At 72.9% G+C, this 230686-nt stretch carries 185 protein-coding genes and 5 pseudogenes (2 of these 190 only partly in view); 105 read left to right on the top strand and 85 right to left on the bottom strand.

Annotation, left to right across the window (positions count from 1 at the left end; all coding sequences use genetic code 11):
• Window positions 1–2367, top strand: the 3' portion of a protein-coding gene (locus ABT118_RS06675; protein WP_350645411.1) for a SpoIIE family protein phosphatase. The gene continues 363 nt to the left of window position 1, outside the view; the window shows 2367 of its 2730 coding nt (coding positions 364–2730); its start codon lies beyond the left edge, outside the window; it ends in the stop codon at window positions 2365–2367.
• A 37-nt stretch (window positions 2368–2404) separates the two neighbouring features.
• Here the strand turns inward: ABT118_RS06675 and ABT118_RS06670 are convergent, their stop codons facing one another.
• Complete coding sequence (locus ABT118_RS06670) at window positions 2405–3196, bottom strand: exodeoxyribonuclease III (protein WP_350646290.1); 792 nt, start codon at window positions 3194–3196, stop codon at window positions 2405–2407.
• A gap of 256 nt (window positions 3197–3452) precedes the next feature.
• On the opposite strand from ABT118_RS06670, the gene ABT118_RS06665 reads away from it, so the two are divergent.
• The gene (locus ABT118_RS06665; protein ID WP_350645409.1) at window positions 3453–4238 is read left to right on the top strand and encodes a GntR family transcriptional regulator; all 786 of its coding nucleotides are present in this window, start codon (window positions 3453–3455) and stop codon (window positions 4236–4238) included.
• A 79-nt stretch (window positions 4239–4317) separates the two neighbouring features.
• Here ABT118_RS06665 and ABT118_RS06660 read toward each other — a convergent pair whose 3' ends face one another.
• A complete protein-coding gene (locus ABT118_RS06660) occupies window positions 4318–5478 on the bottom strand; it encodes an ROK family protein (protein WP_350645407.1) in 1161 nt (386 codons plus the stop codon).
• 244 nt (window positions 5479–5722) lie between these two features.
• Window positions 5723–5986: a hypothetical protein gene (locus ABT118_RS06655; protein WP_350645405.1), complete on the bottom strand. Its 264-nt coding sequence runs from the start codon at window positions 5984–5986 to the stop codon at window positions 5723–5725.
• A gap of 125 nt (window positions 5987–6111) precedes the next feature.
• On the opposite strand from ABT118_RS06655, the gene ABT118_RS06650 reads away from it, so the two are divergent.
• On the top strand, window positions 6112–6813 hold the full coding sequence (locus ABT118_RS06650) for a class I SAM-dependent methyltransferase (protein WP_350645403.1): 702 nt from the start codon (window positions 6112–6114) through the stop codon (window positions 6811–6813).
• Between the two features lie 76 nt (window positions 6814–6889).
• Here the strand turns inward: ABT118_RS06650 and ABT118_RS06645 are convergent, their stop codons facing one another.
• Window positions 6890–7411 carry a TetR family transcriptional regulator gene (locus ABT118_RS06645; protein ID WP_350645401.1) on the bottom strand — a complete coding sequence of 174 codons (522 nt, stop codon included), beginning with the start codon at window positions 7409–7411 and terminating at the stop codon, window positions 6890–6892.
• A 120-nt stretch (window positions 7412–7531) separates the two neighbouring features.
• Between ABT118_RS06645 and ABT118_RS06640 the strand changes: the two genes are divergently transcribed.
• The 7 genes from ABT118_RS06640 to ABT118_RS06610 all read left to right on the top strand — a co-directional run bounded on the left by ABT118_RS06640 (window position 7532) and on the right by ABT118_RS06610 (window position 21651).
• The gene (locus tag ABT118_RS06640) at window positions 7532–8386 is read left to right on the top strand and encodes a patatin-like phospholipase family protein (RefSeq protein ID WP_350645399.1); all 855 of its coding nucleotides are present in this window, start codon (window positions 7532–7534) and stop codon (window positions 8384–8386) included.
• A gap of 109 nt (window positions 8387–8495) precedes the next feature.
• A complete protein-coding gene (locus ABT118_RS06635; RefSeq protein WP_350645397.1) occupies window positions 8496–8930 on the top strand; it encodes a GNAT family N-acetyltransferase in 435 nt (144 codons plus the stop codon).
• 310 nt (window positions 8931–9240) lie between these two features.
• Window positions 9241–10107 carry a DUF4132 domain-containing protein gene (locus ABT118_RS06630; protein ID WP_350645395.1) on the top strand — a complete coding sequence of 289 codons (867 nt, stop codon included), beginning with the start codon at window positions 9241–9243 and terminating at the stop codon, window positions 10105–10107.
• A 53-nt stretch (window positions 10108–10160) separates the two neighbouring features.
• Window positions 10161–15068 (top strand): DNA-binding protein, encoded by a 4908-nt coding sequence (locus ABT118_RS06625; protein ID WP_350645393.1) that lies wholly within the window; start codon window positions 10161–10163, stop codon window positions 15066–15068.
• A gap of 63 nt (window positions 15069–15131) precedes the next feature.
• Window positions 15132–16295: an ATP-binding protein gene (locus tag ABT118_RS06620; protein WP_350645391.1), complete on the top strand. Its 1164-nt coding sequence runs from the start codon at window positions 15132–15134 to the stop codon at window positions 16293–16295.
• A complete protein-coding gene (locus ABT118_RS06615; RefSeq protein ID WP_350645389.1) occupies window positions 16292–19801 on the top strand; it encodes a DUF5682 family protein in 3510 nt (1169 codons plus the stop codon). The genes ABT118_RS06620 and ABT118_RS06615 overlap by 4 nt, the downstream gene beginning before the upstream one ends.
• Window positions 19798–21651 carry a hypothetical protein gene (locus ABT118_RS06610; protein ID WP_350645387.1) on the top strand — a complete coding sequence of 618 codons (1854 nt, stop codon included), beginning with the start codon at window positions 19798–19800 and terminating at the stop codon, window positions 21649–21651. The genes ABT118_RS06615 and ABT118_RS06610 overlap by 4 nt, the downstream gene beginning before the upstream one ends.
• A gap of 51 nt (window positions 21652–21702) precedes the next feature.
• Here the strand turns inward: ABT118_RS06610 and ABT118_RS06605 are convergent, their stop codons facing one another.
• From ABT118_RS06605 to ABT118_RS06590, 4 genes are all read right to left on the bottom strand, one after another.
• Window positions 21703–24123 carry a glycoside hydrolase family 3 C-terminal domain-containing protein gene (locus ABT118_RS06605; RefSeq protein ID WP_350645385.1) on the bottom strand — a complete coding sequence of 807 codons (2421 nt, stop codon included), beginning with the start codon at window positions 24121–24123 and terminating at the stop codon, window positions 21703–21705.
• Entirely contained in the window at window positions 24120–24962 is an 843-nt protein-coding gene (locus ABT118_RS06600; protein ID WP_350645383.1) for a carbohydrate ABC transporter permease, read from the bottom strand. Before ABT118_RS06600 ends, ABT118_RS06605 begins: the two co-directional genes overlap by 4 nt.
• Window positions 24959–25924 carry a carbohydrate ABC transporter permease gene (locus tag ABT118_RS06595; RefSeq protein ID WP_502884491.1) on the bottom strand — a complete coding sequence of 322 codons (966 nt, stop codon included), beginning with the start codon at window positions 25922–25924 and terminating at the stop codon, window positions 24959–24961. The genes ABT118_RS06600 and ABT118_RS06595 overlap by 4 nt, the downstream gene beginning before the upstream one ends.
• Before the next feature lie 88 nt (window positions 25925–26012).
• Window positions 26013–27305, bottom strand: coding sequence for an ABC transporter substrate-binding protein (locus ABT118_RS06590; protein WP_350645381.1), 1293 nt, complete (start codon window positions 27303–27305; stop codon window positions 26013–26015).
• A gap of 457 nt (window positions 27306–27762) precedes the next feature.
• Between ABT118_RS06590 and ABT118_RS06585 the strand changes: the two genes are divergently transcribed.
• The 4 genes from ABT118_RS06585 to ABT118_RS06565 all read left to right on the top strand — a co-directional run bounded on the left by ABT118_RS06585 (window position 27763) and on the right by ABT118_RS06565 (window position 34348).
• Window positions 27763–31116: a discoidin domain-containing protein gene (locus ABT118_RS06585; protein WP_502884512.1), complete on the top strand. Its 3354-nt coding sequence runs from the start codon at window positions 27763–27765 to the stop codon at window positions 31114–31116.
• 88 nt (window positions 31117–31204) lie between these two features.
• Window positions 31205–32596, top strand: a complete 1392-nt coding sequence (locus ABT118_RS32720) for a DUF1996 domain-containing protein (RefSeq protein ID WP_502884490.1) — start codon at window positions 31205–31207, stop codon at window positions 32594–32596.
• A 77-nt stretch (window positions 32597–32673) separates the two neighbouring features.
• Window positions 32674–33231: a hypothetical protein gene (locus ABT118_RS06570; protein WP_350645377.1), complete on the top strand. Its 558-nt coding sequence runs from the start codon at window positions 32674–32676 to the stop codon at window positions 33229–33231.
• Between the two features lie 55 nt (window positions 33232–33286).
• Window positions 33287–34348, top strand: coding sequence for a LacI family DNA-binding transcriptional regulator (locus tag ABT118_RS06565; RefSeq protein WP_350645376.1), 1062 nt, complete (start codon window positions 33287–33289; stop codon window positions 34346–34348).
• A 109-nt stretch (window positions 34349–34457) separates the two neighbouring features.
• On the opposite strand, the gene ABT118_RS06560 is transcribed toward ABT118_RS06565, so the two are convergent.
• The 4 genes from ABT118_RS06560 to bioB all read right to left on the bottom strand — a co-directional run bounded on the left by ABT118_RS06560 (window position 34458) and on the right by bioB (window position 41020).
• Window positions 34458–37532 carry a class I adenylate-forming enzyme family protein gene (locus ABT118_RS06560; RefSeq protein WP_350646288.1) on the bottom strand — a complete coding sequence of 1025 codons (3075 nt, stop codon included), beginning with the start codon at window positions 37530–37532 and terminating at the stop codon, window positions 34458–34460.
• Window positions 37533–37762: 230 nt separating this feature from the next.
• Window positions 37763–38485: a dethiobiotin synthase gene (bioD, locus tag ABT118_RS06555; protein WP_350645374.1), complete on the bottom strand. Its 723-nt coding sequence runs from the start codon at window positions 38483–38485 to the stop codon at window positions 37763–37765.
• The gene (locus ABT118_RS06550) at window positions 38482–39768 is read right to left on the bottom strand and encodes an adenosylmethionine--8-amino-7-oxononanoate transaminase (RefSeq protein WP_350645372.1); all 1287 of its coding nucleotides are present in this window, start codon (window positions 39766–39768) and stop codon (window positions 38482–38484) included. Before ABT118_RS06550 ends, bioD begins: the two co-directional genes overlap by 4 nt.
• Window positions 39769–39781: 13 nt before the next feature.
• Window positions 39782–41020, bottom strand: coding sequence for a biotin synthase BioB (gene bioB, locus ABT118_RS06545; RefSeq protein ID WP_350645371.1), 1239 nt, complete (start codon window positions 41018–41020; stop codon window positions 39782–39784).
• Window positions 41021–41175: 155 nt separating this feature from the next.
• On the opposite strand from bioB, the gene ABT118_RS06540 reads away from it, so the two are divergent.
• Window positions 41176–41895, top strand: coding sequence for a hypothetical protein (locus tag ABT118_RS06540; protein WP_350645369.1), 720 nt, complete (start codon window positions 41176–41178; stop codon window positions 41893–41895).
• A 15-nt stretch (window positions 41896–41910) separates the two neighbouring features.
• Here ABT118_RS06540 and ABT118_RS06535 read toward each other — a convergent pair whose 3' ends face one another.
• Both ABT118_RS06535 and ABT118_RS06530 read right to left on the bottom strand, forming a co-directional pair.
• Window positions 41911–44088 (bottom strand): pectate lyase-like domain-containing protein, encoded by a 2178-nt coding sequence (locus ABT118_RS06535; RefSeq protein ID WP_502884489.1) that lies wholly within the window; start codon window positions 44086–44088, stop codon window positions 41911–41913.
• A gap of 39 nt (window positions 44089–44127) precedes the next feature.
• A complete protein-coding gene (locus tag ABT118_RS06530) occupies window positions 44128–46017 on the bottom strand; it encodes a glycoside hydrolase family 3 protein (protein ID WP_350645367.1) in 1890 nt (629 codons plus the stop codon).
• Between the two features lie 166 nt (window positions 46018–46183).
• Here ABT118_RS06530 and ABT118_RS06525 point away from each other — a divergent pair, with 166 nt between their 5' ends.
• Together ABT118_RS06525 and ABT118_RS06520 are read left to right on the top strand one after the other, a co-directional pair.
• Window positions 46184–46795 (top strand): TetR family transcriptional regulator, encoded by a 612-nt coding sequence (locus ABT118_RS06525; RefSeq protein WP_350645366.1) that lies wholly within the window; start codon window positions 46184–46186, stop codon window positions 46793–46795.
• Window positions 46796–46897: 102 nt separating this feature from the next.
• Window positions 46898–48115, top strand: coding sequence for a C40 family peptidase (locus ABT118_RS06520; RefSeq protein ID WP_350645364.1), 1218 nt, complete (start codon window positions 46898–46900; stop codon window positions 48113–48115).
• 90 nt (window positions 48116–48205) lie between these two features.
• Here the strand turns inward: ABT118_RS06520 and ABT118_RS06515 are convergent, their stop codons facing one another.
• Both ABT118_RS06515 and ABT118_RS06510 read right to left on the bottom strand, forming a co-directional pair.
• Complete coding sequence (locus tag ABT118_RS06515; RefSeq protein ID WP_350645363.1) at window positions 48206–48982, bottom strand: hypothetical protein; 777 nt, start codon at window positions 48980–48982, stop codon at window positions 48206–48208.
• 219 nt (window positions 48983–49201) lie between these two features.
• Complete coding sequence (locus ABT118_RS06510; protein WP_350645362.1) at window positions 49202–50311, bottom strand: glycerol dehydrogenase; 1110 nt, start codon at window positions 50309–50311, stop codon at window positions 49202–49204.
• Between the two features lie 281 nt (window positions 50312–50592).
• On the opposite strand from ABT118_RS06510, the gene ABT118_RS06505 reads away from it, so the two are divergent.
• Window positions 50593–52209: a hypothetical protein gene (locus ABT118_RS06505; protein ID WP_350645361.1), complete on the top strand. Its 1617-nt coding sequence runs from the start codon at window positions 50593–50595 to the stop codon at window positions 52207–52209.
• Here the strand turns inward: ABT118_RS06505 and ABT118_RS06500 are convergent.
• A complete protein-coding gene (locus ABT118_RS06500; protein WP_350645360.1) occupies window positions 52190–52741 on the bottom strand; it encodes an OsmC family protein in 552 nt (183 codons plus the stop codon). The two genes, ABT118_RS06505 and ABT118_RS06500, sit on opposite strands and share 20 nt — an antisense overlap.
• 133 nt (window positions 52742–52874) lie before the next feature.
• Here ABT118_RS06500 and ABT118_RS06495 point away from each other — a divergent pair, with 133 nt between their 5' ends.
• The 4 genes from ABT118_RS06495 to ABT118_RS06480 all read left to right on the top strand — a co-directional run bounded on the left by ABT118_RS06495 (window position 52875) and on the right by ABT118_RS06480 (window position 57545).
• Window positions 52875–53357, top strand: a complete 483-nt coding sequence (locus tag ABT118_RS06495; protein WP_350645358.1) for a macro domain-containing protein — start codon at window positions 52875–52877, stop codon at window positions 53355–53357.
• A gap of 93 nt (window positions 53358–53450) precedes the next feature.
• Window positions 53451–54038 carry a cysteine hydrolase family protein gene (locus tag ABT118_RS06490; RefSeq protein ID WP_350645357.1) on the top strand — a complete coding sequence of 196 codons (588 nt, stop codon included), beginning with the start codon at window positions 53451–53453 and terminating at the stop codon, window positions 54036–54038.
• Window positions 54035–54940, top strand: a complete 906-nt coding sequence (locus ABT118_RS06485; RefSeq protein ID WP_350645356.1) for a GlxA family transcriptional regulator — start codon at window positions 54035–54037, stop codon at window positions 54938–54940. The genes ABT118_RS06490 and ABT118_RS06485 overlap by 4 nt, the downstream gene beginning before the upstream one ends.
• A gap of 268 nt (window positions 54941–55208) precedes the next feature.
• Entirely contained in the window at window positions 55209–57545 is a 2337-nt protein-coding gene (locus ABT118_RS06480; RefSeq protein WP_350645355.1) for a HelD family protein, read from the top strand.
• Window positions 57546–57563: 18 nt separating this feature from the next.
• On the opposite strand, the gene ABT118_RS06475 is transcribed toward ABT118_RS06480, so the two are convergent.
• The 3 genes from ABT118_RS06475 to ABT118_RS06465 all read right to left on the bottom strand — a co-directional run bounded on the left by ABT118_RS06475 (window position 57564) and on the right by ABT118_RS06465 (window position 63042).
• Complete coding sequence (locus ABT118_RS06475; RefSeq protein ID WP_350645354.1) at window positions 57564–59009, bottom strand: pyridoxal phosphate-dependent decarboxylase family protein; 1446 nt, start codon at window positions 59007–59009, stop codon at window positions 57564–57566.
• Window positions 58999–60321 carry an MFS transporter gene (locus tag ABT118_RS06470; protein WP_350645352.1) on the bottom strand — a complete coding sequence of 441 codons (1323 nt, stop codon included), beginning with the start codon at window positions 60319–60321 and terminating at the stop codon, window positions 58999–59001. The genes ABT118_RS06475 and ABT118_RS06470 overlap by 11 nt, the downstream gene beginning before the upstream one ends.
• Window positions 60322–60543: 222 nt before the next feature.
• A complete protein-coding gene (locus ABT118_RS06465) occupies window positions 60544–63042 on the bottom strand; it encodes a DEAD/DEAH box helicase (RefSeq protein WP_350646286.1) in 2499 nt (832 codons plus the stop codon).
• Between the two features lie 196 nt (window positions 63043–63238).
• Between ABT118_RS06465 and ABT118_RS06460 the strand changes: the two genes are divergently transcribed.
• The gene (locus tag ABT118_RS06460; protein ID WP_350645351.1) at window positions 63239–63547 is read left to right on the top strand and encodes a hypothetical protein; all 309 of its coding nucleotides are present in this window, start codon (window positions 63239–63241) and stop codon (window positions 63545–63547) included.
• 52 nt (window positions 63548–63599) lie between these two features.
• Here the strand turns inward: ABT118_RS06460 and ABT118_RS06455 are convergent, their stop codons facing one another.
• Window positions 63600–64883: a ricin-type beta-trefoil lectin domain protein gene (locus ABT118_RS06455; RefSeq protein WP_350645350.1), complete on the bottom strand. Its 1284-nt coding sequence runs from the start codon at window positions 64881–64883 to the stop codon at window positions 63600–63602.
• A 299-nt stretch (window positions 64884–65182) separates the two neighbouring features.
• Here ABT118_RS06455 and ABT118_RS06450 point away from each other — a divergent pair, with 299 nt between their 5' ends.
• The 3 genes from ABT118_RS06450 (at window position 65183) to ABT118_RS06440 (ending at window position 68513) form a co-directional block, all read left to right on the top strand.
• On the top strand, window positions 65183–66025 hold the full coding sequence (locus tag ABT118_RS06450; protein ID WP_350645349.1) for a nitrilase-related carbon-nitrogen hydrolase: 843 nt from the start codon (window positions 65183–65185) through the stop codon (window positions 66023–66025).
• 11 nt (window positions 66026–66036) lie between these two features.
• Window positions 66037–67434, top strand: coding sequence for a dihydropyrimidinase (hydA, locus tag ABT118_RS06445; RefSeq protein WP_350645348.1), 1398 nt, complete (start codon window positions 66037–66039; stop codon window positions 67432–67434).
• A gap of 65 nt (window positions 67435–67499) precedes the next feature.
• Window positions 67500–68513 (top strand): TIGR03842 family LLM class F420-dependent oxidoreductase, encoded by a 1014-nt coding sequence (locus ABT118_RS06440; protein ID WP_350645346.1) that lies wholly within the window; start codon window positions 67500–67502, stop codon window positions 68511–68513.
• 7 nt (window positions 68514–68520) lie between these two features.
• On the opposite strand, the gene ABT118_RS06435 is transcribed toward ABT118_RS06440, so the two are convergent.
• Window positions 68521–69987 (bottom strand): condensation domain-containing protein, encoded by a 1467-nt coding sequence (locus ABT118_RS06435; protein ID WP_350645345.1) that lies wholly within the window; start codon window positions 69985–69987, stop codon window positions 68521–68523.
• Between the two features lie 117 nt (window positions 69988–70104).
• Entirely contained in the window at window positions 70105–71850 is a 1746-nt protein-coding gene (locus tag ABT118_RS06430; protein ID WP_350645344.1) for a putative Ig domain-containing protein, read from the bottom strand.
• A gap of 211 nt (window positions 71851–72061) precedes the next feature.
• Between ABT118_RS06430 and ABT118_RS06425 the strand changes: the two genes are divergently transcribed.
• The 17 genes from ABT118_RS06425 (at window position 72062) to ABT118_RS06345 (ending at window position 93751) form a co-directional block, all read left to right on the top strand.
• Window positions 72062–74797, top strand: a complete 2736-nt coding sequence (locus ABT118_RS06425; protein WP_350645343.1) for a helix-turn-helix transcriptional regulator — start codon at window positions 72062–72064, stop codon at window positions 74795–74797.
• Between the two features lie 348 nt (window positions 74798–75145).
• Complete coding sequence (gene lanA / locus ABT118_RS06420) at window positions 75146–75301, top strand: SCO0268 family class II lanthipeptide (protein WP_350645342.1); 156 nt, start codon at window positions 75146–75148, stop codon at window positions 75299–75301.
• A gap of 159 nt (window positions 75302–75460) precedes the next feature.
• The gene (locus ABT118_RS06415) at window positions 75461–78490 is read left to right on the top strand and encodes a lantibiotic dehydratase (RefSeq protein WP_350646285.1); all 3030 of its coding nucleotides are present in this window, start codon (window positions 75461–75463) and stop codon (window positions 78488–78490) included.
• Window positions 78487–79812 carry a lanthionine synthetase C family protein gene (locus ABT118_RS06410; RefSeq protein WP_350645341.1) on the top strand — a complete coding sequence of 442 codons (1326 nt, stop codon included), beginning with the start codon at window positions 78487–78489 and terminating at the stop codon, window positions 79810–79812. The genes ABT118_RS06415 and ABT118_RS06410 overlap by 4 nt, the downstream gene beginning before the upstream one ends.
• 118 nt (window positions 79813–79930) lie before the next feature.
• The gene (locus tag ABT118_RS06405) at window positions 79931–80758 is read left to right on the top strand and encodes an isocitrate lyase/PEP mutase family protein (RefSeq protein ID WP_350645340.1); all 828 of its coding nucleotides are present in this window, start codon (window positions 79931–79933) and stop codon (window positions 80756–80758) included.
• A gap of 257 nt (window positions 80759–81015) precedes the next feature.
• Window positions 81016–82404, top strand: a complete 1389-nt coding sequence (locus ABT118_RS06400; RefSeq protein WP_350645339.1) for a helix-turn-helix transcriptional regulator — start codon at window positions 81016–81018, stop codon at window positions 82402–82404.
• 139 nt (window positions 82405–82543) lie between these two features.
• Window positions 82544–83824, top strand: a complete 1281-nt coding sequence (locus tag ABT118_RS06395; RefSeq protein ID WP_350645338.1) for a SidA/IucD/PvdA family monooxygenase — start codon at window positions 82544–82546, stop codon at window positions 83822–83824.
• Window positions 83824–84195 carry a cupin domain-containing protein gene (locus ABT118_RS06390; protein WP_350645337.1) on the top strand — a complete coding sequence of 124 codons (372 nt, stop codon included), beginning with the start codon at window positions 83824–83826 and terminating at the stop codon, window positions 84193–84195. Before ABT118_RS06395 ends, ABT118_RS06390 begins: the two co-directional genes overlap by 1 nt.
• On the top strand, window positions 84192–85730 hold the full coding sequence (locus ABT118_RS06385) for a class I tRNA ligase family protein (RefSeq protein ID WP_350645336.1): 1539 nt from the start codon (window positions 84192–84194) through the stop codon (window positions 85728–85730). The genes ABT118_RS06390 and ABT118_RS06385 overlap by 4 nt, the downstream gene beginning before the upstream one ends.
• A 1-nt stretch (window position 85731) precedes the next feature.
• On the top strand, window positions 85732–86811 hold the full coding sequence (locus ABT118_RS06380) for an NAD(P)/FAD-dependent oxidoreductase (RefSeq protein WP_350645335.1): 1080 nt from the start codon (window positions 85732–85734) through the stop codon (window positions 86809–86811).
• Window positions 86808–88106, top strand: a complete 1299-nt coding sequence (locus tag ABT118_RS06375) for an ATP-grasp domain-containing protein (protein WP_350645334.1) — start codon at window positions 86808–86810, stop codon at window positions 88104–88106. Before ABT118_RS06380 ends, ABT118_RS06375 begins: the two co-directional genes overlap by 4 nt.
• Entirely contained in the window at window positions 88103–88447 is a 345-nt protein-coding gene (locus ABT118_RS06370; RefSeq protein WP_350645333.1) for an avidin-fold protein, read from the top strand. The genes ABT118_RS06375 and ABT118_RS06370 overlap by 4 nt, the downstream gene beginning before the upstream one ends.
• Entirely contained in the window at window positions 88444–89799 is a 1356-nt protein-coding gene (locus tag ABT118_RS06365; protein ID WP_350645332.1) for an FAD-binding oxidoreductase, read from the top strand. The genes ABT118_RS06370 and ABT118_RS06365 overlap by 4 nt, the downstream gene beginning before the upstream one ends.
• Before the next feature lie 67 nt (window positions 89800–89866).
• Window positions 89867–90376 carry a flavin reductase family protein gene (locus ABT118_RS06360; protein ID WP_350645330.1) on the top strand — a complete coding sequence of 170 codons (510 nt, stop codon included), beginning with the start codon at window positions 89867–89869 and terminating at the stop codon, window positions 90374–90376.
• Window position 90377: 1 nt separating this feature from the next.
• Window positions 90378–91577 carry an acyl-CoA dehydrogenase family protein gene (locus tag ABT118_RS06355; protein ID WP_350645329.1) on the top strand — a complete coding sequence of 400 codons (1200 nt, stop codon included), beginning with the start codon at window positions 90378–90380 and terminating at the stop codon, window positions 91575–91577.
• Between the two features lie 49 nt (window positions 91578–91626).
• Window positions 91627–92469: a dimethylargininase gene (gene ddaH / locus ABT118_RS06350; protein WP_350645327.1), complete on the top strand. Its 843-nt coding sequence runs from the start codon at window positions 91627–91629 to the stop codon at window positions 92467–92469.
• 25 nt (window positions 92470–92494) lie between these two features.
• On the top strand, window positions 92495–93751 hold the full coding sequence (locus ABT118_RS06345; RefSeq protein ID WP_350645325.1) for an ATP-grasp domain-containing protein: 1257 nt from the start codon (window positions 92495–92497) through the stop codon (window positions 93749–93751).
• A gap of 91 nt (window positions 93752–93842) precedes the next feature.
• Here ABT118_RS06345 and ABT118_RS06340 read toward each other — a convergent pair whose 3' ends face one another.
• The 5 genes from ABT118_RS06340 to ABT118_RS06320 form a co-directional block, all read right to left on the bottom strand.
• Window positions 93843–95087, bottom strand: a complete 1245-nt coding sequence (locus ABT118_RS06340) for a serine hydrolase domain-containing protein (RefSeq protein WP_350645323.1) — start codon at window positions 95085–95087, stop codon at window positions 93843–93845.
• Window positions 95088–95162: 75 nt separating this feature from the next.
• The gene (locus ABT118_RS06335; protein WP_350645321.1) at window positions 95163–96725 is read right to left on the bottom strand and encodes a S8 family peptidase; all 1563 of its coding nucleotides are present in this window, start codon (window positions 96723–96725) and stop codon (window positions 95163–95165) included.
• A 120-nt stretch (window positions 96726–96845) separates the two neighbouring features.
• Window positions 96846–98390 carry an APC family permease gene (locus ABT118_RS06330; protein WP_350645319.1) on the bottom strand — a complete coding sequence of 515 codons (1545 nt, stop codon included), beginning with the start codon at window positions 98388–98390 and terminating at the stop codon, window positions 96846–96848.
• 107 nt (window positions 98391–98497) lie between these two features.
• A complete protein-coding gene (locus tag ABT118_RS06325; RefSeq protein WP_350645317.1) occupies window positions 98498–100084 on the bottom strand; it encodes a beta-N-acetylhexosaminidase in 1587 nt (528 codons plus the stop codon).
• 126 nt (window positions 100085–100210) lie between these two features.
• Complete coding sequence (locus ABT118_RS06320) at window positions 100211–101128, bottom strand: LysR family transcriptional regulator (protein WP_350645316.1); 918 nt, start codon at window positions 101126–101128, stop codon at window positions 100211–100213.
• A gap of 91 nt (window positions 101129–101219) precedes the next feature.
• Here ABT118_RS06320 and ABT118_RS06315 point away from each other — a divergent pair, with 91 nt between their 5' ends.
• From ABT118_RS06315 to ABT118_RS06305, 3 genes are all read left to right on the top strand, one after another.
• A complete protein-coding gene (locus ABT118_RS06315) occupies window positions 101220–102662 on the top strand; it encodes an MFS transporter (protein WP_350645314.1) in 1443 nt (480 codons plus the stop codon).
• A gap of 26 nt (window positions 102663–102688) precedes the next feature.
• Window positions 102689–103675 carry a zinc-binding dehydrogenase gene (locus ABT118_RS06310; protein WP_350645312.1) on the top strand — a complete coding sequence of 329 codons (987 nt, stop codon included), beginning with the start codon at window positions 102689–102691 and terminating at the stop codon, window positions 103673–103675.
• Between the two features lie 119 nt (window positions 103676–103794).
• Window positions 103795–105000 carry an 8-amino-7-oxononanoate synthase gene (locus ABT118_RS06305; protein ID WP_350645310.1) on the top strand — a complete coding sequence of 402 codons (1206 nt, stop codon included), beginning with the start codon at window positions 103795–103797 and terminating at the stop codon, window positions 104998–105000.
• Between the two features lie 381 nt (window positions 105001–105381).
• Here the strand turns inward: ABT118_RS06305 and ABT118_RS06300 are convergent, their stop codons facing one another.
• Window positions 105382–106647: an MFS transporter gene (locus tag ABT118_RS06300; protein ID WP_350645308.1), complete on the bottom strand. Its 1266-nt coding sequence runs from the start codon at window positions 106645–106647 to the stop codon at window positions 105382–105384.
• 67 nt (window positions 106648–106714) lie between these two features.
• Between ABT118_RS06300 and ABT118_RS06295 the strand changes: the two genes are divergently transcribed.
• Both ABT118_RS06295 and ABT118_RS06290 read left to right on the top strand, forming a co-directional pair.
• Window positions 106715–107371 (top strand): TetR/AcrR family transcriptional regulator, encoded by a 657-nt coding sequence (locus tag ABT118_RS06295; protein ID WP_350645307.1) that lies wholly within the window; start codon window positions 106715–106717, stop codon window positions 107369–107371.
• Between the two features lie 138 nt (window positions 107372–107509).
• Window positions 107510–107944 (top strand): hypothetical protein, encoded by a 435-nt coding sequence (locus tag ABT118_RS06290; RefSeq protein ID WP_350645305.1) that lies wholly within the window; start codon window positions 107510–107512, stop codon window positions 107942–107944.
• A gap of 76 nt (window positions 107945–108020) precedes the next feature.
• On the opposite strand, the gene ABT118_RS06285 is transcribed toward ABT118_RS06290, so the two are convergent.
• From ABT118_RS06285 to ABT118_RS06260, 6 genes are all read right to left on the bottom strand, one after another.
• Window positions 108021–108503, bottom strand: a complete 483-nt coding sequence (locus tag ABT118_RS06285) for a hypothetical protein (RefSeq protein ID WP_350645304.1) — start codon at window positions 108501–108503, stop codon at window positions 108021–108023.
• 174 nt (window positions 108504–108677) lie between these two features.
• Entirely contained in the window at window positions 108678–109001 is a 324-nt protein-coding gene (locus tag ABT118_RS06280; RefSeq protein WP_350645303.1) for a UBP-type zinc finger domain-containing protein, read from the bottom strand.
• Between the two features lie 5 nt (window positions 109002–109006).
• On the bottom strand, window positions 109007–109420 hold the full coding sequence (locus ABT118_RS06275; protein ID WP_350645302.1) for a hypothetical protein: 414 nt from the start codon (window positions 109418–109420) through the stop codon (window positions 109007–109009).
• A 130-nt stretch (window positions 109421–109550) separates the two neighbouring features.
• Entirely contained in the window at window positions 109551–110288 is a 738-nt protein-coding gene (locus ABT118_RS06270) for a succinate dehydrogenase/fumarate reductase iron-sulfur subunit (protein ID WP_350645301.1), read from the bottom strand.
• Window positions 110285–112243, bottom strand: coding sequence for a fumarate reductase/succinate dehydrogenase flavoprotein subunit (locus ABT118_RS06265; protein ID WP_350645300.1), 1959 nt, complete (start codon window positions 112241–112243; stop codon window positions 110285–110287). The genes ABT118_RS06270 and ABT118_RS06265 overlap by 4 nt, the downstream gene beginning before the upstream one ends.
• On the bottom strand, window positions 112240–112944 hold the full coding sequence (locus tag ABT118_RS06260) for a succinate dehydrogenase cytochrome b subunit (protein WP_350645299.1): 705 nt from the start codon (window positions 112942–112944) through the stop codon (window positions 112240–112242). The genes ABT118_RS06265 and ABT118_RS06260 overlap by 4 nt, the downstream gene beginning before the upstream one ends.
• 83 nt (window positions 112945–113027) lie before the next feature.
• On the opposite strand from ABT118_RS06260, the gene ABT118_RS06255 reads away from it, so the two are divergent.
• Window positions 113028–113960 carry a LysR family transcriptional regulator gene (locus ABT118_RS06255; RefSeq protein ID WP_350645298.1) on the top strand — a complete coding sequence of 311 codons (933 nt, stop codon included), beginning with the start codon at window positions 113028–113030 and terminating at the stop codon, window positions 113958–113960.
• Window positions 113961–113980: 20 nt separating this feature from the next.
• On the opposite strand, the gene ABT118_RS06250 is transcribed toward ABT118_RS06255, so the two are convergent.
• Window positions 113981–115534, bottom strand: a complete 1554-nt coding sequence (locus ABT118_RS06250; protein WP_350645296.1) for an AMP-binding protein — start codon at window positions 115532–115534, stop codon at window positions 113981–113983.
• A gap of 5 nt (window positions 115535–115539) precedes the next feature.
• On the opposite strand from ABT118_RS06250, the pseudogene ABT118_RS06245 reads away from it, so the two are divergent.
• The 3 genes and pseudogenes from ABT118_RS06245 to ABT118_RS06235 all read left to right on the top strand — a co-directional run.
• Window positions 115540–115893: pseudogene (locus ABT118_RS06245) on the top strand (transposase); the annotation flags it as partial.
• Window positions 115894–116314: 421 nt separating this feature from the next.
• Window positions 116315–116593: a beta/gamma crystallin domain-containing protein gene (locus ABT118_RS06240; RefSeq protein WP_350646284.1), complete on the top strand. Its 279-nt coding sequence runs from the start codon at window positions 116315–116317 to the stop codon at window positions 116591–116593.
• A gap of 17 nt (window positions 116594–116610) precedes the next feature.
• Window positions 116611–117030 carry a hypothetical protein gene (locus ABT118_RS06235; protein WP_350645295.1) on the top strand — a complete coding sequence of 140 codons (420 nt, stop codon included), beginning with the start codon at window positions 116611–116613 and terminating at the stop codon, window positions 117028–117030.
• A 431-nt stretch (window positions 117031–117461) separates the two neighbouring features.
• Here the strand turns inward: ABT118_RS06235 and ABT118_RS06230 are convergent, their stop codons facing one another.
• Window positions 117462–118049, bottom strand: coding sequence for a TetR/AcrR family transcriptional regulator (locus tag ABT118_RS06230; protein WP_350645294.1), 588 nt, complete (start codon window positions 118047–118049; stop codon window positions 117462–117464).
• Between the two features lie 121 nt (window positions 118050–118170).
• Here ABT118_RS06230 and ABT118_RS06225 point away from each other — a divergent pair, with 121 nt between their 5' ends.
• Window positions 118171–119124 (top strand): NADP-dependent oxidoreductase, encoded by a 954-nt coding sequence (locus ABT118_RS06225; RefSeq protein ID WP_350645293.1) that lies wholly within the window; start codon window positions 118171–118173, stop codon window positions 119122–119124.
• Window positions 119125–119139: 15 nt separating this feature from the next.
• Here ABT118_RS06225 and ABT118_RS06220 read toward each other — a convergent pair.
• Window positions 119140–119364, bottom strand: a pseudogene (locus ABT118_RS06220) (IS5/IS1182 family transposase); the annotation flags it as partial.
• A gap of 126 nt (window positions 119365–119490) precedes the next feature.
• On the opposite strand from ABT118_RS06220, the gene ABT118_RS06215 reads away from it, so the two are divergent.
• Window positions 119491–119847: a hypothetical protein gene (locus ABT118_RS06215; protein WP_350645291.1), complete on the top strand. Its 357-nt coding sequence runs from the start codon at window positions 119491–119493 to the stop codon at window positions 119845–119847.
• A gap of 241 nt (window positions 119848–120088) precedes the next feature.
• On the opposite strand, the gene ABT118_RS06210 is transcribed toward ABT118_RS06215, so the two are convergent.
• Both ABT118_RS06210 and ABT118_RS06205 read right to left on the bottom strand, forming a co-directional pair.
• A complete protein-coding gene (locus ABT118_RS06210; protein ID WP_350645289.1) occupies window positions 120089–120607 on the bottom strand; it encodes a ferredoxin in 519 nt (172 codons plus the stop codon).
• Between the two features lie 98 nt (window positions 120608–120705).
• Window positions 120706–121413: a TetR/AcrR family transcriptional regulator gene (locus ABT118_RS06205; protein ID WP_350645287.1), complete on the bottom strand. Its 708-nt coding sequence runs from the start codon at window positions 121411–121413 to the stop codon at window positions 120706–120708.
• A 96-nt stretch (window positions 121414–121509) separates the two neighbouring features.
• On the opposite strand from ABT118_RS06205, the gene ABT118_RS06200 reads away from it, so the two are divergent.
• A complete protein-coding gene (locus ABT118_RS06200) occupies window positions 121510–122427 on the top strand; it encodes an alpha/beta fold hydrolase (RefSeq protein ID WP_350645285.1) in 918 nt (305 codons plus the stop codon).
• Window positions 122428–122857: 430 nt separating this feature from the next.
• Here the strand turns inward: ABT118_RS06200 and ABT118_RS06190 are convergent, their stop codons facing one another.
• Entirely contained in the window at window positions 122858–123292 is a 435-nt protein-coding gene (locus ABT118_RS06190) for a hypothetical protein (protein ID WP_350645283.1), read from the bottom strand.
• 290 nt (window positions 123293–123582) lie between these two features.
• Here ABT118_RS06190 and ABT118_RS06180 point away from each other — a divergent pair.
• Window positions 123583–123765, top strand: a pseudogene (locus ABT118_RS06180) (chlorophyllase); the annotation flags it as partial.
• A 70-nt stretch (window positions 123766–123835) separates the two neighbouring features.
• Here ABT118_RS06180 and ABT118_RS06175 read toward each other — a convergent pair.
• The gene (locus ABT118_RS06175) at window positions 123836–123994 is read right to left on the bottom strand and encodes a winged helix-turn-helix transcriptional regulator (RefSeq protein ID WP_502884511.1); all 159 of its coding nucleotides are present in this window, start codon (window positions 123992–123994) and stop codon (window positions 123836–123838) included.
• Window positions 123995–124348: 354 nt separating this feature from the next.
• Between ABT118_RS06175 and ABT118_RS06170 the strand changes: the two genes are divergently transcribed.
• The 4 genes from ABT118_RS06170 (at window position 124349) to ABT118_RS06155 (ending at window position 127366) form a co-directional block, all read left to right on the top strand.
• Entirely contained in the window at window positions 124349–124555 is a 207-nt protein-coding gene (locus ABT118_RS06170) for a hypothetical protein (RefSeq protein WP_350645281.1), read from the top strand.
• 92 nt (window positions 124556–124647) lie between these two features.
• A complete protein-coding gene (locus ABT118_RS06165) occupies window positions 124648–125406 on the top strand; it encodes a hypothetical protein (protein ID WP_350645279.1) in 759 nt (252 codons plus the stop codon).
• Complete coding sequence (locus tag ABT118_RS06160) at window positions 125403–126341, top strand: DUF6895 family protein (protein ID WP_350645278.1); 939 nt, start codon at window positions 125403–125405, stop codon at window positions 126339–126341. The genes ABT118_RS06165 and ABT118_RS06160 overlap by 4 nt, the downstream gene beginning before the upstream one ends.
• Complete coding sequence (locus ABT118_RS06155; protein WP_350645277.1) at window positions 126338–127366, top strand: serine hydrolase domain-containing protein; 1029 nt, start codon at window positions 126338–126340, stop codon at window positions 127364–127366. Before ABT118_RS06160 ends, ABT118_RS06155 begins: the two co-directional genes overlap by 4 nt.
• A 306-nt stretch (window positions 127367–127672) precedes the next feature.
• On the opposite strand, the gene ABT118_RS06150 is transcribed toward ABT118_RS06155, so the two are convergent.
• A complete protein-coding gene (locus tag ABT118_RS06150) occupies window positions 127673–128680 on the bottom strand; it encodes a YdcF family protein (protein ID WP_350645276.1) in 1008 nt (335 codons plus the stop codon).
• 72 nt (window positions 128681–128752) lie between these two features.
• Here ABT118_RS06150 and zapE point away from each other — a divergent pair, with 72 nt between their 5' ends.
• Window positions 128753–129808, top strand: a complete 1056-nt coding sequence (gene zapE / locus ABT118_RS06145) for a cell division protein ZapE (RefSeq protein WP_350645275.1) — start codon at window positions 128753–128755, stop codon at window positions 129806–129808.
• Between the two features lie 16 nt (window positions 129809–129824).
• Here the strand turns inward: zapE and ABT118_RS06140 are convergent, their stop codons facing one another.
• The gene (locus ABT118_RS06140) at window positions 129825–130469 is read right to left on the bottom strand and encodes a maleylpyruvate isomerase N-terminal domain-containing protein (protein ID WP_350646283.1); all 645 of its coding nucleotides are present in this window, start codon (window positions 130467–130469) and stop codon (window positions 129825–129827) included.
• Between the two features lie 42 nt (window positions 130470–130511).
• A complete protein-coding gene (gene ligD, locus ABT118_RS06135; protein ID WP_350646282.1) occupies window positions 130512–131516 on the bottom strand; it encodes a non-homologous end-joining DNA ligase in 1005 nt (334 codons plus the stop codon).
• A gap of 82 nt (window positions 131517–131598) precedes the next feature.
• On the opposite strand from ligD, the gene ABT118_RS06130 reads away from it, so the two are divergent.
• Complete coding sequence (locus ABT118_RS06130) at window positions 131599–132663, top strand: ATP-dependent DNA ligase (RefSeq protein WP_350645274.1); 1065 nt, start codon at window positions 131599–131601, stop codon at window positions 132661–132663.
• Between the two features lie 84 nt (window positions 132664–132747).
• On the opposite strand, the gene ABT118_RS06125 is transcribed toward ABT118_RS06130, so the two are convergent.
• On the bottom strand, window positions 132748–134700 hold the full coding sequence (locus ABT118_RS06125; RefSeq protein WP_350645272.1) for a S53 family peptidase: 1953 nt from the start codon (window positions 134698–134700) through the stop codon (window positions 132748–132750).
• Between the two features lie 871 nt (window positions 134701–135571).
• On the opposite strand from ABT118_RS06125, the gene ABT118_RS06120 reads away from it, so the two are divergent.
• From ABT118_RS06120 to ABT118_RS06090, 7 genes are all read left to right on the top strand, one after another.
• Window positions 135572–136918: a pyridoxal phosphate-dependent decarboxylase family protein gene (locus ABT118_RS06120; RefSeq protein ID WP_350645271.1), complete on the top strand. Its 1347-nt coding sequence runs from the start codon at window positions 135572–135574 to the stop codon at window positions 136916–136918.
• Complete coding sequence (locus tag ABT118_RS06115; protein WP_350645270.1) at window positions 136915–138492, top strand: phenylacetate--CoA ligase family protein; 1578 nt, start codon at window positions 136915–136917, stop codon at window positions 138490–138492. Before ABT118_RS06120 ends, ABT118_RS06115 begins: the two co-directional genes overlap by 4 nt.
• A gap of 114 nt (window positions 138493–138606) precedes the next feature.
• Window positions 138607–139071 (top strand): DUF8788 domain-containing protein, encoded by a 465-nt coding sequence (locus tag ABT118_RS06110; protein WP_350645269.1) that lies wholly within the window; start codon window positions 138607–138609, stop codon window positions 139069–139071.
• A gap of 16 nt (window positions 139072–139087) precedes the next feature.
• On the top strand, window positions 139088–139888 hold the full coding sequence (locus ABT118_RS06105; protein WP_350645268.1) for a DUF8788 domain-containing protein: 801 nt from the start codon (window positions 139088–139090) through the stop codon (window positions 139886–139888).
• Window positions 139889–139920: 32 nt separating this feature from the next.
• The gene (locus ABT118_RS06100) at window positions 139921–140352 is read left to right on the top strand and encodes a DUF8788 domain-containing protein (RefSeq protein ID WP_350645266.1); all 432 of its coding nucleotides are present in this window, start codon (window positions 139921–139923) and stop codon (window positions 140350–140352) included.
• A 9-nt stretch (window positions 140353–140361) separates the two neighbouring features.
• Window positions 140362–140931, top strand: coding sequence for a DUF8788 domain-containing protein (locus ABT118_RS06095; RefSeq protein WP_350645264.1), 570 nt, complete (start codon window positions 140362–140364; stop codon window positions 140929–140931).
• 129 nt (window positions 140932–141060) lie between these two features.
• Entirely contained in the window at window positions 141061–141852 is a 792-nt protein-coding gene (locus ABT118_RS06090) for an ANTAR domain-containing protein (RefSeq protein ID WP_350645263.1), read from the top strand.
• 23 nt (window positions 141853–141875) lie between these two features.
• On the opposite strand, the gene ABT118_RS06085 is transcribed toward ABT118_RS06090, so the two are convergent.
• Together ABT118_RS06085 and ABT118_RS06080 are read right to left on the bottom strand one after the other, a co-directional pair.
• The gene (locus ABT118_RS06085; RefSeq protein ID WP_350645262.1) at window positions 141876–142145 is read right to left on the bottom strand and encodes a hypothetical protein; all 270 of its coding nucleotides are present in this window, start codon (window positions 142143–142145) and stop codon (window positions 141876–141878) included.
• A gap of 21 nt (window positions 142146–142166) precedes the next feature.
• On the bottom strand, window positions 142167–142721 hold the full coding sequence (locus ABT118_RS06080) for a GNAT family N-acetyltransferase (RefSeq protein WP_350645260.1): 555 nt from the start codon (window positions 142719–142721) through the stop codon (window positions 142167–142169).
• Window positions 142722–142973: 252 nt separating this feature from the next.
• On the opposite strand from ABT118_RS06080, the gene ABT118_RS06075 reads away from it, so the two are divergent.
• A complete protein-coding gene (locus ABT118_RS06075; protein ID WP_350645258.1) occupies window positions 142974–144659 on the top strand; it encodes a serine/threonine-protein kinase in 1686 nt (561 codons plus the stop codon).
• A 21-nt stretch (window positions 144660–144680) separates the two neighbouring features.
• Window positions 144681–145730, top strand: coding sequence for a hypothetical protein (locus tag ABT118_RS06070; RefSeq protein ID WP_350645257.1), 1050 nt, complete (start codon window positions 144681–144683; stop codon window positions 145728–145730).
• A 28-nt stretch (window positions 145731–145758) separates the two neighbouring features.
• Here ABT118_RS06070 and ABT118_RS06065 read toward each other — a convergent pair whose 3' ends face one another.
• Entirely contained in the window at window positions 145759–146538 is a 780-nt protein-coding gene (locus tag ABT118_RS06065) for a hypothetical protein (protein WP_350645256.1), read from the bottom strand.
• A gap of 353 nt (window positions 146539–146891) precedes the next feature.
• On the opposite strand from ABT118_RS06065, the gene ABT118_RS06060 reads away from it, so the two are divergent.
• On the top strand, window positions 146892–147317 hold the full coding sequence (locus tag ABT118_RS06060; RefSeq protein ID WP_350645254.1) for a VOC family protein: 426 nt from the start codon (window positions 146892–146894) through the stop codon (window positions 147315–147317).
• Between the two features lie 59 nt (window positions 147318–147376).
• Here the strand turns inward: ABT118_RS06060 and ABT118_RS06055 are convergent, their stop codons facing one another.
• From ABT118_RS06055 to ABT118_RS06045, 3 genes are all read right to left on the bottom strand, one after another.
• Window positions 147377–149767 (bottom strand): ATP-binding cassette domain-containing protein, encoded by a 2391-nt coding sequence (locus ABT118_RS06055; protein WP_350645252.1) that lies wholly within the window; start codon window positions 149765–149767, stop codon window positions 147377–147379.
• Between the two features lie 176 nt (window positions 149768–149943).
• Window positions 149944–150354, bottom strand: a complete 411-nt coding sequence (locus ABT118_RS06050; protein WP_350645250.1) for a VOC family protein — start codon at window positions 150352–150354, stop codon at window positions 149944–149946.
• 10 nt (window positions 150355–150364) lie between these two features.
• The gene (locus tag ABT118_RS06045) at window positions 150365–150811 is read right to left on the bottom strand and encodes a helix-turn-helix transcriptional regulator (protein WP_350645248.1); all 447 of its coding nucleotides are present in this window, start codon (window positions 150809–150811) and stop codon (window positions 150365–150367) included.
• Between the two features lie 107 nt (window positions 150812–150918).
• Here ABT118_RS06045 and ABT118_RS06040 point away from each other — a divergent pair, with 107 nt between their 5' ends.
• Window positions 150919–151419, top strand: coding sequence for a hypothetical protein (locus tag ABT118_RS06040; RefSeq protein WP_350645246.1), 501 nt, complete (start codon window positions 150919–150921; stop codon window positions 151417–151419).
• Between the two features lie 82 nt (window positions 151420–151501).
• The gene (locus tag ABT118_RS06035) at window positions 151502–151972 is read left to right on the top strand and encodes a GNAT family N-acetyltransferase (protein ID WP_350646281.1); all 471 of its coding nucleotides are present in this window, start codon (window positions 151502–151504) and stop codon (window positions 151970–151972) included.
• 56 nt (window positions 151973–152028) lie between these two features.
• Here the strand turns inward: ABT118_RS06035 and ABT118_RS06030 are convergent, their stop codons facing one another.
• The 4 genes from ABT118_RS06030 to ABT118_RS06015 form a co-directional block, all read right to left on the bottom strand.
• Window positions 152029–152403, bottom strand: coding sequence for a roadblock/LC7 domain-containing protein (locus ABT118_RS06030; protein ID WP_350645245.1), 375 nt, complete (start codon window positions 152401–152403; stop codon window positions 152029–152031).
• A 64-nt stretch (window positions 152404–152467) separates the two neighbouring features.
• Entirely contained in the window at window positions 152468–152920 is a 453-nt protein-coding gene (locus tag ABT118_RS06025; RefSeq protein WP_350645243.1) for a roadblock/LC7 domain-containing protein, read from the bottom strand.
• Window positions 152921–152957: 37 nt separating this feature from the next.
• Entirely contained in the window at window positions 152958–153797 is an 840-nt protein-coding gene (locus ABT118_RS06020) for a transcriptional regulator (protein WP_350645242.1), read from the bottom strand.
• Window positions 153797–154180 carry a hypothetical protein gene (locus ABT118_RS06015; protein WP_350645240.1) on the bottom strand — a complete coding sequence of 128 codons (384 nt, stop codon included), beginning with the start codon at window positions 154178–154180 and terminating at the stop codon, window positions 153797–153799. Before ABT118_RS06015 ends, ABT118_RS06020 begins: the two co-directional genes overlap by 1 nt.
• 458 nt (window positions 154181–154638) lie before the next feature.
• On the opposite strand from ABT118_RS06015, the gene tdh reads away from it, so the two are divergent.
• Together tdh and ABT118_RS06005 are read left to right on the top strand one after the other, a co-directional pair.
• On the top strand, window positions 154639–155667 hold the full coding sequence (gene tdh / locus ABT118_RS06010; RefSeq protein WP_350645238.1) for an L-threonine 3-dehydrogenase: 1029 nt from the start codon (window positions 154639–154641) through the stop codon (window positions 155665–155667).
• Window positions 155668–155695: 28 nt separating this feature from the next.
• Window positions 155696–156931, top strand: a complete 1236-nt coding sequence (locus ABT118_RS06005) for a glycine C-acetyltransferase (protein WP_350645237.1) — start codon at window positions 155696–155698, stop codon at window positions 156929–156931.
• Between the two features lie 594 nt (window positions 156932–157525).
• On the opposite strand, the pseudogene ABT118_RS32715 reads toward ABT118_RS06005, so the two are convergent.
• A pseudogene (locus tag ABT118_RS32715) lies at window positions 157526–157894 on the bottom strand (WXG100-like domain-containing protein); the annotation flags it as partial.
• 203 nt (window positions 157895–158097) lie between these two features.
• Between ABT118_RS32715 and ABT118_RS05995 the strand changes: the two are divergent.
• Window positions 158098–159015 (top strand): LysR family transcriptional regulator, encoded by a 918-nt coding sequence (locus ABT118_RS05995; protein ID WP_350645235.1) that lies wholly within the window; start codon window positions 158098–158100, stop codon window positions 159013–159015.
• 181 nt (window positions 159016–159196) lie between these two features.
• Window positions 159197–160096 carry a Gfo/Idh/MocA family protein gene (locus ABT118_RS05990; protein ID WP_350646280.1) on the top strand — a complete coding sequence of 300 codons (900 nt, stop codon included), beginning with the start codon at window positions 159197–159199 and terminating at the stop codon, window positions 160094–160096.
• On the opposite strand, the gene ABT118_RS05985 is transcribed toward ABT118_RS05990, so the two are convergent.
• Together ABT118_RS05985 and ABT118_RS05980 are read right to left on the bottom strand one after the other, a co-directional pair.
• Complete coding sequence (locus tag ABT118_RS05985) at window positions 160068–160499, bottom strand: PPOX class F420-dependent oxidoreductase (protein ID WP_350645234.1); 432 nt, start codon at window positions 160497–160499, stop codon at window positions 160068–160070. The two genes, ABT118_RS05990 and ABT118_RS05985, sit on opposite strands and share 29 nt — an antisense overlap.
• Before the next feature lie 168 nt (window positions 160500–160667).
• Window positions 160668–161348, bottom strand: coding sequence for a transglycosylase family protein (locus ABT118_RS05980; protein WP_350645233.1), 681 nt, complete (start codon window positions 161346–161348; stop codon window positions 160668–160670).
• 611 nt (window positions 161349–161959) lie between these two features.
• On the opposite strand from ABT118_RS05980, the gene ABT118_RS05975 reads away from it, so the two are divergent.
• The 7 genes from ABT118_RS05975 to ABT118_RS05945 are packed head-to-tail and all read left to right on the top strand — an operon-like array spanning window position 161960 to window position 169045.
• The gene (locus ABT118_RS05975) at window positions 161960–163627 is read left to right on the top strand and encodes a purple acid phosphatase family protein (RefSeq protein WP_350645232.1); all 1668 of its coding nucleotides are present in this window, start codon (window positions 161960–161962) and stop codon (window positions 163625–163627) included.
• Window positions 163627–164805 carry a non-hydrolyzing UDP-N-acetylglucosamine 2-epimerase gene (gene wecB, locus ABT118_RS05970; protein ID WP_350645231.1) on the top strand — a complete coding sequence of 393 codons (1179 nt, stop codon included), beginning with the start codon at window positions 163627–163629 and terminating at the stop codon, window positions 164803–164805. Before ABT118_RS05975 ends, wecB begins: the two co-directional genes overlap by 1 nt.
• Entirely contained in the window at window positions 164802–165464 is a 663-nt protein-coding gene (locus tag ABT118_RS05965; protein ID WP_350645230.1) for a PIG-L deacetylase family protein, read from the top strand. Before wecB ends, ABT118_RS05965 begins: the two co-directional genes overlap by 4 nt.
• Window positions 165461–166165 (top strand): HAD family hydrolase, encoded by a 705-nt coding sequence (locus ABT118_RS05960; protein WP_350645229.1) that lies wholly within the window; start codon window positions 165461–165463, stop codon window positions 166163–166165. The genes ABT118_RS05965 and ABT118_RS05960 overlap by 4 nt, the downstream gene beginning before the upstream one ends.
• Window positions 166162–167499 (top strand): glycosyltransferase family 2 protein, encoded by a 1338-nt coding sequence (locus tag ABT118_RS05955; protein ID WP_350645228.1) that lies wholly within the window; start codon window positions 166162–166164, stop codon window positions 167497–167499. Before ABT118_RS05960 ends, ABT118_RS05955 begins: the two co-directional genes overlap by 4 nt.
• Window positions 167496–168044, top strand: coding sequence for a hypothetical protein (locus tag ABT118_RS05950; protein WP_350645227.1), 549 nt, complete (start codon window positions 167496–167498; stop codon window positions 168042–168044). The genes ABT118_RS05955 and ABT118_RS05950 overlap by 4 nt, the downstream gene beginning before the upstream one ends.
• Window positions 168045–168046: 2 nt before the next feature.
• Window positions 168047–169045, top strand: a complete 999-nt coding sequence (locus ABT118_RS05945; protein WP_350645226.1) for an ATP-grasp domain-containing protein — start codon at window positions 168047–168049, stop codon at window positions 169043–169045.
• Window positions 169046–169500: 455 nt separating this feature from the next.
• On the opposite strand, the gene ABT118_RS05940 is transcribed toward ABT118_RS05945, so the two are convergent.
• Window positions 169501–170028, bottom strand: coding sequence for an MFS transporter (locus ABT118_RS05940; RefSeq protein ID WP_350645225.1), 528 nt, complete (start codon window positions 170026–170028; stop codon window positions 169501–169503).
• Between the two features lie 200 nt (window positions 170029–170228).
• Here ABT118_RS05940 and ABT118_RS05935 point away from each other — a divergent pair, with 200 nt between their 5' ends.
• Window positions 170229–170870: a hypothetical protein gene (locus ABT118_RS05935; protein ID WP_350645224.1), complete on the top strand. Its 642-nt coding sequence runs from the start codon at window positions 170229–170231 to the stop codon at window positions 170868–170870.
• Window positions 170871–171135: 265 nt separating this feature from the next.
• Here ABT118_RS05935 and ABT118_RS05930 read toward each other — a convergent pair whose 3' ends face one another.
• Window positions 171136–173136: a M60 family metallopeptidase gene (locus tag ABT118_RS05930; RefSeq protein WP_350645223.1), complete on the bottom strand. Its 2001-nt coding sequence runs from the start codon at window positions 173134–173136 to the stop codon at window positions 171136–171138.
• A gap of 687 nt (window positions 173137–173823) precedes the next feature.
• Between ABT118_RS05930 and ABT118_RS05925 the strand changes: the two genes are divergently transcribed.
• Window positions 173824–174411, top strand: a complete 588-nt coding sequence (locus ABT118_RS05925; RefSeq protein ID WP_350645222.1) for a hypothetical protein — start codon at window positions 173824–173826, stop codon at window positions 174409–174411.
• A 781-nt stretch (window positions 174412–175192) separates the two neighbouring features.
• Here ABT118_RS05925 and ABT118_RS05920 read toward each other — a convergent pair.
• Window positions 175193–175375 carry a hypothetical protein gene (locus tag ABT118_RS05920; RefSeq protein WP_350645221.1) on the bottom strand — a complete coding sequence of 61 codons (183 nt, stop codon included), beginning with the start codon at window positions 175373–175375 and terminating at the stop codon, window positions 175193–175195.
• 414 nt (window positions 175376–175789) lie between these two features.
• Here ABT118_RS05920 and ABT118_RS05915 point away from each other — a divergent pair, with 414 nt between their 5' ends.
• The 5 genes from ABT118_RS05915 to ABT118_RS05895 all read left to right on the top strand — a co-directional run bounded on the left by ABT118_RS05915 (window position 175790) and on the right by ABT118_RS05895 (window position 183506).
• Window positions 175790–176269 carry a hypothetical protein gene (locus ABT118_RS05915; RefSeq protein ID WP_350645219.1) on the top strand — a complete coding sequence of 160 codons (480 nt, stop codon included), beginning with the start codon at window positions 175790–175792 and terminating at the stop codon, window positions 176267–176269.
• Window positions 176266–179160 carry a M48 family metalloprotease gene (locus ABT118_RS05910; RefSeq protein ID WP_350645218.1) on the top strand — a complete coding sequence of 965 codons (2895 nt, stop codon included), beginning with the start codon at window positions 176266–176268 and terminating at the stop codon, window positions 179158–179160. Before ABT118_RS05915 ends, ABT118_RS05910 begins: the two co-directional genes overlap by 4 nt.
• A gap of 10 nt (window positions 179161–179170) precedes the next feature.
• Window positions 179171–179737 (top strand): hypothetical protein, encoded by a 567-nt coding sequence (locus ABT118_RS05905; protein WP_350645217.1) that lies wholly within the window; start codon window positions 179171–179173, stop codon window positions 179735–179737.
• Window positions 179734–180936 carry an immunoglobulin domain-containing protein gene (locus ABT118_RS05900; protein WP_350645216.1) on the top strand — a complete coding sequence of 401 codons (1203 nt, stop codon included), beginning with the start codon at window positions 179734–179736 and terminating at the stop codon, window positions 180934–180936. Before ABT118_RS05905 ends, ABT118_RS05900 begins: the two co-directional genes overlap by 4 nt.
• Window positions 180937–182945: 2009 nt before the next feature.
• Window positions 182946–183506, top strand: a complete 561-nt coding sequence (locus ABT118_RS05895) for a hypothetical protein (RefSeq protein ID WP_350645215.1) — start codon at window positions 182946–182948, stop codon at window positions 183504–183506.
• Window positions 183507–183766: 260 nt separating this feature from the next.
• On the opposite strand, the gene ABT118_RS05890 is transcribed toward ABT118_RS05895, so the two are convergent.
• A complete protein-coding gene (locus ABT118_RS05890) occupies window positions 183767–185665 on the bottom strand; it encodes an APC family permease (RefSeq protein ID WP_350645214.1) in 1899 nt (632 codons plus the stop codon).
• Window positions 185666–185954: 289 nt separating this feature from the next.
• Here ABT118_RS05890 and ABT118_RS05885 point away from each other — a divergent pair, with 289 nt between their 5' ends.
• The 4 genes from ABT118_RS05885 to ABT118_RS05870 all read left to right on the top strand — a co-directional run bounded on the left by ABT118_RS05885 (window position 185955) and on the right by ABT118_RS05870 (window position 190655).
• The gene (locus ABT118_RS05885; RefSeq protein ID WP_350645213.1) at window positions 185955–186743 is read left to right on the top strand and encodes a bestrophin-like domain; all 789 of its coding nucleotides are present in this window, start codon (window positions 185955–185957) and stop codon (window positions 186741–186743) included.
• A 333-nt stretch (window positions 186744–187076) separates the two neighbouring features.
• Window positions 187077–188093, top strand: coding sequence for a hypothetical protein (locus ABT118_RS05880; protein ID WP_350645212.1), 1017 nt, complete (start codon window positions 187077–187079; stop codon window positions 188091–188093).
• Window positions 188094–188543: 450 nt separating this feature from the next.
• Entirely contained in the window at window positions 188544–188987 is a 444-nt protein-coding gene (locus tag ABT118_RS05875) for a class I SAM-dependent methyltransferase (RefSeq protein WP_502884488.1), read from the top strand.
• Between the two features lie 1194 nt (window positions 188988–190181).
• Complete coding sequence (locus ABT118_RS05870) at window positions 190182–190655, top strand: SsgA family sporulation/cell division regulator (RefSeq protein ID WP_350645210.1); 474 nt, start codon at window positions 190182–190184, stop codon at window positions 190653–190655.
• Window positions 190656–190684: 29 nt separating this feature from the next.
• Here ABT118_RS05870 and ABT118_RS05865 read toward each other — a convergent pair whose 3' ends face one another.
• From ABT118_RS05865 to ABT118_RS05855, 3 genes are all read right to left on the bottom strand, one after another.
• Window positions 190685–191527, bottom strand: a complete 843-nt coding sequence (locus tag ABT118_RS05865; RefSeq protein ID WP_350645209.1) for a geranyl diphosphate 2-C-methyltransferase — start codon at window positions 191525–191527, stop codon at window positions 190685–190687.
• Window positions 191528–191541: 14 nt separating this feature from the next.
• Window positions 191542–192477, bottom strand: coding sequence for a terpene synthase family protein (locus tag ABT118_RS05860; RefSeq protein ID WP_350645207.1), 936 nt, complete (start codon window positions 192475–192477; stop codon window positions 191542–191544).
• A 233-nt stretch (window positions 192478–192710) separates the two neighbouring features.
• Window positions 192711–193358 carry a MucR family transcriptional regulator gene (locus ABT118_RS05855; protein ID WP_350646279.1) on the bottom strand — a complete coding sequence of 216 codons (648 nt, stop codon included), beginning with the start codon at window positions 193356–193358 and terminating at the stop codon, window positions 192711–192713.
• Window positions 193359–194166: 808 nt separating this feature from the next.
• Between ABT118_RS05855 and ABT118_RS05850 the strand changes: the two genes are divergently transcribed.
• On the top strand, window positions 194167–195342 hold the full coding sequence (locus tag ABT118_RS05850; RefSeq protein ID WP_350645206.1) for an MFS transporter: 1176 nt from the start codon (window positions 194167–194169) through the stop codon (window positions 195340–195342).
• 50 nt (window positions 195343–195392) lie between these two features.
• On the opposite strand, the gene ABT118_RS05845 is transcribed toward ABT118_RS05850, so the two are convergent.
• The 12 genes from ABT118_RS05845 to ABT118_RS05790 all read right to left on the bottom strand — a co-directional run bounded on the left by ABT118_RS05845 (window position 195393) and on the right by ABT118_RS05790 (window position 210029).
• The gene (locus ABT118_RS05845) at window positions 195393–196580 is read right to left on the bottom strand and encodes a hydroxymethylglutaryl-CoA synthase (RefSeq protein WP_350645205.1); all 1188 of its coding nucleotides are present in this window, start codon (window positions 196578–196580) and stop codon (window positions 195393–195395) included.
• The gene (locus ABT118_RS05840) at window positions 196570–197661 is read right to left on the bottom strand and encodes a hydroxymethylglutaryl-coenzyme A reductase family protein (RefSeq protein WP_350645204.1); all 1092 of its coding nucleotides are present in this window, start codon (window positions 197659–197661) and stop codon (window positions 196570–196572) included. Before ABT118_RS05840 ends, ABT118_RS05845 begins: the two co-directional genes overlap by 11 nt.
• Window positions 197658–198722 (bottom strand): type 2 isopentenyl-diphosphate Delta-isomerase, encoded by a 1065-nt coding sequence (gene fni, locus ABT118_RS05835; RefSeq protein WP_350645203.1) that lies wholly within the window; start codon window positions 198720–198722, stop codon window positions 197658–197660. The genes ABT118_RS05840 and fni overlap by 4 nt, the downstream gene beginning before the upstream one ends.
• Window positions 198719–199909: a phosphomevalonate kinase gene (locus tag ABT118_RS05830; RefSeq protein WP_350645202.1), complete on the bottom strand. Its 1191-nt coding sequence runs from the start codon at window positions 199907–199909 to the stop codon at window positions 198719–198721. The genes fni and ABT118_RS05830 overlap by 4 nt, the downstream gene beginning before the upstream one ends.
• On the bottom strand, window positions 199909–200907 hold the full coding sequence (mvaD, locus tag ABT118_RS05825; protein ID WP_350645201.1) for a diphosphomevalonate decarboxylase: 999 nt from the start codon (window positions 200905–200907) through the stop codon (window positions 199909–199911). Before mvaD ends, ABT118_RS05830 begins: the two co-directional genes overlap by 1 nt.
• Window positions 200894–201958, bottom strand: coding sequence for a mevalonate kinase (gene mvk / locus ABT118_RS05820; RefSeq protein WP_350645200.1), 1065 nt, complete (start codon window positions 201956–201958; stop codon window positions 200894–200896). The genes mvaD and mvk overlap by 14 nt, the downstream gene beginning before the upstream one ends.
• Window positions 201959–202228: 270 nt before the next feature.
• Window positions 202229–202471 (bottom strand): acyl carrier protein, encoded by a 243-nt coding sequence (locus ABT118_RS05815; RefSeq protein ID WP_350645199.1) that lies wholly within the window; start codon window positions 202469–202471, stop codon window positions 202229–202231.
• Between the two features lie 57 nt (window positions 202472–202528).
• On the bottom strand, window positions 202529–203482 hold the full coding sequence (locus ABT118_RS05810; RefSeq protein ID WP_350646278.1) for a beta-ketoacyl-ACP synthase 3: 954 nt from the start codon (window positions 203480–203482) through the stop codon (window positions 202529–202531).
• Between the two features lie 185 nt (window positions 203483–203667).
• Entirely contained in the window at window positions 203668–205860 is a 2193-nt protein-coding gene (locus tag ABT118_RS05805; RefSeq protein WP_350645198.1) for a terpene synthase family protein, read from the bottom strand.
• Window positions 205861–206181: 321 nt separating this feature from the next.
• Window positions 206182–207585, bottom strand: a complete 1404-nt coding sequence (locus tag ABT118_RS05800; RefSeq protein ID WP_350645197.1) for a family 2B encapsulin nanocompartment shell protein — start codon at window positions 207583–207585, stop codon at window positions 206182–206184.
• 615 nt (window positions 207586–208200) lie between these two features.
• Complete coding sequence (locus ABT118_RS05795) at window positions 208201–208635, bottom strand: hypothetical protein (RefSeq protein WP_350645196.1); 435 nt, start codon at window positions 208633–208635, stop codon at window positions 208201–208203.
• A 1109-nt stretch (window positions 208636–209744) separates the two neighbouring features.
• Window positions 209745–210029, bottom strand: a complete 285-nt coding sequence (locus ABT118_RS05790) for a DNA-binding protein (RefSeq protein WP_350645195.1) — start codon at window positions 210027–210029, stop codon at window positions 209745–209747.
• A gap of 321 nt (window positions 210030–210350) precedes the next feature.
• Between ABT118_RS05790 and ABT118_RS05785 the strand changes: the two genes are divergently transcribed.
• Window positions 210351–210656, top strand: a complete 306-nt coding sequence (locus tag ABT118_RS05785; protein ID WP_350645194.1) for a hypothetical protein — start codon at window positions 210351–210353, stop codon at window positions 210654–210656.
• Between the two features lie 964 nt (window positions 210657–211620).
• Here ABT118_RS05785 and ABT118_RS05780 read toward each other — a convergent pair.
• The 3 genes and pseudogenes from ABT118_RS05780 to ABT118_RS05775 all read right to left on the bottom strand — a co-directional run bounded on the left by ABT118_RS05780 (window position 211621) and on the right by ABT118_RS05775 (window position 214697).
• Entirely contained in the window at window positions 211621–211968 is a 348-nt protein-coding gene (locus tag ABT118_RS05780) for a hypothetical protein (RefSeq protein WP_350645193.1), read from the bottom strand.
• Window positions 211969–212443: 475 nt separating this feature from the next.
• Window positions 212444–212914, bottom strand: a pseudogene (locus tag ABT118_RS32710) (competence protein CoiA family protein); the annotation flags it as partial.
• 379 nt (window positions 212915–213293) lie between these two features.
• Window positions 213294–214697, bottom strand: a complete 1404-nt coding sequence (locus tag ABT118_RS05775) for an NsdA family TPR-like regulatory protein (protein ID WP_350645192.1) — start codon at window positions 214695–214697, stop codon at window positions 213294–213296.
• A 203-nt stretch (window positions 214698–214900) separates the two neighbouring features.
• Here ABT118_RS05775 and ABT118_RS05770 point away from each other — a divergent pair, with 203 nt between their 5' ends.
• The 7 genes from ABT118_RS05770 to ABT118_RS05740 all read left to right on the top strand — a co-directional run bounded on the left by ABT118_RS05770 (window position 214901) and on the right by ABT118_RS05740 (window position 226515).
• Window positions 214901–215941, top strand: coding sequence for a family 2 encapsulin nanocompartment cargo protein polyprenyl transferase (locus tag ABT118_RS05770; RefSeq protein WP_350645191.1), 1041 nt, complete (start codon window positions 214901–214903; stop codon window positions 215939–215941).
• Entirely contained in the window at window positions 215938–216906 is a 969-nt protein-coding gene (locus ABT118_RS05765) for a 4-hydroxy-3-methylbut-2-enyl diphosphate reductase (RefSeq protein WP_350645190.1), read from the top strand. The genes ABT118_RS05770 and ABT118_RS05765 overlap by 4 nt, the downstream gene beginning before the upstream one ends.
• Window positions 216903–218705, top strand: coding sequence for a 1-deoxy-D-xylulose-5-phosphate synthase (locus ABT118_RS05760; protein ID WP_350645189.1), 1803 nt, complete (start codon window positions 216903–216905; stop codon window positions 218703–218705). Before ABT118_RS05765 ends, ABT118_RS05760 begins: the two co-directional genes overlap by 4 nt.
• A 36-nt stretch (window positions 218706–218741) precedes the next feature.
• Window positions 218742–219842, top strand: a complete 1101-nt coding sequence (gene ispG, locus ABT118_RS05755; protein WP_350645188.1) for a flavodoxin-dependent (E)-4-hydroxy-3-methylbut-2-enyl-diphosphate synthase — start codon at window positions 218742–218744, stop codon at window positions 219840–219842.
• Window positions 219843–220253: 411 nt separating this feature from the next.
• The gene (locus ABT118_RS05750; protein WP_350645186.1) at window positions 220254–222194 is read left to right on the top strand and encodes a selina-4(15),7(11)-diene synthase; all 1941 of its coding nucleotides are present in this window, start codon (window positions 220254–220256) and stop codon (window positions 222192–222194) included.
• A gap of 497 nt (window positions 222195–222691) precedes the next feature.
• Complete coding sequence (locus ABT118_RS05745; RefSeq protein WP_350645184.1) at window positions 222692–223063, top strand: hypothetical protein; 372 nt, start codon at window positions 222692–222694, stop codon at window positions 223061–223063.
• A 17-nt stretch (window positions 223064–223080) separates the two neighbouring features.
• Entirely contained in the window at window positions 223081–226515 is a 3435-nt protein-coding gene (locus ABT118_RS05740) for a CHAT domain-containing protein (RefSeq protein WP_350645182.1), read from the top strand.
• Between the two features lie 17 nt (window positions 226516–226532).
• Here ABT118_RS05740 and ABT118_RS05735 read toward each other — a convergent pair whose 3' ends face one another.
• The 4 genes from ABT118_RS05735 to ABT118_RS05720 all read right to left on the bottom strand — a co-directional run.
• Window positions 226533–227651, bottom strand: a complete 1119-nt coding sequence (locus tag ABT118_RS05735) for a hypothetical protein (RefSeq protein WP_350645180.1) — start codon at window positions 227649–227651, stop codon at window positions 226533–226535.
• 166 nt (window positions 227652–227817) lie between these two features.
• The gene (locus ABT118_RS05730; protein WP_350645178.1) at window positions 227818–228150 is read right to left on the bottom strand and encodes a hypothetical protein; all 333 of its coding nucleotides are present in this window, start codon (window positions 228148–228150) and stop codon (window positions 227818–227820) included.
• 453 nt (window positions 228151–228603) lie between these two features.
• Entirely contained in the window at window positions 228604–229986 is a 1383-nt protein-coding gene (locus ABT118_RS05725) for an NAD(P)/FAD-dependent oxidoreductase (RefSeq protein ID WP_350645176.1), read from the bottom strand.
• 31 nt (window positions 229987–230017) lie between these two features.
• On the bottom strand, window positions 230018–230686 hold the 3' portion of the coding sequence (locus ABT118_RS05720) for a spirocyclase AveC family protein (protein WP_350645175.1). The gene runs 297 nt beyond the window's last position; 669 of the gene's 966 nt are visible here — the last part of the coding sequence; the start codon falls outside the window, past its right edge; it ends in the stop codon at window positions 230018–230020.

The raw sequence follows: 230686 nt of genomic DNA, 5'->3' as shown, positions 1-230686 counted from the left end.
GAGGCGGTCCGCCTGGCCACCGGCGTGGACTCGGTGGTGGTGATCTCCACCGGCTTCGTCCAGCTCACCTCGCCGCACCCGTCCTACGTGGGCCGCCCCTACCCGGCTCCGCCGGAGGTGGTGCGGGACGTGCTGCCGCAGCTCCGGGCCGGGCGGACGGTCACCTTCGAGCTGCAGGAGCCGAAGCCCAGGTACCGCTCGATCGCGACCGCCGTGCCGGTCTTCGGCCCGGACGGCACGCCCAAGGGCGTCGTCGCGGCGAACATCACGCTCGGCCGGGTCGACTCGATCGTCGGTGCCCAGCTGCCGGTCCTGCTGGGCGGCGCGGCGGGCGCGGTGGCCCTGACCGCCGTCGCCGGCGCACTGGCCGGCCGACGGCTGCTGCGGCAGACCCGTGGCCTCGGCCCGCGCGAGCTGGCCCGGATGTACGAGCACCACGACGCCGTCCTGCACGCCGTCCGCGAGGGCGTGCTGATCGTCGGCGCGGACGGCCGGGTGATGCTCGCCAACGACGAGGCCCGGCGGCTGCTCGACCTGCCGGCCGACGCCGAGCGGCGGCCGCTGGCCGAGCTGGGACTGGACCCGGCCACCGCCGCCCTGCTCGCCTCCACCGAGGAGGTGACCGACGGCATCCACCAGGCCGGCGACCGGCTGCTGGCCGTGAACAAGCGCCCCACCGCTCCCTTCGGCGGATTCCCCGGCAGCGTGGTGACCCTGCGCGACTCCACCGAGTTGCACGACCTCACCAGCCGGGTCGAGGCGGCCGGCCGCCGGCGTCGGCTGCTCTACCAGGCGGGGCTGCGGATCGGCGGCACCCTCGACATGGCCCGGACCTGCGAGGAGCTCGCGGACGTCGCACTCGACGGACGCTTCGCCGACACCGTCGCGGTCGACCTGACGGAGGCCGTCACCCGCGGCGAGGACCCGGGGCCGGCCGACCGGCAGCTGCGGCGCACCGCCCTGCGCGGAGCGGCCGAGGACCCGGCGCTGCCCGGCGTGGGCGCGGTGGTCACGGCAGCCGAGTCCTGGCCGGGGACTCCTGGACCGGGGACTCCCAGGGCCGGCGCGCCCACGGTGGTCGCGGCCCCGCTGCGGGCGGGCGGCGGCGTGCTCGGCACGGTCGAGTTCCGGCGGGCGCCGGGAAGCGCCCCGTTCGAGCCGGACGACCTGCTGCTGGCCGAGGAACTGGCCGCCCGCGCCGCGGTGTCGATCGACAACGCCCGCCGCTTCACCCGCGAACACGGGACCGCCGCCGCCCTCCAGCGCAGCCTGCTGCCCCGTACCGTGGCCGAGCCGACCGCCCTGGAGGTCGCGCACCGCTACCTGCCGGCCAGTGCCGGTGTGGGCGGTGACTGGTTCGACCTGATTCCCCTGCCCGGCCTGCGCACGGCCTTGGTCGTCGGTGACGTGGTCGGTCACGGCATCAACGCCGCCGTCGCCATGGGCCGGCTGCGCACCGCGATCCGCACCTACGCGTCGCTGGACCTGCCCCCGGACGAGGTGCTGGGACGGCTCGACGAACTGGTCGCGCAGACGGACGAGGAGTGCGGCGGTTTCGAGATCACCGGCTCGACCTGCGCCTACGCCGTCTACGACCCGGCGTCCGGGATCTGCACCGTCGCCCGGGCCGGCCACCTCGGGCCCGCCCTGGTCCACCCGGACGGAACCGTCGAGTACCCGGAGGTCGCCCTGGCACCCCCGCTGGGCGTGGGCGGCCACCGCTTCGAGACCACCGAGCTCAGGCTCGACGAGGGCACCCGGCTGGTCCTCTTCACCGACGGCCTGGTCGAGACCCGCAGACACGACCTCGACCACGGGCTGGCGCGCCTGCGCACCGCCCTGGCGGACGACGGGCACCGCAGCCCGGACGAGACCTGCGATGCCGTGATCGGGGCCATGCTGACCCCGCACCCCGCCGACGACGTGGCCCTGCTGGTGGCCCGGACCGGTCGGCTGGCGCCGGACCAGGTGGCGGAGTGGGACGTCCCGATGGACCCGGCCGCCGTGGCGCCGGTCCGGAACGCCTGCGCCCGGCAGATCGCCGACTGGGGTCTCGACGAACTCGGCTTCAGCACCGAACTGATCCTCAGTGAGCTGATCACCAACGCCATCCGCTACGGCACGGCACCGGTGCGGGTACGGATGCTCCGCGACACCAGCCTGGTCTGCGAGGTCTCCGACGGCAGCAGCACCGCACCCCACCTCCGCTGGGCCGCCACCACCGACGAGGGCGGCCGGGGCATCTTCCTGGTCGCCCAGCTCTCCCACCGCTGGGGCACCCGCTACACCGGCGAGGGCAAGGTGCTCTGGTGCGAGCAGCCGATCGACGGCGTCGGGCCGACCGGGTGCACCGGGTCGACCGGGTGAGCCGGGCAGCCGCGGGGCGCGGCTGCCGCGGCACCGGTCAGTCGGACTCGAAGACGGCCGTCACGGGCGCGTGGTCGGACCAGCGCTCGGCGTGGGTGGCGGCGCGTTCGACCCGGGCGCTGGTGGCGCGGGCGGCGAGGCCGGGGGTGGTGACGATGTAGTCGATCCGCCAGCCGGTGTCGTTGTCGAAGGCGCGGCCGCGGTAGGACCACCAGGAGTAGGGGCCCTCCTGGTCGGGGTGGAGGCTGCGGACGACGTCGACGTAGCCGACCTCGTCGAAGACGCGGGAGAGCCAGGCGCGCTCCTCGGGGAGGAAGCCGGCGCTCTTCTGGTTGGCCTTCCAGTTCTTGAGGTCGGCCTCGCGGTGGGCGATGTTCCAGTCACCGCAGACGACGACCTCGCGGCCCTCGGCCTCGGCGCGCTTGCGGAGGTCGGCGAGGTGGACCAGGAACTCGGCCATGAAGCGTTCCTTCTCGTCCTGGCGCTCGGTGCCGACCTCGCCGGAGGGGAGGTAGAGGCTGGCGACCGTCAGGCCGGGGAGGTCGATTTCGACATACCTGCCCGAAATGTCGAATTCGGCCGAGCCGAAACCGACGGCGGTCCGCTCGGGCTGCTGCCGGGAGAGGATGGCCACGCCGGCCCGGCCCTTGCTGGCGGACGGCGCCCAGACCGCGTGCCAGCCTTCCAAGTTGCGGAGCTCCGGCGGCAGTTGGCCCGGCTCGGAGCGCACTTCCTGAAGGCAGATCACCTCCGCCCGGGTGGTCTCCAGCCACTCCAGCAGGCCCTTCTTGGCGGCGGCCCGAATTCCGTTCACATTGACTGAGGTCACGACAGTGGTCACCCGGGAAGCCTAACCGGCCGCCCGGTCCGTCGGCCGGAGGGGCGGTTCGCGTCGTGAACGATTTGTGAAGTCTTGTTCGGCCGTCGTCAAGCGACGCCATTGGTCTTGACCATCTCCGCGACCAACCCCTAGGGTCCTTACTGCAAAGACCTTTAATAAAGAAGGACGGATAAAGCCCGCCCCTCCCACCTGCCGGAACATCGGGCGTGGGGCCGGCCCGGCGTCCTTCAGGGTGGAGGACACGGTGGGGCAGGGACAGCTCACGGCAGTACCGGAGCCGAAGTACTGGCACCTGCGTACGGTGCTGGTGCGCACCATCGACTCGGAGTTCTCCACCGGTCAGGTGCTGCCGAACGAGCGCGAGTTGGCCTCGCGCTTCGGGGTGGCCCGGGCCACTCTGCGGCAGGCACTGGACCAGCTCGAGCTGGAGGGCCGCCTGGTCCGCCGCCGGGGCATCGGCACCCTGATCGCCGCCCCCCGGGTCGGCGTTCCGGTCAGCCGCCGCGAGGAGGGCTGGCCCGGGGCGACGAACCGCAGCCAGTCCTGGCGCAGCGTTGACTGCGTGAGCGGCCCGGCCTCGGCGCAGATCGCGCTGGCCCTCGGCATTGCGCCGGGCGAGACCGTGCACACCGTCCGCCGCCTGCGCCTGGTCCAGGGTCAGATCATGGCCACCGAGTCCCTGCACGTCCCGGACGCGGTGCTGCCGCAGCTGCCCGCCGTCCCGCACGTGGTCGGCGGCGAGAGCGACCCGGCCCGTACGGTACTGCGCAGGCTGGAGCGGCTCGGCATCGACGGCGAGTCCCGTTCGGTCGAGCTCGGTGTCGCCGAGGCCGACCAGGCGGTGCTGCTGGAGCGCCCGCCGGGCACCCCGGTGCTGATCGTCACCACCCAGTACGCCTCGGCCGGCCGCCTGGTGGGCGTCGCGGTCTCCACGTACCGGGCCGACACCTGCAAGCTCACCTTCGGCGAGACCGGTCTGGTCGAGGTCACCCCGGTCGGGGCCCAGCAGCCGGTGGGCGCCGCGTCCTGACGGTGTGACAGTGCCCCCGGGTCCGTCCGGTTCAGGACGGACCCGGGGGCACTTCCGTGTCCGGGCCGGGGGGCGACGGTCAGCGGGCCGAGGCGCCGGGGGAGTCGACGGCGAAGAGCTGCTCCTCGACGGTGTCGAGCGCGACCCGGAGGGCGCCCATCGCGACGACCTCCTCGCCGAGCGCGGCCAGCACCACCTCGGGGGCCCGCAGGCAGTACAGCTCCAACTGCTCGCGCAGCGGCTCCAGTACGCCGTCGAGCCCGGCCGCCCAGCCGCCGACCACCACGATCTCCGGATCGAGGGCCAGCACCAGCGCCGCGACGTCGTGCACCAGCCGGCGCAGGAAGCGGTCCATCGCGACCTGGGCGACCTGGTCGCCCTCGCGGGCCAGCCGCAGCACCCGGGCCACCGCCGCCTCGTCCAGCGGGTCGAGCGGCTTCCCGGTGGTGGAGAGCAGCCGCTCGGGGGTGGCCTCCTGGCCGAGCAGGTGCAGCGCGCCGATCTCGCCGGCCGCGCCGCCGAAGCCGCGGTGCAGCCGCCCGTCGATCAGCGAACCGGCGCCGGGGCTGAGCCCGGCCATCACGAAGACCAGGTCGCCCTTGCCGACCGCGGCGCCCTGCCAGTGCTCGGCGATGGCGGCCAGGTTGGCGTCGTTCTCGATCATCACGGGGCAGCGGAACGAGCGGCGCAGCCGCGCGCCCAGGTCGAGGCCGGTCCAGCCGGGCATCGCGGTGCCGAGCTTGACGGTGCCTTCGCGGTCCACGATCCCGGGGCTGCCGACCGCGACCGCCCACAGGCTGTCGCGGGAGACCCCGGCCTTGCGCAGCACCTCGGCGACGGTGGTGCGGGTCAGGGCCAGCCGCTCCTCCGGGTCGAGCGTCTCGGCGGCGGACTTGGCGTGGCTGCCCAGCACCCGGCCGGTGAGGTCGGCCAGGATCACCCGGATCTCGTGCACACCGACCTCGATGCCGAGGATGTGCCCGGCCTCGGCGCGGAACCTGAACCAGCGGGCGGGGCGGCCGCGCTGACGGCCGCTGTCCTGGGACTGCTCGACCTCGGCCACCAGTCCGGCCTCGAGCAGGCCCTCGATCACGCCTTCGACGGTGGGCCGGGAGAGCCCGGTGTCGCCGACCAGCTGGGTGAGGGTGACCGCCTGTCCGTCCCGGAGTGCCCGCAGGGTCACCGCGGCGTTGATCCGACGCAGCAGCGAGGAGTCTCCTCCGGTGAGCCGATCCGCCAAGTCGCTGCCCTTCCGCAGATTCGCGCGACAACATTGGCGCGCGTACCGAGTACGCGGCGACGCCCGTGTGTGCCCCCGCGTGATGAGCCGACCGGGCTGCGCGACACGGGGGTACGGGCGCCGGAGGGCGTGAGCCGGATGCTACTCGGCGTGCCCGCGCGGCGGCGAGCATTTCCGCAGCTCATCACCGGTTCGGTATCGAAACGGTACGAACGCCCGCCGGTCGGCGGGTCAGCCCGTCGGGTCAGCCCGGCGGAGCGGCGGCCGAAGGTCGGGTCCCGTCCGCCGGGGCGGGCCGCCACGTCAGCAGCACGCCGGCGACGATGATCCAGAGGCCGCCCAGGAGGAACGCGATCCACGCGCCCCAGGGAACGAAGCACACCGCACCGATCACGGCCCCCGCCCAGCCGAGCCAGCGGGGCAGGCCGGTGGCGGAGCGGATGACGGTGAGTCCGGCGGCCAGGGCCAGCACACCGACTTTTGCGTAGGTCCTCGGGTCACGGGTCAAGCGTTTCACCGTCGGCGGGGCCGGGCCACCGGGCTGCGGGGTGCGTGCCGGGGCCTGTCCGGGCGGTGGAGGGGAGGGGATCCCACGGGCCGTCAACTGCCACCGGGCTGGCCTATGCTGCGCGCATGTCCAATGAGAGCTCCACCCTGCCCGCAGCGGTCCTCACCACGTCGGACCAGGACTTCGTGCGGGCGGAGACGCGGCTGGTCCCGGTGCCGTTCGTCCCCGAGGTCAGTCTGCAGATGGCCGACGACGCCATCGCCCTGTGGGAGCGGACCGAGTCGGTGCGGGGCGAGATCGGCATGCCGCCGCCGTTCTGGGCGTTCGCCTGGGCGGGCGGGGTGGCGGTGGCCCGGTACGTGCTGGACCACCCCGAGCTGGTGCGCGGGCGGACGGTGCTCGACCTGGCGGCCGGGTCCGGACTGGTCGGCATCGCGGCCGCGCTGCGCGGTGCGCAGTCGGTGCGGGCCGCCGAGATCGACGCGTACGCGGTGGCGGCCATCGGCGTCAACGCGGAGGCGAACGGGGTCCGGGTGGACGCGGCGTTCGAGGACCTGCTCGACGGCGACGGCGGCCCGGCCGAGGTGGTGCTGGCCGGGGACGTCTTCTACGAGCGGGCGATGGCGGCGCGCTTCCTGCCGTTCCTGGAGCGGGCGCAGGCCAGGGGAGCCGTGGTGATCGTCGGTGACCCGGGCCGGGCGTACCTGCCTCGGGAGCGCTTCACCTCGGTGGCGGTCTACGAGGTGCCGGTGGTCGCGGATCTCGAGGACGCCGCACTCAAGGCCACCACGGTCTGGCAGCTGACGCCCGCTGCCCGGGCCAGCTGACGGGGCGCCGTCCCGCCGGCCGGCGGGCAGGGTCGGTGATGCGACCTGCGGTCACCCTGCGATCGTTCGTCTTCCTTCAATGCCGGAGGAGTTCGCAGAAGCGGTCCAGGGCGCGGTCGGTGCGGAGGCGGTCGCCGGTGGTCGTGAGGTCGAACAGGAGGCCCCGGACGACGGCCATGACCAGCGTGGGCGTGACGGTGTCGTCGGGGCCGGTGGCGATGTCGCGGAACGTGGCGCCGAGGGTGTCGAACCAGTTCGTGATCGCCTCGGCCTGGTTCGGGTAGTTCTCGGGGTGGACCAGGCCGTCGGCGTGCACCTCGAAGATCAGCCGGACGTACGGGGCGCGCTCGGGTGCGCTGATCCAGGCCCAGATGCCGCGCAGGTGTTCCTCCGCCGAGGCTGCCTCCGGCGGGAGGTTCCCGGCCAACCGTGTCGCACCGCGGCGGCGGGCCTCGGCGAGGACCGCAGACACCAACTCCTGCTTGCTGCCGAAGTCGTAGAGCAGCATCCGTGGGCTGGTGTCGAGAGCCGCGGCCAGCGGCCGCAGGCTCAACCCGGCCAGGCCGTGTGCCAGTACGTAGTCGGTCGCCCGCGCCAAGGTGGCCTCCCGGCGGGCGGGATTCGGGGGTCTCCCCACGGTGGATCACCTCTCGGTCCTGCGGATCTGAGCCTGCGTCAGTATATGGTACGACTGTTTCAATAACGGGAGGGGACAGTCATGCACACACTTGACCGCGCACTCGCGCTGGGCGCCGGAGGTCCCGTTGGTGCGGCCTGGATGGCCGGACTGGCGTGCGGACTGCGCCGTGGGGGAGTGGATCTCGGCGAGGCCGATCTGATCGTCGGCACGTCGACCGGTGCGATCATCGGCGCAGTGCTGGCCACCGGTCAGGACCCCGGCCGACTCGCCACCCCGGTGCGCCCTGCCGACAGCAACAGCACCCCGCCCCAGGTGGACGGGCGCCGGCTGGGTGAGGCGTTCGCGGTGCTCGGCACTGCCGCCTCGAACCCGGCCGAGGCCTGGCGCCGAGTGGGTCAGATCGCGCTCGCCGCCGAAACCGGCCCCGAGCAGGCACATGTCGTCCGGATGCGCGCCATGGCCGGCACCGACCAATGGCCGGACCGGAAGCTGCTCATCACCGCGACGGACGCCGAGACGGGCGAGCAGAAGGTCTTCGACCGCACCAGTGGCGCACCGCTGGCCTGCGCCGTGGCGGCAAGCACGGCCTTCCCGGGGATCTACCCACCGATCACCATCAACGGCCGCCGATACATGGACGGTTCCCTGCGCTCGGCGACCAACGCCGCACTCGCGGCCGGAGCCCGCACGCTCGTCGTGATCGACCCGCAGGCGCACCTGTTTCCCCGCGAGTTGCTCCACCAGGAACTGGCGGCCGCCGGCGCACGCACCGTGGTGACCGTCGAGCCCGATCCGGAATCAATACGCGCATTCGGCTCGAACCTGAACGACCGGACGGCCTGGGAACCCGCCTACCAGGCGGGCCTTCGCCAAGCCGCGGCTGCCGCAGAGCAGCTCCGCCTCGCGTGGCGGACCGGACCGGACACGGACTGAGCACCGCCCGATCGTCGGGGTGCACCTGTTCGCGTCAGCCGCCAGCAGGCCGTCCCGCCGGCCGGAATTGTCTCGTCCGCCGGGTGACGTCCCTGCTAGACAGGGCGCCATGACCGATATCGCGATCCGTCCCGCTGTCCCTGCCGAGATCCCCGGGCTGTTGGCCTTCTGGGCCGGTGCCGCCGAGGGGACGAGCATCAGCGACGACCCCGCCGGGGTGGCCCGGCTGTTGGCGCGGGACCCCGAGGCGCTGCTGGTCGCCGAACGCGACGGTGCGGTGGTGGGCACCCTGATCACCGGTTGGGACGGCTGGCGGGCGAGCCTCTACCGCCTCGCGGTCGACCCGGCGCAGCGCCGCCAGGGCATCGGCGCCGCGCTGCTGGCCGCCGCCGAGGTCCGCTTCGCCGCTCTCGGCGCCCGGCGGATCGACGCCATGGTGCTCGACCGCAACGAGCTCGGGCAGCGCGCCTGGCGGGCGGCCGGCTATCGGCCGGAGGCCCAGTGGACCCGCTGGGTGAAGCCGCTCCCGGCGGTCGACGCCTGACCGCTTCGCCGCCCCTCGCGCCGCCCCGAACCCGCCCGCCGCGCCGATCCGTTGTGCCCTCTGGCGCGCCTTGGCGGCCGGTCCGTCGGCGACCGGGGCGGTGGTTCGGTGCACCCGGATGATGGTTCGTCAGCGGATGACCGCCGAGGCGGGCCGGGACCAGGTGCGACCCCGCTCCGTGACGGGTGCCCCGCGCGGCGGATTGTCCGCGCGGGGCGCTAGCTTTTCCGCATCGCCGCACGGAGTGTCCGACTCCCTCCGTCTCTGCGGTGGTTTTTGACGACTTGGCACGAGACCGAGGTGGGGACCGATGGGTTGGCTGGCGGCGGGCGAAGGATATGAAGTTGCCCTGGTGGAGGGCAGGGTGACGGCCCGCTCGACGGGTGGGCGCTCCGGCGGGCGGCAGTTGAAGACGCTGCCGAAGGCGGTGCGCGAGCACCCCGAGACGGACCGGCTGCGCCGGTTCGCCGAGTGGCTGGACCGCCACGCCGCGTCCTGCGTGGCCCAGGTCGACGGCTGGATGGTCTCCTCGCTGCCCGTGCCGACCGGCCTGCTGGCCCGGGTCTGGCCGGACGAGGCGTGGCAGGCCGCACTGCGCGACCTGGTGGTGGTCGGCGAGGACCCGGAGGAGGCCGGCTTCCTCCGGGACGTCACCCCCGAGGGTGAACTCCGGCTGGTCGACCTGGACGGCGAGACGGTCCGGATCTCGCCCGCCACGGTGACCTTCCCGCACCCGGTGCTGCTGCCCGAGCTCGACGACCTGCGCGAGTTCGCGGCCGAACTCGGCGTGGTCCAGGGCGTCGAGCAGATCCACCGGGCCACCTGGCTGCGGCCCGCCGACCTGGCGGAGAACGCCACCGAGGTACGGGACTTCGCCGGCGGCCGGTTCCCCTCCCGGTTCGGCCTCGCCGCCCGCGCCTCCTCGCTCGGCTACCGGGTCTCCGGCGGCTACGCGACCTCCCGGGTGCGCGACGGCGGGACCACCGTCGAGCCGAACGTGTGGATCGGCGAACCGTACTGGGACGGCGACTCCGAGACCGGCGGGCTGAGCTGGCACGACCAGGACGGCCGGGCGATCGCGCTCCGCACGGTGGGCCCGGTGGCCTGGTCCGAGGGCATGCGGATGGCCGCGGCGCTGTACGCCGGGCGCACGGTCGAGGAGGGCAAGGACGCATGAGCACCACCACCACGACCACGGCAGACACGACGAGCACAGGGGAAGCGAAGGCGATGACGGAGCACCAGGCGGCCCAACTGCTGCTGGCCGGAGCGGTGCTGCCGCCCGGCACCGAGGGCGCGGGCGAGCGCGCGGTGGCGCTCACCGCGCGCGGCTACCGCCACCCCGGCCTGGACGGCCGGGTGGTGGTGCGGCTGGTCCCCGGCGAGCTCGGCGCCGCCGAGGACCTCGCGGCCGGCTACCTCGGCCTGGAGCCGGACGGCGAGCCGGTCGAGGTCGGCCTCGGCCTGCGCCAGTCGCTCGGCTTCCCCGAGTGGGTGCTCGCGCACCACCCGGCGGACGGCCACCACGCGCTCGGCATCATGCCCGAGCTGGAGCGGATCGCCCGGCAGGCGAAGTCCAAGCCGAAGGCCGCCCTGGACGCGTACCAGGAGCTGGCCGGACGGCTCGCCGCCGCCGTCCCGCACTTCCTGCCGACCTACTACGAGCAGGCCGGCCGGGTCTTCCTCGGCCTGGAGAACGCCACCTACGGCGCGCAGCTGTTCGCCAAGGCCCGCCGCGCGGAGGCGCAGCACGGCCTGGCGCTCGACGAGGACCGCCTGGACGCGGTGTTCCTGGAGTTCGCCCTCGCGGGCGCCCTGCCCGTCAAGGTGCTGAGCGGGTACGGCAAGGAGCTGGCCGCGCGGGTGCCGGCCCAGGAGGCGTTCGACCGGTTCCGGCTGCTCTGCGTGCGCCGCACCGCAGGAGGGCTGCAGCCCTCCGCCCAGATGGCGACCGACCTGCGCAAGCTGGCCCGGGCGGCCGGCAGCGACCCGGACACCGCCGAAGGCGCGTACCTGGCCGAACTCCTCACCCTGCCCGCCACCTTGCGGGCGGCGGGCGGCTGGTGGAAGAGCCACCGGGCGGCCCTGATCTCGCTGGCCCGGCGCGACGCCGGCGTCCGGGGGCAGCTGCTCGACCTGATGCCGACCGGTGACGACCGCGAACTCCCCGGCCTGTGGCTGGAGATCCTCACCGAGTCCGGCGCGGACGCGGGTCTGTACGACGGCGAGCTGCCGGCGGACCAGCGGCCCGCCGACGGCACCGTGGGCTGGTTCGGCCGGTTCTCCACCTGGCGCGGGCAGGGCTGGCGGCGCCCGGTGCGGATCGCCGCCCTGTACCCGCTGGTGGAGCGGATCGCCGACCGGCTGCGGGCCGAACTCGCGCTCTCCGGAGCCACGTTGCCGATGGTCGAGACCGACGTCGACCTGCTCGACCAGCTGCTCACGCTCGGCCTGCCGGTGGCGGACCCCGGCGAGAACGCCGCGCTCGGCCTGGAGCGCTGGGCCCAGGACGAGGAGGGACGCCGCGACCTGCTCGCGGTCGAGGCCGACCCCCGGTTCAGGCCCGCCTTCCGGCGCGGCGCCGACCGGATCACCGACGACCAGGAGGGCCGGACCGCCCTCGGCGTGCTGGCCCGCTCCCCGGGCGGCCGCCCGATGCTGGCCGAGTGGATGACCGAGGTCGCCGGAGCCTCGGCGGCGGCCGGCCTGCCCGGCCTGCCCACCGCGCTGGCCCGGCTGCGCTGGCTGCCCGGCGAGGTGCTGGCGCTGGCCGAGCAGGAGGTCCGCGCGGCGGCCGGCTTCGACCTGTCGGAGACCCTCGCCCGTGCGCTGCGCGGCGGTGTGCTGGACGAGCTGGGCTGGCCCGCCTGGGACGAGGCCACCTCAACCCTGGTACCCCGCAAGGACATCGAGAACCTCGTGGTCGCCGACGCCTGGCCCAACCTGATCGCGGCCGGCCCCGCGCAGGCCCGGGTGATCGGCGCCGAGGGCACCGTCCTCACCCACGACCTGCGGATCCCGGCCGGCGACAGCAGCGGCACCGACCTCGGCTTCCTGCACGTCGACGGTTCGCTGCTGGTCCAGTGGAACTCACGGGCCAACCAGCACCGCACCACCGCCTACTGGCACACCGCCCCCGACCGCACCTTCACCATGCCGGAGGGCTCCGGCACCCGCGGCATGCGCGCCTACTGGCTGGGCTCGCTGCGCAGCTTCGGCCTCCCGCTGGCCGGCGGCGGCCGGACCACCGGCGAGGGCGTCGTGCACGCGGGCGACACCGCGCTGCCCGGCGAGCGGCAGGTCATCGGCGACGGCAGCTCGTTCTGGATCTGGGCCGACCCGGGCGGCGAGGACCCGTGGACCTGGCTGGAGTACGACCCGGCGACCGGCACCACCGGCCGGGCCTCACTGCCCGCCTTCCTCGCCGACGCGCTGCGCGACGCCCCGGCCGGCAGCACCTTCGAGGGCGGCTGGGTCATGCCCGCCCCCGACGCCGTCGACTCCCCGGCCGGGGCACCGGTCGGCGGGGTGCTCGGCTGGCGCACCGTCAAACTGCCCGACGGCACCCTGCGCGGCCAGGACCTGGCCGGCCGCAGCGTCACCGTCCCGGCCGGCACCGACCGGCCGAACCGGCTGCTGGTCTTCCCCGGCGCCGACCGCCCGACCGCCGTGGTGGTGGGCAGCTACCGGGTCGCCCTGTACGACGCCGACGGCACCCTCACCGCCGAGGCCCGCACCGACGCCCTCCCCGGCCAGTTCGCCGAGGGCACGGCGCTCCTGCCGCCGATGCGCTACTGGCACTGCCTGCGCCCCCGCGACCTGGCGGGCTCGCTCGCGCTGCGCCGGCTGTCCGCCGACACGGCCGCCGCGCTGCTCAAGGCCGGGGTCGCCGCCGACCCGCAGCGGCCCGAGGAGCTGACCGCCGCCGTCGCGGCCCTGCTCCCCGAGATCACCGACCGGGCGCTGCTGACCGGCCTGGCCGGCGTGCTGCGCTACGCCGCCGCCCAGCAGACCGTGCTGGACCAGGTGGCCACCCGGCTCACCGAGGAGCTCGCGGGCGGAGCGGGCCGGGCAGAGCCGACCGGCCCGACCGACGAGGAACTCGACACCGCCCTCAGCGGCACCGGCGCCCTGAACGGCCGCTGGGGCCTGGCCAACACCCGTTACATCGCCGGGCAGTTGGACTTCCTCACGACCGCCGCCGAGTCCGAGGACGCAGCGGGCGGTCTGCACGTGGACGGCACCGAGCTGCCCTGGACCAGGATCGCCTGGGCCGCGTTCGCCGACCTGGCCGAGGCAGCCGCGCTGCGCGCCGCGACCGGGATCGTCCCGGCGGAGCAGCGGCAGCCGCTGGCCTGGTTCGCGCAGCGCCTGGACGGACTCGGCCTCGGCGAAGGCTCCCCGCACTGGCGCCAGGCCGTGCTGGACCTGGCGGGCCGTCACCTGCTCAACCCGGACGGCACCCACCGCAGCGGCAACGAGGACGCCCTGCTGACGCTGGGCGGGGGCGCGTTCCTGCTCTTCACCGACTCCCACTCGGCGGACGACGGCGACACCGTGTCGACCGCGCTGTTCCACGACCCGTCGGGCCGGTTCGAGCCGCCCGCGCCGTACACCCTGCGCACGCTCGCGCCTCTCGGCACCCCGAGCGACGACAGCGGCACCGGTGACCGCGCCACCGGCCGGTCGGCCGCCCTGCTCGCCGAGGCGGCCGAACGCGGCCCGGCGCCCTGGCAGCCCACCGCACCGGAGCGGTTCGCCGAACTCACCGGCGTCACCGCCACCATGGCCGCGCTGGTCACCGCCGGACTGCCGGGCATCGACGACCACGACCGCAACTTCCTGCCCACCGAGGTCCGCACCGCACTCGGGCTGAAGGTGGCGGAGGCCGCCGTCGCCCGGGACGAGCTGCGCGGCCTGCCCGCCGCGACCAGGCGCCGTCTGCTGGCCGCCCTGATCCCGGCCGACCCGGCCGCCCTGTGGGAGCAGGGACCTGACGTGGCGTCAGCCGCAGCGCTGTGGAACGAGACCGTCGGCCGCCGGGTCGCCGTCCCCGAGGCCCTGCTCGGCGAGGCGGTCCGGGCCCTGCGCACGCCCTGGACGGTCAACCGGGCGGTCGCGGCCGTGCTCGACCCGGCGGCGGCACCCGAGCTCACCCGGGACCTCGCCTGGACGGTGCGCGGCGACCGCTGCGTCCCGGCCGACGACCAGCAGGCCGGCTTCACCGCCACCACCCTGACCGGCGCGATCGCCACCACCGCCTGGCTGGCGCACCGCCTCCCGGCGGGCGACCCGCTGCGGGCCGCGCTCCCCGCCGCCCTGGCGGCCGTCCGGGCCCGGCTGGCGCACCCCGGGCTGATCCTCGACCTGGGCCGCTACGTCAACCTGCCCGCCTTCCGCAAGGCGGCCGGGGCCCCGACCGAGACCGGCGAGGGCTACGAGCGGTACGGCGCCGTGCTGATGGCCACCCACGACGACCAGCCCGCGCCCGGCATCCGCACCAGCCTGCTGGACCCGGCCGGCCAGGACCCGTACCTGACCGCGCTGCGCACCAACGACGGCGAACCCTTCCCGGCCGAGGCCGCACTGCGGGTCGCCGCCTCGGACGCCTTCGCCGAGCTGCTCGCCGACCCGGGCGAGCCCGCCGCCGGTGAGCGCGGCCCGGACGGGACCTGGTGGCCGCAGGACCCGACCCGGTCCGTGCCCGACCTGGTCGCCGAGGTGTCGGCCCAACACGGCCTGGGCGCGGACGCCGCCGCGCTCTACCTGATGCTGCTGGCCCTGCCCGACCCGACCGACCGCAACACCGCCCGCTGGACCGGCTGGCGGCCGGCCCGGCTCAAGGCCGCCCGGGCCGAACTCGCCGCCGGTGACCTGGTGGTGTCGGCCGCCCGGACCCGGGCCGGGCGCTCGCTCTTCCTGCCCGGCGGCTGGACCGAGCTGCGCTCGCCGCACCTGCCGCTGGAGACCTGGAAGCTGCCGCTGCTCGGCGAGTTCGGCGCCGACGGGACGCCGCTGGGCACCGTCGTCCCGGCCGAGCCGGTCACCGCGCTGTTCCGGCGGGCCATGCAGCGGCTGGCCGACGGCGACCTGCCGCGCTTCGAGGAGCTCAAGGTCAGGCGCGGCCGCCGCCGCTGACCGTTCATCAGCCGGGGTGCCCCGCGCACCCCGGCTCACCCCCCCCATCTCCTGAGGAACCCCATGACCAGCACCACCACCCAGGCCCGGCAGATCCTGCCCGCCGAGGAGCGGTACGCCGCCGAGCTCGCCTTCCTGGCCGCCCACGACGACGGCCCCCGCCCGCCCGGCTGGGCGCTCACCCCGAACGCCGTCGTCACCTTCGTCTGCGGCAGTGCGGGCGAGGCGCTGACCCTCACCCCGGCCCGCCGCAAGGCCGGCGACCTGCCCGCCAAGCTGGTCGTCCCGCCGAAGTTCGTCGGCGAGCGGGCCCTGGTCGAGCGCTGCGTGGTGACGCTGGCCGGTGAGCGCGGGCTGCTCCTCGTCGGCGAGCCCGGCACCGCCAAGTCGATGCTCTCCGAACTGCTCGCGGCCGCCGTCAGCGGCACCAGCGAACTCACCGTGCAGGGCACGGCGGGCACCACCGAGGACGCCTTCCGCTACGGCTGGAACTACGCGCTGCTGCTCGCCCAGGGCCCGACCCCGCAGGCCCTGGTCGCCTCGCCGGTGCTGACCGCGATGCGCAGCGGCCGGGTGGCCCGGATCGAGGAGGTCACCCGCTGCCTGCCCGAGGTGCAGGACGCCCTGGTGTCGATCCTCTCCGACCGCCGGGTCAGCATCCCCGAGCTGGCCGGCACCCCGGACGCCACCGCGCCCGCCGCACCCGGCTTCACCGTCATCGCCACCGCCAACCTGCGCGACCGGGGCGTCTCGGAGATGTCCGCCGCGCTCAAGCGGCGGTTCAACTTCGAGACCGTCCACCCGATCGCCGACGCCGCCGCCGAGACCGAGCTGGTCCGCGGCCAGGCCACCGCCGCGGTCCAGCGCGCGGGCGCCGCGTTCGGGGTCGACGACGCCGTCCTGGACGCCCTGGTGACGGTCTTCCGCGACCTGCGCACCGGCCGCTCCGCCGAGGGCTGGGACGTCGAGCGCCCCGGCACCGTGATGTCCACCGCCGAGGCCGTGCACGTCGCCGCCTCGCTCGGACTGGCCCGCGCCTACCTGACCGGGGCGGGCGGCGACGCGCTCGACCTGATGCCCGGTCACCTGCTCGGCGCCGTCCGCAAGGACGACCCGGCCGACCACGCCCGGCTGCTGGGCTACTGGGACGGCCCGGTCCGCCGCCGCGCCGAGGACGGCTCCGCCCTGTGGCGCCGCCTCTGGGACCTGCGGGAGAACCTGCGATGACCACGGCCCTGGTCGACCCCCGCGAGGCCGTGGCGCAGCTCGCCGACCCGGCCGGCCCGTACCTGATCGGCGTCCGGCACCACAGCCCGGCCCTGGCCGCCGTGGTGCCCGCACTGCTGGCGGCGGCCGACCCGCAGGTGCTCTGCATCGAGCTGCCGGCCGACTTCCGGTCCTGGCTGCCGTACCTCGCCGACCCCGGCACGCTGGCGCCGGTGGCGCTCGCCGGGGCCGGTGCGGACGGGCGGCTCGGCTTCTACCCGTTCGCGGACTTCTCCCCGGAGCTGGCCGCGCTGCGCTGGGCCCGCGAGCACGGCGTCGAGGTGCTCTGCTGCGACCTGCCGATGGGGCACCCCGGCTGGGACGCCGTCGCCGGGTCCCCTGACGGAGGGTCCGCTGACGGCGGGTCAGCCCGGCAGTCCTACGCCGACGGTCTCACCGCCGCCGGCACCGGTCGGGACGGCGACGACCTCTGGGACCGCGCGGTCGAGGTCCGCGCGCCCGGCAGCACCCCGGAGGCGGTCCGGCGGGCCGCGCTCGCGGTCGGCTGGGCGCTGCGCCGGGACACCGCCGAGCGCGGCGGCGTCCCGGCGGTCGACCTGGCCCGGGAGGCGCACATGCGGCGGGTGATCGCCCGGGCCGGTGCGGACGGGCGGCGGGTCGCCGTCCTGGTCGGCGCCTTCCACGGGCCCGCCCTGACGGCCCCGGCCGACGACCTGACCGACGACCCGACTAACGACCCGGCCGAGGCGGCGCCCGAGGGGGAGGTGACCACCTCGCTGGTGCCGTACACCTTCGGCCTGCTGGACGCCCGCTCCGGCTACCCCGCCGGTATCCGCGACCCGCGCTGGCAGCAGTCCGTGCTCGAAGCGGGCGGCGACCCCGAGCTGGTGCAGGCCGCCGCCGCCCGCGCGATCACCGACGTCTGCCGCGAGCTGCGCGCCGCCGGTCACCCGGCCGGTACCGGCGAGGCCGCCGAGACGCTGCGGCTGGCCGGGGACCTCGCCCGGCTGCGGGCCCTGCCCGCGCCCGGCCGGGGCGAGCTGCTGGAGGCCGTGACATCCGTGCTGGGCCAGGGCGAACCCCTGGGCCGGGGGCGGGCGTTGGCCCGCGCGCTGGAGACGGTGCTGGTCGGCACCGACCGGGGCCGGACCGCGCCCGGCACCCCCCGCTCGGGCCTCGGCCCGTCCGTGGAGGCGGAGCTCGCCGAGCTCCGCCTGCCCGCCCCCGAGGACCCGGACTCGCGCGAGCTCCGGCTCGACCCGCTCCGCTCCCCGCTGGACCGGCGGCGCGAGACCCTGCTGCAACGCCTCGCCCTGTGCGGCGTCGGCTACGGCGAACCCGTCCAGGTCGCCGGCACCGGCGACGCCTCCGCGCTCACCACCCGCTGGCGGCTCGCCTGGACCCCGTCCGTCGCGGCCCGGCTCGACCTGGCGGGCGTCCGGGGCGTCACCGCCGAGCTCGCCGCCACCGGCACCCTGCGCGAACGCACCCGGCTGGAGACCGCCGACGGCGGCCCGAGCTGCACCCAGCTGCTGGACGGGCTGCGCGCCGCAGCCGCCTGCGACCTGCCCGGCCTGGTCGGCGAACGCCTCACCGACGCCGCCGAGTTGCTGCCCGCCGCCGCCACCCTGCCCGAACTGCTCACCGCCCTCGACCTGTTGGAGGCCCTGCGCCGGGGGCACCTCCCCGGCACCACCGAGACCGGCCGCGACCAGGCCGCCGCCCTGGCCGTGGTGCTGCTCGACGCCGCCGTCCGGGGCCTGCCCGGACTCTCCGGCAGTGAGGACCCGGCCGACGCCGCCGCCCTGGTCGCCCTCGCCACCCGGGCCGGCGAACACCGCCTCGGCCTGCGGATGGACGACGCCCTCGGCACGCTCGCCCGGACCGGCTCCCCGCTGGTCCAGGGCGCCGCGCTGGCCGCCCGGGTGCTGCTCGACCTGGACGACCCCGAGCAGCTCGGCACCCGCGCCGCCGGCTGGGTCGACACCGCCACCCACCCCGACGCCCGCCGCCGCCTGGCCCGGCACCTCACCGGCCTGCTCACGGCCGGCGGCCCGCTGCTGCAGTACGCGCCCACCGCGCTCGCCCCGCTGCTGGCCCGGATCGACGGGCTGCCCGACCAGGGCTTCCTCGACCGGCTGCCCGCCCTGCGGGCCGGCTTCGACGCGCTCAGCCCGGCCGGGCGCGGGCGGCTGCTGGAGACCGTCACCGAGCAGCTCGGCGAGCGGCCCGACCTCACCCTGACCGCACCGCCCGAGCTGCTCGCGCTCTGGACCGCGGCGGACTCGGCGGCCGCCGCCGCCCTGGCCGCGCTCGGCCTCGGCGGCTCCGGCGCACCCGCTGTCGACCTGTCAGCCGACCAAGCGTCAGTTTCGCTTGCGGCAAAGGCGGCAGGAGAGCTGGCTCCGGCCGACCGCTGGCGCCTGCTGCTCGGCCGGGAGCCCGAGCGGCTGCCGGCCGGCGCCCGCCGCTACGCGCAGGCTCTGGACGAGCTCTACGGAGCGGGTCGGGGCGAAGGCTCCGCCGACCTGTCGAGCGGCCCCGGCGGGCAGCAGGCGTCCTTCCCCTCCGCCCGGGACTGGGCCGAGGAGTTGGAGGCGCTGTTCGGCGCGGAGGTCCGCGAGGAGGTGCTCGGCAGCGCCGCCGAGGCCGGCCGCGCCGACGTGCTGGCCGAACTCGACCCGGCCTCCGTCCGCCCCTCGGTCGAGCTGCTCACCTCGGTGCTCAACCTGGCCGGCGGCCTGCCCGAGCAACGCCTGGCCACGCTGCGGCCGTTGGTCCGCCGCCTGGTCGACGAACTCGCCCGCGAGCTCGCCACCCGGCTGCGCCCCGCGCTCAGCGGCCTGGCCACCCCGCGCCCCACCCGCCGCCCCGGCGGCCGGCTCGACCTGCCGCGCACGCTGCGCGCCAACCTCGCGCACACCCGGCGGCTGCCGGACGGCCGTACGGTCGTGGTGCCCGAGAACCCCGTCTTCAGCACCCGCGCCCGCAAGGAGGCCGACTGGCGGCTGGTCCTGGTGGTCGACGTCTCCGGCTCGATGGAGGCCTCCGTCATCTGGTCCGCCCTCACGGCGGCCGTGCTCGGCGGCGTACCGACGCTGTCCACGCACTTCCTGGCGTTCTCCACCGAGATCGCCGACCTGACCGACCGGGTCGCGGACCCGCTCTCGCTGCTGCTGGAGGTCCGGGTCGGCGGCGGTACGCACATCGCCAAGGCGCTCGCGCACGCGCGCTCCCTGGTCACCGTGCCGAGCCGCACCCTGGTCGTGGTGGTCAGCGACTTCGAGGAGGGCGCACCGCTCGGCGGCCTGCTCGCCGAGGTCAGGGCGCTCGCCTCGGCCGGGGTGCACCTGATGGGCTGCGCGGCCCTGGACGACACCGGGAACCCGCGCTACTCCGTACCCGTCGCCAAGCAACTCGTGGGCGCCGGCATGCCGGTGGCCGCGCTCAGCCCTCTCGCCCTGGCCCGCTGGGTCGGCGACCGACTGCGCGGAGAGAACCGATGAGCCCCGACCCCGGCGCACCCGCCCTGCCGCCCGTCGCCCCCGAGCTGCTCGCCACGGCCGTGGAGGGGCTGACCTCCCGGCTGCGCAAGAAGCTGGACGCCGCAGTCGAGCAGTACGCCGCGCTGCCCGTCGAGGCGGCCGGGGCGGGGCTGACCGTCCGGTGCGGCGAGGACACCGTGGTGACCCTGGCCCCCGGGCCGGACGGCGTGCTGGCGGAGGAGGGGCACGCGCAGTGCAGCTGCCTGCTGGCACCGCGCTGCCTGCACCGGGCCGCGCTGCTGCACTGCTGCCCGCTCGCCGACCCCTCCACGGTCGCCGCTGCTGATGCCGTCGATGCCGTGGACGCCGTCGCACCGGAGCCGGAACCGGTGCCGGTCGAGCCCGAGCTGCCGGCCGCGGCCACGGCGGCGCAGGTCGCCGCCGCCGAGGCACTGTGGACCGCCGCTGCGGCGGTGCTCGCGGCCGGCCTGCCCGCCGCCGGGGCCGTCCCGCAGGCCGAACTGCTGCGCGCCGCCCACACCGCCCGCCTGGCCGACCTGCACCGGGCCGAGGCCGCCGCCCTGCGCGTGGTCCGCGGCCTGCGCAGCGCCCGGGCCCGGCGGGACGGCCACCGGCTGGCCGACCTGACCGCCGCCCTGCGCGAACTCCTGCTCACCACCGCCCTGGTGCGCACCGGACGCGGCGACGCGGCCCTGCTCGGCACCGCCCGCCGCGCCTACCGGCCGGGCGGCGCGCTGCGGGTGCACGGGGTGTTCCGGGAGCCGGTGCTGACCTCCACCGGGTACGGCGGCGTGGTCACCCACCTGGTGGACCAGGACGGCGGGTGGTTCTCGGTCGCCGACGTCCGTCCGGGCGGCCCGGCCCGGGCCCGGGGGGCGGGCACCGCACCGGTCGCGGTCGGGGCCGCCGCGCTGGACCACGAACGGCTCTCGCGCGGCGGGCTGCTGGTCTCCGGCGCGACGGTCTCGGCCGACGGCCGGCTCGGCTCCGGCCGGGGCGTACGGGCCAATCCGGTGCCCGGACTGCCGTGGACGGAGGGCCCGTTGGCCGCCCTGTTCGCCCGCCCGCTGGCCCGGGCCGCCGCCGAACGGCTCGGTGAGGGCCCGCTGGCCGACCCCGGGGACGAGGGCGCGCTGCAGCAGCCGGTCGGCTGTGACCTGGTGGTGCTCGGTGCGGACGGGGACACCGTGCTGGCCCGCGAGATCGACGCCGAGCAGTCGGCCCGCGGCCCGCTGATCCGGCTGGCCGCCGCCCACGGCCACCCGGAGCTCGCCCACACTGCCAACCTGGGCCGGCTGGCCGGGCAGCCGGGCACGCTGCTGCGGGTACTGGGCCGGATCGACCCCGACCGGGCGGCCACCCTGCGGGTGCTCGCCGTCGGCCCGGTGCCCGGCTCCGACACCACGCTGCGGCTGCCCGCCGCCTGGCAGGGCCGGGCCGACCTCGGGTACGACCTGCTGCTCGGGGCCCATTTCCCGCCCGCCACGGGGGAGTCGGTCCGTTCGGTGCCCGGGACCGACCCGCTGGTCGACTCGCCGCTCTGGCGGGTCCGGCGTCTGGTCGAGCTCGGGGTGGCGGGCGGGCGCCGCGCGGTCGCGGAGTCCGCCCGCACCGGCGGGGCCCGGACCGATGCGGCCACCCTGGTCCGGACCGGTTTCCACACGGCGGCCCGCCTGCTCACCGCGCTGGCCGCCGAGGCGGACCGGCGCGGCCGGGACGTGTTCGGCCGGCTGGAGGGGGACGGCCGGGCCGACGACTACGCGGCGGCCTGGCTGGCGGCGGCGGTCCAACTCACCGCCGCCGAACGGGAGCTGGTCCGCTCCAGCTGGCGCGACCGGGACGCCGGGTAGCACTGGAGGGGGGAGGGGGCGGGCGTCCGGCCGGGACGCCCGCCCCCCGGGTCAGCCGACGAACAGCTCGCCCGAGAGCGGCAGTTCCCCGGCGGACGGGCCGACCAGTGCGGTGAAGGCACCCGGCTCGGTGGCCCAGGCGCGCTCGTCCACCGACCAGTGCTGCACCGCCCGGGCGGCCACCAGTACCGTCACCTCGACCCGCTCGCCCGGCTCCGCCGTCACGGCGGCGAAGCCGGCCAGCCAGCGCACCGGCCGGTCCAGCGCGCTCCCCGGCCGGGCCAGGTAGAGCTGAACCACCTCGCGGGACCGGCGCGGCCCGGTGTTGCGCACCGTCACCCGGGCGGTGAACTCCGCGCCGGGGACGACCTGTTGGGGCAGCTCCAGACCCAGGTACGCCCAGCTGCTGTAGCCGAGCCCGTGGCCGAACCAGTACGCGGGCTCGGCCCCGGTCCGGAGCCAGCCGCGATGGCCGACGTCCAGGCCCTCGCGGTAGGCGAGCACCCCGTCGACCGGGCGGGTGTCGAGCACCGGGACGTCGGCCTCGCGGTCCGGCCAGGTGGTGGGCAGCCGTCCGCCGGGCTCGGCCAGGCCGAGCAGCAGCTCGGCCAGGGCGTCGCCGCCCTCCTGCCCGGGGAACCAGCTCAGCAGGACCGCGGGGACCTGCTCGCGCCACGGCATCAGCACCGGGCCACCGGAGTTGACCACCACCACGGTGGCCGGGTTGGCGGCGGCCACGGCCGCCACCAGGGCGTCCTGCTCGCCCGGGAGCCGCAGATCGGGGCGGTCGAAGCCCTCGGACTCGTACTCGTCCGTGGTGCCGACCACGACCACCACCGCGTCCGCCGCGCGGGCCAGTTCGACCGCCGCCGCGAGTTCGGGGCCGCCGGGCGGGTCGGCCGCCAGGCTGAGCGCCCGGCCGTGCTCGGCCTCGACCGTGCGCCGGGCCAGCAGGGTCACCTCGCGGCCCGCCGCCAGCTCCAGTTCCACCTGACGGTACGACGGGGAGACGTGCAGATAGGTCGGGTCGTCCGACTCGGGGACGACGTACTCGTCGACCAGGGTCCGCCCGTCGGCCCGCAGCAGGATCCGGCCGAGGCCGATCACGCCGAGCCGCCAGCGGCCGTCCACCGGCGGGCGGAACACGGTGCTGATCTCGACCGTACGGGCCTCGGTCAGGTCGGTGGTGACGGAGGGTTCGAGCACCCGGCCGCTGAGCCGGTGCTCCAGGTGCAGCTCGCGTCCGGAGGCGTCCAGGTAGCGCACCAGCAGGCCGGGTTCACCGGTGCGGGGGTTCCGGCAGTGGGCCGACTCCAGCGGGGTCGGCCGGGTCCCGGTGCGGACGCCGGGCAGGTGCGAGAGCTCCACCTCGGGCGGCAAGGCGGCGCGCAGCCCGGCCAGCGGGGAGACGGTGGCGACCGGGAAGACCCCGGCGCTGCCGCCGCCCTGGGCCCGGGCGGTGGCCGCGTTCGGGCCGAGCACGGCGATCCGCCGCAGCCGGGCCGGGTCCAGCGGGAGCAGCCCGCCCTCGTTCCGGAGCAGCACCGCGCCGGCCCGGGCGGCCCGGCGGAGCAGGCCCCGGGTGGCCGGGTCGGTCGGGGTGGCGGTCGGTGCGGGGGAGGGGTCGAACGCGCCGACCCGATGGGCGAGCCGGAGGTAGCGGCGGACCTTGTCGTCGATCAGCTCCTCCGGCACCAGGCCCGACTCGACCGCGGCGACCAGCCGTTCGCCCCAGTGCTCGTTCGGCCCGGGCATGGCGAGGTCCATTCCGGAGCCGCCCGGCCCCTCGGTGGAGCGCACCGCGCCCCAGTCGGAGACCACCAGGCCGTCGAAGCCCCACTCGCCCTTGAGCGGCTCGGTGAGCAGCGGACTCTCGCTCATCGACTCGCCGTTGACCCGGTTGTAGGCGGACATCACCGCCCACACCCCGGCCCCGACCACCGCCTCGAACGGCGCCAGGTAGACCTCGCGCAGGGTGCGTTCGTCCACCACCGCGTCCAGGGTGAGGCGTTCGGTCTCGGAGTCGTTGGCGACGTAGTGCTTGGCGGTGGCGGCCACCCCGCCGCTCTGCACGCCCCGGACGTAGGCGGCGCCGATCCGGCCGGTGAGCAGCGGGTCCTCGGAGAAGCACTCGAAGTGCCGGCCGCCGAGCGGGGAGCGGTGCAGGTTGAGGGTGGGGGCGAGCAGCAGGTGGACGCCCTTGCGGGTGGCCTCGGCGGCCAGCAGCGCGCCGAGCTCGGTCACCAGCTCCTCGTCCCAACTGGCGGCCAGGGCGGTGGCGGAGGGCAGCAGGAGCGCGGTGTCGGCCTCGTCCCAGCGCTCGCCCCGGACGCCCACCGGGCCGTCCGAGGTGACCAGCGGGCCGAGCCCGAGGTCGGGTTCGGGGCTGGTGCGGAAGGTGCCGCCGCCGGAGATCAGGCGGACCTTCTGCTTGAGGTCGAGGCCGGCGGTCAGGCGGTCGATGTCGGTCATCCCTTCATGGCTCCCTGCATGATTCCGTCGATGATGTGACGGCCCATCACCAGGAAGGCCGCGATGACGGGGAGGCTGGCGACCAGCGCGCCGGTGAGGACGAGGGAGTAGTCCCGCAGGTAGCCGCTGGCGAGTTCGGAGAGGGTGAGCTGGATGGTCGGGTTCTGCTGGGTCATCACGACCGTGGGCCAGTAGAAGTCGTTCCAGGTGGCCATGAAGGTCAGCATGCCGAGCACGGCCATCGCGGGCCGGGCGGCGGGCAGCACCACGTGCCGGAACAGGCCGAAGGTGCGGCAGCCGTCGATCCGGGCCGCGTCCAGGAGCTCGTCCGGGACGGCGCCGAGCAGGTACTGCCGCATGAAGAACAGCCCGAACGCGTTGGCGACGGCGGGCACGATCAGCGCCTGCAGGTGGTCGGCCCAGTGGAACCAGTTGGCCATCATGATGTAGAGCGGGATGATCCCGAGCTGGGTCGGCACCATCATGGTCGCCACCACGGCGGCCAGCAGCGGACTGCGGCCGGGGAAGCGGAGTTTGGCGAAGGCGAAGCCGGCCAGCGTGGAGGTGAGCACCACGCAGACGGTCACGGTGCCGGAGACCAGCAGCGAGTTGGCCAGGGCCAGGCCCATGTCGGTCTGCTCGAAGGCCCGGGCGATGTTGCGGAACAGGTTGGCGCCGGGCAGCAGCACCGGGGGCACCGAGTTGATCTCGGTGTTGCTCCGGGAGGCGCCGACCACGGTCCAGTAGAGCGGGAAGACGGAGAGCAGCACGGCCACCACCAGGGTGACGTACACCCCGGCCCCGGCGCCGAGTTGACGGTTGCGGGCGGTGCGCATCATTCGGCGTCGACCCCTCTCAGGCGGCGGGCGGCGAGCAGGTTGACGGCGACGATCGCCACGATGATCAGGAACATCGCCCAGGAGACGGCGGCGCCGTAGCCGTACTTGAACCGGCCCCAGAACTGGCTGTAGGAGTACAGCGCCAGGGTCTGGAACTGGTGCTGCGAGCCGCCGCTGGTCGGGTCCTGCTGCTGGCTGAACAGCATCGGCTCGCCGAACAGCTGGAGCGCCCCGATGGTGGAGACGATCACCGTGAAGAGGATGGTGGGCCGCAGCATCGGGACGGTGATGGAGCGGAACTGCCGCCAGCGGCTGGCCCCGTCCAGGGCGGCGGCCTCGTACAGCTCGTACGGCACCGACTGCATGGCGGCCAGGTAGATCAGCGCGTTGTAGCCGGTCCAGCGCCAGGTCACGATGGTGGCGATGGCGGTCCAGGAGGAGAGCGTGCCGGCCTGCCAGTCGATCCGGTCCAGGCCGAACAGACCCAGCGTCCAGTTGATCAAACCGAAGTCGCGGCCGAAGAGTTGGACGAAGATCAGGGTGACGGCGGCGACCGAGGTGACGTTCGGCAGCAGGACGCCGAGCCGGAGCAGGGTGCGGCCGCGCAGCCGGTGGTTGAGCAGGTGGGCCAGGCCGAGCGCGAAGAGCAGCTGGGGGAGGGTGGCCAGCACGCCGATGCCCAGGGTGTTCCAGAGCGCGTTGCGGAAGAACGGGTCGTCGAGCAGCTTGCGGTAGTTGTCCAGGCCGACCCACAGGTCCTCGCTGCCGGGGACGTCCGCCCGCCACCCGGTCATCGAGACGTACCCGGTGTAGAGCAGCGGGAACAGGCCGAAGACGGCGAAGACCAGGAAGAACGGCGCGACGTACAGGTAGGGCGAGACCATCCGGTCGAGCCGGCCCAGGCGGCCGGAGGGTCTGGACCGGCTGCGTACGTGGCGGGCGGCGGTGGCCGGTAGGGCCATGGGCTCGGGCTCCTTGCTGGTGGGGCGGTACCGGCACGGGTGTCAGGCCCAGTGCCGGTACCGCGACTCGGGGGGTGGTGACGCGGGGTCAGCCGGTGATGTTGGCGATGTCGGCGAGGGCCTTCTTCCAGGCCCCGGCGGCATCGGCCTTGCCCTGCTCGACCGAGGTCAGCGCGTTGCCCAGGGCGGTGCCGATCTCGGCGCCGTGGGCGCCCAGCGGCTGCGGCTTCAGGTCCTTGGCGGACTGCGAGAAGATCTTGCCGGTGGGTGCGCCGTTGAACAGCGGGTCGGTGTGGCCGGCCACCTCGGGCTTGGTCCAGAGCGCCTGGTCGGAGGGGAAGTAGCCCTTCTCGGTGAACAGCCAGGACTCCTGCTCCGGCGCGGTCAGCCACTTGGCCAGCTCGACCGCGGCGGTGGCGTGCTTGCTCTGCTTGGGCACGGTCAGGTACGAGCCGCCCCAGTTGCCGCCGCCGCCGGGAATCCGGGCCAGGTCCCACTTCCCGCCGTCGGCGGGCGGGTTGGCCTTGAACTGGTAGCTCATCCAGGCCGGGCAGGCGACGGTGGCGAACTGGCTCTGCTGGAAGCCGGTGTCCCAGGCGGGGGTGAAGGCCTGGATGCCGGCCGACTGGCCGTCCTTGACGGCGGCGGCGACCGAGTCGAAGGCGGCCTTGACGGCCGGGTTGCTCTCCACCACGGTCTTGCCGGACTCGTCGTAGAAGCCGACCGGGGCCTGCGCGATCACCGCGCTGAACAGGTTGCCCGCGCTGTCGAACCAACGGACGTTCTTGTTCGGGCTGTTGGCGAGGAACTGCTTGCCCGCAGCGGAGTAGGCGGGCCAGTCGGCCACCAGCGCGGAGACCTGGTCGCGGTCGGTGGGCAGCCCGGCCGCCTTGAACAGGTCGGTCCGGTAGCAGAGCGCCATGCCGCCCATGTCGGTGCCGAGGCCGAACAGCGCGGAGCCGTCCTGGCTGGAGGCGGGCGCGGTCTTGGACGGCACCCACTGGTTCCGGTCCACGCCCTTGGTCAGGAAGTCGACGAACTTGTCGGCCTGCGGCTTGAAGCCGGCCACCTGGCCGATCTCGATGCCCTCGATGTCGGCGGCGCCGGACCCGGCCAGCAGGTGGGCCCGGAGGTTCTGGTGGTGGGCGCCCAGGTCGGCCCGGTTCTCCTTGATGGTGATGTTCGGGTGCAGGTCCTGGTAGCGCTTGTACAGGTCCGCGTACCCGAAGTCGGAGAACAGGTTCACGGTCAGGGTGATCTTGGCGTTGGGGTCCTCCGCCGCCGGACCGCCGCTGCTGGAGCAGGCGGTGGCGAGCAGCGGCAGGGTGAGCGCGGCGGCGAGGGCGGACAGGCGCCGGGTTCTGTTGGTGCTGGTGCGCATGGGTGCTGGTCTCCTGGGTGACGGCCGGGCGGGGCACGGCGGGGGAGCGGATGCGTCGGCCGGGGCACGGGGCGGGTCGGACCGGGATCATCTGGGAGAGCGCTCTCCCATGGAGCTGGAGCCTGGCCCGGGGTGCGGGAGAAGTCAAGAGGCCGGGCTGAACTCGGTGTCAGTGACCGGGTCTGCCAGGGTGCTTGACACAACGGAAACACCCGCGCAACCATCTCAACGCCAGGAGAGCGCTCTCCCAGAGCGGACATCCGGTCCACCCCTGCCGTCGCCCGGCCACCCCCACGGAGCCGGCGGCAGGCGAAGGTCCGGTTGCCCCCCTTCCGCACTGCTCACCTTGGAGAGTCACGCCATGCTCAACTCCACTGTCCATCAGGCCACTTCGCCACCCCTGCGGTGGCGCTCGGTGGCCGGCCCGGTCGCGCTGGCGCTGGTCGCCGCGCTGCTGATGCTGTTCCCGATCACGGCGGCCCAGGCCGCGCCCGCACTGCTCTCCCAGGGCAAGGCGGTGACCGCCTCCTCGGAGGAGAACTACGGCACCGCGGCCGCCAACGCGGTGGACGGCAACGCCGGTACCCGCTGGTCGAGTTCGAACTCCGACCCGCAGTGGATCCAGGTCGACCTGGGTGCGACGGCCGCCGTCAGCCAGGTGGTGCTGCAGTGGGAGTCGGCGTACGGGAAGGCGTACCAGATCCAGCTGTCCACGGACGGTGCGACCTGGACCACCGCGTACTCCACCACCACCGGTGCCGGTGGCACCGAGACGATTCCGGTGTCCGGCAACGCGCGGTACGTGCGGCTGAACGGCACGGCCCGCGGCACGGGGTACGGCTACTCGCTCTGGGAGTTCCAGGTCTTCGGCACGGCCGGGGGCGGCGGCGGGGGCGGCAGCTGCGGGACGGCGAACGCGGCGCAGGGCAAGGCGGTGACGGCCTCCTCGGAGGAGAACTACGGCACCGCGGCCGCCAACGCGGTGGACGGCAACGCCGGTACCCGCTGGTCGAGTTCGAACGCCGACCCGCAGTGGATCCAGGTCGACCTGGGCTCGGCCCAGCCGGTCTGCCAGGTGGTGCTGCAGTGGGAGTCGGCGTACGGGAAGGCGTACCAGATCCAGCTGTCCACGGACGGTACGACCTGGACCACCGCGTACTCCACCACCACCGGTGCCGGTGGCACCGAGACGCTCGCGGTGTCCGGCAGCGCGCGGTACGTGCGGTTGAACGGCACCGTGCGCGGCACGGGGTACGGCTACTCGCTCTGGGAGTTCCAGGTCCGCACCGGCACCGGCGGCAGCACGCCGCCCACCACGCCGCCGCCGACCACCCCGCCGCCCGGGAACTGGACCACGCTGTGGAACGAGGACTTCTCCGGCGCCGCGGGCACCGGCCCCTCGGCCGCGGACTGGACCGTCCAGACCGGCACCAACTACCCCGGCGGCCCGGCCAACTGGGGCACCGGTGAGGTGCAGACCAACACCAACGCCCCGGCCAACGTCTCGCTCGACGGCAGCGGCAACCTCAACCTGACCGCGCTGAAGAACGGCACCGCCTGGACCTCCGGCCGGATCGAGAGCCGCCGCTCCGACTTCACCGCCCCGGCCGGCGGGCAGCTGCAGATCTCCACCACCGTCAAGCAGCCCAACCCGGCCAAGGGGCAGGGCTACTGGCCCTCGTTCCGGCTGATGGGCGCGGCCAACCGGGACGGCTTCACCTCCTGGCCCGGCTCGGGCGAGATCGACGTGCTGGAGAACGTGAACGGCCGGAGCCAGCTCTCCGCCACCCTGCACTGCGGCACCGCCCCCGGCGGCAACTGCAACGAGTACAACGGGATGACCAGCGGCCTGGCGAGCTGCACCGGCTGCCAGACCGGCTACCACACCTACTCCGCGATCATCGACCGCAGCGTCACCGACGAGGAGATCCGCTGGTACCTGGACGGCCGGCAGGTCTGGCGGGTCAAGGAGTCCCAGGTCGGCGTGGCCACCTGGCAGAAGGCCGTCCAGCACGGCTTCTACCTGGTCTTCAACCTCGGCATCGGCGGCGGTTACCCGAACGCGGTCTGCGGCTGCACCTCGCCGGGCGCCGACACCTCCTCCGGCGGCGCGCTCAGCATCGACAAGGTGACCGTCTCGCAGACCACCGGCACCACCCCGGCCCCGATGACCGACCCGGCGGTGCCGACCGGCGCCTCGGTGGTCAAGGTGACGGGCGGTCAGGGCAACTGGCAGCTCACCGTGAACGGCGCCCCCTACACCGTCAAGGGCATCACCTGGGGCCCGGCGAACAGCGCCATCGACGCCTACATCCGCGACCTCAAGTCGATGGGCGTCAACACCCTGCGCACCTGGGGCACCGACGCGGGCAGCAAGCCGCTGCTCGACACCGCCGCCGCGCACGGGATCAGGGTGGTGAACGGCTTCTGGCTCAACCAGGGCGCCGACTACGTCAACGACACCGCCTACAAGAGCACCACGCTGGACCAGATCAAGCAGTGGGTGACCACCTACAAGAGCCACCCGGGCGTGCTGATGTGGAACGTCGGCAACGAGGTGCTGCTGACCACCCAGGACCACACCTACAACGGCACCACGGTCGAGCAGCAGCGGATCGCCTACGCCAAGTACGTGGAGGAGATCACCAAGGCGATCCACGCGATCGACACCGACCACCCGGTCACCTCGACCGACGCCTGGACCGGCGCGTGGAAGTACTACAAGGACTACACGCCCAGCCTGGACCTGCTCGCGGTGAACTCCTACGGCTCGGTCTGCAACGTCAAGTCGGACTGGATCGCCGGGGGTTACACCAAGCCGTACATCATCACCGAGTCCGGCGAGGCCGGTGAGTGGGAGGTCCCGAACGACGCCAACGGCGTGCCCACCGAGCCGAGCGACATCACCAAGCGCGACGCCTACCTGGCCAACTGGGCCTGCATCAGCGGCCACACCGGGGTCTCGCTCGGCGCGACGGTGTTCCACTACGGCACCGAGAACGACTTCGGCGGGGTCTGGTACAACACCGTGCCCAGCGGCTGGAAGCGGCTCAGCTACTACTCGGTGGCGAGCGGCTACGGCGGCAACCCGGGCAGCAACCGCCCGCCGGTGATCTCGGACATGTCGCTCAGCAACACCGCGACCGTCCCGGCCGGCGGCACCTTCACCATCGCCGCCAACGCCACCGACCCGGACGGCGACCTGATCCGGTACCAGCTGCTGTACTGCGCCAAGTACCTGAACGGCGGCACCGGCTTCCAGCAGGTGGACTTCACCCAGACCGCCGACGGCCGGTTCACCGTGACCGCGCCCAAGACCCTGGGCGTCTGGAAGGTCTACGTCTACGCCTACGACGGCCACGGCAACGTCGGCATCGAGACCAAGTCGTTCAAGGTGGTCGCCCCGCCGGTGAGCGGCACCAACGTCGCACTGGGGAAGCCGACCACGGCCTCCACCTACCAGGCGGTCGGCAACGGCGCCCCCTACCTGCCCTCGTACGCCACCGACGCCAACTGGGGCACTCGGTGGGCCAGTGAGTGGGCCGACAACCAGTGGCTCCAGGTCGACCTGGGCCAGGTGACCAGCCTGCGGCACGTGCAGCTGGGCTGGGAGGCCGCCTACGGCAAGGCGTACCAGGTGCAGAGCTCGAACGACGGCAGCACCTGGACCACGCTCTGGTCGACCGCCAACGGCAGCGGCGGCGTGGACGACTTCGACGTCACCGGCTCCGGCCGCTACGTGCGGCTGAACATCACCCAGCGGGGCACCGCGTACGGCAACTCGCTCTACGAGTTCGCCGTCTACTCCTGACCCCCGAGGGCCAACGAACTCCCGGGGCCGGTCCTCGACTCCGGCCCCGGGCGATCCCCCACCCATCCCGTTTGACCTGGAGGGTCAGATGAGAACCAGACACCACTCCCGAGGCCGGCCACGCCGGAGCGCGCTGCTCGCCTCGTTCGCCATCCTGCTCTCGCTGCTCGGCCTGGGCGGCGTGACCCAGCAGGCGACCGCGGCGGACAGCCTGATCTCGCAGTCCCGGCCGGTCGTCGCCTCCTCGATCGAGACCACCGCCACGCCGGCGGGCGCGGTCGTCGACGGCGACAACAGCACCCGCTGGGCCAGTAGTTGGAGCGACCCGCAGTGGATCAGGATCGATCTGGGCGGCAACGCCTCGATCAGCCGGGTCGAGCTGCTCTGGGAGGCCGCGTACGCCAGCGCCTACCAGCTCCAGGTGTCCCCGGACGCGGTGAACTGGACCACGGTCCAGTCGACCGCGAACGCCACCGGCGGCAGCCAGAGCATCAACCTGGCGGCCACCGGCCGGTACATCCGGCTGTACGCCACCGCCCGGGCCACCGGGTACGGCTACTCGCTGTACGAGTTCAAGGTGTTCGGCTCGGTCCAACTCGGCACCACCGGCTACGTGCTGGCGAACCCGCAGGTGACCGGGGTGACCCCGTCCACCAAGGTGCCGCCGAACACGTACTTCCACGAGTTCCAGGCCAACTGCTCGGTGACCAGGAACCTGCCGGACGACCCGATCGTCTACCCGGGCCAGGCCGGTGCCTCGCACATGCACACCTTCCTGGGCAGCACCGTGACCGACGCCAACTCCACCCTGGCCTCGCTGCAGGCGGGCAACACCTCCTGCGTGGCGCCGGGTGACAAGTCGGGCTACTGGATGCCGACCATGTACAACGGCAGCACCCCGGTGATGCCGACCGGTCCGCAGGTCATCTACTACAAGACCGGGGTGATCGACTACACCAGCGTCCGGCCGTTCCCGCCGGGCCTGCGGTTCGTGGTGGGCAGCCCCACCGCCACCGCGACCGAGTTCGCCACCAACGCGGGCTACGTGGCCGGGTGGGAGTGCGGGGACAGCTACCGCAACATCGACCTGCCGGTCAGCTGCCCGGCCGGAACCCAGATCAACCTGCGCTACCAGGCGCCGAGTTGCTGGAACGGCCTGTACCTGGACACGCCGGACCACAAGAGCCACATGGCCTACCCGATCAACGGGATCTGCCCGACCTCGCACCCGGTCGCGCTGCCGATGATCGAGTTCAAGATGGCCTTCCCGGCCGGCAGCGGTGACCTCAGCCAGCTGCACCTGTCGAGCGGACGGGGCTTCTCCTTCCACTACGACTTCTTCAACGCCTGGGACGCGCCCACGCTGGCGGCCCTGGTGAACCACTGCGTCATCGGTGGCCTCCAGTGCGACGCACGCGGCTACGACGAGACCCAGCCCGGCCGGGGTGCCGCGCTCAACGCGGAGTACCGCCTGCCCTGACCGACCCGCGCCGCGCCGGTGACCGCCTCCTGCGGCCACCGGTGCGGCATCGTCCGTACTTTCCAAGGGAGTTGCAGATGAAGAGCTGGCGCAGCGGTGCCCGGGGTCTGGGCCTGGTCCTGTTGCTGGCGGTGAGCGGGTGCGCCGGTGCGGAGGCGGCTCCGCCACCGGTGTCGCCATCGCCCGCGCGGGCGGCGGCGCCCGCCAAGGGCCCGTCCGACGAGGCCAGACTGGTCTGCACCGGGCGCACCGCCGAGCACATCTCCGGCGCGCTCGGGGTGGCGGCGCGCAGCCCGCTCCAGCCGAGCTGGAGCGAGGACGTCTACGCCTGCGACTACGCCTACCCCGACGGCTCGACCATGCGGCTGAGCGTCAAGGACCTGGCGGACGCCGGCGCGACCACCGCCTACTTCGAGGCGAAGCGGGCCGTGGCGGGCCCGGTCACGGTACTGGAGGGGATGGGGGAGGGCGCGTTCGAGCGCGCGGACGGCTCGGTGGTGGTGCGCAAGGACAACACCGTGCTGGTGGTCGACGTCTCCGCGCTCGCGGCCACCCTGGGCACCCCGCCGCGCCCGCGGGCCAACGTCGCGCGGACCGTCGCGACCACCGTGCTGATCTGTTGGGTGGAGTACTGACTTGAGTTCCGGGAGAGCTGGGAGAGCGCTCTCTCAGCGTGCTATAAACGACCCCATGAGCAGAGCCCTACCCTCGGCGGCCGATCGGAAGACGGCCACCCTGGAGGACGTCGCCCGGGTCGCGGGCGTCTCCCGCGCCACCGTCTCCCGGGTCATCAACGGCGTCCGCAACGTCGACCCCGAGCTCCAGCAGACGGTCCGGGACGCGGTCGCCGCCACCGGGTACGTACCCAACGGCGCCGCCCGCTCCCTGGTCACCGGGCGGGCCGGCGCGGTCGCCCTGGTGGTCTCCGGCACCGGCGCCGCGGTGGGGGACGAGGAGTCGACCCGCAGTCAGGTCTTCACCGACCCGTTCTTCGGCCGGGTGGTGAGCGGAGTGTTCAGCGCGCTGCGGCCGCTCGGTGTGCACCCCGTGCTGATGCTCGCCGACGACCCCGCCGCCCGCGAACAGGTGCTCTCCTACCTCCGGCAGGGCAACGCCGACGGCGCCCTGGTGGTCTCCACCCACGCCGAGGACCCGCTGCCCGCCCTGCTGCTGGCGGCCGGGCTGCCCGCCGTCCTGTTCGGCCGCCCCGACGAGCCGCTGCCGCTCAGCTGCGTGGACGTGGCCAACCGGGACGGCGGTCGGCTCGCCGCCGACCACCTGGCCGGCCGGGGCAGCCTGCTGCCGGTCACCATCGCGGGCCCGGCCGAGGTCCCGGCCGGACGGGACCGGCTGGCCGGCTTCCGGGAGGCGATGGCCCGGCGCGGCCACCCGTACGTGCCCTCCGCCGAGGGCAACTTCACCCAGGCGGGCGGCGAGGCCGCGATGACCCGCCTGCTGGCCGAACACCCGTCGCTGGACGGGGTGTTCGCGGCCAACGACCTGATGGCCAGGGGCGCGCTCTCGGTGCTCGCCGACCACGGCCGCCGGGTCCCCGAGGACGTCGCGGTGGTCGGCTTCGACGACAGCAGCGCGGCCACCGTCGGCCGGCCCCAGCTCACCACGGTCCGCCAGCCGGTCGAGGAGATGGCGGCCGAGATGACCCGGATCCTGTTCGCCCACCTGGCCGAGCCCGCCGCCAGACCCACCTCGGTCCTGTTCGAGCCGACCCTGGTGCTCCGCGCCTCGGCCTGAGCCCGAGCCGCACCCGCTCGGCCCGGACTGCTCCGGGGGGACGGTCCGGGCCGAGGACGGGTGGTGGTCGGGCGTCGCCCAGGAGCCGGATACCCCGAAGGCCCGTCCGTCAGCGGCAGGCATCCGCCAGGGCGGTGGTGAACTGCTTCGCCAGATCCGCGATCACCGACAGGTCGAAGGCCAGCGCGTTGTACTGCAGCCAGCAGCGCAGGCTGCCGTCGGGCTGCTCCACCACGGTCAGCTCCGGCACACCCCGGTCCCCGCCGGGCAGCGGCCAGGGGACCGTACTCCCGCGCGGCAGCTCCCAGGGGCCGCAGGACAGACCCGGCAGCTGCGCGGGCGCCGCCCACGCCTCGTACCGGAGCCAGGCCGCGAACGGCACGGACGGGCTGAACTCGGCGAACGGGTAGAGCTGGTGGTCCAGTGCTTCGCTGTAGACCGTCCGCAGGCGGTCCACCAGCTCGGCGAAACCGGGCCCCCCGCCGACGTCCACCCGGAGCAGCACCGACTGGACGAAGCAGCCCACGGTCCGCTCGGCGTCCGGGCGCGGGCGCCCGGGTACCGGGGTCATCACCACCAGGTCGGGCGAACCGCTGCGCGCTGCCAGCAGCCCGGTCCAGGCTGCCGTGACCGCCAGGAAGGGCGTCGCGCCCAGCTCGGACGCCCGGGCCCGGAGAGCTCCGGCCAGTTCGGCGTCCACCTCGAACTCGTGGGCCTGGGTCAGCACTTCGGCGACCTCGCGGCGGCCGGCGAACCGCTCGACGGCCTCCGGCGCTCCGGCGAGGGCTGCCCCGAAGTGGGCCCGGGAGACCGGCCAGTGCGCGTTCGCCCAGTCCACCAGTTCCTGGTAGCCGGCGCCCGAGCGGACCGGCGGGGCGGTCCGGCCGCGCCGCAGGGCCGAGTAGAGCACCCCGAGGTCGGCCAGCAGGACACCCACCGACCAGCCGTCCGAGACCATGTGATGCATCGCCACCAGGACCACGTGGTCGGTCTCCGACCGGCTCACCACCAGCAGGCGCGCCATCGGGTCCGCGGCGAGGTCGGTGAGGCGGTCCCGCTCGGCCAGCAGCAGGGCGTCCACCTCCGCGTCGGTGGCCCCGGGTGCCTCGGTCAGGGTGATCCGCACCCGGGGCTCCTGGTCCAGCACGGCCCGTACGACACCGTCACCGACCGGCTCGAACCTGGTGCGCAGCGCCGGGTGGCGCCGGACCGCCTCGGTGAGCGCCTCGCCGAGGGTGCGCGGCTCCAGCCGGTCGGTGACCCGGAACAGCGCCGTCACGGCACCGGCGTCCCGGCCGGGGGCCTCGGCCATCCAGCGGAAGAAGTTCTCCTGCTGGGAGGTGAGGGCGATGGCGTGCGGCTGGGCCCGGAGCGCGGTCAGGTAGGGCGTCACCGTCCCGTCCCCCGCCGATGCTCCGTCAGGGCCGGTCCGCTGCCGTCCGGTGCCGTCGATCCAGGCGGCCTGGGCCCGCAGCGAGGGCCGCTCGAAGATCACGGCAGTACCGGCCCTGATCCCGAACTCGGTGCCGATGCCGGTGGCGAGCTGGACGGCCCGGAAGGAGTCGCCCCCGAGTGCGAAGAACTCGGCGGCGACATCGACGACCGGACGGCCGAGCAGCCGCCGCCAGAGCTCGGCCAGCCGGACCTCGGTGGCGGAGGCCGGCGCCAGCACCGGACCGGCCGCCGCGGCCGGGGCGTCGAACAGCGGACGGAGCCGGTGCTTGACCACCTTGCCGGTCGGGTTCCTGGGCAGGTCGTCGGCGAGCAGGATCCGCACCGGGAGCTCGGGCCGGCTCAGCCGGGAGCTCAGGAACAGCCGAAGGTCGTCCAGGTCGAGGCCGCCGGCCCCGGCCACCACGACCGCCACCGGGACGGCACCCATCACGGGGTGCGGCAGGCCCAGCACGGCGGCGTCGGCCACGGCGGGGTGCTCGTGCAGGACCTCCTCGATCCGCAGGGTGGAGACCTTCAGCGCGCCGCTCTTGATGACGTCGCTCTCGCGGTCGACCAGGTACAGGTAGCCCTCGGCGTCGAGCCGGCCGAGGTCCCCCATCCGTACCCAACCGTCGCGGAACACCTGGGAGTTCGGTCCCTCGGCGCCGAGGTATCCGCGCGGCGGCCCGGGCTGGCGCAGCCAGACCTCACCGATCTCGCCGACGGGCAGCGGTGCCCCGTCCGGGTCGAGGACCCGGAGGTCGCCGGGGTCCGCCGGACGTCCCAGCGAGCCGGGGCGGCGGGTGTCCACCACGGTCGAGATCTGGGCCGGCGAGGCCTCGGCGGAGGTGTAGGTGTTGACCAGCATCGCCGTCGGCAGGGCGGCGGCGAGCGCGGTGGCCACCGGTACGGGCAGCGCGGCCGCCGAGGAGTTGACCAGGAGCAGGCTGCTGAGGTCGTACCGCCCGGCGGTGCCCGCGTTGACCAGCTCGATCGCCATCGAGGGCACCAGGAAGGCCGTGCCGACCCCGAACTTCTCGACCGCGGACCCGAACTGGTCCGCGTCGAAGCGCGGCAGGCTGAGCGTGGCGGGTGCGGCGGTCAGCGCGTTGAGCAGCATCACCTGGCCCGCGTTGGTGCCGATCGGGAAGGCGTGCAGCGCGTACCGGGAGTGCGCGTACGCGCGGCGGCGGGGGTTGGTGGCCAGCCCGGCGGTGAGGTTCCCGTGCGCGGCCAGCACCCCCTTGGGCGCCCCCGTGGTGCCGGAGGTCCCGATCACCTGCGCCGGATCGTCGGGGCCCACCCGGTGCGGCGGTTCGGACACCGGTTCGGGGTGCGCCGCCAGCAGGTCCTCCAGGCGGAGGTCCACCAGCCCTGCCAGGGCGGGAAGTTCACTCTCGCGCAGGACCGCGGTGGCGTCGGCGAGGGCGGCCAGCGCCGCCGCGTCCCCTTCGGACAGGTCCTCGCGCACCGGCACCGGCACCCCGCCCGCGTACTGGACGGCGAGGAAGGCGACGGCGTAGCGCTCCCAGCGCGCGTTGGAGAAGCGCAGCACCACGCGGTCGCCCGGCCCGATCCCGGCTGCGGCCAGGCCGGTGGCGGCTCGCAGGGATTCCTGCTGCCACTGGCGGTAGCTGAGTTCACCGCCACCGAGGACCTGCAGCGCCACCCGGTCCGGGTGTTCGGCGGCCCGCGCGTCGAGGAGCGCGGGGACGGTCGTCGCGGTGGATGGAACGGTGGTGGCAGTGATGGCGTTCTCCGGTGCGATTCGGTGGAGACCCCGGCGGCCGACAGCGAATCCCGGGACCCCACAGCGGGACTGACGGCCCATCGAGGTGGCGATCCCGTCGCATTGGTCTGTACCAATGGGGCGGTCCCGGGGAGGCTACCGCTCCCTGCTGCCCACAACAAGCACGAGTCCAGCTGGTGAACCTGCACCGCAGGAGACGGTCCGCCGGCCGGCCGGCAGCGGACGGGGGGTCAGGCCGGGTGGGCGGCGGTGAAGGCGGTGGCGTCCCAGGTGCCGCCGAGGGGTGGGGCGAGGGCGGCGGAGGCCAGGGCGGGGAAGTCGGGGGAGTGCGGGGCGCCGTGCGGGAGTGCGCCGAGCAGGGGGGCGGCGGCGGCGCGGGGGAGGTCGGAGAGGTTGCAGCGCATGGCGAGGTCGGGGTCGGCGGGCCAGCTGCCGATCACCACGCCGAGGGTGTCCAGGCCGCGCAGCCGCAGCGCCTCGGCGGTCAGCGCGGTGGAGTTGAGGGTGCCGAGCCCGGCGGTGGCGACCAGCAGGAAGCGGACCGGCAGGCCCAGGGCGGCGGTGGCGAGGGCCTGGTCGGCCAGGGTGTGGCCGTCCTCGTCGTAGCGGACCAGCAGTCCGCCCGCGCCCTCCACCAGGACCAGCTCGTGCCCGGCCGCCAGTTCGGCGACCGCCTCGGCCGTGTGCTGCGGCCGCAGGGTGGGCAGCCCGGACCGCCGGGCGGCGGTGTCGGGGGCCAACGGCTCGGGGTAGCGCGCCAGTTCGCGGGTGGTGACGTGCGGGCCGGCCAGTCGGGCGACCTCGTCGGCGTCCCCGGCCTCGGTCGGGGTGACGCCGGTCTGACCCGGCTTCAGGACCGCGACGGAGCGGGCGAGCGCGGCGACGGCGGCCGTGACGGCGGTCTTGCCGACCTCGGTGCCGGTGCCGGTGACGAACAGGACGGTGGCGCTCATCCGGCCACCGCCGCAGCGGTCACGGCGGCGGTGATCCGGGCCAGGTCGTCGTCGTCGGTGACGAACGGCGGCATGGTGTAGATCAGATCGCGGAACGGCCGGATCCAGACGCCCTCGCGGGCGGCGGCCTCGGTCGCGGCCCGGACGTCGACGGGGTGGTCGAGCTGGACCACGCCGATCGCGCCCAGCACCCGGACGTCGGCGATGCCGGGGAGCTCGGCCGCGCCGGCCAGGCCCTCGGTCAGGCCGGTCTCGATCCGCTTCACCCCGGTCCGCCAGTCCTGGGACAGCAGCAGGTCGATCGAGGCGTTGGCGACGGCGGCGGCCAGCGGGTTGCCCATGAAGGTCGGCCCGTGCGCCAGCACCGGCATCTCGCCCTGGCTGATGCCGTCGGCGACCCGGGGGGTGCACAGGGTGGCGGCCATGGTGAGGTAGCCGCCGGTCAGTGCCTTGCCCAGGCAGAGCACGTCGGGCGAGACGCCCGCGTGGTCGGCGGCGAAGAGTTCGCCGGTCCGGCCGAAGCCGGTGGCGATCTCGTCGAAGATCAGCAGGACGCCGTGCCGGTCGCAGAGCTCGCGCAGCAGGCGCAGGTAGCCGGGGGAGTGGAAGCGCATCCCGCCCGCGCCCTGCACCACCGGCTCGACGATCACGGCGGCCAGTTCGTCCGCGTGGCCGGCGATCAGCGCGGCCAGCTCGTCCGCGTACGCGGGGTCCGGCTCGGCGTCGAAGCCGGCCGGGGGCTCGCCCGCGAACAGCTGACGGGGCAGCACCCCGGCCCAGAGGTGGTGCATCCCGCCGTCGGGGTCGCAGACCGACATCGGGCTGAAGGTGTCGCCGTGGTAGCCGCCGCGCCAGGTGAGCAGCCGGTGCTTACCCGGCCGACCGAGCGACTGCCAGTACTGCAGGCACATCTTGACCGCGACCTCGACCGCGACCGAGCCCGAGTCCGCGAGGAACACGTGCCGGAGCGGTTCCGGGGTGAGCTCCACCAGCTTGGCCGCCAGCCGGACGGCGGGCTCATGGGTGAGCCCGCCGAACATCACGTGGCTCATCCGGCCGAGCTGGTCGGTGACCGCCGCGTCCAGCACCGGGTGCCGGTAGCCGTGGATGGCGGCCCACCAGGAGGACATCCCGTCGATCAGCTCCCGGTGCCCGGCGACCGGCTCGGCGAGCCGGAGCCGGACCCCGGAGGCGGACTCGACCAGGTACGGGGTCGAGGTGCCGGGCATCGGTGCGTACGGGTGCCAGACGTGGGCCCGGTCGAGGTCGAGGATGGTGCTCATGGTGCGTCAGTTCCTAGGCGTTCGGGGCCAGTTCGGTACCCGCGCCGCGGCGGCGGACCCGGACCAGGTCGGACCGCAGCTCGTCGTTCTCGCCCGAGGCCGAGGCCGAGGCCGAGACCGGGACGGCGGAGCCGCAGGGGCCGCAGCCGCCGGTGCCGCAGGCGTGGGCCCCGTCCCCGGCGTCGCTGTCGGCGTGGCTGCCGCAACCGCCGCCGGAGCTGCCGCAGCCGCCGCCGAGGCCGGCCTCCGAGCGGTGCCGGGGCAGGGTCGGCTCACCCGCGCCCTCCACCTCGAAGCCCGCGTCCGCGATCATGTCGAGGTCGGTCTGCCCGGCCTGGCCCTCGCTGGTGAGGTAGTCGCCGAGGAAGATCGAGTTGGCGATGTGCAGGCCGAGCGGCTGCATCGAGCGCAGGTGCACCTCGCGGCCGCCGGCGATCCGCACCTCGACGTCGGGGTTGACGAACCGGACCATGGCCAGGATGCGCAGGCAGCGCTGCGGGGTGAGGTTCCACTCCTTGGCCAGCGGGGTGCCCTCGAACGGGATCAGGAAGTTGACCGGCACCGAGTCGGAGCCGATCTCGCGCAGCGCGAACACCACGTCGACCAGGTCCTCGTCGCTCTCGCCCATGCCCGCGATCAGGCCGGAGCAGGCGGAGAGCCCGGCGCCGTGCGCCTTGGTGACGGTGTCCACCCGGTCCGCGTAGGTGTGGGTGGTGGTGATGTCGCCGTAGGTGGCTTCCGAGGTGTTCAGGTTGTGGTTGTAGGCGTCGGCACCCGCCGCCTTCAGCCGCTCGGCCTGGTTGTCGGAGAGCAGGCCCAGGCAGGCGCAGACCTCGACCGCCTCGTTGGCGTCCTTGATGGCGGCGATGGTGTCGGCGACCCGGTCGATGTCACGGTCCGTCGGACCGCGTCCGCTGGCGACCAGGCAGACCCGCTTCGCGCCGCCCGCGAGACCGGCGGCGGCGGCCTCGGCGGCCTGCTCCGGCTTGAGCCAGGTGTACTTGAGGATCTCGGCCTTGGACCCGAGGCGCTGGGAGCAGTAGTTGCAGTCCTCGGGGCAGAGGCCGCTCTTCAGGTTCACCAGGTAGTTGAGCTTGACCCGGCGGCCGAACCACTGGCGGCGCACCCGCCCGGCGGCGGCGACCACGTCCATCAACTCGTCATCGGTGGTGGCGAGTACGGCCAGGGCCTCCTCGCGGGTGGGTGTTTCCCGGCGCAGGCCCTTGGCGGTGAGGGTGTCAAGCAGATCCATGGCTTCGATCCTGCCCGGGGGACCTCGCGTCGCGCCAGAGGGAACCAGCCAGAAGATCCCTCCGAAGGTGTGCGGGTTGTCACAGTGCCCCCGTGCGGGCGAAAGGCACGGCCCCGCGGACCGGCCGGTCGGATCATCCGCTTAGAATCTGCGCCATGACCACGCAGGGGGAACGCCACACCCATCGCGCCCACGGCAGTCGGCGCCGGACGATCGCCCTCTGTGCCGCGGGCGCGGTCGCGATAGCCGTCGGCGTCGTGGTGACCGAGACCGGCGACTGGCTGGAGGGCGCGGGGCGCACCACGGCCGAGTCGATGAACCTGCAGAACGTCGACGCGGTGCCGCCCTCCACCCCGCTGTCGGAGGAGGACTTCTTCGTCGCCGAGCGGTACTTCCCGCAGGCCAGGCCGCTGGAGCACGAGGCCTTCAAGGCCCGGCGCACCGTCGGGCTGCAGGGCCGGGCCTGTGTCGAGACGCTGGCCGACCGGACCAAGGACGTGCTGCACGAGAGCGGCTGCGAGGGCTACGTGGTGGTCGGCTACGCCCGCGAGGACGCGCAGGTGGTCAGCAGCGTGACGGTGCTTCGGTTCGCCGACGGTGCGGCGGCCGAGCGGGCCCGGCAGGTGATCGCGCAGAACCCCGCCGTGGTCGCGTTCGCCACGGCCGAGACGGGTGTCACCCCGTCCCCCGCCGGCTCGCCCTCGCCGAACGCGGCCAAGCCGGTCAGCACGGCCCAGGTGGACGTGGTCGGCCACTACCTGACCGTCACCTCCTCGCGCTTCGCCGATCTGCGGCCGGCCGCCACCGACAACGCGCTGGACGTGGCGACCCGGGCGGTGGCCTTCACCGCCCGGGCGCCGTTCATGTGGATCTGATGTCCCTTCCGGGGACTACGGGTAGCTGACCAGGTTGGCCACGTTGCTGCCCGAGTTGGACGGTCCGCCGGTGCCGTTGACGACGTGGCTGATGGTCCCGGTGCCGCCGAGCGAGACGGTCACCATGTCGTGGAACCGGACCCCGCTGCGGTTCGGCACCTCGAACGCGTGCTCGGCCACCACGCCCGGGTTGACGTTGAAGTAGCAGTAGCTGCCCAGCCCCCAGGCCTCGTGCGTGGTCACCGAGTCCGCCACCTTGTAGGCGGCGTAGCCCTTGGTGGAGCCGTTCATCCAGGCGGCCTGGTTCGGCGGGTCGTAGGGCATCTCGTTCTGGTAGAAGTACGTCCGCCCGCCGTTGCCGTTCCAGATCACCTGGTGCTGCTGGAAGTGCTCGACGAACAGGCCGTACATGGTGACGTCGGTGCCGTTGACCACCAGGCCGGTGGCGGCGGTGTTGCTGGTCCAGCCGACGCCGCTGCCGTGGTCGGCGCGCCAGATCCACATGTGGTCGCCGATCACGTCGGAGCTGTTCACCACCAGGCTCTGGGTGGCCCGGCCGACCCCGGCGCCGCCGATCCGGAAGAACACGTCGTGCAGCGAGGTCGGGTCGGCGGTGTGCCGGGCGGCCGAACCGGCCGGGCCGATCTGCATCAGCACCGGGGAGTTGACCGGGCCGGCGTCGATCAGCAGGCCGGCGATCTTCACGCCGTCCACGTCGGCCACCGTCATCGCGGTGATGCCGTTGTCCGGGACCAGGGTGGCCAGGCCGAGCCCGAGCACCACGGTGTCGGCCCGGGTGACGTTCAGGGTCTGGTCCAGGTGGTAGACGCCCGGGGTGAAGAGCAGGTGCCTGCCCTGGCCGAGCGCGGCGTTGATCTGGGCCGCGGTGGCACCCGGCCTGACCACGAAGAACTGGTCGATCGGGATCGAGGCGCCCGCCGGGTGGCCCGAACTCCAGCTGGTGCCGCTGGAGTTGCTGCGCAGCGCGGGCACGAAGACCTGGTACGCACCGGCCGCGTCCACGTACAGGAAGGGCTTCTCCCGGACCACCGGGGTCTGGCCGACGGTGGTGTAGGGCGGGCTCGGGAAGGTGTTGGCCGGGGCGTTGACGTCGCCGACGAAGACCATGTTCCAGTTGGAGCCGGTCCAGCTGCCCCACTGCGAGTTGCGGGACAGCCACTGCTGCTGGGAGCCGGAGCGGACCTGGCCGTCGACCTTGGAGTCGGCCATCAGGCCGCCGCTGGACCAGCCGCCGTCGTCCAGCTGGAGGTTGCCCCGGACGTGCATCCGGCGGTAGGGCGCGGCCTGCGAGACGGCCCAGCGGTCGGTGCCCGAGGACGGGGTGACCGAGAGGTTCTCGGCCGAGCGCCAGAAGTTCTGGGTCGCGTTGCCCTGGAACCAGTCCGCCTCGGCGTGCACCCCGCCGTTGATGGTGACCGCGTCGGGCGACAGGCCGAGCCCGGCCACCTGGGTGTAGAAGCCCACGTTGGCATCGACGTTGTAGCTGCCGGGCTTGAACAGCAGGGCCTGGCGCTGGCTGCCGAACTGGTTGGTCTCCTGCTGCTGGAAGACCGCGTTCAGCTTCGACTGGATCGTCGCGGCGGGCATCGAGGGGTCGAAGACGGTGACGTTCGGCCCGAGGTCGGGGTTGCCCGGGGTGACCGGGGTGCCGAGGGTGAAGGACTGCGCGGTGGTGCCGTTGCAGGCGTACTGCTGGAGCACCACGGCGTCGGCGGTGGAGGCGGCCGGTACGTCCAGGCACTTGCCGCTGTTGCGGTTGACGAAGTGGTAGCCGCCACCGGCCTCCTCGACCGGCAGCCACTGCTGGTTGGCGCCGCCGCCGTACGCCCAGAGCTGGAGCTTGGCGCTGTCGGCGGTGGAGACCCCGGTCACGTCGATCACCTTGGTGGCGTCGTTCAGGTTGGCGATCCGGACGTAGCCGGAGTCGGTCGGCTGGAGCTGCCACTGCTGGGCGGTGGTGCCGTTGCAGGAGTACTGCTGGACGGCGGTGCCGTTGGCGGTGGCCGCGGCCGCGGCGTCCACGCAGCGGCCGCTGTTGCGGTTGACCAGCGTGGTCCAGCCGGTGGGGACGGCGGCCTGGGCGGGGCCGGGGGCGGTGACGGCCAGGGCGGCCGGCGCCAGTAGCGTGGCTGCGGTCAACAGGCGGATGCCGTAGCGGGGTTGGCGTCTCACGGGGTGCGCTCCCGAGGTGGGGGGATCAGTGGCGGGGAATCAGTGGCGGGTGGTCAGGCCGAAGCCGTACCGGAACAGGGGGTCGTAGTCGCGGTCGCCGATGTTGATCGGCTCCTGGGCCTCGCTGCGCGGCCAGCTCACCGGGAGCTTCCCGCTGAAGGCGCGCTCGCCGAACAGCACGTCGGCCACGCCGGCCCCCTCGCTGCCGGGCAGCCAGGACATCACCAGGGCGTCCAGCTTCGGCAGTTGGTCGGTGACGATCTGCGGCCGCCCGGCCACGTCCAGCACCACGCAGGTGGCGATGGCGGCGCAGACCCGGTCGATGTTGGCCCGGTCGGCGGCGGAGAGCTCCAGGGTGCGGCCGTTGTTGCCGACGTCGCCGACGCCCTCGGCGTACGGGGTCTCGCCGACCACCACCACGCCGACGTCGTACCCGGCGGTGGGGGCGGAGGCGTCCAGGCTGTAGGCGGCGTCCGGGGCGTACTGGCGGATGCCCTCCAGCAGGGTGGTGGCGGGGATGGTGTCGCCGGAGGCGCCCTGCCAGGTGACCGTCCAACCACCGGCCTGGTTACCGGGGTTGTCGGCGTTGGCGCCGGCCACGTAGATCTTCTGGCCGCGCCCGAGCGGGAGTGCCCCGTGGTCGTTCTTCAGCAGCACCTGCGACTTGGCCACCGCCTCCCTGGCCACCGCGCGGTGCTCGGCCGAGCCGATCGTGCCCGCGTACCTGCGGTCGGTGAACGGGTGCTCGAACAGGCCGAGTTGGAACTTGGCCCGGAGGACGCGGCGGACCGCGTCGTCGATCCGGGCGGTGCTCACCTGCCCGCTCGCCACCTCGGCGAGCAGCGCCTGCTCGAACCGGTCCGCGCTGTACGGGACCATGAACATGTCCAGCCCCGCGTTGACCGCCGTGCGCACCTGGGTGGCGTAGTCGCCCGGGAGCTGGTTGATCGCGTCCCAGTCGCTGATCAGGAAGCCGTCGAAGCCGATCTTCTGCTTGAGCACCTCGGTCAGCAGCTCGTGGTGCGCGCTCATCTTCACCGGGTTGCCGACGCCGTCCTCGGTCCAGTCCACGCTGGAGTAGGACGGCATGATGCTGCCGACCCGGTGCTCCCGCACCGCCGCGACGTAGGGGGCCAGGTCGATCCGGCGGAACCGCTCGCGGGAGGTGATGGTCACGCCCTGGTCCAGCTTGTAGCTGCCGGCGGCGGAGCCGTAGGTGGTGTCGCCGTCGCCCGCGAAGTGCTTGGCGGAGGCCAGCACCCGGTCGGGGCGGTCGAGTTGGCTCGCGTTCCGGCCCTGGAAGCCGTCGATCGCGGTCTCCAGCCGGGTGACCAGGTCCGGGTCCTCGCCGAAGCTCTCGTAGGTGCGGCCCCAGCGGTCGTCCCTGGCCACGCAGACGCAGGGGGCGAACACCCACTGCGGGCCGGTGGCGCGGGTCTCGGTCGCGGTGATGTGGGCGGCCTCGCGGACCAGGTCCGGGTCGCGGGTGGCGCCGAGGGCGATGTTGTGCGGGAAGACGGTGGCGCCGACCAGGTTGCCGTGGCCGTGCACCGAGTCCACCCCGTAGAGCAGCGGGATGCGCAGCCGGGTGGCCAGGGCACGGGCCTGGTAGCCGTCGACCATGTCGGCCCAGGCGGCCGGGGTGTTGGGGGTGGGGGTGGAGCCGCCGCCGGAGAGCAGTGAGCCGAGCTTGAGGTCGGTGATCCTGGCCGGGTCGCCGTCGACCGCGTTGCGCTCGGCCTGGGTCATCTGGCCGATCTTCTCGGGCAGCGTCATCCGGGCCAGCAGGTCGTCCACCCGTCGCTCCACCGGTCGGCGGGCGTCCAGGTAGGGCGCGGTGGCGGCCGCTGACGGGGCGACGGAGAGGGTGCCGGCGGCGACGGTCACGGCGGTCATCAGGGCGCCGGCGAGCAGGTGGTGCCGTTTCATGCGTGGTCTCCAGTCCTGGGCGGGGTGCCGGAGGTGCGTTGGCAGCAAGCATGAAAGCAGACCTACCGAGTGGTTGGTAAGTAGTTGGCGGCTCTTTATTCAATACTTGAACTTACCCGTGAAGTAATGGGTGGTCAGCGGCCTGACGGCCCGTAGACTCGGCCGGATGAAGAGCACCGAAGGCAGACGGGCCGTCAGATCGGCGGCGGCGGGGCGGCGGACGGAGATCCTCCGGATCGCCATGGAGACCTTCGCGACCCGGGGCTACCACAACGCCTCACTGGCCGAGATCGCCGAGCGGGCGGGGCTGACCCAGGCGGGCGTGCTGCACCACTTCCGGTCCAAGACCGCCCTGTTGAGCGGGGTGCTGGCACTGCGCGACGAGTCCGACATCGAGCGGCTCGGGGTGGAGCGGCCGCGCGGGCTGGCCTTCCTGGACCACCTGGTGGAGACGGCCCGGCAGAACGCCGAGCGGGAGGGGATCGTCCGGCTGTACGCGGTGCTGTCGGCGGAGAGCGTCACCGACGGGCACCCGGCCCAGAGCTACTTCCGCGAGCGGTACCGGGGGCTGCGGGAGATGGTCACCGAGGCGCTGGTGGAGGCGGCCGAACTCGGCGAGCTGCGGGACGGGTTCGACGTCGAGTCGGTCGCGAGCACGATCATCGCGGTGATGGACGGGCTCCAGGTGCAGTGGCTGCTGGAGCCCGCCGCCGTCGACATGGCCGAGGCCACCCGACGCGCCGTCGACGCCCTGCTGGCGACCTTGAAAAGTTGCTGAAAACTCCTGGAAAGCCTCGGTCGCAGGGCTGTTGGAGAGCGAGGGTGCGGTGCTTGAATGGCCGCCATCAACCCCCGCCTGTCAAAAGCCTTGGACGGCCCCATGACTACGCGCGTAAACCCCTTGCCACGATGGCTGATCCGCCCGCTGCGCGGCGCGGCCCTGCTCGCCGTCGCGGCCTCCTTCCTGGTCTTCTTCGCCGGGGTCCAGCCCGCCCGGGCCGCCCCCGCCTGCGGGGTGCTCGCCTCCGGCGCCGCCCCGCAGGCCGCCTCCGCCGTGAACGCCGCCTGCGGCCTGATCGGCACCCCGTACTCCTGGGGCGGCGGCCACGGCGCCCAACCCGGCCTCTCGTACGGGAGTTGTGACGCCTCCAACGGCGCGCCCAACGACTGCCACGTGCGCGGGCTGGACTGCTCCGGCCTGGTCAGGTACGCCTACTACCTGGCGGTCGGCGCCGACGTGATCAACGGGACCACGTACACCCAGTGGCCCTCCTCCCGGGCGGTGGCCCGGTACTACCGCGGCGACGGGACCGCCCCGCTGCTCCCCGGTGACCTGGTGTTCTACGGCGACACGGCGTCGAGCATCCACCACGTGGCCATCTACCTGGGCCAGGGCTACATCGCCGAGGCGCCGTACTCCGGCGGCTACGTCCAGGTGGCGACGCTCTACTCGCACGGCGACTACTACGGCGCGATCCGCCTGTACGGCCCGGGCGGCGGCTCCACCACGCCGCCACCGAGCGGTGGCGGCCAGTACTGGGTGGACACCTTCGCCAACGCCGCCGTCTTCGGTTCGCCGACGAGCACGGCCGCCACCGGGACGCTGTACCAGGGCACGAACTACGTGTTCTGCAAGGCCTGGGGGCGGGAGATCGCGAGCGGGGGTTCGTTCAACCACTGGTGGCTGAAGACGGACCCCGATGTCGGTCCGGGTGGTCAGTGGGTGTCGGCGTTCTACCTGTCGCGCTGGGGCAACGACGTGGCCAAGGACAACAACGGCACCGTCATCCCCGACTGCGCGGGCGGCGGGGCGCCGCCGGCCACCGGCAAGTACTGGGTGGACACCTTCGCCAACGCGTCGGTCTTCTCCTCGCCCACCGATACGGCCGCCACCGGGACGCTGTACCAGGGCACCAACTACGTGTTCTGCAAGGCCTGGGGGCGGCAGATCGCCAGTGGGGGTTCGTTCAACCACTGGTGGCTGAAGACCGACCCGGACGTCGGTCCGGGTGGTCAGTGGGTGTCGGCGTTCTACCTGTCGCGCTGGGGCAACGACGTGGCCAAGGACAACAACGGCACCGTGATCCCCGACTGCTGACGATCCGGCAGCCCGGTTAGCGGCAGTGCCCGGCACCCCGGAGCGACGCTTCGTCAGGGGTGCCGGGCAGCCGTGGTGGTCCGGGCCGGGTCAGGCGCACTTCATGGTGCTGTTGACCAGCGCGACCACGGTGACCTTCTCGCCGCTCACCGTGAACGCGTACTGCCAGCCCGGCTTGCCCTCGACCGGCAGGTCGAACGCGCCGCCGCCCTTGGCCGGCGTCAGGCCCTTGGCCCCGTACGCCTGCTGGAGCTCCGCCACCGTGGAACCGGCACCGATGCCCTCGGCGGTCCGTGCGTCCGCCGGGGCGACCAGCTCACGCAGCCCGTCGACACCGAAGGAGACCCGCCCGGCGGTCGCGAAGGCCGCGTCCTTGGCCTCGCGCGCCGCCATCAGCCGGGTGAGGGCCATCGTCGCGTCCGCGATCGTCTTGGCGTCGGCAGCCGACTTCTTGGCCGCTTCGGCCGCTGCCGCCGCGAACTCGGCGGACTCCTTCGCCGAGGCGCCCGGCCGCAGGGTCGGCAGGGCGGCGGCCGACTGCGCCACCGCGTCCGCCTTGGCGTTGAGCTCCTTTGAGGCGCTCTCGGTGGCGGCCTCGGCCGTCATCCGGGCGGCGTCCGGCGCGGGGCCGCCCTTGTAGGCGAAGTCGGTGCAGCCGTCGAGCAGCGACACCGGTGCCGCCTCCAGCGAGCCGCCCGCCAGCGCGGCGTCCTTGGCCATCCCCGGAGTCAGCCCCCGGTAGCCGGTCGCGGCGAACGGCTTCGGGGCGGCCGTCCCCGTCGCCTTCGAGTCGTCGTCACCGGTGCAGGCCGATACGCCGCCGACCAGCAGAGCCACCGTCAGGCCCGCACCCGCCAGCCGCCGCATTGCAGGAATCTTTCCCAAGTCGATCTCCCCCTTCGTTTCGCAGCACACCGTAACCAGGTCGCGCGGGTGACCTGCACCGCATTTGCGGCCCGCCGGTCGGTCGGTACGCGTCGCATCGTCAACTCGGCTTCCGGTGCCCCTACTTGTCGGCCGGCTTCGAGCAGCCGCCCCGGCAGGTGGTGAGGGAGCTCACATGCGAGCGGCGGTGACCAGGGCGGTTCAGTCGGACGACGGGCCGTGGGCCCGGCCGAGGGCGTCGGCGGCCAGCAGCGCGTCCGCGACCGATCGCACGTCGACCGCGAACGGTTCGTGGTGGATGGTCTCGCCCTCGGCGGTGGCCCGGGCCGCGATCCGCTCGACCAGCTCCCGGTCGGCCCCGGCCAGGCCGAGACCACCGAGCGTGACCGGGAGCCCGACCCGGCGGCAGAACCCGAGCACCTGCTCGATCTCCGCCGCCGGCGCGCCCTCCAGGACGAGTTGGGTCAGCACGCCGAAGGCCACCTTCTCGCCGTGCAGGTAGGGGTGCGTCTGCGGCACGACGGTCAGACCGTTGTGCACGGCGTGCGCGGCGGCGAGGCCGGAGGACTCGAAGCCGAGCCCGGACAGCAGGGTGTTGGCCTCGATCAGCCGCTCGACCGCCGGGGTGACGACCCCGGCCCGCACCGCGGCCAGCGCCGCTGCGCCGTCGGCGAGCAGGGTGCGGTGGCAGAGCTCGGCCAGGGCGGCGGCCGCAGCGGTCGACCTGCCGCCGCGCATGTTCCGGACACCGCCCGCCACACAGGTGCGGGCCTCGAACCAGGTGGCCAGCGCGTCGCCCATCCCGGCCGCGAACAGGCGGGCCGGCGCCTGCACGATCACGCTGCTGTCGACCAGGACCAGCGCCGGGTTCCGCCGGACCAGCTGGTAGCTCTCGAACTCGCCACCGTCGGAGTACAGGACGGACAGCGCGCTGCACGGTGCGTCGTTGGACGCGGTGGTCGGGCAGCTGACCAGCGGCAGGTCCAGGTCGTCGGCGGCCGCCCGGGCCGCGTCCAGCGCCTTGCCGCCGCCGGCCCCGACGATGGTCCTGGCACCGGCGGCCGTCGCGGCCGCCGCGATCCGGGCGGTCTCGGCCCGGCTGCACTCGCCCCCGAACCGGTGCACCGCGTGGTCGATCCCGGCGCTCCCGAAGGTGGCCCGCCAGACCTCGGTGAGCAGCCGCTCGGCGCTCGGCGCCGCCACCACCAGGGCCGGGCCCGCCAGCCCGAGCCGGGCCAGCTCGGGGCCGAGGGCAGCGGTGGCGTCGCGGCCCTGGACGTAGTGGCCGGGCGAGGAGAAGACGGTCAGCATGGCAGCTCCTGAGGGGTCGGCGGATCGGGACCGGGTACGGTCCGGTTCCATCCTGGGCCTCCGGTGATCAGTACGGGGCCGAACCGTCGGTACGTCGACGGACGTTGACGAAGGATCAGACCGGACGGGGCTGGCCGGCGGGCTGCCGGCGGGCCGCGTCCGTGCTGCTGAGCTGGGCCGATTCGGGGGAGGGGTAAAGGAGTTGTGGGGGTTTCGTCGAGCTGCCAGCATCTGCACGCCGTCCACTTCGATGGCACACCGAATCATCCATGGGGGAATCAATGAATCGACTGTCCGTACGGACAGCCATCGGCCGGGGGGCGTTCGCCCTGCTGGCCGGAGCACTGCTGGTGGGCGGCACCGCGACCGGGGCCGGGGCGACGCCGAAACCGCGGCTCGCCCTGACCGCGCTCGCGTTCGCCGAGGCCTCGGTGGACGCCACCGGGGGCAGGGCCAGGGCCACCGTCGAGTGGACCGTCACCGACACCCAGCAGGCCGCCACCAACGTCTCCGGCACCGTGGTGGTCCAGCAGGTCGACCCGGCCGGTCGGCCGGTCGGCCGCGGGTACCCGGTCAGCTTCGCGTTCCAGCGGAAGTGGGACACCCGGGCCACCGTGGTCTCGGGCACGGCGCAGGCGGCCACCTACCGGTACGCCTTCCCGGTGCCGCGCTACGCGGCGGTGGCCAACACCACCTGGGCGGTGGTCGGCCTGACCGCCGCCGACGACAAGGGCACCGAGCTCTCGCTCGGCCGGGCCCGGCTCGGCACCTTCCACAACAGCTTCACCGCGACCGAGCTCATCGACACCACGGGCCCGGCCGTCGACAACGCCTACGTCGTGTCGGAGCAGCCCCAGTACCGCTACCTGGACGGCAAGCCGGTCGCGGTCGCCTACGACGTGGTCGCCTCCGACTACGAGGCGGGCGTGTACGCCGGCGAGCTGACGGTCCGTGGACCGGACGGCACCACCGTCACCGGCGGGTTCACCCTGGAGCGCGACGGCGGCAACCTCTACACCTGCGGTGAGGGCACCGGGAACGGTGACACCGACGAGGTCAGGTGCCGGGTCGAGGTCCAGCTCCCGGCCGGTGCCGCCCCCGGCGACTGGACCATCACGCGGGCCCGCCTGACCGACAACACCGGGAACGTCGCGGTGCACCGCAACCTGGCGCTCGCCCCCGTCCACCTGACCCGGAACGCGCAGCTGAAGGCGGACGGCCTCACGATCGGCCCGAAGCTGTTCAACAACTGGACCTCGCCCACCGAACTCACCGTCTCGCTCAAGCCGGTGGGGGCGCTCAAGGGCGTCGCCTCCGTCACGGTCCTGACCGCGGACGACTGCAGCTCGAACCAGACGGTGGACGCACCGGTGCTCCAGGCGGACGGCACCATCGCGGTGAAGCTGTGGATCTTGCCGATCTACACCCGCAGCTGCACCGTCACCGGCATCGCGCTCCGGGACGGCGCCGGGCGCTCCGCCGCGTACGGGGCCGCCTTCAACGGCCCGGCGCTGAACCTGGTGGCCACTCAGCTGCCCGACAGCACCGACCCGGTGGCCACCTCGGCCGTGCTGAGCGCGACCGAGCTGCGGACCAGCCAGATGCCGCAGTCGCTGGGCCTGACCGTCGGGGCGAGCTCGCCGGTGGGCATCACGGGTACCTCGTTCACCATCTACGACGCCGCAGGCGTCTCGCAGGGGGGCGGAGGCGGCGGCGCGGCTCCGGGCCCGGACGGGAAGTTCCACCTGGGCTTCTACGGCTCGCTGCCGGCCGGCACCTACACCGTCGGCTTCACCATCACCTCCAGCGGTGGCCGGTCCGCGATGTACGGCTACCCGAACGGGGCCGGCCTGCCCGTACCGTCCGGCCCGCTCACCTTCACGGTGATCGAGGGCTGACCTCCCGCACCACCACGGTGTGCTGGGACCGGACCAGCTGCAGCATCGGGCAGCGACGGTCCGCCTCGGCCAGCAGCGCGGCCAGCTCCTCGGAGCCGGCCGCGCTGTCCAGTTCCACCACGGCGGTCAGCTCGTGCGGGACGGCGGGCGCGTCGGTGGCGACCCCGAAGAAGCGGGCGTCGTTGTTGCGGGCCGTCACCCGGACCTGGACCCGGTCCAGCGGCACGCCGTCCACGGCGGCGAGGCAGAGCACGGTGTGGGTCAGACAGGTGCTGACCACCGCGCAGAGCAGCTCGGGCGAGGACGGCCCCAGCCCGAACCCGCCGATGTCAGGCCCGCCGTCACCGAGCAACGACCAGTCACCGACCCGCACCCGGCGCACACCTGTCGCGTCGTCGGCCACGCAGACCGCCTCGATCCGCTCGTCCCAGTCCGCGCTGTCGGGTCGCCGCGCGGCGGCGGCCCGCATCGCGGCGCCCTTGTCCCGCAGGTGCTCGGCCAGGCCGGGGCGGCGGTCGGTGGTGGTAGTCATGGTGCCCAACCTAGACAGCCCGGAGCCCGGCCCGCCGATCGGTCACCGAGCCGCATTGAGACTGCAACGAACGGGCCGTCGGGCACCGGGAAATCCCGTCGAGGGTGACAGCGGCGACGGCTAGCCTGGCCCGATGGGAGAGATGATCAGTTATCTCAAGGGGGACGCCAGCGCCCCGCAGGGCAAGGGCGTGAAGGTGATCGCGCACGTCTGCAACGACCTGGGCGGATGGGGCAAGGGCTTCGTGCTGGCCCTGTCGAAGCGGTGGCCGGAGCCGGAGCGGGCGTTCCGGAAATGGCACCGGGAGCGGGCCGGGAACGACTTCGGGCTCGGGGCGGTGCAACTGGTGCAGGTCGAGCCGTACGTGTGGGTGGCGAACCTGGTGGGCCAGCGCGGGATCAGGACCAGCCGGTCCCAGGGCGTGCCGGTCCGCTACGAGGCGATCGACGCCGCGCTCGGCCGGCTGGCCCCGCAGGCGCTGGCGCTCGGCGCCTCGGTGCACATGCCCCGGATCGGCTGCGGCCTGGCGGGCGGGCGGTGGGACCGGGTCGAGCCGCTGGTCGCCGCGCGGCTGGGCGGGGCGGGCCTGCGGGTCACCGTGTACGACTTCGACTGACGGCGGCGGGCCGGGCCCGGTGACCGGATCGGTCCGGATCGGGGCATGATGGTGTCTGTCCCGGGGGTACCGGCGAGCGGCAGGATCAGAGGCATGAACAGCGCACTCATCGTCATCGACGTCCAGGAGTCGTTCCGGCAGCGGGAGAACTGGGCCGTGGTCTCCAACCCCGACATCGTCGGGCAGGTGAACAAGTTGGTCGAGGCCACCAGGGCGGCCGGCGACCTGGTGGTCTGGGTCCTGCACAGCGAGCCCGGCAGCGGCACCGTCTTCGATCCGGCGCTCGGCCACGTCCGCCCGATCGAGGGCCTGCTGGAGCCGCTGGACGGCGAACCCACGATCTACAAGACCTCCCACAACGCCTTCACCACCACCAACCTGCAGCAGCAGCTCACCGAGCACGGGGTGCGCGAGCTGGTGATCAGCGGCATCCGGACCGAGCAGTGCTGCGAGACCACCACCCGGGTCGGCTCGGACCTGGGCTACCAGGTCACCTTCGTCACCGACGCCACCGCGACCCACCCGATCGAGCACCGGGACGCCCCGGCCGGCCGCACCCTGGCCGAGATCATGGCGGACCCGCTCACCCTGACCACCGATCAGGTCATCACCCGCACCGAGTACGCCCTCGCGGGCCGCTTCGCCCGGGTCGCCACCGTCGAGGAGCTGACCGGATCGTGACCCAGGTCGTCTTCCTGCTCGTCCCGCAGCTGCACCTGCTGGACCTGGCCGGGCCCGCGCAGGTCTTCTCGACCGCCGCGGACTACGGCTACGGCTACCGGGTCCGCTACGTGGCCGAGCAGGAGGACGTCCCGACCGCCCAGGGCCTGGCGCTGCGGGCCGCCACCGAGTGGCCCGAGCTGACGCCCGACGACCTGCTGGTGGTCCCGGGCTGGCGCGCACCCACCCTGCAGGCCAACGGCGCGCTGACCCGCGCCACCCTGGACCGCCTGACGGCCCATCACGCGGCGGGCGGCACCGTCGCCAGCATCTGCGCGGGCGCGGACGCCCTGGGCCGGGCCGGGCTGCTGGACGGCCGCCGCTGCACCACCCACCACGAGGAGCAGGACGAGCTGGCCCGCTGCTACCCCCGCGCCACCGTGGTGCGCGACGTGCTCTACGTGGTCGACGACCGGGTGGTCAGCTCGGCCGGCATCGCCAGCGGCATCGACCTCGCCCTGCACCTGCTCGCCGTCCGGCACGGCCCGGCCGCCGCCGCCAAGGTCGCCCGCAACATGGTGGTGTACGCCCGCCGCAACGGCGACGAGCAGCAGGCCAGCGCGCTGCTCCGGCACCGCACCCACCTCAGCGACGCCGTCCACCGGGTGCAGGACCTGATCGACACCAAGTTCACCGCCACGCTCGGCCTGGCCGACCTGGCCGCCGCCTCGGGCGTGAGCGAACGCACCCTCACCCGGCGGTTCTCGGCCGCGACCGGGCTGACCCCGCTGCGCTACCAGCAGGAGCTGCGGCTGGAGCGGGCCGGACATCTGATCGCCGGCGGCAGTACGGTCGAGGCCGCCGCCCGCGCGGTGGGCTTCCAGGACGCCCGGATGCTGCGCCGCCTGCGCGCCCGGGCCTGACGCCCCGTCCGGCGGGCCCCGGAACCGGCCCCGGAAACACCAGTGGCAAGGAGGGAAAAAGCACTCCTTGCCACTATCAAGATATAACGTACCGGGGGGCTTGCCGCAAGGCCCCGGTGATGGCGCAGAATTGTCGGCCGAAGCCAGAATCTGCGGAAAAGCCGGCGGACCCGACCGCAGGTCCCGGCGCTGCCGAAATACGGCGGCCGTCCCGCCGCCGCCCTCAATTGGCCGACCGATTGAGAGTTCCGAGTCATTGGAGCACGACTTGAACGCCGCGTCATCGTCCTCGTCCGAACTCAACAGCACTGCCGGGGAGGGCACGCAGCCCGCCGACGGCTGGCGGACCAGAGAGCTGCAGGCGGAGAACGAGTACGTCGGCAGGCTGTACGACCGGCTGGAGGCCCAGCGCGGCCTCGCCACCGGGCGCCTGCGCGAGATCCACCGCCAGGACCAGGGCGGCACCGCCCAGTCCCGGCTGGAGCGCGACACCCTGGAGATCCACTACACCCGTCGGCTGGCCGAGCTCCAGGCGGCCGAGTACGGGCTCTGCTTCGGCCGGGTCGAGAACGCCGACGGCGAGCGGCAGTACATCGGCCGGATCGCCCTGTCGGACGAGGAGCACGAGCCGCTGCTGACCGACTGGCGGGCGGCGGCCGCGGAGCCGTTCTACCGGGCCACGCCCGCCCGGCCCGGCGGGGTGACGGCGCGTCGGCACCTGCGGACCAGGGACCGGGAGGTCTTCGACTTCGACGACGACGCCTTCGGCGTGGACGCGATGGAGGGCCGGGACAGCTCCGAGCTCAGCGGGGAGACCGCCCTGCTCGCCTCCCTGACCGCGGCCAGGACCGGACGGATGGGCGACATCGTCTCCACCATCCAGGCCGAGCAGGACCGGATCATCCGCTCCGAGCTCAGCGGCGTCCTGGTGGTCCAGGGCGGCCCCGGCACCGGGAAGACCGTGGTCGCGCTGCACCGCGCCGCCTACCTGCTCTACACCCACCGCGACCGGCTGGCGAAGAGCGGCGTGCTGGTGATCGGGCCGAACGCGACCTTCCTGCGCTACATCGACCAGGTGCTGCCCGGGCTCGGCGAGAGCGACGTGGTGCTCAGCAGCATCGGCACGCTCCACCCGGGCGTGACGGCGACCGAGCCGGACACCCCGGCGGCCGACGCGGTCAAGGGCGACGTCCGGATGACCGGGGTGCTGGCCGCCGCAGTGGAGGGCCTGCGGCAGCTGCCGGAGGAGTCCTGGACCATCGCCGTGGGCAAGAGCTCGCCGCACCGGCTGGAGCTGGAGATCGGCCGGGCGCTGTGCGAGCGGGCCCACGCCGCCGCGCACCGCAGCGGCGAGCCGCACAACGCCGCCCGGCACGACCTGGTCGAACGGCTCACCTCGGAGCTGGCCCTGCGGATCTGCAAGGACCGGGGCGGCGAGCTGAACCTGGACCAGGTGGCGGACCTCGCCGACGCACTGGTGGGCGAGCCCGAAGTCCAGGCGCTGGCGCACCGGCTCTGGCCGCTGCTGACCCCGCAGCAGCTGCTCACCGCGCTGTACGGATCGCCGGAGCTGCTGGCCCGGGCGATGCCGGACCACAGCGCGGCCGAGCGGGCCGCCCTGCTGCGCGACCCGGCCGGCCCGGGGCGCCCGGGCACCCGGTGGACCACCGCGGACGTCCCGCTGCTGGACGAGGCCGCCGACCTGCTCGGCCCGCTGCCCGGCCGGAGCGCCGCCGAGCAGGCCGAAGCCGGGCCCAGCGCGCAGGAGTTGGAGTTCGCGAAGACCGTGCTGGAGGACTTCGGCGCCGGGCTGGCCGAGATCGACGCGGAGCTGCTGACCCGTCAGTACCGGGGCGAGCAGTCGCTCCGCCCGCTGGCCGAGCGCGCGCTGGAGGACCCGAACTGGGCCTTCGGGCACGTGATCGTGGACGAGGCGCAGGAGCTCTCCCCGATGGCCTGGCGGATGCTCGCCCGGCGCTGCCCCGGCCGCTCCATGACGATCGTCGGCGACCTGGCCCAGACCGGCGCGGCCTCCGGCCTGAACTCCTGGGGCGAGGCGCTGGACGCGTACACCGCGGGCCGCTGGCGCACGGTGCAGCTCACCGTCAACTACCGCACCCCGTCCGAGATCATGGACGTCACCCAGGGCGTCCTGAAGGCGCTCGGCCCGGAGCTGGCCGCCCCCACGGCGGTGCGCAGCGGCGGCAGCCGCCCCTGGAGCCTGCGCCTGCCCGCGGACGACCGGGGCGCGATGCTGCGCACCGTGGTCGAGCAGGAGATCGCCGAGCTGGACGGCCGCCGGATGGCGGTCATCCACGCCCCGGAGCGCGCGGCCGAACTGGCGGATGCACTGGCCGGGTTGGCGGGCGTCACGGTGGCCGACGGCCGCTCGGCGCTGGACTCGCCGGTGGTCCTGATGACGGCGGCCCAGTCCAAGGGCCTGGAGTTCGACGCGGTGCTGGTGGTCGAGCCCGGCGAGATCCTGGCCGCACACACCCGGGGCGCCAACGACCTCTACGTCGCCCTCACCCGCGCGACCAGGACGCTCGGCGTGCTGCACAGCCGGGACCTGCCGGAGCTGCTGAGCGGTCTCGACCCCCGCTGAGCCCGGATCCGTACGGGCTCAGATCCGGAAGATCGAGCCCACGAACTCCGCCAGCAGCCGCTCCTGCAGCGGCTCCGGCAGCGCGTCCAGCAGGACCAGCACCGGAGCCATCCGGCTCGGCAGCCCGCCCGGGCCGGGCAGGCCGGCGAAGGCCAGCACGGCGGCGACCTCGTCCGGGCCCAGCGACTCCGGGTCGAGCGCGGCCGCCAGGTCGAGCACGCCTGGATCGACGGCGACCGGCGGCAGGGCGCGGGCCGCCGCCAGCGCCTCGGCCAGGTCGGCCAGCAGGAGGTCGACCCGGCCGACCGTGGCGGGGGTCAGGGTGAGGTGCAGATTGGCGGGCAACCCGCCGTGCGAGAGCTGGGGTTGGAGGTACCAGCCGCGCTCGCGCAGCTCGTCGGCCAGGTGCAGCAGCAGGCTGGTCCCCTCCCGCAGGGTGAACGAGACCAGCCCGGCGGCCGGGTCGCCGAGCACCCGGACGCCCTCGATCCCGCGCAGCCCCGCCAGCAGCCGGTCGGAGGCGTCCGCGACCCCGGCGGCGAGCGCGGTGTACCCGTCCTCGCCGACGTGCCGCAGCACCGCCCAGGCCTGGGCCAGCAGCCCGGCCGACTTGGTGCCCTGCACGGTCGGGTTGATCACCGGGTAGCCGGGCCAGCCGGCGTGCGCGAAGTACTGGTACCGGCGCAGCTCCGCGTCGCGGTAGAGCACCACCGAGGCGCCCTTGTCGGCATAGCCGTACTTGTGCAGGTCCACCGAGAGCGAGGTGACCCCCGGCACGGTCAGGTCGAAGGCCGGCACCGGGCGCCCGGCCCGGCGCAGGTACGGCAGCAGCCAGCCGCCGATGCAGGCGTCCACGTGGCAGAGCACGCCGCGCTCGGCCGCGGCGGCCGCGATCGCGGCCACCGGGTCGACCACCCCGTGCGGGTAGGACGGCGCGGAGGCGACGGTCAGCACGGTGCGGTCGGTGATCGCCGCCGCGACCGCGTCGGCGTCGGCCCGGCAGGTCTCCGGGTCCACCGGGACCACCACGGTCTCCAGCCCGAGGTAGCCGGCCGCCTTGTGGAACGCGGCGTGCGCGGTGGACGGCAGCAGCAGCTGGGGCCGCGTCACCCCGCGCACCGCCCTGGCGTGGTCGCGGGCGGTCTTCACGGCGAGCAGGATGCTCTCGGTGCCGCCGCTGGTGAAGCTGCCCTGCACGCCCGGTGCGCCGAGCAGCGCGGCCGCCGCGCCGACCACGTCGTTCTCCAGCCGGGCGACGCTCGGGAAGACGGTCATGTCCAGGCCGTTGACGGTGGCGTACTCGGTGTACGCGGCGGCCGCCAGCTCGTCCAGACCCGCCAGCGCGGCGTCGTAGACGTAGGCGAAGGTGCGGCCGCCCCGGGTCGGGGCGTCGGCGCCGCGCAGGGCGCGGAGTTCGGCCAGGACCTCGGGGGCCGACCGGGCGGGGGCAAGCTCAGCGGACATCGGCGGTCTCTTCCTCGTCGAGGGAGTAGCGGTGCAGCAGCCAGAGGCTCAGCGCGGTGAGGAGGGCGGGCAGCAGGCCCATGCCGACGGTGATGCCGGTGAGCGCCGAGCCCGGCTGCGCCACCCGGTGGCCGGCGTCGGAGGAGCGGAAGCCGGTGGCCGCCAGGACGGCGGCGAAGGCCCCGGCGCCGAGGGCGAGGCCGAGCGTCTCGGCGGCGGTCCACAGCCCGGTGAAGGTGCCGGCCCTGGTCCGGCCGGTCCGGCGGGTGTCGGCGGCCAACGTGTCGGCGAGCATGGTCAGCGGCAGCAACTGGAGCCCCGCGTAGGCGATTCCGACCAGGGCGACGGCGGCGTACCCCAGCCAGGCCCCGGCGGACGGGGTGAGCGAGAGCGCCAGTGCGGCCGCCAGGAACAGTGAACTGGCGCACCACTGCGCGTACTTGACGCCCCGCCGGGACGCCAGTCGGTTCCACAGCGGCATCACCAGCACCAACGGCCCGATCATGCAGGCGAACAGCGGCGTGACGGCGGTCGCCGACCCCAGGGTGTAGGTGGCGAAGTACTGCACGCCCGCGAGCATCACCCCGACCGCCAGCGCCTGGAGCGTCCACATGCCCGCCAGGTTCAGGAAGGCCGGGTTGTCCCGCGCCGTCGCCAGCTGGGCCCGCAGCGAGGGCTCGGAGTCGTTGCGCGCGACCACCGGGGCGTGCCGGGTGCAGAACCAGGCCCCGAACATCCCGACCGCCAGCAGCCCGGCCACCGCCAGGCCCATCAGCCGGTAGCCCGCCGGGCCGTCCCCGCCGGCGTGCGCGAGCGCCGGGGCCAGCGCGCCCGAGAGCAGGATCGCCACCCCCAGGAAGCCGACCCGCCAGCCGAGCACCCGGGCCCGCTCGCCCTGGTCCCGGGTCATCTCGGCCGGCAGCGCGACGTAGGGGACCTGGAAGACCGCGTAGGCGGTGGCCGCCAGCAGGAACAGCACCGCGACGTACCCGGCCGCCGCGGCACCGCGCAGCGGCGGGGCGGCGAAGATCAGCGCGAACAGCGGTGGCAGCGTGCAGGCGCCGATCAGCAGGAACGGGCGGCGCGGCCCACCGGGCAGACGGCTGCGGTCGGAGAGCGCGCCGACCAGCGGGTTGACCAGCACGTCCCAGGCCTTGGGCAGGAACACGGCGGCCCCCGCCACCGCGGCCGGCACCGCCAGCACGTCGGTCAGGTAGTACAGCAGGATCAGCCCGGGGACGGTGCCGAAGGTGCCGGTGCCCAGCGAGCCGAGGCCGTAGCCGATCCGGACGGTGCGGGGCAGCGCGGGCATGGGTGTCCTCGGAGCGGGCGGAGGCAGGGGTGCCGACGACCGCCCGACGGCCGGTGAACTCGGCGGCGGGGACGCCTGGTTAGGCAGATCATGGTGGACGGCTCGGCGCCCTGACAACCCCTGACGGCCGCTGTTCGTACCCCTGGGAAGCAGCTGGGAGCTTGCTGGGAACGCCGGAGGCCGCCCGGTGCACCCGGGCGGCCTCAAAGGGGCGACGGACCGTCAGCCGTCCAGGCGGTTCACCCCGGTGACGCGCAGCACCGCGCGGCCCTCCTCGTCCGAGCCGTACAGGTCGACCTCGGCGCTGATGCCCCAGTCCTGGTCGCCGGCCGGGTCCTCGAAGATCTGCCGGACCCGCCAGGAGCCCTCCTCCGGGTCCTCCTCGATCAGCAGCATCTTGGGGCCGCGCGCGTTCGGGCCGGTACCGAGGTCGTCGTGCTCCTCCCAGTACGCGTCCATCGCGTCCGCCCAGCGGTCCCGGTCCCAGCCGTACTCGCCGTCCAACTCGCCCAGCGTGCCGTACTGTTCGAGCGCGCAGAGCTCGACCCGGCGGAACATCTCGTTCCGTACCAGGACCCGGAAGGCGCGGGCGTTGGCGGTGACCGGGGCGGGCTTGTCGTCGAGCCGGACCTCGGCGGACTCCGGGGAGGTGGGGTTGGCCAGCTGCTCCCACTCGTCCAGCAGGCTGGAGTCGACCTGGCGGACCAGCTCGCCGAGCCAGGCGATGACGTCCTTGAGGTCGTCGGTCTTCAGGTCGTCCGGGACGGTCTGCTCCAGCGCCTTGAACGCCCCGGCCAGGTAGCGCAGCACGATGCCCTCGGTGCGGGCCAGGTCGTAGTGGCCGACGTAGTCGGAGAAGGTCATCGCCCGCTCGTACAGGTCGCGGACCACGGACTTGGGCGCCAGGTGGTGGTCGCCGATCCACGGGTGGGCCTGGCGGTAGACCTCGTAGGCGTGGTCGAGCAGCTCCTCGAGCGGCTTGGGATAGGTGATGTCCTGGAGCCGCTCCATCCGCTCCTCGTACTCGATGCCGTCCCGCTTCATCTCGCCGATCGCCTCGCCGCGCGCCTTGTTCTGCTGCGAGGCGAGGATCTGGCGCGGGTCGTCCAGGGTGGCCTCGACCACCGAGACGATGTCCATCGCGTAGGAGGGGGACTCCTGGTCGAGCAGCTCGAAGGCGGCCAGCGCGAAGGTGGAGAGCGGCTGGTTCAGCGCGAAGTTCTCCTGCAGGTCCACGGTGAGGCGGACGATCCGGCCCTCGGCGTCCGGCTCCGGCAGCCGCTCGACCACTCCGCCCGCGAGCAGCGAGCGGTAGATGGCGATCGCGCTGCGGATGTGCCGGCGCTGGGCCGAGCGCTCCTCGTGGTTGTCCGTCAGCAGGTGGCGCATCGCCTCGAAGGCGTTGCCCGGGCGGCCGATCACCGAGAGCAGCATGGCGTGGCTGACCTTGAACCGGGAGACCAGCGGCTCCGGGTCGGCGCCGATCAGGCGCTCGAAGGTCTCCTCGGACCAGCTGACGAAGCCCTCGGGGGCCTTCTTCCGGACCACCTTGCGCTTCTTCTTCGGGTCGTCACCGGCCTTGGCGACCATCTTGTCGTTCTCGATCACGTGCTCGGGCGCCTGGGCCACCACCTGGCCGACGGTGTCGAAGCCGGCCCGGCCGGCCCGCCCGGCGATCTGGTGGAACTCCCGGGCCCGGAGCACCCGGACCCGCTGGCCGTCGTACTTGGAGAGCGCGGTGAACAGCACCGTGCGGATCGGCACGTTGACCCCGACGCCGAGCGTGTCGGTGCCGCAGATCACCTTGAGCAGACCGGCCTGGGCCAGCCGTTCGACCAGGCGGCGGTACTTGGGCAGCATGCCGGCGTGGTGCACGCCGATGCCGTGCCGGACGTACCGGGAGAGGTTGCGGCCGAACTTGGTGGTGAACCGGAAGCCGCCGATCAGGTCGGCGATGGCGTCCTTCTCCGCCTTGGTGCACATGTTGATGCTCATCAGCGACTGGGCCCGCTCGACGGCTTCCTTCTGGGTGAAGTGCACGACGTAGACCGGTGCCTGACCGGTCTTCAGCAGCTCTTCCAGGGTGTCGTGGATGTTGGTGCGGCGGTACTCGTAGAACAGCGGCACCGGGCGGGTGGCCGAGCGGACCACGGTGGTCGGGCGGCCGGTGCGGCGGGTCAGGTCCTCCTCGAACCGGCGGACGTCGCCGAGGGTGGCGGACATCAGCAGGAACTGCACGTGCGGGAGTTCGAGGATCGGGATCTGCCAGGCCCAGCCCCGGTCCGGCTCGGCGTAGAAGTGGAACTCGTCCATCACCACCTGGCCGATGTCGGCCTGGGCGCCGTCGCGCAGCGCGATGTTGGCGAGCACCTCGGCGGTGCAGCAGATGATCGGCGCGGTCGGGTTGACGCTGGCGTCGCCCGTCATCATGCCGACCTGCTCGGTGCCGAACATCTTCACCAGGTCGAAGAACTTCTCCGACACCAGGGCCTTGATCGGCGCGGTGTAGAAGGTGCGCTTGCCCTCGGCCAGCGCGGCGAAGTGCGCACCTGCCGCGACCAGGCTCTTCCCCGACCCGGTGGGCGTGGCCAGGATGACGTTGTTGCCCGAGACCAGCTCGATCAGCGCCTCCTCCTGGGCGGGGTAGAGCGTGATGCCGCGGTCCTGCGCCCATTCGGCGAAGGTCTCGTACAGCGCGTCGGGGGTAGCGGGCTTCGGCATCAGGTCGAGGAGGGTCACCGGGCCATCTTGCCTGGTCGGGCTCGCCCCCGGCAAAGCTCGGGCGCGCACGGCCGGGCCGGGGCGCCGTCCACTCGGGCGGGTGACTCCGCTGCGCATCCGGATTATCGCGGTGGGTGACGGAGAGAATCCTGTCGATCGCCCCCGAACCAGTGGGGCGGACGACGGAAGGACATCCATGCGCAAGCGACTCCTGGGCGCCGCCCTGGCCGCAGCCGGCCTCACCGCGCTGCTGGCCGGCCCGGCCCACGCCGCCGAGACCGTCGCGGTGACCGGTCCCCCCGGCGGGGTGACGGCCTACTGTCCGGCGGGCCAGCACCCGGTCGACTGGACCGTCACCAACGGGGACGGCAGCCCGCTCGGCGCGGACCAGCGGGTCCGCTGGACCAGGACCGGGGAGAACGGCGTCAGTGCCTGGATCGCGCCGTACCTGAACTCCCCGCCGCCGCCGGAGTCGATCACCCTGACCGTCAGCTGCGATTGCTGACGGTCCCTCGGACGGTGCGGGCGGGGCCGGTGCCCCCGCCCGCACCGGGGGATCAGCCCAGGGTCCACTTCTGCGCGGCGGAACCGTTGCAGGTCCACAGCTGGAGCCGGGTGCCGTCGGCGGCGGAACCGTTCGGGGAGTCCAGGCACTTGCCCGAGCCGGGGTTCAGGAAGTCCTTGCCGGAGCGGTAGGTCCACTGCTGCGCGCTGGTCCCGTTGCAGGTGTAGAGCTGGATCACCGCGCCGTCGTTGTGCGAGGCGGCGTCCACGTCCAGGCACTTGCCGAAGGCGCGGACGGTGCCGTCGGTGCCCACCGTCCACTGCTGGGCGGCGGCGCCGTTGCAGTTGTGCAGCTGGATCGGCGTGCGGTCGGCGCTGGAGGCGCCGGCCACGTCCACGCACATGCCGCCGGGGCCGGTGATCCGCCCGGTGTACGGCTGGCCGGAGCTGCCGCCCCAGGTGGTGGTGTGCACGTAGTCGACCGTCATGGTCTGCGGGTACGCCGACGAACCGTCAGGGCTGCCGGGCCAGTCGCCGCCGACCGCCAGGTTGAGGATGACGAAGAACGGGTGGTCGAAGACCCAGCGGTTGCCGCCCAGGTCGGCCGGGGTGCGGGTCTGGTAGGCGTTGCCGTCCACGGACCAGGTGATCGCGGTGGGGCTCCAGTCCACCGCGAAGGTGTGGAAGGCGTCGGCGAAGGCCTGCCCGCCGCCGAGGGTGTACGCGGCGCCGATGCCGCCCGCGCCCGAGTAGCCCGGGCCGTGGATGGTCCCGTGCACGGTGCCCGGCTCGCGGCCGATGTTCTCCATCACGTCCAGCTCGCCGCTGGTGGGCCAGCCCGCCGTGCCGAGGTCGTTGCCGAGCATCCAGAAGGCGGGCCAGATGCCCTGGCCGCGCGGGATCTTGATCCGGGACTCGAAGTGCCCGTACGCCTGGGTGAAGGTGCGGGCGGTGTTCAGCCGGGCCGAGGTGTACTGGCAGGTGCCGTACCAGCAGCCGAGCCCCGCGTCGGTGCTGCGCCTGGCGGTGATCACCAGGTTGCCCTGGCCGTCCAGGGCGGCGTTCTGGGCGCCCGCCGTGTAGTACTGGAGCTCGTGGTTTCCGTTGCCCGAACCGCCGGTCTCCATCGTCCACTTGGCGGGGTCGACGGCCGAGCCGGCCGGTCCGTTGAAGTCGTCGTTCCAGGTCGAGGCGGCGACCGGTGCGGTGCCGCCGAGCGGTGCGGCGGCCGGGCCGGGGGTCGGGGTGGCGAGCAGGGCGGCGGCCAGCAGGCCGGCGCTGAGCAGGGACAGGAGTCCGCCGAGGGGTCGGCGACGTGGGCGGGTTGCAGCAGCCATGGGGGAAACCACCCTTGTCTGGGGGAAGAAGGGGGTGCGGACCTTGCTGAGAGCGCTCTCGGCCGAGATCCTACGGATGCCCTTCAAGTCATGGCAATGTCAATGCGCGGACTTCTTCCCCCTTGCAGGAAAAGGGGCCTGACGGTGGGTCATCGCGGCGCTCGGCGTTCGGGTAGTGAAGTCAACTGAGAGCGCTCTCAGCTGGAGAGAGAAGTTCCGGCTCCCGGCGCGTGACGCGGGTCACAGGCGGGCATTACTCCTAGTCTCACGGTCACACCGCTGCTGCGAGGGAGTCCGTCATGAGTCGAGTGGTACGCGCCGCCCTGTTCCAGACCGGGTGGACCGGCGACAAGGAGACGATGACCGCGGCCCACGAGCGCGCGGCGCGCGACGCCGCCGCCCAGGGCGCACAGGTCATCGGATTCCAGGAGGTGTTCAACGCCCCCTACTTCTGCCAGGTGCAGGAGCCCGAGCACTACCGCTGGGCCGAGCCGGTGCCGGACGGGCCGACGGTGCGGCGGATGCAGGCGCTGGCCAAGGAGCTGGGCCTGGTCATGGTGGTGCCGGTGTACGAGGTCGAGCAGTCCGGCTTCTACTACAACACCGCCGCCGTGATCGACGCCGACGGCTCCTACCTCGGCAAGTACCGCAAGCACCACATCCCGCAGGTGAAGGGCTTCTGGGAGAAGTACTACTTCAAGCCCGGCAACCTCGGCTGGCCGGTCTTCGACACCGCGGTCGGCAAGGTCGGCGTCTACATCTGCTACGACCGGCACTTCCCCGAGGGCTGGCGCGCACTCGGCCTGGCCGGGGCCGAGATCGTCTACAACCCCTCGGCCACCAGCCGGGGCCTGTCCGCCTACCTCTGGCAGCTGGAGCAGCCCGCCGCCGCGGTGGCGAACGAGTACTACATCGCCGCGATCAACCGGGTCGGGGTGGAGGAGTACGGCGACAACGACTTCTACGGCACCTCCTACTTCGTCGACCCGCGCGGCCAGTTCGTCGGTGAGGTCGCCTCCGACAAGGACGAGGAGCTGGTGGTGCGCGACCTCGACCTGGACCTGATCGAGCAGGTGCGGCAGCAGTGGGCGTTCTACCGGGACCGCAGGCCGGACGCCTACGGCCCGCTGACCGAGGCCTGAGGAGGAGTCGGATGCCCCGCACCGTGATCCGCGGCGGTCTGGTGATCACCGCCGCCGAGGAGATGCACGCCGACGTGCTGATCGAGGGCGAGCAGGTGGTCGCACTCGCCGCCACCGGCAGCGACGTCGCCGACGGCTGGACGGCGGACCGGGTGATCGACGCCACCGGACAGTACGTCATCCCCGGCGGCGTGGACGCCCACACCCACATGCAGCTGCCGTTCGGCGGCACCGAGGCCAGCGACACCTTCGAGACCGGCACCCGGGCCGCCGCCTTCGGCGGCACCACCACCATCGTGGACTTCGCGGTCCAGTCGGTCGGTTCGAGCCTGCGGGCCGGGCTGGACGCCTGGCACGCCAAGGCCGCGGGCGTCTGCGCGATCGACTACGCCTTCCACATGATCCTCGGCGACGTGAACGAGTCGAGCCTCAAGGAGATGGACCTGCTGGTCGGGGAGGGGGTGACCTCGTTCAAGCTGTTCATGGCCTACCCCGGCGTCTTCTACAGCGACGACGGCCAGATCCTGCGCGCGATGCAGCGCGGCGCCGACAACGGCGGGCTGATCATGATGCACGCCGAGAACGGCATCGCGATCGACGTCCTGGTCGAACAGGCGCTGGCCGCCGGGAAGACCGACCCGCGCTACCACGGCGAGGTGCGGCGGGAGCTGCTGGAGGCCGAGGCCACCCACCGGGCGATCAAGCTCGCCCAGGTGGCGGGCTCCCCGCTGTACGTGGTGCACGTCTCGGCCGCCTCGGCCGTGGCCGAGCTGGCCAGGGCCCGGGACGAGGGCCTGCCGGTGTTCGGCGAGACCTGCCCGCAGTACCTCTACCTGTCGACCGACAACCTGGCCGAGCCGGGCTTCGAGGGCGCCAAGTACGTCTGCTCCACGCCGCTGCGCCCGCGCGAGCACCAGGCCGCGCTCTGGCGCGGCCTGCGCACCAACGACCTCCAGGTGGTCTCCACCGACCACTGCCCGTTCTGCTTCACCGGCCAGAAGGACCTCGGCCGGGGCGACTTCTCGAAGATCCCGAACGGTCTGCCGGGCGTCGAGAACCGGATGGACCTGCTGCACCAGGCGGTGCTGGACGGGCACCTGACCCGCCGTCGGTGGATCGAGATCGCCTGCGCCACCCCGGCCCGGATGTTCGGGCTCTACCCGCGCAAGGGCACCGTCACGCCGGGCGCCGACGCCGACCTGGTGGTCTACGACCCGACCGCCGTGCAGACCGTCTCGGCCGCCACCCACCACATGAACGTGGACTACTCGGCGTACGAGGGACGGCAGTTGACCGGCCGGGCGCGCACCGTGCTGTCCCGGGGCACGGTGGTGGTGGACGGGGACGCCTACCTCGGCCGGGCCGGGCACGGGCGGTACCAGCAGCGCTCGACCTGTCAGTACCTGTGACCAGGGGCCGGGGCCGGCAGGCCCCGGCGCCCGCACCTCCCCGCACCTCCCGCAAGGAGCCATGAATGGACTTCGGCCTCGTCCTGCAGACCGACCCGCCCGCCTCCCGGGTGGTCGGCCTGATGCAACGCGCCGAGCGGAACGGATTCCGCTACGGCTGGACCTTCGACTCGGCGGTCCTGTGGCAGGAACCGTTCGTCATCTACAGCCAGATCCTCGCCAACACGGAGCAGCTGCACGTCGGTCCGATGGTGACCAACCCCGGCACTCGCACCTGGGAGGTGACCGCCTCCACCTTCGCCACCCTGAACGACATGTACGGCAACCGCACCGTCTGCGGCATCGGGCGCGGCGACTCCGCGATGCGGGTGGCCGGCCGGGCCCCCAACACGCTGGCCCGGCTCGGGGACGCCATCGACGTGATCCGGGACCTGGCCGAGGGCCGCGAGGCGCAGGTCGACGGCAACCCGGTCCGGATCCCCTGGATCAAGGACGGCAGGCTGCCGGTCTGGATGGCGGCCTACGGACCGAAGGCGCTCGCCCTGGCCGGGCAGAAGGCCGACGGCTTCATCCTCCAGCTCGCCGACCCCTTCCTGACCGAGTGGATGGTCAAGGCGGTGCGGCAGGCCGCGACCGAGGCCGGCCGCGACCCCGGCGCCGTCACCATCTGCGTGGCCGCGCCCGCCTACGTCACGGCCGACGACTCGTCAGCGGCCCTGGCCCACGCCCGGGACCAGTGCCGCTGGTTCGGCGGCATGGTCGGCAACCACGTCGCCGACCTGGTCTCCCGCTACGGCGAGCACTCCGGCCTGGTCCCCGAGGACCTGACCGAGTACATCAGGGCCCGCAAGGGCTACGACTACAGCCACCACGGCCGGGCCGGGAACCCCTCCACCGACTTCGTCCCGGACGAGATCGTGGACCGCTTCTGCCTGCTGGGCCCGGTGGAGGCCCACCTGGAGAAGCTCGGCCGGCTGCGGGACCTCGGCGTCGACCAGTTCGCGGTCTACGACATGCACGACGCCCAGGAGGAGACCATCGACGCCTACGGCGCCCGGATCATCCCGGCCCTCGGCTGACACCCGTTCAGGCCGTGCCGCTGGCGGCCGGGACCCGGCGGGCGAGGTCGGCCGGGCCGGCCGGCCGGGGCCGGGGGAGCGGAACCGGCTGGTAGGCGGACCGGAGGGTCCGGGTCAGGGTGTGGACCAGGGCGGACTTGGTGCGGGCGGCCTGCGGGGTGTCGACGTAGATGGAGTTGAGGTGCAGGCCGTCGTCGTTGCGGTGGAGCCAGAGCAGCAGGCCGTTGCAGCCGGAGACCCAGACGTGCGTCCTTGGCCGGAGGGCGCCGTGGTGCTCGGCCCCCGGGGTCCGGCGGAAGTCGAGGTAGGAGAAGAAGTTGACGGCGTGGGGCCAGAACCGGAGGTTCGCGTACTCGACCGGGGCCAGCAGCCGCCAGGCCTTGACGAAGTGGACGTCGGCGTGGGCGCGCATGGTGGCCAGCGCCTGCTCCGCGTTGGCGAGCACCTCGGTGAAACTGCTGCCCGGCCCGACCGCGAACTCGATCGGCAGCGTGTTGATGAACCAGCCGACCGCCTCGGCGTACTCACCGCGGCCGCGCTCGTTCACCGGCATCAGGCCCCGGTAGACCTCCGGGCCGCCCTCCGCCCGGATCGCCATGGCGAGCGCGGCCAGCAGGCCCATCGAGAGGCGGCCGCCCGCCGTGCGGCAGTGCGACTCCAGCGCGGCGGTCTCGTCGGCGTCGAGCAGGTGCTCGGTCTCGTTGACGGAGGTGTAGAGGCGGCCGGGCTCGACGCCCAGCTCCAGCGGGAAGCGGGGGAAGAAGCTGCCGCTGCGGGCGATGAACCCGCGCCAGTGGTCGAGCCGTTCGTCGTCGGCGTCGAGCGCCCGGTTCTGCCGGCGCTGGTCCCGGCTGAAGGCCAGGTAGCTGCCGACCTCGGCCGCGGCCCGGGGCCGGCCGAGGGTGCGGGCCGCGTACGCGGAGGAGATGTCGTTCACGGCGATCACGGTGGACAGGCCGTCGGTCACCAGGTGGTCGCAGGAGAAGTAGACGGTGGCCGAGTCCTCGTGCAGCACCACACCCATGACGATCAGTGGCCAGGCGAGGGTGTCGACGCGCTTGAAGGTCGCGTGCAGGTGGCGCCGGACCTCCTCGGCGGAGTCCAGCCGCCCGGCGCAACTGCGTTCGAGCGCCACCTCGTCCGGCCGCAGGATGTCGCAGGAGACGTCCCCGGCGAGCGGGTGGTAGACCGAGCGCAGCACCTCGTGCCGCCGGACGAAGTCCAGGATCGAGGCTTCGAGCGCGTCCAGGTCGACCGGGCCGGGGAGGGTGAACGTTCCGGCAACGTAGGACCGGACCGGGTCGTTCACGCTCTGGGCGTGCTGGGCCACGGTGAAGTGCTTGGCCTGGTTGAAGCCGGTGATGCTGCGCTGCCCGGCGGCCGCCTCCCCGCCGTCCGTCCGAAGGGAGGTCAGAGCCCACTCGTACACGTGCCCCGGGCCGACCTCGATGTCCTCGATCGCCACCTGCAGCATGCGTCACTCCTTGTCGCCGGTACACATTCAGAGGTCCAACGAGACGGGCGGTGACGGGTCACGGGGGCGGTGCGCGGGCCGGGGCTCCCGCCGGGTGGCGGGCGCCCCGGCGCCGGGTCAGAAGTACACGTTCCAGGTCACGTTGACCGAGGCGGAGCGGCCGGCGGCGTCGGTCACGGTCAGGGTGCTGGAGCGGAAGCCCCAGGCGGTGGGAGTACCGGTGACGGTGCCGGTGGCGGCGTTGAGGGCCAGGCCGGCCGGCAGGCCGACCGCCTTGAAGGTGTACGGAGCGGTGCCGCCGGTCGCCTGCAGCGGCAGGTTGACGGGCCGTCCGAGGTACACGGTCTGGTTGCCGGGGTTGGCCAGCACCGGCGTGCCGCCCTGGGCGGAGGTCACCGTCCAGGCGAACGAGGTGGAGCCGGTGCGGCCGGCGCTGTCGGTGGCGGTCACGGTGACCGAGGACCTCCCTGCGGTGGTGGGAGTGCCGGTGACCGTACCGGTCGCGGCGGCGAGGGCGAGGCCGGCCGGGAGGCCGGTGGCAGACCAGGTGTACGGGGCGGTGCCGCCCTCGGCGCTGTTCCGCAGCTCGACCGCCGTTCCGAGCACGGTGCTGCGGTCGGAGACGGCCGCGACGGTGACGGCGCCGGGCTGCGGGGCGGAGACCACCAGGGCGGCGCCGAACCTGGTCAGGGCCTCGTTGACGGGCTGGAAGATGGTGAACTTCTCGCCGCTCCCCGAGGTGCAGGTGGCACTGCCGCCGCCGGAGTGCAGACCCACCGCCTTGCCCCCGGTCGCGGTGACGTACGCACCGCCGGAGTCGCCGCCGGCCGAGCAGGCGCTGGAGTACGACAGCCCGTCGATCACCACGGTGCCGTAGTCGACGCTCTGGTCCACCTTGGTCACCTCGCCGCAGCGCAGCCCGGTGGTCTGGCCGGAGCGGCAGATCGCGGTGCCCACCACGGCGTCGGCCGAGCCGGTGACGGTGACGTCGCCCGAGCCGTACCCGGCCACCCGGGCCACCACGTTCCACCCGGCCTGGTCGACGTCGACGATGCCCATGTCGCCCTCGCGGGCGTTCACGCTGCCGGTGCCGCCCCGGTTGGAGATGCCGACCCGGGTGCCGTCCTTGCCGTACGCGGCCTGGTCGGCGTCGTTGGTGCAGTGACCGGCCGTCAGGAAGGCCTTCGCCCCGCCGTTGCTGCGGGTGACCGGGAAGCCGATCGAGCACGGGCTCTCGCTGCCCGGTATCCACTTCTCGCCGCCGACCACGTCCGCCTGCTGCCGGGGCACCTGGTCGGTGTCGGCGATCCGGACCAGCTGGCCGAACTCGCGGACCCGGACCAGGAACGCCTCGGTGGCCGCCGTCCGGCCGGTGCGGGCGACGGCGATCTCGATCCGGTTGTTCCGGACGTCCGGGCCCCAGGACCTGACCCCCGGCACGCCCGGGCCGACCAGGGCGGAGACGGCCCGGGCGGTGGCGGTCAACTCGGCCGCACCGTACCGGACCTGCTGCGGAACGGCGCCGGCCAGAGCGGTGGCGTCGGCGTCCGCCGACGTGGTGACGGCGGCGTGCAGGCGGCCGGTGGCGGCGTCGAACCAGAGGCCGGACACCCGGTCGCCGAGTCGGCCCCGGACCAGGGTGGCGGTCCGGCCCGCCGCGCTCTCGTCGGCGATCCTGGCCCGGACCTGGGCCGCCGTCAGGCCGAAGTCGCGCTGCATGGCGGTCAGGACCTGCTCCGGGACCGGCGGTGCGGCGGGCGCGGTGGCGGGCGGGGCGGCGGTGGCGGGCGCGGCGACCAGGCCGGCCAGCGTGAGGGCGGCGGCGAGTCCGGCCACCAGGGGCCGGAGGGGGAGAGCTCGCACGGGAGTTCCTCTCGGGAGGGGGCGACCGCGGCCCGGTGGGGCGGGGCGGTCCGGAGTGGGCAACACCCTGGCCCGGCACGGTGGTTGGCGGCATCGGAGGAAACCCTTGCGGTGCCGGCGCGGCGGCCGGGCACGAGGGGAAACCCTTGTTCCGGCCCCGGCCCGGTCCGGGCCGTTGCCGTCGGGACCGAAGGCGCCTACGGTCCGTGCCGTGGGTACCGAACCGAGCCCGTCCCCGGCGCTGCACCGGGCGCTGTCCGTCCTGGCCGGGCCCGGCCGGCTGGTGCTGACCGGGCCCTGGGGAGCCGGGAAGAGCACCCTGGTCGCCGAGCTGCTCGATGCGCTGCCCGGCTGGCGGACCGTGCTGCGGGTCAGCCCGGGTGCCGGTGACCGGGGCCGTCCGCTCGGCGCGGTCGCGCAGCTGCTGTCCGGCTGCCCCGCCGCTGCGGTGGCGGCGCTCCCGCCCGCCCGGCGCGCGGTGGTGGACCGGCTGCTGCACCGCAGCCCGCCGGGGCCGCAGTTGGTCGGGGAGCCGGTCGGGGAGGTGGTCGCGGCCCGGCTCGCGGTGGCCGAACTGCTGGCGGGCGACGACTACTTGTTGGTGGTGGACGGGGCACAGTGGCTCGACCCGGCCGATGCCGACCTGCTCGGCTACGCGCTGCGCACCGTCCCCGCACCCCGGCTGCGGGCGGTGGTCACCGAGCGGGTCGACGGGCGGGCCCGGGCGGCCGGGGCGCTGCTCGGCGGGCACCCGGTCGAGCTCCGGGTGCCGGACCTGGACGTGCAGGAGACCGGCGCCCTGCTGGCCGCGCACGGGCTGCCGACCCGGTGGGCCGCGCCGCTGCAGCAGCAGTGCGGCGGCCACCGGCTGTTGACCGCGCTGTGCTGCACCGAGCTGGCCCAGTCACCGCCGTCGGCGCGGGGGCGGCTGGTGCTGCCGGCCCGGGCGCAGGAGGCGGCCGAGGCCTGGCTGGCCACGCTGCCCGCCGAGGTGCGACGCACCCTGCTGGTGGCCGGCCTGGCCCACCGGCCGACCGCGGCGCTGCTGCTCCGGGCGGGCCGGGCGGAGGCGGAGGAACACCTGCGGCAGGCGCAGCGGGCCGGCGTGCTGGCCGCCGACCTGCCGTGGCCGGCGGTCCGGTTCACCGCCGGGCTGCTGGCCGGGGCGGCGGTGCGGACCACGGGGCGGGACGAGCGGTGCGCCGTGCACCGGACCCTGGCCGGTGCCGTCGACGATCCGGTCCAGGCGGTCCGGCACCGCGCGCTCGGCCACCCGGGCGGTCCGGCGGCGGAGCTGGCCGGGCAGGTCGAGGCGGCGGCGGCCACCGCACGGCAGCACGGTGAGCGCGAGCTGGCGGCGGAACTGCTCGTACTGTCGGCCGAGTTGACCCCGGTGGCGGAGGCGGCCCGGCGGTCGGCCCGGCTCGGTGCGGCGGCCGGGGAGGCGGCGGCCGCGGGCCGGGCCGATCTGGCCTGGCAGGTGGCCGATGCGGTGGGGGCGGCGCGGGCGGGGGCCGAGCACCAGGTGGCGGCGCTGCTGGCGGTGGTCGACGTGCACAGCCAGGCCCTGGCCGGGGTCGATCCGCTGCTGGCCCGCTGCCGCGACCTGGCGGGCACCGACCCCGGGCTGCTGGCGGCGGTCGAGCTGCGGGCCGCGATCACCGCCAACATCGCGCACGGGGCGCCGGAGGAGGCGCTGCGGGCGGCGGGCCGGGCGGCCGAGCTGGCGCACCGGAGCGGCCGGGTCCCGCTGGAGGCGGCCGCGCTGACCATGCGGGCCCGGATGGAGCGGGTGCTCGGGACGGGTGACGCGGCCGGCACGCTGGACCGGGCGCTGGCCCTGGAGGTACCGGCGCAGGAGTTCGGCATCCGCAACAGCGCGCAGTACCTGGCCGCCCGGCACGCGGTCTTCGACGACCGACTGCCGTGGGCGCGAGGGCAGTTGAGCACCCTGCTGACGGTGGCGGAACGGCACGGCGACACCGAGGACCTGGTCGACATCTGGCGCAGCCTGGCCGAGGTGGACACCCGCTCGGGCGCCTGCGCCGGGGCGCTGGAGTGGGCCGACCGGGCGGTCCGGGTCTCGGTCTCGGCCGGGCTCTCGCTCGGGCCCGCCTGGTACTCGGGCGCGCTGGCGGAGTGCTTCGGCGGGTCCTTCGGCGCCGCGCTCCGGTACGCCGCCTGCGGGGCGGGGGCGGCGGAGGAGGAGGGCGACACCCTGCACCTGGCCCGCAACCTCTGGGTGCTGGGGCTGGCCAGGCACCACACCGGGGACGTGGCGGGTGCGGTGGCGGCCTTCGCGGCGCTGGCCGCCGCGGAGGCGGGCCGGGCGGGGGATCCGACCATGTTCCGCTGGCAGCCGGACGCGATCGAGGCGCTGGTCGCCGCCGGTGAACTCGAGGCCGCCGGACGCTGGTTGGAGCGGGTCGACGGCCGGCTCGCGGCCGCACCCGGGGCGGCCGCGGCCTGGGATCGGGCCAGGGGCGTGCTGCTGGCCAGATCCGGCGCGGCCGAGCGGGCGGCGGAGCTGTTGCACCGCTCGGCCGCCGGGTTCGGCGGCTGCGGGCTGCCGGTCGAACGGGCCAGGACCCTGGTGGCGCGGGGCCGGTTCGAGCGGTCCCGGCGGCGGCAGGCGGCGGCCCGGGCGGCCTGGGAGGAGGCGGAGGAGCTGTTCGCGGGGGCCGGGGCGCAGCCGTGGCTGGGCCTGGTGCGGGAGCTGCTGTCCCGGCTGAACGGGACCGCGCCGGGGGCGGACCGGCCGGTCGAACTGACCGCGGCCGAGCTGCGGTTGGCGGTGCTGGTCGGTCAGGGGGCGAGCAACCGGCAGGCGGCCGGGCAGCTGTTCGTCTCGCTCAAGACGGTCGAGGGCACGCTCAGCCGGATCTACCGCAAACTGGGTATCCGGCGCCGCAGCCAGCTGGCCGCCGCGCTGGCCGACGGGCCCTGACCGCACCCGGCAGCGGGCTCCGCAGTGGGCTCCGCATGCCAACGATTCAGCCACGGCCGAACCGGCGGTCCGGTCGGTTCTCCGCTGCCCTCCGGTCCGGCCGGGCGCCCGGCCCCGCCGTCCCCGACCAGGGGGACCGGCGCGGCCGTCCGGCCTGAACTGGCGCTAAACCAGCGGCTCCAGAGGGATCGGACCAGTTCCGGGGTGATCGATCGTGCGCACATCAGGTTGGCCTGTTTGCGACTCACGGCCGGATGACACGGCAGTGAATGGTGGGACTCCGGGGCCGAACGAACGTTCAGTGCGGACGGCCCTGATCAGAGTCCATCGAACCCCTTTGGAGGGACCATGCGCACCGAGATCCTGCTCCAGACGGACACGGCCGACCTCGACCTCGACCTCCGTATCTCCGAGGTCTCCGAGCAGACCCAGGAGTTCGGCCAGGGCACCTACACCTCGCCGAGCAGCTACGCCATCGGCACCCGGTGCCCGGTCTGTTGCTGACGAGGACCTGAACCACCGACGCGGGGCGGGCTGCAGCCCGCCCCGCGTTTTTTCGGCACCGGAGACAGGCACCGAAGACAGGCACTGGAGACATGGGGGCGGACGACGTTGCGACCTGACCTGGACATCTTCGAGGTCCGAGAGCCGGTGCTGGTGCGGATGGCGAGCACGCCGCGCAGCCGCGCCCTGGCCGGGATCGATCCGGAGGACCCGGTCCCCGGAGTCCGGCGGCTGGCCGCCGACCCGCTGCTGCGGCAGGCGGTCGAGGTGGCCAGCGGCAGCCTGGCGCTCAGCCTGCGCCGGCTGGACACCCCGGACGGCGCGGCGCAGCTCGGCCGGAAACGGACCGTCAGCGCCGCCCGGACGCTGACCCGGTACGCCCGCCGGGCCGGTGGCCGGCCCACCCCCTTCGGGCTGTTCGCCGGTGTCGGCCGGGCCCGGTTCGGCACCGCCGCGAAGGTGTCCGCGCCCGGCCCCGGGCAACTGTCGGTCCGCCTGGACGGCGGCTGGCTGCACCGCCGGGTGCTCTCCTGGCTGGCCGTGCCCGGGGTCCGCCGCCGGGTCGACGTGGTGCTGAACGACCTCTGCGTGCTGCGGGACGGCCGGCTGACCCTGCACACCGGCGACCGCGAGGTGTCCGTCCGCGACAACGCCCTGGTCGCCGTGGTCCGAGCGGAGACCACCCGCCCCACCGGCTACGCCGGGCTGCTGGAGCAGCTGGCCGCCCGCTTCCCGACGGTCGGTCAGGAGCGGGTCGACGGGCTGCTGGCCGGGCTGGTGCAGCACGGCTTCCTGCTCACCTCGCTCACCCCGCACCGGATCGACGACGCCCTGCTCGACCGGGTCGAGGCCGCGGTCGAGGGCGTCGTCCCCGGTGCGGCCGAGGGGCTGCGGGCGGTCCGCGCCGCCGTCACCGCCCACGAGCGCGACCGGCCCGGTGCGGGCCTGGACTCCTGGCACGCCCTGCTCGGCGCCGTCCGGGCCCTCGACCCGGGCGGTGACGAGGGCCGACGCCCGCCCGTCCAGGTCGACCTGACGCTGCCCACCGACATCGTGCTGCCGGAGTCGGTCGGCGAGGAGATCCGCCGCTACGCCGCCGCGATCTGGGCCATCACCCCCGAGTGGACCACCCTGTCGCACCTGCGGGACTACCGGGACCGGTTCATCGAGCGGTACGGCACCGCCTCGGCGGTGCCGCTCGCCGACCTGGTCGACCCGCACCGGGGGCTCGGCCTGCCGCCCGAGTACGGCGCCGCCCCCGCCCACCCGCGCAGCGGCCCCGGCGAGGACGCCGACCGGCCGCGCCGCACCGCGATCGCCGAGCTGGTCCAGCAGGCGGTGCTGGACGGCGGCGACCTCGAACTCACCGACGCGGACGTGGCCCGGCTGGCCGCCGCGGTCGGGCACGTCCCCGGCGGGCGGCCGCCGCGCACCCTGGAGCTCTGCTTCCAGCTGCTCGCCGACAGCCCGGCCGCCCTCGACCGGGGCGACTACCTGCTGCTGGGCAGTCCGCACATCGGCTCCTGGACGGCCGGTGCCACCGCGGGCCGGTTCGCCGCCGCCACCGGACTGACCGGGGAGCTGGCCGCCCTGATGGCCGAACCGGCCGACCAGGACGCGCTGTTGGCCCAGCTGGAGCCGGCCCCGCGCGACCCGCGCTCGCTGAACATCGTCCAGGTGCCCCGGCTGCTGCCGTACCGGATCCCGATCGGGGTCGCCGACGACCGGGGCGACCCGCACTGCCTGGACTGGCGCACCCTGCTGGTGGCCGCCGGGGAGGACGGGCTGCGGCTGCTGCACGCCCCGACCGGCCGTCAGGTGGTCCCGGTGCTGCCGCACATGCTCGCGCTGGACGCGCAGGCACCGCCGGTGGCCCGGTTCCTGGTGGACCTGGCGGCGGCCCGGCCCCGGGTCTGGTCGGGCTGGGACTGGGCCGGTCTGGACGTGCTGCCCTACCTGCCCCGGGTCCGGTACGGCCGGGTGCTGGCCGCGCCGCGCCGGTGGCTGGCCGGCCGCCGGCTGCGGGACGCGGCCGGCTCGCCCGGCCGGGACGGCTGGGAGCGGGGCCTGGGCGAGTGGCGCCGGCGCAACCGGGTGCCCGACCTGCTGCAGCTCGCCCGCAACGACCAGATGTTCCCGATCGACCTGCGCGAGCCCTGGGACCGGTCGCTGCTGCGGGCCGAACTCACCGCGCCCGAGCCGAGGTTCCTGCTCTACGAGGACCTCACCGCCGACCCGGCCCGGCTGGGGTGGAACGCGGGCCACAGCACCGAGATCGTGGTCCCGCTGGTCCGCTCGGCCCCGCCCGCACCCGTCCCGGCGGACCGGGCGCCGCTCCGCTCCGCGCCCACCCGGGTCCACCTGCCGGGCGAGGACTGGCTGTCCGTCAAGCTGTACGCCGAGCCCGCCGCCCACGAGGCGCTGCTGGCCGAGCACCTGCCCGCGCTGCTGGCCGAGCTGGAGCGGGAGGTGGACCGCTGGTTCTTCCTCCGCTACCGGGATCCGGAGCCGCACCTGCGGCTGCGGCTGCACGGCGACCCCGACGTGCTGCACGGCCGGGTGCTGCCCGCGCTGGCCCGCCGGGTCCGGGGCCTGATCGACGCCGGGGCGGTGCGCACCATGGTGCTGGACGCCTACCGGCCGGAGACCGACCGCTACGGCGGCCCGGCGGCCCAGGAGGCGGCCGAGCGGTTCTTCCGGACCGACAGCCGCTCCGCGCTGCTCCAGCTGCAGGCCCGCCGGGCCGGGGCGGCGACGGTGCCGGACGAGGTGCTGGCGGCGGTCGGGCACGCCGTCCTGCTGGACTCGCTGGGGGAGTGGGACTGGTGCTCCTGGGTGGACCAGCGCTTCACCAAGGGGCCCGACCACGCGGTGTACCAGCGGCACCGGGCCCCGGCCGACCGGCTGATCCGGGACCGGGACACCGCCCGGCACGCCGCCGACGGGCTCGGCATCCCCGAACTCGCCGCGCTCTGGGGCGGGTCGGCCGAGCCGCGCGGCTACGGAGACCTGCTGCTGGCCGCACCGGCGGCCGACCGGGACGAGGCCCTGCTCTCGCTGCTGCACATGCGGCACAACCGGCTGTTCGGCATCGACGCGGCGGCCGAGGCGCGTGGTTTCGCGGTGCTCAGGGGCGCCGCCAGGACTCTGCTCGGCCGCCGCAACTCGCTTGGAGGGAACGCCCGATGAACGCAGTCGACCGGAGTGCACTGCGGGCCCGGGCCGGAGCCGTGGCGGATCTGATCCTGGACCGGCTGGCCGACCCGGTCGCCACCATGGCCGCCACCCGGATCCCGGCCGAGGCGGCCGAGGACGGCGTCCCGGAGGGGATCTGGGCCGAGCTGACCCTGGGCAGCGGCAGCCCCGGACTGGCGGTCGCGTTCAGCGGCGGCGCCCGCCCGGGCACCGACCGGGTGGCCCGCGCGCACGGCTACCTGGCGGCGGCCACCCGGGCGGCGGCCGACGGCGGCACCGTGCCCAGCGGCGTGTTCAAGGGCCCCGGTGCGCTGGCCTTCGCCGTGCTGCTGGCCCACCGGGCCACCGGCGGCTACGTCTCGGCGCTCCAGCGGCTGGACGCCTACCAGCGCGAGCTGGTGCGCACCGCGCTGCCGGCCGTGCCGGACGGCCCGCTGCCCACCATCGGCCACTACGAGGTGGTCCGCGGGATGACCGGCGTCGGCCGCTACCTGCTGGCCCGGGCCGAGACCTGCGGGGCCGAACTGGAGTCCGTGCTCGGCTACCTGGTCGAGCTGTCCCGGGGGGAGGTGCGGCACCGGGGCCACCGGGTGCCGCGCTGGTGGGCGCTGGACGCGCCCCGGACCGGCGCCGAGGCCGCGCTGCCCGACGGGCACCTCAACCTCGGCCTCTCGCACGGGGTGGCGGGCCCGCTGGCCCTGCTCGCGCTGGCCTGGCGGCAGGGCGTCCGGGTGCCCGGCCAGCAGGAGGCGATCGAGGAGTGCGCCGCACTGCTGACCCGCTGGGCGGTCCGGGACGGGCACGGCCGCTACTGGCCCGGCTACCTGGGCCTGGACGAGTACCTGGCGGGCCCGGAGGAGTACCGCACCCCGGCGGGCTGGCCGTCCTGGTGCTACGGCGCCCCCGGGGTCTCGCGCGCACTGCAGCTGGCCGGGCTGGCCCTGGGCCGGGCGGACTGGGCCGGCCTGGCCCGGGAGTCGGTGCAGCGGCTGCTGGCCCTCCCGCTCGACCGGTGGGGCCTGCACGACCACGCCCTGTGCCACGGCTGGGCCGGGACGCTGCACCAACTGGGCCGGTTGAACGAGGAGTTCGGTGACGAACGGATCGAAGCCGTGCGCGACCTGGTGGCGGCCCGGCTGATCGGTGCGTTCGACCCGGAGCTGCCCTTCGGCCACCGCTTCACCATGACCGCGGTGCCGTTCGGCACCGATGTGTCCGGGTACCTGGACGGCGCCGCGGGCGTGGCGCTGGCGCTGGACTCCTACGCCGCGGGCGGCACCGCCCCGGGCTGGGACATGCCGCTGCTGCTGTCCTGACGGACGGGAGCGGAGCCCGGCCGTCCGAAAGGTGATGGAGTCGGTTCGGTCGCGTTGACGGTGTCATGGCGGGCAGAGGGACGATGTTGGGCAAACCCCTCCCATGAAAGGTGCTGTGATGACGAACAGTCAGCAGACGAAGGCCGCCGTACTCCGTGAGCTGCACAAGGACGGTGTGCTGGTGCTGCCGAACGCCTGGGACGCCGGCAGCGCCGCGCTGATCGCCCAGGCGGGTGTGAAGGCCATCGCCACCACCAGTGGCGGTGTGGCCTGGTCGGCCGGCAAGCCGGACCAGCAGGTGCTGACCCGGGACGAGATGGTGGCCCTGGTGCGCGGCATCGTCGCCGCGGTCGAGCTGCCCGTGACCGCCGACATCGAGGGCGGCTACGGCCCCGCCCCGGAGGATGTCGCGGCGACCGTCACCGCCGTGATCGCGGCCGGTGCGGTCGGCGTCAACCTGGAGGACTCCAAGCCCGACTTCTCGCTGTTCACGGCCGAGGAGCAGGGTGCTCGGATCCGGGCCGCGCGCGCGGCGGCCGAGCAGGCCGGGCTGCCGGAGCTGGTGATCAACCTGCGTACCGACGTGTTCCTGTTCGGGATCGGCGCGCCGGAGGGCCGTCAGGCCGACGTGCTGGCCCGCGCGGCGGTCTACGCCGAGGCCGGTGCGGACAGCCTGTTCGTGCCGGGTCTGCTGGACCTGACGGTGGTCGCCGAGCTGGTCCAGGGCCAGCCGCTGCCGGTCAACGTGATGGCCGGACCGGGCGCGCCGACCGTGGCCGAGTTCGAGGCGGCCGGGGTGCGCCGGGTGAGCGTCGGCACCGCCGTCGCGCAGGCCGCGTACACGCTGGCCCAGCGGGCCGCCGCCGAGCTGGTGGGCAAGGGCACCTACGAGGAGCTGGCCGGGGCGCTCGACTTCGGCGCGGTGAACGGCAGCTTCAACCGCTGACGGCGGGCGTCCCGACCACCGCCTGGAGCGTGCTGGGGAACGGAATCAGTGGGTCAGTGGAGTCGTCGGCCGGATCGCCGCGCTCCGCGCCCATGTAGGCATGCGGTGGACGTCGCGGTCCGACGGCGTCACCGACACACGGGGAGTGGGTCCGGCCGGAGACACCGGCCGCCCATTCCCACGTGTTTTTCCGTAGCTGCACAGAGAATCTGTGCACGAACAGAGGGGATTGACGCATGGGGAGGCCGGAGAAACCGGTGGACACCACAGGCGGAGCGGTCGCGGAGTTCGCGAGCCGGCTCCGTCGGCTGCGCGCGGACGCGGGCAGTCCCACCTATCGGGACATGGCCGCCAGTGCGATGTACTCGGCCTCGGTGCTGTCCAGCGCCGCCAACGGGCACCGACTGCCCACCCTCCAGGTCGCGCTGGCGTACGTGCAGGCGTGCCGGGGCGACCGGGAGGAGTGGCGGCGGCGCTGGCTGGTGGCCGCCGCCGGGGGCGGGGTGCCGGTGGTCGGGCCGCGCCCGGCCGTTCCGGCGGCCGAGAGCCAGGGCCCCGGTCCCGGCGGGCCGCCGAAAGTCGTCGGCGGCTTACCGAGGCCGGCCCAACTGCCGCCGCGCCCGCACGGGTTCGTCGGCCGGAGCGCCGAGCTGGTCCGGCTGGCCGGGCCGTGCAGTAGCCCGGTCGTGATCAGCGGGCCGGTCGGGGTCGGCAAGAGCGAGCTGGCCCTGCGGCACGCGTACGACCTGAGCGAGCAGTTGGTGGACGGTCAGCTCTACGCGGACCTGGGCCCGTTGACCGAGACCGGCTACGACGTGCCGGGCCTGATCGGCGGCTTCCTGTCCGCGCTCGGGGTGCCGCCGGAGCGAATACCGGCGGTGCCGGACCAGCGGGCCGGGCTCTACCGGTCGCTGCTGTCCCAGCGCAAGCTGCTGGTGCTGCTGGAGAACGTGCACTGCGAGCGGCAGATCAGGCCGCTGCTGGGTGACAGCGAGACCAGCACCACCATCGTGGTCAGCCGGACCTCGCTGCTGGGCCTGCAAAACGTCCGACGGCTCCGGCTGGAGCCGCTGCCCCGGGCCGACTCGGTCGAGCTGATCACCCGGGCGCTGCCCGAACGGGCCCAGGCCGACCCGGCCGGGGCGGACCGGCTGGCCCAGCTCTGCGGCGACCTGCCGTTGGCGCTGGACATCGCCACCCGCAAGCTGGCCGCCCGCCCCGACATCACGCTGCGGCTGGCGGTGAGCCGGCTGGACTGCCCGGTGACCCTGCTGGACTGGCTCGCGGTCGGGGACCTGTCGATGCGCGAAGCCCTCAACTCCGCGCACCTCGAACTGAGCGACCGGGCCTCGGAGTTGCTCGATCTGTTGGCGAAGCGGCCGGAGTCCGAGCTGCGGACCGAGGAATCAATCCCGGCCGGATCGGACGATTTGATCGACGAGTTGGTCGATGCCGGGATGCTCGGGGCGGGGCTGCGGCCCGGCAGCCACCGGTTCGATCCGCTGGTCCGGGCCTTCGTCTCGGACCGTGATCCGGCCCACAACCTGCTGCCCCGTCGGGAACTGCCGTTCCCGCGGATGCGGCCGGAGCCGTTGACCGGTGGATCGGCCGGCCGGGCCGATCAACTCTCCTCCGGCGCTGCTTGATCGGCCCTGTCGGACAAGCCTGCCGATCAACGGTCACCCTCGCTTGACTCGTCCTACCGAACGGCACCGAACACCAGAACGGAGCCGCTCACCTACCCGTCCGAACGGGCGGTAGGACGAGACAGCGAGGTGGCTGAGCATGACGAACCACGAGGTCGAGGTCCTGGCGATCGGAGCCGGCCCGTCCAACCTGGCGTTGGCAGTGGCGATCGAGGAGTCCGGCTCCGAGGGCCTGGCCAACAACACCCTGATCCTGGAGCAGTACCCGGACGTGAAGTGGCAGCGGAACCTGCTGCTGCCCTTCGCCCGGAGCCAGGTCTCCTTCGTCAAGGACCTGGTGACCCTGCGCAACCCGCAGAGCCGCTTCTCCTTCCTCTCCTTCCTGCACGCCAAGGGCCGACTGGACGAGTTCGTCAACCTCGGCACCTTCAACCCCTTCCGCCGCGAGCTCTCCGAGTACCTGGAGTGGGTGGCCGGCTCGCTCGACCACGTGGGCATCCGGTTCAACGCCAAGGGCCAGAGCGTGGCCCCCCGCCGGGCCGACGACGGCACCGTGATCGGCTGGCGGGTCACCCTCGCCGACGGCGACACCGTCGACGCCCGCGACCTGGTGGTCGGTACCGGCCGGGACGCCCACGTGCCCAAGGAGTTCGCCGACCTCCCCGCCGACCGGGTCATCCACAGCACCGCCTACAGCACCCGGATCGCCCAGTACCCGACCGACCGCCCGGTCCGGGTGGTGGTGATCGGTGCCGCGCAGAGCGCCGCCGAGATGTTCATGGCCGTGCACAAGGACCTGCCGCTCAGCCAGCCGACCCTGGTGCACCGCTCGATCGGCCTGCAGAACTACCAGACCAGCAAGTTCGTCAACGAGCTCTTCTTCCCCTCCTTCGTCGACTCCTTCCACGACAGCTCGGCCGAGGCCCGCCGGCAGATCCTGGACGAGATCCGCCTCACCAACTACGCCGGCCTGGCGGCCCCGTTCCTGGACGAGACCTACTCGATGCTCTACGAGCAGAAACTGTCCGGCTCGCAGCGCTCCGCCGTCCGGTCGATGACCGAGGTGCTGGAGGCCCGCGAGGAGGGCGGCGAGGTGGTGCTGGAGCTGCGCGACCGGCGCACCGGCAAGGTCGAGCCGCTCCGCTGCGACCTGGTCCTGCTCGGCACCGGCTACGACCAGCGGATGCCCGCGATGGTCCGCCACCTGGCCGGCCAGGTGGGCATCGACGAGATATCGGTCAACCGCCGCTACCGGGTCGACCTCGGCGAGTCCACCCGCGGCGGGCTCTACCTCCAGGGCTTCAACGAGGCCACCCACGGCATCTCCGACTCGCTGCTGAGCGTGCTGGCGCACCGCTCGCAGGAGATCACCACCGATCTCCTCGACCGCCGCTCCGTCGCGGCCGAGCGGAGCCTGTGATGGAGATCCGCCGCCTGGACCGGCCCAACCTGACCCCCGCCTACGGCATCCTCGGCGAGCGCCTGAAGCCCTGGGACGCGCTCAACGCCCCGTTCGAGGGCGCCTGGTGCGTCGTCGAGGCGGGCGGGGAGTCCACCCCGCACAACCACCACGAGTACGAGATCTTCATCGCCATGAGCGGCAGCGCCGCCCTGGTGGTGGACGGGGCCGAGCACGAGTTCGTGGCCGGCGACATCGTCCAGCTGCCGCCCGGCTGCACCCACAAGGTGGTGAACGGCTCCGCCGAGGACTTCGAGTACTACGGGATCTGGTGGGACGCCGAGATGTCGGACACCTTCCTGACCCGTCATCAGAAGGAGAGCACAGCATGAGCAAGCGCGTGGCGGTGATCTCCCCCGCCCCGACCGCCAACGGCGACCTCCACCTCGGCCACCTGGCCGGCCCGTTCCTGGCCGCCGACGTCTTCACCCGCTACCAGCGGGCGGCCGGCCGCGAGACGGTCTTCGGCACCGGCGCCCAGGACACCTCGACCTTCGTGGTCACCACCGCCCGCAGACTGGGCACCAGCCCCGAGGCACTGGTGGCCGACTCCACCGCCCGGATCGTGAGCACCCTGGCCGCGATGGGCATCGCCGTCGACGGCTTCACCCGGGACGAGGAGCGGTTCACCAAGCAGGTGCTCGACTTCGTCGGCCGCCTGCACACCGAAGGGAAGCTCCGGCTCAAGTCCACCCCCTTCCCCCGCTCGGTCCGCACCGGCGAGTACCTGGTGGACGGCTTCGTCAAGGGAGGCTGCCCGAACTGCCTGGCCGAGGGCTGCGCCGGGCTCTGCGAGAGCTGCGGCCACCCGCTGGCGGCCGGCGACCTGATCGATCCCCGGTCCACCGAACACCCGGACGACACGGTGGAGTTGGCCGAGGTCCAGGTCCTGGTGCTACCGCTGGAGGAGTACCGGGAGGAGCTCAGGGAGTACTTCGCGACCAGCGGCTCCGCCCTGCGCCCGCACATGGCGCAGGCGATCGAGGAGATGCTGGCCCGGCCGCTGCCCGACTTCCCGGTAACCTACCCGATCTCCTGGGGCATCCCGGCCCCGTTCCCCGAGGTCGCCGGACAGGTGATCAACCCGAACGCCGAGACCCAGGCCTGGTCGATCTACACCACCGCCCTCTCCGCCGAGGGGCAGGGCGAGGTACTGGCCGCCGACGACCAGCTCTGGTGGCCGGAGTCCGACACCGAGGTGGTGTACTTCTGCGGCTTCGACAACACCTTCCCGTTCGCCATCGCCGGGGCTGCCATGCTGCTGGCCCTGAAGGACCACTACCCGCTCCGCTCCCGCTTCGTCACCAACGAGTTCTACGAGCTGGAGCACCAGAAGTTCTCCACCAGCCGGGGCCACCTGGTCTGGGGCCAGGAGCTCGCGGACACGCTGCCCCGGGACGTCGGCCGCTACCACCTGGCCGCCACCAGCCCGGAGAACCAGCGCACCAACTTCAGCTGGTCGGCCGTGGCGGCCGTCACCGGGGCCCGGCTGATCGAGCCGTGGAACCGGGCCGCGGCCAAGGCCGAGCGGTGGGCCGGACAGGACCTGCCGGTCTCGGCCGGCTCCCGCGAGGCCGCCGACCGGATCACCGAACGGTTCGCCGCCTGCTACGAGTTGAAGGGATTCAGTCTGAACCGGGCGGCCGAGACGCTGGCCGAGCAGCTGGGCCGGCTGGACCGCTGGGAGGTGACGGACGACCAGGCGGGGGACTACTGCCACCAGTTGGAGACGGTGCTGCGCAACGCCGCCCCGATCCTGATCGACCTGGCCGAACAGGCCGGCGTCGACACCCGGCTGGCCGGTCCGGACCGGACCACCGGGATCACCCCGAAGGTGCTGCCCAGGCTCTCCGGCGGGGCGGTCTGAGATGGCCACCGAGGCGCGGCAGGTGCTGGTGGTCGGGGCGGGGGTGACCGGACTGCTGACAGCGGTACGGTGCTCGCTGGCCGGCCACCAGGTCACCGTGCTGGACCGGGGCGCCATCCCCAACCCGGGCTCGACCTCCTTCGACCAGCACCGGGCGATCCGGGCGCTGGACCCGGGGGACCTGGCGGGCACCCGGCGGACCGCGGTCGCCCACCGCAGGTGGCTGGCCCTGGAGGCCCTGCTGGGCACCAAGTTCTACCGCCGGGTCGGCATGGTGACCGCCTGGGCGGCCGCCGAGGTGGACCAGGTGACGGCGGCCGCGGCCGACGCGGACCTCCCGGTCAGCGTGATCGGGCCGGACAGCTTCCCGCACGTCCGGTTCCCCGCCGAGTCGGTGGGCGTGCTGGAGCAGCACGGCGGCATCCTGCTCGCCGACCACGCGCTGGCGGCGGTGGCCCGCTGGCTGGGCGAGCAGCCCAACGTCACCCTCCGCCCCTGGCAGGAGGTGAAGTCGGTGGACCCGGAGACCGGGCACGTGCACCTGCCGGACGCGGAGACGCTGAAGGCCGACCTCACCCTGATCGCCACCGGCCCGTGGTCGAAGAGCCTGGTCGACCTGCCGATGGTGCTGCACCGGCAGACCCTGGTCTACCTCAAGCCGCCGGAGGACCTGGCGGAGGCGTGGGAGCGGACCCCCGGCATCGGCCGGATCGGCTCGGAGGGCACGGCCTGGCTGCTGCCGCCGGGCGGCGGGACGCTGCTGAAGGTCAGCTCGGCGACGGTCTGCCGGGAGGCCGACCTGGCCACCGGCGGCAGCCCGGCCGAGGAACTCCGGTGGGCCGAGCAGGTGCTGGCCGAGCCGATCCTGGCCGACCCCAAGCGCTACACGGTGATGGCGGTCAAGCGCTGCCACTACCTGGTGGACGCCGACACCGGCGCCGCCCACCTCAAGCGGATCGGCCCCAGCACCTGGGCCAGGACCGCCAGCGGCGGTGACGGGTTCCGCACCGCCCCGCTGGTGGCGGACCAGATCCTGGCCGCCCTGGAAGACATCAACGACCTTGGAGAGGACGAGGGATGAGCGACGACGACCGGGTCCTGCTGGTGATCGGCAGCGGGCTCAAGCTCTACCGCGAGTACCTGATCGAATCCGCCGCCCGGCGGGCCGGCGAGCTCGGCCTCAAGCTGGTGCTGGTCAACAACCTCAAGCCCAGCTGGCAGACCGGCTACTTCGACGAGATCACCGTGGCGAACGTCTTCGACCACGAGCAACTGCGGGCCGCGGGCAAGGAGATCGCCTCCCGCCGGACGGTGGTCGGAGTGTTCTGCTACGACGAGCCGCTGGTGCAGCCGGCCGCCGAACTGGCCGCCGAACTCGGCGTCCCGGGCCTGGGCCTGGAAGGGGTGCAGGGCTGCCGGGACAAGCACCGGACCCGCTCGATGCTCACCGCCGCGGGCCTGCCGCAGCCGGGCTTCGAACTCACCGACACGCTGGAGCAGGCCCGGGCGGTGGCCGAACGGATCGGCTACCCCGTGGTGGTCAAGCCGCGTGCCCTCGGCGCCTCGATGGGCGTCGTACTGGCCCAGGACGCGAGCCAGTTGGAGCAGGCGTACCTGATCGCCTCGAACGCCAGCCTGGTCGGCGACGAGCCGTTCCGGGGCGGGGCGATCGTGGAGGGCTACGCGGTCGGCCCGGAGATCAGCATCGACGGAGTGGTGCACCGGGGCGAGTACCGGGCGATGTTCATCGCCCGGAAGGAGACCGGGATGCACCCCTACTTCGAGGAGGTCGGCCATGTCGTGGACGCCGCCGACCCGCTGCTGCAGGACCAGCGGCTGCTGGACGTGCTGACCAAGGCGCACGAGGTGCTCGGGGTCGAGAACGGGATGACCCACGCCGAGGTCAAGCTCACCCCCTACGGCCCGGTGATCATCGAGATCAACGGCCGGCTGGGCGGCGACCTGATCCCCTTCCTCGGCCGGATCGCCACCGGGATCGACCCCGGTGAGCTGCTGGTGGAGGTCGCGGCCGGGCACCGCCCGGACATCTCCTTCAGCCGCAGCGGAGTGGCCGGGATCAGGTTCGGCTACCCGGCCGAGGACGCCACCGTGCGCGAGGTGCGGGTGCCGACCGGACTGCCCGGTCTGGTGACCGCCGCGCCGATGGTCGAGCCGGGCACCGAGCTGAGGCTGCCGCCGGGCGGCTACCTGGCCCGCCACTCCTTCGTGGTGTGCGAGGCGGACGACCGGGAGAGCGTGGCCGAACGCCTCGAAGTGGCGGCAGCAGCGGTCGAGTTGGACGCAGACCCCCTGACCCGGAAGGACGTGAGCGCGGTGCTGGAGATGCCGGCCGGACTGCTGGACGTGGACAAATGAGGATCGACTACGACGGACGCCAGTTCCGGAAACTGGAGTCCAGTGACGGGGTGGTGGCGCGCTACCACCAGGAGAACGACCTGGTCTGGGCGGACTTCGCCGGCGGACCGGTCCGGCGGGGGAGCGTCAACGGGGTCTGCGCCCCGGACGGCACGCTCCGCCTCGCCTACACGATGGTGCTGGCCGGCGGCGAGGTGATCGCCGGACACACCGTCAACACCCCCGAACAGGGCGAGGACGGCGAGCTGGTGCTCCGCGAGGAGTGGGAGCGCTACGGCCCGCACGCCGAGACCGGGACCTCGTACCTGGCGGAAGTGACGGAAGGGGAGGCGGAGCGATGACCGACTGGGAGAGCCTGCGCCGGCAGGTGGACGGCACGGTCCGACTGCCCGGCGAGGCCGGCTTCGAGGAGAACAGCAGCGCCTTCAACAAGCGCTACGCCGGGGTCACCGCGGCCGGAGTGCTCTCGGTGGGCAGTGTGGCGGACGTGGCCCGGGGCATCGCCTGGGCCCGGGAGCAGGGGCTGCCGGTGGTGGCCCGCGGCGGCGGCCACAGCTACGCCGGCCAGGCCGCCACCACCGGGCTGGTGCTGGACCTGCACGTACTGGACGCGATCACGGTGGACCGGGGCAGCGAGCTGGTCCGGGTCGGCGGCGGAGTGCGCTCCGGCCAGCTGTACGCCGAACTCCAGCGCCACGACCTGGCGGTGCCGCTCGGCAACTCGGACGAGGTCGGCATCGGCGGCCTCACCCTGGGAGGCGGCGTGGCCGCCGTCTCCCGGGCCTTCGGCCTCACCTGCGACGCCCTGGTGGAGACCGACGTGGTGCTGGCCGACGGCACCCTGGTCACCTGCAACGACCACGAGAACCCGGACCTGTTCTGGGCCAGCAAGGGCGGCGGCGGCGGCAACTTCGGGGTCAACACCTCGTTCACCTTCCAGGCCAGGCCGACCGTCGCCAGCTCCACCTGCCTGCTGCTCTGGCCGCTGACCGACGCGGCGGCGGTGCTGCCGGTGATGCAGCGGATCATGCAGGCCGCACCGAACGAGTTCGCCGCCCGGATCGGCGTCAACCGCTCGGCCGGCGACGACGGGATCGTCTCGGTGATCGGCCAGCACCTGGGCCCCGCCTCGGAGTTGCGGGAGCTGCTGGCCCCCGCGCTGGCCGCCGCCACCCCCGACCGGGCCGAGATCGAGGACCGGAGCTACTGGGAGGCCAAGGACTTCCTGCACCACGAGACCTCCGGCGACCCGTTCGCGGTCCGCACCAGGACGGTCACCGAGCCGCTGAGCGAGGCGGGCGTGCACACCGCGCTCACCGCCCTGGCCAAGTGGCCGGGCAGCAGCAACCCGGACGGCGCCGGCATCGCCCTCTTCACCTGGGGCGGCGCGATCAACCAGGTGCCGGTCACCGAGACCGCCTTCCCGCACCGGGACGTGCTCTTCCTGGTCTCGATGGACGCCTCCTGGAGCACCGAGGACAGCGCCGAGGTCCGGCAGGCCAACCTCGACTGGCTGACCGACCTGCACGCCGCGATGGGCGAGTTCGCCCGGGACGCCTCCTACGTCAACTTCACCGACCCCGACCTGCCCGAGGCCCAGGCCGCCTACTTCGGCCCCAACCTGGCCCGGCTGCGCGAGATCAAGCACCGGTACGACCCCGACCGGGTCTTCCACTTCCCCCAGGCCATCTGAGCCACCCACCCCGGCCATCCGAGCCACCCCCGGCCATCGAGGCCACCGAGCGCGAGAGGACCACGCCATGTCACCCGATCTGCGCGGCGCGATGCGCAACTTCGCCACCGGAGTCTGCGTCGCCACCACCTACGCCGACCACGAGGGCACTCGCCGCCACGACGCGGTGACGCTCAACTCCCTGACCTCGGTCTCGCTCGACCCGCCGCTGGTCTCGCTCTCCCTGCACCGCGAGTCCCAGTTCCTCACCGACCTGCTGGCGACCAAGAAGTGGGCGGTCTCGATCCTCGACTGCGAGGCCGAGCCGCTGGCCCGGCGGCTCGCCAAGGGCCGCGACGAGCGGGCCGAGGCGGTCGCCGCCCTCCCCGCCACCCCGGGCCACGAGACCGGCGCCCTGGTCCTCGACTCGCAGAGCGGACTGGAGTGCGTCCTCTGGGACAGCTTCGACCTCGGCGACCACACGATGGTGATCGGCGAGGTGGTCTCCACCGGCGTCCGCGATCTCCAGCCCCCCCTGCTCTTCCTGCACGGCAGCTTCCAGCACCTGGCGTCCGCCACCACCTCGAAGGAGTCCTGAGATGTCGAACACCCCGGCGGTCACCACGGCCGTTCCGAACACCGCCACCGAGATCCTCGCCGCCGCCAAGGCGCTGGCCCCGCAGCTGCGCGAGCGCTCGGTGGAGATCGAGCAGAACCGCCGACTGCCCGCCGACGTGGTCGAGTTGATCCGCGGCACCGGCGCCTTCCGGATGGGCTTCAGCAAGGCCTGGGGCGGCCCGGAGCTCACCTCGATCGAGCAGACCGAGGTGGTCGAGGCACTCGCCTACGGCGACACCTCGGCCGGCTGGTGCGCGATGATCGGGATGGACTCCGGCCTCTACGCCAACTTCCTGGACGAGACCGTGGCCAAGGAGATGTTCCCGCACCTCGACATGACCACCGCCGGGCTGCTGTTCCCGACCGGCAAGGCCGACCGGGTCGAGGGCGGCTACCGCCTCACCGGCCGCTGGCAGTTCGGCAGCGGCATCACCCACGCCGACTGGGTGGTCTCCGGCGCCTTCATCACCGAGGGCGGCAAGCCCTGGCCGGCCGACGGCCCGCAGGACTCGATCCTGCTGATGGTGCCGAGCGACCAGGTCGAGATCATCGACACCTGGAACACCACCGGCCTTGCGGGCAGCGGAAGCTGCGACTACTCGATCACCGACGTGTTCGTCCCCGACGGCCACACCCTGACCTTCGGCACCGTCCGCAACGGCGAGGGCGCCCTGGCCCAGCCCGAGGTGCACATGCGCAACATGCCGGGCGTCCCGCTCGGGGTGGCCCGGGCCGCGCTGGACTGGGTGCGCGAGCAGGTGGTCGCCAAGTCCGGCTCCGGCGGCGCCAACTGGGCCGACAACTGGCGGATGCAGGTCGGGCTGGCCGAGTGCGAGGCGGACTTCAACGCCACCCGCAACGCGGTCTACGGCGCGATGCGGCGCCAGTGGGAGGTGCTGTCGGACGGCGGCACCTTCGACGACCTGACCGCCGACGAGCGCGCGGCGCTGCCGCTCTCCCGGCTGCACGCCTTCCGCACCGCCCGCTCGATCGTGATGCGGCTCTACGACCTGATGCAGACGGGATCGATTTACCGCCCGAGCCCGCTCGACCGCTGGCTGCGCGACACCATGACCATGTGCCAGCACGTGGTCGCCCAGGACAAGATCCTCCAGTCCGCCGGCGCCCACCTGCTCGGCAGCAAGCCCAGCTTCCCGCTGAGCCTCGGCATCACCAGCTGAGTCCGGCGTACCCAAAAACTTTCCACCACCCCCGGAAGGAAGCACCCTCATGACCGACCTCCTCGCCCCCCAGACCGTTGTGACCCAGCGGCAGGCGCGTATCCGGCACTTCCTGATGTGCCGCCCGGACCACTTCGACGTCACGTACAGCATCAACCCCTGGATGGAGCCGGAGAAGCCCACCTCGAACGAGCTCGCCATCGCCCAGTGGGAGCAGCTGCACACGCTGCTGGTCTCGCTCGGCCACCATGTCCAGACCATCGACCCCGCCCCCGGCCTGCCGGACATGGTCTTCGCCGCCAACGGCGCCACCGTGGTCGACGACAAGGCGCTGGTGGCCCGGTTCCGCCACCCCGAACGGGACGGCGAGTCGCAGCACTACGTGGACTGGTTCCGGGCCCAGGGCTTCACCGAGGTCCGGCAGGCGGAGTGGGACAACGAGGGCGAGGGCGACTACCTGACCACCCGTCAGGGCATCCTGGCCGGCAACGGCTTCCGCTCCGACCCGCGCTCGCAGGCCGAGGCCGAGGCGCTGTTCGGCCGCCCGGTGATCGGGCTGAGCCTGGTGGACCCGCGGTTCTACCACCTGGACACCGCGCTCGCGGTGCTCGACGAGGACGAGGTCATGTACTACCCGGAGGCGTTCACCCCGGAGAGCCGGCGACTGCTGCGCACGCTCTTCCCGGACGCCGTGATCGCCGACGAGGCCGACGCCGTGGTCTTCGGCCTGAACGCGGTCTCCGACGGCTACAACGTGATCCTCCCCGAGGCCGCCACCGGCCTGGCCGCCAAGCTCCGGGCCCGCGGCTTCCGCACCCACGGCGTGGACCTGTCCGAGCTGCTCAAGGCCGGCGGCAGCGCCAAGTGCTGCACCCTCGAACTCCGCCACTGACCATCCTCGTTAGGAGAGAACCACCATGACCGAGCAGCCCTGGATCATCGTCGGCTACGTGCCCGTCCTGCCCTTCATCAAGGAGTTCGCTCCCGGCTCGGTGATCGTCATCGAGGAGCCGGACGTGGTCCGCAACCGGGACATCAAGAGCGCCCTCCAGGACGCCGAGATGCTCCGGGAGCTGATCGAGTGGGAGTACCAGCTCCAGGCCGCCGCGGACGAGTTCTACAACACCTACCCCGACCTGAACCCGGCCCTGGTGGCCCCGATGGTCGAGTACGCCACCCCGTTCGCGGCCCGGTTGGCCGAGCGGTACGGCCTGGCGGGAGCCAGTGCCGGGGCGGCCCAGGTGATGCGGGACAAGTCGCTGCTGCGCCGGGTGACCCGGGCCGCCGGGATCGGCAACCCGGCCTCCCGGGAGGTCAAGTCGGTCGACGAGGTACGGGAGTTCGTGGACGTGTACCCGGGCTCGATCGTGCTCAAGCCGGCCAACCGGCAGGCCTCGGTCGGCACCAAGGTGCTGCACTCGCTGGAGCACCTGGACGAGGCCTGGCAGGAGTGCATCAGCCAGGACGAGGGCGTCATGGTGCCGGAGCGGGAACGCGAACTGCGGATGCTGGTCGAGCAGTTCGTGCACGGCGACGAGTACAGCGTCGAACTGCTGGTCCGTGAGGGCGAGGTGCTGTTCTCCAACGTCACCGGCAAGCTGCTCTACCCGGGCCCGCGTCCGATCGAGCTCGGCCACACGGTGCCGGCCGCCGGGATCTCCGACGAGCTGTCGGCGCTGCTGGTGCAGCTGACCGGGCAGGTGCTGCAGGCGGTCGACTTCTCCAGCGGCATGGTGCACTGCGAGTGGATCGTCAGCGAGGGCCGGCCGTTCCTGGTCGAGTGCGCCGGGCGGTTCCCCGGTGACGGCATCCCGATGCTGATCGAGGAGGCCTACCGGATCGACCTGGCCAAGGAGTTCTACACCGTGATGCGGGGCGGCCGGCCCGAGCCGCTGCCGCAGCGGGCGGCCCGCGGGGCGGCGGTGCGCTTCCTGGCGGCGGCCCCCGGCGAGGTGGTCTCGGTGGACGGGGTCGAGGAGGCGCGCACCCGGCCGGGTGTGCTGTCGCTCTCGCTGCACCTGGAGCCGGGCGACACCGTCCGCGAACTGCTCAGCTCCTGGGACCGGGTGGGCTCGGTGATGACCACCGGGGCCGACTCGACCGAGGCGATGGCCAACGCCGAGGCGGTGCTGGGGGCGATCCGGATCGAGACCGCTGACCTGCGCTGCAACTGACGTGCCGCCACCGGACGACGCGCCGAACCCCTCAGCGGGCGGCGCGTCTCCGGCGTTCCGGCAGCCGGCTGCGGACAGCCGGCTGCCGGGCTCAGGCGGGCGGGAAGAGCTCGGCCACGATGAGCTTGGTGAGCTCGGCGGCCGGTGCGCTGCGGTCCGGTGACTCGTTGAGGTTGACCAGCACTACGATGGTGGCGCAGCGCGCGGGGTCGTAGAGGGCGAAGGAGTTGTAACCGGGGATCTGGCCGTCGTGGCCGAGGAAGCCGAGAATCTCGGCGATGCCGAGCCCGTAGCGCGGTGCGCCGGGCTGGTCCGAGGTGGGCACGAAGGTGAGCCGCTCGCGCTGGAGTTCGGGGCTCAGCAGCGCCCCGGTGGCCAGGGCCGGGGCCCAGCGGCGGAGGTCGTCCACGGTGGAGACCGCGGCGCCCGCCGCCCAGCCCCAGGCGGTGGTGTAGTGGGTGACGTCCAGCGGGTTGCCGGCCGACCAGTCCGCCCAGGCGGCTTCCTTGCCGGTCAGCTTGGGAGCGGTCAGGCTGTCGATGTTGCTGATGAACTGGTAGCCGCGCGCGTACGGTTCGGGGATGTGGGTGTTGCTGTCGAAGCTGCTCTCCCGCATCCCGAGCGGGTCGAACACCCGCTGCTGGAACTCCTGCGCCAGCGGCCGGTGGGTGAGCTGCTCGATGATCAGCCCGAGCAGCACGGTGTTGGTGTTGGAGTAGTGGAAGCCGGTGCCGGGCGGGAAGTACGGCGGATTGGCGAAGGAGATGTCCAGCAGCTCCTGCGGGGTCCACGGGTACTCGGGCTGCTGGTCCAGGCGCCGGTTGAAGTCGGGGTCCTCGGAGTAGTTGTACAGGCCGCTGGTCATCTGGAGCAGCTGGCGGATGGTGATGTGCTCGCCGTCGGGCACGTCCGGCCGGTAGGCGGCCACCGGGTCGTCCAGCCCCAGCCTGCCCTCCTGGACCAGCTGGAGCACGACCGTGCCGGTGAGGGTCTTGGTGATGCTGCCGATCCGGATGTGGTCGTCGGTCCGGATCGGCGCGCCGGTGCCGAGGTCGCCGGTGCCCAGGGCGGTGGTCCAGGTGCCCCACTCGGGGGTGCTGACCGAGACGATCGCGCCGGGCACGCGCAGGCGCTGCATCAGCGCGATCAGATCCGGCGTCAGGCGCTCGGCGAACGGCGCCGACCGGACCGCCAGGGTGGTCCGGTCGGCGGGTGCCCCGAGGGCGGGTGCGGTCGCGGTCAGCGGCAGCAGCGCGGCGGCGAGCAGCACGGCCGTCCAGGGCCGGGCTGCCCGCCGCCGGGTGGTACCGGTGCGGACGGGTGTTCTGGTCTGCATGTCCGTGTTCTACCAGCGGGCTGCCGTTGAACCGCCGCCTTCCACCATCGGTGGGCGCGTCCGGCTGACGGCGGGTCAGAAGCGCAGGGTCCAGCTGTCGAGGTAGCCGCTGAAGATCTGGGTGACGTCGGTGACCCGCAGCCGCCAGACGCCGTTGGCGGTCTCGCTGGAGGCGTCGACGCTGTAGATCCCGGCCAGGTCGTTGCTGCCGACCCAGATCTCCTCCTCCTTGACCAGGTAGACGCTGCCGTCCGGCGCGATCAGCTCCACCCGCAGGTCACCGCTCCAGCCGTGCTTGATGTCCAGCTCGATCTCGAGGTCGGCCGGGGCCCGGCCGGTGACGCCGGTGACGGTGACCGGGGACTCGACCGGGCCGTTGTCGGTGACCAGGTCGGTGGTGTTGGTGAAGCGCGGGCCCGGCGGGCGGACCGGGGCGGTGCCGGCGTAGAGCAGGCGGTTGGGCGAGCCGTCGCCGATGTCGTGCAGGGAGCCGACGGCGGCCGCGCCGGTGAGCGCGGTGGCGACCTGGGCCGGGGTGGCGGTGCGGTGGGTGCCCAGGTAGAGCGCGGCGGCGCCGGCCACGTGCGGGGCGGCCATCGAGGTGCCCGACATGGAGGTCTCGCCCTCGTCCCACCAGGGCGAGGCGTAGGCGGACACGATGTCCGTGCCGGGGGCGAAGAGGTCCACCAGCGGCCCGTAGTTGGAGAACGAGGCCCGGCCGTCCTCGGGCGTGCTGGCGCCGACGGTGAGCGCGGTGGCGACCCGGGCGGGCGAATGCCCGGAGGCGTCCACGTCGTCGTTCCCGGCCGCGACCGTGTAGGTGAGGCCGGAGGCGATCGAGTTGCGGACGGCGGTGTCGAGCGCCTCGTCCGGTTCGCCGCCCAGGCTCATGTTGACCACGGCGGGTTTGACGGCGTGGGAGGTGACCCAGTCGATGCCCGCGACCACCTGCTCGGTGGTGCCGCTGCCCTCGTCGTCGAGCACCCGGACGGCCACCACCTTGGCCTTCTTGGCCACCCCGTACAGGGTGCCGGCCACGGTGGCCGCGACATGGGTGCCGTGCCCGTGGCCGTCGGCGGCCACGGCGTCGTTGTCGATCGCGTCGTAGCCGTAGCTCGCCCGGCCGCCGAAGTCGGCGTGCTCGATCATCACGCCGGTGTCGATCACGTAGGCGGTGACCCCCTGGCCCGCCGTGTCCGGGTAGGTGTAGCGCTGGTCCAGCGGCAGGCGGCGGCGGTCGATCCGGTCCAGGCCCCAGGACGGCGGCTCGGTCTGGGTGGTGGTGGCGTCCAGCTTCACCCGGCGGTTCGGGACCACGGCGGAGACGGCCGGGTCGGCCGCCAGCCGGCGGGCCTGGCGGGCGTCGAGCTGCACCGAGTAGCCGTGGAACGCGGCGTCGAAGGTACGGCCCAGCTTCCCGTGGTACCTGGCGGCCAGGGCCGGGCCGGAATCGGCCTTCAGCGCCTGGGACTTGAGGATGACCAGGTAGCTGCCGGGGATCGTCCCCGGTGCGCCGTCGCCCTGGACGACGCCCTCCCGGTCGGCGGCGGCGGCCGGGAAGCCCGCGCCCAGGGCCAGTGCGCCGGCCAGCAGCAGTGCGGCCGGGGCGCGGCGGGACAGTCGGAGTCTGCGGAGCATGGTGAGGTTCCCCCCTCGTCAGGACGTGCCGGGGGAGGCCGGGTCGAACCGGTGCGTGGTCTCCCCCCACTGCAACGAGCCTGACGGACCGTCAACTCCTGTGCAAGGAGCGCGCCTTGATCAGTCCTCGACGATCAGTGCCGGAGTGTCGTGGCGCAGCGTCCGCCCCTGGAAGTACGCGGGGGCGCGGCGCTGCCAGAGCAGCATCAGCACCAGGCCGAGCAGCAGCAGGCCGAAGCCGATCAGGAAGACCGTGCCGATGCCGAACAGCGAGGTGCCGGAGCCGTAGTCGGGGTCGAAGGTGTCGACGGCGGTCTTGGCGAAGACCAGCGTGAGCAGCACCGCGCCGGTCAGCGGGAAGAGGCCCTTGAAGAGGAAGTCGTGGACGGAGCGGGTGAGTTCGCGGCGGAAGTACCAGACGCAGGCGTAGGAGGTCAGGCCGTAGTAGAAGCAGATCATCATGCCGAGGGCGAAGATGGTGTCGACCAGCACGCTGTCGCTGATCAGGGTCATCACCGAGTAGAACACCGCCGTGCCCACCCCGGACACCAGGGTGGCGGTGGAGGGGCTGGCGAAGCGCGGGTGGACCCGGGCCAGCCGGGCCGGGATGGCCCGGTAGGTGCCCATCGCGAGCATGGTGCGGGCCGGCGGCAGGAAGGTGGTCTGGAGACTGGACGCGGAGCTGGCCAGCACCGCGACGAAGATCAGGATCGACAGGCTGCCGAGCACCGGGTCGGCGAGCGCGGCGAAGACGTTGTCCTCGGTCTCCGGATTGCCCAGGCCGTACGAGGTGGTGCCCACCCCGGCGAAGCGCTGCGCCGCGACGGCGACCACCAGGTAGCTGGTCAGGATGACCACCATGGTGAGCAGTGCGGCCCGCCCGGGGGTCTTGGCGCTGCCGCTGGTCTCCTCGTTGACGGTCAGTGAGGTGTCCCAGCCCCAGTAGATGAAGAGCGAGAGCGAGAGCCCGGCGGTGAAGGCGGCGAAGGACTGGACCGCGAACGGGTCGAGCCACTGCCAGCTGAACTCGATCGCCAGCGGCGAGCGCCCCTGGCCGGCCTTGACGAAGGCGAACAGCGCGAACAGCGCCAGCACCACCAACTGGAGCCCCACCAGGACGTACTGGACCTCCTTGGTCAGCCCGACCCCCCGGTAGGCGATCGCGGTGGCGGCGCCGACGAAGACGATGCAGGTCAGGACGTTGATGCCCTTGTTGTGCGCCAGGTCCGCCAGGCTCGGGTGCTCGAACACCCGGGCCAGGAGGAGGTAGAAGAACGTGACCGCCACGCCCGCCAGGTTGGAGAGCACGATGATGGTGGCCACCACCAGCCCCCAGCCGCACATCCAGCCGACGTGCGGGCCGAACGCCTTGGCGGTCCAGGTGAAGGAGGTGCCGCAGTCGGGCATCACCCGGTTCAGCTCGCGGTAGGCGAAGGCCACCAGCAGCATCGGTGCGAACCCGGCCAGGAACACGGCGGGCATCTGCAGCCCGACCTGACCGACCGTCGGGCCCAGTGTCGCGGTCAGCGCGTACACCGGCGCGACCGAGGAGACGCTCAGCACCACGCTCGCCACCAGGCCGACCGCCCCGGAGCGCAGGCCCTTCTCCTGCAGGTCCTGCTCCGGCCGGTGCTCTCCGTCGGTACCGCGGTCGCTCTCGCGCACAAGTCCTCCCGGCCGCGATCATCGCCGGGGCGGCGGGCGGAGTCACGGACCGGCCCGCCTGCGCCGCCCGGAACCACCCGTGCGGCGCAGGCGGGCCACCGCCGGGGTCAGCGCCAGGGGATGCTCGGCCGCCGCTCGAAGGCGAAGCCGGCCGCCTCCCAGCGCAGGGCCTGGCCGGCCAGGCGTACCCGGAACTCCGGCCAGTGCCGGTCCGCCTGCGCCGACCAGCCGACCTCGGCGAGCGCGGGCAGCCGGGGCAGCAGCATCAGGTCGAGCTCGGCGACGGTGCTCAGGGTCTCGGTCCAGAGCGCCGGTTCGACGCCGAGCACCGAGCCCGGGGGCAGGCCGGGGAGGAAGGTGTCGGGGTCCCAGCCGTAGGTGTCCAGCACGTCCACGTACCCGGCCCAGCGGAGGCCGAGGCGGTAGCCGTTCTGGTACTTCATGTCCAGGTAGGTCCGCCCGGCCGGTGACATCAGCACCTTGGCGCCGCGTCCGACGGCCGCCTGCACCGGGACGGTCGCGGTCTGGTCGGCCCGCCAGTACTGGAGCAGCCCGACCTGGCCGGGGCCGGCCTGGCCCGCGCCGGCCTGGCCCGCGCCGGCCGCCGGGGCGGTCTCGTGCCAGCCGACCGGGATCTTGCCGGCCGCGACCACCTGGGCCGCCACCCGCCGGACGAACTGCTCGTACTGCTGCGGTTCGAGCCGCTTCACCTCGTCGCCGCCGATGTGCAGGTACGGCCCCGGGGTTAGCGCGGCGAGGTGGGTGATCACGTCGTTGGTGAAGGCGTAGCTGCGCTCGTCGGTCGGGCAGAGCGCGCTGAAGCCGACCTCGGTGCCGGTGTAGGGGACGGGCGGCGGCCCGCCGCTGCAGTCCAGTTCGGGGTGGGCGGTGAGGGCGGCGTTGGTGTGCCCGGGCAGGTCGATCTCCGGAACCACCGTCAGGAATCGCTCCTGGGCGTACCGGACGATCTCCCGGTAGTCCGCGTCGGTGTAGAAGCCGCCGGGGGTGCCGCCGACCTCGGTGGCGGCGCCGATCCCGGTCAGCTCCGGGTGGCCGGGGACGGTGATCCGCCAGCCCTGGTCGTCGCTGAGGTGCAGGTGCAGGTGGTTGAACTTGTACAGGGCCAGCCGGTCGACGAAGGCCTTCACCTCGGCCACGGTGAAGAAGTGCCGGGCGACGTCCAGCAGCGCGCCCCGGTAGGGGTAGCGCGGCCGGTCGGTGACGGTGACGGGCGGAACCGCCCAGCGGACCTGCACCACCGCACCGGCGTCGATGTGCGGGGGCAGCAGCTGACGCAGCGTCTGGGTGCCCCGGTACAGGCCCTGTTCGGTATTTGCGGTGATCACCACCCCCTGCTCGTCGGCGGCCAGCCGGTACCCCTCCTCGCCCTCGACCGCCGGGTCCAGTCGGAGCTCGATGCCGCCGGTGGCGGGCCCGACCGGGAGCGGCAGGCCGGTGGAGCGGCGGAGCTGCTCGGCCAGGCGGTCCGCGAGCGGGGCGGTCCCCGGCGCGGTGCGGATGGCGGTGTCGGCAGTGAGCAGGTAGCCGGGGCCGGTCCCGACGGTGGTGCTGAGCGGCAGCGGGATGACGTTGATCGCGGGCAGCGCCCGCGGTTCGTCCGACTGGGCCGGCTGGCAGGACAGCAGTAGTGCCAGCGCGGCGACCAGGCCGGCACATCTGGTCAAGACTCTCACTTCGTGGTTCCCCCGATCCGAGTGGTCTGGACCAGAGTGTCAGAACGGCGGGCCGCCGCACACCGTGCGCGGGCAAGGTCCGTCACGGTGGGCCGAGTTGTGATCGGATGTCGGGCCGAGTCGTGATCAGGGGTGGGGCCGACCGGTCATCAGCTCGCGGACGCAGCCGCGCAGCCAGGCGTGCGCGGGGTCGGCCCGGTGCCGGGGGTGCCAGGCCAGGCCGAACGACAGCGGGGGCAGCGGCAGCGGGATCTCGAACGTGACCAGGCCCAGGGCGTCGGCCAGGCTCCGGGCGCGGACGTTCACCAGGCCCACCAGATCGCTGTCCAGCAGCACGAACAGCGAGGCCGGGAAGGTGCCGACACTGCCCACCACCGTTCTGGCCAGGCCGAGTTCGGCCAGTGCGGCGTCGATCGGGCCGGACAGTCGGCCCCGCCGGGAGACGCTCAGGTGCCGCGCCGCGGCGAACCGGGCCGGGGTGACCGGGCCGTCGCCCAGCAGCGGATGCCCGGGGCGGACCACGGCCAGCATCCGGTCGTCGAAGAAGTGCTCGACCTGCACCTCCGGCGAGGTGGTGTCGATCACCCCGACCTCCAGATCCGCCGCACCCTCGCGCAGGGCCGGGGCGTCGAGGTGGTTCTCGGTCAGGAACCGCAGCCGCACCCCGGGCGCCTCGGCCGCCGCCCGCGCGAACAGCGCCGCACCGTGCGCGGCGGCGAAGGCGTCGTACGCGAGCACGGTGAAGGTGCGCGAGAGCGTCGGCAGGTCCACCTGCCCGGCCGCGACGAACAGCGCCTGGGCCCGCTCCACCACCGCCCTGACCTCGGCCCGGACGGCCATCGCGTGCGGCGTCGGCACCATGCCGCGCCCGGCCCGCACCAGCACCGGATCGCCGAGTGCCTTGCGGATCCGGCCCAGGGTGCGGCTCATCGCGGGCTCGGACAGGTGCAGCCGGCGGGCGGCGCCGGAGACGCTGCCCTCCTCCAGCAGCAGGTCGAGGGCGACCAGGAGGTTGAGGTCCAGACCGGAATGCGTCACGTGCATTCCTCTCTTGCAGAACTTGCACTGGAAGGCAGGGCTCGATCGCCCTACGGTGACAGACATCCCGCCGTCCACGCCAGCTCCAGGGGGAGCCTTGTCCACACCTGCCCGCACGCCCGCGCCCGGCCGCCCGGTGGTGCTCACCGTCTGCGCCGCCGCCCTGGTCGCCCAGAGCATGGTCGCCGCGATCAACCTGATGATCCCGCAGCTGGCCTCCGCCGGGCTCGGCCTGAGCCCGAGTCAGCTGATCTGGGCCGTCGACGCCTACGTGATCGTCTTCGCGGGCCTGCTGATCCCCGCCGGGGCGCTCGGCGACCGGTACGGCCGCCGGGGTGCCCTGCTCGCCGGGCTCGGCCTGTTCGCCGCCGGGGCGGTGGCCAGTGCCCTGGCCACCGGACCGGCGCTGCTGATCACCGGCCGGGCCGTCTCCGGCGCCGGCGCCGCGCTGATCATGCCCGCCACCATGTCCGTCCTGGTCTTCCTGGCCGGCCCCGAACGCCGGGCCCAGGCCCTCGCCTCCTGGACCCTCTCGCTCGGCCTCGGCGGCCTGGCGGGCAACGTCGGCGGCGGCCTGATCGCCCAGTACCTGCCCTGGCAGGCCCTGTTCTGGGTCATGCTCCCGCTCGCCGCCGTCCTCGCGGCCGCCGTCGCCCGCACCGTCCCCGCGACACCCCGGCACCCGGCCGCCACCGACGTACCCGGCTCGGCCCTGCTGATCGCCGGCCTGGCCGCCGTGCTCTACGGCATCATCGAGGGGCCCTCGGCCGGCTGGGCCTCCGGCCGGGTGCTGACCGGCTTCGGCGCCGGGGCTGCGCTGCTGGCCGCCTTCACCGGCCACGCGCTGCGCACTGCCCACCCGCTGGTCGACCCCCGGGTGTTCCGGTCCGGCCGGCTGAGCTCGGCGGCGCTCGGCTCGGCCGCGAGCTTCTTCGGCCTGTTCGCCCTCTTCTACGTCAACTCCCAGTTCCTGCAGTACGTCAAGGGCTACTCGGCGGTGCTGACCGGGCTCGCCATCGTGCCGCTCGCGGTCGGGATGGCGCTGGTCCCCAGGCTCACCGTCCGGCTCCAGGGCCGGTACGGGCCGCGCCCGCTGATCGGCGGCGGACTGGCCCTGATCGGCCTCGGCCTGCTCGCCGTCTCCACGGCGGACGCCTCGACCCCGTACCCGCTCTACGCGGCGTACCTGCTGGTGCTGTCCGGCGGGATGGGCCTGTCCGCCCCCGCGCTGGCCTTCGGCGTGGTCTCCGAACTGCCGCCCGGCCAGGCCGGGTTGGGTGCGGGCCTGAACACGGCGGCGCGGGAGATCGGGGCGGCGCTCGGGGTCGCGGTGGTCGGCACCGTGCTGGCCGCCCACTCCTCGGGCCGACTCGGGTCCGGCCAACTGGCCTCCGCCGCGCAGGGGTTCGGCGCCGGGATGGCGGTCGGGCTGCGGCTGGTGGCGGCCGTGGTGCTGACCGCGGCCGCGGTGGCCACGCTCGGATACCGGCCCGACCGGACCGGAACAGCTGCGGCCGCCGGGGAGTTGTCCCGACAGTGAGTTCGGGAACGATGCAGGAGGACACGATGGGTTCGACGATGCGGGCCGTGGTGCTGGCCGGACCGGGGCCGGTGGAGCAGCTGACGGTGACCCGGCTGCCGAAGCCGGAACCCGCGCCCGGCTGGGTGCGGATCAAGGTCGAGGCGTTCGGCCTCAACCGCTCCGAGCTGCACACCCGGCTCGGCCTGGCCGAAGGGGTCACCTTCCCCCGGGTGCCCGGCATCGAGGCGACCGGCACGGTGGACGCCGACCCCGACGGCGTCCTGACGCCGGGGCAGCAGGTGGTCACCATGATGGGCGGGATGGGCCGCACCTTCGACGGCGGCTACGCCGAGTACACCGTGGTGCCCCGCTCGCAGGTGCTGCCGTTCAGCTCCGAGCTGCCGTGGGAGGTGCTCGGCGCCGTCCCGGAGACGCTGCAGACCGCGTACGGATCACTGACCGTCGGGCTCGGCCTCCGGCCCGGCCAGTCGCTGCTGATCCGGGGCGGGACCTCGGCCCTCGGCCTGGTCGCCGCCACCCTGGCCAAGGACCAGGGCGCCACCGTGCTCGCCACCACCCGCGACGCCGACCGGCTCGCCGCGCTGGCCGACCACGGCGTCGACCACCCGCTGGTCGACGACGGCAAGGTGGCCGAGCAGGTCCGCGCGATCCTTCCCGACGGCGTGGACGCGGCCCTCGAGCTGGTCGGTACCCCGACCCTGCCCGACACCCTGGCGGCGACCCGGGGGCAGGGCACGGTCTGCTTCGCCGGCATGCTCTCCAACCAGTGGACCGTGCCCGACTTCTACCCCATCGGCTACCTCCCCCGAGGGGTACGGCTGTCGGCCTACGGCGGCCAGGCCGACGACCTGCCGACCGAGGTGCTCCAGCGCTACCTGGACCGGATCGCCTCCGGTGAGATCAGCGCCGGTCCGACCCACGTCTACTCGCTGGACCAGATCCGGGCCGCCCACACCGACCTGGAGCACGGCCACCGCCTCGGCAAGCTGGTGGTCCGCGTCAGCGGGTGAACTGAGCCACACGGCAGGGCGCCGGACCTGGGAAACCAGCAGGTCAGAGCCGTCCGCCGGGCAACGGGGAGCAGGGCCGACCGTTGCCCGGCGGACCGGGTGGATGACAGAGTGCGGCCATGGTCAACTCCGCTGCGCCCGTCACCGCCGAGCCGCCGGCACCCGTCACCGAGCCGCCGGCTCCCGCCGCCGTCTTCGACTGGCTGGACCAGGCCGCCGAGCTGCGGGCCGCCGCCGGGCTGACCCGGACCCTGCGCAGCCGCCCCGCCGAGGACCCGGTGCTGGACCTGGCCGGCAACGACTACCTCGGACTGGTGCACCACCCCGACGTCACCCGGGCCGCCGCCGAGGCGGCGCTGCGCTGGGGCGGCGGCGCCACCGGCTCCCGGCTGGTCACCGGCACCACCGCGCTGCACACCGAACTCGAGCTCGAACTGGCCGAGTTCTGCGGGGCCGAGGCCGCACTGGTGTTCTCCTCCGGCTACGCCGCCAACCTGGCCGCACTCACCGCGCTGACCGACCCCGACACCCTGATCGTCTCCGACGCGTACAACCACGCCTCGCTGATCGACGGCTGCCGCCTCGCCCGCAGCGACGTGCACCGCGCCCCGCACGACGACCCCGCCGCCGTCGCGGCGGCACTGGCCGCGCGGACCCACCGGCGGGCGCTGGTGGTCAGCGACTCGGTCTTCTCGGTGGACGGCAACGCCGCCAGGGTCGGCGAGCTCTCCGCCGCCGCCCGCGCCCACGGCGCCGCGCTCCTGATCGACGACGCGCACGGCCTCGGCGTCCTCGGCCCCGGCGGCCGGGGAGCCCTGGCCGCCGCCGGCCTGGCCGGCGCACCCGACACCGTGGCGACCGTGACGCTCTCCAAGTCGCTCGGCTCCCAGGGCGGCGCCGTGGTCGGCCCCCGACGGGTGATCAGGCACCTCACCGAGACCGCCCGGACCTTCATCTTCGACACCGGCCTCGCCCCCGCCGCCGTCGGCGCCGCCCTCGCTGCGCTGCGCCTGCTGCGCGCCGAACCCGAGCGGGCCGACCGGGCCCGCGAGGTGGCCCGGCTGCTCTCGGCCCAGCTCACCGCCGTCGGCCTGCACGCCAGCACCCCGGACGCCGCCGTGGTCTCGGTCCGCGCCCCCGGCCCGGAGGCCGCCGTGGCCTGGGCAGCCGACTGCCGCACCGCCGGCCTCGCCGTCGGCTGCTTCCGCCCGCCGTCCGTACCGGACGGCATCTCCCGCCTGCGCCTCACCGCCCGCGGCGACCTGACGGACGCCCAGATCGCGCACGCCGTCGAGGTGATCCGCCGCACCGCCCCTGGCGCCTAGGGTCTCTCTTTCGGATCACGTCGGGCGACCGCCGCCGGGGCACGCACCTCGCCGGCTTCTCGTCGGTCGCCGATGCGCTGCATCAGGCTCCCTCCTCGGCGCCGCCGATGCACGCACCCCAACGACGCCCGCTGATCCGACGTGACCCGAAAGAGAGACCCTAGTCGGCGAACAGGGTGCGCTCGACGTGCTGGGTGTCGGTGTACTCGCGGACCGAGGTGATCCGGCCGGGCCGCGACTGGCTCCCGGAGGCGGACCTCCGAAATGTCCTGACGAGTCGTCAGGGCGCACCGTGAGCTCGAACGACCATGGATTCCCCAGCCTGCGGCGCGAGTTCGGCTCTCGCCGCCCGTTGTAGGGCCAGTTGGTGAGAAGCCCGTTTCAGGAGGCGGACACCGGCGTCGGTGCCTGCGCGCTGCGCCGCAGCACCGGAGCCAGCAGCAGGCCGGTGGCGGCCAGCACCGCCGCCCCGGCCAGGGACGGGGACCGCAGGCCGAAGCCGTGCGCCAGTACCCCGGCCAGGGCCGCGCCGACCGCCATGCCCCCGTTCGCCAGCATCTGATAGGCCATGCCGACCCGGCCCATCAAGTGCTCCGGCACCAGCCCCTGTCGGACGGACACCGCGACGATCCCGTACGCCATGCTGAGCGCGCCCCACAGGAACGTACAACTCCAGACCAGCAGAAGGCAGTTCGCTGCAGCGACACCGCCCAGTGCGACCGCCGCGCCGATCGGCCCGGCGAACAGTACCCACCCGTTGCCCAGCCGGTCGGCCAGTCGTGGTGCGGCCAGCGAGCCGATCACCCCGCCGACGGCGAAGACGGCGACCAGGACGCCGTAGCCCTGCGCGCTCAGCCGCAGCACGTCGCGGGTGTACAGCACCAGGACGGAGATCACGCCCCCGGCCACCAGGTTGGTCGCGCAGGCCGCCAGGCAGAGCGCCCGCAGCAGCCGGTGCCGCCACAGCCAGCGCACCCCCTCGGCCGCCTCCGCACCGAGCCGGCGCACGGCGGAGCCGCGCCGGGTGACCGTCCCCTGCACACGCTGCTCCCCGCCGAGCCCGCCGCGGATCCCGAGCACGAGCAGCGCGGCCGCCGCGAACGAGACCGCGTCCAGCACGAACGGCGCCGACACGGCAGCGGCGAACAGCACCGTGCCGAGCGGGGCACCGAGCAGCGGGTCGGCGACCAGTGCACTCGCCTGGAGCCGGCCGTTCGCCCGGGGCCGGTGGGCCGGTGCCACCACGGACGGTACGGCGCCGACCCAGCCGGCGTTGTAGGACGTCTGGCCGCAGCCGAGCAGGAAGCCGGCCACGGCGAGCAGCGGCACCGACACCCGGTCCACGGCCAGTGCGAGCACCAGGCCGCCGACCAGCACCGCGCGCAGTGCGTCCACCACGAACAGCAGGCGGCGGCGGTCGAGCCGGTCGGCGAGCGCGCCGGCGGGCAGGCTCAGCAGCAGCCAGGGCAGGTGCTCGGCCGTGGCGACCAGCGCGACGTCGCGCGGGTCCCCGGAGATGCGGGCGGCGAGCAGCGGAAGTGCGACGAACCGCATGCCGTCACCGAGCGCGGAGACGGCGACCGAGGCGCAGAGCAGATGGAACCTGTGGCCCAGCGGTACGCCGGACCTCCCCCTGATGAAAAACATGAACCAGACTCTGGTTCGTATCTGATGGGATGTCAAGATAGGCTGCTGTCCCCAGCGAAGGAGTCCCATGTCCGATCCCGGTTCGCCGCCCACGTCCGCCGAGGTCACCGCCCTGCCCGGCGCGCTGCGCGCACCGCAGCAGCAGCGCAGCCGGGAGAAGGTGTCCAGGATCCTCGCGGCGACCGCCCGGCTGCTGGAGGAGCGGCCCTACGACGAGGTGGGCACGAAGCTGATCGCCGCCGAGGCCGGGGTCTCGGTCGGCGTGCTCTACCGGTTCTTCCCGGACAAGCACGCGATCGTGACCGCGCTCACCGTCGACTGGCTGGACCGGATCGTGCAGATCACGGTCCGGGCCCTGGCCGGGCCGCTGCCCGCCGACCCGCGTGAACTGATCGTCCGTCTGCTCTCCGAGCACACCCGCTTCCGCACCGAACAGCCCGGGTTCCACCGGCTCTGGTACGACGGCCCGCCACTGCCCGCCCTGCGCGAGTACGACCAGGCGAGCGACCGGGCCATCGCGGACCTGATCCGGACGGTGCTGGTCGGCGAGTACGGCTACGCCGACACCCCCGCCTTCGCCCTGCGCACCCGGCTCGCCGTGCACACCGCGGCCGACCTGCTCAACGCGGCCTTCCGGGACCGCTCCGACGGGGACCCCGCGATCCTGGCCGAGACCGAACTCCTGCTGAGCCGCTGGCTGCTGGCCCTTCCGGACGCGGACTGAGCCGCACTCCGCACAGCGGTGACGCGGCATCCGGACGGCGGAACGTACTGGAGCCGGGCGCCGGGACGGGCCCGTTGGGCGGACGCGCGGACCTGCGACCGCCGGTCGCCGTCAGGGGTACTCGGTAGGGTCGCCCGCATGGGAGCGAGTGACTGGCTGTACTTCACGCCTTTCCGGCCGAGCGAGCAGGAGGCGCTGGACCACCTCCGCGCGGAGGTCTTCGCCCGCGATGCCGAGTACTACCGGGCCGAGGGCTTCGGCTCGTTGGCGGCCCTGGTGGCGGGCGGCCTGCTGGACGAGGAGCCGGCGCACTCGGTCCTCGACGTCCGGCGCGTGGTCCGCTGCGAACCGGACACGGAGCAGGTCGGAGAGGTCAGGGTGGTCGAAGGACCCGAGGCCGTCGAGCTGTTCGGGACGGAGCGGCCGTCGCACGAGACGGTCCGACAGGCCGTCGAACACCGCAGTCCCGAATGGTTCCCCCCGTTCGGGCGCGGCTCCGGCTGCTGCACCGTCGTCCACGACGGCGACGACCGCCCGGAGTCCCTGTGCTTCTGGGGCACCACCGGCTACTGATCCGAGGCGTCATCACAAGGCGAAAGGCCGGTGCGAACTCGGGTCCGTGGCAGGGGCCGTGGTGCGCCGGGCCGGATCAGGCGGCTGCCGCGACCGGCTCGGGCAGTTCGGTTCGGCGCGCACGCCAGGTGCGCCAGGTGCGCCAGAGGAACACCGGCCAGGCGATCGCTGCCGCCACACCGCCGACGGCGAATCCCGTCACCAGCAGGATGGCCGAGCCGCCGTCCGTGGTGGAGAAGACTCCGCCTCGGGCACCGGAGTCCCGTGCCTCGGCCGTCTGTCCGACCCGCATCGAATCCGGTGAGTCGTACAGGATGACGTCCGTGCGAGTGGACGTCCCGTCCGCCGACCGCCAGCTGCCGTAGTGGTCGCAGGACCCGTGGCTGCAGCTCTCCCGGGCGGCGGTGAACGTCCCGATGACCCCGCTGCCGCTCCGCGCCTCCCAGGCCGGGACGAGATCGGGTGCGGCCTTGACGAGGCCGACCACGGCTATGAAGGGCAGGCCGACCCAGAGGAACAGCGAGGTGCGCCAGTGGCGCTGTACAGGGGAATTGCTCATGATCGCCGAGCTTATGAGGTGGCTCCGGGTCCCGTAAAACCATTTCGGTCGCGAGAGCTCGCCTCACCTACATAGCCACGCCGGCCCTCCGCTGTCCGGGTCGGCCCGTTGAGGGGCAACGGGCCGGCTGGCGGGGGAGCCGTCCGGCTGTGGGGGCGCAGGTCTGACGGCGGGTCAGGCCGGGCGGAGGAAGACCTCGTCGGTGTAGCACCATGCCCAGTCCTCGCCGGGCTGGGCGGACCTGGCGATGTGGTGTCCGGGTTCGGTGTCCGCGTGCCGGTGGGCGTGCTGCCCGGGGGAGCTGTCGCAGCAGCCGACGTACCCGCAGTAGAGGCAGGCGCGGAGGTGTACCCAGGTGGTGCCGTTCCGGACGCAGTCCTCGCAGGCGAGGTCGGTGCTCTCCGCCGGTGGCCCGGGGAGGTCGTCGAGGTGGTTGCAGGTCCGCTGGACGATCAGCCCGGGGTCGGCTGCGACCTGCCATCGGTGTTCCTCGTTCATGGCGGTCACGCTACCGGTCGGCGCCGGTTCGATCCCGGTCGCACCGATTGGTTTCGCGCGTGTCCGCGGGTCCAGGCTTCCGGACCACTGAGTAGCGTCGGGGACTCGAAACGGTGGGTGTGGGTCAGGTGAGCGGTGACGAGTCGGGTGGCCTCGGCGACGATCCTGGCGGCGATGGTCTCCAGTGAGTCGTGGAACGCGGGGATCCAGTTCTCGTACTCGGCGGCGTCGCCGGCGATCGTGTGCAGTGCTGAGGGGTAGCCGAGCGGTGCCCACACCTCGCGGCCCAGGAGGCCGGCGCCGGTCGCGGGATGGATGGCGCCCTTCACGATCAGGGTGAGCCGCCAACGGGCAAGCGCCCAGCGGATCTCCGCCTCCTCGACGGGCAGACCGGCCAGCAGATCGAGTTCGTCCGCCACCTGGCAACGCGGCCACCCGCCTCCGGCCTCACCTTCCCCCGCACCCGCGCCGCCGACATCGGCCGGGCCCGCGCCAACGGACTCTCGTGGCTAGGCGGGCCCGGGGCACCGACGGCGCCGTTGCCGGTGGTCAGCCGCGTAGTGAGCGGAGGTGCTCGCGGTTGAGGACGGAGATGCCGGTGAGCGGGATGCCCTTGGGGCAGGCGGTGGCGCACTCGCCGGTGTTGGTGCAGCCGCCGAAGCCCTCGGCGTCCATGGTGTCGACCATGGCGCGGACCCGGGAGGAGCGTTCGGGGGCGCCCTGGGGGAGGACGTTGAGGTGGACCACCTTGGCGGCGGTGAAGAGCATCGCGGAGCCGTTCGGACAGGCGGCGACGCAGGCCCCGCAGCCGATGCACTCGGCGTGTTCGAAGGCGAGGTCGGCGGTCTCCTTGGGGACCGGGGTGGCGTGCGCCTCGGGTGCGGAGCCGGTGGGTGCGGTGACGTACCCGCCGGAGCCGATGATGCGGTCCAGGGCGGAGCGGTCCACCACCAGGTCCTTGACGACCGGGAAGGCGCCGGCCCGCCAGGGTTCGACGTCGATGGTGTCGCCGTCGCGGAAGTGCCGCATGTGGAGCTGGCAGGTGGTGGTCCGCTCGGGGCCGTGGGCCCGGCCGTTGATGACCATCCCGCAGGCGCCGCAGATGCCCTCACGGCAGTCGTGGTCGAAGGCGACGGGGACGTCGCCGCGCTGGATCAGCTCCTCGTTGAGGGTGTCCAGCATCTCCAGGAAGGACATGTCGGGGCTGATGCCGGAGACCTGGTAGGTGGTCATGCCGCCGGGGGCGTCCGGGCCGGGCTGTCGCCAGATGCGCAGGGTGAGGTTCACGCGTAGCTCCGCTGGGTGGGGTGGACGTGTTCGAAGCGGAGTTCCTCGCGGTGCAGCACGGGCGGCTTCCCGGTGCCGGTGAACTCCCAGGCGGCGGCGTACGAGAACTCCTCGTCGCGGCGGGCGGCCTCGCCCTCGGCCGTTGCGCTCTCGGTGCGGAAGTGGCCGCCGCAGGACTCGGTGCGGTGCAGCGCGTCCAGGCACATCAGCTCGGCCAGTTCGAAGTTGTCGACCAGCCGGTTCGCCTTCTCCAGCGCCTGGTTGAGGTCGGCGCCGCTGCCCGGTACCTTGACGCGCCGCCAGAACTCCTCGCGCAGCTCCGGGATCCGGGCCAGCGCCCGGCGCAGCCCGGCCGCGTCCCGGGCCATCCCGCACTCGTCCCAGAGGAGTTCGCCGAGCTCGCGGTGGAGCGAGTCGGGGGTGCGGTCGCCGTCCACGGCGAGGATCCGGGCGAGCCGCCCGGCCGTCTCGGCCTCGACGGCGGCGATCTCGGGGTGGTCGACGGGGACCGGGGCGAGCGGGGTGGAGCCGAGGTAGTGGTTGAGGGTGGGCGGCAGCACGAAGTACCCGTCGGCCAGGCCCTGCATCAGGGCACTGGCGCCGAGCCGGTTGGCGCCGTGGTCGGAGAAGTTGGCCTCCCCGATCGCGAACAGGCCGGGCACGGTGGTCTGCAGGTCGTAGTCGACCCAGAGGCCGCCCATCGTGTAGTGGATCGCGGGGTAGATCCGCATCGGCACCGCGTACGGGTCCTCGGCGGTGATCCGCTGGTACATCTCGAAGAGGTTGCCGTACCTGGCCTGCACCACCGCGCGCCCGAGCCGGGCGACGGCGTCGGCGAAGTCCAGGTACACGCCCTGCCCGCCGGGGCCGACCCCCCTCCCCTCGTCGCAGACCACCTTGGCCGCGCGGGAGGCGATGTCGCGCGGGACGAGGTTGCCGAAGGCGGGGTAGATCCGCTCCAGGTAGTAGTCGCGCTCCTCCTCGGGGATCGCGGCCGGCGGGCGGTCGTCGCCCCTCGCCCTCGGTACCCAGATCCGGCCGTCGTTGCGCAGCGACTCGCTCATCAGGGTGAGTTTGGACTGGTGGTCGCCGCTGCGCGGGATGCAGGTGGGGTGGATCTGGGTGAAGCAGGGGTTGGCGAACAGCGCCCCGCGCCGGTGGGCCCGCCAGATCGCGGTGGCGTTGGAGTTCTTGGCGTTGGTGGACAGGTAGAAGATGTTCCCGTAGCCGCCGGTCGCCAGCACCACGGCGTCGGCCAGATGGGTCGTCAGCTCGCCGGTGACCAGGTCCCGGGCGAGGATGCCGCGGGCCCGGCCGTCCACCACCAGCAGGTCCAGCATCTCGGTGCGGGCGTGCAGTTCGACGTTCCCGGCGGCGATCTGCCGGGACAGCGCCTGGTACGCGCCGAGGAGCAGCTGTTGCCCGGTCTGGCCCCGGGCGTAGAAGGTGCGGGAGACCTGGACCCCGCCGAACGACCGGGTGTCCAGCAGGCCGCCGTACTCGCGGGCGAACGGGACGCCCTGGGCCACGCACTGGTCGATGATCTCCACCGAGACCTGCGCGAGCCGGTGCACGTTGGACTCGCGGGCGCGGAAGTCCCCGCCCTTGACGGTGTCGTAGAAGAGGCGGCGCACCGAGTCGCCGTCGTTGCGGTAGTTCTTGGCCGCGTTGATGCCGCCCTGGGCGGCGATCGAGTGGGCCCGTCGGGGGGAGTCCTGGAAGCAGAACTGCACGACGCGGTAGCCCTGTTCGGCGAGGGTGGCACCGGCCGCGCCGCCGGCCAGACCGGTGCCGACCACGATCACGGTGTGCTTGCGGCGGTTGGCCGGGTTGACCAGCCTGGCCTCGAACCGCCGCCGGTCCCACCGCTCCTCGATCGGCCCTTCCGGCGCCTTGGTGTCGGCGACGGGCGCGCCGATCCCGTAGTCGAGGTAGCTGCTCTCGGTCGGGCTCATCGGACCACTCCGGTCATCACGGCGACGGGGACGGACAGGAAGCCGGCGGTCAGCAGCAGCGCCAGCGCGTCGGCGGTGAGCTTCAGCGCCCGGTCGCGGCGCGGGCTGTTGGCGCCGAGGGTCTGGGCGGCGCTCCAGAAGCCGTGCCGCACGTGCAGGCCGAGCGCCAGCACGGCGAGGCAGTAGACCCCGCCGCCGTACCAGGTGGAGAAGGAGGCCACGATGTTCTGGTAGGGGTGGCCCTCCTCCCCGAGCGGGTTCACCGTCAGGGTGGTGAGGTCGAGGATGTGCCAGACGATGAATAGTCCGAGGATCACCCCGCCCCAGCGCATGGTGCGGGTGGCGTAGCTCGCCCGGCGGCGGGTGTGCACGTACTTGACCGGACGGGCCGCCAGGTCCCGACGGCTCAGCTGGTACGCGGCGACGCCGTGCGCGACCACGGCGGCGAGCAGCGCGAACCGGGCCAGCCAGAGGAACCAGCCGAAGTGCAGGAGCGGCTGCCCGAGCGTGCGCAGCCAGTGGGCGTAGCCGTTGATGTCCTCCGGCCCGAAGAACACCTTGAGGTTCCCGAGCATGTGGGCCACCAGGTAGAGCAGCATGACGAGTCCGCTGACCGCCATGACCGCCTTCTTGCCGAGGGTCGTGCGCCAGAGGACCGCCAGGGTGGGCGGACGGCCGCCGGGCCGAGTCGCGAGTGCCATGCCGACGACGGTAGGGACTTTCGGCATGGTGCGTCCAAGACATGGTTCCGGGCCTGACGATAGGCAACGCCTATGATGGGTGGATGCAGCTCCAGCAGCTCCGCTACTTCACCGCCGTCGCCGAGACCCGCAACTTCACCCGGGCCGCCGAGCGGGAGCTGGTCGCGCAGCCCTCGCTGTCCCAGCAGATCCGTTCCCTGGAGCGGGAGTTGGGAGCCGAGCTGTTCCACCGCTCGCGGACCGGGGCCGTCCTCACCGACGCCGGCGAGGCCCTGCTGCCGCTGGCTCGGCGCATCCTCGCCGACACCGAGTCGGCCCGCCGCGCGGTGCAGGAGACCGTGCAGCTGCGGCGCGGCCGGGTGCGCTTCGGAGCACCGCCCAGTCTCTGCGTCAGCCTGGTGCCGGATGTGCTGCGCGCCTTCAGGGCCGCCCACCCCGGCGTCGACCTCCAGCTCCGCGAGGACGGTTCACGCGGTCTCGAACGCGCCCTGGAAGCAGGTGAGTTGGACCTCGCCCTGGTGGTCCCGCCGGAGGGCGGCGGGCCCGCGCAGCTGGCCGTCACCGAGCTGCTGCACGAGGAGCTCGTCCTGGTCTCCGCAGGGCCCGGCGCCGGAACCCCCGTCGGGCGCCGGGCCCGGATCGAGGACCTGCGGGACCGGCCGCTGGTGATGTTCCGCGAGGGGTACGACGTCCGCGAGACCACCCTGGCCGCCTGCCGCCGGGCCGGCTTCGAGCCCGTCTACGCCGTGGAGGGCGGCGAGATGGACGCCGTCCTCGCCTCCGTCCGGGCCGGTCTCGGCCCGGCCGTGCTCCCCGGCATGGTCGCCGCCCGCTCCGGCCTGCACGTCACCCCCTTCGCCCGCCCCGCCCTCGGCCGGACCATCGCGGTCGCCCACGGCCGCGAGGTCCCGCTCAGCCGAGCGGCCGCCGAGTTCCGCTCCGCCCTGCTCACCCACCTCGCCGAGGCCGCCCGCACCGGGGCGCTCCCACCGGGCAGCCGACTGCTGCCCCACTGAGCCCGGCCCGGTCGCTCAGCTCAGGCCGGAGTCCCTGTGGTGGAGTCGGGGACGAGCAGCGTGCGCAGGTGTTTCTTGTCCGGCTTGCCGACCGGGGTGAGGGGGATCTCGGCCACCAGGTGGAGGGCCTCCGGTGCGTAGATGCGGCCCTTGCGGGTGGTGACGAAGGTGCGGAGGTCGTCGAGTTCGGGCTGCTGCCCGGGGGCGGGGACGACCACGGCGTGGACGTGCTCCACCTCCTGGTCGTCGCGGATGCCCAGGACGGCGGCCTGGGCCACGGCCGGGTGGGTGAGCAGCAGGTCCTCGACCTCGGAGGGGTGGACGTGACCGCCGACCACGATGATCTTGTCGGAGCTGCGGTCGGCCAGGTAGAGGTAGCCGTCCCGGTCGAGGTAGCCGATGTCGCCGGTCTTCAGCCAACCGTCGCGCAGCACCTCGGCGGTGAGGTCCGGCCGCTTCCAGTAGCCGGCCATCAGGCCGCGCGAACGGACGTGGATCTCGCCCACCTGGTCGGCCGGCAGGACGGCCCCCGTGGCGGCGCGGACCTCCACCTCGACACCGGGGAGCGGCCGGCCGACGGCGATCCGGCCGTCGTGGCCGACCCGGTCGTGGTCGTGGGGTTCGAGGACGGCGATGTTCATCGCCTCCGACATCCCGTACCCGCTCGTCATGATCGGCCCGAACACCCCGAGTGCCTCGCGCAGGCGGGTCGGTGAGGCGACGCTGCCCCCGTAACTGACGCGGTGGAGGCTGGAGAGGTCGGTGCGGGCGATCGCCGGGTGGTCCAGCAGGCGGTGGAGCAGCGGCGGCAGGACCCAGAGGTCGGTGATCCGCTCGCGTTCGACGGCGGCCAGCACCGCGCCGGCGTCGAAGGAGCGCTGCAGGAACACCTCTCCGCCGTGGTGGAGCGTCAGGTCGCTGAGCACGCCCGCGAGATGGGCGAGGGAGGTGGCGGCGAGGAAGCGGGGCCGTCGGCCGGCGGGGCCGAACGGGACGTCGAAGGCCCGGCGGTAGGGCCCGTGCAGGCTGAGGATGCCCTTGGGGACGCCGGTGGTCCCGCCAGTGTGCCGGATACCCAGGTGGTCGTCGGGGCCGACCTGCACGGCAGGGGGTGAGGTGGGCCGGCCGGCCGAGGCGGCGATCACGTCCGCACCGAGCCCCCCGGGAGCCGGCCCCAGGGTCAGGACGGTCGGGACGTCCACCAGGGCGAGCAAGCCGGCTGCGTCCGCGTACCGTTCGGAATCCACCAGAAGGACGGCCGTGTCCACGCTGCGGACGATCTCGGCGAGCACCTCGACGCTCATGCCGTCGTACAGGTTGACCACCCGCGCCCCCGCGATGCCGGCCGCGTGCCGGGCGCCGAGCGCTTCGGGGGTGTTGCCGGTGAGCAGGGAGACGGTCGTGCCGCCGACGTGCCGGGCCACCAGCTCGTGGGCGAGCCGGTGGGTCGCGGCGACGTACTCGCCTGCCGTGATACCGACCCCGTCAGCGGTGGTCAGTACCGTGCGCTCCGGCTCCCGGGACAGGGACCGGAGGATCAGGGCGGGGGCGCTGACGAACTCCGCGTCGCTCATGCTCGATGCCTCCTGGTGGCGATGGCCGGGCCCATGTCGTTGGTGCCCGAAGCGACAGCCTAGACGTGTGCCGCACGCCGGTAACCCACTTTCCCCGCAGTGGTCCTGACGGAGCTTCGGTCCAGCCCGTGCCCGCGGCCGAAGTGGCCCCCGCCCCGAGCTGTCGGGCGCGGACCGGCGTGCCGTGGCGGGATCTGCCCGACCGTTTCGGGTCGTGGACCACGGTGTACGACCGGCACCGCCGCTGGTCCGCCGACGGTACGGGGGAGCGGATTCTGACGGCTCTTCAGGCTGCGGCGGACGCCGAGGGCCGGATCGGCTCGACGTTCTGCCAGACCCACCGGCGCGCGGCCGACGCCCTCTGGCGGTGCTGGGCACACCTGGACAGACCGGGGACTCCACCCTGCGGGGAGCCGCCAGGCCGCCTGCAGGACCGTCGGGAGGGCCTGCGGGGGCGTGGCGCAGGCACAGCGGGTGGACACGGCCCTGGGCAGGAACGAGAAGGTTGTCCGGGCCGTCGGGGTCGGCCGGGGGCCGGGCCCATGACTGGTCAACAGCATTGCGGTGATTACCCGTTCAGGTGAAACCCACCCGCCATGGTTCGTGCCCGGAGTGTTGCCGCCGAATGGCGGACACCCGTCAGTAGCTTGGTGGTCCGCGTTACCGACAGAGGCTGGCCCGGGCCGGCCTCCGCACCAGGGAGACTCCGTGGCCTCAAAGAAGAGACTCGCGCGTTCCTTCGCCGTGGCGCTCGCCGCCGCAGCCGCCTTCACGTTCACCATGCCGACCGGCAACGCCTTCGCCATCGACCACGTCGAGTGCCGGGGCGGGGAGAACTTCCTGAAGATCTGGTCGCACAACGGCGGCCGGGAGAGCGTCGACTGCTATGCGAATCGGGGGCGGACCTCCTTCGGCAACTGGTGGGTCGACCGGATCGTCACCGGCAACAACGACCTGATCTACTACGACGCCAATGGCGACTCGGTCCGGATCGACCGCTGGACCGACATCTCCTTCCCGAACCACCCGCCCAAGGTCAAGGACATCGAGATCCTCTGACCGCCCGACAGTCCACGGTGGACGCCGCCCGCGCCTTGGCGGCGTCCACCGCCGCCCCGATACGCACCTGGACCACGGTTCAGCCCGGGACAGGCCGGGCGGCCACCGGCCACAGCGGCCAGGCTCACAACGGTGATCGTGAATCGTTCGCGCCGCTGGTCGTGGGCGCGCATGCCCGCGGGCGATTGGGGCACGCGAGTCGCATGAACCTCAAGGTGATCACGAGCCTCAAGCCCAGGACGGCGAGTTCTCTGGAGCGCGTCGAGCAGGCCATCGCTGAGCATGCCCGTACCCGCCGTCAGCTGGATGCGGCCCTTGCCCAGGCCGTGGCCGACGGGGTGGGCGAGGAGCAGCTGCGCGAGCTGGGCCAGTGCGAGCCCGGCCATGGACGTCACGCCTCCAGCGAGGCGGACCTGCCGCTTGCCCGGGCGATCTGAGAAGCCCCGAACGGCATCGTTCGCGGGTGGGCAGGCCGTGACCGCGAGGGGAATCGGGCGTGGCGACGGATGGTGCCGCCGGGGGTCTTCCTGGCATGTCTCGCCAGCGTCCCAGTCTGTCCGGTTCAAGCCGTTTCGCTGCCGGCGGCCCTGCTCCGCTCGATGTGACTGAGCGCGACAGGGCGGGCCACTCGGCCAAGTAGGTGCTGAGATTCGGTGGTGTCGGCGATCAGCCGCCGTGGAGCCCCCACTCGTCGAGGCCGCCGTATATGTGGGCTTCAAGGCATTGTGGAGCGTCCAGGCCGACGGCCTCGCCTCGGTAGAGGGCGATGAGCGAGGTCGACAGCCTTCCCCTTGATCCTTTTCACGGTCTTGACCCAGTACTGTCCGGGCGGTCTTTGCGGGCCCGGACAGCACCTGGCCAGCGTGGTCTACCTGGCACCGGAGTTCGCGAGGCCATCCATGATCAGGGTGAGCAGGTGGTCGCGGCGGGCGGCGATCGAGGGCGCCTGGTCGGCAATCCAGCTGAGGGCGTTGGCCAGGGCGAACAGGTCGGTGCCGTCCACATCGGGGCGGATCCGCCCGGTTTCCTGGGCCGCCCGCAGCAGTCGGCCGGCGGTCTCGCGCATGGCCAGGCACGAGGCGTGCAGGGCCGAGTCCGGGTCTCCGAGCGTGGCCATCAGCGAAGCCGGCAGCCCTCGGAAGGTGCCGGACCGGAGGGTGAACTCGCTGATCCAGTCGGCCAGTGCCCGCTCCGATGGAAGGTCCGCGTCCAGCAGTCGGCCGGCCTCCTCGGCGAGCTGGTCGAAGCCGGTTCGCAGCAGGGTTTCCAGGAGCGCGTCGCGGGTCGGGAAGTGCCGGTAGAGCGTGCCCAGTCCGACCCCGGCCCGGCGGGCTACATCCCGTAGCGAGGCCTGGGTTCCCTGCTCGCCGAGGACCTCACCTGCGGCTTCGAGGATGCGCTCGCGGTTGCGCTGCGCGTCGGCGCGCTGTCCTTGCTGGGCGGGTTCATCTGGCATGGGAATTCCTGACATTGACAACCGGAGCGCTGCTCCGCTTACTATTCGGAGCAGTGCTCCGGATTCTATCCGGACGGGGCGCACCACTGACGTATGGGGGAACGGAATGAGGACAGGGACGATGTGGGCCGCGCGGGTGCACGCCTTCGGCGATCCCGAGCAGTTGGTGTACGAGGAGGTGCCGCGGCCTGCGGCAGGGCCGGGCGAGGTGCTGGTACGGGTCCACGCGGCAGGAGTCAATCCGCCCGACTGGTACGCGCGCCGGGGCTTCGCGAACATCCCGGAAGCGCTGCGCCCGGTGTGGCCGCTGCCGTTCACGCCGGGCTCCGACATCTCCGGCGTTGTCGCGGGCGTGGGCGCTGGGGTCACCGAGTGGCAGACCGGCGATGAGGTCTTCGGGCTGGTGAACTTTCCCGGCCGGGCCTCGGGGTACGCCGAGTTCGCCACGTCGCCTGCCATGCACCTCGCGCGCAAGCCGGCCGCGCTCGGACATGTGGAGGCTGCGGCCGTGCCGATGGCAGGCCTCACCGCCTACCAGTTCCTCGTCGAACACTTGCGCCTCGGACCGGGCGGCACTGTCCTGGTCAACGGCGCGGGTGGCGGAGTAGGCCACTTCTCCGTGCAGTTGGCCAAGGTCGCGGGCGCCGCGCAGGTGATCGGCGTGGCCTCCAGGCGTCACGAGGCGTTCCTGAAGGACCTGGGCGTCGACCGGTTCGTGGACTACACCCGGGCCGCAGTCGAGGACGTCGTACGGGAGGTGGACGTACTGATCGACACCGTCGGCGGCCCGGACGGCTACCGGTTCCTGCCGGTGCTGCGGCGCGGCGGCTTCATCGCCCCGGTCTTCCTCGGGGAGTACCACCGCGAGCGCGCCGCGGAACTCGGCATCACGGTGGGTGGATGGCAGGTTCGCTCCAGCGGGAAGCAACTGGCGGAGCTGGCAAGCCTGATCGATGCCGGCCGGCTACGAGTCGGCATCGACAGCGTTTTCCCACTGAGCGCGGCGGCACAGGCCCACACCCGCGCCGAGCAGGGCCACCTGCAGGGCAAGGTTGTCCTCGAGGTGGTTGCCTAGAGCTTGTCCGGCCGGTCATGTGCGGAGCCAGATCGTGAGCGCTGCTGCTGTGGCGGTACCGAGGTAGATGGAGCCGCGCTTGTCATAGCGGCCGGCCACCGCTCTGGACTGCTTCAGCCGGTTGATCGCTCGTTCGACGGTGTTGCGCCTCCTGTACCGGTCCTCGTCGAAGCCCAGTGGCCGTCCGCCGCGTGAGCCCTTGCGCAGGCGGGCGGCCTGGCTGTCGGTCTTCTCCGGGACAAGTCCTGGTGGCGGGGTCCGTCACGCTTTGGGTGTCAGCCGTCGTGACCACGTGTCAGCTGTCGCGACCAGTCGCACGGGCGCCCCGAGGCCCTGATGTCGGGCCCCTCCCCTACCGTCCAGAGCATGACCCATGTAACCGCCACAGCACCTACCGGCACCACGGTCCTGCCCCACCCGGACACCAGCGGACACCCCGCCCTCGGTGGCGCTGCCGTCACCCACATCACCAGCACGCTGCGCGCCGCACTGATCGAGCTGGGAGCCCAGCTGGATCCACCAGGCGCAGCGGCCGACCCCGACGGGACCGCGTGCGAGGCGCTGCGCCTGGTGGTCGCGGCGGCGTACGACACCGCCGAGCCGGGCGAGGAGCCGGGCCTGCTCTACGTCACGCCGTCCGTTGCCGAGCTGGGGCACCGGCCAGTGTGGCTGCGGAAGGCGCCGGGCGGGATCGCGGCCGGCTTCCCCGTGGAGCACAGCTGAGCGGCTTCGGGCCCGCCGCAGGGCGGCGCGGAATGCAACACCAGCGACAACGAATGCGGCGAACCACTCATCGGGACTGCTTCAACGACGAAACCGGCCGACAGGACCGTCCCTCGGTGCCGGCCGGCTCCACCGCGTTGACGGGTGCCTGCCGGGCCCTCGTACCGGCGGCGCTGACGGGTAATCAGCACGACGGGGCGACAGTTTGGTCCCGGCGGGCCCGCGTACTCGCCGGGCGACGCTAGAGCTCGGGCAACCGGTCAATGGGCGTGGGGGACCGCCGCTCCTCCAGCCAGTAGAGGTAGATCCGCAGGTCGGTTGCCAGATCACCGGCGATGTAGAGCTCGAAGTCGCGAACGGCGGCGGCGACGTCCTGGATATCGCTCTCATCCCATTCGGCGCGCTGTTCGGACAGGTACTGCACGACCTGGTTGCGGTTGCGCCACCACTCTCGCACCGTCTCCGGTGTCCATCGCGAGTCGCCGTCGCAGCCGTACCCGTGGAACGGGTCGTCGTCTGCCGCCTCGACCAACAGGGCCGTCTCCGCAGGCGTTCTGGGCTGGCGATAGACGTACCCGCTGAGGTACTCGCCTCCGTAGAGGACGTGGGCGGGCGCCGAGAGCCGTCCCGTCCAACAGGTGTCGGTCTCCCCGCCGTAGAAGGGCCCGGGGACGTTGAGCCAGAGCCGGTCCTCCCAACGGCCCCGAAAGACGTCGCGGTTCTTGCCGAGGACGGCCATCGGGTCGAAGTAGAGCGTCATCCGTCGAGACTAGGGCACCCGTTCGAGCCGAACGACGGACCGCTCGGGGAAGGGGACTTGGGCCCGCAGTAGCAGGCAGACACGGTGAGCCGACGTGGTCAGGATTGGCTGAGCAGCCCCGACAGGAGGCGGCGCAGCAGGCGGGCGAAGAGGGCGTCCTGGTCGGCCGGGCTCTCCGACGGGGGTGGGCCGGCGGTGGCCAGTGCGGCGAGCAGGTGCGGATGGCGTCCCTCGGCGGCGACGGTGGCGAGGTGGGCCGCCTGCGCGGCGGAGGTGGAGCCGACGGCCGTGGCGGTGGCCTGGTGGCGGGCGAAGAGTGTGGTCACGCCGGTGACGAGGCTGATCGTCTCCAGTTTCTGCTGGCTGGTGCCGGGTGCGTGGGCCAGTACGGCGAGCGCGTGGTCGAGGTAGTCGATCGCGTGCGGGCCGAGCACGGTGCCGCGTTGGGCGGTCAGTTCGAGCAGCCAGGGGTGCCGGGCGTAGGCGGCTTTGGACTGCAGGGCGAGGCCGACGAGATCGGCGATCCAGTCGCCGGTGGGCGCGGCCGACAGGTCGAGCTCTCCGGCGACCACGTCGGCCATCAGGTCGAGGAGGTCGTCGCGGCCGGCCACGTAGCGGTAGAGCGAGGCGGGTCCGGTGCCCAGGTTCTGGGCGAGTGCGCGCATCGAGACGGCGGCCAGCCCCTCGGCGTCGGCCAGGGCGACGGCGGCGGCGGTGATCTGACGACGGCTCCGCTCGGGCGCGGGTCCGCGCGTGCCGCGTTCGGGCCGTGACCACACGGTGGGTCGTGGCTCGGGTTCGGTCACTGCCTGCCGTCCTTCCTCGTCCTGTGCTCCTGAACTGGCTGTAGTCTAATACTGCGAACAGCGATCGCAGTATTTGGTGCACCGAGGGAGACCGTCATGACCTGGACCGAACGCCGCTCCGCCCGCAACGGCGCGGTCGAACTCGCCTACGACCGGCTCCAGGAGGGCGCGGACGGCGAGCCGCTGCTGCTGGTGATGGGCCTGGCGGTGTCGCGGCACTGGTGGCCGACGGAGCTGTGCGCGGCCTTCGCCACCGCCGGGTTCGCCGTCGCACGCTACGACCAGCGCGACGCCGGCGAGTCCACCCGGTGGGCGGCGAACGCCTCGACGGGCAATCCCTTCGCCGCACTGGCCCGCGGGCGCAGCGCCGCCTACACCGCCGAGGACATGGCCGACGACGCGGTCGCGGTCATGGACGCGCTCGGCTGGAAGTCCGCCCACCTCTTCGGGCACTCGCTCGGCGGCGTCGTGGCCCAGCGCGTCGCGCTGCGCCACCCGGACCGGGTCCGCACGCTCACCTCGTCCGCCGCGCTGCCCAGCGACACCGGCGGCCTGGGCGCGTTTCGCCATCTCCGCCTGGGCACCCTGGCCAAGTTCGCCCGGATCAAGCCCGCCCACGGCCGGGCGGAGCGGATCGCCGCAGGCCTCGCGGTGGCGCGCCTGTGCGCCTCACCCGGCTACCCCTTCGACGAGACGGAGGCGCTGGAGCGGATCACCGCCGACGTGGACACCGGCATCGCCGGCGCGAAGGCCCAGTCCCGTCAGATCGGCGCCTCCTGGCACGGCCCGTCGCTGGCGGAGCTGCGGGTTCCGACGCTGGTGCTGCACGGCACCGACGATCCCCTGCTCAAGCCCTCCGCGGCCCGCGCCACGGCCGCAGCGATCCGGGACGCACGGCTGGTCCTCCAGCCCGGCGTGGGTCACGACATCCCCCGCGAACGGCACACCGCCGTCGCCGCCGAGGTGCGGGCGCTGGCGGACCTGACGCCGCCCACCGACCCGGCCGTCCGGTAGGCCCTGGTGACCGTTCGTCAGACGGACCGCCGCCGGGGAAGGGCTCGGTCGGCGCCGCTACCCGCGACGCGGTCCACCTGGGCTCACCAGGTTGGTCTGCCGTAGTCACCGCAGCAGCCCGGTTGGCCCAGGTGCTGGTGTCCAACGATCACTCGGCGTTGAGCAAGCTGCATGACGCCGGCTGTCGCCGGCCGCTCGACACCGAGCCGGTTTCGGCCGGGGCGGAGTACCAGCACGTTGTAACGGGTCGCGACGGCACGTGAGTTCTTCAGCCTGTTGATGGCTCGTTCGACAGTGTTGCGCTTCTTGTCCCGCTCCTCGTCGAACGCCGGTGGCCGTCCGCCTCGCAATCCTTCGCGTTGGCGGGCGGCCTGGCTCCGGACGACAGTCACCTGATCGTCCGGACAGCTCCTGGTTCCGTGCGCGACGGTCAAGAAGCGGTGATCCGGCTCCGACGTCCGAGGACGTTGCCGATTATCGCGTAGACGACTGCCGGGATGCCGTAGTCGAGCAGCACCTGCACCGTGTGGTTGGAGACCTCGAACAGACCGCGCGACCAGGCCGCCAGCCAGTCCGCGGCCGTGTGGAACCAACTGACCACGTTGTTCCCCGTGTTTGCGCCGAACAGATCAAGCAGGATCCAGACGACCAGGATGCCTGCGACGACATGGGCCAATGCTCTGATGACCGAACCGATACCTGTCATGCCTGTGCGCTTTGCCCGCATCCGCCAACGCAAACCAGCCGAACTGCGCACGCCTGACCGGACGTCAGTCGGCCTGCCACAGCTCGATCCGTTGCCCTCGGGGTCGGTGCCCCAGCCGAAGCGACCGACCTCCGCCGGCTCCTGGGTCTCCTCGGCCACCTCCGCTCCTCCGGAACGCAGTTGGGCGAGCATCGGGTCCAGGTCCAGATCCCGGACCCGGGCCGATGCCCTGGCAGGCAAGCTCGGCCTCGTCGCGGCGTTCAGGGCCCCTCCGGGCCGGCGGCGGGGCGAGTGGGAGTGGCCTCAGCCGCTTCTGCCGGTGAGCAACGGGCGTTGTGGGCGGTGGCGGGATCACCGGCAGGTGGTGCAAGGGGTGCCGTACCGGATCGGGACCGGTGTGCACTGGCGTGACCTGCCAGAACGGTGCCGAATGCACCCGACAGGCTCTAGGGATCTCCGGGTACGGCGTCGCCGAGACCACCGACGACAGCCCCGCCCGGGTGTCCGCCGTCCAGCGGCTCACCTGGTCCTACCTGCGCTCCGAGCTGTACCCGGGGGACCCCGCCTGGCGGCGGGCGTGTGACGCCCTGTCAGCCGGTCCGGACCCCCTCGGACGGGTCGAATCCAAGTAGCCCGGCCCCCTGCCCCGGCGCAGCCCGGCCCGGCCCGCCCTCTCCGTCCCTCCCGGGCACGGCGGCCGGGTCAGCCGTCGGAGCGGCGGCGGGCCGCTTCGATGTGGCCGAGGCAGCGGTGGGTCCAGTCGCGCATGCCATCGATGGTCACCTGCAGGGGCCGGCCCGGTTCGGTGAGGGGGTACTCGACCCAGGGCGGGACGACGGGGTGCACCTCCCGGTGGATCAGGCCGTTGTGCTCGGGGCCGACCGCGCTTGCCGCCTGAGGAGGTTGGGAAGGCGGCGGATCACCGGGCTCGCACCGCTCGTGCGTCGAAGTTGCGGAGCGTCACCCCGCCGCGCCCGTGCACCCCTGCGGGGCGGCGGAGTTGGCGTGGTTGAGGGGCCTGCGGCCGGAATCGCCCGGGAGCGAACAGCGCGGTGATTCCGCACAGTGACGGATCTCGCCGACCCGGGGCCTCGGGAGTGCCACCAGGCGCTGCGGGTCGGCCCGTTGCGGGTGCGGGCAGTGGTTCGTGCTCGTAGGGTCGAACGGGGGCAACGCCCGATCGGGCGATGAAATCCGTACGAGGAGGCACATCTGATGCTTACTCAGTTCCAGACCGAAACCGCTTCGGCGTCACGCAGTGCGACGCTCGCCGAGGCCGGGACACTCGCGAGCCTGATGGTGGAGGACGAGGCGGTCGTGTCCGACGCGCCCACGTACCTGCCCGAGGCTGCCGGCGCAGTGCTGCTGGCCGGGCTGCTGCTGGCGTCTCCGAAGCCGCCGAAGGAGAAGCCGGCCCGGTAGGCCGCCGGCACCTCGTCCCGGCGAGCGGCAGCCATGCGGCACGGCGCCGCACCACGGCCGTGCCGGATTCCGTGAAGGAGGAGAGATCCACCATGCCGTTCACCGAGACCGCGCTGCGCGACGAGTACGCCGCAGCAGTGGAGCAGTTCTCAGGCCGCACCCTCGACGCCGTGCGAGACGGCGGGGGTGCGGCCGTACCCGTCGGCACCACCGGCCCGGACGTTGCCACCGACCTGGACGGCCCCGCGCGCCGTCCGCTGCTGGCCGCCGCCCGGGTGCTCGGTGCCAACCTGCTCGCCCCTCAGCTCCTGGTCGGCGCTCCGCCCGACGAGGCCACGGCCGCGCTGCTGGCCGAGGCCCGGCGGGCCCTCCCGGTGCCGACCGCCGGCACCGAGGCCGGTGCGCTGGCCATCGCCTGGCAGGACTGGGCGGCCCGGTGCGTCCTCGCCGCCACGCCCCACCCGGACACCGGGGCCGCCGCCCCGCCACCGCCGGCACCGCCCGGGCCGGCTGACCTCGGCTGGCAGGTCTGGTCCGTCCGGATGGCCCAGCTCTCCGTCCTCGCCCTGCCCGGCCTCGACGGTGCCGTGCACGACGCGGCCCGGGCCCACACCCTGGACCTGGCCCGGGGCACCGTCCGCGCCATGCTGCGGCGCGACCCGACCACCGCAGTCCGGCTGGCCCGCTGGCTCGCCTGGGCGCAGGCCGACGGCCGGCCGGTCCGACTGGAGGTCGAGCCGGTGCTGGACCGGATCGGCTTCGTCGGCGACGGCACCGCCCGGTCCGGGCTCGAACTCGCCGTCGCCCGAGCCCTGTTGACCCGGGCCCCGTGGAAGGGGGCACAACGATGACCGACACCCAGGTGCTGGCCACCGCCCAGCAACTCGGCTCGCGGGCCCTGGCCTGGCTGCACACCGGCCAGCTCGGTGGCTTCGACCGGATCGAGGACAACACCATCATCGACCTGGCCGACCCGAACGACGTCTACAAGCCGCTCTGCGAGGCCGCGCTCGCCGCCTCGCTGATCCTTCGCGACGGCGTCACCGGCGCGCACGACGCCCGGCTCGCGCGCGAACTGCTGGAGGCGTCCTGGGCCCAGCTGCGCTGCGGCGACCTGCTGTACGAGCGGCAGCTGCGCCACGTCACGGTGATCGACCCGCTGGAGACCTACGCCCACTTCGCCCGGGTCGGCTACCGCCACCCCGCCATGGACGAGCTGCTCGAATCGCTGGGCCGGCTCCGCTCCGTGCACGCCGTCGAGATCCCCGGCAACCGGCAGCTCGCCCTGGCCAACGCCCGCCGGATCGCCGGGCTCAGCCCCGCCCCGGACTGGCCCGCGCTGGCCCAGGCCACCTGGCTCGGCGCGCTCTCCGAGCCGTGGACCATCGCCTGGGTGATCGGCTACCACGTCACCCACACGGTGTTCCACCTCACCGACTGGGGCGCCCGGCCCGAGTGCCTGCCCGAGCCGATGCACGCGTACCTGCGGGACTGGCTGCCGGTCTGGCTCGACGTCTGGCTGGAGACCGAGCAGTGGGACCTGGCGGGCGAGCTGCTCATCGTGGACTCCTGCATCGGGGAGCCGGTCACCGGCCGGGTCGGCTGGGACGCACTGGCCGCCGTCCAGCAGCCGGACGGGCTCATCCCGCGCGACGGTGCGACCCCGCTGTCCTACGACGACCCCGAGGACACCTTCCGCGAGCACGAACACACCGCCGTGGTGGGTGTGGTGGCCGCCACGGTCGCGCTCTCCCGCGCCCTCGGCGGCGCACCGGTCGCCGCGTGAACGCACTCGACCGCGCCCTCGGGGAGGCGGTACGCGCGGCAGGCCCCCACGCCAGCGCGGTCACCCTGGCCGTCACGTGCGGGGATCGGGAGGAGATCCGGTGTCACGGACGGACGGCGTGGGAGCCGGGAGCGCCACCGTGCACACCGGCCACCGTCTTCGAACTCGGCTCGGTCTCCAAGACGTTCACCGCCCTGCTGCTCGCCGAGCTGGCCACCCGGGGCGAACTCGCCCTGGACGACCCGGTGGAGCGACGGCTGCCGCCGCACTGGAGGCCGGCCCGGTCCGGCTCCGCCCGGCCGATCCGCCTGCTGCACCTGGCCACCCACACCTCGGGGTTGCCGAGGCTGCCACCGGGGCTGCTGCTCAGCGCGCTGCCGGACTGGTTCGGCAACCCCTACGCCACCTTCGACGACCGCCGCCTGGCGGGGGCGCTGGCCCGAACCACCGTGCACGGCACGCCCGGTAGCCGGTACCGCTACTCCAACTACGGCGTCGGTCTGCTCGGCCGGCTGCTCGCCGAGACCGGTGGGCTGCCGTACGGGGAACTGCTGGCCGAGCGGATCGGCCGACCGCTCGGACTCACTGCCACGGGCTGCCGGCCGGACGCCCCGGAGCTGGCGGTCGGCTACCGCCACCGACGGGCACGACCGCCGTGGCTGATCCCCGGCCTGCCGGGCGCGGGAGCGGTGCGGTCCTCCGGGGCCGACCTGACGCACTACCTGCGGGCCCACGCCGAAGGCCGCAACGGCCGGTTGGGCGCTGCCCTGGCGGAGGTCCAGCGGCTGCGACTGCGGCTGCCCGGCTCGACGGACCGGCTCGGCCTGGTCTGGATGCACCGGCACTCCGGGGACCGGGACCTCTACTTCCACACCGGCGGCACCCGGGGCTTCACCAGCTTCGTCGGCTTCTCCCCGCAGGGCCCGACCACGGTCGCAGCGCTGGCCAACACCGGGCCCGCGCTGGACGGACGCTTCGTGCAGGCGGGTTACGACCTGCTGCGAGCCGCCGCCGGCCTGGACTAGGGGCTGCCTCCTTGATGGGGGCGGATCAGCGGGCGTCGTTGAAGGGTCCCTCCTGCCCGTTGGCGGGCAGGAGGGCGCGTGCCTCGGCGGCGCCGAGAAGGGGGCCCCTCCCGGCCGGAGGCTGGGATGCCGCAGGCTGGGTGGGGGTCCCCCCGGCCGGAGGCTGGGATGCCGGAGGCTGGGGGAGAGTCCATGCGGAGCATCGGCGACTGACGAGAAGCCGGCGAAGGGCCCCTCCTGCCCGTTGCCGGGCAAGGGGGCGCGTGCTCCGGCGGCGCCCGCCCGGCCCCATCAAGGAGACAGCCCCTAGCCGTGCCAGCCGGCCGCGCCGCCGAGCAGGGCCAGCAGCAGGACCGCGCAGACGTTGGTGACGGGGTACGACACCAGGACGGCGACGAACTCGCGCAGGACGGCGCTGGGCCAGTAGTAGCCGGGCGTCGGGGAGCCGGTCACCTGGCCCGGGACGCCGGCCCTGCGGGTGATCAGGGCGGTGCGCAGGACGTGGAAGTCGTTGGTCACCACCACGCAGTGGTAGTGCTCGCGTTCGGCGGACATCACCGCGGCGCTGAACTCCATGTTCTCGGCGGTGTTGCGGGAGCGGTCCTCCAGCCGGATCCGGTCGGCGGCCAGCCCGCGCGCCGTCAGGTAGTCGGCCATCGCGACGGCCTCGGGGACCTGCTCGTCGGAGCCCTTGCCGCCCGAGACCACCAGCACCGGCGGACGGCCCCGGGCGTCCTGCGCCGCGCAGAGGTCGAACCCCCGGTCCAGCCGGGACGCCAGCAGCGGGGGGACCCGGATGCCGTCGATCAGTCCGGCGCCGAGCACCACCACGAAGTCCACGTCCCGGCGGACCGGCAGCCGCCCGTACACCCAGGAGTAGCCGAGGAAGCAGAGCAGCAGGAAGGCCAGGTACCCGGCGGGCAGCAGCACCGCCCCGGCGACCAGGTGCAGGGGCCGGGAGTCGACCCGGGCCGCGGTCCAGAGCAGTGCGAGGACGCCGAGCACGGCCAGTCCGGCGCCCAGGGAGAGCAGGTTGGCCAGGCGCCCGCCGCCCTCGTGGCGGGCCATCACCACGCCGTTGGCGAGCAGGCAGACGCCCACCGCCACGGCGGCCAGGACGGCGGCGAACGGGGTCATCACCACGACGGCGTCCAGGACCCGGACCGGGAGCCGGTCGAACTCGCCGAGCACGCCCAGCAGGAAGAAGACCGCCGCCAGTCCGAGCAGCACGGCGTTGCTGAACCGGCGGCGGTCCTTCCGGACGTTCTGTCCGAACAGCACCAGCAGCAGGATGGCGAGCGCGTAGGCGATCATCTCCCGATCCTAGGCAGACGAGGGCCCGGAGCGCGGCACCCCGGGCCCGGCGCCCTGCTAGGGGCCGAACGCGTGAGCGAGAAGAACGTCGAGTTGATGCGCCGTCACTTCCGGGCGGCGGCCGGGCAGCGCGGGTTCGCCGTGGACCCGGCGCAGCAGCCCGCGGTCGACCGGCTGTCCCGGCTGGCGGGTGAACTGGCCGAGTCGGGCGGCCTGTTCCGGCAGCGCCCGCCGCGCAGCCTGTACGTCTGGGGGCCGGTCGGGCGGGGCAAGAGCTGGCTGGTGGACACCTTCTTCGAAGGCCTGCCGACCGGGCGCAAGCGGCGGCTGCACTTCCACGACTTCTTCCGCCGGCTGCACGAAGGCGTCTCCCACCCCGGTCCCCACCGCGACGGCCACCGCGACGGACAGAGCGCGGTGGACCTCGCCGTGGCCGAACTGCTCGGCGACTGCCGGGTGCTGGTCTTCGACGAGTTCCACGCCCACGACGCCGGTGACGCGATGCTGGTGGCGCGGCTGTTCCGGACCCTGCTGGACCGGCAGGTCACCCTGGTCACCACGTCCAACTACCCACCCGCCGGGCTGATGCCGGACCCGCTGTACCACCACCTCTTCGAGCCGACGATCAAGCTGATCGAGGAGCGGATGGAGGTGCTGGACGTCTCGGGCCCGGTCGACTTCAGGCAGCTGCGCTGCCCCGGCAGCGGGCGGCGGTTCGCGGCGGGCGCCCGGCTGCCCGCCGGCGGCGAGGCCCGGCTCGGCCTGGCCGTGCCGGAGCCGGGCGAGGCGGTCGCCGTCCCGGCCCACCTGCGCGACCTGCCCGCCCGGGCCGCCCGGGGCGAGCTGGTCTGGTTCGGCTTCGAGGAGCTGTGCGAGGGCCGGACGGCGGTGCCCGACTACCTGGCGCTGGCCGAGCGCTTCGACACCCTGGTGCTGGACGGCGTCCCGCCGCTGACGGCCTGTTCGGCGGACGGGCGGCAGCGGTTCGCCAACCTGGTGGACGTCTGCTGCGACCGCGACGTCCGGCTGATCCTGATCGGTGCCGACCCGCTGGCCGGGCTGCCGGCCGGCTCGGACCTGATCCGCGACCTGGACCGGACGGCCAGCCGGCTGGCGATGCTGGGCTAGGGCCGGCGCCGGGCCGTCAGCGCTCGGCGGCCGGGACGCCGTTCCAGCGCCACCGGGTCGGGCGCGGGCGGCCGGGGAGGTCGGCCCGGCCGGTGGACCAGAGCAGGGTGGTCCAGGGGTCGGTGTCGGTGGGGGAGTCGGGGAAGAGGCGGTGCAGGACCCGGGCGCAGAGGTCGGCGGGCGGGGTCCAGGGGAGGCCGAGGCCCTCGGCCAGGTCGTGAGTGTGCACCAGGGTCTCCACGATGCCCATCGCGGTGAAGCCCTCGGGGTCGGAGGCGCCGAAGCCGTGGTGGGAGCGGACCTCCGGGGAGGTGGTGCGGGCCATCGAGACCAGCAGGGCGCCGCAGGCCTCCAGCACCTGGAGCAGCCCGGCCGACCCGGCCGACCGGTCAGCGCCGATCGCGTTGGCGGGCCCGCCCGGGTGCTTGCGCTCCCAGGAGAAGGGCACCTCGCGCTCCAGCGAGGGGGAGCGGGGGCCGAGCTGGGCGGCGTAGGCGAACAGGTCGTCGGCCAGGTGCTCGGTGGTCTCCCAGCAGGTCCACTCCAGCGAACCTGCCGGACGGTCCCAGGCCGACTCGGGCGCCTCCCGCAGGGTGCTGACGGCGAGTCGGACGGCCAGGTCGAGGTCATCCGGGGTGACGGGCTGGGCTGAACGGGTCATGGTCATGGCTGGACGGTACCCGGCAGGTCAGCGGGCCGACCGCTATTTTTCCGGCTGTTTGCGGGCCCGGCTCGGCTGCACCCGGGGCGGCTCGCCCTCGACCTTGGGGTGGTCCGGCGGGTACGGCAGGTCGCCGACACCGTGGTCTGCGGCCTGCCGGGCCGCCAGCTCCAGCAGCGGGTCGAGCCGGAAGGCGTGCTCGGGCAGGTCCGCGTGCAGGTCGCCGAGTTCGGCGTAGCGGGCGGGCATGGTGCGGATGGTGAAGTCGACCGGGGAGACCTGGTCCAGCTCCTCCCAGCGCAGCGGCGCCGAGACGGTCGCCTCCGGGCGCGGGCGGACGGAGTAGGGGGAGGCGATGGTGCGGTCCCGGGCCATCTGGTTGTAGTCGACGAAGATCCGCTCGCCGCGCTCCTCCTTCCACCAGTTGGTGGTCACCCTGCCCGGCATCCGCCGCTCCAGCTCCCGGCCGAGCGCGATCACCGCGTGGCGGCAGTCGGCGAAGGTCCACTCCGGCACGATCGGCACGTACACGTGCAGGCCGCGCCCGCCGGAGGTCTTGGGCCACCCCTGGAGGCCGTGCTCGACCAGGACGGCGCGCAGCTCGTGCGCGGCCCGGACGGCGTCGTGGAAGTCGGTGCCCGGCTGCGGGTCCAGGTCGATCCGCAGCTCGTCCGGGTGCTCGGTGTCCGCCCGGCGGACCGGCCACGGGTGGAAGGTCAGGCAGCCCAGGTTCACCGCCCAGAGCACGGCCGCCGCCTCGGTCGGGCAGATCTCGTCGGCGGTACGCCCGCTCGGGAAGGCGATCCGCGCGGTCGGCAGCCAGTCCGGCAGGCTCTTCGGGGCGCGCTTCTGGTAGAAGAACTCGGCCTCGATCCCGTCCGGGAAGCGCTGCAGCGTGGTCGGCCGGTCGCGCAGCCCGCGCAGCGCGCCCGGGGCCACCGCCAGGTAGTACTCCGCCACGTCCCGCTTGGTGTACCCGTGCTCCGGGAAGTACACCTTGTCCGGATTGGAGAGCCGCACCGCCCGGCCGTCCACGTCCAACTCGATCGCCGTACTCGCCATGTGCACCACGCTAGGCCGGGCGCGCTCCTGACGCGCGTTCTGGCTGACGGACCGCCACCATCGGGGCATGGACCTTCCCGTGCTGCCGCCCGTCTCGCCGATGCTGGCCAAGGCGGTCACCCGGATCCCGCCCGGCCTGCACTACGAGGCCAAGTGGGACGGCTTCCGGGCGATCGTGTTCCGCGACGGCGACGAGGTCGAGATCGGCAGCCGGACCGGGAAGCCGCTGACCCGGTACTTCCCCGAGGTGGTGGCGGCGGTGCGGTCCGAGCTGCCGGAGCGGTGCGTGCTGGACGGCGAGATCGTGATCGCGCACGACGGGCGGCTGCACTTCGAGGAGCTGCTGGAGCGGATCCACCCGGCCGCGTCCCGGGTCCGCACGCTGGCGGAGCGCACTCCGGCCTCGTTCGTCGGCTTCGACCTGCTCGCGCTGGGCGCGGACTCCTACCTGGACCGGCCGCTGAGCGAGCGCCGGGAGGCGCTGGTGGCCGCGCTGGCCGGGGCTCGGCCGCCGGTGCACCTGGCGCCCGCGACCACCGACCCGGCGGTGGCCGAGCGCTGGTTCGGCCAGTTCGAGGGCGCGGGGCTGGACGGAGTGGTGGCCAAGCAGCTCGACCAGCCGTACCAGCCGGGGGCCCGGGCGATGTACAAGATCAAGCACACCAGGACCGCCGACTGCGTGCTGGCCGGCTACCGCGAGCACAAGAGCGGCCCGGTGGTCGGCTCGCTGCTGCTCGGGCTGTACGACGACGCCGGGCAGCTCCAGCACGTCGGGGTCTGCGCCTCGTTCACCATGGCCCGGCGGGCCGAACTGGTCGGGGAACTGGCCGCACTGCGGCTGCCCGAGGGGGCCGAGCACCCCTGGATGGCCTGGCAGGACGAGTCGGCCCAGGCCGCCGGCCGGCTGCCCGGCGGGCAGAGCCGGTGGACCGGCGGCAAGGACCTCAGCTGGGTGCCGTTGCGCCCGGAGCGGGTCTGCGAGGTCGGGTACGACCACATGGAGGGGACGCGCTTCCGGCACACCACCCAGTTCAAGCACTGGCGGCCGGACCGCACCCCGGAGTCCTGCACCTACGCCCAGTTGGAGGAGCCGGTCGGCTACGACCTGGCGGAGCTGCTCGGGTCGGCCTGACGGCGGGTCGGGTGCCGGTGCCGGACCTGGATCTGGTTGCGCCCGGCCGGACCGCGGCCTGCGGTCCGGCCGGGCGCGGCCGGGTCAGTGCAGCGGGTTCGCGTACGAGGCGACGTAGCCCGGGGCGGGCGAGCCGACGCCGGTGACGTCGTCGTAGCCGCGCACCGCGTGCAGCGAGCTGTCCTTGCCGAGGCTGCGGACCGAGGTGCGCAGGCCGTCGGCGGCGTCCACCGTGTTGATGAAGTCGACCCGGGCGACCGCGAGTTCACGGCCGGCGCCGAGCGGACGGTCGGTCACGTCGTGGTAGAGCGGGGAGTCGTAGCGGGCGTAGATCCCCGGGTTGGCGAAGCCGATCGGGAAGCGTCGGGCCTGCTGCGCCAGCGCCTGGACACCGGCGATCACCGGGGCGGCGAGTGAGGTGCCGCCGATCCGGTACTCGTCGTAGGAGACGGTGCCGTCGGGCCAGGACTGGGTCTGGCCGACCAGGAAGCCGGTGTTGGGGTCGGCGACCGCCGCGATGTCGGGAACGGTGCGCATCCGGGTCGGGCCGTTGGCCTTGGCCAGCGAGTCGGGGACCACTCCGCGCTGGTAGAAGGGCTGCTTGACGGTGGCGCTGGTGCCGCCGCCCGCGCCGCCGGTGAAGCTGCCGGGGAAGTCGGTCCAGCTCTTGCCGTCGGCGGAGAGGACCGCCCTCTGGGTGCCCCAGCCGGTCTCGAACTGGTACCGGTCGCCCTTGCCGACGGCCAGCGAGGTGCCGCCCACGGCGGTCACCCAGGCCGAGCTGGCGGGGATGTCGACCTGCTTGGTGCCGGTGTTGGCGACCTCGTCGCCGTCGTCGCCGGAGGAGAAGTAGAAGCCGATGCCCTCGACCGCACCCAGCTTGAAGGTGTGGTCGTAGGCGGCGGCGGTGTCCGCGCTCTGGTTGGCCTCGATGTCGCCCCAGGAGTTGGAGACGATGTCGGCGAGCCGGCTGTCGACGATCTTGTTGAGGGCGTCGAGCAGGTCGGGGTCGTTGCAGGAGGCGCCGGCGACGTACACGATGTTCGCGTCCGGGGCGAGCGCGTGCACCGCCTCCACGTCGAGGGACTCCTCGCCGTACCAGCCGGAGGCGTCGCACTCCTCCACGCTGTTGTAGGAGGACGGCAGGACCTCGGAGTACTGGCCCTTGCGGTAGGCCTGGTCGCCGTTGCGCTTGGCGTACGCGGCGGCGTCGGCCGCCATGGTCGGTGAGGCGTAGGCGTCGGTGATCGCCACCGTCACGCCCTTGCCGGTGTACTTGCCCGCGCCGTAGGCGGCCCGCAACTGCGTGCCGGTGTACCCGTGGACGGCGTACGGGATCTTCGAGCCGTACGCCTCCGGCAGGGTGGTGGCGACGTTCGAGCCGTAGTAGGTGGAGAACGGGCCCGCGTTGCGGAAGCCGGCGCCGGGGCCGGGCAGGGTGTCCTTCGGCTCGGCGCGGTGCGGCGCGTTGTCCAGGCCGGTGACGGTGAGCACCGCGTCGGCCAGCTCGCGCGGAGCGGAGGCGGCGTGCGCGGGGGCGTGGAAGGTGCGGCCGTCCTTGCGGTAGTCGTGCAGCGGTGTGGCGAACGCCTTCTGCACGGACGAGGCGTCACCGGTGACCGAGAGGTAGTGCCGGCCGTCGCCGCTGACGGTCAGTCCGGCGGACCGCAGCCAGGCGGAGACCGCCGCGATCTGCTGCGGGCTCGGGCCGAAGCGCTGCTCCGCCTGTTCGGGCGTCAGGTACTTGCCGTACGAGGCGGAGGCCGGGTCCGAGACCGCCGCCGCGTAGGCGGTCAGCCCCTGGGCGTCCCGTCCGGCGAGGTGGACACGGGCACTGACCTGGGTCGATCCGGCGGTGACCCCGGCGTCCGCAGCGGCGCCGGTCCACTCGGGGGCGGTGCCCTCCAGGGTGGCCCGGCCGCCCGGCACGGTCTCCGCCTGCGCGGACGGTATGCCGACGGCCAGCGTGCCGGCCAGCAGCGACACGGCTGCCACGGCCCGCAGGCCGGTACGCCGGTGGATGTGATCGGTGCTCATGGAGCGATCCCCCCTGAGATGTCCTGGCGGATTGTCAGGTCCGGATCGTATCGACCACGTGTCGCATTTCCCCAGTGACTGACGGCAGATGATCCCTCGTCAGACGAAAGCTTTACCCGGCGGGCGGCGAGCTCCGCCGGGGCGCTCCGGCGAGGCCCGGTGTCCGGGCGGTGGCGTCGGGGCTCGCATGGTCGCCGAGTCGGGGCCCGGCCACAAGACGGCCTCGTAGGCCACTCGGGGGCCCGTCCGCCGGGTTCCGGCCATTGTGGCGGCCCCTGCCTGGTTCGAATTACATCCTGAATGTGCCTGGCTACTATTACGACGTGGTCGGGCTCGGGGTGGTTGCCGGGGGTGACGGTGCAACCGCTCAAGCCCGTTCGAATACCGCTCGATTGGCAGTTGCTGTACCCCGGTCCGAACCACCGCCTGAACTCGGCGCGTGGTACCGCTCACAGTGAAACGGCGATGATCGGCTCGTGGCCCCGTCGGCCACACAGCCCCGCCGCGGACACCGGCAACCCCAGGTGGGTCAAGGCCGGATCCCCGACCAGCACTTCTCATGTCCGGTCTTCGGCGCGCAGGTGGCAGCCGCGTCGACCGGCTCCTCCGGCACGGGTGTCCGGAGGGTGGTTCGCGTACCGGCCCCGTTGGCGCGGCGGTCACGGGTGCGCGGGCCGGACACGTTCAAGGGGGGTCACTCGTGACCAAGTCGTACGTGGACGACGAAATGAAAGAAGTGTTCGATGGGCGGCTGTTTCGGGAGAACTCCGAAACGGCGGTGGCGATTCTTGAGAAATACCTTTCCGACCGTTCCGTCCGCGGGCTCGAACTGGTCGATCCCACGGTGCTCTCCCGGGCGGCCCGAGCCTTGATGACCACCGAGCGGGAGCGGATCGCGGATTTCGACGAGGAGAAGCTCGCCGGGATCATCGACCTGTACCTCAGGACCGGCATCGCGGTCCATTCGCCCGGGGCGATGGGCCGTCAGTTCTCCGGCGTGGTCCCGCTCGCGGGCGTCATCGACTTCGTCACCTCGATGGTCAACCAGCCCTCCTCCTTCTACGAGGCGGCCCAACTGCCCAACGTGGCAGAGCAGATCATGGCCGAGGAGTTGAACGCCTTCATTGGCTGGCCGGCCGGCGGCTTCGGCATGGTGACCACCTCCGGCGGCTCGCTGGCGAACCTGACGGCGCTGCTGGCGGCCAGGAACAGGGCGTTCCCGGACTTCTGGGAGGGCGGCGGCCCCGGGCCGGTCGGGTCGGGCCGCCCGGCGATCGCGGTGGGGGAGGACGTGCACTACAGCGTCTCCCGGGCGGCCGGGGTGCTGGGCATCGGGGAGGCGCAGATCGTCCGGCTCCCGCTCAACGCGAGGCGGCAGGTCTGCCCCGACCGGGCCGAGGCGGTGCTGGCCGCCGCCGAACGGCGCGGGCTGCAGGTGTTCTGCGTGGTGGCCTCGGCCGGCACCACGTCGGTGGGCGCCTTCGACCCGCTGGACGAACTCGCGGACCTGGCGCACCGGCGCGGCGCCTGGCTGCACGTGGACGGGGCGCACGGGGCGAGCCTGTTGGTGTCGGACCGGCTCCGCCCCAAGCTGCGCGGCATCGAGAAGGCGGATTCGCTGGCCTGGGACGCGCACAAGATGATGTTCGTCCCGGCGCCCTGCACGCTGCTGTTCTACCGGGACCGGGAGCAGGGCCTCGGAGCGTTCCGGCAGCAGGCCAGCTACGTGTTCGACGAGGAGCCGGACCTCTACACCGCGCTCGACAGCGGCGGCGAGACCTTCGAGTGCACCAAGCGGCCGATGATCATGGCGCTCTGGGCGCTCTGGGCGGTCCACGGCCGGGCGCTGTTCGCGGAGAAGATCGAGCAGCTCTGCCGCACCACCGGCCAGGCCCACCAAGTCCTGCTGGAGCAGCCCGACTTCGAGGCCCTGCACGAGCCGGAGGCCAACATCCTGTGCTTCCGGTACCGGCCGGCCGGGCTGACCGGGACCGGCCCGGCGGACCGCCGCGAGCTGCACCGGCTCCAGGTGGCGATCCGCAACCGGGTGAAGCGGGACGGAACCTTCTTCATCTCCAAGGTCGACATCGACGGCACCGCCGCCCTCCGGGTGGTGCTGATGAACCACGAGACCAGCACCGAGCACTTCCGGATGCTGCTGCGCGAGATCCGGTCCGCGGGACAGGACATCCAGCTCAATGGGAAGGGAAACCGATGACGGACACCGTACCGGCCCCGGGCTTCGCCCCGAACGCCCAGGGCGTGCTCACGCCCGGCAGCGCCGAGGAGTTGGCCAACTGGCTGATCCCGGACTGGGAGGTGAAGCCGGAGAGCGTGGACGCGATCCGGCTGCTGCCCACCTTCGCCTCCAAGCTGCGCGAGTGCGAGCGGGTCTGCCAGACCTCGTACAGCCAGGTCTCGCACCGGGTCCAGGACGCGCTGGCGCTGCGCCGGGTCCAGCAGCTCGTCAACACGGTGCTGCTGAACCCGCTCTGGCGGAGCCGACTGGCCGGTGCCGGGGTGACCGGCGCGCCGGCCGACTGGGAGGCGTGGCAGCGCGTCCCGTTGTCCGACAAGGAACTCCAGCGGGACTTCTTCATGGGCGCGCGGCCGGGCATGGTGGTGCCGATCGGCGAGGGCGGCTTCGAGATCGTGGCGAGCGGCGGCACCAGCGGCGGGCAGCCGCTGGAGACCGTCTACCCGCTCGGCGAGCTGCGTGACACCTACGAGATCGCCGGCCGTTTCATGGGGGAGCACCAGCTCGCCCACTACCTGGCCGGCAGCGACCCCAAGTGGCTGTACACCACCCTGGCGGACTACCAGATGTGGAGCAGCGGCACCATGGTCGGCGGGGTGCTCCAGCAGGTGCCCGGGGTCAACTACATCGGCGCGGGGCCGGTCACCGCACCGGTGCTTGAGCACATGTTCGGCTACCCGGGGCCCAAGGCGCTGATGGGGATCACCGCGGGCATCGCGATCCTGAGCGAGCTCGGCGCCGGGATGGGCCGGGAGGCCAGGGAGAGCTTCCGGGTGGCGCTCTACGGCAGCGGGGTGCTCTCCCAGCGGAAGCGGGCCGAGCTGCTCTCGGTCTTCCCGAAGGTGGCGGTGCTGAGCTACTTCGCGGCCACCCAGGCCGAGACCATCGGTCTCCAACTGCGGGCCGAATCGCCGGTGTTGGCGGCGGTTCCGGGCCTGCACGTGGTCGAGATCGTGGACGAGCAGGGCCGCTGGGTGGCCGAGGGCGAGGAGGGCGAACTGGTGGTGACCCGGTTGCACGGGCACGAGGCGCCGCTGCTGCGGCTCAAGCTCGGCGACCGGATGGTCCGCCGGCCCCGGCTGGACGGACCGCACCTGAGGACCCAGCAGTTCGAGTTCGCCGGCCGGACCGGTGAGGTGCTGCACCTGAACGACAGCCAGTACTCCGCCGCGCGGGCCTGCGACGCGGTGTTCGAGCAGCTCCGGCTGGCCGGCGGGCCCGACCTGGGTGAGCTGGCCCACGACGTCCAGTTCGTGAACCACCGGGAGAGCAGGTCACTGGTCCTGCTGGCCTCGGTCGACGACGTCGCCGGGCTGAGCTACCAGCTGGACGTGGCCGTCGGCCCGCACCTGGTGCACCGGGTGTTCGTCGACGCCCTCCCGCAGTCGCTCTCGCTGTTCAACCACGGCGAGGCCAACCCGGCCTCGATCGAGAAGACGGGCTACAGCTTCCGGATCCAGCTGGTGGGCCGGGCGTCCGCCGAGATCGAGCGGACCGCGATCGGCAAGGTGCCGCTGGTCCGGGACCGGGGCTAGCAACCGGGTCGCACCACCCGCGCGACGGGCAACACGCCCACCGCACACCGCACTTCGCAGCACCCGCCCGGTCCGGCCCGAACGGTCGGACCGGCCCCACCCAGAGGGGAAGCAATGAAACCGAAGGTCAACATCGTCGTCCTGGTGGACGTCATCGGCGCGCTGTCCGACGACACCCTGCACAACGGGAACCTCAGCATCGTGGACGACAGCGCACTGCGCAGCACCGGCCAGGGCACCACCGAACTGTGCACTGTGGTCAGCCCCGGCCAGGTGGTCGGCTGGTCGGTCCTGGCCGTCGACCTGCAGACACCGGTCGAGATCAGGAGCATCACCTTCCTCGACCCGGAGGGCCGGCCGGCGGCCGCCGAGCCCCCGGCGGCGGACGGCGCACCCCCCGCCGGTGAGTCGTCCGCCGGTGAACAGCTCGATCTGGACGACTGGACCGCCGTGGTCCCGCCCTGGATGACACCGGGGGTGCCCTACCGGTACCGGCTGGAACTGCGGATGCACGAGGGCCCGCACAGCCTGTTCGAGCTCGACACCCCCGCACTGCTGTGCGGCGGGCCGCAGAACTGACCCGGAGGGCGGACGCATGACCCAGCAACTCGCGATCATCGTGCTCGTGGACGTCGGCAACGCGCTGGCGTCCCGGACCCTCGACGACAACGTCTACCTCTTCGACAACATGAAGCTGCACGGCTCCGAGGGCGAGGGCACCGGCGACCTGGTCACGGTGCTGAACGGCTCGTACTGGAACGACGGCTCGCAGGGCACCGAACTGGTGCTCAACTGGCTTCCCTACTCGCTCGGTTCGATCCCGCCGACGGTGCCGCGCGGCTACCAGGTGCAGCGCGCGCGGCAGAGCGACCAGCAGGCGCTCCGGGAGCTGGCGGAGCTCGGGTCCGCCCCGGCGGGGACCGGGGCCGGGTCGGCGGCGGAGCTGTCGCGGATCCGCCGCAACGTCGGCACGCCGGTGAGCAGCACCCTGCGGGCCGGCGGGCCGGCCGGACGCAAGGTCCTGGACGTCACCGGGCAGATCGTGACGGACGCCGGTGCCTCGGTGCACTCGGTGCCCGCCCCGATCATCACCGACATCGTCGGTGAGGCGGTCGACCAGAAGATCATGTACCCGGCGGAGTACGGCTCCCCGGACCTGGTGACCGACGGTTGGTACTGGTCCGCGACCGTGGACAGCTCCAGGCCCGGCACCTACAGCTACACCATGGACATCCAGATCCACGACCTGGTCGAGCGCGACGGGGCGTGGGTCTGGCAGCCGGTCAACCTCAGCTGCGAGTCGCGGATCAAGGTCACCAGCGGTCCCAAGCGCAACGGCTTCACCAAGGCCGGGATGGGGCCGCTGCCCGTCGCGCCGGTCACCTTCCCGCTGTAGCCCCCGAATCACGGCCGGACAAGGAGAGACAGATGGCCACCAAACCGAGGCAGCCGGCACCCGTTCCGAAGCGGCCGGTCTCCATCACCGCAGTGGTGGACTGTGTGGGCGCGCTGGCGTCCCGCAGCATGCAGGGCAATCTCTACCTGTACGACACCAACCGGGCGGCCGGCTCCACCGGCCTGGGCACCGAGGAGCTCCGGACCAAGGTCCACCGCGGCGACCAGCTGCTGTGGAACGTCCTGGCGCTGGAGTGCGAGGCGTACGTCGGCATCGCCGGGATCGAGATCGACCCGGAGTTCTGCGAACCCGAGCGCAAGGTCTACCCGGGCACCGACGTGGCGTACTGGACCGCCACGGTGAAGAAGGACTCGGCCGAGCCCGTCCCGTACCGGATCAGCTTCCTGCTGGGCACCCGGGCCGAGGCGGTCACCACCACCCTGACGCCCGCCCTGATCGGCTGAGGAGGAGCCATGACGACGCACCAGACGTACACCGAGAAGTCCCGCGGCACGATCGAGAAGCAGAACCCGGGCCAGCTCAACTCGGTCCAGCTCAACATCGTGACGCTGATCAACATGGAGCGGGCGACGGCCGGCGGGTCGCTGACCGACGCGATCTACATGATGGACAACAGCATCGGCGGCCAGGGGCAGGGGGCGCACAACCTGCAGACCGTCTGCAAGCAGGGGCAGGTGCTGAACTGGATCATCCGCCCGCTGGACATGGAGCGACGGCTGGACGGGACCTGGCCGCCCATGCCGAAGATCAACAACATCGTCTTCCTGGACACCGAACAGGGTGACGAGGAGGACGTCGCGGAGCAGAAGCTCTGCACCGAACTCAAGATCTACGGCATGCCGGACCGGATGCGCTCGCCCTACACGCCGGTCTACTACTACTGGGCGGGCACCGTCCTGAGCACCGCCAGGCCGGGGGTGTACCACTACCGGCTGCTGCTGGAGCTGGAGCAGGAGGGCAGCAAGGAGAAGCTCTACCTGCACACCGTCGACCACCCGTCGATCCGGGTGCTCGAAGTCTGACACCCGTGACCCCGCTCCCGGGGCCGGCCGACCCGTCGGCCGGCCCCGGGGCGAGGTTCCGGCCGCCCGGGGGAGCGGGGCGGCCGACCGCTGTCCGTCGTCCGTCGTCGCTCGTCTCCGAGGCTGGTCATGTCCCTCTCGCCGTACGGCACTTCGTCCGTCCACCCGCGCTCCTCCGACATCGGCGGCAGACCGCGTTCCTCCGACCCCGGGAGCCGCCCGCCCAGAGCGGTCGGCGGCCCGCCGCGGACCGTCGCGTCCCCGCAGGGGGACGCCCAGATCGTGCTGGACGAGGTGCTGGCCGGTGCGCTCGGCCAGGCGCTGGACCGGCTGCCCGGGGTCACGGCGGCCAGCCTGATGGCCCGGGGCCGGGTCGGCCCGACCACTCTGGTCCACCACGGCCAGGTCGCCCTGGCCACCGACACGTTGCAGCGCCGGCTGGGCACCGGGCCCACCCTGGAGGCACTCCGGCAGGGCCGGGAGTTCGTGGCCAGGGCCCGGACCGGCGAGCCCCGCTGGGAGGAGTTGCTGACCGGCCCGGCGATCACCTTCGCGCTGGCCCTGCCGATGCTCCGCCAGCGCCGCCACGGCGCCCGCGCGGCGCTCACCCTCTACGGCAGCTCACCGGACGGACTCGGCCCGCTGCGCCAGCGGGCCCGCCCGCTCGCCGAGCACCTGGGCGGCATCCTCCGGCTGGGCGAGGTCGCCGAGGAGGCCCGCAGGACGGTCGCGGACATGAACCGCGCGGTGGACACCCGGGCCGTCGTCGACCAGGCCATCGGCATCCTGATGGCCCGACAGCACTGCAGCGCCCAGGACGCGTTCGCCCTGCTGCGCCGCGCCTCGCAGAGCCGGAACCTGAAGCTGCGCGACGTCTGCCAGGAGGTGGTGGACGGGGTCGCCGCGCCCCGGCCGGAGTAGCGCCGGACCGTCGGCCGGGCGGGTCAGCCCTGGTCCGGTCCGGCCTCGGGCCGGGGCCGGTCGCCGGGGGTGACGTGCCGCCAGGTCCTGGCGATCCGCTCCAGGGTCTTCCCCGGGCTGAAGTACTGCTCGAAGTACCCGCAGGCCGTGCAGACGTAGTCGTCCGATTCCGCCGACGACCAGCCCAGCCCTCCGGTCCTGATCGTGATCTTCGCCTCCTGGTTCCGCAGGATCGCGCCCTGCGCGTTGTGGACGGCGGCGGAACCGCACCTGGGGCATATCCCTGATCGCATGGACCGGACCCTATCGGTCGGTCATACCGGGTCCGCCCGAGGGCGGGTCAGGCGCCAGACCTGGTCCTCGCCGGTCTCGGCCGGGGCGATCCGCTCGACGGCTCGGCGGAGGTGGCGGGTGTAGCCCAGGCGGGCCGGGACGGCGCCGCTGGCCAGGTTGGCCGAGTCGTGGACGATCTCGACGAACTCCGTCCCGGACAGCCGGAAGGCCTGCTCGGTCAGGGCCCCGGCGGTCCGGGTGGCCAGCCCGCGACCGGTGGCGGCGGGGTGCAGCCAGTAGCCGATCTCGCGTCCGCCGGCCTCGGTGGTCTCGCGGCGGAACAGCCCGGCGGCGCCGACGACGGCCCCGTCCAGCAGGATCGCGTAGGTGAACTCCTCGCCCGTCGCCCAGCATTCGGCGCGGCGGGCCAGGAAGTCGGCGGTCCTGGTGGCGCTGTGCTCGGACACCCAGGCCATCCAGGGCCGCAGGTGCTCCAGCGACTCCTCGATGACCCGGAGGAACTCCGGGAGGTCCGCCTCGACGAATCGGCGCAGCGTCAGTTCGTCCAGCTCGATCAGGGGCAGGGGGAGGTCCATGCCCAGGATGATCGGGTGCGGCTGCAGGCGCGGGCAACGGAATTCCGGGTCCGGGCCGGGCGGGGCGACGGACAGTGACCACGAAGGATCCGTGCCGCGCCTGCCCTGGGGGGCGATCGAGCGGGTAAGAAGTACACGGAGCAGTGAAGTTGTGACCTATCATCGCCCGCGGGCCGGAACCCTCCGGCCGCCGGCCGCGTCACTCTCGGTGGCCACAGCACTGGGTGGACCGACCTCACGGGGGTGGATCAGGTGGATGAAGCGATAGGCACGGCCGGCCGGGGCCCCGGCCCGCAGGACCGGCGGTGGGAACTCCCGGACTACGACCACGTGCGCGAGCTGGGCGCGGGCGCGGCGGGCCGGGTGGTACTGGCCCACCACCGGGCCACCGGCACCCCGGTGGCCGTCAAGTACCTGGCCGGCGACTCCGCCGACCACCAGGGCTTCCGAGCCGAGGCCGAACTGCTCGGCGCGCTGCGCTCGCCGTACATCGCCCAGCTCTACGAGTACGTGGAGAGCCCCTACGGCCCCGCGATCGTGATGGAGCTGGTCGACGGCATCTCCCTGCGCGACCTGCTCCGGGCCGAGGGCGCCACCGGCCCCGAGGCGGCGCTCACCGTGCTCAAGGGCTCGCTGCTCGGCCTGGTCGCCGCGCACGAGGCGGGCGTGGTGCACCGCGACTACAAGCCCGGCAACGTCCTGGTGGCCACCGACGGCTCGTCGAAGCTGGTCGACTTCGGCATCGCCGTCCGCAACGGCTCCACCGGCGCGATCGCCGGCACCCCCGCGTACATGGCCCCCGAGCAGTGGGCCGGCCACCCCGCCGCCCCCTCCGGCGACGTCTACGCCGCGACCGCGACCTTCTTCGAGTGCCTCACCGGCGCCAAGCCCTACGCCGGCACCACGCTGATCGAACTGGCCGTCCAGCACACCGAGGCGGAGATCCCGGCGGAGCTGGCGCCCGAGCCGCTGCGCCCGCTGATCCTGGCCGGGCTGGCCAAGTCCCCGCAGCAGCGGCCGGACCGGGCCGCCCTGCTGGTCGAGCAGTTGGAGGCGGTGGCGGGCGCCGCGTACGGGCCGGACTGGGAGGCCAGGGGCCGGCACCGGCTGGCCGCGCTGGTCGCGCTGCTGCCGATGCTGCTGCCGTACGGTGGGGCGCAGTCGGCGGGCGGCACCTCGTTCGCCACCACCACGCTGCAGCAGGCGGTGAGCGGGCCGGCCCGGTTCGGGAAGCGGGCCAAGCTGGCCAGTGCGGCCGTCGGGGTGGTGCTGGTGGCCGGGACGATGGCGGGGGTCGCCGTCGCCGGGGCGCCCGGCTCGGCCGGGAGCACGGAGGTGGCCCTCCCCAAGGCGACCACCACGCTCGGCGCGGCCGCCGGGCCCGCGCCGTCCGACAGCGGGACGCCGAGCGCCCCGGCCGATCCCTCGGCCTCGCCCTCGGTCTCGCCGTCCGTTTCGGCCTCCACCGCGGAGGCGAGCGCGTCCAGCTCGGCCACCGTGGCGGCGCCGCCGTCGTCCGGCACCAAGACCCCCAAGCCGACGACCGCTCCGACCGTGACCGCCACCGTCACGCCGACGTCCGTCCCGCCCACGCCGACCCTCACGCCCACCGTCCCCGCGCCCGTCCTGACGGTGCTGTACATCAGGGGCGGGGCGAGCTGCTCGCCCTCGTACATGACCGTCTCCGGCACGGTCGGCACCGACGGGGCCGCCGACGGCGTGCTCACGCTCACCTGGACCAGCAGCAACTCCCGGTTCCCGACCACCCACACGGTGCCGCTGCCCAAGGGCCAACGGACCGTCAAGTTCAGCGACTCGATGCCGTTCGGCGCCGCCCGCTCACTGACCGTCAGGCTGAACAGCACGCCTGCCGCGACCCAGGGCGGCCAGGGCTCGACGTACACGCTGGACACCATCACGTGCAACCCGCCCCGCTGAGACGCTGAGAGCAGGACCGGCATGACCATTCCACCGGCGTCCGAACCGGACCGCACCGTTCGCCTCGGCAAGCAGGACGAGGAGCCTGCCGAGCCCACCCCACCCGCCGTCGCGCTCGGCCCGGTACGGCGGTCGAAGCCCGCTGCGCCGACCGCGGCCGCCGCGCCGACCGCGCCTGTCGAGCCCGCTGCACCTGTTGGGCCGGCCGAGCTGCCGGAACACACCGTCCGGCTCGGCGGTCCGGTGGCCGGGCCGGAGCCGACGGTCCACCTGCGGCTCGATCCGGCGGCGGTGGCGGCCGCCCAGGGTGCGGCGGGGGCGGCGGAACTGACGGTCCGGCTGGGCCAGGACGAGCCCGCCGCCTCGACCGTCCGGCTCGGCCCGCCTCCGGCCGGCAGCACCGTGCAGCTGCGGATGCCGGGGGAGGCGGTCGGCTTCGAGAGCGCGACCTTCCTCGACCCCGAGGTGTGGACCCCCGCCACCGAGAGCACCGCGGCCGACCCCGCCGAGGTCCAGCAGCCGCACCAGCACCAGCCGCATCAGCAGTCGCACCAGCACCAGCCGCCGCCGCAGCCCGACCCCGGCCCGGTCGGTCCGGACGGCCTGCGGCGGTTCGGCCCCGGCGTACCGCCGCAGGCCGCCGCGGTCTGGCACGGGACCGCCGAACCGCCCCGCAAGCGCCGCCGTTGGCGGTGGCTGGTCGTCCCGCTCCTGCTGCTGCTCGCCGCGCTCGGCTACCTGGCCTGGAAGCACTACGCTCGCCCACTGACCGTCAGCTCGGTGGCGGTGGAGACCGACCCCGCCCCGCTCGGCTGCGACGGCACCCAGGCGATCAAGGCCACCCTGCTGACCGACGGCGGCGGTGGCGACGTCACCTACCACTGGCGCCGCAGCGACGGCACGGACTCCGGCGAACTGGTCCAGCGGGTCCCGCGCGGCCGCCACAGCACCGAACTGGTACTCCGCTGGTCCTTCCACGGCCAGGGCGAGATGGACGCCACCGCCACCCTGGAGGTCCTCACCCCGGACGCCCAGTCGGCGGGCGTCTCGTTCACGTACGCCTGCGCCTGAGCCCGGGGCCTCGGAGCCCGGGCCCCGGTCAGACGGTGGTGTACACCTGGCTGAGGCCGAAGGCGGCCAGGTAGCGGTGGCGGGCGTGGGCCCGGGCGGAGAGTTCGATGCCGTCCACGCGCCGCCAGTCGAGGACCACGGCGCGGTCGGATCGGTTCGGCCGGCCCGGGTCCGGTCGGCCGTCCGCGTCGCCGACGCCGTGCCAGTCGTCCCAGCTGCCCGGGACCAGCGGCAGGCCGCTGCCCGCCGCCGGCCGGTCGGCGACCGCGACGGTCAGGACGGCGGCCGCCGGGTCGTCGGGCGGCGCTCCGGTGGGGTGGTGGTGGACGGCGACCGAGTTCGGGCCGTCCCGGTGCAGCTGCCGGACCAGGCCCGCGCCCGGGTCCGAACCGTCCGACGGGCCCGGTGTCCAGCGGAGTCCGACCATGGTCCGGTCGAGGTCGGCCAGCCGTTGCTCGAGGTCGCCGTCGAAGGCGACGTAGACCACGGTGGTCCGGGAGCAGCCCACCGGCGACCACTGCGGGGCGGCGGACCGCCTCGGAGCCACCAGCACCGTTCGGCACAGGTCGGCGACCGAGCTGTCCTGGAAGGCTGCCCACGGGGTGGCGGCCCGCAGCTGCGCCGCCAGCAGGTCGGAGAACGCCGCCGCCTGCTGATGGGCGGTCAGCGTGGGCGCCGCCCCGGCGACCGCCGCCACGTCCGGCGGCTCGGGGTGCAACCGGCTGTGGATCCGCCAGCCGGTCCACCCCAGGCCGGTGACGACCAGCACCACGAACGCCAGCAGTACCCGTAAGACCGCACCACGCATGGACATGTCTCCCCCCGATCCCGGCCACGACCGTACCCGCACGGTCCGTCGCGGCGGATCCCGGTGCGGCGGCGAACGGATAACGGGATCGGCACCAACTGCCGCCAGGAGAAAGGTTCCTGACCGACCGGCAACCTCCGTGGTGCGGGCGGACGTTGCCCCGGCGGGGGTCGGCGGCTAGGGTCGGTCGGGTGACTACCGGGTCGGCCTTGGGCCATGCACGAGTGGGGCACCCGGTCCTGGCGTGAGCCCGGGGCGGGCCCGAGCCCCGCCTGCTCCTCTCCTGTCCTCGCTCCCGGCGCCCTGTGCGGCGCCCCGTTCCAGCGGACCCGAGACCCGGAGAGACTTCAGAGATGCCGCACGACCAGCAGCACGACCAGCAGAGCCCTTCCGCCGGCACCGTCCGGCTCGACCACACCGCGGTCTACGCCGCAGACCGCCAGTTGTCGGCCGAGTTCCTCGCCGCCGTCCTCGGCCTCGAGGTCGGCGCCCCGTTCGGCCCGTTCCTGCCCGTGGACCTCGGCAACGGAGTGACGCTCGACTACTACGAGCTGCGCGACGAGCCGATCCAGTCCCAGCACTACGCCTTCCTGGTCCCCGACGACGGCTTCGCCGCGATGATCGGCCGCCTGGAGGCCCTCGGGGTCACCTACTTCGCGGACCCCCACCACACCGACCCGGGCCGGACCAACACCTGGTTCGGCGGCCGGGGCGCCTACTTCGTCGACCCGTCCGGCCACAACATGGAGATCATGACCCGCCCGTACGACCGGCCCTGAGCCGGTCGGCCCCGGACACGCCGGGGGGCGGGGCACGGATGCCCCGCCCCCCGGGCGGATCAGGCGCCCACGTAGTCGGCGAGGTGCCGGCCGGTCAGGGTGGAGCGGGCGGCGGTGAGGTCGGCGGGGGTGCCCTCGAAGACCACCCGGCCGCCCTCGTGGCCGGCGCCGGGGCCGAGGTCGATGATCCAGTCGGCGTGGGCCATCACGGCCTGGTGGTGCTCGACCACGATCACCGACTTGCCGGAGTCGACCAACCGGTCGAGCAGGCCGAGCAGTTGCTCGACGTCGGCGAGGTGCAGACCGGCGGTCGGCTCGTCCAGGACGTACACCCCGCCCTGCTCCGCCATGTGGGTGGCCAGCTTCAGCCGCTGCCGCTCGCCGCCGGAGAGGGTCGGCAGCGGCTGACCGAGGGTCAGGTAGCCGAGCCCGACGTCGGCGAGCCGGCCCAGGATGGTGTGGGCGGCCGGGGTGCGCGCCTCGCCCGCGCCGAAGAACTCCTCGGCCTCGGTCACCGACATCGCCAGCACCTCGCTGATGTCGCGGCCGCCGAGGTGGTAGTCCAGCACCGAGGCCAGGAACCGCTTGCCCTCGCACTCCTCGCAGGTGGTGGCGACCCCGGCCATCATCGCCAGGTCGGTGTAGATGACACCGGCGCCGTTGCAGGCCGGGCAGGCGCCCTCGGAGTTCGCGCTGAACAGGGCCGGCTTCACGCCGTTGGCCTTGGCGAACGCCTTCCGGATCGGCTCCAGCAGCCCGGTGTAGGTGGCCGGGTTGCTCCGGCGGGACCCCTTGATCGCACCCTGGTCGACCGAGACCACACCCGCCCCGGCCGGGATCGACCCGTGCACCAGGGAGCTCTTGCCGGAGCCGGCCACCCCGGTGACGACCACCAGCACCCCGAGCGGGATGTCGACGTCCACGTCGCGCAGGTTGTGCGCCTTCGCCCCGCGCACCTCCAGCGTGCCGGTGGGCTTGCGCACCTCCTCCTTGACGGCGGCGCGGTCGTCCAGGTGGCGGCCGGTGGTGGTGTCGCTGTTCCGCAGGTCCTCGACGGTGCCCTCGAAGCAGATGGTGCCGCCCGCCGTACCGGCGGCCGGGCCGAGGTCGACCACGTGGTCGGCGATCGCGATCGCCTCCGGCTTGTGCTCGACCACCAGGACGGTGTTGCCCTTGTCGCGCAGGCGCAGCAGCAGCTCGTTCATCCGCTGGATGTCGTGCGGGTGCAGGCCGATGGTGGGCTCGTCGAAGACGTAGGTGACGTCGGTGAGCGAGGAGCCGAGGTGGCGGATCATCTTGACCCGCTGCGCCTCGCCGCCGGAGAGCGTGCCCGAGGGCCGGTCGAGCGAGAGGTAGCCGAGGCCGATCTCCACGAACGAGTCGAGCGTCTGCCGGAGCTTGGTCAGCAGCGGCGCCACCGAGGGCTCGTCCAGGTCCCGGACCCAGTCGGCCAGGTCGCTGATCTGCATCCGGCAGGCGTCGGCGATGCTGATCTTCCTGATCTTCGACGACCTGGCCCCCGGGCTGAGCCGGGTGCCGTCGCAGTCGGGGCAGGTGGCGAAGGTGACCGCGCGGTCCACGAAGGCGCGGATGTGCGGCTGCAGCGCCTCCCTGTCCTTGGAGAGCATGGACTTCTGGATCTTCGGGACCAGCCCCTCGTAGGTGAGGTTGATGCCGTTGACCTTCACCTTGACCGGCTCGTGGTAGAGGAAGTCCTGCATCTCCTTCTTGGTGTACTTGCGGATCGGCTTGTCCGGGTCGAGGAAGCCCGACTCGGTGAAGATCCGCACCGTCCAGTGGCCGTCGGTGGAGTAGCCCGGGACGGTGATCGCGCCCTGGGCGAGCGACTTGGTGTCGTCGAAGAGCTCGGCCAGGTCGATGTCGGAGACCGAGCCGCGCCCCTCGCAGCGCGGGCACATGCCGCCGGTGCGGTTGAAGCTCGCCTTCACCGTCTTGGCCCCGGCGCGCTCGACCGTGATCGCCCCGCTGGCCCGGACGGACGCGACGTTGAAGGAGTACGCGTTGGGCGAGCCGATGTGCGGCTTGCCGAGCCGGCTGAACAGGATCCGCAGCATCGCGTTGGCGTCGGTCGCGGTGCCGACCGTCGAGCGGGGGTCGGCGCCCAGCCGCTCCTGGTCGACGATGATCGCGGTGGTCAGCCCCTCCAGGACGTCCACCTCGGGCCGGGCCAGCGTCGGCATGAAGCCCTGGACGAAGGCGCTGTAGGTCTCGTTGATCAGCCGCTGCGACTCGGCGGCGATGGTGCCGAACACCAGCGAGCTCTTGCCCGAGCCGGAGACCCCGGTGAACACCGTCAGCCGGCGTTTCGGGATCTCGATGCTGACGTCCTTGAGGTTGTTCACCCGCGCGCCGTGCACCCGGATCAGGTCGTGGCTGTCGGCACCGTGCGGCGCAGTTGACGGCGTGTCGGTTCTCTTGGCCTTGCTCATCGTCTCTCCGTCCCCTGGACGGGCCGCCCTCGCGGTCCCCGTCGGCCTCGCGGGCCTGATCTAACCAGCTCCGGACGGTCCGCCGCCCGATCGCGCCCCGCGTGGCGCACCCAGGCCGGGACCCCCGGCTCCGGCACCGGGGGTCCGACGGCACTGCGGCCGGGCGGGGGGAGGGGTCAGCGGACCTCGTTGATCCGGATCAGGTTGCCCGCCGGGTCGCGGAAGGCGCAGTCGCGGACGCCGTACGGCTGCTCCACCGGCTCCTGTACGACGTCGACGCCCTCGGCCTGGATCTTGGCGAAGGTGCCGTCCAGGTCGGGGGTGGCCAGGATGACCCGGGCATAGCTGCCCTTGGCCATCATCTCGACGATGCTGCGCCGCTCGTCCTCGGTCAGGCCGGGGTCCAGGGCCGGCGGCTCCAGCACGATCGAGGTGCCGGGCTGGCCCACCGGGCCGACCGTGATCCAGCGCATCCCGCCGTAGGCGACGTCGTTGCGGACCTCGAAGCCGAGGACGTCGCGGTAGAAGGCGAGCGAGGCGTCCGGGTCCTGGTGCGGGAGGAACGTGGTGTGAATGGTGATGTCCATGGCCGCCACGCTAATCCGACCCGTTGACCGGCGCTTCTCGATTCCTGATCGGTCTGGTGACCTGCTTCGCCACGCACGGCGGCATCTCCCCGCGCAGGCCCGCGGCCTCCCGCCGGTACGTGCTGGGCGGCACCCCGACCAGCTCGGTGAACCGGGTGCTGAAGGTGCCGAGCGAGGAGCAGCCGACCTCGAAGCAGACCTCGGTGACGCTGAGGTCGCCCCGGCGCAGCAGGGCCATCGCCCGCTCGATCCGCCGGGTCATCAGATAGCTGTACGGCGACTCACCGTAGGCCAGCCGGAACTCCCGGCTCAGATGCCCGGCCGACACGTGCACCCCGCGCGCCAGCGCCTCGACGTCCAGCGGCTGCGCGTACTCCCGGTCGATCCGGTCGCGGACCCTGCGCAGCCGCGCCAGGTCCTGCAGGCGCTGCGCGGATACGGGGCTGCCGGTGCTCACCCGCCAAATCTGCCACAGCCCGCCGACACCGGCCCGGCGCACAGATCAGTATTGAACATGTTCAATAAACCTGAGAGGCTGCTCCCGTCGAGGGAACGGGGGCGGACATGATCGGCAGGCGGCTGCGGACGGTCGCGGTGTTCGGGGTCGTGGCGCTGGGTTGCACCGCCTGCGCGGGCGCGGGCGGGCCGAGCACGGTGATCCAGCAGAGCGAGCTGGTGGGCGACTGGGGCAACGACGCCGGCGCCCGCCTGCACGTGTCGGCCGACCACACCGCGACCGCCGACGGGATCGACCACGCCGCCCCCGACTACGGCTGCGCCACCGCGTCCACCGCCGTCTCGTGGGATTTCCTGGTCCGGACCGTCGGGGAGAGCTCTCTGTCGGTGGTACGGGCGGCGACCGAAGGCCGCTACATCGAGCTTGGGATCGACGCCGGGTCGGGGCTCCGGGGCAGCTGCGACCTGACGGCGGCGGTGCAGCGCGACGACCAGGGCCTCAATCTGTGCCTGGTCGTGGACATGGATCAGACCTGCACCGCCGAGGAGCTGCTGCGCCGGGATCGGTGGAGCGTGACGGTGAGCGAAGGGTCCATCAGGACCGGTTAGGCGCCGGGGGGCGGGCATACTCGGTGGACGCCCACGGACTGGAGTACTTGTGATCGTCGCCGAGACCGTCCGCACCGCCAGGATGTCGATGCTGCCGCTGCTGGTCGAGCACAGCGAGGAGATGGCCGCCGTACTGGCTGACCCGGGTCTGCACGTCTTCATCGGCGGGGTGCCGCTGAGCCCGGCGGAGCTGCGGGCGCGCTACGGGCGGATGACGGCCGGCTCGCCGGATCCGGCGGTGTCGTGGTGCAACTGGGTGCTCCGGCTCGAGGCCGACGGCTGCCTGGCCGGTACGGTGCAGGCGACCGTCACGGCGGGGGAGCGGGGGAGCACGGCGGAGATCGCCTGGGTGGTGGGGACGCCCTGGCAGGGGCGGGGGATCGCGACCGAGGCCGCCCGGGCCCTGGTCGGCTGGCTGGGCGGACAGGGCGTCCGGACCGTGATCGCCCACGTCCACCCGGACCACCGGGCCTCCGCCGCCGTCGCGGCCTCGGCCGGGCTGCTGCCGACGGCCGAGGTGCAGGACGGCGAGGTCAGGTGGCAGCTGCCCTGACGGCTCCGGCCGCAGGGGGAGCCTGCGGCCGGAGAGCGCCGGGCCGTGACGGTCGGTCAGACCTCCAGCTCCGCTTCGATCCGCTTGAGCTGGTGCCGGGCCATGGCGAGGTTGGCCCGGCTGCGGTCGAGTGCCAGATAGAGGAACAGACCCTTCCCCGAGCGCCCGGTGAGTGGGCGGATCAGGTGGTACTGGCTGCTCAGGGTGATCAGGATGTCCTCGATCGCCTCCTTGAGGTTGAGCAGCTCCAGGGCTCGGACCTTGGCGCGGACCACGTCGGTGTTCCCGGCGGCGGCCACATTCAGGTCCAGCTCGGCGGTGCCGCCCAAAGTGCCGAGCGCCATGCCGCTGTTGTAGTCGACCAGGGCGACGCCGATGGCGCCGTCGATCGAGCTCATGACGTCCTTGAGGGCGGACTCGGTGTTGGCCATGGTGGTGCGCTCCTTCTGGGGTGAAGTACTGGGGAGAGGTACTGAGGAGAGGTACGGCGGAAGGTCAGTCGTGGTCGTGGCGGGCCAGCGCGGCGTCGGAGAGCTCGGCGATCCGGCGCCCGGCCCGGCGGGCCTCCAGGTGCAGGCGGCCGATGTTGGCGTCCGGCCCGGCGAGCAGGGTGAGCACCACGAAGGTGCCCGCCGCGTAGGTGGCGGTGTAGCCGAGCTCGCCCCGGGTGAGCAGCTCGCGGAACTCGCCCTGCCCGGTGGCCTCGGCGAGCCGTGCGCCGACCCCGAGCGCGGCCGCGGTGAGCGCCGCGACCCCGGACGGCTCCAGGCCCCGGGTGTCGTGGGCGACCACCAGGCCGTCGGTGGTGGCGACCAGACTGCCGGTCAGGTGCGGCACTCTGGCCCGCAGCCCGCGCAGTTCGTCGGTCAGGCCGGGGTCGGCGAGCAGCTCGGGATCGATCAGGGTGGGTGGCCGGCGGCCGGTGAACTGTCGCAAGGTGCGCTTCATGACTCGAGAGGGCGGACGGTACGGACGGGCGGAACACTCACAGTCGGGCCTCCAGGCCGGCTCGGATCCTGAGCAGCAGGGCGACGTACGGATCGGACGGGTCGAGCGGCGCCGCGGCCACCGGCGCGGCTGCGGGTGCCGGTGCGGCGGGCGCAGGGGCGGTGGCCGGTTCGATCAGCCCCCGGGCCGCCAGGTGCCGGATGTCCAGCACGGTGCCGAAGGCCGACCGCCCCAGCAGCAGCGCGATCTCGGCCGGGGTGCGGAGCCCGTCGGCGGCCTCCAGCACGGCCCGGCGCCGCCGGGTGCAGCCGCGCGGCACGGCGCCGGAGCGGCGGCGGACGGCGGCCGAGTCCAGCAGCGGTGACGGCCAGACCCGGTCGAGCAGCACCCGTCTGCGGCCGACCGCCACCCGCAGCTCCCGGACGCCCATGGGTCTGGCCAGGGTGAACAGCGGGGTGGGGGCGGGGGCGAACCTGATCTCGTCGCCGGACCGGCTCAGGACGATGTACGCGGCGTCCAACACCGCGGTGAGCTGGCAGAGTTGGAGCTCCCCGGCGCTCACCCGGCCGGACTCGACCAGCTGCTCGGCCATGGTGCGGCCGGTGTTCAGGGCGGCGTCCAGCTGCTCGGCCCACTCGGCGCCGGTCAGCCGGCCGCAGCCGGTGAGCAGGGCCCGGACTCCCGGCGCGGCCGGGCTCTCGGCGTCCACCACCGCGCCGTCGGCGAGGTGCAGGGTGCCCGCGCTGCCGTACAGGGCGCCGGTGGCGCGGGAGCCGGCCAGGTCGGCCAGGGCCGCCTCGATCGAGCGGGCGGGGGCGCAGCCGGTGCGGTGCCGGTGCGGCAGCCGGTGGGCGGGGGCGTGCAGGGTGACGGCCATCAGTCCAGCACCAGCCGGGCGGCTATGCCGGCGAGCCGGAGCCTGGCCAGGGCCAGGTTGGAGCGCTCGCGGTCGAGCCGGAGGTAGAGGATCAGGCTGCTGTCGAAGTCCGTCTCGAGGAAGCGGACCAGGTGGTAGGCACCGGCCGAGCTGAGGATCAGGTCCTCGGCGGCCGCCGTCCCGGCGGCCGGGTCGGCGAACGAGGCGCTCTGGGTGACCGCCCGGGCCAGCTCGGTGGCGTCGGCGGCCCCGGCCTCGTGGTCGCCGCCGGGCCCCTCGCCGGCGGTGCCGAGCGCGAGGCCGCTGGTCCAGTCGACCAGGCTGACCCCGAGGGCACCCGGCACGCCCATCGCCTCGGCAAGGCAGTCATCGATTCCCGGCACCGTCCGCACCCCTCAGGCCGTACCCGTGGCAGGGCACACGTGTGTCACCGCACTCACTCGCGGTAACCTCTGCGGGACGTAACGCTAGTCCGGTCCATCCGATCGTGGGCGGATTCCGGCATAATCCTCGGGCATATGCCCGAATCTGCTAGGGTCAACGCCCTTTCACCGCAACGGACCTGACGGAGTATCGGGCGCACGCCCGGCCCGGGGCGGGCGCGGACGGCGCAGTCCGCCCCCGGTACCGCCGTACGGGTGAGCATCGGCCCGGCGGCGGGCGGGCGGCGGCGGGCTCGGGGACGATCGTGAAGCCGAGCTGTGGCGGCCGTTAAGAATTCCTCGATGGACCGCAGCGGCGCCCAGCAGGCAGATTGCACAGTGCCGCGCGGCCCCGGTGAAGATCCGGCCCGGCCGCCGGCCGTCCAGGTCCGTCCCACCGTGCGTCAGGAGCCGTCGCCGTGAAGGCACTCGTCAAGCAGAAGGCCGAGCCGGGGCTCTGGCTGATGGACGTCCCCAAGCCCGAGATCGGCCCGACCGAGGTGCTGATCAAGGTGCTGCGGACCGGGATCTGCGGCACCGACCTGCACATCAGGAAGTGGGACGGCTGGGCGCAGCAGACCATCCGCACGCCCCTGACGCTCGGCCACGAGTTCGTCGGCGAGGTGGCCGAGATCGGCGCCGCCGTGGCGGACGTCAACGTCGGCGACCTGGTCAGCGGCGAGGGCCACCTGGTCTGCGGCAAGTGCCGCAACTGCCTGGCCGGGCGCCGCCACCTGTGCCGCAACACCATCGGCCTGGGCGTCGGCCGGGACGGCGCGTTCGCCGAGTACGTGGCGCTGCCCGCCTCCAACGTCTGGGTGCACCGGGTGCCGGTCGACCTGGACGTGGCGGCGATCTTCGACCCGTTCGGCAACGCCGTGCACACCGCGCTCTCCTTCCCGCTGGTCGGCGAGGACGTGCTGATCACCGGCGCGGGCCCGATCGGCATCATGGCCGCCGCGGTCGCCAAGCACGCCGGCGCCCGCAACGTGGTGATCACCGACGTCTCGCCGTACCGCCTCGACCTGGCCCGCAAGGTCGGCGTCACGCTGGCGCTGAACGTGGCCGAGCAGACCATCGAGGACGGCCAGCGGCAGCTCGGCATGCGCGAGGGCTTCGACGTCGGCCTGGAGATGTCCGGCCGCCCCGAGGCGATGCAGTCGATGATCGCCAACATGACGCACGGCGGGAAGATCGCCATGCTCGGCCTGCCCGCCGAGCAGTTCCCGGTGGACTGGGCCTCGATCGTCACCTCGATGATCACCATCAAGGGCATCTACGGCCGCGAGATGTTCGAGACCTGGTACGCCATGTCGGTGCTGCTGGAGGGCGGTCTCGACCTCTCCCCGGTGATCACCGGCCGCTACGCCGCCGCGGACTTCGAGGCCGCCTTCGACGAGGCCGCCGGCGGACGCTGCGGCAAGGTCATCCTCGACTGGACCATCTGACGTTCTCCCTCACCAGGTAGGAGCTCCTGTGTTCGACAACGTCCGCGACGATCTCGCCGCGACCCTGACCGAGATCCGCGAGGCCGGTCTGTTCAAGCCCGAGCGGGTGATCGGCAGCCCGCAGAACGCCGCCGTCACCGTGACCGGCGGCGGGCAGGCGGGAGAGGTGCTGAACTTCTGCGCCAACAACTACCTCGGCCTGGCCGACCACCCCGCGGTGCTCGCCTCGGCCAAGGAGGCGCTGGACCGCTGGGGCTACGGCATGGCCTCGGTGCGCTTCATCTGCGGCACCCAGGACGTGCACAAGCAGTTGGAGGAGCGGCTCTCCGGCTTCCTCGGCCAGGAGGACACGATCCTCTACTCCTCCTGCTTCGACGCCAACGGCGGCGTGTTCGAGACCCTGCTGGACGAGCGCGACGCGGTCATCTCGGACGCGCTCAACCACGCCTCGATCATCGACGGCATCCGGCTCTGCAAGGCCCGCCGGCACCGCTACGCCAACCGCGACCTGGCCGACCTGGAGAAGCAGCTCCAGGACAGCCAGGACGCGCGCCGCCGACTCATCGTCACCGACGGCGTGTTCTCCATGGACGGCTACGTCGCACCGCTCCGGGAGATCTGCGACCTCGCGGAGCGGTACGACGCCATGGTCATGGTCGACGACTCACATGCCGTCGGCTTCATCGGCAAGGGCGGCCGGGGTACCCCCGAACTCCATGGGGTCATGGACCGCGTCGACATCATCACCGGCACCCTCGGCAAGGCGCTCGGTGGGGCCTCCGGCGGGTACGTCGCGGCGCGAGCGGAGATTGTTGCGCTGCTGCGCCAGCGCAGCCGCCCGTACCTTTTCTCCAACTCCCTGGCCCCCGTGATTGCCGCCGCCAGCCTGACCGTGCTGGACCTGATTGAGCATTCCGGGGACCTGCGAGACCGGCTGGCCGCCAACACGGCCCTGTTCCGAGCCCGAATGACCGCCGCCGGCTTCGACATTCTTCCCGGAGACCACCCGATTGCCCCCGTTATGGTTGGAGACGCGGCCCAGGCTGGTCGGCTGGCTGAACTGCTGCTGGCCCGCGGCGTTTACGTGATTGGCTTCTCCTTCCCCGTGGTTCCCCACGGGCAGGCCCGCATTCGGGTGCAGCTTTCCGCCGCTCATTCCACCGAGGACGTTGAGCGCGCTGTCGAAGCCTTCACGTCCGCCCGAGCCGAGCTTGCCGCCGAGCTTGCCGCCGCCGAAGTTGGGGCGCAGGCTGTCGAAGGCTGACAGCCCGGGGTCGCGCCGGCCGCCCGCGCCGCCGCCCCCGGTCTGACCGCCGGCTCCGCCCGCGAGGACGGGGCCGGCGGGGCCCTTGCCGAACTGGGCGCTGAGCAGCGACATGCCGCCGTTCATCTGCTGGGTGTGGGTGTCCTCGTTCTCGCTCAGGTTGCGGACCACCGTGTCCATCTTGTCGGCGGTGCCGCGGAACGAGTTCAGGATCCGGGTCAGCACCTCCGTGCCGACGGTCTTGGCGACCTCCTCGGCGATGGCGATGGCGAGCTTGCCGAACGCGTCGCCGGGCTTGCCGACGTCCAGGCTGTCGACCACCCGGCGGAACGAGCTGCCCGCGCTGTCGACGTCGTCCGAGTGCTTCCGGATCTCCAGCGCGCACTGCGCCATCGCCGCCACGTCGACGCCGAAGCCCTTGCCCGCGCCGCCGCTGCCGGAGCCGCTGCCCATCACCTTGGCCACCACGGTGTCGGCCAGGTCGGCGATCGGCTTGGCCAGCTCGTGGGCGAGCCGGGAGACCGCCTCGTCCAGGATCTTGGTCATGACGACCTTGCCGGCCGCGATGATGGCAGGCGTGCTCAGGCCGAAGGTGGCCGAGGAAGCCGCCAACTGGGCCTGGATGTTGATGAGTTGGACCAGAGCCTGGCCCTTGCAGACCTGGATCACCAGTGCGGCGGCCTTGATCGCGGTGGAGGCCGTCCCCAGGACGTCGACGACGATGCCGGAGTACTTGGAGATGGTGCCCCACAGCTCCGCCAGTTTGTCGGCCGACTCGCCGTGGTAAACCTCGCCCAGTTTCGCGAGCGCCTTGTCGGCCGCCATCTGGGTGGAGTCGATGGCGGACGCCAACCGGTCCAGTTGCTCGGCGAGTTTGACCAGCTCGTCCTCGTTCGCCTGGGGCCAGTTGACCCCGAGGAGTTTCAGGACGAACGTCAATTCCGACGGTAATTCCAGTGCCATAGCTGCTGCCCCCCAGCTGCTCCGTGGTCGGCCCGTGTGTCGTCGACCCCAGCGTAGTAGGAGGTGACGACAAGGGAACAAGAGGTGACGGGCTGGTACAACTCCGTTACGGCGGAGGGCTGCTGGGACGGTCGGGATTCGGCCAGCCGGCCCGGCCGGGTGGCCGGGAACGAGCGGTCCGGTGCGCTGGCAGAATGGGTGGCGTGATCGACGCAAGACGGTTGCGGACCCTGCGGGCCGTGGCCGACCACCGGACGGTGACGGCCGCCGCGGCCGCGCTCTACCTGACCCCCTCGGCCGTCTCCCAGCAACTCGCGGCGCTGGAGCAGGAGACCGGCCACGAGCTGCTCGCGCGGGACGGCCGGGGAGTACGGCTGACCGCGGCGGGGGAGATCCTGCTGCTGCACGCCGATCTGGTGCTGGCCCAACTGGAGCGGGCCGAGGCGGACCTGGCCGCCTACCGGGACGGCGTCGAGGGCGAGGTGACGGTGGCGGCGTTCGCCACCGGGATCGCGCTGGTGCTGGCGCCGGCCATCGGTGCGCTGGCGCAGACGGCCCCGGGCGTCCGGCTCAAGGTGCTGGACGCCGAGGGGGACGCCAGCCTGCCGATGCTGCTGGACGGCCGGGCGGACATCGCGGTGGCGGTGGAGTACCGGGGGGCGCCCAGGGCGGACGACCGCCGGCTGACCCGGGTGCCGCTCTACGCCGAGCCGTTCGACGCGGTGCTCCCGCTCGGGCATCCGCTGGCCTCCGGCCAGGGCCCGATCGCGGTGGCCGAGCTGGCCACCGAGCCGTGGATCGGCCCCTATCCCGGCAACCCGTGCCACGACGTGGTGCTGCTGGCGTGCGAGTACGCCGGGTTCCAGCCCCGGCTGGTGCACTCCTCGGACGACTTCCGCGCCGTGGTCGCGCTCGCCTCGGCCGGGGCCGGGGTGGCGCTGGTGCCGCGCTCGGCGCTGCGCGGGACCGAGCTGTCGGCGGTCGCGGTCCGGCCGGTGGACAGCGCGCTGGCCACCCGCAGGGTGTTCGCGGCGGTCCGGGCCGGGGCGGAGCGGCACCCGCTGGTCCGCCCGGTGCTGGCCGCGCTGACCGCCGCCGCCGGGTCGCTCGCGGTGGAGTGAGGACGGCCCTCGCGGCGGCGGTCGCAAGTGCGCCGGTGGGCGGCCGTCCTGACTGATCAGCACCCGTTCTGGCATATGCTGCCGGGTGTGGCCGGGCACCACGACGGCGTGGCGCCGCCGCTGGACGAACGGTTGGAGTACCCCGATGAGCGAGCACGTCCCGGACCCCGCGACCGAGCCCATCCCGGTCGGGGTGATCGGCCTGGGCGACATCGCCCAGAAGGCGTACCTGCCGGTGCTCACCGCCCTGCCCGGCCTGGACCTGCGGCTGATGACCCGGGACCGGGCCAAGCTGGACCGGATCGCCGACACCCACCGGATCGCGCAGCGGTACACCGACCTCGGCGAGCTGATCGACAGCGGCATCCGGGCCGCCTTCGTGCACGCCGCCACCGACCAGCACGTGCCGATCACCACCGCGCTGCTGGAGGCGGGCATCGACGTCTACGTCGACAAGCCGCTCGACTACCACCTGGCCGGCGCCCGCAAGCTGGTCGAGCTGGCCGAACGCGAGGGCCGCTCGCTGATGGTCGGCTTCAACCGGCGCCACGCACCCGGCTACGTGATGGCCAAGGAGCGGCCCCGCGACCTGATCGTGCTGCAGAAGAACCGCGAAGGGCTGCCGGAGGCCGCCCGGACCCTGGTCTTCGACGACTTCATCCACGTGGTCGACAGTCTGCTCTTCCTGGTGCCGGGGGAGGTCGAGCACGTGGACGTCCGGTCCCGGGTCCGGGACGGCCTGGTCGAGCACGTGGTGCTCACGCTGGCCGGGGACGGCTTCACCGCGCTCGGCATCATGAACCGGCTCAGCGGCTCGACCGAGGAGATCCTGGAGGTCTCCGGCGGCGACTCCAAGCGGGCCGTGCACAACCTCGCCGAGGTGATCGACCACCGGGGCCAGCCGACCGTGCGCCGCCGGGGCGACTGGGTGCCGGTGGCCCGGCAGCGCGGGATCGAGCAGGTGGTGACGGGCTTCCTGGACGCCGTCCGGTCGGGCAAGGTGCTCTCCGCCCGGGACGCGCTGTACACCCACGAGCTGTGCGAGCGGATCGTCAACGAGCTGGAGACGCAGGCGCGCTGACGTTCCGTGCGGCGGAGCCCCGGCGCTCCAGGTTCCAGCTGATCACCCGGTCCGGACGGATCCGGATCACCTCGTCGCTGAAGAACCCGGCCGCCTGGGGCGGCTCCACCCCCGTCAGGAGCTCGGCCCGGCCCCGGAGTTCGATCCCGCGCCCCCAGCCGGGGGCGTGCGGATCGTCCGCCGGGGCGAAGTCGTCCACCACGAACGAGGCCAGCGGATTGGCTTGCAGATTCCGGTACTTGCGGCTCTCGCTGAGCTTCGGCCCACCGATGTCGACGGTGTCGTCCGGGTTCAGCCGGAACGACACCGGCCGCACCTGCGGTCCCCCGTCCGGCCCGACCGTGGCCAGCCGCCCCAGCGGCTGCCCCGCCAGGTAGGCCCGCTCCTGCTCCGTCAGTGCCATCGCCGTCTCCCGTTCCGTGAGGTCCTGCCGGAACGGTAGGAGATGAAGCGCGCTTGAAGTCAAGCACCGGCCGATGCCTCACCGGACCTGGTGCACAACGAAGCCTCCCTTGCGCTGACCGAGGTCAGTGGAGGGAGGCTTCGTCGTATGCGTGTACCGGCTGTCGGGTCAGATGCTGAGCAGCTGGCCGGGCAGGATCAGGTCGATGTCGCTGCCGATGACTGCGGCGTTGTTGGTGTAGAGGGTGTTGAGGTTCACGCCGTGGGCGGCGGCGATGGCGTTGAGGGTGTCGCCGCTCTTGACGGTGTAGTTGCCACCGGTGCTCTTCTGCGCCGGGGTGGTCTTCTCGACGGGCTTGCGCTCGGTGCTGCGCGAGGCTGCCGTGGTGTCGTTCTTCGGCGCGGCCTTGGTGCTCTGGTCCGCCGACTTGGTGGTGGTGTCGACCTGGGCGGGGGTGCCGCCCTTGGTGAGGCCGGCCTTGACGGAGCAGACGGGCCAGGCGCCGGGGCCCTGGCCTGCGAGGACCTTTTCGGCGACGGCGATCTGCTGGCCCTTGCTGGCCTGGTCGGCGGAGGCGGCGTACTGGGTGCCGCCGTAGGCGGCCCAGGTGCTGGGGGTGAACTGGAGGCCGCCGGAGAAGCCGTTGCCGGAGTTGATGTTCCAGTTGCCGGTGCTCTCGCACTGGGCGACGGAGTCCCAGGTGGAGCTGGACGCGGCGGAGGCGGAGGTGGCCGTGACGAGGCCTGCTACCGGGAGGGCGGCCACAGCGCCGCCGATGAGGACCATCCGCAGGCGGTTGCGCTTGGCGGAGGTGGTGGTGGCAGTGGTGGTCTCGTTACGGAAGGTCATGCAGATCCTCTCGGAAGCCCCGGGCGGACAGCACGCAGCCGCCCCCGCTTGGCGGGGGTGTTCTGCGGGATGTCGCACGTCACGGGCGGCTGTTCACGTGTCCGACGTGGTGTGCCGCCCCGGTCACCTTCGCCGCGTGGGCCCGGCCGCTTGGTGGGCGGGGGCTGCGGGTGGTGGACCCGGGTGGTGCGCTGTGCACTGGTTACGAAGCTACGAGCGATCGGGGCCCGTGGGCAAGCATTTCGGTGAAACGGCAGCTCAGAGCGGGGTTACCGAAGGTACGGGCGGGGTCGGGCCCCTGATTTCAAGGGCCGGGCAGGTCCTGCGGAGGAGCGTTCCGGGCCCCGGTGTGCCCGGCGTCACCCCGCACGGGTGGCGATGCCGGGCACACTGTCGACCCAACGCGAGGACACGGACACGGAAGGTCGCATTCGGTAGCGTCGGCGGTGGCCCCCCTCACACGTCGAGCCCCGAACCCGGTTCACCGAACGTACATCCGGACGCCCCCTGCCCTTCAGTCATGATCATCTGACTGGTCACGGAAGGGCTGGAGCCTCACCGGGGCGGAACGATCCCGTCCGATTCGCCGCTCCACCGAGAAAGGCAACCAGGTGGACCTCCCCGGACCCCGGGTTTCCCGTCGCCGCGCCGACGAGATGACCATCGCCGAGCAGTACGACTACTGGCAGGACGTCAGGAAGAGCGTCTCCCGACGCCGCTTCCTCCAGGCGAGCGCGATCGGCGCCGCCGCCGTCGCGGCCGGGCCGACCCTGCTCACCAGCTCCGCGCAGGCCGCCCCCGGCGACGCGGTCACCCCGTTCGGCCGGCACCTGGCCTTCGGCAACGACCCCACCAAGCAGATGCGGGTGGCCTGGCAGGTGCCGGCCGCCGTGAACAACCCCGTGCTGCGGCTGGGCACGTCGGCGGGCGACCTGAGCCAGGTGGTCCAGGGCGACCTGCGCGCGCTGCACAGCGAGTACGGCACCGCCGCTCCGCTGGACCAGTTCTACGGCCACGCCGCGCTGGACGGTCTCGCCCCGGGCACCACCTACTACTACGCGATCGGCCACGACGGCCTGGAGGCCGCGTCCGGCCCGGTGAACAGCTTCACCACCGCCCCGGCCGGCGGTTCGCTCCAGCCGTTCACCTTCACCGCGATGGGCGACCAGGGCGCCAGCACCCAGGCGGCGCTGGAGAACGCGCAGATCCTGGCGCAGAAGCCGGTCTTCCACCTGCTGGCGGGCGACATCTGCTACGCCGACTCCAGCGGCCGCGGCACCCTCACCGACTCGTACAAGCCGCAGGTCTGGGACAGCTACCTGACCCAGATCGAGCCGGTCGCCCAGTCGGTCCCGTGGATGGTCGCCACCGGCAATCACGACATGGAGCCCTGGTACTCGCCCAACGGCTACGGCGGCCACGCCAAGCGGCTGGACCTGCCGACCAACGGCCCGTCCAACTGCCCGTCGGTGTACTCCTTCACCTATGGCAACCTCGCCGTGCTCTCGCTGGACGCCAACGACGTCAGCAACGAGATCCCGGCCAACCGCGGCTACTCGGGCGGCGCCCAGACCACCTGGCTGGAGCAGACCCTCAAGGACCTGCGGGCCAACCCGGCGATCGACTTCATCGTGGTCTTCTTCCACCACTGCGCCTACGCGGTGACGACCAGTCACGCCTCCGAGGGCGGGGTGCGCACCTCCTGGACCCCGCTGTTCGACAAGTACAACGTCGACCTGGTGGTCAACGGCCACAACCACATGTACGAGCGGACCGACCCGATCCGCAGCGGCACCCCGACCCGCGCGGTCGCGGTCGGCGGCACCGTCGACCCGGTGGCCGACGGCACCACCTACGTGGTGGCCGGCGGTGGCGGCGCGAGCCTCTACAGCCTGCCCGCCAACGGCCCGGAGAGCTACGCGGGCAACGTCAACGACTCGGCCGGCGTGGCCGGTTACGCCTGGAACGGCTCAGGCGGCAAGTCCACCGAGACGGTCGCCTGGTCCCGGGTCCGCTACCGGGGCCACAACCTGATCGCGGTGGACGTCACGCCCGCCGCGCCCGGGCAGAAGGCCACCCTGACCATGCGCGGCATCTCGGTCGAGGGCGCCAAGACCGGTACCGAGATCGACCGCGTCACCATCGTCCGGACCACCCCCGTGGTGGACACCCCGGCCTTCGGGATGCCGGCCGTGCTGACCGGCGCCGCACTGGCCGCCGGTGCGGGCTACCTGGCCTGGCAGAAGCGCCGCAGCGGCCTCGAGGTGCCGTCCTCCTGATGGACACTCAGAGTCACGGCCCGGCCGGGGCGGCCAGCCCCGGCCGGGCCCTGCGGGCCCACCTGTTCGCGGGCACCCGGCCGGAGATCGTCAAGCTCGCCCCGGTCGCGCTCGCGCTGCGCGCGGCCGGCGCCGAGGTCCGGCTGATCGCCACCGGGCAGCACCACGACCAGCGGATGGCCGGGGACTTCTTCACCGGTCTCGGCGTCGAGCCGGACGCCCGCTGGACGCTGGCCGGGGACGAGTCCGAGCGGGTCGCCGCGCTGCTCGGCCACGCCCTGGCCCACTTCAGCACCGAGCGGCCCGACGTCGCCGTCGTCCAGGGCGACACCTGGACGGTGCCGCTCACCACACTGGCCGCCCGCCGCCACGGCGTCCCGGTCGCCCACGTCGAGGCCGGACTGCGCTCGGGCAACCCGCTCTCCCCGGAGGAGTCCAACCGCAAGGTGGCGGCCGCGCTGGCCACCGTGCACCTGGCCCCCACCGAGGGCGCGGCCGCCAACCTGCGCGCCGAGGGCGTACCCGCCGACGCCGTCCACCTGGTCGGCAACACCGTCTGCGACGTGCTGCGCGCCTCCGCAGTCCCGGCCGTGCCACCGGCCGACCGCAGCGGCATCCTCGTCACCGCGCACCGCCCCGGCACCGTGGACACCGCGGAGCGCCTCACCGCCCTGGTCGCCGTGGTCCGCGCGCTGGCCGACCGGCACGGCCCGGTGGTCTTCCCCGTCCACCCCCGCACCGCCGACCGGCTGGCCGCCTTCGGCCTGACGGACCGGCTGGCGGAGCACCCGGGCATCATCCTGCTCCAGCCCCAGCCGCACCGGCGGATGCTGGAGCTGATCGCCGGCTCCGGCCTGGTGGTCACCGACTCGGGCGGCCTCCAGGAGGAGGCCGGCTGGTTCGGCGTCCCGGCGGTGGTGCTCCGGGAGAGCACCCCGCGGCCCGAGGGCGTCGCACTCGGCCAGGCCCTGCTGGCCGGCCTCGACCCCGCCCGGGCACTGACCGCCGCCACCACCCTGCTGGCCCCGGCCGAGCAACTCCGCATCGCCGCGATGCCCTGCCCGTACGGCGACGGCCGCTCCGCCGAGCGCATCGCCGGCCTGCTGACCGACCGTCATCACCGGGGCCTGCTCGCCCTGCGCGAGCCGGGCCACGTCCCCGAGGAGATACCCGGATGACCCGCGTGCTGGCCGTCGGGGCCCACCCCGACGACATCGAACTCGGCTGCGGCGGCACCCTGCTGCGGGCCCGCCGGGACGGCGCCGAGGTCACCATGCTGGTGCTCACCGACGGCCGGCGCGGCCCGGGCGACCCCGCGTTGCGGGCCCGCGAGCAGCGGCAGGCGGCCGAGTACCTGGGCGCCGAACTGGTCGACGGCGGCTTCCGCGACGGTGAACTCACCTGCGGCCCGGCCCTGGTGGACCGGATCGGTCAGGTGCTCGACCAGGTCCGCCCGGACCTGGTGCTGACCCACGCGCCCAACGACTCGCACCAGGACCACCGGGCCGCCGCCGAGGCCACCGTGGCGGCCGCCCGGCTGCTCTCCAGCGTGCTGCACTACGAGTCGCCCTCCACCCTCGAGTTCCACCCCACCGTGTTCGGCGACGTGACGGGCCTGATGCCCGACAAGCTGACCCTGCTCCGCCACCACGTCTCCCAGGTGATCGGCGCCGGCCGGGTCGATCCGGAGGCGCTCTCCGCGCAGGCCAGGTTCCGAGGCTTCCAGGGGCGGGTGACCGAGGCGGAGGGGTTCTCGGTGACCCGCGCCCTCCTGGACGTCCGGAGCCTGGCCGTCCCCCGGCCCCGGTACGCCGCCGAGGCCGAGGGCCTGGTGTGACCACCGACCGGGCGCCGCTGGGCGTCCTGCTGGACCTGGACGACACGCTCTACCCCCAGGCCGAGTTCCTCGACCGGACCTGGGCGGCGGTGGCGGCGGCCGGGGCCGGGCTGGGCCTGGACGGTCCGGCCCTGCGGGCCGCGCTGCACCGCGCCGCCGAGGCCGGCAGCGACCGGGGCGGCCTGATCGACGGGGCGCTGGCCGAGCTGGGCGCCGACCCGGCGTCAGCTCCAGCCCTGGTCACCGTCTTCCGCGACTTCCGCCCGACCCGCCTCACCCCCTATCCGGGCGTGGCCGAGCGGCTGCCACGCCTCGCCGCCCTGGTCCCGGTGGTGCTGCTCACCGACGGGAACCCGGAGCAGCAGCGGGCCAAACTGGCCGCCACCGGCCTCGGCGCCGCGCTGCGCGCGGTGGTCTGCACCGACGAGCCGCACGGCCGCACGCATCGCAAGCCGCACCCGTCCGGCTTCCTCAACGGCCTTGCCCTGCTGGGCTGTTCGGCCCAGGACGCGGTGATGCTCGGCGACCGCCCGGAGAAGGACGTGGCCGGCGCCCAGGCGCTCGGCATCCGGGCCCTGCGGGTCCGCCAGGGCGAGTACGCCGACCGTCCCGACCCGGCCGGGCTCTGGCACTCCGCCGCCACCACCGCCGAAGCGCTCGACCACCTGATCACCCTCTGCACCGCGAAAGCCGCTCCGTGACCCCACCGCTCACCCCCCGCCGGACCGTGCCCCGCCGAACGGTCCTCCTCCGCCTGGCCGTCGCCGCCGCCCTGCTGGCGGCCCTGGTCCTCGCCCCGGTCTGGGGCCACCGGGCGGCGGTGCTGCTGCTGACGGCGGCCTTCGCCGCCTACCTCCTGCGCCACCTGGTCTTCCTCACCGCCGCGCTGCGCCCGGCACCCGCCGAGCCTCCGGGACCCGAACGGACGCCCAGCGTCACGGTGCTGATCCCCTGTCACAACGAGGCCAAGGTGGTGGACGGCCTGACCACCGCGCTGGCCGCCCTCGACCACCCCGCCGAGCTGCTCCAGATCGTCTTCGTGGACGACCGCTCGAAGGACGGTACCGGCGACCTGCTGGAGGCCGCGATCGGCGACCGCCCCGGCTGGCAGGTGCTGCGCCGGGCCCCCGAGGCCGTCGGCGGCAAGTCGGCGGCGCTGAACGACGCGCTGGAGCTGGCCACCGGCGAGATCGTGGTGGTCTTCGACGCCGACCACCAGCCCGCCCCCGACTGCCTGCGCGAGCTGCTGCGCCCGTTCGCCGACCCGCTGGTGGCCGCCGCCCAGGGCCGCTGCGTGGTCCGCAACCCGGGGGACAGCGTGATCGCCCGCCTGGTCGCGATCGACTACCTCTGCGGCTACCTGGTCAACATGGCGGGCCGGGCCCGGGTGTTCGGCCTGCCCGCGTACGGCGGCGCCAACTGCGCGGTGCGCACCGAGGTGCTGCGCGAGCTCGGCGGCTGGAACGTCGCCTCGGTCACCGAGGACACCGACCTCTCGGTCCGGGTCTGGCTGAGCGGGCGCCGGATCGGCTACGCCGAGCGGGCGGTGGACACCGAGCTGGCCGTCACCGGCCTCGGCGCCTACTACCGCCAGCGCTACCGCTGGGCCCGCGGCCACCAGCAGGTCTGCCGGGACTACCGCGGGCAGTTGCTGCGCACCCCGCACCTGGGCCTGCTGGAGAAGGCAGAGGCCTTCCTCTTCCTCTACGTGTTCCACGTGCCGGTGCTCTGCGTCGCCGCTGTGCTGCTGGCCGGGATCGAGCTCAGCGTGCCCGGGCTCTCCACCGTCGGCGTGCTCTGGCCGGTCGCCCCGCTGATGGCGGCCGGGCCGGTGCTGGAGATCGGCGGCGGCCTGGTCCGGGCCGGTGCCGGGCGCCGCGAGGTGCTGCCGCTGCTGCTCTTCCCGCTGCTCTTCGTGGTCTCGATGCTGCTCTGCACCCGTGCCCTGCTGGACGGTTGGGCCGGCGCCCGGTACTCCTGGGTGAAGACCGAACGCACCGCGCACGCGCCGAACGCCCGCGGAGCGGTCTCATGAGCCCGCGCCGCGTCCGTCTCGGCCACCCCCTGCTGCGGGTGCTCGCCGTGGTGCTGCTCACCGTTTTGCTCGGCTGGTACGCAGCCGGCCCGGTGACCGAGCTGGAGGCCGCCGCCACCGCCCGCCTGGCCGGCTGGACCGGCCTGGAGCTGACCCGGGCGGTACCCGGGACCAACCTGGTCCGGGGCTTCTACGGCCACCAGCCGTTCTACATCCGGGTCACCCCGTCCTGTTCGGCCCTGACGGTCGGTGCGGCGGCGGCCGGGGTGTCGCTGCTGATCCTCGGTGGCAGCCGCCGCCAGCGGGTCGGCGGCGCGGTGCTCGCGGTCGCCGTGCTGGCGCTGGGCAACCTGGTCCGGCTGGCCGCCGTGCTCTGGGTGGGCCGGGACGCCGGGATCCCGGCCATGGTCACCTTCCACGACTGGGGCGGCACGGTCTTCTCCTACGCCCTCCTGCTCACCGCCGTCCTGCTCCTGATCGCCGTCCGCCTGCCCCGCCGCGCCCGCTCCACCCCCGCCGACTCCGCTGCTCCCGAAGGACCGTGACCGTGCCTCACACCTCCCGCCCGCTCGGCCCCGACCCCGACCTCGCCGGCCTCCGGGTCCTGGTGACCGGCTGCGGCGGCCCGGCCGGCGTCGCCGTGGTCGAGGAGCTGGCCGCCCTCGGGGCCGTCCCGGTGGCCGCCGACTGCGACCCGTACGCCGCCGGGCTGCACCTGGGGCACGCCTCGGTGCTGCTCCCGTTCGCCGACGCGGCCGACTACCCCGAGCGGTTGCTGGCGGCGGCGGTCGACGAGCGGTGCACGGCGGTGATCGTGACGGTGGGGGAGGAGCTGCTCCGGGTGGCGGGCCGGGAGGCCGAGTTCGCCGCCCACGGGGTGGCCGCCTGGTTCCCGTCCGCACGGGCGGTGGCGGACTCGCTCGACAAGTGGGCCTTCGCCGGGCGGATCGAGGCGGCCGGGGTGGCCGGTCCGCGCAGCGCGCTGGGTGGGCCCGAGGACCTGCCCGGGCCGTGGATCGTCAAGCCCAGGGCCGGCCGGGGCTCCCGGGACGTCTACCCGGTGGACGACCCGGCGGACTTCCCCACCCTGCTCCGCCGCGTCCCGGAGCCGCTGGTGCAGACCCGCCTGACGGGCCGTGAGTTCACCGCCGACTGCCTGATCGCGCGGGACGGCACGGTGCTCGGCGCGGTCCCGCGCTGGCGGGCGCAGACCCGCGCCGGGATCTCCACCCGGGGCACCACCTTCACCGACCCCCGGATCGACCGGCTGGTCACCGATCTGGCCGCCGCCCTCGGCCTCACCGGGGTCTGCAACGTCCAGGGCTTCCTGGACGAGCACGGCCCGGCCCGGGTGGTGGAGGTCAACCCGCGCTTCTCCGGCGGCCTTCCCATCTCGCTGGCCGCCGGCGCCGACCTGGTCGGCCAGTTCCTCCGCGCCACCCTCGGCCTCCCGGTCCACCCCGACGCCCTGCGGGCCGAACCCGGGGTGACCACCGTCCGCTGGTTCGCCCAGCGCACCGCCCCCGTCCCGGCCCTCACCCACTGACGGCGGGTCGGGCCACGGACGACCATCCGGTCACGGTCTCCGCGCGACGCAGCCGGCGCCGGCGATGCAGCGCCGGCCGGCTGTACTCGGCTTCGGTCACTGGCAAACACCGTTGCCGAACCTGAGCCGACGGCCGACCACCAGGCCGGTCGGCGAAGTCCGCCACCGCTCCGCCCGAGGTGTCCCCTTTTCCCGGGTCCCGATCAAGGAGGAAGAACGCACACGAGGAGTGGTGCGCCCCGGGGCGGCGGGGGGGGCGCACCAAACGGTGTGGGGGGGGGGGGGGGCGGGGGGTGTTGGGATAGGCCGGTGTGCGCCGAGGGGCGCCCCCACCGCCGCCCCCGCGCCGCCCGTGGTGCCCCCTTCGCCGGGGCCCCTACCAGGGAGTAAGACCCCACCCGTGGTGTGCCCCCCCGCTTGCCGCGGGGCGGTCCACTCAACCGTGTGTCGGTGCGTCAGGCGGCGGGTGTTCTTCGCATGCCCTGGTAGGCGCAGAGCGCGGCCACCAGGCCGACCAGGCCGCACACCCACCAGATCCCGTTGCCGAGTGTGCTCCAGGCGAGCACGCCCAGCGTCGGGCCGAGCGCCAGACCGACCCCGAACCCGGCCTGGTGGGCCGCGATGTAACGGGCCTTCACCGCCGGCGGGTAGGTGGCCGGGTGGGCGAACATGGTCGGCCCGCTGATCATCACGCCGAACACGAACACCACGGTGCAGAGCACGATCGTCACGCTGGAGCCGAAGGGCAGGCCGTACCCGGCCACCCCGAGGGCCATCAGCGCGGTGCCGATGCCGCCCGCCAGGTAGGGCCGCCAGCGCTTCACGTAGCTGGTGAGCTTGAGTTCGCAGCTGATCAGGATCACCGAGGAGGCGGTCAGCACCGTGCTGTAGAGCGCGGTCGGGTGCCCCTCCGCGCTGATCTTCAGCGGCAGCGCCACGGTGTACTGCACGTAGATCACCGAACCGAGGACGAATGTGCCCACTGCGGGAGCGTCCCTTCGGCGGTCCGGGCGGACACGCTCGGCCCGGCGGCCGACAGTCTTCAGCGGCCTCGGAGGCTGCGGCCGAGGTGATCGGCCTACGGGGCCGGTTCCAGTCCGGCGCCTCCAGTAGACCGGTCACGTCACGGTGAGTACCCAATCGACAGCACATGGTTGTCAGTAGCTCGTGAGAGCGTGCTCCGGTGCTGATCCCCCTCACCGAAGCCCGGCAGACGGTGGCCGCGGCGCTCCCGATCACCGTGTTGCGCGCCGCCCCCGACGCCCTCCATCCGCACTGGCTGCGGGACACCGGCCACTACTTCCTCGGCGCGGTCCCCCTGCGGGGCCTCAAGCGCAGCGGGCAGTGGCACGTCGACGACACAGACCTCGCTCCGGCGGTGCGGGCACTGGCCGAGACGGCCGGCAGCCCGGGCCGGCTGATTCCGGCGGGACTGCCCTGGAGCAGCCTGGAGCGATCCGACCCCAGCCGCGACGACTGGCGGCTCGCCGTGCAGTGGGAACTGCTCTGCAGGGCGGCGGCCGCACGGCCGCGGAAGAAGCCGGCCGACCTTCTGGACGCGGGCCTGGATCCTGTGGCCCAGCACGAGGCGGTGACGCCGGTCGGCCGGATACTGGCCAGATGCGAGCCGCCCCGGGTCGAGCCGCTGGTGATCGGCGGCATCGCGGTGATGGACCTGGTGACGCGGCGGTCCGGATCCTGGTACGTGCCCGCCGGATGGGCGGCCGTCCTGGACAGCTGGCAGCACAGCAGGCTGGAGTTGCTCGCCGAAGCGCGGCGCGGCGCCGGATGCGGGGTGCCGGCTGCGGACCGGGGGCAGGAGTAGGTTGGGCCCCATTCCATACGGAACGGGGCCCAACTTGCTTCGAGGCGGTGCCGTCTTGCGACCTCACTCAGCCGACCGAACATACGGGATGGTCAGACCGACCATGTGGCAGCCTGAGCAGCCCAGTTGAGCTACAGAACGTCACATGGCCCGCTCTGCAACAACGCCGCTCCCCGCCCCGCACTGGGTGCTGTGGCTTCGAGGTCTCCTGCCGCCCGGCGCGAGGCCCGGGCGGCAGGGCCACGGCGTCGAATGCGACGGGGTGTCAGGGGGTGGTGTGGAGTGCGGTGAGGGTGTGGGGGCCGTTCATGGTGACGGGCAGGGGGTTGGCGGTGCCGGCGGGCTTGCCGTCGAGCTGCCAGCCGGTGAAGCCCTTGGGGTCGGTGGTGGCGTGGTCGACGGTGCCGGTGGCGTAGCGGCCGCCGGGGAGGTCGAGGGTGATGTTGCCGGTGGTGGTGAGGGGCTGTCCGCCGCCCAGGACGGCGATGCGGGTCAGGTCGCCGGTGGGCTGGGGCAGGCCGAGCGGTGCGCAGACGCCCTGGCTGCCGGCGACGCCCCAGGTGGTGAAGAAGGCGCTGAGGTCGCGGCCGGTGGCGGTGCAGGCGGTGGTCATGTAGTAGTCCCGCTTGGACTGGTCTCCGCTGAACTTCGGCTTGTTCTCCCGGGTCAGCTGGTAGACCTTGGCCTGCGCGGCGTCACCGTAGGCAACACGCAGCTGCTCCAGCATGACGAGCTTGGTGAACAGCTGCGAGTAGGGGCAGGAGGGGTCCTCCTTGGTACCGCCTTCCATGTTGAGCGGGACGCAGTCGTAGTCGCGCTGGTCCTTGGGGAGTTGGAGCCACTTCCAGGCGTCGTTCCAGGTGTTGGGGTGCTCCTCGTCCGCAAGGGGGTTGGTGCGCTGGACCGCGAGCGAGAACTGGTTGACGGTCACCTCGGTCATCGCCAGCCAGGTCCAGGTCTGCTGGTTCTCGTGGCCCATCTCGTGGAAGGTGCCCCATGAGGTGCTGGTCCGGGCCGGGTCCAGGGCGCCACGCATGTAGCCGTGGCCGCGCGGGAAGGAGATGTGGTTGTCCCCGGAGCTGAGGATCCCGCCGAAGGTGTTGCTTGCCGCTTCCACCAAGAACTGGCGCAGCGGCCCGACGTGGTGAACCGGCTTGGAGTCGTCGAAGCCGGCGACGTCCTGCTCGACCTTCCAGATGTGGCTGTAGGCCTCGTGGAGGGCGTTCTGGTCGGTGTCGCGGTAGGTCATGGCGCTGTCGCGCATCACGGTGAGGACCATGTGGTCGCCGCTGGACTGCACCCAGGGCAGGGTGCTGGCCTCCAGCATCGCCCGCCACTGCGCGTTGGTGGTCCGGTGCTGCTCGTAGTAGGGGACGGGCACCGCGCTCTGGCCCAGTGTCAGGGACACGGGGGGGGGTGCGGTGGCATCGAGGGAGTCCTTGGCGTACCGGAGGTAGAGGAGGCCGCCGAAGGGGTCGCTGATGCGGTTGGCCCCGGGGCTCAGGCGGCGGACAGCCGGTTTGGGCCGGTCACGCGCCGCGTCGTCGGTGGCGGAGACCAGGTCCCAGGTGCCGATCATGAGGTCGACCGGCGGGGCGCCGGGCACGGTCGCCAGGTTGATGTCGAGGTCCTGGCCGGGGTTGAGGTAGAAGCCGGTGGGCTGGACGTCCGCCAACAGGTACTTGCGCTGGGTGCGCTCGCGCTCGGAGGCGGAGGAAGGCAGGGCCTGGAGCGTGAGGGCGCGGGGCTGGGTGAACAACTCCGGTTTGGTCTGCTGGAAGGGTGGTTGGGCGGGGGTGGTCTGCCAGGTGTAGGTGTGGGCGGCCCGGCCGGTCTCCTTGCCCTGCTTGTCCCGGATGACTACCTCCACGGTCGCCGACACCGACGCCGCCGCACTCTGGTCGTCGACCGTGAAGGCCAGGTCGGATGTCCAGTGCATGTTGGGCGTGGCCCAGCCCGCGCCGTAGGAGCACACGGTGGTGGCGGTGGGGTTCTTCACCGGGCATGAGGCTCCGGCGTTGTCGACGGAGTATGTGCGCAGTCCCGGCGACGGCGTGACGGTCAGTTCGACCGACCCGGTGTCGCTGCGGGTGCCGAAGGTGACGTCGGCGCTCGCGGTGACGCCCCGGCCCTTGGCTGCGCTGCCTCCGCCCTTCGGGGTCAGCGTCACCGCCGGGGCATCGCCGCGGACATCGGCGGCCACGCCGGTGCCGGCGCGCGGTACCGCGAGCGCCGGTGCCGCCAGGGTCAGGGACAGTAGGGACACCAGGACGGCGCCCGCTCGCGCGGGACGCCTCCGAGGACCGTGCATGAAACCGCCTCCAGAAAGACCCCCCTGGTGGAAGGCCAGCTCACAAGTACGGTCACCCACCGGCCACGCCCACGGGCCAGGCGGGTGACGGTCCGTCAGCACCACGCCGATCCGCCACGACCCACCGAGAGCACTTCGAACGCGTACAGTCTTCACTTCCCGCATCTGGCAGCGCCGCCCTCCCCCGACCGCAGCCCGCGCCATCACCGTCGACCGCCATGGCCCCACGCGCTACAGCACCCCAGTGCGCCCGGCCGGAGCCCGGCAGCAGCCGAAGACAACGTGGGCCACCCAGAACCGGCACGCCGACCTTCACCCCGATCCGACCGGCGCCTCCTGCCAGTACCACCCCGGCGCACTGCGGACGGCGTACTCAACCCGCTCCGCCGCCGAACCACCGCCCCGCCAACCACCCCGCACGACAACCGATACTCCACCCAGCTGGCCAGCAGAGCGGGAAACGATCTTGACAGGCCGGGGAAGCGCCGCGTCAATCAAGCCCCATAACTCCAGGTCAAGGGATTTCGTCGGTTGGCCAACCTCTTGGACCGTGGACTTCAGCACCCGGTCCGGGGTCTGGCCTCCGAGCCTCTGCCACATAGACTTAATACTCACATGGCGGAGAGTGCAGGGAGTGGCGCAGTGGTTGGTACTGGATCGAAGCCGGTGATCGTGGGCGGGCAGGAGCTCGCGGCGATCTACGACGGGCCACCGCGCAACACGGCGCAGTGGCTCCAGCGGGGATCGCTGGACTACGGCGAAGCGAAGATCATCAGCGGCCGGGCCTACTGGACGTTGCAGTTCGCCGTCGCGCTCGGCGAGCGGTTCGTGCGCCCGAAGGAGCCGAACATGGCGGTCGTCGCGGAGCTGGTGGAGGCGCAGTCGCCCGGGAAGAGTCTGGCGTCGGCCCTTGCCGTGCATCGGGCGGACCTGCCGCCGATCGTCGGCAAGCAGGAGTTCGCCACCATGATCGTCGGCGAGGACGCGGCGCACGCCCTGCCGAGGCTGGACTTCGCCCTCGGTGCGGGGACGTTCCCCCCGCCGGACTGGAAGCTGTCCGGCTCCCCTCTGTGGCTGCTGGACACCGCCCTTGAGGGCGCCGCGCGGATGAATGCGACGAAGGGCAAGCCGGTGATCATCGACGAGGAGGTGCTGGAGAGCCTGCGCAACGGCACCTACGACGGGCCTGGTTCGGTGGTCCTGACCAGGGGCGCCAAGAAGAAGAGCTGACCAACCCCATGGATAGATAGAGTATAGAATCAAGGAACAAGGTGACGCCCTCTCGGGGGGCACGTCACTCCGGCGCGGGCGCCCGCTGACCAGCCGCATCTGCGGCCCATCGAGCCCGACGGCTGCAGACGCTCTCACGGCCGGCCGGTGGGCAGGGGTAGTCGTGGTTGAACGTGCCCTGCTGGAACTGGGCTCGCGCCCCGGCGGAGAACTCCCTGCCCTCGGGGGTGGTGTCTGGGTTCAGCCCCGGCGCCGGCCGGTGCCCGGAAGGTGCACGAGAGCGTCCCACTGCGGATCTGGGCGGGTCGGCACGGTACGGCCGAACGTCTCCCACAGGCCGGCCAGTTCGGCGAACAGTGGTGGATCCGCATCCGCCGACACCACGCCGGCGTCGAGTGCGGCGCCCCTCACGAACCCGGGCACGGGCCCTGTACGCGACTCTGGGATCAGAACCGGGACACGGGCGTGGGAAGGAGCACGGGAGAAGGCCGGAACGGACACGGACAGTCCAACGATCCAGCCCCCGCCAGGATGCGGCCTCGCACCAGCAGCTGCCGGTCAAGGGCTCATCCGGTCACCGTCTGATCAGCCGCTCTCACAGCACACCAGGCGGTGACTTCCCGGCACCACAACCGCCGCCAGATCGGAAGCTCGCGGATGCCGTCGAGTTTTGCGACCGAGGAACTCTTGGGATTGGTTCTGACCTGGGGTGCCACGTCCCGTAGGTTTCCACGACGGTCGATTGGCGCCTCCCGCGTGGCGCTGATCTGTGCGTGGTGGGTCAGCCCTCCAACTCGGCCTCGTCCAGCGGGGCCTCGGCGAGGGTCTCGACGAGCTCCCCGTCGGGCGACATGGAGTGGATGTAGCCGGGCAGGGCCGCGCTGAGGGCCTTGGCCAGGGTGGCGGTGTCCAGGCCGAGGAACTCGGCGAGGCCGGTCAGGCAGACGCTGCGGAACTGGCCCATGAGCTCGCCGATTCGCAACAGCTGGGCCAGGACCTCCTTACGGGTGCGGGTCTCGCCTCGGTGTTCAGTACGGGCTCACGCCAGGTCGCTTCGACCTGGCCGTGCTGCTCGGGCCCGGCGGTCGTGACGGCTGCGGCGATGGCCACTCGGCTCATCGGCCCCCGACTCGGCGCGGGCCGCGTCACCACCCCGCCTGATCCGGCCCTCCTGCGGGGCATTCGCGGCAACCGTCGCGGAAGCGTCCCGAAGCCGTCACAGCCCTTGTGCTCCACCGCCCCCTCGGCCAAGGTGGTTCGACGGTACACCGACAGACCGTCGGATGCCGTGACCAATCTCGGGGGGGATTGCATGGGATTAGACGCCGCTCGGCCGGATGACCGGCCGGCCGCACCGACCCGGACGACGGTACGGGACGTGGTCCGTGACGTAGTGGCGGAGGTCGCGCCCGCAGAGCTGCCGCTCCTCGTGGGGCTGGCCGCACTGGACGACGCCACCGTGGTGCGCCGCCTGAACGATCGGGTACGGCGGTCCGAGCCGCTGGGCTTCGGACTCGGGGAGATCGTCGCCTTGGTGACTCCAGTTGTCTGGCTGGCAGCCGACCAGGTGGCCCAGCGGGCCGCGGGCGCCGCAGTGGACCGGGTGGCCGGCGCGGCCGGCTCCGGGCTCCGCCGGCTCTTCCGGCGGAGCCCCGAGCCGGTGACCGTGACCGTTCCGCCGTTGAGTCCTAAACAGATCGTCGAGGTACGGCAGTTGGTCTTGGACCTGGCCGCCGATCGGGGCCTGGACGAGCAACTGGCCGTGACGGTGGCCGAGTCGCTGGCCGCGAGGCTGGCGCTGGCCGCTTTGCGGGGCACGACGCCCGGCCCGGACGATGCCGCCGACGGTGGCGCATGAGGGCCGGGGCCGCCGATGAAGGTCAGGCCGGGCCGAATCCGGTCCCGCTCGACGAGCGGGTGCTGACCGCCGGCACCACCCTGCGGTTCGTGCTGCTCCTGGCGCTGTTGGCCGCAGCCGGCCTCCGGATGGTCCCCGCAACCGTGTGGCACCTCCTCGTACCGTCCGAGTCGGCCGACCGCCAGGCGGCCTGCTGGCTGGCCGCCGGAATCGATCCGGGCTCGTCACTGAACGCGGGCTACGACCGGTACGCCCGCAACGCGACGGCACTGCGCGCGTGCGTGGACCAGTACGGCCGCAGCTTCGACCGGGAGTCGCTCGCGGTGGGTGCCTTACTCCTGGCCGCAGCGCTCGCGCTGTTCTGGCTGCTGCCGGTCTGGCGGGGCCGGCGGGCACGGCTCTCCACGGTGGACGGCTCGCCGGACCTCGCCCGACTCCGGGAACAGCTGGACGAGTTGGTCGCCGCCGCCGGGCTCGCCCGCAAGCCCAGGTTCGTCGTCGAACCCCTCCGGCCGACAGCCACCGCCGTCGTGTTCGGCCGCTGGGGCCGCCCCACCGTCTGCCTGCACGACGGCCTGGTGGTCACCGCCACCACCGACCCCGGCCGGTTCCGAGCGGTGGTCCTGCACGAGCTCGCCCACATCCGCAACCGTGACGTCGGGATCACCTATGCCACGGTCGCGCTCTGGCGGGTATTCCTCGTACTGGTCCTGCTCCCGTGGGCCGTGGTGGGGCTGAACAGGCTGATCTTCGCCGGAACCGCCTCCGCCCGTGCGCAGTACGCGCCGTTCAACACACACGAAATGGTCCTGGCCGCCCTGCTGGTGGTCTCGGCCTACCTCACCCGTGCGGGGATCCTGCGCAACCGCGAGATCCACGCCGACCTGACCGCCGCGCGCTGGGGCGCCGACCGGAGGTCCTGGGAGGTCACCGCCTCCACCCGCCCCCACCGTAGGACCGGCCATCACGGGACCGGCCGTCTCGCCGCGTTCGCACAACTGTGGCGCACCCACCCCTCCTGGGCCCTGCGCCGCAGCTCGCTCACCGACCCGAAAGCGCTGTTCGCCCTGGACGGCCTCCAACTGCTCCTCGCCGGGCTCGCGATCGACATCCTCGCCTGGCAGCTCGGTAACCTGTCGGATACCTCCTTTCCGCTCCGCGAGCTGCTGCTCGCCGGCTTCCTGGTCGGCATCGGCGGCACCGCCCTGTGGCGGGCCGTGGTGTACGCCGCCGCCACCCGCCAGCGCCCGCCATCCGGGACACCGGCCGGCCTGTGGCTCGGCACCGGAGTCGCGGTGGGTGAACTGGCCGGCCCGGGGGCGGCCTGGAACCACTGGTGGCCGCCCCACCCGGAAGCCTTGCTGATCCTGGTCGCGGGGCTGGTGCTGGCGATGGCCTGGACCGCCCAGCACGCGGAACTGCGGATTGGCTCATGGCGCGGACGCACGCTCGGCCCGGCCGCGTTCGCGAGCCTGGCAACCGCCGCGCTCGCCCTCACCGCGGTGCTCTGCTGGTGGTTCCCGCTCGGCCAGGCCCTGACCGACGGCTGGCCGTTCACCACCCGCGGCCTCCTCGCCTCCTACGGCCTGCCCGGTCTGCCTCCCGACCAGGTCGGCCCACTGCTGAGCACCATCGCGGTCATCGACGTCCTGCCCGGCACGGACGACTCGGCGGCGAGCCTGTGGTGGGCCGTACCGCTGCTCTGGCTGCTTCCGCTGCTCACAGCCGCGCGCCCGCCACTGCACCGGCTGCCCTGGCTCGCACGGGCAATGCCGGACACCGACGGACAGCTTGCCCGCCAACCGTCACGGCCAGGACGGTTCCTGACGGCGGGCCTGCTGGGGGGCCTGCTGTGCTGCGGCGCCCTGGCCCTGGCCATGGCCTGGCTGCACACCCCGTCCCCGGCGGCGGTCCGGATGACGGGCCCGTTCCAACTGACGCACCTGCTGCTGCCGGTGCTGGTGATCTGCGCAGTCATGGCCGCCACGGCCCTGCTCACCGCGGCCGTGACCGGATCCTCCTGGCTCCTGGGCGGGTTGATCGCAGCCGGTACCACCGCCCTGTCGGGCGTCCTCGGCGTCTTCCTCCTGATGGGAGCGGACGGCTGCCTCGGCCCGCTCAACACGATGACCAACAACTGCGACTGGCGGCCGGGCGTCATCTGGCCCCTGGTGCGGATCATCGTGGTCCACACCCTGACCCTGGGGACCCTCGCTGCCGCCCTGGCAGCCTTCGCAGGCCGCGGGGCGAGACTCCTGTGGCGCTTCACCGCCCGGCGCGAGGCAGCCGGACCCGACAACCCCAGGGCCGCCGGGGCCAGGCGGCGGACGACGCGTGCGGCGGCCCGGGTGTTGGCCACCGCCGGGCTCGCCCTGACGGCCGTCGTCCTCGCCCAGACAGCGACGGCATCCGGACGGACCGGGTCCCCGAAGTGGACCGCAGACCGGCCCGGCCCGGCGCTTTCCGGTCCAGCCGCGCTCCGGGCGGCCCAGGCATGGGCCGCCGTCGGCGGGCTCGACCTCCTGGGCCGGCTCTACACGGCGGAGCGCTCCTACTCCACCGCGTTCGACGGCGTACTGACGTCCGCCTCCCAACCCGAACTCATCGACCAAGCCCTCCAGACACTGGGCACCACCTGCGACGGGCTGACGCAGGTCGCGGAACGCGCCGAGGCCTTCTTCAGCCTGCCCGCCCCGGAAGGGCAGCAAGTCTGGTCCCAACTGATCCTTCGATACCGGCAGTTGGCAACGGCCTGCCGTGACTTCGTCGGCCACCCGGCCTCGGCGAGCGCGCTGGCCACCGACTCCGCGGACCACGATCTCGTCAACTCGGCGGACGCGTTCATGTCCTGGCTCGCCGAATCGGGTGCCATCCGCCCCCGCCCCAGCTGAAGGAGAGCACATGCCACCGCCACGCCTGCCCCGCCACTGCCGTCCAAACACCGGTGGCCTCCACCCCTTACCTTCCGTCAGGACACCGGCCTCCCGCCTGGCCCTCCTCTTGGGCCTGCTGGCGTTGACCGCCTGCGGTGGCAACCCGGTCCCGCAAGCGACCGCGGAAGACGCCCCGGCCGAGCAGCACACCGTGCTGCTCGAAGCGACCTCCGACTACGGGTGGCCGATGCAGATCATGTACTACGGACACACTCTCGGCCCGAAGGGGTTGGCCTCGATCGGCGGCGCGAACGACAAGCTGACAGCGGAGTCACCCTGGAAGGTCAGTGTGACCGTGGCGGGCAAGGACCCGTGGGTCCTGCTGTCGGCGAACGGGTCCGGCTGCATCGGCCCGGCGACCGGCGGGGACTCCTGCGAGACCGGGAGCATCCCCAACCGCAAGGACATCGTCGCCACCGGAACCGTCTCCTGCCGCATCACCATCGACGGCAAGGTGGTCGTCGAGCGTTCGTACACCTGGCCCACCATCATCCCCGTCACGTGCCTGACCGGCAGCGGGGAGCAGCCCAAGTGACGAACACCTTCGACCCCATCGCCGAGCCCGGAGGGCCCGGTACTGAGACGGCACCACCGGCTGGCCGTCGCCGGCTACGCCGGGCCCTGCTCGCGCTGATCGCCCTGCTCCTCGTCGTCGCGGCGGTCCTCTGGTTCGCAGGCGGCCTTCGCGGCACACCCGATCGCCCCTCCTCCTCGCTGCGAGCCGACCTGGTCAAGGCTCTGGAGCGGCTGGGGAACGCACCCGCGCTGCACTACACCGGCACCATCCACATCGAGGAGCAGGGCAAGGCCGCCCTCGACCTGACGGTCAGCCACCCCGCCGACGCGCTGGGCACCCTGACCATGGCCGGCAGCCCGGCCCTCGACTACCTGGGCACTGACGGCAAGTCCTTCCTCAACGGCACCGCCGCTGCCTGGCAGTCCGTGGGCATGGCCGACAAGTCCGCGGTCATCGCAGAGCACCCGGCCATGGTTTCGGCGATTCGGTTCTTCACACAGGACCCGGCCGCCGCCCTGGCACCCCCGGCACTGGCGAAGAGCCTGCTCCCGGACCACATCCCGGACGACAAGATCACCGCAGACCAGCCCGTCACCGTCAACGGCCGCTCCTGCACACCCGTGCACGTCGACGACTCGACCCTCTGCCTGGGCCCCAGGTCGCCCGACGGCGTCCGCTCGATCGAGCGGATCGCCTTCCCCGGAGACTCGACCGTGGTCGACGTCGCGCGGGTGCCCCGGGAGGAGCTGAACCGCTTCTACACGGACCTTCCGGTCAAGCTCACCGGCCTCCGCGACGCGGTCAACCCGAACGTCCGGGCGAACTCCCAGATCCTCCGCGACTACGAGGGCGCCTGCTCGCCGACGTCGTGCAAGTTCACGGCCCGCGTGACGGTCACCTACCTCGGCGCCGAGACGGCCGCCGCCGCCGTAGGGCCCGTCCAGGTCAACTACCACTGGGAGATCGACCGGGACGGGGCACCGGCCGGCGTCGGGCCGGAGTGCTCGGGTGCTGTGCTGATCCGGCCGGGCCAGTCGAGCAACCTCAGCTGCACCGGCACCGGCGGCCCGGTCTCGGGAGCCACCAGCGGCGGGTACCACGGCAGGCTCATCACTTTGGACGTCGCCCTCACCGACGCGGAGTTCGGCCGTCTCGGGCAGCGGGCGGGCGAGAACCACCAGAAGGTCGCCGCCCTGCCCGACCTGCCGCCCCTGTGATCGACGCCGGAGGCGGGCGGGGTGGACCGGCCGCCTGCCTCCGGTACTGATCGGCGCCCGACGTCGCGCCAGGTGCCGGTTCCGCATCCGCGTGTCGGCCTTCACAAGACGATGCCGAGGACGACGACACGACACTGGCCGCGTTCCAGGTCCAGCCGTACGCCACGATCGTCACCGGCGTTCCCGGCACCGGCTCCTGTGCGACGCTGTGCGAAGCGCGCTGCAGCTGCGGAGACCGACCGCGCGGCCGCTACCGCCTGACCAGGACACGACGGCCGGCCGGGCAAGGACCCGCTAAAGCCAGCACACGGGGCCGACAACGGCACGCAGCACTGTCACCCCGGTGGAGGCGCCATGCCCGGCAGGGCCCCGCCGCACGAGGAGGCGGACGGGACACTGCCGAAAGCGGAAGCCGGTCTCGGCCCGTCACCGCCCACTTCAGAGCCTAGGCCGCGACAGCGGCAGCGTGGTCAAGTGCCCCCCCGAATCACCACAGGTTCACCCAAGAGGAGGTCGTACCCCTAGGGCCCGCTTCTTCCCGTCGGGCCGAGACGCTGGCTCATATGGCGGGCATCTCCACAGGTCTGCGGTCCGCGTGGCGGACCGCGGCGTTGAGCCATCCCGCTCGGCTCGTCCTGCTGCGGGCCAAGTCAGGTCGGGCACCGCTCGGTGTGGGCGGGGCGCCGGTAGGGGTGTCAGAAGCGGTTCGGGTACGTGATGGCGAGCATGAGGTTGGCGTTCGGCAGGCCGTCCACGATCAGGCCGACGATGGTCCTGAAGCTCATCAGAGCCTCGCACCCATGGAGCGATCCCAGCGGACGGCACCTCGGGCTCTCGTTCAGGCCGACTCGGCTGCCTCCTTGGCCGGGAAGATCGTTCCTTCACCACCCGGAGGCTTTCGCCGCCTACTGTGGTGGTCATGCCGGGCACTGAGCGGAACTGGCCGCTACCGGGCACTGTCGCGCCAAGGGCCTCCGGGACACGGTACGAAGTGCTGCAGCTGCCCCGGACCGCTGCGGGTGAGAGCCGTGGGCGGTGCTTGACCACCACACCGGCCGCTGGGTCGAAGCAGGTGCGGAGATCGACCTCTACGCCACCAAGGACAGCGCACGCTCCTGCGTCCGGCGCCTGCACTACCTGGACGAAGCCGGATCCGGGGGCCCCGCGCACCGAAACCCAGCCCTCGCCCCTCTGCTCAGACCCCGACCAGCGCCACTGTGCGAGGCGTGCTCCAGACGTGGTGACCGACCGGGCGGCGGCCGCCCCAGGACACGACGGCCCGGTCGGTCAGCGGCCCGCCCGACTCGAGCACACGGGGCCGACCACAACCCGGGGCCCACGTCGTGTCGGTGGAGGCGACAAGCCCGGCGGGGCCCGGCCGCACGGGGAAGCGGACCGGACCCTGCCAAAAGCGGAAGCAGGGCCCGGCCCGTCACCACCATCGCCACAGCCCAGGCCGCGGCCTGGGCCATGGCGATGAAATACCTCTCGAAGCACGACAGGTTCACCCAGGAGGGCGCCGTTCCCACTCACGGCCGGCTTCGACAGAAGGGGGCGAGGCACGGGCTCACGCGCCGTGCCGCTCCACAGTGGGCGGGGCGGTACGGGCTGCGGCGTCGTCCTGCTCGGCTCGTCGTGCCGCAGGACGGGTCCCGTCGGACGCTGCCCGGTGCGCGCTCAGCGAAGACCCGGTGGTGGGTGTGTGCCCGTCGGCTGCTCAGCGCCCCGGTGTACGCGGCGGCCGGAAAGGGCGGTGCGCTGGTGCGGCCCCACGGCCCGGAGCTCGCGGTGGCGCAACCGCGCTCACCACTCGGCTGTGGCCGGTCTCACGCGCTGAGCGTTCGCGGCCGCCGGGGCCCCTCCCTAACCTTGGAGGGACAGCCCGCGCGACACTCCCGCGTCGTGTCCGCCTCCGTGACGAGGAGGCATCGGGTGAGTGCGGCTGAGCGTCCGCCGCAGCAACCACGAAGTCCCACCAGCTTCCCTTTACGTACGAACGAGGTACCCGCATGCCTGCGCCCGCTCCCAATCCCGCCGCCTGGGCCGCGAACTCCGCGCCCACACCGCGCGGTCCGAAGAAGAGCCGGAAGGGCCTGAAGATCGGTCTCGGCGCGGCGGCCGCTCTTGTGGTGATCGCAATCGCCAGCTCGGGCGGCAGCCAGACGAAGGACGACTCCAACCCAGCCGCCGCCCAGGGGTCCGGGTCCGCCCCCGCCACAATGGTGGCCCCGCCGGCACCGTCCGCTCCGGTGGCCCCGCCGGCCCCGGTCGCCGCGGAGAAGGCGCCGGACGACAAGGCCAAGGACGTGGCCCTGGGGCCGGTCGAGACCAACGACGTGACGGGGTGGACGTCCGTGCCGGTCACGATCACCAACCACACCACCAAATCCTCGAACTACATCGTGCAGATCGAGTTCGTGGACACCTCCGGCACCCGCCTTGACGAAACCATGGTGGCTGCCAACAACGTCGCCCCGGGCCAGAAGAGCAACGAGACCGGCCAGAGCTTCAAGAAGCTCGACAGCAAGGTCACCGCCAAGGTCACCAAGGTCACCCGCTACGCCGCCTGACGCCGCTGCTGGTATCTGCCCCCGCGACAGGGTCTTGTACTGGGTGAGGGTGGCCGCCATGGGCGTGCGCTGCTGCGAGTGCCGGCCGCCTGCGGGACGGAGCCTCTCGACGCGCCGTCCGCGGTGCGCGGGCCGGCCCCAGACCGGGACGCCGCCATCAACCCCGACCATGTACCCGGAGCCGGACTGCCCCGCCGCCTTGCCCGAACAGCCGGTCCGGCCTCGACCGGGGGGAACCGCACCGGGGTGCGACCGACCCGTCATGGGTCGGCTCCGTCACTACGTGCCTGGGTGTGGGTGGTGGGGCCGAGGTGGTATGGGACGGTGGAGACGACGGCCTCGGTGCGGCGGCGCAGGAGTGCGGCGAGGACGGCGGAGCGGCGGCCCTGGAGGAGGCGGTCGCGGTGCCGGCCGGGGAGCTTCTCGGGGAGCAGGACGGTGACCTGGTGGCCTCGGGCGGTGGCCTGGTGGACGTACTGGACCAGGGGGGTGAGCAGGGCGTGGTGCGGACTGGGGAGCAGTTCGAGGGGGACTCCGGGGTTCCACTGCCGCCACTGCCGGGCGAGTGCGGCGGCGCTCTCGGGGCGGGTGTGGACGGTGACGGCGATGACGGTGCCGCCGAGGGTGAGGGCGCGGGCCAGGGTGTGGGCGGTGACGGCGCTGAGCTCGCCGACGGGGACGATGACCAGGCCCTGGCCCGCCTGGGGGTGTTCCGGGATCCGGCCGATGCCGGTGGTGGTGGCGACGGCGGCGTAGTAGCGCTGGACGCGGGCGAAGAGCAGCATCAGTAGCGGCACCACCAGGACCACGGCCCAGGCGCCGTGGGTGAACTTGAAGACCAGCAGGACGGCGGTGGCGGTGAGGGTCAGGGCCGCGCCGGTGCCGTTGAGCAGGATCAGCCTGCGCCAGCGGGCGGGGCGGCGCTGTGACCAGTGGCGGACCATGCCGAGCTGGCTGATGGTGAAGCCGATGAAGATGCCGAGGGCGAAGAGCGGGATCAGGCGGTCGGTGACCGCCCCGGTGGCGGCCAGCAGCAGCGCGGTGAGCGCGGCCAGTGCGAGGACGCCGACGCGGTGCACGGGGCGGGCCGCGCGCAGGCCGAAGACGTGCGGCAGGCGGTTGTCCTTGGCCAGCAGCGCGAGCAGGATCGGCAGGGAGCCGAAGCTGGTGTTGGCGGCGGCCGCCAGCAGCAGGGCCACCGTCAGGTTGGCGGCGTAGTAGGGCCATCCGGTGCCCAGCGAGTGCGCGGTGAGCTGGGCCAGCACGGTGACGTCGGCGCGCGGGACGACGTGGTCGCGGGCCAGCAGGTAGCCCAGTCCGACGAGCATGACCGCGAGCAGCACGCCGAGCAGCACCTGGGTGCGCTGGGCGGTCCGGACCCGGGGGCGGCGGAAGGCGGGGACGCCGTTGGCGATCGCCTCGACGCCGCTGAGCGCGGTGCAGCCGGAGGCGAACGCCTTCAGCAGGAGCAGCACGCCGAGGCCCTGGGTGACGGCGACGGTGGGCGGCCCGCCGGCTTCCGCGACCGGGGCGGGGCGGGCGAGGCCGAGGGCGATGACCGCCAGGACGAACAGGATGAAGAGCAGCGTCAGGGGCATCAACAGGCGGGCGCTGTCGGCGAGTCCGCGCAGGTTGACGGCGGTGAGCAGGACCAGGGCGGTCATCGCCGTCAGCAGCAGGTGGTCGTTGAGGGCGGGGAACGCGGAGGCGAGGCTGGCGGCGCCGGTGGCCAGGCTGACGGCTGCGGTCAGCACGTAGTCGACCACCAGGCCGGCTGCGGCCAGCCGGGCGGTCCGGGGGCCGAACTGCCGTTTGGCGACGGCGTAGGAGCCGCCGCCGTCGGGGTGGACGGCGATCACCTGACGGTACGACAGCACGAGGGTGGCGAGCAGCACCGCGATGACGATGTTGAGCGGCAGGATCGCGCCCACCGCGTCCGCGCCGGCCGCGGCCAGGATCACCACGGCGGCCTCGGGTCCGTAGGCCACCGAGGTGAGGGCGTCCAGGGACAGGGCGGGCAGTCCGCCGAGGGTGGTGATGTGGTCACGGTCCCCGGTGCGGCGCGAGCGCAGCAGACGGCGCACCGGGGACGGGCGGTGGTGCGCGAGCGCGGTGGAGGTGCTCCGGGGCGTGGGGGGCCCGGGTGTGGACGTCGGCATGGGCAACCTCCACCGTGCGGGGTCGAGCAGTGCGGCGGTGCGGCTTCCGGACCAACTATCCGGTGTCGGACCCGCCTTGGGGCGGTGAGGCAGCGAACGTCGCCTGTGTGGGCGAGCGGACTCCGGGGCGCGCGCGTGGGGCCGGTCTACGGACCCCCGCACGCTCTTTCACCTTCTTCGCGCCGACCGTCCGGGTGAAGTAGGCGCGAAGTGGCGGCCGGTGCGGTGCGCCCGGAACGCGGGAGGGGACGGTGAGGGACCCACCGCTACCACCAGAGGCGAGGACGCCATGGGACTGTGGCTGCTCAACACCTTCGACACGTTCGTCCTGGCCGTCATCGTGGTCGGCGTGATCATGCTGGTCACCGTCGTCGGGGCGCTGCTGGTGCGCCGGCGCTTCCCCGAGCTCGCCAAGGGCGAGCACAACGAGATGGTCGGGACCGTGCTGGGCATGTTCGGTGCGATCTACGGCATCATCCTGGCGTTCGTGATCGTGACCCTGTGGACCCAGCTCGACACCACCAACACCATCGTGGCCTCCGAGTCCACCGCCGCCGCCACCCTGGTCCGCGACGCCGGCGCGTTCCCGCCCGCCGAGCAGGCCCGTCTCAAGACAGCCGTCGGCGCCTACGTCCACGGCGTCGCCGACGTCCAGTGGCCGCTGATGCGCGAGGGCAACCCCGACTTCGAGGCCACCGGCGCCCTGCTCCAGGGCGTCTACGACGCCCTCCAGAGCTACGAGCCCGTGACCGAGGCCGAGAAGGCCTACTACGGCCAGGCCGCCGCCAGCCTCGACACGATAGTGGCCCAACGGCGCGCCCGGATCACCATGGCCACCCAGGAACTCCCCATCCTGCTCCAGGTGTTGGTCTACGGCGGCGCACTCGTCATCCTCCCGCTGACCTTCCTCTTCGGTGTCCGCAGCCGCTCCATGCAAGTCCTCTTCGTCGGCTGTGTCGCCGCCCTCATCGGCTTCAGCATCCTGCTCACCGTCGTCCTCGACCACCCCTTCGCCGGCGACCTCAGCGTCTCTCCCGACCCCTTCAAGGAAGGCTCCCTCGCGCAGTTCTGGAAGTAGAAGCACCGCCACGACCGGAGCGCACCTCCGATGAGGGAACACGCCCACCATGGCGGTCCAACGGCAAAGCACGACGCGCCCCCCGCTCGATTCGCCCGCCGACGGGCCAGACCCTGCGGCAGCCGGGGCGGGCACACCGCCGAATCAAAGAGCGCGGCCCCCGCCCACTCCGCCAGCGCCCCCAGTTCAACCACCACTACCTGTACGAGCTCGGTGGCGGACGGCACCGAGTCCCCGCCGTCCGCCCCGCGTTGACAGCCGAGAAGAGGCACACCGTTGAAGAGGACACGACTGACCGAAGTACTTCCGCTGGGGCAGCCATCGGGCCCTGGCTTGACCGCACCGAGGAGCTTCGTCCATCCGCACCGCGGAACCGTCCAGTGCCCCGCGGCCCCGCTGCTCACCGCTCACCTGCCCGGCCATGACCGCCGGGCCACCGCGCCCCTGGCCGGCCACGCTCCCAGAGGCCTGCCGGTCCAGCCCAGCGGGAACCAGGGCATCCTGGCCGCCACCACCTACCTCGACCTCGACGGCACAGCCGTCGGGATCGCCATCGCGGCCCCGACCCACCTCGAGGACCTCGCCCGAAAGACCCTCGAACAGTGGACCGGCGCGCTGCGCACCCGACGCGTCCTGGTGCCGTCCAGCGAAACCTGCCCCGCCGGACGTGCCACCGAAGGAGGCGGCTCCCGCACCTGCCCCAAGGCGGCAGCGGCCCAAGGCGCCGTGCGGCACTTTCTGAACCGGCAGGACACGGTGCTCCTGCTGGGCAGCGGCCCCGTTCACCTCACCGGCCACACCGGGCCGGTCATCGCCATCCCCGACCCCGCCGCGGCCCACCGGCTGCGGATCCCCGACCCGGAACGCCTCTCCTTCGTCCTGCAGCCCTGCACCATCGTCGACGAGATCACACCCATCCTGCGGGTGCTCCGCTCGCGCTTCCCCCTGCTGCGCGGACAGCACCCGGACCAGTGGTGCTACACCGCCTCCGACGCCCGGCAAGGAGCAGACGCGGCTGCTCAGGCGAGCGACCTGCTCCTCAACCTCTCCACCCCGCCGGCCCCCGCCGAACGCTTCTCGGACATGGCCGTCCGCAACGTCAGAACCCTCAGCGACATCCGCGCAGCCGACCTCGCCTGCGCCGCGACCATCGCCATCGTCCACTCACCCCCCGCGGACCCGTCGGCCGCGGAGCGGCCGTGGGTCAGCGCCGCAGGCCTCGTCGAGATCCTCTCCGGCCTCGGCCCGCTCAGCGTCGTCCGCCACCGCGCCCGCACAACCGTCAGCACCGACATCTACGAACGCGTCGCACCCGCAGACGGGCCCATCGGTCGACAGAACCCGACCTAGCCGCAGGCCTCTGACACCCCCCGCCAGGACCCAGGCCAACCGCGAACGCCCAGCCCGCGCGAGGGTCCAGCACCCAGAAGGAGAACCCGTAAGTACCTCGCCATCGGCAACTGCAGCGACACCGTCAGCCTGTCGTACATCGTGGGCCCGGCCTGGAAACGGCCCGTCACAATGCCGATCGGCGAGCGGGTAAGTCGAGCTGCCGACTGCCGAGTTCCACCGGACACGCGTGCTTGACGGCCAGTTCCCCTCCCGGTGCCGGACCGCGGGCGCCGCAGGGTGCCTACGCCGAGTGCGCGGAACCGGGCGGGACTTGAAGAGCTGTCAGGGGCACATCTCGCCGGACAGGTCAGCGGCTTCCCGTGCCTTCTCGGCACGGTGGGCTGCAGCGACGCGGACGTGCAGCGTGCGGGTGAGGTTCGCGCGATCGCGCCCTCGGGTCTTCATCGCATGGCAGTTGGGGCACAGGGCGCACATGTTGGACGGATGGTCTCGGCCGCCGTCACCGCGATGGACCAGAGTCGCGAGATGCTCGACATCGCCCGCACCCGCGCGCCCAGGGCCGGCCTGGTCCACTCCCTCTTCCCGCCGCTGCCCTTCCGCGACGACGCCTTCGCCACCCTGTTCACCGCCAACTTCTACGGACTGCTGCGCCCCGACGAGCGCGTCGTCTTCCTGGCCGAGGCCCGCCGGGTCGCCGGCCGCCTGCTGGTCCTCGACCTGCGCAGCGACGACGACCGGCACACCGAGAGAACGGAGCAGCGGGTGGTCGGCGGCACCGGCTACCCGATCTTCCGCCGCCTCTTCACCCCGGCCAACCTCGTCGCGGACCTGGGCGGTGAACTCCTCTACACCGGGCGGTACTTCCTGCTGCTGAGCACCGAACTGCGCTGAGCGCGCCCGCGCCGGGCTCGGCGGCGTGGGACCTGGTCGTGTCTGGCTCGGTTTCGCAGTCACCACCTTGCTGGCGGATCGGCCGGGCCAGCGACTGATCGTGCTGATCGACCAGCTCGAGGAGTTGTTCGCGCTCTGCCCGGACCCGGCGGAGCACCCGGTCGACGAACAGGTCGTCGGCGATGAAGAACCAGGTGAAATACTTCGCTGCGGTCTGCAGGCACTTGCTGGTCGGCCTGCAGGTAGCAGCGTGCCGCGAGCCAGCCGCACCAGGTGCGTGCCAGGCTCGGGTGGTAGGTGGCCTCCGGGGTCAGGCGGTGGTCCACGGCGAACCGCAGGGTGCCGGCCTCGGGGCTTCAAGGATCGGCTCCTCGCTGGGGCGCAGCCGGTACGGCGCCGCTCGGAGGCGAGTCGGGAACGGTTGCCGGGCCTTCCGGACCGGAGCGATGGCAGATCACCCGTAATGGAGCATGACCCGGCATCTGGCGCTCTGGACCAGGACGGCCGGCCCCAGACTCGCCCTACGGCCGATCGACGGGCCGCCAACTCCCGGCCCGCTCCCAAGCCCTGATTCACCTGGCTCTGCCTCGCTGAACGGCCGATGGGAGGAACCGGCCCGCGACTGATCCCGGGCGCGCATCGGGTAGGGCCGACTCCCTCCCATACCCACGCGACCCGGACGCGCAGGGATGTCCCGTCCGGAACGCGTTGGACTGCGTAGTAGCGAGAGGAGAGCTCGTAGGCCATGGCCAGCCCTACGGACTTGTGCCGGACGTCGTCGATCCACCAGGCGAGGTCGGGGGCGCCCGCGCGCAGCTTCGCCTCGACTCCGAGGAAGCGCTTCAGGGTGATCCGGCCAGAGTTCACCGGCCCCGCGCCGGCAGTCGGTGGCCGAGCGCGCCCTTCCGCGTGCGGTATGGGATCCGCCCCGGTCGGCCACTACCAGACGGGTGGGCTTCCCGAAATACGCGATCCGGGTCAGGCATGTTGAATCCTGCAAGGTGTTGAAAGCCGGGCAACTGCCGGGCCTCGAGAAGAACGATGACGGCTCACGGTCTGGCTCGTTGACACCGGTGTGAACGTCCACCGCGGGCCCTCGGAACACCAGCGAACACAGCCCGCACTCACCCCAGCCCCGCCCCTATGGCCGCGCCGCGCATCGATGCGTGCCGCCTCGCCGCTCCGAGAGCAGACATGAACCACTGGCAGCCCCTGGACGCGCCCGCGAAGCAGTACCCAGCCGCGCGGTGCGCGGTGCCTCTCGAGTTGAAGGTCGTCACCTGCACCGGCCGCAGCATCTCCATCGCGGCGTGCCTGAAGTACTCTGCGTCGGATCCCTACGCCGTCCGCCTGGACATCTACGCCGGCTACGGCACGTCCACCGCGTGGGTCTTCGCCCGCGATCTCCTGACCGTTGGCGTCAGCCGGGCGGTGGGTGCCGACGACGTGTCCGTTCACCCCTTGCCTCAGGGAGGGCGGCCGACCGTCGTCATCACCCTGCGGGGCCAGGAGGACACCGGTGTGCTCCATGCGCAGACCTCACGGGTCAGGAGGTTCCTCGCGCTGACGGAACGTATCGTCGCCACCGGCCAGGAGAGCGGTCGCCTCGACATCGACATGCTGTTGCGTCGCCTGCTGGACGAGGGCCCCGCGGGCAGCGCGAGGTGAAGACCGTCACCTGGTGGTACTGCGGGGGCTCAGATGCGGTCGGCTGCGATCAGGAGGTACTGGAAGCTGCCGTCCTTGTAGGAGCTGAGGAAGGCCTCCTCGATGCCGGTGGTGACGGAGGAGTGGGTGCGCAGTTCCCAGTAGGGGATGGTGGCGGGGGTGAGGTTCTCGACGTGGACGGGGACGAGGCGGTTGGCGGCCATGGCCGCGAAGTACTCGGAGCGGGCGTGGATGTTGCACTCGTAGTGGGCGTTGATGGTGGAGACGGCCTTGGAGGGCTGTCCGTAGACGTCGTTGTAGCAGCCGGTGATGGTGACGTACCGGCCGCCGCGGGCCAGCAGGGCGGAGTGTGCGGCGAACAGGTCCTTCAGGTCGACGTACATGGTGGACTCGTTGTTCCAGATCGCCTGGTAGCCGCCGGGGGCGAAGCCGGTCTCCAGCATGTTCCCAACGTGGTAAGTCACCTTGTCGTCGATGCCGAGCTCGCGGGCGCGGCGGTTGGCGAAGTCGACCTGCTTGGAGGAGAGCGAGATGCCGTCGGCGTGGCAGCCGAAGGCCTGGTGGGCCAGGACTGAGGTGCCGCCGCGGCCGCAGCCGGCGTCGAGGATGCGCTGCTCGGGCTTGACGGCGCCGAGGTGCTGGATGAGGAGGTGGGCCTGGGCGGTCTCCAGGCGGTGCATCTCGTTGATGATCGCCTGGTCCCGGTCGGGCTCCGGCGTTTCCAGGACGGACCAGTCGACGTCCCCGACGCCGTAGTGGTGGTGGTAGAGGCCGTCGACGTCGCCGAGCCGGAGGTTGACGGGTCGTTCCTCGGCGTTCCAGTAGTTGGCGATGTCCTGCTGGTAGGCGCTGTGGGTGGAGACAGTGCTCATGGGGGGTGTTCCCTTCAGGTCCAGAAGTCGGGCAGGGTGTAGCGCTCGGAGTTGGTCTGGTGCCAGTGGTGGTTGCCGGCGACCCAGGCCGCGAGTCCCTCCAGGAAGCGGTCCAGGTGAGGGTGTTGGCCTCGAAGTCGGGCTGCGTCTCCTTCAAAGGCGTGCATGACGTCGTTGTGCACCTCGACGGCTCGCAGGTAGCCGGTCTTGGCGTCTCCGGTCTCGGCTGCCAGCACCAGCGGCAGGTTCAGGTGCGGGTGCCGCATGCGCAGTTCCTTGGTGTACGAGTACAGGTCGTTGACGAGCGTGGTGGCGTTGCTCGCCAGGGCCACCGTGCGCTGGACGTCGGGGCGGGTGTAGACCTCGGGGGGGAGTTCGTAGCCGGCCACGGCGTCGGTGATGGTCAGGCAGGGGCGGAAGTTGTTGAACTGCCGCATCGTCAGATACTCCCAGGCGGCGGGGACGCTCCCGTCGAGCTTCCACGTCGCCTCGGCCAGGTAGCCCAGGTGCAGGCGAGCCATGTCGTGCCGGAACCGGTCGGCCTGCGCGGGGGTGGCGATGGCCTCGAAGTCGTCCATCGCGGTGCGGTAGCTGCGCAGTGCCTCGTCCGACCGGATGCCCTTGGCCCAGTCCGCGCCGTGGCGGCTCGTCAGGTGGGCGGGGTCCAGGGCGCTCTGGGCGATGAGCAGGCGCGCGCCGAGCCCCTCGGGCGAGCCGCCGAAGTCCTCCACGTAGCAGTCGTCCACCACGTTCTCGGCAGCCAGGAGTTCGGCGGCCGCCATCAGATGCTCGATCGAGGCGTGGTCCGGGTACTGGAGGACCACCGCTCGCCCGACGCCGAAGTCGACCAGGCCCTGGCGCCACTGCGGTGGGCAGACGTCCTCGCTGGTCACCCACCGCGCGATCCGTGCGTCCACCTCCGCCACGGTGTCGGCGTCGGGCTCCGACACAGACGGGCAGTACAGGCCTGGCACCCGATCTCCTGGCTGCGGTGGTGTCACGTGCATCTCCTCATCGGTGCGCAGCCAGCCCCCCTTTCCGGGTGGGCGTACTTAATGAAACTCCCGTCGGGCCTCGGAGCGGGAGGCGGAGAGCGGGCCGTCCTGTTGAAATTCGGAACCTGTTGAAGGCCTAGAGGTAGGCCGGTGGGAGTACGGGTGCGGGCCACCGGCCCGAGCTGCCGTCAGTTCCCGGTACGTCGGCGCCAGCGCCGTACGGTGGTTTCTCCGACGCCGATCAGTTCACAGGCTGCCCGGCCGGACAGGTGACGTGTGGCGTCGATGGCCGTCGCCATCGAGGGGAAGCCGGCCGCTCGGGCGCGTGCTTCCACCGCTTCGCGGCGGGCCTGCTGGGCGGCCGGCAGCGTCCGCAGGGCGCCTGCCCGGCGTGCTGAGCGGACTGAAGGAAGGTCGTCCGTACGGGCCCGGCCGGCCGCCGATCGCCGAACCAGTTCGGCCGAGGGCGGCGTGGCGGCCCGCATGCGTTCGATCAGCTGCGGGTCTGAGTCCATCGCCTCGATCCGGGCGGCCGACAGGGCACGCCGGACTGTGGGCGCCATGAGTGCGGAGCGTGTCGGCAGACGGTGTTCGGTGCGGTACCGCGCTGCCGTCATCTGATGAGCCCGGGCGAGGTGCGGCCCGAGGGAGCGGAAGCGGCGTCCGCAACCGAGGCAGGTGACGAGCCCGTCCGGGTCGGCTCCGTCGGAGCGGCGGGACCGTAGGCCGGTGTCCGGACCGACGACGGCGAGGAGGGCATCCAGGTCCCACAGGAGCGCACGGTCCCGCAGCCGGCCGGCCGTAGCGGGCGGCCACCGGTCGCGGTGGCACCGCATGGCGGCTTTCAGGCTGCCGGCTGCGTACCCCAGCAGGTGTTCGGCCTCCCGCCGGGTGACCAGGCCCGAGGTGAAGGATCTCGAAGAGCCCATCAGGCCAGCGGCGCCCGGTGCGACGGGGGGCGCCTTTCGGAGGGATCCGGCCCCCGCGTCATCGGCTGTCATTCCTCGGACCCGCCGTCCTTGGGGGTCGGTGTGACCTGTCCGCCAGTTCGTCGTGACGGTGCGGCACAGTTCGGCATGTGGTCATGGGTCAGCTCGGGTGCCCGAGGCCACCGGACCCGCCGGTCGCATCATTCCGGTGGAGCAGGTGTCCGCTCGGTGCAGGCTACCCCGGTCGGCTCTCGTTGAGACATCGGGCGGCAGGACGGTGAACTGCTGGGCAGTGATCGAGAGTTGGGGAATGGCTCCGCGCGAGGCGTGAAGCGGGTGAGAGGCTGGAGGGCAGTGGGCGGCAGAGCTGCCGGAGACCCGGGGATTCCGAGCCGCCGGAGCATCATGTCGGTGGCACGCTCTACGGCACCCGGGTGAAACAGGTGCCGTACGGGCGTACCGGACGTTCCGTCGGCCACGGGATGCCGTTGTGTGCAGCGTGCACCAGACCATCGTTCTGCCAGGCGCCGACGTGCCCGCAAAGGGCAGCTCCGACCTCACGTCCGCCGATGACCGCGTATTCACGGAACCCACTGGGGCCGGGCCCCGGCCTTGCGGACGAGAAGGGAGACACAGCGCGTCTCCGCCGGACGCCGCCGGACGCCGCCGCGTCGGCCGGCCCGTACTGGTTCTGCTTGCGATCGCCTGTGCCGCCGTGAATCTGCGTCTGGCGGTGACCGCCCTGTCTCCCCTGCTGCCGGTGATCCGGGACGAGCTTCACTTGGGCACGGAGGCGGTCGGGCTGTTCGGAGCGCTTCCCCTGGCTATGTTCGCTGTCATCGGCCTGGCGACCCCGTCCGTGATGCGTGCGATCGGTGCCGAGGCCACTGCCGCCCTGGCCATGCTGGTGACAGCGGTGGGCGAGGCGGCCCGGGCGTTCGCCACTTCCGGCGCCGCCCTGGTGGCCCTGACCGTCGTCGCGCTGGCCGGCATGGCGCTGGGCAACGTCTGCGTTCCGCCACTGATCAAGAAGCACTTCCCCAACCGGGTTGCCGCCCTCAGCACGGTGCAGTTGGTGGCGGTTCATCTCGGGGCCCTGGTGCCGCCGCTGGTCGCCGTTCCCCTGGCCGGCGCGGCGGGCTGGCGTGCCTCCCTCGGATCGTGGGCGGTGGCCGCGGCCCTCGCCTGCTGCCTGTGGACCTGGGTGTGGGCCCGGACACGCCGGACCGCAAAGCCCCCTGTCGCGCTGAAGGCCCTCCCGGCCCCCGGAGCAGCCGTTGCCACGCGTCCCGTCTGGCGCGCCCGGACGGCCTGGAACCTCGCCCTGCTCTACGGCATGGTCTCCTGGAACGTGTTCACCCTGTTCACCTGGCTGCCCACGCTCCTGACGGAGGCCGGCCAGTCACCCGCGCTGAGCGCGGCGATGGTCTCCCTCGTGGTCACCATCAGCCTCGCCTCCGCCGTCGTCACCCCGGTCCTCACCGTCCGGATCCGCAGCACTCTGCCGCTGAGCGCGGGGGCCGCGGCCGCGTTCGTCCTCGGATACACCGGGCTCGCCCTTGCTCCCGCTGCCGCACCCATCGCCTGGACACTTCTGCTGGGCCTTGGCTGCGCGCTCTTCCCGGTCACCATCACGATGATCAGCACCCACGCACGCACGCCGCACGGGGCGAGCTCACTGTCGGGGTTCGTGCAGGGTGTCGGCTGCGCGCTGGCGCTCCTCGGCCCGCTGCTCTTCGGCGCCGTCCACGCCCTGACCGGGCACTGGTCCGCGTCCTACCTCCTGATCACGGCGCCGTCGGTGGCCCTCGTCGCCGTCGCCGGCTGGCGTGTGCGCCACGCACGCGCCGTCGAGGAGGACCTGCTTCCGGCCTTGACCCTGGCCACGTGAGGGGCGGCGCAGACCTTGGTGCGGGAACAGGAACTGCCCCCCGTGGCCGGTCAGTTCGAGGGGCGGAATCCCTCGTAGAGGCGTTGGTGTCCGGCGATTCCGGAGAGCCGGAAGCGCCCCAGGGCCTGGTGGGGCAGGGAGTGCTGCGTGCCGTCGTCGGGAAGTGTGTCCTCCCGCAGGCGGCGGTAGGTGGCGTAGTCGATGGGGCGGCGCCGTGCGATGACGTCGGTGTGGGCCGCGGTGCGCAGGTGGGTGCGGTAGCCGGGGGTGATGCGGGTGGTGAAGAACTCGGCGACGCTTCCGGAGCCGTAGCTGAAGAGGCCCACTGTCGCCTCGTCGAGGTCTTCGTCGCCTTCCAGGAGGGCGGCGAGCGCGAGGTACAGGGAGGCGGTGTAGCTGTTGCCGATGGTCTCGTTGTAGCGAGTGGTGGGGGTGATGGCGTGGGCGATGGCGGTGTCGCTGCTGCTGACGCCGGCGGTGTCGAGGAGTTGCCGGTGGGCTTTGAACGCCATCCGGGTGAAGGGCTGGTGGTAGCAGACGGTGCGGATCTGCTCGATCGCGAGGCCTTGGTGGTTCTGGTAGTCGCGCCAGGTTCCCTCGACGGCGGCGAGGTAGGCCGCCAAGGACTTCTTCCCGTCGACGAGGGCGGTTTCGCGGTAGTTGGGGCGCCAGAAGTCCATGATGTCGTGGGTGTGCAGACCGGAGGGCCGGTCGATCGCGGCGATGGCGGGTCGGGCCGACACCAGCATGGCGACGGCGGCGGCGCCTTGGGTGGCCTCGCCGGGGCTGTCGAGGTCGTACCGGGCGATGTCACTGGCGATGACCAGGACCTGCTGCTCGGGCTCGCGCTGGACGAGTGCGGCCGCGAACTGGAGGGCAGCTGTCGCCCCGTAGCAGGCCTGTTTGAGTTCGACGACCCGGATGTGGGAGGGAAGGCCGAGGAGGGAGTGGGCGTAGACACCGGCTGCTTTGGACTGGTCGATGGAGGTCTCGGTGGCGAACAGAACGGTGCGGATGCGGTCGCAGCCGTGGCGTTCGATGACCGGGGCGGCGGCCTCTGCGGCCATGGTGACGATGTCCTCGTCGGCGGCGGGCACGCTCATCGCCCGCTGGCCGATGCCCTGGTGGTACTTGGCGAGGCTGGCTCCGGTGTGCTTGCTGAGTTCGGCGTGGGTGAGGACGAGGCTGCCGGTGCGGAAGGACAGGTCGTGGATGCCTACCGTGCGGTCACCGGGCATCGCGGGCTCCGGTGAGGCGCTCGAGGCGGGTGTGTGCCTTCATGAGTTCGCCCGGGTTGGTCTGCGCGGCGAGCAGGGACAGTTCGCCGCACAGGACGGTCGCCGCCGCCAGGACGGCGAGGCGGCGGGCGTTGTCGCCGACGGGGCGGTCCTCGCGGCAGCCGAGCGCGGTGAGGTTCTCCTGGACGAAGTCGAGGCCCTTGCCGTTGCCGACGGTGCCGACGATGAGGTTGGGCAGGGTGCAGGAGAAGTAGAGGTCGCCGTCGCGGTCCTCGGCGAGGGTGATGCCCTGGGAGCCCTCGACGATGTTGGCGGCGTCCTGGCCGGTGGCCAGGTAGAAGGCCAGGAGCATGTTCGCGTAGTGGGCGTTGGCGGAGCGGATACCGCCGGCCAGGAGCGTGCCGACCAGGTTCTTGTGCACGTTGAGCCGGGCGATGCGGGCGGCGGTGGTGTGCAGGCGTGCGGCGACGACCGCCTCGGGGATCAGGATCTCCGCGGTCACGTTCTTGCCCCGGCCCAGGATGCCGTTGATGGCGGTGGCCTTCTTGTCGGTGCAGTAGTTGGCGGAGATCGAGCCGTAGCGGATGCCGGGCACCTGGGCGAGGAGGTGGCCGAGCAGGGCGTCCGCCGCGAGGGTGGCCATGTTGTGGCCGGAGGCGTCTCCGGTGCTGAACTCGAACCGCAGGAACAGCAGGGGTCCGGTGATCTCGTGCCGTACGGCGAGGAGTTCGGCGAAGCGGCTGGTGGCGCGGGTGATGGCGCGCAGTTCGTCGAGGCGGTCGTGGACCGCGCGGGCGGCGGCGTACGCGGTCTCGGCGGTGTCGGCTTCGACGAGGACGGAGCGCGTCATGCGCTCGTCCACGAGGGTGGTCCGGATGCCGGCGTCGACGGTCCGGGAGATCTGCGCGCCCCGGTTGACGGAGGGCCACAGCGGTGACTCGTAGGTGGCCAGCGGCACTTCGGTCTCGGTGACGGCCACGTTGCCGGAGATGCGCAGCGGGCCGACCCAGCGCAGGGGGACGTGTGCCGCGGATGTCCCGGTGGGCGCGGAGGGTTTCGGGGCGGGGGTGGGACGGGTCATCGGGAAGCTCCCTGAGAGCGGAGTTCGATGTGGCGTTGGGCGCAGAACCGGTGCAGGGATCCGGTGATCAGCACGTCGCAGTGGGCGAGGTCGGCCGGGCTGTGGGTGCCCAGGAGGGTCATGAGGGCGGTGAGCTGGTCGAGCCAGGTGGTGATCTGCTGGACGAGGGCGGTGGTTCCGCCGGTGAGCAGGGTGGTGAGGAAGATGCCGGAGGCGCCGACGGCGTGGGCGCCCAGGGCGAGGGCGCGGGCGATGTCGAGGGGGTGGCGGATGCCGCCGGAGGCGAGCAGGGGCAGGCCGCGGCCGCGGGCGTCCAGCAGGGCTTCGGGGGTGCTCAGGCCCCAGTCGTCCAGGTAGGCGTAGTCGGCGTGGGGGCGGCGGCCGTTCTCGATCCGGGCGAAGTTGGTGCCCCCGCGTCCGGCCACGTCGGCGACGCGCACGCCCAGGCCGGCCAGTTGGGCCACGGTCAGGCCGCTGAGTCCGAAGCCGACTTCCTTGACGATGACGGGGACGTCGACGGCCGCGGTGATGCGTTCGATGGCGGCGGGCCAGTGGGCGAAGGAGCGGTCCCCTTCAGGCATGACGGTTTCCTGCACGGTGTTGAGGTGGATCTGCAGTGCGTCGGCCTGGAGCAGGGCGACGGCCCGGCAGGCCTGGTCCGCGGTGGCGGTGGCGTTGATGTTCGCGATGACGAAGCCGTCCGGGTTGTGTTCGCGCAAGGGGGTGAAGGTGTCGGCGGTGGAGGGGTCCTTCAGGTAGGGGCTCATGGAGCCGCTGGCGATGGGTACGCCGGTCGCGTGGGCGGCGATCGCCAGGTCGCGGTTGATCTGGCCGGTCTTCGGGCTGCCGCCGGTCATGGCGTTGATGTAGAGGGGGACGGGCCAGTTGAGGCCGCCGAAGCGGGTGCGCAGCGAGACGTGCGCGCGGTCGGTGCCGGCCAGGGCGTGGTGGATGAAACGCACCTCGTCGAACGGCCCGGCGGGGTATGGCGGTTCAGCGGGGAGGGCTTGGTGCTGCGCGACCGCGAGCCGCACGTGGTCGTCTTTTCGTGATCCGCTCATCGGGGCTCTCCTCGGTGGGTGGGGGCAGAAGGGGACAGGAGCGGACCGGGGGTGAGATCGGGTCCTGCCACGTCGGCCCCCGGGCCTTCCGTACCGGGCAGGTCGGTGACCCGCAGCGGCAGGGCCGTGATGCCGTCGGCGGCCCAGCGTGTCCGCAGGGAGTGGGGGTCGGTGGTGTGGGGCAGCAGTGCGATTCCGCAGTCGCCGCCGCCCGCGCCGGAGGGCTTTCCCGCTCCGCCGCAGGCCTGTGCGGCGTGGCATAGTGCGCTGAGGCGGGGGGTGAAGATGCCCAGCCCGGTCCGCTCGTCGAGGAGGGCCAGCAGGTGCCGGGCCCGATGGACGGCGGCGAGGAGTGCCGCTGGGTCGTCGTGTTCGAGCGCGCACGCCGCGCTGGTCACCGTGCGCGCGCTCTGGTGCAGGAACCGGTCGTGGTCGGTGCTGTGCCACCAGGTGGTGCGGGACAGCCCGCGGACGCGGGCGGACGTGGAGGCGGGGCTGCCGCTCCAGCCTGCGTACAGGCGCAGTGCGGTCGGCGCCGGCAGTGCCCGTACGGTCAGTCCGGGCCACGTGGCGTGGAGTGTCGTGGTGACACCGTCGCGTCGCAGGGAGCGCAGGAGCCGGTCGCGGTCCGGGGCGCGGTAGATGGTCCAGCCGCCCCAGGTGCTGGCGGCGAGGTCCACGCCGGAGGGTCCGGGGTCGACTCGGATGCTCGCCAGCAGGGCGAGGCGGAACTGTTCGTGCGGCGACAGCGGCAGGCCGTAGAACCGGGCCAGTGCGCTGACGGCGGCGACCGTCACGGCGCCGCTGGAGCCGAGCCCGATTTTGGTGCCGTGTTCGTGGAGTCCGCTTCGCACGCTCAGCCGCACCGGGACGGGTGGCAGTGCGAGTTGGCGGGTCAGTTGGTCGAGAACCTCCATCACCGACATCAGGTGTGTGAGGGCTCCGTCCACGTGCGGGGCGTGGACCGGGTCGAGCGGCCGCAGCCCGGTCGGGGAACGGGACATCCGCACCTCGTGCGGCAGGAGATCGGTGTCGAGGACCACTTCGCCGTCCAGCGGTGTGGAGGCGGTGACGGTGACGAAGCGGTCCACGGCCACGACGATCGAGGGCTGTCCGGGTTCCAGCACGGCGTACTCTCCCGCGATGAGGAGCTTGCCCGGGGCCCGGTGCGTGACGGGCGGGCGCATCACGGTGCCTGCTCGCGCAGGACGGCGTCGGGTCCGCTGCGGGCCACCACCACGGTGTGGCCGGTCAGCTGCCGCAGGTGGCCGGCCACGTGGTCGGCTTCCTCGCCGGGGCACAGCACCTTGACGTTGGGGCCGGCGTCCATCGTCGCCCAGACCTGCAGGCCGCCGCTGCGCATCCGGCGGACCTCTTCGAGGGCCTGGTGCGATGCGGAGGTGCGGTAGTTCACCGGAGGGATCGCGCTCTCCATGGTCCGGTGCATGCCGAGGGCGTTGCGTTCGGCGATCGCGCCCACGGCGGCCAGGTCACCGGCCGCCAGCGCGGCGCGCATCGCCGTCAGGTCGGCGCGCGTTGCGGCGAGCCAGCCGGGGAAGAGCGGTGAGGTCCGCACGGTGCGGCGCATGGCCTCGCGGCTGGAGACGGGCTTGGGCCCGGTCTGGACCAGGACGACGACCAGGGCGAGATCCAGGCGGGCGTCGGTGAGGGGCTCCGCGTAGGAGGCGAGGTCGGGGTCGGCCGCGTCGGGCGCGCCGGCGTGCCACAGGACGAAGCCGCCGAAGACGGACCGTGCCGCGGACCCGGACCCCCGCCGGGCCAGCCGGGACAGGGCCACCGGCTCCAGGGGCAGGCCGTAGGCGCGGGAGGCGGCCAGGGCGAGGGCCGCGAACCCGCTGGCGGAGGACGCCAGGCCGGCGGCGACCGGAACGGTGTTGCGCGTGATCACCACCGCGCGTTCGGTCCGTGCGGCCCGCTCGCGCACCAGGTCCAGGAACCTGACGATGCGCCGCTCCATCTCCCCGCTCGCCGGAGCGCCGTCCACGATCACCAGATCCGTGCTGTGGCGGGTCAGGCCGACCTCGGTGGTGGTGGGGAAGACGTCCAGGGTCATCGACAGGCTGTCCGCGCACGGCAGGACAAGGCGTTCATCGCGTTTGCCCCAGTACTTGACCAGGGCGATGTTGGGGTGGGCCACCGCGACGGCGGCCTCAGATCCCGTCATGGCCCTCACCTCTCGTCAAGGGCGTCACCCAGCACAGAGCGCCCTGCTCCCGGAGGAGGAGGGCCGCCACGGCACCGGCCGCCTGGCCGGTGGCAGTCAGGGCGATCACGCAACCGCCCAGTCCGCCGCCGCTCATCTTCGCGCCCAGCGCTCCTGCCTCGAGCGCGGCCCGTGCCAGTGCGTCGGTGCGGGCGGTGGTCAGCCCGAGGCCGGCGAGCAGCTCGTGGCAGGCGGTGAAGACCCCTCCCAGCGCTGCGAGGTCGCCCCGCTCGAGGTGCCGGAGTCCCTCACGGGTCAGCGTGGCCGACCGCTCCAGGAACCTCTCCCGGCTGCCGGCGGCCTGTGCGAATCCGTCGCTCAGCATCGTGACGGCGTCCTTGGTGGAGGCGCCGCTGCCGCTGTCCGCCACCACGACCCAGCCGTCCGCGCCCACCGGTGGGGTGGTGGCCCGGCCCCGGTCCAGCAGCACGGGCCGGCGGCTCCCGGTGGCCAGGGCGTCGATGCCGCTGGCCCTGCCGTGCGCCGCGTTCTCCGACACCTGCACGTACCGGAAGACCTCGTCCGCGCTCAGGCGCAGCCCGGCGAAGCCCGCCAGGGCGTGGGTGAGGGCGCGGGCGCAGGCCGCGCTGGAGCCCAGGCCGCGGGCGGGCGGCACGCCGCTCTCCAGCGTGACGTCCACGCCCGGCGCCCCTCCTCCGAAGGCCTCGCGCAGTACCGCCCGGATGAGGTCATGGATTCCTTCGGGGGCCGTCTCCTGGGGGCTGGTCGCGGGGGATGGGAACGGCCCCGACGGGATACCCGCCGGAGTCTGGAGGAAGCGGTAACTCACCGCTTCGGGTTCGCTCCGTGCCTGCCGGACCACGCGGGCGCGGCAGCCCAGTTCCGGTATGGGCAGTGCGAGGGCGGGGGCGCCGTAGACCACGGCGTGCTCTCCCAGCAGGATCACCTTCCCGTGGGCTGTCCCGTTGCCGGCCGGCTGGGTGCTGCGGTCCGCGGCGGTTCCGGCTGCGGGGATTGTCGTCCTGCCCGTGTCCGGGCGTCTCTGTGTCATGGCTGTCCGCCGCCTTGTGTGCGCGTGCCGGTGGGGTCTGCTGCCGCTGCCGGTGTCCCGCGGTGGTCGGGGGTGCGTGTGCCCGCGCGGATGTCCGGAGTGGTCTGGGAGTGGGCGTGCTCGCCGTCCGGCGTGCTCGCCGCTGCCCGGGTGAGCGGTGCTCTGCTCATGGTGGTCGGCCCTTTCCTGGGACGGGGCTTGGCGTCATGCCGGGAGTGCGTCCCGGTCGGGTGCGCGGCCGGTGCGGTGCGGTGACCGTTCAGGCGTGGGTCAGGCGTTCTGGGCGACCTCGGCGCACAGGGCCACCGTCGCTCCGTCGACGTTGAGCAGGTCATCGTCGACATACCTGCCCAGCGCGTTCTCGAGCTTCTGTGCCAGCTCCGTGATCTGCAGGGAGTCCATGGAGAGGTCCTCCAAGAGCCGGTGCTCGGGCCTGATGTCATCCACGGGGCGCTCGCTGATGCCGGCGATGATGCTCTGCACCAGCGCCAGGGGGTCGTTGCTGACAGGCATGAGGGGGGTTCTCCTTGATCGGAACGGCTACTTGTCGGGAGAAACGTTCGCCGGCCGCTACGGGCACAGGACGACTTGCGCCGCGTACGAGAGGCCCGCGCCGAACCCGAAGAGGAGTACGGGATCGCCGCTGCTCACCTCGCCTCGCTCGCGCAGGGCGTGCAGGGCGAGGGGGACGGAGGCGGCGCAGGTGTTGCCGGCGCTGACCAGGTCGGTGGCGGTCACGAGATCGGGGGCCGCGAGGCTCTGCCGCAGGGCCTCGACGATGCGCAGGTTCGCCTGGTGCGGTACGAAGGCGCGCAGGTCACCGGGGTCCAGGCCGGCCCGCTCGCAGGCCGCTCGCATGACGGTGGCCAGCGCGGAGGTGGTCCAGCGGAAGACCTTTCGTCCAGTCATCTCCATGTGGCCGCTCGCCCGGGAGATCGCGATGAGGTCCGCCTGGGAGCCGTCGCTTCCCCACGCGACGGGAAAGATCATGGGCTCGGCCGAGGGCACCACGAGTGCCGCCGCTGCCCCGTCCGCGAAGATCGGGCCGGTGTTGCGGTCCTTGGGCGAGACCCAGTCCGTCATCCGCTCGGAGCCGATGACCAGCACCCCGCGCGCGGTCCCGGCCCGGATCAGGGAGTCGGCGACGGCCAGGGCGTGGCAGAACCCCGAGCAGGCGGAGTTGATGTCGAAGGCGGCCGCCGCCGTGCACCCCAGCACGGCGGCGACCGAGGCCGCCCCGTTGGGCATGGGCGAGGGCATGGAACACGTCGCCAGGAGCACCACGTCGACGCCGCCCGCCGCCGGGCCGGCCTCGGCCAGTGCCTCCTTGGCGGCGGCGACGGCCATCGCAACCACCGTCTCCGCCTCGCCGGCGTGCCGGCGTTCCTCGACTCCCACGCGTGTGGAGATCCACTCCGCGGTGACCCCGGCCTTCTGTGCCGCCGCCTCGTTACTCACCACCGTCACCGGCCGGTAGGCTCCCAGTCCCGCGATCCGGGTCCCGGCGCAGGGCGAGGCCGCCATCGCGGCAACCGCCGCACCCTGAGGTTGCAGGTCCGTACTCACATCACACTCCTGGGCGTAGCGGCGGGGTCGGGCGGGCGGGCGGGGCGTTCGCCGGTGCGCACCGCGACGGCGGGCCGCTATGGCGGAGACGTCGGGGCGGGTGCACTGCCGGCCGGGCGGTGCGGCAATCGGCAGTGGGTCGATCAGTGCCGCAGGGTGGCGGCGGGGCGCTTCCAGCTCGGGGTGGGCAGGTAGTGCGGGCGTAGGTTTCGGTAGCGGTCGACGCTCTCGTGCCAGTGGATGACGCCGGAGATGTAGTCCTGCAGCTTGAGGGCGAAGGCGAGGATCAGCTCACGCAGTTCGGGGCCGAGGTCGAAGTCCTCGAAGAGGGCGGGGATCTCCACCGCGACGGTGTGCTCGAACTGGCGGATCCGGGCGTTGCGCAGGTCGTTGACGACCGTCAGCCCCTGCTCGAGGCCGCAGTCGAGGAACTGGCGGACCACCAGGACGCAGTTGTTGAGTTCGCGTTCGACCTCGATCTCCTTGCGGTAGGAGAAGAGGTCGTTGGTCATGGTCACGGCGTCGGCGGCGCACTTGACCAGGGCGCGCATGGGACGGCTCTCGTAGACCTCGGTGGGCAGCTTGGGGCCCTTCTCCACCAGGCCGAGGTAGGTCAGGCCGGTGGTGAGGTCGCCGCCGAACGTCTTGCGGCGCATCTCCACGTAGTCGACCGGGTCGGGGATGCGCCCGTGTTCCTGGTTGTCCAGCTCCCACACCCAGCTCTCCACCATGTCCTGGACATAGCGGCGGAAGATGGCGCACGTGTCGCGCGAGAGGTGGGTCGCGGTGCGCTTCCACGCGGCGTCCAGGCCGCTCTCCAGCGCGTTGGCCGGCGCAGGGGCGACCTGGCCGGCGTCGACGGGCATCAGTTCCCACAGGCGGGCGACCTGGGCGATGGCGGCCTTCACGCCGCCGTGGTGGCCGAAGGCGACGGAGAAGTAGTCGTCGCCGAAGGTGCCCCAGCTCAGCCAGCACGACGCCAGGTCCACCTCCTGGGCCGAGCCGTCGGGGCAGATCAGCGCGGCGCACAGGGCGAGGTCGGCTATGTCGTAGCGCTCCTCGTCCCAGACGCCGAAGCGGCCGTCGCTGTCCAGCATTCCGACCTCCCGTGTCCAGTCCTTGAGGCGGATCCGGGCACCTTCCAGGTGGGGACTGAGCCGGAACGCGAAGGGCATGTACACCGGCGGCACCGTGTACGGGCCGGTCGGCCTGCCCAGCAGGTCCACGTACGTGCGGGGACGGTACAGGCCCGAGTGGCCCCGGGGCTGGAAGGCGCGGGCGGCCGAGGTGCCCAGCCCGGTCGGACCGCCGAGCGAGCCTGCGCTGCGGCGCGCGGCCCTCATGTAGCGGCTGGACCTCATGTGCCAGGCGTGCCCCCCGGACTGCCAGTCCACCAGGCCCTTGGTGTAGGCCAGCGTCGCGCCACGGGCCTCCAAGGGAAGCTGCCGGAGGTCGAACAGACGCGGCAGGTCGTAGACGGCCGTGTGCTCGAACTGCCGCAGCCGCGACGTCAGCAGGTCGCCGGTGACCTGTGCCGCCCGCTGCGTGGGGACGTTCAGGAAGCGTTCGGTGACCAGGACGCAGTTGGACAGCTCCCCTTCCTGCTGGACCTCCCGCTGGTAGGAGAACAGGTCGTTGCGCAGGTGCACGGCGTCGGCGAAGGTGTCCCGCAGCACCTCCATCGGGCGGCTCCGCGCGATGGCGGCCGGCACCTCCGCCCGGACGGCGTGCTCGACGAGGTTGGCCGACCAGGGGGCGCCGCCGACCTTGCGGCGCATCTCGATGTACTCGATGGGGTTGGAGACCCGTCCCTCGTCGATGTTCATCAGCTCCCACATCGACTCGTCCAGCAGGTGCCGGGTGCTCTCGCGAAAGCGGCCGAGCCAGTCGGCGGTCATCGCGGGCACGGTGCGCGGCCACAGGTCTGCCAGCCCCCGCTCGACCCCGTTGGCCGGCTCCGGCATCCGTTGCCTGGGGTCCTGCGGCATGAACGCCCGGAGGCGCTTGAGGTAGGCGGTCGCACCGGGGACATCCCGGTTGCGCTTGAAGGCCTCCAGGAAGTGGTCGTCGAAGAAGAACACCCACACGTACCAGTCAGTGATCAGGTCCAACTCCGGACCGTCGCAGTCGGGGTGGGTGTAGGCGCACATCGCGGCGTAGTCGTGCGCCACGAGGTCGGCCTCGGTCCACACCGACGGCCCGCCCGGCAGGGCCGGGGTGTCCAGCATCCCCATCTGCCGCGCCCACGCGATGGTGTGCCGGTGCGCCCTCGCCACGTGCGGGTTCAGGCGCGCTGCGTACGGCATGTAGAACTCGGGCAAGACGAAAGGCTGCATCAGGTGCTCCCCTGCTGGCTCTGGTCTACCTGGGTCGCTGTGAAGGGCGGGTTCGGTGCCCTGATGGATGCCAGGGCAGTGGGGCTCCGGCCGCGTGATGACATGAGGCGCTGCCCGGGCCCGCTCACGGCTGTCCGCCGGCTCCACATGCAACGTCGCGCGTCGGCCGCCGGTCTTCGCCGCGGACGCTGCCGGCTTCAGCCGGCGTCCTGGAAGCAGATCGGTCGCGCCGGTGGTGGCCGCCGCGGCCGTCGGCCGGGGCCGGCAGTTGCTCGCCGAGGTGGGGTCGCGTGGTGCTGGTCCCGGCCCTGGTGGGGTGGGTCAGTCGTGGTAGTGCCCGAGTTCGACGTTGTCCAGCACGCCGACGGCGTCGGGCACCAGGGCGGCGATGCTGTAGTACGTGGTGACCAGGTAGGAGGTGACGGCCCGGTCGTCGATGCCCATGAACCGCACCGACAGGCCCGGCTCGTACTCGTCGGGGATGCCGGTCTGGTGCAGGCCGATGACACCGCCGTTGTCCTCGCCGATCCGCACCGCCAGGATCGAGGTGCTCTGGTCGGCGCCGACCTGCATCTGCAGGCACGGCAGCATCGGGACGCCGCGCCAGGCCGGGACCTGCTGCCCGTTCAGGTCGAGGGTGTCGGGGTAGAGGCCGCGCCGGCTGCACTCGCGGCCGAAGGCGGCCATCGCCTTCGGGTGGGCGAGCAGGATCTTCGTCTGCTTGCGCAGGCTGAGCAGCTCGTCCAGGTCGTCCGGGGTCGGCGGGCCGGTGCGGGTGTGCACGCGCTGGCCGGGGGCGACGGTGTGCAGCAGACCGAACTCGGGGTTGTTGATCAGCTCGAACTCCTGCCGCTCGCGCAGCGCGTTGATGGTCAGCCGCAGCTGCTGGTCGGTCTGGTTCATCGGCTCGTTGTAGAGGTCGGCCACCCGGGTGTGCACCCGCAGCACCGTCTGAGCGGCACTCAACTCGTACTCGCGGGGCGCCAGTTCGTAGTCGACGAAGGTCTGCGGCAGCCGGGTCTCGCCGAGGTGGCCGACCGCGACGTCGACGGCCGCCTCACCGTACTTGTTGACCGCGGCGCGCGGCGCGCGGGCCCGGGCCAGCTGCGCGCGCAGCCCGGGGGCGCTCGCGGCCACCGCCTCCACCGCCCCGGCGGGCAGCACCAGGACGGTGCACGCGGTGACGGCCCTGACCGTGTGCTCCCAGATGCTCTGCGGCTCGGTGAGGATCTGCGCTCCCAGGTGGTCACCGCTGGAGAGCAGCCCCAGGGTGGTCTCGGCGCCGTACCGGCCGGTGCCGTGCCGGCTCGCCTTGCCGTGGACCAGGAAGTGGAGCTGGTCGGCCTTGTGGCCGAAGGCCGTGATCACCTCGCCCGGCGCGTACTGCTGCTCGGTGCACCGCTCGGCCAGTGCCTGCAGCGCCTCGGTGTCCTGGCAGCCGTGCAGCGGCGGCAGTTCGGTGAGGGTCGGGGCCAGCAGGCGCGGAGCGCCGCCGTTCTGGACGAAGGCCACCTGCCCGCCGCCGGCCAGGTGCCGCAGCCGCTGGTTGACGCGGTAGGTGCCGCCGGTGGTCTGCACCCACGGCAGCAGCTGCTGCAGCCAACGGGAGGTGATCTCCTGCGTCTGGGGGACCGACTTGGCGGTGCTGGCCAGCTGCCGGGCGGCGGCGGTGCTCAGGCTCAACTGCTGCGGGGAGCCCGCAGTGGCGGAGTCGATGGTGGTCATGGCGTACTCCCGGAGTGCTCGATGCGCCGGAGGAATTGACACCCCGCTCGCGGGCCGCCTCGACGGGGCGCCGCCAGGGTCGTGGGCTCACAGATCAGCTAACAGCCGTGTTCGTGGGGTCGCCCAGCCTTGCGCGGTACCGGATTGTTGAAAGCGCGCGTGCGTTGAAATGGGGTGGGGCCCGTCGTACACCCGCTTCAGTCGTGGGCCGACCTGTCGTGCTGCCCGCGGCGGCCCCGCGCGGCCGGGCCGCTGTGCGATTCCGAGCTGCCTGGCCGGGGAGAGGCCCGGGTCGCCCGTCGTGCGCGGCCGGCTATCGCCGCAGGGGCGTCACTGTGCGGCCGCGAGCACGCCGCAGGCGCCGCGGGGTCCGGGAGGCGTCACCGACCCATAGCTAGACCATCGGCATATCTAAATCAATGATCTATGTGTGGCATGGTGGACCGTCAACTGCAGGAACCGGCGCGGCTGGTGCTCATCGCACTGGCCGACGCGCCCCGGCACGGCTACGCGATCCTCCAGGAAGTCCTGGCGATCACCGAAGGCCATCGGGCCCTGGCCCGGAGTGGGTGTGCGGTGACTTCCGGACCGGACACCCGCCCGGCGGCACGGCGGTCAGATCTCCGTGAAGTACCCGGGGTCGATGTCGTCGATGATCAGTCCGTTGTCGAAGCGCACCCGCAGGGTCAGCGAGACGTCCCTGCGGGCTCCCTGCTCCAGGCTGCCGTGCGGCGCCGGGTCCAACCCTTCGCCCCGCACGTCGTTCCCGTCGGGCCGGAACCCGTACTCCCGCTCCAACTTGGCCTGGAGCTGGTCACGGGCCGCCTGGTTGAGGCCCGGGTAGCCCTGGCCGGACAGGAGCAGTTGGTAGCCGTCCTTCGCGACCTCGAGCTGGCGCTCGGTGGGAGCGCGGCGCTCCCCAAAGGCCGAAGCGCCTGCCGCGGCGCCCACGCGGGTGGCGACCACCACGCCCTGGGTACCCTCGGCGAAGTACAACGCGCCGGCGAAGCCCTCACCGGCGGTCGCGACACCGCCCAGGCTGCCTGTCACCCGACGACGCGGACGAGCCGACCCCGTAGTGATCGACGACCGTGACAACGCTCTTCGACGTGATCTTCACGTCCCTGGCCAGCCTGACCCTGGCACCGGGCTTCAACGTCATGACAGCTCCCCTAGGAAATGATCGTTCAGAGGCAACCGGCTGCTCACAGCACATGATGATCAAGAGCCAGTGCACTGGGCGGTCGGTCACGGCACGATCAATGACCGAGGCCGCGAAATGCCCCGCTCGACACTCCGTCGGTCGGCGCGATGAACCCGATGTCCCGTGCCGGACCGGATCCGCAGGAGGAGCTCTCCGCAGCCGCGCTGGCCGGGGCGGCCGAGCAACTGGATGGCGACCACCGGGCCGCCCTCACCACCTTCATGACCCACACCCCGACCGTGCCGGACGAGGGCAAGGTGGCCGGTACCCTGATCGCCACCGTCGGCAGCGGCCAGACAGACCTCCCACGTGGTCCGCGGCGCGGTCAGACTCTCGCTCATCCCGGCACGCTACCGCCCACTGTCCCTACCGCAGGCGGGATCGCACGCATCAGCGAGCCGACCACTCCGGGCAGGCCGGCTGGTACCAGACGGTCCGCACGACGGTCCCACCCCGGAGACGATGTTCGGTGGTCCGGGTCCGGCAGCAACCCGGTGGCCTCGTGCCCGCAACCGCTGGGGCCGGGGCCTGGTCCTCGACGGCGGCGGTCGAGTCGCTCGTCGTTGCGGCCGCGCTGATCCTGGGACGGGGTGCCAGCGGCGGACCCGCCAAGTGATGCTCGCAGAAGTCGTCACCCCGCTCCCCCGCCCGCCGGAAGTGGCTCGCCCCCGGGGACAGCCCATTTGCACAAACCAGCCCCGGGGGCGCAGCTCCCCGCCACAGGTCAGCGGCCCCCGGAAGCCGTGGCCAGCCGGAGCTGACGCACCGGGCCCTGCCTGACGGCCAGCAGCACCCGTGCGGCCGGACCAAGGCGGGCGGAGCTGACACACCGCCAGCACCCCCGCGCGCCCCCCTGACACACCACCAGGCCCGCACCCGGCCGACTGTCCTCTGACAGGCGACCTTGACAGATTGACAGCCATCTCGACCAGCGCGGCGCTGCAGCCGAGGCCCCTCAGAGCGAGAAGCCGATGTCCTTGACCAGGCGTAGGACCTTGCGCCAGCGAGGAGCGGTAGAACGCCAGTGCTTCTCGGCTTCCACGCTGGCACGGGTGACGACCAGGTCTTTGCCCGTGGTGCGGACCAGGTCGATCCGGTGGCTGTTGTGCGTCAGCCCGTTGAGATGGACCGGTCCGATCCCCAGGTAGGACGCGGCCTCCTCCTGAGTCATCCACTCGCCACCATCGATCAGGTCGCAGCAGGAAAACGGTATCCGCGGAAGGTCGTCGATCCAGGCCACGGGCATTCTCGCCGACACCGAACACATGGCCGCCCCTGCTCCCCCTCCTCAGTCAAGATCATGTGGCAGAGGACAACGGCGGCGGCCGGGCACTGCCACCAAGTGCTCCTGGCCCTCCAGCACGGGCGGCTCGGGGGCCGCTGGGGGTGCCGGCCGCACCGACAGGGGCCGGGTCCGGGCCTGACGGCCCCGCAGCAGGGGCCGTGACACGCCTGCGGCGGGGCGGTGGTGGGGTACGGGTGCCCGCGGCACCCGGCGGTGACAACAGACCGGTGACGGGTAGATCCCTCTGTGACGACCCACCACCGAAGGAGATCCACCGTGTCGTACGACGAGATCATAATGGCCGACGCCGCCCGGCCTCCGACCACCACCGGCCTGGTGCCCACCCACGCCATGACGTTCGTCAGCCCGATCCACGACGACCGGGACCTGGTCGCCTACGACATCACCGGCGTCCTGCCGGTCCCCGCGGTCGGACAGATCGTCACCCTCCACGACACCGAGGTCCTGACCCTCCGCGTCGCCACCACCTACACCAGCGACGAGAGCACCGGCCGCCCCCGGATCCACACCCTCGTCACCGTCCGCACCCTCGAACCCGGCGAGAAACCGACAGACCTGTAACAACAGAGACGGACACGACCGCCCGCGGCCGCAGGAGGTCCGGCCTGACGGCCGCACCGACAGGGCCCGGGAAGCCGAAACCTGACAGCCCCGAAGCAGGCCGGTGGCAGGCCCGCCGCAGGGTCCGGGGCGCCCGGGCGGTGGTTGCAGGCCGGTGACGGGGCTGTGGCAGGGCGGGTGTGGCAGAGCAGGGGCAGTGACGGTGGCCTGCGGCCCCCTCGGACGCCGGGTGCCGCCCGACGGCCACCCGGCGCACCAGCAACCACCACTACGGCCCGGAAGCCGGGAGCCCGAGGGCCGGGGCCGGAGCTGACGCACCGAGCCCGGCCTGGGGGCCGGAGGCACCCGGTACGGGCGGAGGCCAGGACGGGCGGAGCTGACACAGCGCCAGCACCCGCGAACGCCAACCGGCCTGACGCACCACCACGGGCCGGTACCTGGCCGGCGGCTGACCCGTCTCGACGCCTCCGCCGCCCGGCCCGCCCTCGCCTACCTCCTGCACCTCGCACGGCCGGACATCGACCCCCTCCGGGCCGGCGGAATCGCCCCGGCAGCCCTGCCCTGGACGGCCGTACCCGCCCCGGCCTTCTACAGCCGAACCCCCATCGACGCCCACGCCCTGCTCCGCAACACCGGCGTGGTCCTCGCCACGGCCACCGCCGTGCTGCGCCGCACTAGGAAGCACACCCACTGCACCCAGCCGGCCCGGCACCACGTACCCGACCCGAGGGCATAGCGGTCACAAGGCACCTGCACGAAGGTCTTCCCAGGCGCCTGTGCTCCGGCAATCAGCCCGGACAACCCCTCGCCGGATCCGTCCATCCCCGTAGCCGGGCCCCGTTGGCCCGGGGCACCCGCCGGTGCACGCCGCACAACGGTCTCCACGGCAGCCAGCCCCGGAGACCTGTCCGGTGCCGGGCGCTGCGCAGCAGGGCCGTCCGGCGCCGTCGTCCCGGTGCTCGCACTACAGGCGGTCCAGGCTCATCATCCGGTTCAGTGTCTGGTTGGCGGTGAGGACGCAGTGCTGCGGCTGTGCTGCTTCAGCCATCGCGGCGGGGACGGGCCCGATGACCTCGATGCGCTGCCCGGGGCCGGCTTGGGCGGCGATGCGGCGGCGTTCGCGTTCCGTCGCGGCGATGAGGAGCAGCGGGGCGAGGCGGCTGCGGATCGCGGTGACGCGCGCGGCGGCGGGGCAGATGACGGCGTACGGGCGCTCTCGGACATAGACGGCGACGCCCATGGCGAAGTCGGCGGTGCCCTGTTCGGCGATACGGGGATAGCGGCCCGTCTCCTGGTGGATGAATTCGATCACCGGCCTGGTGAGTGCCTTCTGGCGCTGGAGGAGTGCGGCGACTGGGCTCCGGTGGCCCCGCTTGGACTCGGACTTCAGGTCGATGGACTGCTGGCGCCGGGCCTGGGCCCGGACCTGCTGCTCCTCCAGGTGGTGGCAGTGGGGGGTGATCCACTGCCAGAGGGCGCCCTCGCCCCAGCTGCCGGTTCGCAGCTGGTGAGGGCGGGTGGTGGCGTTGCAGATCGCGGTGACGAACCGCTCGAGGGTGATCGGGCGGGCCGGCTGCCAGGTGCCGTGGCCGCCGCACGGCAGCGCTTCGTCGATTCCCGGCCCGCAGGCCGCGCACGTGCAGATTCCGCAGTCCTCGCGCGCTGGGCACCACGCGGCGGCGAACAGGGCGGTTCCGGCGGTGACCTCGGCGGGGCCGCCGTCGGCCGGTCGTGCGATCCGGACCGAGGGAACGGCGTTCGTCCAGGGGGGCGGACTTGCGGTCGGTGAACCAGCAGATGTCGATGCCGCCGGTCCGGTAGCGGTCGGTGCGGGCTTCGATGTCGATGGTGGGGGTGGCCGGCCCCTGCGCTTGCAAGGCGACCCGGCGCGTCCCGTTGGGGGACGTGGCCAGGACATCCGCCCGCCAGGAGCCGTCGGGCGCAGCGACCTCGAACTTCGCGGTCCAGCCGGCGGCTCGTGCGTGGCGGGCGAGATCGAGTTTGAGGAGGTGGTGCCGTCCGCCCTCGCCGGCGGCACCAGCCGCGCAGTGGGGCCCGTTCCTGGCGTGCCGCAGGAACCACAGGTCGTACGCGTCGTACTCCTTGTGGACGAGGTGCAGCTGCCACCGGCACTCGCCACAGGCCAACGGCACCGGCCTCCTGCTCCTGTAGATGGCCTCGCGCGGCCGGCCGCATCCCAGATCCTCCTGAGTGACGTCGACGCGGCCCCACTCGCGGTGAACCCCCACGAAGACCATCGCCGACTCCTCCAGGACGGTCCGACCGCCCTGCTGTGCCGCTTGTGCCGATGTCCGAGTCCGGCTCAGCGTCAGTACAGCCGTTCGGATCCCGGCGGGCTACCACCACTGGTAGCGCCGTGACTCAATGTAGCGTCACTTTTACACAGTGACGGTTTGCCCGCCCCGGCGAGCCGCTGCTCCAGGTGGCCGGCCTCCGAGCAGGCGCGGTGGTGGCCTTGGTCTGCGCGCGGCCGAACGGTGGAGGGCCGGTCATCACGGCCCTCAGTGCGGTGTGCGGCGTGGCCTGGGCGTCGGGCTCCCCCGGAGCCCAGGCCGCGTCGTCCGCACAGCGGGCCGCGTCCCGGCTTTCTTGTCACTTCGGCCGATCACGGCGACCCTAGGACGTGGTCGGTGAGGGCCGGCTGGCCGCAGGTGTGCGCGGGGGCGGCACCGTCGCTGGGGCTGCTGTGGGACGCCCAGTGCTCGGCTGGGTAAGCCGCGCGGCGCGGGTGAGCAGCCGCTGGGCGGCCGGCTCGCGCGTGTACGGACGCAGCCTTGCGCGGAGTTCGCGCAGGGCGCCGTCGCCGCGGGCCGAGGAGACGTGCGGGTAGTCGTCGAGGAACCTGTCCCAGGTCGAGCAGGCGAGTTCGAGGTGGCCCTGGCCGAGCTGGAGCCCCGCCAGGCGCGAGGTGGTCAGCATCCGAGCCCGCCGTTCTGAGGCGGGCCGGTGCCGCAGGGAGGCGGCGAGCGCCCCGCAGGCGCCCGGTACGTCGCCGGCGGCGGCGAGCACCTCGGCCTGCTGGAAGGCGAAGGCGGCCTGGTGGTAGCCGCCGAGTACCGGCCCGCTGCCTTCGCTTCGCGCCAGAAGGCGCTCCGCGCGGCCCAGGTCCTCCAGCGCGTGGCGGCGCTGCCCGCAGGTCGCCAGGGCGAGAGCCTCCTGCCCGATGACGAACGCCGCGGACTCCGGCGGGAGACTGTCGATCTCGCGGCCGGCTCCCTGGGCGAGGTGCAGTGCCTGGCGGGTGTCGCCCAGGAAGTGCGCCTGCACGCTCATCTGCCGCAGGGCTATCGCGTAGCGCGGACGGTCGTCCACGTCGGCGGCCAGTTGTGCGGCGATCCGGAAGTACGCCTGCGCGGCGCCGTGCAGGTTGGCGTCGAATGAGGTGAACCCGGCGAGGTAGCTGAGGTCCGCCGCGGCCTGGCGGAACCGACGGCCGACCGCCGGCGGTGCGGATGCCGCCAGGTGGGTCGCGATGTCGGTGGACAGGTATGTGGTCAGGGCGGGGCGCACCCGCTCGCCGCCGAGGATCTCGTCGGCGTCGGCGAGGAGTGCCACCATCTGTTCGGCGGCGCGGACCTGGGCCATCCCGATCCGGTGACGGGAGTCCTCCGCGCGGGGCTGGCCGGCGGATGCCAGCAGGTCGGGGGCCGGCGAGTAGGGCAGCCGGTGCAGCGCGCGCCTGGCACCCGGAGAGCTCTCCATGAGTTCCCTGAGCCGCTCGTGCGGATGGACGACAGCGGGGGCCTGTTCGACGGGCCCGCTCGCACCGGCGAAGCCCGCCTCCTGGAGCCCGATCTCGCGGCCGAGCGCCCCGGCGAGGACCCGGCAGATCAGCTCGCATGCCGGATCACGCGGCCGTGTGCCCGCGAGCCAGTGCGCCACCGCGGTCCGGTCGTAACGCACCGTGATGGCGGATCGGGCGCCCTCGGCGTTGACGGAGGAGGCCAGCTGCTGCCCCGTCCAGCCCGCTTCGTCGAGCAGAGCGCGCAGCCTGAGGTTCGGTGTCCGATGCGAATCCACGCTATCCCCCTGATCACAGCTCATGACTGATGGCCGATCAGATTTTCAACGGCCGGGCGCTTTCAACATCTGGCGTCACCGGATCGCTTCCGCGCGGCCGGAACAGGGCGCGTACTTGACACTGTGGACGCTGGCCGGCCGCCATGGCAAGTACGCCTGGTGACGCCCTGACCATCGTTCAACGGATGGGAAGGGGAAGGGCGATGACGGCCACCGCTGCCGAGTCCGACGCACACCCGAGCGGGCCGCTCCTGGACCGGGCGCGCGGGCTCGTCGATGCCCTGCTGCAGACCGCGGTCCAGGAGACGCCCGCCAGGATGCGGCTGATCTGCGGTTACCAGCTGGGCTGGTGGGAGTCTGACGGCCGCCCGTCGTCCGCAGGCTCGGGCAAGGCGCTGCGCCCGGCGCTCGCGCTGGCCGCAGCCAAGGCGGCCGGCGGGCGCACGGCCGACGCGGTCCCCGCGGCCGCCGCCGTGGAGCTGGTCCACAACTTCTCCCTGCTGCACGACGACGTACTGGACCGCGATGAGACGCGCCGTCACCGGCCCACCGCCTGGAAGGCGTTCGGCACCGCCGACGCGATCCTGGCCGGTGACGCGATGCTCGCTCTCGCCCCGCACGTCCTCGCCGACCGGGACCGCCCCGCGCCGCCTGAGGCGGCCCGCCGACTGGGGACCTGCGTGATCGAGCTGTGCGAAGGCCAGCACCTGGACTGCGCCTTCGAGCAGCGCGACGACGTCGGCACCGCCGAATGCCTGCGGATGGCGCAGGGCAAGACCGGCGCACTGCTCGGCCTGTCCTGCGCGCTCGGCGCCCTGGCGGCCGGAGCGCCGAACGGGGTGGTGATCGCGATGGACACGTTCGGCCGCCGCCTCGGCCTGGCCTTCCAGCTGGTGGACGACCTGCTGGGCATCTGGGGGGACCCGGCGGTGACCGGCAAGCCCGCCGGCGCCGACCTTCAGGTCCGCAAGAAATCCCTGCCGGTGGTCGCCGCCCTGGCCGCCGGGACGGAACCCGCCCGGCGGCTCCGGGCCCTGTACGCGCTGCGCCGCCCGCTGACCACTTCCGAAGTGGCCCGTGCCGGCGACCTGGTCGCCCAGGCGGGCGGCCGCACCTGGGCGCAGGAGAAGGCGCAGTTCTACACCGCCTCGGCGCTGGGAATCCTCGACGGCTCGCTGCCGCCCACCAGCGACGACGCGGAGCTGCGCGCCTTGGCGGCCTTGATCACCCGGAGGAAGCTGTGAGCACCGAGCCGACCGGCGAACTGCCCTCCCGCACCGTGCTGCTGGCCGCGCCGCGATCGTTCTGCGCCGGGGTCGAGCGGGCGATCCACGCCGTGGAGCGACTGCTGGACGCGCCCGGCCGCCGGGCCCCGGTCTACGTCCGCAAGCAGATCGTGCACAACACCCACGTGGTGGCCGGCCTGGCCGCGCGCGGGGCGGTCTTCGTGGAGGAGCTGGACGCCGTCCCGGAGGGTGCCACGGTGGTCTTCTCGGCCCACGGCGTCTCGCCGGAGGTCCGCGAGCAGGCCCGGGAGCGGGGGCTGACGGTGGTGGACGCGACCTGCCCGCTGGTGACCAAGGTGCACTCCGAGGCCCGGCGGTTCGCCGCGCGGGGCGACACCGTCGTGCTGATCGGGCACGCCGGCCACGAGGAGGTGGAGGGCACCCTCGGCGAGGCGCCGCAGGCCATGCTGCTGGTCGAGACGGCCGAGCAGGCTGCGGGGTTGGAGGTCGCCGACCCCTCCCGGGTCTCCTACCTGACCCAGACCACGCTGGCCGTCGACGAGACCGCGGGGGTGGTCCGGGCGCTGCGCGGCCGCTTCCCGCTGCTGCAGAGTCCGCCCGGGGACGACATCTGCTACGCCACCACCAACCGCCAGCTGGCCGTCGAGGCCGTGGCGGACCGGGCCGACCTGGTCCTGGTGGTCGGCTCCGCCAACTCCTCCAACTCGGTGCGGATGGTCGAGGTGGTCCGCCGCGGCGGCACCCAGGCCCACCTGATCGACGACGCCTCGGGCATCGACCCGGCCTGGCTGGCCGGTGCCCGGGTGATCGGGCTCTCGGCGGGGGCCTCCGCGCCCCCGGAGTTGGTGGCCGGGGTGATCGAGGCGCTCGGCGCCCACGGCGCGGTCACCGTCGAGGAGTTGACCACCACCGTGGAGGACGTCAACTTCGCGCCGCCGGCACCAGTGAGGGACCCGTCATGACCGCACCCAGCCCGCTCGACACCGACCGGGACCGGGCGCTGCCCGAGCCGCTCGGGACCCTGGAGGGTCCCGAGGACCTGAAGAACCTCCCGGCGGGCGTCCTCCCGCTGCTGGCCGAGCAGATCCGCGCCCTGCTGATCGACAAGGTCACCGCCGTGGGCGGCCACCTCGGCCCCAACCTCGGCGTGGTGGAGCTGACCATCGCGCTGCACCGGGTCTTCTCCTCGCCGGACGACACCCTGCTGTTCGACACCGGCCACCAGTCCTACGTGCACAAGATGCTGACGGGCCGCCAGCACGACTTCGACACCCTGCGCCAGAGCGGCGGGCTCTCCGGCTACCCCAGCCGCACCGAGTCGGCGCACGACGTGATCGAGAACAGCCACGCCTCCACCGCGCTGTCGTACGCCGACGGCATCGCCAAGGCCCGGACACTGGGCGGCGAGAGCGGCCGGGCGGTGGTCGCCGTGGTCGGCGACGGCGCGCTCACCGGCGGCCTCGCCCTGGAGGCGCTCAACAACCTCGGCGCCGCCCCGCAGCGGCCCGTGGTGGTGGTCCTCAACGACAACACCCGCTCCTACGCGCCGACCGCCGGCGCGCTGGCCGCCCACCTTGCCGCCCTACGGGCGGGCACCGCGGCGGGCAACCTGTTCGAGCAGCTGGGCCTGGCCTACCTCGGCCCCGTCGACGGCCACGACCTGACCGCCCTCGACCTGACGCTGCGCCAAGCCCGCGCGCTGGCCCGGCCGGTGGTGGTCCACGTGCTCACCCGCAAGGGCCACGGCTACCCGCCCGCCCTCGCCGACCTGGACGAGCAGATGCACGCCGTCGGCGTCCTGGACCCGCTCACCGGCCGCCCCCGCTCCGCCGTACCGCAGGAGACCTGGACCGACGTGTTCGCCGACCAGCTGGTCCGGCTCGGCTCGCACTACGCCGACCTGGTGGCCATCACCGCCGCGATGCCGGGGCCGACCGGCCTGGCTCGGTTCGCCGAGCGCTTCCCGGACCGCTTCCACGACGTCGGGATCGCCGAGCAGCACGCGGTGGCCAGCGCGGCCGGCCTGGCCGGCGCCGGGGCCCGGCCGCTGGTCGCCGTCTACTCCACCTTCCTCAACCGGGCCTACGACCAGGTCCTGATGGACGTCGCCCTGCACCGGCTCCCCGTCACCTTCGTCCTCGACCGGGCCGGGGTCACCGGCCCCGACGGCGCCAGCCACCACGGCATGTGGGACATCTCCCTGCTCGCGTCCGTACCCGGGATGCGCGTGGCCGTCCCACGCGACCCGGCCTCCCTGCGCTCCCTGCTCGCCGAAGCGGTCGACGAGCAGGAGCACCCCACCGCGCTGCGCTTCCCCAAGTCCGCCGCCGGGGCGGACATCCCGGCCGTGCGGCAGCTCGGGCCGGTCGACCTGCTGCTGCGCTCAGCCGTCCAGGAGGTGCTGCTGGTCGCGGTCGGCCCGCTGGCCGCCGAGTGCCTGGAAGCCGGCCAGTACCTCGCCGACACCGGCATCGGCGTCAGCGTCGTCGACCCCCGCTGGGTCCTGCCGGTGCCCGCTGAGCTGCTCGACCTGGCCACCGCCCACCGGCTGGTGGTCACCGTCGAGGACAACATCCGCAACGGCGGCGTCGGTGACGCGATCGCCCGGGCGCTGGCCGACCGGGGCTCCCGGGTGCCGGTCACCTCGCTGGGGCTGCCCGGCCGCTTCCTGCCGCACGGCCCCCGGCCGGAGCTGCTGGCGGCCGCCGGGCTGAGCGCCAAGCCGATCGTGGACGCCGTCCTGTGCGCCCGGGCCAAGTGACCCCTTTCCCCTACGTGAGCAGCCGAAGGAGACCCGATGCCACCATCCCAGTTGCCACGCCGGAACTCCCGCCAGATCCAGGTCGGCTCCGTACCCGTCGGCGGTGACGCGCCGATCTCGGTGCAGACCATGACCACCACCCTCACCGCCGACATCGACGCCACCCTCCAGCAGATCGCGGCGATCACCGCCGCCGGGTGCGACATCGTCCGCGTCGCCGTCCCCTCCCAGGACGACGCCCGGGCCCTGCCGGAGATCGTCCGCAAGTCCCCGATCCCGGTCATCGCCGACATCCACTTCCAACCGCGCTACGTCTTCGCCGCGATCGACGCCGGCTGCGCGGCGGTCCGCGTCAACCCGGGCAACATCAAAGCCTTCGACGACAAAGTCAAGGAGATCGCCCAGGCCGCCTCCGCCGCGCACATCCCGATCCGGATCGGCGTCAACGCCGGCTCCCTCGACAACCGACTGCTCGTCAAGTACGGCAAGCCCACCCCCGAGGCCCTGGTCGAATCCGCTCTCTGGGAGTGCTCGCTGTTCGAGGAGCACGGCTTTCGCGACCTCAAGATCGCCGTCAAGCACCACGACCCGCGCACCATGATCGCCGCCTACGAACTCCTCGCCGAGGCCTGCGACTACCCCCTGCACCTCGGCGTCACCGAGGCCGGGCCCGAACTCCAGGGAGCGGTCAAGTCGGCCGTGGCGTTCGGCATCCTGCTGCACCAGGGCATCGGCGACACCATCCGGGTCTCCACCTCCGCCCCGCCGGTCGACCAGGTCAAAGCCGGCAACCACATCCTCCAGTCCCTGGGCCTGCGCCCCCGCAAGCTGGAGATCGTCTCCTGCCCCGGCTGCGGACGCCTCCAGGTCGACATCCACCGCCTCAGCCGCCAGGTCGAGGCCGCCTTCGAGGGCTTCCCCATCCCCCTGCGCGTCGCCGTCATGGGCTGCGTCGTCAACGGCCCCGGCGAATCCCGCGAAGCGGACCTCGGCGTCTCCTCCGGCAACGGCAAGGGCCAGATCTACGTCAAGGGCGAGATCATCCGCACCGTCCCCGAATCACAGATCGTCGAAGCCCTCCTGGAGGAGGCCGTGCGCCTCGCCGAGGAAGCCGGACCGGGCGAGCCCGCCGAGTGACCGTCACCGCACGGCCTGCTGGGGGTCCGCTCTGTGGACCCCGAGGTCCGACCCGCCTTCGGCTCGGTCTTGCCCCGCTCAAAGCCGTGCCGGAGATTTCAACACGTGGGAGATTCAACGCCTCCAGCGGTTGCCGCCACTTCCCCGCCACCAGCCGCGGGTGTGTAGTTGGGAAACGCACCAGGTGGAGCAGCCGGATTTTCGACACGGGGTCAGAGGACACGCCGGGTTCTTGGCAGCGGACACCCTTGCCGGATCCGGGCCACTTCTGCGAAGCCGGCTTCGAGCACCGCGCACTCACACCACCGCAGGCGGCCCTGGCGGCATCCACAGCACGCACTCGACGGCCTCGCCACGGAATCGGTGACGGACCCGGCGCGGAAGTCACCCCTCTCACCCGGAAGGAGACTGATGGGCGCTCTGCAGCAGAACCTTGCGATACCGGAACTCTATTCACCGTTCCCGTCGGGGATCCACCCCAGACACCGCAGCGTCCAGGAACGCAGCACCGCTTGGGCGTTGAGGCACCGCATCGGCTCTGACCGGCTGCGCTCCCACCTGGTGCGGCAGGACATGGGGACCTTCGCGGCCAGGGTTCTGCCCGACGGCAACGAAGAAGTGGTCCAGGTGCTCGGCGAGTTCATCATCTGGCTCTTCGGCGTCGACGACGGGATTTGCGAGGACGGGCCGCTCGGACACGACCCGGGCGCGCTCTCCGCCTCGCTCTCCCGGCTCCTGCGCGTCGCCCAGGACCCGGACCTGCCCCTCCTGCCCGGCGACCCGCTCGCCGAGGGCCTGCGGGACCTGCAACGCCGACTGTCCGCACACGTGCGGCCCAGTCAGCTGGCGCGGTGGATCGACGGGACTCGGGAGTACTTCCTGTCGCTGATCTGGGAAGCCCACCACCGCAGCCACCAGAGCCTGCCCGACCTCAGCGACTACGCCCTCATCCGCCTCTACAACGGTGCGGCCACCGCGGTGGAGCCGTTCCTGGAGATGGCCGGCGGCTACGAACTGAGCCCGGCCGAGCGGCATCACCCCACCGTCAAGGCGCTGACCGAGATGTGCCTGTTCGTCATCGGCTGGGACAACGACATCCTCTCCTTCCACAAGGAGAGCCGCACCCCCCAGTACTGCATGAACGCGGTCCGCGTCGTCCAGGCCACCGACGGCGCCCCCGCCTCGCAGGCACTGTCGCAGGTCATAGCCCAACGCGACCGGGTGATCGTGAACTTCCTGCGCCTTCGCGACACCCACGATGGCGAACTGACCACCACTCAGCGCCGTTACGTCCAGGACCTGGGCACCTTCATCCGCGCCGCCCAGGACTGGGCGCTCACCTCCCAGCGATACACCACACCCTCCGACCCGGCGCCCCTGCCCAGCGCCTTCACCCACCACCCCACGGACGACAGCAGCCAACCCCTGCCCATCGCCACCGTCCAGGGGTGGTGGCGAGAGCTGACCGGCCATCAACACCTAGCGGACACAGCGCGAATCAACGAAAGGACGGACACAGCCATGACCACCAACCAGGCGCCCTCGGGCAAAGCGGTCGGAGAGATGTACGACGAGGTCACCGAGTCGCTGGCCGACATCCTCGGCGGCAACCTCCACCTCGGCTACTGGGCCGAACCCGACGACCAGAGCACGGTCGCCGAGGCCACCAACCACCTCACCGACCAGGTCGGAGCCCGCCTGCAGGCCACCGCCGGCCACCACGTCCTCGACATCGGATGCGGCAACGGCAGCCCCGCCCTGCACCTGGCCCGCACCCTGGGCCTCGACATCACCGGGGTCTCCATCAGCCACGGACAGATCGACACCGCCCGCACCCGGGCCGAGAAGGGCGCCCACACCAGCCGCGTGGCCTTCGACTACGCCGACGCCTGCGCTCTCCCCTACCCCGACGCCTCCTTCGACGCGGCCATGGCCATCGAGTCGATGGGCCACATGACCGACCAGCTCCAGGTCCTCCGGGAGGTCGCCCGGGTCCTGCGCCCTGGAGGCCACCTGGTCATCAGCGACGCCTACCTGCGCGGCCCGGTCCCCGGCCCCGCCCTGCCGGTCGTCGAGGGCTTCAAGAACCTGCTGCAGTACCAGTGGCTGCGCCACACTGAGGAGTACCAGGACCTGCTGCGCGAAGCGGGCCTGGAACCGGTGGAGTTCACCGACATCCACCCCCACGTCAAGCGCAGCTTCGACGTCCTCGCCCAGGGTCTGCGGGGCAACAAGGACAGCTGGGGGGCCTACTTGCCGGCCGAACAGGTCGAGCAGCTCGCCGAGGTCCTCTTCCAGTTCGGCGAACTCCCCTCGGTCGGCTACGCCCTCCTGGCCGCCCGCCGGCCCTGACCGGCCCCGGATGGGCACGGGTCGGTCCCGTGCCCATCCCGGGCGAGCCGCTGGGATCTGGACCACAGGACCGGCGTCATCACCCGGACCTTCCCTGGCCAGACCGCGAGTGCGCCCGCACAGATCCTGGGCAGCTTCGCCCTGCGGGCCAGCTCATGGTGGTGCCGGCCCGTCCGCCACGAGGTGACCGGCCGTCGGATCGTGCCCGTCATCTCCCGCCGAGGTCAGCCCGACATCCGCGGCCTTGGCAAGCTCCGTTCCGGCCTTCGGCGCTTCGAGGTGACTTGGCCGAGGCCGGGCGGTGTTCGTAGCCGCGGGCCGGCCTGCGGTGGTGTGACGCTCGACTTCGCCGCAAAACAGTTCGCATGGAGCTTCGCCACGAGTGCCTCTGTTGCGTGGAAACGTCTTGTGATCAGGGATTGCCGCCCCGTGCCATACTCAACCAACAACTGGGTTCTGTGCACCCTGTGTTGATCACGTTGGGGAGGGACTGGGGGATGGTTCTGGAGCTGCCCAAGTGGCGTGTGATTGTCGCGTCGCATTCGCGTGCTGCGGAGGACGTGTACGGCGAACTGAGCCGTGACGGATCCTGGAATTCCGGGATCTCGGTGGAGCTGGAACAGCGGTCGTCGAGGTTCCGGACGGGGGATGCCGCGATTCTCGTGGCCACCATCGCCGCCGCGAGTTCCGCCCTGACCACGCTGGTGACCGGCATCCTGGGGCGCGGCGCGGCCAAGGAGGGGCAGCGCATCGTGATCGAGCTCGCGTCCGGGGCCAGGCTCGAGGTGCCGGCCGGCATCGAACCGGCCGAACTGGACCGGATGCTCAGTCTGATCCGCGAGGATCCCCAGCGGATCCTCCTGCCCTGAAGTGATGGGCTGCCCGGGTGTCCCCCTTCGATGAGGCGAACTCGTATGCAGAGGCAGGCGATTCCGCCTGGAGTCGCTTCGAGCAAACCCGTTCCCTGGCGGAGCTGAACTGCGCGATCTCCTCGTTCCGCGCTGCCGTCGCGGCGCTGCCGGCCGACGACCCCGGCCGCGTACCGCATCTCTACCGGCTTCTCGGTGCGCTGCATCTGCGCTTCAGGGAGTCCGGAGATGCGGCGGACCTGGAACCTGCGATCGCCGCTGGGCGCGAGGCCATCTCTCTTGCCCGAAGGGACACCGCCTGTCTCTCGGCGCTCGCGGCCTTGCTCCTGGAGCGGTTCAGGGTGGCCGAGCGGAAGGCGGATCTCGACGAGGCGATCGAGGTGGCCCGTACTGCGGCGGGCCTGCCGCCTTCGCGCCCGCCTGACGGCGCCGCCGCGCTGGCGAATCTCGGCGCGGCGCTGAACGAGCGGTTCGAATACCTCGGGTCGGTCGAGGACCTGGAGGAGGCGATCGACCTCAAGCGCACGGCAGTCGTGCTGAGCCGGCCGGGCCCCTCGCGCAAGCACGCGCTGCATAATCTGGTCCAGAGCCTGCGCCTCCTCGTCATGGAGAGCGGACGCACCGAGCCGATCGAGGAGGCCGTCGCCGTCGCCCGGCGCGCGGTCAAAGCCCGCCCGCGCGAAGGCGGCGACCAAGCGATGAGCCTGAACGGTCTCGGCGGCGCTCTGGCGGACCGCTGTAGGGTGACCCACGACCCGGAGGGCCTGGACGAGGCACTGGCCTGCAGCCTCGCGGCCCTCGACATGACTCCCGCGGACCATCCCGAGCGGCAGGCGTATCTGGCCAGTCGGGTGGACCAGTTGACCCTCAGGGCGCGCCTGTCGGGGAGCACCGAGCATCTGGACGAAGCCGTACGCCTCGCACGCGCGTTCGCCGAGAGCGCCAGCGGACGCGCCGAGGCGCCCGCCGAACTGATCCTCGTGGGGACCCTGGCGTACAGGTACCAGGCGACCGGGACGGTCGCGGACTTGGACGAGGCCATCGTGCTCACCCGCGCCGGTCTGGCCCGGACGCAGGACAACCGGCCCGGGCCTGCATACTTCTCGGGCCTGCTGTTCCTGCGCCACAGGCAGGCCGGGGCGGTCGCGGACCTGGAGGAGGCGATCCGCCACGAGCGGGCGCAGCTGCAGAACCCCGGCCTCGACCGCAGACGGCGTGCCACGGTGCTCAACGCGCTGGGCCTTCTGCTGTGGGCCCGGTCCCGGCGGACGCGTGACCGGGACGACATCGAGGCGTCGGTAGCCCTCTGCCGTGAGGCGATGGCGACCGGGATCCACAGGTCCGACCGGGCGATGCACCTGTCCAATCTCGGCAACGTCCTGGTGGCGCGGTTCGAGTACGCCGGCCGGCCCGAGGATCTGGACGAGGGGATCGACGTGACGCGTCACGCGGTGGCGGCGTCGATTGGTCGGGAGGCCGATGATCTGGCCCGGTACCTCTCGAACCTGACGGACGCCCTGACACAGAGGCACACACGGACCGGGCGTCCCGAGGACGTGGAAGAGGCGGTGGCCGCGGGCCGCAGAAGTGTGTCGCTGATCTCCGGCAGCCACCCGGAGCGGGCCCGGTTCCTTGCCAACCTGGGTGCCGCCCTGCGCGCCCGCCACGCGTACACGGGCAGCCCTGACGACCGGAGCGCCGCGACGGCGGCGGATGTCGAGGCCGCGGCTGTGGAAGCGGCGCCGGTGTTGCAACGCCTCGGCTGCGCGAGGGCCGCCGCCGCTGACCTGGTCGCCGCATCCGAAGTGCCGCGTGCGACGGACCTGCTCCAGAACGCGGTACGGCTCCTGCCGGAGGTCAGCCCCCGCCGCCTGGCCCGCAGCGACCAGGAGTACGCGCTGGGCGGCCTGGCGGGACTGGCCGGCGAGGCGGCCTCGCTCGTCCTGGCCGATCCGCGGCTGCCTACGGCGGACCGGCCGCGGCGGGCTCTGAGCCTGCTGGAGGCCGGCCGCGGGGTCCTTATCAGCCAGGCGCTCGACGGCCGCGACGACCTGTCCGCCCTGCGCCTCAGAGACCCGGAGCTCGCCACGCGCTTCGTCGAACTCCGCGATCTGCTCGACCAGCCTTGGGAAGCCGGCCCGTCGTCGGGCGGTGCGGAGCCCGGCACTCCCACGGCCGCACCACAGCCCGGCGGCCGCGAACGGCACGAACTCGCTGCGGAGTTCGCCGCCACGCTGGCCAGGATCAGGGCGCTCGCCGGCTTCGGCTCGTTCGGTCTGCCGCCCAACGCCGACGAGTTGCTCGGCGCGGCGCAGGCAGGGCCGGTGGTCGTGCTCAACGCCAGCGCCTATGGGAGCCATGCCCTCCTGGTCACCCCGCACGGGGTCACGGCGCTGCCGCTCCCGCAGGCCGGCATGGACGACGTGGCCACCCAGGCCTCGGCGTTCCTGGCGGCCCGGCAGTTGATCCTGACGGGGGACGCGGCAGCGGAGGAGCGGGGCGGCACCCGGATCCTCTCCGTACTGGAGTGGCTGTGGGACACCATCGCGGCCCCGGTGCTGGAGGAACTCGGCCACCGCACCGGCCGCTCTGCAGGCACGGAGCCCTGGCCCCGTGTCTGGTGGGTTCCCTGCGGCCTGCTGAGCCTGCTGCCGATCCACGCCGCGGGCCACCACACCACCGCGGCCCGCGAGCAGTGCCCGCGCACGGTCATCGACCGCGTGGTCTCCTCCTACGCCCCCTCCCTTCGCACAGTCATCCACACCAGACAGAGCACGTCACCCGCGCGACGCGGGCCGGCCCTTTCGGCGCTGGTGGTGGCGATGCCGGCCACGCCGGGACTTCCTGGCCTGGGCCGCCTGCCGCACGTCACGGAGGAGGTCGGGGTGCTGCGCGGCCACCTGCCCGAACTCACCGTGCTCGCCGACCAGGAGGCCGCGCTGGGCGCCGCGGCGGAGCCGACGAAGGCTGCCGTCCTCGCCCGCCTCCCTCACCACCCGATCGCCCATTTCTCCTGCCACGGCGCCACCGACCCGCGCCAGCCCTCACGCAGCCGGCTCCTGCTACGGGACCACGAACACGACCCGCTGACCGCCGCGAGCCTGGCCCCGGTCGAGCTGGGCCGGGCACAGCTCGCCTACCTGTCGGCGTGCAGCACAGCGACGACCCAGCCGGTGCGCCTGCTCGACGAGTCGATCCATCTGGCCTCGGCGTTCCATATCGCCGGCTTCCCACACGTCATCAGCACGCTGTGGGAGATCGACGATCAACTGTCGGTACGCATCGCCGACGACTTCTATGCCCGACTCCGCACGCCGGAAGGCGACTTGGATGTGAGCCGCGCAGCACAGGCCCTCCATCGGGCGACCCTCCGCGCCCGCGGAGGAGACGGCACCCCGGACGCACTCCAGAACCCGTTCCTGTGGGCGTCCTACGTCCACATCGGCGTCTGACACCTGGCGCCCAGAGGTCAGTCGTCCTCGGACCGCACCAACTGCTCCTCGAACCAGGCACACCGACTCGGAGGACAGGCCGTACGGAGATGCCCCAGCGCCTGGTGAACCGAGTGCGTGTCATAGCCGGACGTGATCAGGCCCCGCGACAGAAGGACGTTGAGCGTGTGGCCGACCAGCCCGTCGCTCAGCCGCCAAAGCGCCCTCGATGCCTCCTCTTTGACCCGTGGCTCGGCCGTGGGCGAGGCCAGCAGGTCGGCGAGCGACGCCAGGGCCGGCATCCCGTCGGGCGGTGCGCTGTGCAGACACCCCAACGCCACCTCGGGGTTGGGGTGATGAAGGAAGACATTGGTCCAACTGGCGCGCAGGAGCGCCTGGGCCCGCTCCCCACTGCCGATGTACTCCGTGTGGCGAGCGTCCTCCGGCCATACGTACGGCAGTGTGCGCTGCCCGAAGAACCGTGCCACATCGATGTTCCATGGCAGACGCAGCGGCGCCATGCCCCACAGCTCGTCCCCCATCGGACTTGCGGGCAGCGTGACCGTCTGCTCCGCGTCGGGCCCGCCCGGCGTAACCGCGTGCTCGACAGGGCCGACAGCGGTATGGACCGCCATCCCTTCTCCGCAGACCTGGCAGGTGGTTGCGACCGCCGTACCGCCGGTCTGGTCGATGCCACTGCACACGGCGCACTGCAGTATCGAGCACGCACCGCAGCGCAGCCCGCCGCCTGTCTTCACCAGGAGCGCGAGCTTGTCGTAGGTGAAATGCACGGACACCGAGCTGGCCATCTCGTCATTGATCGGCAGCCTGTACGGCACGACGAAGAAGTCGCACCAGGCACACCGCGTGCCCGACGGCGAAGGGCTCTGGCTCCGCGGCCGCTCCGCCAACTCGATCGGCTCGCCGTTGGCCTCATCGAACAGGTAGATGAGGTCCCGCCCGAAGTTGCCCTCCGGGGTCTCCACGATGGTGTATACCAGCTCGTTCTTGACATGGGCCCCACGAAGAAATTCCAGCGCTGCCCGCCGGCTCAACCCGCCGTAGACGTGGTAAGTGGCCTGGCCTGTCCGTTCGGTCTGCTTGAAGCGAACGCCGGCCGGAAGCCCGTCACCCTCCCCGCGCTCCGACAACGACATACAACCCCCAGTGCGATCCCGAACCCCGACACCAGAAGCTTCAATGGCAACTGATGCGCAGTCAACTACACTCGGCAGAGGGAATCAGTAGAACATGCCGAGTGGTCACCGCACCGCCTTGCCCACCGCCGCACCGCGGGCCCGGATGCCAACACAGCGGAGGGGCCTACGCCCAGGGCACGATCCCCAGGGCGACCTTGCCTTTCGTGGTGTTCAGCTCCTGCAGGAGAGCATTGGAGATGTTCCCGCCGGGAAGCTCTCCCTCCGCGTCCATCCTGGCCAAGACCGCCATCATCAGGTCGTTGCTCGGCACCGTCGCGCGAATCCGGGACACGGTGAGCACGGCACCCGCGATGTCGTGCCCCAGGTTGCTCTGCACGTAGTCGGCAATCACCTGAACCTCACTGGGCTGGGGTTCCTCACCATTGTGGATCACTACGATCTTGTACACCTTCATCGCATACGCCTTTCTGTGGCCGCAAGGGGCGATCAGGTCCACAGTATCGTGATGGCCTTGCTGCTGGCGGCTCCCAACTGACCTCAATGCCATGGTGGTTGGCACCATATCCTGAAAGCAGCCGTGAGCGGCTTGGGCGCAGTGCCGCGACAGATCGGACACCACGCGACGGCTTGGAGTCGGCGGCGCGTGGCGGGGTACCTGGGCCGGCGCCTCCGATGGGCGGTTCGCCGCGGGCAGACAGGCGCACCCGCACCCAATTGAGTGGGCTTGTGCTCGCTCACGGCGACCAGCGTGCCGTCTACGGCGGGCGGCCCGCAGTCTCAGTCCACGCCTGTGCCCGCCCAGGGCCCGGCTCCTCCAGGCGACGGCGGGCCCGGTCACTGTCCGCTGGGGCCGGGAGCTCCGCCACGGATGCGGCGTCCGATGGGTTCGGCCTTCACCCGTGAGCCCTGCTGCGGCTTCGTGGTCGTGCGGCGGGCGTCGTCGGCGTGGTCACGGCAGCGGCGTCGTGCCGGGGTTCTGGCGGGCACTGTGCCGGGGCTGTGCGGACGGCAGTGCGAGGCGGGCCAGGACGGCCGGGGTGGCCAGGGTGAGGGGGGAGTCGAGCATGTTCATCGTGCGGGCGAAGCGCAGGAACAGAGCGGGGTCGTGGGGTATGCGGGCGGTCAGGGCGTTGAGGTAGCCGGTGGCGAGGCGGCTGGCGAGTGGGGTGTCCTGGGTGTCCCAGGCCCGGTCGGCGGAGGTGTTGAGCAGCCAGGGTGCGCGCACGAGTGCGGCGGCGGCGCGTTGGAAGGCCGGGCCGACGTCCGGTGGCTGCCCGGGGCGGCGGCCGGCGAGGAGGGTGTCGAGTGTCGTGCTCTGGAGGGCCGCGACGGTCATGCCCTGGCCGTAGACGGGGTTGAGCGCGCAGACCGAGTCGCCGAGGGCCAGGAGGCGCCCGGGCCAGTTCGGGACCCGGTGGTAGCGGTGCCAGCGGTTGGCCGTCGCGCGGGTGCGGCGCACCGGTCCCAGCGGTGTGCCGTCGTCGATGATGCGGGCGAAGTCGGGGTTGGCCAGGTTCGCGGCGTAGTCGTGGAAGCCGACGTCGTCAGTGGGCGGGGTGTGCCCGGCCGCGCCGATCAGCGCCAGGAGCCACTGGTCGGTGCCGATCCGGGCCAGGACGCCGCCGCGCGGGGCGTTGGGCGCGAGGGCGGGCTGGTAGGAGGCCGACCAGTCCCGGCCCGGGACGGGCGTCAGCGTGTAGCGGCGGGAGCTGTAGGCGACGTGGCCGTCGACCACCAGGCTCGGCGGGCACCGGTAGCCGGCCTGGGACAGCCACTGGGGCATCCTGCTGCCACGGCCGGTGGCGTCGACCACCAGGTCCGCGTCGACGAGTTCCTCCCGGTCTTCCCCTTCGCCACGGCGGTGCACGCCGACCGAGACGCGCCCGCTCGCGTGGTCGACGAGCAGCCGACCGGCGCGCGCGCAGTGGTCGAGGACCACCGGCCCGAGAGCGGCCACCCGGTCGCGGAGGATCTGTTCGAGCATGGTCCGTGCCACCAACTGGACGTCGAAGCCGGCCGGTGCGCGCGGCGCCCATCCGCCGGGGAAGCTGATGCGGGTCATCGCGCCGAAGTCGCCCACCGGGCAGTTGTGGGAAAGGAGTTGGGTCCGGAGCCCGGGGAAGAGCTTCTCGAGCTCCTGCGCGCCGCGTGCCAGCAAGGCGTGCGGGTGGTGGGCCTGCGGGACGCCCGGGCGGTGCCCGTCGTCGGTGCGGCGGTCCTGTTCGAGCACGGTGACGCGGCGGAAGTGTCCGGCCAGCACCCGGGCGGCGAGCAGGCCCGCGTAGCCGCCGCCCAGGACCAGGGCGCTGTCCCAGCGCGTGGTGCGGGTCATCGCGTCCTCCCCGTGCGGAGGCCGGTGGCGGTCACGGGGTGGTGGTGAAGTGGGCGGGCAGGCTGTCCGGCCCGCTGCCGGGCACCAGCGAGAGCAGGATCTGGACCAGCATGTAGAGCAGGACGGCCCCGTTCATCCAGGCGGTCACCGCCAGCAGCCGCACCCACGACTGCCTCCTCGGCGCCAGCTGCTCCAGGCCGCGTTCCACCACGCTCTGACCTCGCGTCAGGTGCTGGTGGCGCAGGATCGCCGGCAGCAGGACCACCAGGGCCGTGACAGGGGCCTCGTACAGCGGCCACTGGTACCAGTGGCCGGCGAACAGGGTCAGCTGGGGGATGGCGTGCCCCCAGATTCCGACGGCGAGCAGGGGGTAGATCTGGGTGAGCAGTGCCACCGTCAGGTAGGAGATGAGGTAGCCCAGGCCGTACAGCCGGGCCGTGGACAGGTGGGGGCGATGGGTGCCCGCGCGCCGGATGAGGTTGCTGATCAGCACGATGGCGGCGTAGAAGGCGCCGTACATGGGCAGCAGTGGCAGCCACAGCCAGCTGACGGTGTGGGCGGCTTCGCCCTGCCAGCCGGGCAGGTAGGGGCCGAAGGAGCCGGCCGGGGTGAGTGCCTGGAGGTTTTGCACGAACACCGGACGGGCGTAGTCCTGCACGGGGTCGAGCCAGGTGGACAGCAGCAGGCCGATGACGGCCGC

The sequence above is a fragment of the Kitasatospora sp. NPDC002040 genome, from assembly GCF_040296785.1.
Classification (GTDB): domain Bacteria; phylum Actinomycetota; class Actinomycetes; order Streptomycetales; family Streptomycetaceae; genus Kitasatospora.
Note: the sequence above shows the minus strand (reverse complement) of the source record. Positions and strands in the feature narration are given on the sequence as shown.

Coding starts and splice junctions, on each gene's coding strand:
- ABT118_RS06035 (WP_350646281.1), top strand. CDS start 151,502: ATGTCGATGCTGCCGCTGCTGGTCGAGCACAGCGAGGAGATGGCCGCC.
- ABT118_RS06540 (WP_350645369.1), top strand. CDS start 41,176: ATGACCACGCAGGGGGAACGCCACACCCATCGCGCCCACGGCAGTCGG.
- ABT118_RS06470 (WP_350645352.1), bottom strand. CDS start 60,321: ATGCCCGCGCTGCCCCGCACCGTCCGGATCGGCTACGGCCTCGGCTCG.
- ABT118_RS06255 (WP_350645298.1), top strand. CDS start 113,028: ATGCAGCTCCAGCAGCTCCGCTACTTCACCGCCGTCGCCGAGACCCGC.
- ABT118_RS06515 (WP_350645363.1), bottom strand. CDS start 48,982: ATGCGGCGGCTGGCGGGTGCGGGCCTGACGGTGGCTCTGCTGGTCGGC.
- ABT118_RS06225 (WP_350645293.1), top strand. CDS start 118,171: ATGTGGGCCGCGCGGGTGCACGCCTTCGGCGATCCCGAGCAGTTGGTG.
- ABT118_RS05875 (WP_502884488.1), top strand. CDS start 188,544: ATGGCAGTTGGGGCACAGGGCGCACATGTTGGACGGATGGTCTCGGCC.
- ABT118_RS06590 (WP_350645381.1), bottom strand. CDS start 27,305: ATGCGCACCAGCACCAACAGAACCCGGCGCCTGTCCGCCCTCGCCGCC.
- ABT118_RS06610 (WP_350645387.1), top strand. CDS start 19,798: ATGAGCCCCGACCCCGGCGCACCCGCCCTGCCGCCCGTCGCCCCCGAG.
- ABT118_RS06550 (WP_350645372.1), bottom strand. CDS start 39,768: ATGAGCACCATCCTCGACCTCGACCGGGCCCACGTCTGGCACCCGTAC.
- ABT118_RS06260 (WP_350645299.1), bottom strand. CDS start 112,944: ATGGCACTCGCGACTCGGCCCGGCGGCCGTCCGCCCACCCTGGCGGTC.
- ABT118_RS06025 (WP_350645243.1), bottom strand. CDS start 152,920: ATGAAGCGCACCTTGCGACAGTTCACCGGCCGCCGGCCACCCACCCTG.
- ddaH (WP_350645327.1), top strand. CDS start 91,627: ATGACCGACCTCCTCGCCCCCCAGACCGTTGTGACCCAGCGGCAGGCG.
- ABT118_RS06310 (WP_350645312.1), top strand. CDS start 102,689: ATGGGTTCGACGATGCGGGCCGTGGTGCTGGCCGGACCGGGGCCGGTG.
- ABT118_RS06170 (WP_350645281.1), top strand. CDS start 124,349: ATGCTTACTCAGTTCCAGACCGAAACCGCTTCGGCGTCACGCAGTGCG.
- ABT118_RS06355 (WP_350645329.1), top strand. CDS start 90,378: ATGTCGAACACCCCGGCGGTCACCACGGCCGTTCCGAACACCGCCACC.
- ABT118_RS06100 (WP_350645266.1), top strand. CDS start 139,921: ATGGCCACCAAACCGAGGCAGCCGGCACCCGTTCCGAAGCGGCCGGTC.
- ABT118_RS06140 (WP_350646283.1), bottom strand. CDS start 130,469: ATGACCCGTTCAGCCCAGCCCGTCACCCCGGATGACCTCGACCTGGCC.
- ABT118_RS06215 (WP_350645291.1), top strand. CDS start 119,491: ATGACCCATGTAACCGCCACAGCACCTACCGGCACCACGGTCCTGCCC.
- ABT118_RS05870 (WP_350645210.1), top strand. CDS start 190,182: ATGAACCACTGGCAGCCCCTGGACGCGCCCGCGAAGCAGTACCCAGCC.
- ABT118_RS05920 (WP_350645221.1), bottom strand. CDS start 175,375: ATGGGCCAGTTCCGCAGCGTCTGCCTGACCGGCCTCGCCGAGTTCCTC.
- ABT118_RS06505 (WP_350645361.1), top strand. CDS start 50,593: ATGAATCGACTGTCCGTACGGACAGCCATCGGCCGGGGGGCGTTCGCC.
- ABT118_RS05725 (WP_350645176.1), bottom strand. CDS start 229,986: ATGACCCGCACCACGCGCTGGGACAGCGCCCTGGTCCTGGGCGGCGGC.
- ABT118_RS06410 (WP_350645341.1), top strand. CDS start 78,487: ATGAACGCAGTCGACCGGAGTGCACTGCGGGCCCGGGCCGGAGCCGTG.
- ABT118_RS32720 (WP_502884490.1), top strand. CDS start 31,205: ATGAGAACCAGACACCACTCCCGAGGCCGGCCACGCCGGAGCGCGCTG.
- ABT118_RS06090 (WP_350645263.1), top strand. CDS start 141,061: ATGTCCCTCTCGCCGTACGGCACTTCGTCCGTCCACCCGCGCTCCTCC.
- ABT118_RS06210 (WP_350645289.1), bottom strand. CDS start 120,607: ATGACGCTCTACTTCGACCCGATGGCCGTCCTCGGCAAGAACCGCGAC.
- ABT118_RS06595 (WP_502884491.1), bottom strand. CDS start 25,924: ATGGCCCTACCGGCCACCGCCGCCCGCCACGTACGCAGCCGGTCCAGA.
- ABT118_RS06565 (WP_350645376.1), top strand. CDS start 33,287: ATGAGCAGAGCCCTACCCTCGGCGGCCGATCGGAAGACGGCCACCCTG.
- ABT118_RS06130 (WP_350645274.1), top strand. CDS start 131,599: ATGGACCTTCCCGTGCTGCCGCCCGTCTCGCCGATGCTGGCCAAGGCG.
- ABT118_RS05950 (WP_350645227.1), top strand. CDS start 167,496: ATGAGCCCGCGCCGCGTCCGTCTCGGCCACCCCCTGCTGCGGGTGCTC.
- bioB (WP_350645371.1), bottom strand. CDS start 41,020: ATGGATCTGCTTGACACCCTCACCGCCAAGGGCCTGCGCCGGGAAACA.
- ABT118_RS06475 (WP_350645354.1), bottom strand. CDS start 59,009: ATGTCCGCTGAGCTTGCCCCCGCCCGGTCGGCCCCCGAGGTCCTGGCC.
- ABT118_RS06630 (WP_350645395.1), top strand. CDS start 9,241: ATGGGTTGGCTGGCGGCGGGCGAAGGATATGAAGTTGCCCTGGTGGAG.
- ABT118_RS05855 (WP_350646279.1), bottom strand. CDS start 193,358: ATGCGGTGCCACCGCGACCGGTGGCCGCCCGCTACGGCCGGCCGGCTG.
- mvk (WP_350645200.1), bottom strand. CDS start 201,958: ATGACACAGAGACGCCCGGACACGGGCAGGACGACAATCCCCGCAGCC.
- ABT118_RS06070 (WP_350645257.1), top strand. CDS start 144,681: ATGACCATTCCACCGGCGTCCGAACCGGACCGCACCGTTCGCCTCGGC.
- ABT118_RS06085 (WP_350645262.1), bottom strand. CDS start 142,145: ATGCGATCAGGGATATGCCCCAGGTGCGGTTCCGCCGCCGTCCACAAC.
- ABT118_RS05905 (WP_350645217.1), top strand. CDS start 179,171: ATGCCACCGCCACGCCTGCCCCGCCACTGCCGTCCAAACACCGGTGGC.
- ABT118_RS06525 (WP_350645366.1), top strand. CDS start 46,184: ATGAAGAGCACCGAAGGCAGACGGGCCGTCAGATCGGCGGCGGCGGGG.
- ABT118_RS06165 (WP_350645279.1), top strand. CDS start 124,648: ATGCCGTTCACCGAGACCGCGCTGCGCGACGAGTACGCCGCAGCAGTG.
- ABT118_RS05810 (WP_350646278.1), bottom strand. CDS start 203,482: ATGGCGGCCTCGCCCTGCGCCGGGACCCGGATCGCGGGACTGGGAGCC.
- ABT118_RS06495 (WP_350645358.1), top strand. CDS start 52,875: ATGGGAGAGATGATCAGTTATCTCAAGGGGGACGCCAGCGCCCCGCAG.
- ABT118_RS06620 (WP_350645391.1), top strand. CDS start 15,132: ATGACCAGCACCACCACCCAGGCCCGGCAGATCCTGCCCGCCGAGGAG.
- ABT118_RS05885 (WP_350645213.1), top strand. CDS start 185,955: ATGGGACTGTGGCTGCTCAACACCTTCGACACGTTCGTCCTGGCCGTC.
- ABT118_RS06640 (WP_350645399.1), top strand. CDS start 7,532: ATGCACACACTTGACCGCGCACTCGCGCTGGGCGCCGGAGGTCCCGTT.
- ABT118_RS06300 (WP_350645308.1), bottom strand. CDS start 106,647: ATGTTTTTCATCAGGGGGAGGTCCGGCGTACCGCTGGGCCACAGGTTC.
- ABT118_RS06390 (WP_350645337.1), top strand. CDS start 83,824: ATGGAGATCCGCCGCCTGGACCGGCCCAACCTGACCCCCGCCTACGGC.
- ABT118_RS05865 (WP_350645209.1), bottom strand. CDS start 191,527: ATGAGCACTGTCTCCACCCACAGCGCCTACCAGCAGGACATCGCCAAC.
- ABT118_RS05735 (WP_350645180.1), bottom strand. CDS start 227,651: ATGTCGTTGTCGGAGCGCGGGGAGGGTGACGGGCTTCCGGCCGGCGTT.
- ABT118_RS06150 (WP_350645276.1), bottom strand. CDS start 128,680: ATGATCGCCTACGCGCTCGCCATCCTGCTGCTGGTGCTGTTCGGACAG.
- fni (WP_350645203.1), bottom strand. CDS start 198,722: ATGAGCGGATCACGAAAAGACGACCACGTGCGGCTCGCGGTCGCGCAG.
- ABT118_RS06200 (WP_350645285.1), top strand. CDS start 121,510: ATGACCTGGACCGAACGCCGCTCCGCCCGCAACGGCGCGGTCGAACTC.
- ABT118_RS06305 (WP_350645310.1), top strand. CDS start 103,795: ATGGTCAACTCCGCTGCGCCCGTCACCGCCGAGCCGCCGGCACCCGTC.
- ABT118_RS06500 (WP_350645360.1), bottom strand. CDS start 52,741: ATGACTACCACCACCGACCGCCGCCCCGGCCTGGCCGAGCACCTGCGG.
- ABT118_RS06065 (WP_350645256.1), bottom strand. CDS start 146,538: ATGCGTGGTGCGGTCTTACGGGTACTGCTGGCGTTCGTGGTGCTGGTC.
- ABT118_RS05745 (WP_350645184.1), top strand. CDS start 222,692: ATGGTTCTGGAGCTGCCCAAGTGGCGTGTGATTGTCGCGTCGCATTCG.
- ABT118_RS06360 (WP_350645330.1), top strand. CDS start 89,867: ATGTCACCCGATCTGCGCGGCGCGATGCGCAACTTCGCCACCGGAGTC.
- ABT118_RS05895 (WP_350645215.1), top strand. CDS start 182,946: ATGCCTGCGCCCGCTCCCAATCCCGCCGCCTGGGCCGCGAACTCCGCG.
- ABT118_RS06460 (WP_350645351.1), top strand. CDS start 63,239: ATGCGCAAGCGACTCCTGGGCGCCGCCCTGGCCGCAGCCGGCCTCACC.
- ABT118_RS06395 (WP_350645338.1), top strand. CDS start 82,544: ATGACGAACCACGAGGTCGAGGTCCTGGCGATCGGAGCCGGCCCGTCC.
- ABT118_RS06455 (WP_350645350.1), bottom strand. CDS start 64,883: ATGGCTGCTGCAACCCGCCCACGTCGCCGACCCCTCGGCGGACTCCTG.
- ABT118_RS06060 (WP_350645254.1), top strand. CDS start 146,892: ATGCCGCACGACCAGCAGCACGACCAGCAGAGCCCTTCCGCCGGCACC.
- ABT118_RS06465 (WP_350646286.1), bottom strand. CDS start 63,042: ATGCCGAAGCCCGCTACCCCCGACGCGCTGTACGAGACCTTCGCCGAA.
- ABT118_RS06105 (WP_350645268.1), top strand. CDS start 139,088: ATGACCCAGCAACTCGCGATCATCGTGCTCGTGGACGTCGGCAACGCG.
- ABT118_RS05830 (WP_350645202.1), bottom strand. CDS start 199,909: ATGCGCCCGCCCGTCACGCACCGGGCCCCGGGCAAGCTCCTCATCGCG.
- ABT118_RS06240 (WP_350646284.1), top strand. CDS start 116,315: ATGCCGACCGGCAACGCCTTCGCCATCGACCACGTCGAGTGCCGGGGC.
- ABT118_RS05770 (WP_350645191.1), top strand. CDS start 214,901: ATGACGGCCACCGCTGCCGAGTCCGACGCACACCCGAGCGGGCCGCTC.
- ABT118_RS06615 (WP_350645389.1), top strand. CDS start 16,292: ATGACCACGGCCCTGGTCGACCCCCGCGAGGCCGTGGCGCAGCTCGCC.
- ABT118_RS06290 (WP_350645305.1), top strand. CDS start 107,510: ATGGGAGCGAGTGACTGGCTGTACTTCACGCCTTTCCGGCCGAGCGAG.
- ABT118_RS06280 (WP_350645303.1), bottom strand. CDS start 109,001: ATGAACGAGGAACACCGATGGCAGGTCGCAGCCGACCCCGGGCTGATC.
- ABT118_RS05910 (WP_350645218.1), top strand. CDS start 176,266: ATGAGGGCCGGGGCCGCCGATGAAGGTCAGGCCGGGCCGAATCCGGTC.
- ABT118_RS06435 (WP_350645345.1), bottom strand. CDS start 69,987: ATGCTGCAGGTGGCGATCGAGGACATCGAGGTCGGCCCGGGGCACGTG.
- ABT118_RS06230 (WP_350645294.1), bottom strand. CDS start 118,049: ATGCCAGATGAACCCGCCCAGCAAGGACAGCGCGCCGACGCGCAGCGC.
- ABT118_RS06055 (WP_350645252.1), bottom strand. CDS start 149,767: ATGAGCAAGGCCAAGAGAACCGACACGCCGTCAACTGCGCCGCACGGT.
- wecB (WP_350645231.1), top strand. CDS start 163,627: ATGGACACTCAGAGTCACGGCCCGGCCGGGGCGGCCAGCCCCGGCCGG.
- ABT118_RS06250 (WP_350645296.1), bottom strand. CDS start 115,534: ATGAGCGACGCGGAGTTCGTCAGCGCCCCCGCCCTGATCCTCCGGTCC.
- hydA (WP_350645348.1), top strand. CDS start 66,037: ATGCCCCGCACCGTGATCCGCGGCGGTCTGGTGATCACCGCCGCCGAG.
- ABT118_RS06115 (WP_350645270.1), top strand. CDS start 136,915: ATGACGGACACCGTACCGGCCCCGGGCTTCGCCCCGAACGCCCAGGGC.
- ABT118_RS06520 (WP_350645364.1), top strand. CDS start 46,898: ATGACTACGCGCGTAAACCCCTTGCCACGATGGCTGATCCGCCCGCTG.
- ABT118_RS05815 (WP_350645199.1), bottom strand. CDS start 202,471: ATGCCTGTCAGCAACGACCCCCTGGCGCTGGTGCAGAGCATCATCGCC.
- ABT118_RS05805 (WP_350645198.1), bottom strand. CDS start 205,860: ATGCAGCCTTTCGTCTTGCCCGAGTTCTACATGCCGTACGCAGCGCGC.
- ABT118_RS06510 (WP_350645362.1), bottom strand. CDS start 50,311: ATGCTGACCGTCTTCTCCTCGCCCGGCCACTACGTCCAGGGCCGCGAC.
- ABT118_RS06370 (WP_350645333.1), top strand. CDS start 88,103: ATGAGGATCGACTACGACGGACGCCAGTTCCGGAAACTGGAGTCCAGT.
- ABT118_RS06585 (WP_502884512.1), top strand. CDS start 27,763: ATGCTGTTCCCGATCACGGCGGCCCAGGCCGCGCCCGCACTGCTCTCC.
- ABT118_RS06635 (WP_350645397.1), top strand. CDS start 8,496: ATGACCGATATCGCGATCCGTCCCGCTGTCCCTGCCGAGATCCCCGGG.
- ABT118_RS05980 (WP_350645233.1), bottom strand. CDS start 161,348: ATGACCTTCCGTAACGAGACCACCACTGCCACCACCACCTCCGCCAAG.
- ABT118_RS06450 (WP_350645349.1), top strand. CDS start 65,183: ATGAGTCGAGTGGTACGCGCCGCCCTGTTCCAGACCGGGTGGACCGGC.
- ABT118_RS06095 (WP_350645264.1), top strand. CDS start 140,362: ATGACGACGCACCAGACGTACACCGAGAAGTCCCGCGGCACGATCGAG.
- ABT118_RS05965 (WP_350645230.1), top strand. CDS start 164,802: ATGACCCGCGTGCTGGCCGTCGGGGCCCACCCCGACGACATCGAACTC.
- ABT118_RS06335 (WP_350645321.1), bottom strand. CDS start 96,725: ATGCTCCGCAGACTCCGACTGTCCCGCCGCGCCCCGGCCGCACTGCTG.
- ABT118_RS06570 (WP_350645377.1), top strand. CDS start 32,674: ATGAAGAGCTGGCGCAGCGGTGCCCGGGGTCTGGGCCTGGTCCTGTTG.
- ABT118_RS06030 (WP_350645245.1), bottom strand. CDS start 152,403: ATGGCCAACACCGAGTCCGCCCTCAAGGACGTCATGAGCTCGATCGAC.
- ABT118_RS06340 (WP_350645323.1), bottom strand. CDS start 95,087: ATGCAGACCAGAACACCCGTCCGCACCGGTACCACCCGGCGGCGGGCA.
- ABT118_RS05760 (WP_350645189.1), top strand. CDS start 216,903: ATGACCGCACCCAGCCCGCTCGACACCGACCGGGACCGGGCGCTGCCC.
- ispG (WP_350645188.1), top strand. CDS start 218,742: ATGCCACCATCCCAGTTGCCACGCCGGAACTCCCGCCAGATCCAGGTC.
- ABT118_RS06110 (WP_350645269.1), top strand. CDS start 138,607: ATGAAACCGAAGGTCAACATCGTCGTCCTGGTGGACGTCATCGGCGCG.
- ABT118_RS06265 (WP_350645300.1), bottom strand. CDS start 112,243: ATGAGCCCGACCGAGAGCAGCTACCTCGACTACGGGATCGGCGCGCCC.
- ABT118_RS06490 (WP_350645357.1), top strand. CDS start 53,451: ATGAACAGCGCACTCATCGTCATCGACGTCCAGGAGTCGTTCCGGCAG.
- lanA (WP_350645342.1), top strand. CDS start 75,146: ATGCGCACCGAGATCCTGCTCCAGACGGACACGGCCGACCTCGACCTC.
- ABT118_RS06345 (WP_350645325.1), top strand. CDS start 92,495: ATGACCGAGCAGCCCTGGATCATCGTCGGCTACGTGCCCGTCCTGCCC.
- ABT118_RS06160 (WP_350645278.1), top strand. CDS start 125,403: ATGACCGACACCCAGGTGCTGGCCACCGCCCAGCAACTCGGCTCGCGG.
- ABT118_RS06530 (WP_350645367.1), bottom strand. CDS start 46,017: ATGAAACGGCACCACCTGCTCGCCGGCGCCCTGATGACCGCCGTGACC.
- ABT118_RS06605 (WP_350645385.1), bottom strand. CDS start 24,123: ATGACCGACATCGACCGCCTGACCGCCGGCCTCGACCTCAAGCAGAAG.
- ABT118_RS06650 (WP_350645403.1), top strand. CDS start 6,112: ATGTCCAATGAGAGCTCCACCCTGCCCGCAGCGGTCCTCACCACGTCG.
- bioD (WP_350645374.1), bottom strand. CDS start 38,485: ATGAGCGCCACCGTCCTGTTCGTCACCGGCACCGGCACCGAGGTCGGC.
- ABT118_RS05890 (WP_350645214.1), bottom strand. CDS start 185,665: ATGCCGACGTCCACACCCGGGCCCCCCACGCCCCGGAGCACCTCCACC.
- mvaD (WP_350645201.1), bottom strand. CDS start 200,907: ATGACGGGATCTGAGGCCGCCGTCGCGGTGGCCCACCCCAACATCGCC.
- ABT118_RS06625 (WP_350645393.1), top strand. CDS start 10,161: ATGACGGAGCACCAGGCGGCCCAACTGCTGCTGGCCGGAGCGGTGCTG.
- ABT118_RS06405 (WP_350645340.1), top strand. CDS start 79,931: ATGACGAACAGTCAGCAGACGAAGGCCGCCGTACTCCGTGAGCTGCAC.
- ABT118_RS06125 (WP_350645272.1), bottom strand. CDS start 134,700: ATGAGCACCGATCACATCCACCGGCGTACCGGCCTGCGGGCCGTGGCA.
- ABT118_RS06415 (WP_350646285.1), top strand. CDS start 75,461: ATGGCGAGCACGCCGCGCAGCCGCGCCCTGGCCGGGATCGATCCGGAG.
- ABT118_RS06600 (WP_350645383.1), bottom strand. CDS start 24,962: ATGATGCGCACCGCCCGCAACCGTCAACTCGGCGCCGGGGCCGGGGTG.
- ABT118_RS05840 (WP_350645204.1), bottom strand. CDS start 197,661: ATGACCCGTCCCACCCCCGCCCCGAAACCCTCCGCGCCCACCGGGACA.
- ABT118_RS05845 (WP_350645205.1), bottom strand. CDS start 196,580: ATGCCCGGTGACCGCACGGTAGGCATCCACGACCTGTCCTTCCGCACC.
- ABT118_RS06295 (WP_350645307.1), top strand. CDS start 106,715: ATGTCCGATCCCGGTTCGCCGCCCACGTCCGCCGAGGTCACCGCCCTG.
- ABT118_RS06365 (WP_350645332.1), top strand. CDS start 88,444: ATGACCGACTGGGAGAGCCTGCGCCGGCAGGTGGACGGCACGGTCCGA.
- ABT118_RS06440 (WP_350645346.1), top strand. CDS start 67,500: ATGGACTTCGGCCTCGTCCTGCAGACCGACCCGCCCGCCTCCCGGGTG.
- ABT118_RS06050 (WP_350645250.1), bottom strand. CDS start 150,354: ATGGACATCACCATTCACACCACGTTCCTCCCGCACCAGGACCCGGAC.
- ABT118_RS06320 (WP_350645316.1), bottom strand. CDS start 101,128: ATGCACGTGACGCATTCCGGTCTGGACCTCAACCTCCTGGTCGCCCTC.
- ABT118_RS05985 (WP_350645234.1), bottom strand. CDS start 160,499: ATGGCACTGACGGAGCAGGAGCGGGCCTACCTGGCGGGGCAGCCGCTG.
- ABT118_RS06385 (WP_350645336.1), top strand. CDS start 84,192: ATGAGCAAGCGCGTGGCGGTGATCTCCCCCGCCCCGACCGCCAACGGC.
- ABT118_RS06375 (WP_350645334.1), top strand. CDS start 86,808: ATGAGCGACGACGACCGGGTCCTGCTGGTGATCGGCAGCGGGCTCAAG.
- ABT118_RS06285 (WP_350645304.1), bottom strand. CDS start 108,503: ATGAGCAATTCCCCTGTACAGCGCCACTGGCGCACCTCGCTGTTCCTC.
- ABT118_RS06380 (WP_350645335.1), top strand. CDS start 85,732: ATGGCCACCGAGGCGCGGCAGGTGCTGGTGGTCGGGGCGGGGGTGACC.
- ABT118_RS06020 (WP_350645242.1), bottom strand. CDS start 153,797: ATGGCCGTCACCCTGCACGCCCCCGCCCACCGGCTGCCGCACCGGCAC.
- ABT118_RS05750 (WP_350645186.1), top strand. CDS start 220,254: ATGGGCGCTCTGCAGCAGAACCTTGCGATACCGGAACTCTATTCACCG.
- ABT118_RS06040 (WP_350645246.1), top strand. CDS start 150,919: ATGATCGGCAGGCGGCTGCGGACGGTCGCGGTGTTCGGGGTCGTGGCG.
- ABT118_RS06080 (WP_350645260.1), bottom strand. CDS start 142,721: ATGGACCTCCCCCTGCCCCTGATCGAGCTGGACGAACTGACGCTGCGC.
- ABT118_RS05800 (WP_350645197.1), bottom strand. CDS start 207,585: ATGACCACCATCGACTCCGCCACTGCGGGCTCCCCGCAGCAGTTGAGC.
- ABT118_RS06120 (WP_350645271.1), top strand. CDS start 135,572: ATGACCACCGAGCGGGAGCGGATCGCGGATTTCGACGAGGAGAAGCTC.